This is a genomic window from Achromobacter spanius, assembly GCF_002812705.1.
Classification (GTDB): domain Bacteria; phylum Pseudomonadota; class Gammaproteobacteria; order Burkholderiales; family Burkholderiaceae_B; genus Achromobacter; species Achromobacter spanius.
The window spans coordinates 4,105,074-4,331,627 of record NZ_CP025030.1; the positions used below are offsets into that span (position 1 = coordinate 4,105,074).

Genomic DNA, 226,554 nt, shown 5'->3' on the forward strand with positions numbered 1-226,554 from the left:
CTATTGTGGGCGCACCCGAAACGGCCCCCGCCGACCTGCCGCGCACAGACGCCGAGGTGGTCCTGGACGTGGTGCTGGGCCCGCGCACCGACTGGTGCGACGCCGACGCGGTGGCGCTGCTGTCGCGCCAGGCCTGGACCGTAACGCCGCAATCCAACCGCGTCGGCATCCGCTTGCAGGGCGACGCGCCGCTGCAACGCGCCAACCATGCCGAACTGCCCAGCGAGGGCACTCGCAAAGGCTCTATCCAGGTTCCCGCCAGCGGCCAGCCCGTGCTGTTCCTGGCCGACCATCCGCTTACCGGCGGCTATCCCGTCATTGGCTCGGTCGCGCCCTGGCATCTGGATCGCGCCGCGCAAATTCCCATCGGCGCGCGCGTGCGCCTGAACCCCATTTCCGACTTCGTTCCGGTTGATGTGCCCGCCGTGCAAGTCACCCCGACATAACGTGAACCCGCCTGCCATGAAGAAAGTCCTGATTGCCAACCGTGGCGAAATCGCCGTCCGCATCATCCGAGCCTGCGCCGACTACGGCGTGAAATCCGTAGCGGTCTATGCCGATGCGGATTTCGATGCGCTGCACGCGCGCATGGCCGACGAGGCCTATGGCCTGGACGGCGACCGTCCTGCGGACTCCTATCTGAATATCGACAAGCTGCTGGACGTAGCGCGTCGCAGCGGCGCGGACGCGGTGCATCCGGGCTACGGCTTTCTGTCGGAAAGCCCCTCGTTTGCCCGTGCGGTGATCGACGCCGGCCTGACCTGGATCGGCCCGTCGCCTGAGACCATCGAACGGCTGGGCGACAAGGTCCAGGCGCGCAAGATTGCACTGGCGGTGGGCGCGCCCCTGGTGGCCGGCACGGCCGACCCGGTCAACGGCGCCGAAGACGTGCTGGAATTTGCACGCGAACACGGCTTGCCCATCGCCATCAAGGCGGCGTTTGGCGGCGGCGGCCGGGGCCTGAAGGTGGTGTGGCGCATGGAAGACGTGGCCGAACTCTATGAGTCGGCCGTGCGCGAAGCCGTCACCGCGTTTGGCCGTGGCGAATGCTATGTCGAACAGTTTTTGGACCGCCCGCGCCACGTCGAAGCGCAGGTGCTGGCGGACCAGCACGGCAACGTGGTGGTGCTGGGCACGCGCGATTGCTCGCTGCAACGCCGCAACCAGAAGCTGGTGGAAGAAGCGCCCGCGCCGTTCCTCAGCGACGACCAGCGTCAGCGCGTCCATGCGTCCGCGCGCGACATCTGCGCGCACGCCGGTTATGTCGGCGCCGGCACTGTCGAGTTCCTGCTGAGCGCGTCGGGCGCCATCTCGTTCCTGGAGGTCAACACGCGCCTGCAAGTCGAGCACCCCGTCACCGAGGAAACCTGCGGGCTGGACCTGGTAGTGCAGCAACTGCGCATCGCCGACGGCCTGCCGCTGGGCTTCAGCGAGGCGCCCGCGCCGCGTTGCCATGCCATTGAATTTCGCATCAACGCCGAAGACGTGGGCCGCGGCTTCCTGCCGTCACCGGGTCGCATCGCCAGCTTTGCGCCGCCGTCCGGCCCTGGCGTGCGCGTGGACAGCGGCGTGGAATCGGGCTCGACCATTCCAGGCACCTTCGATTCGCTGATGGCCAAGCTGATCGTCACCGGGGCCACCCGCGAGCAAGCCATTGCCCGCGCCCGCCGCGCGCTGGCCGAGTTCCGCATCGAAGGCGTGGCGTCCGTGCTGCCGTTTCACCGCGCGGTGTTGGCGCATGACGACTTCCTGGGCGACGCATCGGGCTTCAAGGTGCACACGCGCTGGATCGAAACCGACTTCGCCAACGACCTGGAAGCCGCCGTGCGCCCGGAGCCGCTGGGCGCCGTGACGCTGCATCGCACGGCCGTGGAAATCGACGGCCGCCGCGTGTCGCTGGGCCTGCCCGCCGAACTGCTGCGCGGCCTGCATGCCGCCGGGGCAGCCTCGGTGGACGCCGGCCAAGCCAGCACGGCCAACGCCCAAAGCGTAGCCGCGCCCATCGCCGGCACCATCCAGGCGTGGAAGGCCGAGGACGGCGCCACGGTGAAAGAGGGCGATCTGATCGCCACGATGGAAGCCATGAAAATGGAAATGCAGGTGTTGGCGCATCGCAGCGGCGTGCTCAAGCACGAAGCGCAACCGGGCCAGGCCGTGGCGGCAGGCGCGGCGATCGGGCGCATCGACTAAGCGTCGGCTATAGGGGGCGTTCCCAGCCCCCGCCCAAGGCGCGGTAAGACGCAATGGCCGCGCGCGCCGACTCGGTTTGCGCCTGTGCGCTGGCATCGCGGGTGCGTAGCACGGCGCTGTCGGCGTCCAGCACTTCGATCAGGCTGACGATGCCGTTCTGGTAGGCAAGGAATGAGCTTGTGCGCGCCTGCGTCAGCGCGTCCACGCCTTCGGCCAGGTAGCGCGACTGCTGTTCACGTTTGACCAGGGCCGAGAAGGCGTTTTCCACATCTTCGGAAGCGCGCAGCACCGCCAGGCGGTAGGCCGCCAGCGCTTCGGCGTTGCGGCCACGGGCGTTTGCGATGTCGGCTTCGATACGGCCGAAGTCGAACAGGCGCCAGCGCAGGCCAAGCATGCCTTGCATCTGGTTGGCGCTGTCGTTGAACAGGTTGCCGGACAGGGTGGTGGCGGTGCCAAGCACCGCGCCTAGCGAGAATGTTGGGTAGTACTCGGCGATCGCCGCGCCAATACCGGCGTTGGTAGCGGCAAGCTGGCGTTCGGCCGCGATCAGGTCAGGGCGGCGGCGCAGCAGGTCGGCCGGGGTGCCGGTGTCTGCAATGGCGGGCGGCAAGGGGATGGGCGCGCTGGCGGCCAGCAGGGCGCGATTGCTGCCGGGCGGCTCGCCCAGCAGCACGTCCAGCGCGTTCATGGCGGCCGACAGGCCGTCTTCCAGTACGGGCACGGTGGCGCGCACTTCGGCCAGCGCGCCTGTCGACTGATGTACCTGGAGTTCCGCGGCGAGCCCTTTGTCGAATTGCAGTTGCACGGTGGCAAGCAATTGGCTGCGGGTCTTGACCTGTTCACGGGCGATGTCCAGGCGGGTCTGCAATCCACGGATCAAGACGTAGATGTCGGCGGTTTGCGCCGCCACGGCAAGCCGGGCGGCGGCAACACCGGCTTCGGCGCCTTGGTAGTTGGCGACGGCGGCTTCACGTTGGCGTTGCAGGCCGCCGAACAGGTCGACCTCCCAGCCGGCGTTCAAGCCCAGCTCGTAATAGTCGCCATAGCGGTTGTAGTCGGGCGTGGCGTTCAGCAACTGGCCCTGCGGGGTTTCCAGGGACTGGCGCGCACGGGCGGCCTGGCCCGCCACGGCGGCCGACGGCAGCAACGCGGCGGTGGCGCTGCGCAGACCCGCGCGCGACTGGGCCACGCGCGCCACGGCCTGCGCAATGTCCAGGTTCTGGTTAAGTGCGCGCTCCACCAATTGGGTCAGCAGCGGATCATGAAACCCTTGCCACCATACCCGGGCATCGGCAGCGGCCGGCGCCTGCCGCGCCTGGATCGCGGCCTGTCCCATAAAATGCGGGGCTGACGCCGTATCGGGCTGCTGATAATCGGGGCCGACAGCACAACCTGCCAGAAGCAAGCTTGAGAGAAACAGCGGCACAGCATGTTTACGGGGCAGCATGACGGGGTCCTGCAAGACAGGTGAAAGAGAAAGTTGGCGCGCGTCGAACGTCCGTACCAGGGGTTGAGACGCGCCCATGCATCGAAAAAAAGATCACGAATAAACCGCGAATGGTGACTATTGTACGATATGGTCATTAGTCGTCAATCGATATAGCCATAAGGTAGCGTTCCTATGTCCGACTCGTCCCAGCAATCCCAAGGCCATCGCGGACCGACAGATCACAGCGTGCGAGACCAGATCGTTCAGGCGGCCAACGCGCATTTCAGCCACTATGGTTACGACAAGACCACGGTGTCCGACCTGGCGCGCGAGATCGGTATTTCCAAGGCCTACATCTACAAGTTCTTCGATTCCAAGCAGGCCATCGGCGAGGCCATCTGCACCAACGTGCTGGGCCAGTTGATGGCGGGCGTGGAGCAGGCCATCGCCCAGGCCGAATCGCCCACCGACCGTTTTCGCCGCTTCTTCCTTAGTGCTGTAGAGCTATCAGCGGAATTGTTTTTCCAGGACAGAAAGCTCTATGAAATCGCGGCGCATTCCTCGCTGGAAAAATGGGCGTCGGCGCAGGCGTACGAACAGCGCATGCGAGCCATCCTGACCGACATCCTGCGCGAAGGAAGAGAGCAGGGCGAGTTCGAGCGCAAGACCCCGCTAGACGAAACCGCGCGGTCGATTTATCTGGTGATGCTGCCCTTCATCAGTCCGCTTTTGCTTCAGTACAACCTGGACCGCTTGCCGGACGCCCCGCGTGAAGTGGCGAGCCTGGTGCTGCGCAGCCTGGCGCCCTGAGTGCTGGAAGCGGGGTCCGATCTGCCCCCCCCCTCAAAACCCCATTTAGTGACTATTGACAATATTGGTCATTAGACGCAAACTGCGCGGCAATCCGATTGCCCCAGGGGTGTCTTATGGTTTCTCGTCGTTCTGCCGTCACGGCGATCTCGGCCGTCGTGGCCGTCTTGTTGACCGGCGCCTTGTCCGGTTGTAGCCCCAGCGCGGCCGATGATCCGCGTATCGGCATACCGCTGGTCAGGGTGGCCACGGTGCAAGCGCCAGCCCCGTCGACCCGGACGTACACCGGCGTGGTAGTGGCGCGGGTGCAAAGCGATCTGGGCTTCCGGGTGAACGGCAAGGTGGCCGAACGCCTGGTCGACACGGGCCAGCAAGTCAAGCGTGGCCAGCCGCTGATGCGGCTGGATCCCACCGACCTGGCCTTGGCGGCGCGGGCGCGTTTGCAGGCGGTGCATGCCGCCCGCGCACGCGCTTCGCAAACGGCGGCTGACGAAAAGCGCTATCGCGTCCTGGTAGGCGCGGGCGCGGTGTCGGCATCCGCCTATGACCAGGCCCGCGCCGCGGCCGATACGGCCCAGGCCGATCTCAGCGCGGCGCAGGCGCAGGCCGATGTGGCGCGCAACGAAACGGGTTACGCCACCCTCTACGCGGATGCCGATGGCGTGGTCATGGCCACGCTGGCCGAACCTGGTCAGGTGGTAACGGCCGGGCAGCCCGTGGTGCGCGTGGCGCGGTCGGGCCAGCGCGAGGCCTTGATTGATCTGCCCGAAACCGTTCGGCCGGCCTTGGGTTCCGTCGGCGAGGCCACGCTGTATGGCGGCTCAAGCCAGCCCATACCGGTGCAACTGCGAGAACTGTCCGACTACGCCGATCCCCGCACACGCACGTTCGCGGCGCGCTACGTGCTTGACCCCAACGCTGCGCAGGCGCCGCTGGGCGCCACCATCTCGGTGTCGATCGCGGGCGCGCAGGCCAAGCCGGTGTTTCAGGTGCCCCTGGCGGCGCTGCACGATGAAGGCCGTGGGCCGGGTGTCTGGGTCCTGTCGGGCGAGCCCACGCAGGTGCGCTGGCGTGCCGTCACGCTGGCGGGCCTGGGGGAAGAGACCGCCGCCGTGAGCGCGGGCCTGGCCCCGGGCGAGCGCTTCGTGGCGCTGGGCGCGCACCTGTTGCATGAGGGCGAGACGGTGCGCGTGGCCGCGCCGCAGGGCCGGCGCGCGCTGGCCGCCACGACGGGAGCGGCGCAATGAGCGGGTTCAATATCTCGGCGATCGCGGTGCGCGAGCGCGCCGTCACGCTGTTTCTCATCATCGCGATGTCGGCCGCCGGCATCTTCGCCTTCCTGCAACTGGGGCGGGCGGAAGACCCCAGTTTCACGGTCAAGACGCTGACGGTGGTGACCGCCTGGCCCGGCGCCACGGCGCAGGAGATGCAGGACCTGGTGTCCGAACCGCTGGAAAAGCGGATGCAGGAACTGAAGTGGTACGACCGCACCGAGACCTTCACGCGGCCCGGGCTCGCCTTCATGACGGTGACCTTGAAAGACAGCACGCCGCCGTCGGCCGTGGCCGAAGAGTTCTACCAGGCGCGCAAGAAGCTGGGCGACGAAGCCGCCAGGCTGCCCCCTGGCGTGCTGCCCCCGATGGTGAACGACGAGTATGGCGACGTGACCTTCGCGCTCTACGCCTTGAAGGCGCACGGCGAACCGCAGCGCAAGCTGGTGCGCGAGGCCGAGGAACTGCGGCAGCGCCTGCTCAAGGTGCAAGGGGTGAAGAAGGTCAATATCCTGGGCGAACGCCCCGAGCGCATCTTCGTGGAGTTTTCTTACGCGCGGCTGGCCACGCTGGGCGTGTCGCCGGGCGAACTCTTCGCCGCGCTCAACGCCCGCAATCAGGTGACGCCGGCGGGCTCGGTGCAGACGCACGGCCAACAGGTGCAAATTCGCCTGGATGGCGCCATTGACGATCTGGAGCAAATCCGCGCAACGCCCATCGTGGCCGACGGCCGCACCTTGCGCGTGGGCGATGTGGCCGACGTGAAGCGCGGCTATGAAGACCCCGCCACGTTTCTCATCCGCAGCCAGGGCGAACCCGCGTTGATGCTCGGTGTGGTCATGCGCGAGGGCCACAACGGCCTGGAGCTGGGCGGCGCGCTTGCGGCTGAAGCCGACGCGATCGCAAAGGATCTGCCGCTGGGCATGAGCTTCACCAAGATCACGGATCAGGCCGTCAACATCGAAGAGGCCTACGACGAGTTCATGCTCAAGTTCTTCGTGGCGCTGGTGGTGGTGATCGTGGTGAGCCTGGTCAGCCTGGGCTGGCGCGTGGGCGTGGTGGTGGCGGCTGCCGTGCCGCTGACGCTTGCCGGGGTCTTTGTCATCATGCTTGCCACGGGCCGCGACTTCGACCGCATCACGCTGGGTGCGCTGATCCTGGCCTTGGGGCTGTTGGTGGACGACGCCATCATCGTGATCGAAACCATGGTCGTGAAGATGGAAGAGGGCATGGACCGCATTGCGGCGGCCACCTACGCCTGGGGCCACACAGCCGCGCCCATGCTTGCCGGTACGCTGGTGACCGCCATCGGCTTGATGCCGGTGGGTTTCGCCAAGTCCACCGCCGGGGAATACGCCGGCAACATCTTCTGGGTCGTGGCGTTCGCCCTGTTGACATCATGGGTGGTGGCGGTGGTGTTCACGCCCTACATCGGCGTGAAGCTCTTGCCCAAGATCAAACCGGTGCAGGGCGGTCATGGGGCCATCTACGGCACCCCCGGTTATCAACGCCTGCGACGCGGCGTGGTGTGGGCGGTGGCGCACAAGAAGAAGGTTGCGCTCAGCGTGGTCGGCCTGTTCATCCTGTCCTTTATCGGGCTGGGCCAGGTCAAGCAGCAGTTCTTTCCGGTATCGGATCGGCCCGAGGTGCTGCTGGAAGTGCAGATGCCAGAGGGTTCCAGCATCGAAAGCACCACGGCGGCGGTCACGTCGGTGGAAAAATGGCTGGCTCAGCAACCCGAAGCGAAGCTTGTCACCAGCTACATCGGGCAGGGCGCGCCACGCTTCTATCTGGCGATGTCGCCGGAATTGCCGGACCCCTCATTCGCCAAGATCATTGTGCTGACCGGCAGCGAGAAGGACCGCGACGCGCTCAAGCTGCGCGCGCGCCAGGCGGTGGCCGATCAGCTTGCGCCGCAGGCGCGGGTGCGGGTGTCGCAACTGGTGTTCGGGCCGTATTCACCGTTCCCGGTGGCGTTTCGCGTGGCGGGGCCGCAGGAAGAAACCGTGCGCCAGATCGCGCAACAGGTGCGTCAGGTGATGCAGGAAAACCCGTCGATGCGGCAGGTCAACACCGACTGGGGCGAGCGCGCGCCCACGCTGCATTTCGTGCTGGATCAAGACCGGTTGCGCGCCATCGGCCTGAGCTCCACCGACGCGGCGCAGCAGTTGCAGTTCCTGCTCACGGGCATCCCGGTGACGCGGGTGCGCGAAGACATCCGCTCGGTGGAAGTGGTGGCGCGCAGCGCCGGGGCGCAACGGCTCGACCCCGCCGAGATCGGCGCGTTCACGCTGGTGGGATCGGCGGGCCAGCGGGTGCCGCTTGATCAGATCGGCCATACCGAGGTGCGGATGGAAAACCCGATCCAGCGCCGCCGCGACCGCGAAGTCACGATCACCGTACGCGGCGACGTGGCCGAAGGCGTGCAGCCGCCGGATGTCTCCAAGCAGATCCTGCCCAAGCTGCAACCCATCATCGCGGCGCTGCCGGCCGGCTACCACATCGTGGCGGCGGCCGACCTGGAAGAGGCGGGCAAGGCCAACGCGGCGCTGGCCGCGGTGTTCCCGCTGATGTTCATTTTGATGCTGGTGGTGATCATCTTCCAGGTGCGTTCGATGTCAGCGATGATCATGGTCGTGCTGACCGCGCCGCTTGCGCTGGTGGGCGTCGTGCCGACGCTGCTGCTGTTCAACCAGCCGTTCGGCTTCAACGCCATCCTGGGCATGATCGGTCTGGCCGGCATCATCATGCGCAACACCTTGATCCTGATGGGGCAGATCCATATCAACGAAGAGGAAGGCTTGACGCCGTTCCACGCCGTGGTGGAAGCCACCGTACAGCGCGCGCGGCCGGTCATCCTGACCTCGTTGGCCGCCGTGCTGGCGTTCATTCCGCTGACTTTCTCGGTGTTCTGGGGCTCGCTGGCCTACACCCTGATCGGCGGCACCATTGGCGGCACGGTGTTGACGCTGGTGTTCCTGCCGGCCTTGTACGCCATCTGGTTCCGCATCAACCCGCAGCAAACACCGGCCGTGGAACCCCAGGCGGCCGGCGCCTTGCATCAGCTACACCGCTGACACGTTCCCCGCCGACCCGCCCGTGGCGGCGTCCGGCGGCACCGTCACGATTGACGTCAATGACGGGTCCGCCGGCTTCAGCGCCGCCAGGTTCGGCCGAGGGCGTTGCAGTTCGGCGTTGCCCGCAAAGGCCTGCTCCATGCCTCGCGCCGCCTGTAGCACTTCGCGGTCGCCTCGGAAGCGCCCGATGATCTGCATGCCGAACGGCATGCCCAGGTGGTCGCTGCCGCACGGCAGGGTCAGGGCAGGGTGGGTGGTCAGCGTGATCACATACGTGAGCGCCAGCCAGCGGTAGTAGTTTTCCTGGCGGCGGCCGTTGATGGACTCGGCATACAACTGCGTCCACGGAAACGGCGAGACGGGCGTGGTGGGCGACAGGATCAGGTCGTAGTCGTCGAAGGCGCGCTGGAAACGCTTGATCAAGCGCGTCTGCTCGGCTTGCGCCCAGGCGCAATCCTTCAGGCTCATGGCCGCGCCCATTTCAAAGTTGGCGCGGCTGTTGGGGCCAAGGCTGTTCGGGTCTTTCTCGTAGGCGTCGCGCATGCCCGCCACGAAGGCCTCGGCGCGCAGCACGTCAAAGCAGCGGTGGGCGTCGCCGAAGTCCAGCTCGATGGGGTCGCAGGCGGCGAACAGGTGGCGCATGGCCGCGATCTTGGCGCGGAAGGTGGCGCGGATCCCGTCGTCCACGTCGCACACGCCGAAGTCTTCGGTATAGGCCACCCGCAGGCGGCCCAGGTCGGCGGTGCCGGGCGCAAGGAATTGCAGCGGGTCCAGCGGATAGCTAAGCGGGTCACCGGCGTCCGGACCGGCGCTGGCCGCCATTTGCAGGCAGGCGTCGGCCACCGTGCGGCCCATCGGGCCGACGACGGAAATCGGCGTCCAGCCCAGCAGCTTGCGCACGCTGGGCACCACGCCAGGCGACGGCCGAAAGCCCACCACGCCGCACTTGGATGCCGGAATGCGCAACGAGCCGCCGGTGTCCGACCCGGTGCAAAGCGGGAACATGTCGGTGGCCAGAGCCGCGGCCGAACCGCCCGAGGACCCCCCCGCATTCAGGTTGGGGTTGAACGGGTTGCCGGTGGCGCCCCACACCGTGTTGCGCGAATTGGCGCCCGCGCCCATTTCGGGCACGTTGGTCTTGGCGGCCACGATGGCGCCGGCGCGGCGCAGGCGCGCCACCAGCGTCACGTCTTCCGTCGGCACATGGTCGCGATAGATCTGCGAACCAAAGGTGGTCAGCAAACCGGCCGTGGGTTCCAGGTCTTTCACGCCCAGCGGCAGGCCGTGCAAGAGGCCCAGCGTGTCGCCCGCCATCACCGCCTGTTCGGCGGAGCGCGCTTCGGCGCGGGCCCGCTCGAACGCGGTGGCGGTCACGGCGTTGATGTAGGGGTTGATTGCCTCGACGCGCGCAATGCACGCCTCCAGCAGTTCCACGGGCGAGAGTTGGCGCGCCCCGATCAGGCGCCGCAACTCCACCGCGGACAAGGTGACGAGCGTATCGTCCAGTGCCATGAATGCTTCCTTTAATCGATCGTGATGTTGGCGCGCTGCGCGACGTCACGCATCTGCGGCAGTTCTTTCTGGATCAGCGCTTCGCCCTCGGCGGCGCTGGAGAAGGCCGCTTCAAAGCCCTGCGCCTCAAGGCTCTTGCGCACGTCGGGCGACGCGACCGTGGCGCGCAAGGCGGTTTCAAGCTTGGTCTTCACGTCGGCGGGCAGGCCGCGCGGGGCGGCGACCATCAGCCAGGTGTCCATGGCCACCGACGGATAGCCCTGTTCGGCAAAAGTCGGCACGTCGGGCAGGAAGCTAGACCGCGCGGGGGCCGACACGGCCAGCACGCGCACCTTGCCTTGCTTGCTTTGCGGCAGCGCGGCCGCCACGGTGTCAACCGAGAACGGAATCTGGCCGCCGATCAGGTCGGTCATGGCGGGGGCACTGCCCTTGTAGGGCACGTGGATCATCTGGATATCGGCGGCCGACAGGAAGGCTGCACCGACGAAGTGCGCGGTGGTGCCGGCGCCAAACGAACCATAGGCGGGCGGTTCCTTGCTGCGTTCCTTGGCGTAGGCCACCAGTTCCTTCAGGTTCTTGACCGGCACGTTCGGGTTGGCCAACAGCGCCAGGCCGGTGCGGCCGACGATGCCGATCGGCTCGAAGCTCTTGACCGGGTCGTAGGGCAGCTTTTTCTGAATGGCGGGGTTGACCGTGAAGGTGGTGCCGGAACTGACCAGCAGCGTGTAGCCATCGGGCGCGGCCTTGGCCACGAAGCCGGCGCCGATTGCGGTGCCCGCGCCGGCGCGGTTTTCCACCACGATGGTCTGGCCCAATTCCTGGCCGAGCTTTTGCGCGATGACGCGGCCCAGCACGTCAGTGGCGCCACCGGGCGGGAAGGGCACCACCAGGGTGACAGGGCGCGTCGGGTAGGCATTCTGCGCGCTGGCCACGGCGGGAATGGCGAAGGCGCCGGCCAAGGCGACGGAAAGGGCGATCAGGGGAGTCTTCATGGTCATGCTCGACAAGAGTGGTGGAGAGAGGGCGCGTCTGTCGGCGCCTGGGGAGTTGCCGCGAGTCCTTGCCCGCGGTTCAGAAATCGGTCGTACTCTTCGGTCGGCACGAACAGCCCGCCCGTGGTCCAGGCCAGATGCGTGGCGCGCGGCAGGTGCGGCAGCAGCTTGCGTTGGCGCAGCCATTGCTGGCCCGCGATGCTGCCCAGCAACAGGCGCGGCCCGGAAAAACCTGCGGCGGCCGACGGCTCGATGCGCAAGCCTTCGCTGTCATGCAGGCGCGCAAGATCCCCGTAGAGCGTGTCGTCCGCCACTGTGTAGACGCCGGCCAGCAAGTGGCCGACCGCGTCATACGCCAGTTCGGACGCACGCGGCACGGCCAGGCCATCGGCCTCGGTCTGGTTGGTCAGCCCGATGTCGTAGACGGACGGCGGCACCGGCACGCCGGGCAATTCCCCGTTGCCGGCCATCATGCGCAGCAGAAAGCAGGGCGACTGTACCGGCTCGGCAAAGAAGCAATGCACGTGCGCACCGAACAGCAGCGACAGGCCGAAGGCGATGCCGCCCGGCGCGCCACCCACGCCACACGGCAGGTAAACAAACAGCGGATGCTCGGCGTCGACCACGATGCCGGCCTGCGCAAGCTGGTCACGCAGCGCCAGCGCGGCGGCGGCATAACCCAGGAACAACGACGCCGAGCGTTCGTCGTCAACAAAATAGCCGTGCGGGTCGGCCTCGACCTGGCGGCGGCCAGCCGCCACGGCTTTTTCGTAATCCCCCTGATGCTCGACCACTTCGACGCCACGGGCGCGCAGGCGCGCCTTCTTCCATTCCTTGGCATCCGAAGACATGTGCACGGCGGCACGAAACCCCAGCGCCGACGCGATCACGCCGATCGACAGGCCCAGGTTGCCGGTCGAGCCCACGGCCACCTGGTACTGCGCAAAACAGGCGCGCGCCTCTGGCGTGCCTAGCTTGCGATAGTCGTCGCCCGGCGCGATCAGGCCGCGTTCCAGCGCCAGCTTTTCGGTGAATTCCAACACTTCGTGAATGCCGCCGCGCGCCTTGATCGAGCCGGCCACCGGCAGGGCGTGATCGGCCTTCAACCACAGCCGCCCCGATGCCAACGGCAAGCCCAGCGCCTGTTGCATGGCGGCGGCCTCAAGCAGCGGCGATTCGATCACGCCGGCCGACGCCTTCAGTTCCGGAAACAACTGCGCCAGCAAGGGCGCAAAACGCGCAAAGCGGTCATGCGCGGCTTGTACGTCGGCCAAGCGAAAGGGTGCGGCGGCTAGTGCGGCGGCTAGTGCGGCAGCCTTGTCGGAACGGGTCCACAACGCAGGCCGCGCGGCACGCAGCGCTTGCAAGGACAAAGAGGAAACGGAGGCGTGGGACGGTGGCATGAACACGGTTGCAAAATGAAAAACGTCATCGAACGGTCACATCCTAGGCTCGGCTTTAGCGTTGCGGCAATATGCGTTGTTAGAATTGTTCGTTGCGCTTAACGCAAACCAAGGGGAAACCCGATGAACGTGCAAGTCCTGCAAGAAATGGCCGTTCGCTACTTCCTGGAAGTGGCGCGCTGCGGCTCTGTCAGCGTGGCGGCGGAAAAGCTGGAAGTGGCGCCGTCGGCGGTCAGCCGCCAGATTGCGCGGCTGGAGCGCGAGCTGGGCACCTTGCTGTTCGAACGCCGATCGCGCGGCATGGTCTTGAACGCCGCCGGCGAATTACTGGCGGCGCACGCCAAGCGCGCGCAGCAGGACGTAGAGCGCGTCAGCGGCGAAATCATGGGCCTGCGCGGTTTGCGCCAGGGGCTGGTGCGGGTCGTCTGTACCGAAGGTTTCGTGCACGACGTGGTGCCGGCCGCCATCGCGGAATTCCGCAAGCAATACGCCGGCATCCGCTTCACGCTGGAGGTGTGTTCGCAGCGCGAGGTGCCGGCGCGGGTGCGCGATGGCGCGGCCGACATCGGCATTACGCTGGGCCTGACCTCGCACCGCGACATGCAAGTGGAACTGCGCATGCCCGCGCCCGTGCGCGCGGTGGTGGCCGCCGACCATCCGCTGGCGCGCCGCGCCGACGTGTCGCTGGCGCAATTGATGGCCTATCCGCTGGCCTTGCCGGACGCCGATTCCACCTTGCGGCAATTGATCGACATCAGTTGCAGCCGCCAGCAATTGCAGTGCGAGCCCGTGTTCTCCAGCCGCAGCGTCGACGCGCTGGTGGCGTTTGCCGGGGCGGGCGGCGGCGTGGCGTTCTGCGGCGAATTGGCCATCCGCTATCGGCTGCGCGGCAAACAGGTGGTGGCCGTGCCGCTGCGCGATCGCGAAATGAACGAACGCCACTTTGAAGTGCAGACGCTGGCCGGGCGTGTGCTGCCGGAAGCGGCCAAGGCGTTCATCGCCAGCCTGCGCACGCAGTTGGATGCGGAATGATGCGACGTTTGGCAGCCTCAGTCAGCTAGGGGGCTTGACATCGTTCCGGGCGCGGACGATCGTGCGTCATACGGCATCTTGTCGGAGGCAAAAATGGACATCAGTTGGACTGCGTTGCTGCTGCCGCCGATCGTCGTAGCCCTGCTGACAAGCACGACTGCGTGGGCATGGCGGGGTAAATCTAAAACGGTGCTTTTGGACCCTGATAAGGCTGCCCTGCCTTTCGTCACGGCGATCTCTGTATTGGCAATAGGCATACCGCTGGATGCGGCGTTCATGCAAGAAGTCTTGAAGAGCGAGGTGAGTCCCTGGGTGGCAGATCTGCTCTTATCGGCAATGATGCTGGCGGTTCTTTCACTGTTTGTCGGCGCATACGTGGTCTACACGCTGCTGCTTGACGCGCCGAAGGACCCGGCCACGGGCAAAGTCATCCTGGGAGGCGGACGTATCGGATTGCCGGCGGCGATGGGATGTCAGTATTCCAGCCTGATCGCTTTTCTGGCGTGCACAGTGGTGGCTTTGGCCGCTTATTCGATTCAAGCACGCTCTCCAGCGCCGCAGCTTGCCCATGGGATTGGAACGGTATCCATCGAGCGTCCAATTCCTGAGCTGGGCACCAGTCGCGAAGTCATATTCAAAGTGTGGGGTGAGCCCGATACGGCCACTGCGCAAAGGTTGGAATACAGCGGGAAAACGTCGCAGATTGTGTTCTGCCTGGATAAGAACAAACTGCGTGCAGTTGTCTACACCGATCGGGACAAAGACCATGCACAACGAACAACTTGCGGAGTTGATCCTTAAGTCCGTTGCCTCGGGAGAGAGGATTGAGGATTTTTCATGGATGGTGAATACGCTCATCGGCTTGGAGCGAAAGCCTCGCATTGTTCGAGTGCGGAACGGCCGCCGATTTAGAACCGCTTCGGAGCAGGGCGGAGCGACTCCTACCCATAGAGCGTGGCTTATTTGTTTGCTCAACAAACCAAAGCCGCCGGAATATATCGTTGCGATTCACGAGTTCAGACTCGCGCTGGCCGGCGTGGCTGACGACGAACGCCTGCAAGAGGTTTTTCTAGCTTCGATTCGTGATCGCTTATTGCTTGCTCCGCCGATTCAATCGCTTCGCCTTCTTAGACCCTCCATGTACTTCGACATGCCCCGTGCGTTGAAAAAAGCCGAGCAGCTTGGGGTGAACCTCAGTCTGCCACCCGCTTGGTATTGAATGCTCGACCGGGGAGACACGTACCAGTGCTTCCCCGGATACAACCATCGCGCCATGGACCATCTGCTGCTTGCTACCCACTCGGATTTTCCCCGCATGGGTTTTTCTAGCGATAGCCGGGCCGGGACGGTATGCCCGTCACCGACGGGTGATCACGATTTCAAGATACTCACTGGGCATCACCACGGTCGCGTCGCCAGAGCGATTGAACCGGTCTATTTGCGCCAGCAAATCGCTTTCCAGAGCGGCCTGCGCGGCGGGCTCCAGCATGGAAAACGCCTTGAGGACCGGGCCGTAATAGCTTCTGAAGATCTGCACGAAATGCGCTGGCGAGAGATAGCGGAACACGAAGTGCCGCGCTTGCACCTGTATCGCCAAGGCATCAGCGCCAAACATCTCGTCGATGCGCGCCCGGGTGCCCCACAGCGCGGGCGACTTGACGCCGGCTGGTGGCGGCACATGCTTGCCAATGGTCTTGAAGACCTGGCCCACGAAGCTTTCCGGCGTCCAATTGGCCAAGCCGATCTTGCCGCCCGAGCGGCATACGCGCAGCAGTTCGGCGGCGGCCTTGTCCTGGTCGGCCGTGAACATCACGCCGAAGGTGGAAACCACGGCGTCAAAGCTGCCTGGCGCGAAGGGCAGGGCTTCGGCATCGGCTTCTTGAAACTCAATCTTCAGCCGTTCGGCGGCGGCGCGCTCGCGGCCACGGCTCAGCAACGCGGGCACATAGTCGGTCGACGTCACCTCGCACCAACGCCGCGCGGCGGCCAGCGACACGTTGCCGTTACCCGCGGCCACATCAAGCACCTTTTGGCCGGCGCGGACATCAAGGGCTTCGCACAGTTGTTCGCCCACGATCTGAAGCGTGGTGCCGATAACGGCATAGTCTCCGGAAGACCAGGTGGCTTGCTGCCGGGTCTTCACGGCGGCAAGGGTGGGTGGGGCGGAAGGCGGCGCGGAAGTTGGCGCGTCGGGAACGGCGGCAATATCGGATGCGGACATGGTCTGTCTCCATCAAGGCAAGGGAAGCGTGCTGGCGAACATCGCCGGCACGGCGCCGATGCGCGGGCAGGGGCCCAAGAGCTTGCGCGGTTCGTGCAATCGGCACTCAACCGTAGAGCGGGCGCGTGGAGGCAAGCGTGGTAGCCGCCGTGGAATCCGACGCGGCTGGCGGGGAGGGGTTTCCCCAAGACGGCGCCGTCATTCGTATTCAACTTCTGGGGCCAACCACCATCAGCCGGGCGGGCGTTGCCTTGCCGTTGCCGCCCTCCCGCAAGCTGCGTGCGCTGGTGGCCTACCTGGCGCTCGCCTCGCACCCCGTTTCCCGCGCGCATCTGTGTGAACTGCTCTGGGACGTGCCGAATGATCCGCGCGGTGAACTGCGCTGGTGTCTCAGCAAAGCAAGAACCTTGTTGGACGATCCGAGCCACCCCCGCGTCCAGGCGGCTCAAGACAGCGTCATGCTGGACCTGCACGATTGCCGTGTTGATGTGATCGACATCGAACTGGCGATGCGGCAGGGCATCAACAACGTCGAGATGGAGCGACTGCGCACGCTGGCGGCGCTGTTTGGCGGAGATTTTCTGGACGGATTGCAGATCCGATCCTGCCCGATGTTCGATAGCTGGCTGGTGGCGCAACGGCGGCGGTTCAGAGCCTGCCAGGCGGCGGTGCTGGAACACCTGGCCGCGACGCTGCCGGACGGATCCGAAGAGCGCTACGACAGCCTGGACCAGTGGCTGCGGCTTGCGCCGTTCGACCGGCACGCGCATGTGCTGATGCTGCAATCGCTTAGCGCGCGCAAACAGCTACGCGAAGGCGAAGAGCACCTGGCTGCCGCGATTCGCGCGTTTGAAGACGAAGGGCTGGATTGGCGTCCGTTGCGGGATGCATGGCGGCAGTTGCGGCTGGCGCCGGCAGCAGCGCCCGGCATCGCAACGCAGGCCGCGCCGTCAGAAGAGGGCCAGGACCAAACCCGACGCGCCTCGATCGCGGTCATGCCTTTCGCGGACGCATCGGCGCGTGACGGTGTGCGGGGAGGGCTGGGCGATGGGTTGGCCTACGACATCATCACCCGCCTGGCCAAGCTGCGCAGCCTGTTCGTCATTGCGCAGGGCACCGTATTCGCCCTGGATCAGCGCAGCGTGGGGCCGGAAGAGGCCGGCCGAACGTTGAATGTGGACTTCGTGGTCAGCGGCAGGTTGCGCCGGCACGCCAAGCGGATCATCGTTGACGTGGCGCTGGTCCAAGCCCGGACCGCTCGCATCGTGTGGGCGGAAACCTTCGACCACCCGCTGGACGACGCCTTTGTCGCGCTGGATGACATCGGCAACCGGATCGTTGCCTCGGTGGAAATCGAAGTTGAATCCGCCGAGCGCGATCGCGCCATCCTCATGCCACCCAATTCGCTGGACGCCTGGTCGGCGCACCATCGCGGCCTTTGGCACATGTACCGCTTCAACCAAGCGGACAACGCGCAGGCAAGACGTTTCTTCCAGATGGCGGTGCGGCTGGACCCGACGTATTCCCGCGCGTACGCCGGGCTGTCGTTCACGCATTGGCAGGACGCATTCCAACATTGGGGCGAGCAGCGCCTGTCGATGGATCTGGCGTACAAAGCGGCGGGTCAAAGCTTGACTGCCGACGAGCGGGACCCCGCCGCGCATTGGGCCATGGGCCGGGCGCTGTGGCTGCGCGGCAGCCAGGACCCATCGCTGGCCGAATTGCAGCGCGCGGTGGACTTAAGCCCGAATTTTGCGCTGGGGCACTACACCTTGGGCTTCGTCCATTGCCAATCGGGCGATGCGCAGGCGGCAATCGGCTCGGCCGATCATTCACGCCATCTAAGCCCCTTTGACCCCTTGTTATTCGGCATGTTGGCCGTGCGCGCGCTGGCGCTGGTCCGATTGGGAAGAATCGCGGAAGCCGCCGACTGGGCGGTGAAGGCGGCCATGCGTCCGAATGCCCACGTACATATATTGGCGATCGCGGCACATTGTTTGGCGCTGGCTGACAGGCAGGACGAGGCGCTGGGTTTTGTGGCCTTGATTCATCAGGCAAATCCCGCGTATCGGGTAGCGGATTTGTTGAATGCGTTCCGGTTGACGACGGATGCGGAGGGCTTGTTCAGGCTAGCGGCAATGAAGATCGGCTTGGCTTAATGGAAATCGCATAATGTGTATTATGTAAAGTATGAAATGGATCAAGAGTCCTGCTTGCCCCAGCGCCAAGCTGCCATCCAACGTCATTCCACCCCTCCAGCAACGTCTTTCTAAGCCAGAACCTTCTTCCTGGTACTTGTTCCGGCCCTGGCCCGCCTGAGCCCCAACCGAATCTGCTTCTCAACCTCCAGCACCGCGAACAACACCACGCCGACGCCCACGATCAACACCCCATCCCACACCGGCACCGACTCCGTGCCGAAGATGACCTGCATCGGCGGCAAGTACGTGACCGCGAACTGCGCCGCCGTCACGGCTATCACCATCGCCCAAACCACCTTCGTACCGGCCACGGCCTTCCACGTCAGCGACGTCCCGTAGATATTCCGGACGAAGAACAGATGGAAGATCTCCATGACCACCAGCGTGTTGAACGCCATGGTGTGCGCCAGCGCCATCGAGCAGCCCCGCGCGTTGGCGTAGTGAAAGACGCCGAACACGGCGATCAAGAACAACGCGCTGACGAACAAGATGTGCCAGGCCAGTTCACCCCCGATCAACGGTGTGCCGGGCGCGCGCGGGGGCCGACGCATGGTGTTTTCTTCCGTGGGTTCAAAGGCCAAGGCCAGGCCTAGCGTGACCCCGGTGATCAGGTTGACCCACAGAATCTGGATTGGCGTGACAGGCAGGCTGGTGCCGGCCAGCAACGCCACAATGACCGTCAGGGCTTCGCCCGTGTTGGTCGGCAGCGTCCAGCTAACCACCTTCTTGATGTTGTCGTAGACGGTTCGGCCTTCGCGCACGGCGGCGACGATGGACGCGAAGTTCTCTTCCACCAGCACCAGTTCAGCCGCTTCCTTGGCGGCCTCGCTGCCCTTCTCTCCCATCGCGATGCCGACGTCGGCGCGACGTAGCGCCGGGGCGTCGTTGACGCCGTCGCCGGTCATCGCGACGATCATGCCTTGCGATTGCAGGGCCATCACCAGCCGCAGTTTATGTTCGGGGCTGGTGCGGGCGAAGATGTCGCAATCTTGGACGGCCTGCCGCAACGCGGCGTCGCTCAGGCCGTCCAGGTCGGCGCCGGTCAACACGGTGCGGGTGTCTTGCAGGCCGATCTGCGCGCCGATGGCGGCGGCGGTCTTGGCGTGGTCGCCGGTAATCATCTTGACGCGGATGCCGGCCGCGCGGCAGGCACGCACGGCCTCGATGGCCTCGGCTCTGGGCGGGTCAATCATTCCCACCATGCCCAACAGCGTCAAGGTTCCGTCGACATCGCTGTTCTCAAGCACGGTATGCGTGGGCTTCATGGACTGCACCGCAAAGCCAAGCAGGCGTTGGCCGCTGGCGGCGATGCGGTCGGATTCCGCGTGCCAGTAGGGGGTGTTCAGTGGTTCGACGCCGCCATCGGCCGCGCGCTGGTTGGCGCACATGGCCAATATGCGTTCCGGCGCGCCCTTCACATAGATGAAGGCTTGCCGCTGATGGTCGTGGCATAGCGTTGCCATGAAGCGCGTCTGCGAGTCGAATGCGATGGCGTCCGTGCGCGTCCAGCCCGCCCGAAGCCTCTGGACATCCGTCCCGGCCTTTTCCGAGAACGCCAGCAGCGCGCCTTCCATCGGGTCGCCCTCGACCATCCAAGCGCCCTCATGTTGGCGCAGCGCAGCGTCGTTGCACAGCGTGCCGGCGCGTGCCAGTTCTTGCAACACGTCGTGGTTCGACGCATCCACGACAAGCCCATCAAGCAGGATGCGCCCTTTGGGTTCGTAGCCCACGCCGTCCAGCGCCAAGACGTGTTGCGGGGTCAAGACCGTGGCCACGACCATTTCATTGCGGGTCAAGGTGCCGGTCTTGTCGGTGCAGATGACGGACACGGCGCCTATCGTTTCAATGGCGGGCAGACGCCGCACGATGGTGTTGCGCCTGGCCATTGCCTGCACGCCGATGGCCAGGGTGATGGTCAGCACCGCCGGCAGCCCTTCCGGAATTGCCGCGACCGACAGGCCGACCACCGCCATGAACAGTTCGGTGAACTCGTAGCCATGGACGAAATAGCCATGCACCAGCAGCAGCGCGGCAACGGCAAGTATCACGGCGGTCAGCCACCTGCCAAAGCCATCCATTTGCTTGACCAGGGGCGTGGTCAGCGTTTGCACCGTGTCCAGCAGTGTGCTGATCCGCCCAATTTCCGTGTGCAGGCCGGTGGCCACCACCACCCCTCTGCCCTGCCCGGCCGCCACCAGCGTGCCGCAATAGGCCATGGGCCAGCGGTCGCCCAGCGCCGCGTCCGTGGTGACGGGGTCTATGTGCTTTTCCACGGGCATGGATTCCCCGGTCAGCACGGCTTCCTGTACCCGCAGGGAATGCGCCGCCAGCAGGCGTAGGTCTGCCGGAACCCGGTCGCCTGCTTCCAGCAGCACGATATCGCCGGGCACCAGGGTCTCGCCCGCGATGCTGCGGCGCTCGCCGTCGCGCAACACATTCGCGCGCGGCGCCAGCATCTGGCGGATGGACGTCATGGCTTTCTCTGCCTTGCCTTCCTGAATAAAGCCGATGGCGGCATTCGCCAGGACCACGGCCAGGATGACGCCAGTGTCGACGCCATGTCCCAGAAACGCGGTGATGGCGGCCGAACCCAGCAGCACGTAGATAAGCACGTTGTGGAACTGTGCAAGAAAGCGGCTGAGCATGCCGCGCTGGCGCGCAACCGGCAGCCGGTTTGGGCCGAAGGTGGCCAGTCTGGATTCGGCCTCGGCCTGCTCCAAGCCCGTGGGCGTGGCCTTTAATTTGGCCAACACCTGGTCGCCCGCTTGTGCGTGCCAGGGGGAACCGTTCTGTTCTTGCGCGGCGTCTTGCATGGGCTGGATTCCTGTGCCGGGGACTGTCACCCAAGCATCGCACGGCCAGCTTGAAGAAGTTTGACGTGGATCAACACCGTGCCTGAGGGCTGGATCATGCTGATAGCAGGCGGTCATTCCCACTACGGCAAGCCCCCCTTAACTCTTGGAGACACCATGAAGAACGTACTCATCCCCGTCGACGGCTCGGACAACTCCCTGCGGGCCGTGCGCTACATGATCGACCGCGTGCGCGAATATGGTCCCTGCACCATCCACTTGCTGAACGTGCAGCTTCCGATCGTGTCCGGCACGGTACTGACCTTCATTTCGGCGGACGCCATCCAGGAATACTACGAAGACGAAGCCAAAATGGCCCTGGCGAAAGCGAAAGACACGCTGGATACCGCCGGCGTCATGTACCAGGCCGAGCTGCGGGTGGGCAACGTGGCCGACACCATCAAGGCCTACGCCACCGAACAGCACTGCGACCACATCGTCATGGGCTCGCGCGGGCTGGGCGCGGCGGGCAGCCTGTTGCTGGGCTCAGTGGCGATGAAGGTGCTGCACACCACCCATATCCCGGTGGTGCTTATCAACTAGCGTGAGGCCGTTGCCCGCGCCCTGCGTTGCCGGAGATCCAACATGTACAAACGTATCCTGGTACCCATCGATGGAAGCCCCACCGCCGAGGCGGGCTTGAAGGAAGCCATACGCATGGCGCAACTGATGCAAGCAAGCCTGCGCATGATTCATGTTGTGGATGAGCTGTCGTTCGCGCTGACCGTGGATGCCTACAGCTATCACGCGGGAGAACTCCTGGACCTGACGCGAAAGAACGGCGCCAAGCTGCTTGAGACCGCCGTGAACACCGCGCGCGCGGCTGGCGTTGAGGCCGACAGCGTGCTGTACGAGAACCTGGACCGCACCGTCCACCAGCGCGTCATGGACGAAGCCGACGATTGGAAGGCGGACTTGATCGTCCTGGGCACCCACGGGCGTCGCGGGGTGCGCCGGGCGGTGCTGGGCAGCAGCGCCGAGACCATCATGCGCGGCGCGGCGGTGCCGGTGTTGCTGGTACGGGCGCCGGAAGCCTAGCGCGGGGCGGGCTGCGAAGCCTTGCGGGCGTCGCCTATTTCAGTTCCACGTCCTCGCCCTGCTCCACCGCATGGCAGCGCCAGCCCAGTTCATCTTTGATGCACAGCCGCAGCGCGTCCGCCGCCGCGGGCTCGCCATGCACGATGTAGGTGTCTTTCGGTGCTCGGGTAAACCCGCTCAGCCATTGCAGGATCTCGTCCGCATCGGCATGGGCGGACAGCATCGACAAGTTGTCCAGCTCGGCCCTGACGGGTACGTATTCCCCATGGAACTTGACGCTGCGGACGCCGTCCAGCATGGCCGCGCCGCGCGTTCCCGGCGCTTGAAAACCGGCAAACAAGATGGTGTTGCGAGGGTCGCTCACATAGTGCTTCAGGTGATGGATGACGCGGCCGCCCGTTGCCATGCCGCTGGCCGAAACGATGATCTTCGGCATGGGTGAACGGTCCAGCGCCTTGGACGCTTCGACGTCGCTGACGCAGGTGGCCACGCGATAGGCGGCTTCGGCCTCGCCTTGCGGCAGGCGCTGGTCGGCCCCGTGTTGAAGATAGGTTTCCACGGCGGCGCTGGCCATCGGGCTGTCCAGGTAGATGGGCAGGCTTGCCGGGATGCGGCCGCTGGCCTTCAGGCGGTGCAGGTGCAACAACAGCAACTGCGCACGCCCCACGGCGAATGACGGAATGATGACCGTGCCGCCGCGCGCGATCGTGCGGCCGATGATGTCCGCCAAGGTATCCAGCACGTCTTGCGTGCCGTGCAGCCGGTTGCCGTAGGTGGATTCAATGATCAGGTAATCGGCTTCGCTTACCGTCTGGGGCGGTGGCATCAGCGGGTCGTTGTAACGGCCCAGGTCGCCCGAAAACACCAGCTTGCCGCCGTCGTAGGCAATCTGCACCACGGCGGCGCCCAGGATGTGGCCCGCGCGCGTCAGCGTAAAGCGCAGTCCTGCCGGCAGGTCCTGGGGGGTGTCGAATCCAACCGGGCACAAGGCGGCAATGGCACGCTGCGCGTCGGCGACGGTGTACAGCGGCAGCGCGGGCTTGTGCTGCGAGAGGCCGTGGCGGTTGAGGTAGTCGGCGTCCGCCTCTTGCAGGTGCGCGCTGTCCAGCAGCAGGATGCGGCATAGATCGCGCGTGGCTTCCGAACAATAGATCGGCCCGCGAAACCCTTCACGCACCAGCCTGGGCAAGTAACCGGAATGGTCCAGGTGCGCGTGCGACAGCACGACGGCCTCGATGTCGGCGGGCGGCACGGGAAACGGCGCCCAATTGCGCAGCCGCAAGGGTTTGACGCCCTGAAACAGGCCGCAATCCAGCAGGACGCGCCGTCCCTGCACATTCAGCAGGTGTCGCGAACCGGTGACGGTTCCCGCTGCGCCTAGAAAGCGCAATCTTGGGTTCGACGGCATCAGGCCTCCTGATCAGCATTGGTGATCAGGTTCGCACGCCATGCCGCCGCCTGGCGCCGCGAACATGCGTGCTTGCTTGACCAAAGTCAATATCCACCGCGCCCGGCGGAACAAGATGGAAGCAACGATACAGTGGACAGGCTTGGACGCTGGCGTTCTGGAGAAACATGATGCTGGCACGCGACCTGATGTCCCAAGATCCCTTTTGCGTTAGTGCAAGTACACCCGTGTCGACCATTATTCACGCGATGCTGGACAAGAACATCAGCGCCGTCATGGTGACCGGCGACAGCGGCGAATTGATCGGCTTGGTCAGCGAAGGCGATCTGGTGCGCCGCCAGGACAGCGTGCACCAGCAAAAAAAGGACCATTGGCTGTCGCTGCTGGCGCAAGGCGAGGCGTTGAACCTGGAATTTCTGCATAGCTTGCAGTTAGGCGAGCGCACCGCCGCCGCCGTGATGAGCCGCCCCGTCATGACCCTGGACGACACCGCGCACCTGTCCGAGATTGTTGACGTGATGCTCAAGCACGGCATCAAGCGGGTACCCATCACCCGCGCCGGCAAGCTGGTGGGCGTGGTGAGCCGCCGCGACATCCTGCGCGCCCTGCTCGCGCAGGAATCCTGAGCGTGCTGCCCTAACAAGGAGCCATGATGTCGCGCACAGCCATTATTTTTTATTCGCGTTCCGGCACGGGGCGCACCGTGGCCGAACGCCTTGCCACGGCGTCTGGCTGGCCGGCGTGGGAAATCCGGGACGCCAAACCCAGGGCCGGCCTGTCCGGCGACCTGCGCTGTGTCGTGGACAGCCTGTTCAAGCGCAGCCCGGCGTATCGGTATGACGGGCCCGAGCTGGATGTGCTGGACCATGTGGTGCTGGTGGCGCCGGTTTGGCTGCGTTCCCTTGCCGCGCCCATGCGCGCCTTCCTGAAGACCGAGGCGTCTTTTCTGCCGGCCTATTCCGTGATCTGCGTCATGTCGGGGGTGGGCGGGTTTCGTGCTGTCGACGATATCGCCACCTTGGCGGGCAAGAAGCCTCGGTCGATCCTGCTGTTGAAGCAGGCGGACGTGCTGGCGGAAGAATGCGATGCGTCCCTTTTCCGCTTCAAAGAGCAGGTGGCCGCGGCGACCCCGGCGGGTCGCGACGACAGCCACGTGCTGCGTGCCGTGGATTAAGCGCTCCAGCCAAACGCCCTACCCCTCCCGGGGGCGGTCTTTTGCGATCTGGATTCGCCTGGCAATGTGTGCTGCAATGACTCGTCGCTGGTTGTCGCAGCCCCCGTCCAGGGCAACGCTACGCAATGGGAAATTCGTCGAGCGCACCTCCGCTGATCGACATCATCCAGTCCGCCACCGAGCCGATCATCACGATTGATGAACAGCAGCGTATCGTGATGTTCAACGCCGCGGCGGAACGTGTCTTCCTTCGCAATTCAGCAAGCACCATCGGCGCCAAGCTCGACATGCTGATACCCGTGCGCTTTCGCCAGGTACACGCCAGGCATGTCGATCGTTTCAAGCACACGGGCATCTCTGAACGCCAAATGGGCCTGGGCGCGCCGTTGTGGGGCTTGAGGTCCAACGGCGAAGAATTTCCCATGGAAGCGTCGATCTCGCAGACGCATACGGAATCCGGCGTATTCCTGTCCATTTTCCTGCGTGACGTCACCGAGCGGCAACGCATCGATCAGGCGCTGCGCGCCTCGCGCGATGAACTGACCCGCTTGTCCAATGCCTTGCTGCATGTGCGCGAACAAGAAAAAAAGCACATTGCCCGCGAACTGCACGACGACCTGGGCCAAAGCCTGACGGCGTTGACGATGGAACTGTCGCAACTGGAATCCACCATCGGCGCGAATGACCCGGAAGCACGCGAGCGGGTGCGGGAACGTGTGCAGGTGATGCGCGCCTTGGTCAAAAGCACGTTCGCGTCGTTGCGGCGCATAGCCTCCGACCTGCGCCCGGTCATGTTGGATGACCTGGGCCTGGCCGCCGCCGTCGAATGGTTGGTGGCCGGTTTTGTGTCGCGATACGGTATCGATACCGACGCCCGCATCGAAATCGGCCCGGCCGAACCGTCCAAACGGGTGGCCACTACCCTCTTCCGGGTGGTGCAGGAAGCGCTGACCAACATCGCCAAGCACGCGCAGGCCAGCAAAGTACAGGTGCACCTGTCCTGCACCACTACCCATTGCAGCCTGACCGTGCAGGACAACGGCGTGGGCACAACGCCCGACAGCATTGCCAAGAAGCTGCCCATGTCGCTGGGCTTGCAAGGCATCCGCGAGCGCGTGCGGCTGCTCAATGGCGAAGTCACGATCACCACCCGCAAACAAGGGGGCTTTCGCCTGGAGGCCAAGGTGCCCGCCGAACATCCGAACTTGCCAGGGGAAATGAATTGATCACCCTGATGCTGGCCGACGACCACACCTTGCTGCGCGAAGGGCTCAGGCGGCTGCTTGAACAGGCGGGCGACATCACGGTGGCGGGCGAAGCGCGAGACGGCTCGGAAGCGCTGCGGCAGCTTGCCCTGCGGCCCTGGGACCTGATCGTGCTGGACATGTCGATGCCGGGCCGCGACGGGGTGGGCCTGATACGCCAGATAAAGGCGGACTTTCCCAAGGTGCCGATCCTGGTGCTGACCATGCATGGCGAGCAGCAATACGCCGTGCAGGCGATCAAGGCCGGCGCGGCTGGCTACCTGACCAAGGACAGCGCGGCGGACGAGCTGGTGCAGGCCGTGCGCAAGGTGGCGGCGGGCGGCCGCTACCTGAGCCGGTCGCTTGCCGAAAGCATCGTATTCGAGCGGCACGGCGATATCAGCGGCCTGCCTCATCTGTTGTTGTCCGATCGGGAGCTGTCCGTATTCCGGTATCTGGCCTCAGGCATGAGTAATTCGGATATTGCGCGGCTACTGTGCCTGAGCATCAAGACCGTCAGTACCTACAAGGGCAGAGTCCTGGTGAAGATGCAGTTGCGCAACCAGGCCGACCTGGTGCGCTACGCCATCAAGCACGACTTGTTTGACGACGAGGACAGCCCAGGCAAATGATGCCCGGCTCCGCGCACGGCGTATTCGCCCAAACAGGCTTGCCCGTAGGAATACGCCTACAGCTGTAGTCTGTTTCCCCTGAAAACTGGCGGGCTGCGCTGATAGTGCAAGCGGGTTTGATGATGCAGACTGGCGGTGGAGTGTGCCAGATGGCCCGTGAAACCTCCATTTTTCACCCGGCGGCCATCTTCACCTGACGTGAGGCGCAGCCATGGATGCTTCCCTTATCCCTTCCCTTGTCCCCTACCCAGGCAACGGATCCCGGGGGGCCGCGCGGCGCGGCACCGGCATCCACGATGGACCGGTGCGGCTGCCGGCCGATTGCGACTTCTGCGGCATGGCGCGCATCTGCCAGCCAGGCCGCAACAATCACGTCCAACCTATCCACGATACGGCGCGCAACTGGCGCCTGGTCCACCGTGGTGAATCCGTTTACCGGGCCGGCGACTCCTTGTTGAATCTGTATTACCTGCGCGCCGGGTCGATGAAGATCCGCGTCACCAACCCATCCGGTTCCGAGCAGATCGTGGCGTTTCCGATTGCCGGCGCGCTCTTGGGGCTGGATGCCATCGCCACGGGCGCGCACGAGTGCGATGCCATCGCGTTGGAAGATTCGCTGGTCTGCGTGCTGCCCTTTGACGAGCTGATGTCTAATTGCCTGCACGACTCGGTGGCCTCCCGCGAATTCAACAAGCTGATCGCCCAAGAGGTCAATCAGTTCCGGCGCCTGTTGACGGCATTGGGCTGCATGTCGACCGAAGGCCGCATCGCGCGCTTTCTGGTGAACCTGTCCGAGCAGATGGCGGCCAATGGCTACTCCGCCCGCGAATTCACGCTGAAGATGACACGCGAAGACATCGCCAACCATCTGGGCATGACGATCGAAACGGTATGCAGAACCTTCGGGCGGATGCAAACGGCGTCGCTGCTGAGCGTCAGCAGGCGGAATCTGGAAATCCGCAACCTGGAAGCCTTGAGGAAAGTCGGTAGCGTGTAGCGCGGCGTAGCGTCGTTTGTCGTGTCCTACTACGCCCCGCCACGCCCTGGCTAATGCGAGAACAGCACCGGTACGGTCATGGCGGCCAGCAGCGAACGGGTTGCCCCGCCCAGCACCCATTCATGCATGCGGCTGTGCCCGTAGGCCCCCATGACGATCAGGTCCGCGTTGAAATCCGCCGCCGCGCTCAGGATCGCGTCGCCGATGACGGTGTCGTCCATGTTCCTGGATTCTTGCTCGGGCTGCGGAAAACCATGGCAGGCGCAATAGGCAGCCAAGTCTTCGAAGGGCACGCCGGCCTCAGGCTTGGCGTCCGCATCCGGGGTGCCGACCAGCACGCGCAGCGCTCGGGCGTTGCGCAGCAGCGGCGCGGCATCGGCGATGGCGCGGGCGGCTTCCCTGCCCCGGTCCCAGCAGTACAGGACGCGCGTGCCGATGGTGGGAAACGTGCCTGCCGTGGGCAGCACGATCACCGGCCGGCCGGCGGTCAACAAGGTTTGCTCCACAAAATTGTTGCCCGTTGCGGCATACAGGTCGTAGGCGTTTTGCTGGCTGATGATCAGTACATCCGAACACCGCGCATGCCGCGCCGCGCATTCAGCGGGCGCGTCGTCCCCTTGCCGCCACGACACGGCCACGCCCGCGGCCAGCGCGGCTTGGGTGAACGCGGCCTGGACCGCCGCGCGGCCCCGGGTGTTCATTTCGCGGGCCATGTCTATGGACCGCACCCATAGCCCGGCGGCGTCGTAGAAATACCCCGGCAGCATGTAGCTGGCGAAGATGCCGGTCAGATGGGCGTCATGCGCCTTGGCCAGGCTCAGGCCCAGGTCGATGCGGCGGGCGCAGTCGACCCCATTGTCCAGATGAACCGCGATACGGCTGAACATGGTTACTCACCTTGTTGCCAATCGGCGGCCACCCGCCTCCTTGAACCATGCTGAGCCGTCCTGGACTTTCGATATTGACCTTTATCAACGGAAAATCGGGGACGAAATTCCAGAATCCGCGTTGCCGGTCATGCCACAACCGGGGGGTCTTTAACCGAGCCTGATCGCCAAGGCCGCCAGCGTCAACGCCAGCACCGGCAGCGTCAGCACAATGCCTACCTTGAAGTAGTAGCCCCAAAAGATCCGCGTGCCCTTGCGTTCCAGTACGTGCAGCCACAGCAAGGTAGCCAGACTGCCGATCGGCGTGATCTTCGGCCCCAGATCGCTGCCGATGACGTTGGCGTAGATCATCGCTTCCTTCACCGCGCCGCTTGCCTGGCTGGCATCGATGGATAGCGCGCCGACCAGCACCGTGGGCATGTTGTTCATGATGGACGACAGCAGCGCGGCCATGAACCCGGCGCCAAAGGTCGCAGTCCAGATGCCCTGCTCCGCGAACCGGCTCAGCAAATCCGCCAGATATTGGGTCAGCCCGGCATTGCGCAAGCCATACACCACCAGGTACATGCCCAACGAGAAAACCACGATCTGCCACGGCGCTTCGCGGATCACTTTGCGCGTGCTGATCTTGTGGCCACGGCCGGCCACCAGCAGCAAGATCGCTGCGCCCACGGCTGCCACCACGCTGACCGGCACGCCCAGCGGTTCCAGCCCAAAGAAACCACTCAGCAGCAGCGCAAGCACCGCCCAACCCGACCGGAACGTATTCAGGTCGCGGATGGCCGCGGCGGGCGGCTTCAGTTGGCTTTGGTCATACCGCTGCGGAATGCTCTTTCTGAAGTACAGGTACAACACCGCCAGCGACGCCAGCACGGCCACCACGTTCACCGGCGCCATCACCGCCGCGTAGCGATTGAAGCCGATGTCGAAGAAGTCGGCCGAGACGATGTTCACCAGGTTCGACACGATCAGCGGCAGGCTGGCGGCATCGGCGATGAAGCCCGCCGCCATCACGAATGCCAGTGTTGCCCCGGGCGTGAAGCCCAGGGCCAGCAACATGGCCATCACGATCGGGGTCAGGATGAGCGCGGCGCCGTCGTTGGCAAACAGCGCCGCCACCGCCGCGCCCAGCAGCACGATCAAGGCGAACAAGGCGCGGCCGTTGCCCCTGCCCCACCGCGCCACATGCAGCGCGGCCCATTCAAAGAAGCCGGCCTCGTCCAGCAGCAGGCTGATGATGATGACGGCGATGAACGTGGCCGTGGCGTTCCAGACGATGTTCCACACCACGGGAATGTCCGACACCTGCACCACGCCGACGGCCAAGGCAAGCACCGCGCCCAAGCTGGCGCTCCAGCCGATGCCTAAACCTCGCGGCTGCCAGATGACCAGGATCAGGGTAAGGATGAAGATCGTTATTGCGGCGAACATGCGGACGTCTCGTCAGGCGACTGGGGGGGCACGCCATGTCCGGCATAGGGATGTCCGGATCAACACGGCAGCGGCTTTCGGTCAGGCGGCCCCAGCTTAAAACGGAAATTCCAATATTTCAACAAATATTGTAGTATTCGCAACATGGATAAAAGCACCGCTGTCATCGTCTTCGAATCGCTCGCCTCGGGCGTCCGGCTGGACATCTTCCGGCTGCTCGTGCGGGCCGCGCCTGACGGCTGCGTGGCGGGCCAGATCGCCACCGAACTCAGCTTGCCGCCCACCAATCTGTCGTTCCACTTGAAAGCGCTGACGCAAGCCGGCCTGCTGACGGTTGAACAGGAAGGCCGCTTCATGCGCTACCGCGCCAACACCACGCTGATGTACGGGCTGGTGGACTACCTGACCGCCGAGTGTTGCGCCGGCGTGGCGTGCGCCGAGCGGCCCCAGGATGCGGAGTGCCAGTAATGACGCTGCCCTCCTCTGTTCGCCAGGTGGATGTGGTGATCGTGGGCGCGGGGCAAAGCGCCTTGGCGCTTGCGTATTTCCTGAAGCGCACGTCCCTGGATGTCGTCTTGCTGGATGCCAGCCCGCAACCGGGCGGCGCCTGGCTGAATGGTTGGGACTCGTTGCAGCTGTTTTCTCCCGCGCAATGGAGTTCCTTGCCGGGCTGGCCGATGCCGGCAGTTCCCGGGTATCCCGGCCGAGACCAGGTTGTGGAGTACCTGGCGCGCTATGAAAGCCGTTACGGGTTCAACGTCCACCGCCCCGTGATAGTGAATGCGGTGCGCAGGGAGGAATCCGAATTCGTCGTTGAAACCGACCAGGGCGTATGGCGCAGCCGCGCCGTGGTCAGCGCAACAGGCACCTGGAGCAAGCCCTACGTACCGCTAATTGAGGGCACGTCCGAGTTCCAGGGTACCCAGATCCACTCCGCGCAGTACCGGTCACCGACGCCCTTTGCCGGGCTGCGCGTCCTGGTCGTGGGCGGCGGTAATTCGGGTGCGCAGATTCTGGCCGAGGTGTCCCGCGTGGCGGACACCACCTGGGTCACGCAGACCGAGCCCCTGTTCTTGCCCGATGACGTCGACGGCCGGGTGCTGTTCGAACGGGCCACGGCGCGCTGGCAGGCGTTGCAACAGGGCAAGCAACCGGACGATCTTCCCGGTGGTTTTGGCGACGTCGTCATGGTTGCGCCCGTGCGCGAAGCCCGAGAACGTGGCGTGTTGCACTCGGTGCGGCCTTTCGTGCGCTTTACGCCGCAGGGCGTCGCCTGGCCGGACGGTAGCGCCACCGACGTGGACGCCATCATCTGGTGCACGGGGTTCCGGCCCGCGCTGGACCATCTGGCGCCGTTGGACGTCATCAATGCCGAAGGCCGGGTCCCGCTGGCGGGTACGCAGGCGTCGGCGATGCCGGGCTTGTGGCTGCTTGGGTATGGCGAGTGGACGGGCTTTGCGTCCGCCACGCTGGTCGGCATCATGCGCACCGCCAAATCCACGGCGCTGGAAGTGGCTGCTTATGTTCAGGCTGATCCGCTGGCGCCAAGCCGTGCTGAAGCGCCCACTTCTGAACCTTCCTCGTTTGACTCCCCCTCTTCCATTCCGACCTAACTCCACCTAAATCAACCTGACAGGACACCATGAGCACCGTCACCATCTATCACAACCCCAAGTGCGGCACCTCGCGCAATACCTTGGCGCTGATCCGCAATGCCGGCGTTGAGCCGCAAGTGATCGAATACCTGCAAACCCCGCCCGACCGCGCCACACTGGTTGACCTGATCGCGCGCGCGGGCCTGTCGGTAAGAGACGCCATCCGGCAAAAGGAAACCTCCTACCGGGAACTGGGCCTGGACGATGCATCGCTTACCGACGACGCGCTGATCGACGCCATGCTTGAACACCCCATCCTGATCAACCGCCCCTTCGTCGTGACGGCCAAGGGCGTGCGGCTGTGCCGCCCGTCCGAACTGGTGCTGGACATTCTTGAAGAAGCGCAACGCGGCGCCTTCGTGAAAGAAGACGGCGAAGCGGTGATCGACGAAAACGGACAGCGCGTGCGCTAAGCCCCCGATGGCACACCGCCCGATGTCCCCCCAAGCCGCCTCCCCCGACAAAGCGCATGGTTTGGTGACTGCGCTGGGCATTGGGCAAATCTGTTCGTGGGGCTCGCTGTACTACAGCTTTCCCCTGATCGCTGAGGCCATGGGCGCAGAACTCGGCTGGAGCAAACCCGATCTTTACGGCGCGGCCACGCTGGGGCTGATGCTGGCGGCGCTGGCTGCCTATCCCGTGGGCGTGGCGGTGGATCGCGGTTATGGCCGTTGGGTGATGGGGCTGTCTTCCCTGGCGGCCGGCGGCCTGTTGCTGCTTTGGTCGCAGGTGACGTCGCTGCTGGCGTTCTACGTGCTGGTGGGCGGGATCGGGGCCTTGCAGGCCGCCACGCTGTACGAACCGGCGTTCGCTGTTGTTGCGCGCCGGGTCGGCCCTGGCCATTCACGCGCCGGCATCACCGCGCTGACGTTGTGGGGCGGGTTCGCCAGCACGGTTTTCATTCCGCTGGTGCAATGGCTGTTGAACCATTGGGGTTGGCGCGAGGCGCTGATGGCGCTGGCGGCGGTCAATGTGCTGATCTGTGCCAGCGCCTATCTGCTGTTCATCACGCCCGCGCGTGACGCCAAGCCCGCCAGCGACTTCACGCCGGCGGAAGAGCGCGAACGCAACCGCCTGGCGGTGCGGGATGCGTTGCATCGCCCGGTTTTCTGGGCCTTGCTGGTGTCCTTGACGGCATATGCGGCGATGTTCTCGGCCTTCACCTTCCATATGTATCCCCTGCTGCGCGAACGCGGCATCGATACGGCATCGGTGGTGCAAGCCATTGCGCTGATCGGCCCGGCCCAGGTTGCGGGGCGGATCGTGATCAGCCTGTTCGCGGCGCGGGCCTCGATGCGCGCGGTCGGCACGGCGGTCGTCACGATTTTTCCGCTGGCCTTTGGCGCGCTTGCCTTCCTGCGCGCCGACTTCCTGACCGTGGCGGCGGTGTGCGTGGTGTATGGCGCGGCCAATGGCATTTTCACGATCGTGCGCGGCATGGTGGTACCCGAAATGCTGAGCCGCCACGCCTATGGGGCGATCAATGGCTTGCTGACCGTGCCCATGACCTTTGCCCGAGCCGCCGCGCCGATGGGCGCCGCCGCCTTGTGGGCGGTGGGTTCCTCTTACGACGCGGTGCTGGCCGCCATCGTGGCGGTGGCGGTTGTACTGGCCGCGGGCTTTTGGCTGGCCGCCTGGATCAGCCGCCCCAGGCTTCAATTGATTTGAGTAATTTGAGTAGAGAGTCTTGCAATGACGACGTATTCCTCCCCTTCCAACCCCTCCTCCGCCGAGTGGGACCTGCCCAGCCTGGACGATGCCTTGCTGGATGTGCCCAGCCACGAAAAGCTGGCGCTGGAAAGCGGTGCCACGCACCCGCCGCGCATCCTGCTGCTGTACGGCTCCCTGCGCGAGCGTTCGTATAGCCGCCTGCTGACCGAAGAAGCCGCGCGCATCCTGACGCGGCTGGGCGCGGAAACCCGCATCTTCGACCCGCGTGGCCTGCCGCTGCCCGATGGCGCGCCCGCCGATCATCCCAAGGTGGCGGAATTGCGCGCGCTGTCGCTGTGGTCCGAAGGGCAAGTCTGGTGCAGCCCGGAACGGCACGGCACACTGACCGGCGTGTTCAAGAGCCAGATTGACTGGCTGCCCCTGGAAAGCGGCAGCGTGCGCCCCACGCAAGGCCGCACGCTGGCCGTCATGCAGGTATCGGGCGGGTCGCAATCCTTTAACGCGGTTAACGCCCTGCGCGTGCTGGGCCGATGGATGCGGATGGTGACCATACCCAACCAGTCGTCCGTGGCCAAGGCGTTCCAGGAATTCGACGAGTCCGGGCGCATGAAGCCGTCGTCCTACTACGACCGGGTGGTCGACGTGATGGAAGAGCTAATCAAGTTCACCCTGCTGGTGCGCGACCGCAGCGATTACCTGACCGACCGGTATAGCGAACGCAAGGGCATGGCGCAAGAAGCCGCGCGCCTGGCGCGCGCGGCGATGGACCACGAAACGGTTGCGCCGTAGCCGTTGCGCGGCATGCGGCGGCGCGCGGGTTGGCGCCAGCCGTCCAGGCTTCTTTTGGCTTCACGCGCGAAACCGCCGTCGGCCGGGATCCGGCCTGGGCACCGCCGCGATCAGGTCCCGGGTATAGCCTTCGACAGGCGCCTCGAATATCTGATCGCACTCGCCCTCTTCAATCAGCTCGCCCGCGGCCATGATCGCGACCCGGTCCGCAATGTGCCGGACCACGCCCAGGTCATGCGAAATGAACAGGTAGGTCAAGCCCTTTTCCGCCTGCAGATCGGCCAGCAGGTCCAGGACCTGTGCCTTGACCGACACGTCCAGCGCCGACACGGCTTCGTCCGCGACGATAAAGCGCGGTTCCAGCGCCAATGCACGGGCAATCGCGATGCGCTGGCGCTGTCCGCCTGAAAACTGATGGGGAAAGCGCTTGGCGTGGTCGGATTGCAGGCCGACGCGCGCAAGCAGACCAAGCATCCGCGCGTGCCGTTCCTCCGGTGTGTAGAGATTGTGAATGACCATGCCGTCCATGATCGCTTCGCCCACTGTACGGCGCGGATTCAAGCTGGAGTACGGGTCCTGGAATATCGTTTGCACCTGGCGTCGAAACGACAGCAGGGATGCGCCCGACAGTTGCCGCACGTCATGCCCGGCCAAGCGGATCTTGCCTGTAGAGGGCCGGACCAGGCCCGCGATGCAACGTCCCAGCGTGCTCTTTCCCGAACCGGATTCCCCCACCAGCGCCAGCGTGGTACCAGCCGCGATCGACAGGTTGACGCCGCGCACCGCCTGCACCACCCGAGTCGGCTTGCCCAGGAACGCGCGGGCCACGACGTAGTCCTTCGTGACGCCTTCGGCTTGCAGGATAAGTTCGGTCATCGCGGCGCTCCTTGTACGATGGGGCGGGCAGGCGCAAGGCGCCGCGCGGGGTCGCGAGGCGCGTCCACATTGGGCACCGCCGCCAGCAAGGCTTGGGTATAGGGATGTCGGGGATTATGGAAAATCCGCGCAACGTCGCCCTCCTCGACCACCCTGCCCGCCTGCATGACGACCACCTGATCTGCGATCTCGGCCACCACGCCCAAGTCATGCGTAATGAACAGCACCGCCGCCCCGGTTTCCGCTTGCATGGAGAACAGCAGTTGCAGCACCTGCGCCTGTACGGTGACGTCCAGCGCCGTTGTCGGTTCGTCGGCGATGATCAGTTTGGGCGTGAGCGCGCAGGCGATGGCAATCATGATGCGCTGGCGCATGCCACCCGACAGTTCGTGGGGATATGCTTTTGCGCGCTGCGCCGGGTCGCGGATGCCAACACGGTCCATCAATGCCACCGCGCGGTCCCAGGCCCGCTTGCGACTGATGCCCGCTTCGTGGATGCGCAGCACTTCGGCAATCTGGTCGGCCACACTGCGCCCGGGGTTCAGCGCCGTCATGGGTTCCTGGAACACCATGGCGATGTCCTTGCCGCGCAGCGCGTCCATGTCGGTATCCGAGGCGCGCAACAGGTCGTGGCCGTCAAACCGAAGTTCGTCCGCCGCGACGCGGCCAGGCGGGTCGACCAGCCCCATCAAGGAAAAGCCCGTAACGGATTTGCCTGAGCCCGACTCGCCCACCAGGCAGACGACTTCGCCGCGGTGTACGGTCAGGTCCACTCCCCTGACCGCGGCGACCACACCCTGGGCCGTATCGAAGTTGACGCTCAGGTTGCGAACCGTCAGCAGGGCTTCTTCGGCATCTCGGTTCATCGTTGCAGCTCCGGGTTCAGCACATCTTGCAGCCAGTCGCCCAGCACGTTGACCGCAAGCACGGTAAAGAACAGCGCCAGCGCCGGCACCATTACGGGCCAGGGGTTCGTATACAGATAGTCCTTCAGCGAGCCGACCATCTGCCCCCATGACGGCACCGGCGGCCTGACGCCCAGGCCCAGGAAGCTCAGGCCCGCTTCCAGCAGCATCGCGAACGAAAACGTGAAGGACGCCTGCACCGCGATGATCGAACGCATGTTGGGCAGCACCTCATGCCAGATGATCCAGCCGCTGCCGGCGCCCAGCGAACTGGCGGCCAGCACGTGTTCGCGGGCCCGAATACCGCGCGCCACGCCCCAGGTGACCCGGGCGAACTGCGGCGCGTAGAGCACGCCGATGGTCGCGACCAGTGTGGGCAGATTGCCGCCGATGAACGCCAGCACGACCAGCGCCACGAAAATCTCGGGCAGGGATACAAAGACGTCCACCACGCGGATGGCGGCGGCCTCCGCGCGCCGGCCCAGGAACGCCACGCCCACGCCGGTAGCCACGCCCAGAACGCCCGCCAACACGACGGCGGCGGCTGCCACAGTTAGCGACACGCGAGCGCCGTACACGGCTCGCGACAGCAGGTCGCGTCCCAGTTCATCGGTGCCCAGCCAATGCTTCCACGACGGCGAAGACAGCAGGTTGGCGGCGTCGATCTGATACGGATCAGCCAGGCCCAGCAATGGGCCGAAGGCGGCGCACGCCACCAGTAGGATCAAAAACCCAAGCGCCAGGCGGACGGAAGCGCCACCGGAATACGTTCGTAGCGATGCAATCATGTGGATGGCCTGCGGATGCGGGGGTCAACCAAGCCCTGCGCCAGGTCGATGACCAGGCTGATCAGGATGAAGATGGCAAAAATGGCCAGCAGGCAGCCCTGAATGACGGGGTAGTCGCGCGAAAATGCAGCGCTGACCAGCAAGGAACTCAAGCCAGGCCAGTCGAACAGCGCTTCGATAATGACCGTGCCGCCCAGCAAGTTGCCCGCCCGGATGCCAACAATGGCAATCACGGGCACCAGCGCATTGGGCAGCGCGTGCCGGAAGATGGCCTTGCCGCGCGGCAGCCCTTTGGCGCGGGCCAGCTTGACGTAGTCACGCCCCATCACGTCCGCCAGGCTGGCGCGGGTCATGCGGGCCACGACGCCCATGAAGTTCAAGCCGATGGTCAGGGCCGGCAGGATCAGCGCCAGGCAATGCTGCAGCGGATCGTCGCCGAACGGCACGAAGCCCGACGACGGCAGCCAGCCCAGCCCCAGGCTGAAGACCAGCACCAGCACAATGCCCAGCACGAACACCGGCGCGGAGAATCCAGCCACGGCCAGCACTGATGCCGCCACCCCCGCCAGCCGGCCCCGGGCGCGCGCCGCGATGACCCCCAAGGGCACGCCCAGCAGCACGGCCACCAGCAGGCCGACGCCGATCAATTCAAGGCTGCGTGGAATGCGCCGCGCCAGCTCGTTGGCCACGGGTTCGCCGGTGCGTAGCGACACGCCCAGGTCGCCGTGCGCCAAGGCCCCCGCCCAGTGCGTGAACTGCGTGGCCAGAGGCAGGTCCAGGCCTAGCTGAGCCCGCACGCGGGCCACGGCCTCCGGGTCGCTGCCGGCCTGGTCGCCCAGCATGATGGCAACCGGGTCGCCGGGCAGCAGATGGATGGCGATGAACACCACGCCCGTCGCCAGCGCCAGCGTGATCAGCGCCGAGGACAGCCGTCTTAGCAGGAAAGGCAGCATGCCGATGCGCTCAGTTCAGCCACATGGTGGGCAGCGAAATACCCGGGCTGCTTTCGCTCAGCGCTCCGCCCAATTGCGTGTACCCGCGCACCTTGCGCAGATAGCCTTGCGCCTGTTCACGCCAGTTGACGAAGGCCCAGGGGCTGGTCTCCAGAATGCGTTTTTCCACTTGTGCATAGACCGGTTGGCGCGCCTTCGGGTCCGTCAACGCGCGGCCTTCGGCCAGCAGTTTTTCCAGTTCGGGGTCACGGTAGCCGATGGGTTTGGCCCAGTAGCTGGAATCGCCGCCCAAGTAATAGGCATAGGCGTCGGGGTCGGGCAGTTTGACCGACACGCCGTAGATCATGGATTCATAATCGCCGCGATTCTTGCGTTCCACCAAGGTGGCCCACTCCACCGGTTCCAGCTTCAGGTTGATGCCGGCTTCCTTCAGGTTGGCCTGCACCACTTGCGCCATGGTCGTGTAGATGCCCAAGCCTTGGAACACCACCATCGAGGCATCGAGCCCGTTGGGGTAGCCGGCCTCGGCCAGCAGCGCCCGCGCCTGCTTGACGTCGCGCTTGTAGGTGCCGTCCAGCGTCTTGTTGTAGTACGGCGAGTCCGTGGAAGTCGGGGCGCCGTAGATGGGCTGGCCATGACCGAAGAAGGCGGCCTTGGACACGGCCTCGCGGTCGATGGCGTAGGACACCGCGCGCCGCACGCGGGCGTCGTCGAACGGCTTTTTGCTGGTGTTGAACCAGACGCTCATGAAGGCCCCGCCCGCCATGTCGATCTTCATGCCGGCGTTGCGCCGCAAGACGTCGATGTCCTTCCAGGGCACGAAATCAATCATGTCCAGTGATCCGCTGCGCAGCGCATTGACGCGGGCATCGTCACTTTTGATCATGCGGAAATCTACGGCGTCCAGATACGGTTGTCCGGCCACAAAGTAAGCGGGATTGCGGGCCAGGCTGGCGCGCACGGCGGGTTCGTAGGCCTTGAGCTGGAATGGGCCGGTGCCGTTGGCGGCAAGCTTCAGGTTGGCGCCGCCTTCCACCCACTTGCGCGACACGATGGCCGCCTCGGGCAAGGCCAGCACGCCCAGCAACGTGGCGTCGGCCGACGGCTTTTCAACCTTGATGGTGGCCGGGTCCACAACCGTGACGGTCATGCCCAGCAGGTTGGCGCGCAGCGTGGCGCCGGTGGCCGGGTCCAGGATGCGGTCCAGCGAATACTTCACGTCGTCAGCAGTGACCGGCGTGCCGTCCTGGAATTTCACGTTCGGGCGCAAGTGGAAGATGATGCTGCGCGCATCGGGCTGTTCCCAGCGTTCGGCCAGACGCGGCACGACGGCGCCGGTCTTGTCGTAGCCCGCCAAGGGGCTGTATAGCGATTCGATCAATACCTTCCACGCGCTGCCGCCGTAGACGTGCGGATCCAGAGACACCACTTCGGAGACCGTGCCGTAGCGCAGCGTGCCGCCCTGCTTCGGCGTGTCGGCGGCATGCGCTCCGGCCGTGAAGGCCACCAGCGCGCAAGCGCCCAGGCGCAGCGCCATCCGGCGCCAGGTTTGTTGCATCGTCATTGTTTTCCCCTTGCTCATGATGGTTCGGTTTGCCGGATGCGTGTCCTGGTCAGGGCAGCGCCTCGACCAGCCGATCTATTTCACTGGAATCGTTGTAATAGGACGGCGAGATACGCAGGTTGCCGCCGCGCACCGCCAGGTCGACGCCGGCTTCGCGCAGCCGCATCGACAGGTCTTGGGCATCGTGGCCCGCGTGCTTGAACGACAGATTGCCGGATGCCTCGCCCGGCGCGCGTGAACTGACGATCTGATAGCCTTTTTTCTGCAAGGCCTGGCTGGCGTAGTCGGTCAGTTCCAGGATGTGCGCTTCAATGCGTGCCGGCGTCAACGCCAGTTGAATACGGACCGCGGCGTCCAGGCCCCAGATACCGGTGAAATTCGCCAACGCTTCTTCGAAACGGCCGGCATTGGGCCGATATTCCAGCAGGTAATGCATGTGGTCTTCAGTGCTGTCCACGCTGTGATAGCCCACGCTGGGTGGGTCCAGCAGGCCCAGCACGCTCTTGCGGCAGTAGAAGTAGCCGGTGCCGATCGGCGCCAACATCCATTTGTGCCCCCCCACCGCCAGGAAGTGGATGCCCAGCCTTTCCACATCCAGTTCCAGGGAACCGGCCCACTGGATGGCGTCCAGGTTCAGGTATACGCCGCGTTCGTGGCACAGGTTGGACGTGGCCTCCAGGTCTTGCCGAAAACCGTTTGAAAACTGCACCGCGCTGATCGAGACCAGCCGCGTGCGGTCGTCCATGAGATTGCGGATGTCATCGACGAGGATGCGGCCATTGCGGTTCTTGACCCAGCGTATCGTTACGCCGCGTGCCGCCAGTTTCATCCAGCAGTACACATTCGAGGGGTATTCGATATCGGCAAGGATAAGGTTGTCGCCGTCGCGCCACGGAAAGCCGTTGGCCACGTTGACCAGCCCTTCGGTGGTGTTCTTCACATAGGCGATTTCGTCTCGATGAGCGCCGATCAGGCGACCGATGCGTGCCTTGATGGTTTCTTCGGCAAAACGGCACCAGTCGGGATAGGCATTGCGCCCGTTGTCGCGCACGTCCTCCATGAAACGGTTCACGGCGGCAACCACCGGCAGGCTTAACGCGCCGATCGATGCGTTGTTCAGATACGCCCGCCGCTGCTTGATGGGAAACGCTTGCCCGACGTTGCTCCAGTCAAGTTGCTCGATGCCGTTGCGGTCGTCGGGAAAAAGGGAAGCGGGTCCGCCCAGGGAAACCGCGTTAGCTAGGTTGTTCACGCCGTGCCTCTTTCATTGAAGGTGGGATGATCCTAAGATTGCCGGAATCCATGCGTCAATTTCGTTTGCGGTATTGATGCATGCGCTTTTGTAATGGGTTGGGCGTCACGCGACCGCCCGGCCCTATGGAAAGCGCCGGCAGACGGGCTTGCCGTGCGCGTGTGTGTTGTCCCTACTTCCGGGTTTCTCCCTATGCGATTGAACCGTCTGCAAGCGTTGCGCGCTGTCCTGGAAACCGGAAGCGTGACCGAGGCCGCGCGCCGTATCCACCGAACCCAGCCCCAGATCAGCCGCCTGATTTCGGCGCTGGAAGAAGAAGTGGGGTTTTCGCTGTTTCTGCGCCAGGGACGCGGCCTGATTCCCACTCAGGAGTGCCTGCGTTTCTACGACGGCACCCGGCATATCCTGGCGGGTTTTGAAGAGGTGTCTCGCATTGCCGATTCCATCCGCAATCAGCAGGACGCCTGGCTGCGCATCCTGACACAGCCCTACTTCGCCTATAGCGTCACGCCCAGCGCCATCGCGGAGTTCTCGCGCAGCCATCCGCGTGTTCGGATATCGCTGGAGGTGCGCTCGCGCGTGGATGTGGGGTTGTGGATGTCGGGCCAGCAATTCGACCTGGGCCTGGCGGCGTTGCCCATTGATTTTCCGGGCATTCGCTCGCGCCAGTTCGCCGACGTGCGGCTGGTGATCGCCATGCCGGAAGGCCACCGACTGGCCGCCAAGGCCGTGCTGACGCCGGAAGACATCAAGGACGAGCCTTTCATTGCGCTGCGCCCGTTCACCCTGCTGCGTCAGCGCACCGACGATCTGATGGAGAAGCATCGCTTGCCCTTGCGCTTGGTCATGGAGACCTCATCGGGTCAATCCGCGTGCCAGCTCGCGGCGTTGGGCGTGGGGATTGCGTTGGCCGACCCGATTCTGGCGGCCAACGTGCCGGGCATTGTGCTGCGGGACTTTGAACCCCGGCTGAGCATTCCCTACGGATTTTTGCTGCCCAGCAGTTATGCGCCGTCGGAACAAGCGCGCGAATTCGCGCGCCTGTTTGTCCGCATTGTCAAAGAGACAGCTCCAGATAGAGTGCAACTGGTCGCGTCGCCGCCCGTGGACGACGACGACGGGCTGCTGGGGTGAAGCCGTCGGGTTGAAGCCGCTGACTTCCACCCGACGCCGCTGCCCGCGGCCCAAGCCTTCTTAATCAATCGCCGCGCCCGCGGTTTTCACGACCTTGCCCAGGCGGGTGTATTCCTCGGCGCCAAAGTCCTTCAGCGTTTGGCGCGTGGTGGGCGACGGGATCGCGCCGCGCGACTCCAGCGTCTTCTTCACGTCGGGCCGTTGCAGCGCCTTGTTGACGGCGGCGTTCAGCTTGTCCAGCACCTCAGGCGGGGTGCCCTTCGGGGCGTACAGGCCGTCCCAGGCGAAGAACTCGTAGCCCTTCACACCCGCTTCGTTCATCGTGGGAATGTCGGGATTGGACGCCACGCGCTCGGGCGTGGTCACGGCCAGCGCGCGCAGTTTGCCGGCGGCGATCTGGCCCGACACGTTGGGCATGACGTCGATCAGGAACGAGATGCGCCCGCCCAGCAGGTCGGTCATGGCCGCGCCGCCGCCCTTGTACGGGATGTGCATCACCTTGATGCCCGCCATCTGGTTCAGCAATTCACAGGCCAGATGCGACGACGTGCCATTGCCCGCCGAGCCGCAGGTCAGTTCGCCAGGGTGCGATTTGGCGTAGGCCAGCAGTTGGTCCAGCGATTTGAAGCGGTCGTCGGTACCGTTCACGACCAAGGCGGCAGCGATGACGGTAAAGCGCGAGATCGGCTCGAAGTCGCTGGGCGCGTAACCCGGGGATTTATACAGCCAGTGGTTGGTGGCCTGCGTACCGTTGGTGCCGTATGACAGCGTGTAGCCGTCGGGATTGGCGCGCGCCGCGATGGACGTGCCGATGTTGCCGCCCGCGCCGGGGCGGTTTTCCACGATGATGGATTGGCCCAGTTCGCGCGACAAGGGCTCGGCCACCAGCCGCGCCAGCGTGTCGCCGCCGCCGCCCGCCGCGAACGGCACCACAAGCGTGATTGCGTGGGTGGGCCAGGCGGCTTGTTGCGCCAGCACCGTGGCGGATGGCAGGGCTGCACAGGCGGCGGCCGCCAGGCAAATCAAGGTCTTGGAAAATTTCATGCTTGTCTCCTGTGGGGATTGTGCGCGCGCCCGCTTGGGTTTTGGATGTATCGGGCGCGTGTTTTCTTGCGAGCGTTGAAGTGAAATCTGGGCCTGTTGTGTAGCGGGAAGTATTTGGGGGATGCCTCAGACGAAGCGGCAACTCACCGACCCAAGCGGGCCGTAGTCCACATGGAAGGTGTCGCCGGCCTGGGCAAAAACGGGCCGCGTGAACGAGCCGCTAAGAATGATCTGGCCCGCTTCCAGCGCCACGTCGTGTTCCGCCAGCTTGTTGGCCAGCCACACGACGCCGTTGGCGGGGTGATTCAGCACGCCCGCCGCCAGGCCGGTTTCCTCGATGACGGCGTTGCGCGACATCATGGCGCCGACCCAGCGCAAGTCCATGTCGCCCACGCGCACGGGGCGCCCGCCCATCACCACGCCCGCGTTGGCGGCGTTGTCGGCGATGGTGTCAAACACCTTGCGCGGGCGCTTGGACTCGGGGTCGATCTGGTGCGAGCGCGCATCGATGATCTCAAGCGCCGGAATCACGTAGCGCACGGCGTCCAACACGTCGAAGAGCGTCACGCCGGGGCCTTGCAGTGGGCGGTCCAGGATGAAGGCCAGTTCCACTTCCACGCGCGGCACGATGAAGCGGTCACGCGGGATCTCGGCGCCGTCGGCAAACAGCATGTCGTCCAGCAGCGCGCCGTAGTCGGGCTCGTCAATCTGTGACGACAACTGCATGGCGCGCGAGGTCAGGCCAATCTTGTGACCCACCAGGCGGCGGCCCGACGCAATCTTGTGCGCCACCCAGGCGCGCTGGATGGCGTAGGCGTCGGCGATCGTGATGTCGGGGTGGTCCAGCGAAAGCTGCCGCACCTGGGTGCGGCGCTGCTCGGCCTCGTCCAGCCGCAGCGCCAGTGTTTTTATGGTGGTGGCGTCCATTGATGTCTCCTTGGGGGTGCTTTGTTTGTGCTTTGTTTGTGCTTTTCAGTGTTGTTTGCGTGGGCGTTGCCGATTACTCGGGCGGCAGATGGCGGCGGCTGCTTTTGTCGGCCAGGCGCCAGCCGTCCGGCGTGGCGACAAGCACGTCACGGCATTCGCGGATGGATACCAGGCGGGGCGCCCCACCCTGCTCTTGCGGCACGCTGTCGTACGCCGTCAGGAAGTAGCCGACCGTGGCGCGTGCCGGGGTGCGCTCGGGGTCGCTCGCTTGCTCGACCGCCTCCAGCCGCAGGTTGGTAATGACATGGCAAGTGCTGCGCTCGGGAGCCCGGGCGTTCAGCGCGGCCAGCACTTCTTGCGGGCCGCATAGCCGCTTTCCCTGGCGCATCCACACGCCCTCAGGCGCCATCAGCACGGCGGCGGCATCGTGTCGCCGGGTGTCCAGCGCATGAAAAAACGTCAAGACCACCGCTTCGCAAGCGGCCTTGATCTCTATGGCCTGCATGGCTTCTGAAGCATGTTCCATATTGTGTCGCGCTCCCTTATCCGATTTGGGCGTTGGCCAGCGGCACGTCTGGCTGCTGTAGTAACGCCGGGTCCACCACCGCGCGTTGCGCGATCCATTTCCGCAGTTGGCGCAAGTCCCGGGCAGCATTGACCGCCACGCCGGCCACGACGCGGCCGCTGGCGTCCAGCGCCACCGACAGCAAGACACGCGCGTCGGCCTGCGGGCGCAGCACTTCGCTGGCCGCCAACGCCGGAAAGCCCACGATCTGCACCATGGCGTCGTACTGCTCGGACCAGACCGCGCCGCTGGGCAGATACGGCGCCGTCTCGCCCAGCGCACACAGCGCGGCGGCCGTGCCCTGGTCTTGCGCGTTCTGCCAGGATTCCAATCGCACCGGGCCACCCGCATCGGCGTGCACCGACACGGCCACGTCGCCCGCGGCGTAGACATCCGGCGCCGACGTGCGGCAATACTCATCGACCAGCACACCGCGCTGGCAGGCTATGCCCGCCTCGCGCGCCAGTGCGTCGTTGGCTTGTAGCCCCACGCCCAGCACCACGGCGTGCGCCGCGATGCGGGTGCCGTCAGCCAGCTCGGCCACGGGACGCCCGTCTGCTTGCGCATGGACCGCAAGCAGGCTGGCGCCCAGCATGAGGTTCACGCCGGCTTGTGCATGCATCGCGGCCAGGTACGCGGAAACGCCCGGCAGTACGCTGCGGGCGCATAGCCGTGGGGCCTGTTCCAGCACGGTGACCTGGGTGCCGGCCTGGCGCGCGGTGGCGGCCACTTCCAGCCCGATCCATCCGCCGCCCACAATCAGCACGTGCTTGTCCGGCCCCAACTGGGCGCGCAGACGCAGCGCGTCGTCGCGGGTGCGCAGCACGTAAACACCGGCATGGTTGATGCCCGGCAACGGTGGCACGACCGGTCGCCCACCCATGCACAGAATCAGCTTGTCGTAGGCAATTGAGGCGCCGTCGGACGTGTCCACCTGCTTGTCGGCCAGCCGTAAGCGCGTGGCGGCCACGCCGGGCTGGAACGCCACGTTCAGCGCCGCCAGCCGCTCGGCCGAAAACAGTTCGGTGCTTTCGGCGGGCGCGTGCCCGCCCAGCACGGCCTTGCTCAAGGGCGGACGTTCATAGGGCGCGTGCGGCTCGTCGCCCAGCAGCACCACACGGCCGGCGTAGCCGCGTTCGCGCAGGGTGGCGGCGGCCCAACCGCCCGCCTGCCCCGCGCCCACGATGACGATCGCGTCCGAGTTCACGCGGCTTCTGCCTTCAGGTAGATGGTGTCGGCCTCGACCCGCACCTCGTAGCGGCGCAGGTCGGTGGTAACGGGCGGGCATTGCGGCTTGCCGGTACGGATGTCGAACACGCCCTGGTGCAGCGGGCATTCGATGGTGCCGTCTTCCAGGTAGCCGTCTGCCAGGCTGGCGTTGCCGTGCGGGCAGCGATCCTGGGTGGCACAGATGTCGTCGGGCAGCTTGTACAGGCAGACGGCCTCGCCTTCATGCACGACGCGCAGCGTGCCGGTGTCGGGCGAAATGTCCGCCACCAGCGCAACGGGTTTCCAGGTCTCCATGATTACAACCCCATCGCCTTGCGGTAATAGTCATAGAACGACCGGATCAGCACCTCGGTCACCATGTAGTCGGCCGGTTCGGTGTCGCGCCCGCCCATTTCCACGATGCCGCGCGCCTCGGGGTAGCCCGTGACGCCGATCTGCACCTGGTTCAGCATTTCGCTGTCGTCCATCGACACAAAGCCGGCCGGCCCCAGCAGGTTGGCGTGTTTCAGGCGCAGCCGGGTCATTTCCTCGTCGTCGTCCTCGTAGCCGTAATAAGTAAAGACCAGCTCGTGCTCGGTCGGGCTGCGCGGAATGACATGGCGCGTCTTTAGCGAATTGGCCTGGATGCCGAATTGCGCGGCCGGAAACACCCAGGCACCGCCCACGCGGCCCCGGTTGAACTCGGCGCGCGGGGTCACGGTTTCCAGGTCCAGCAGTTCCAGGTCGTCGCGGAACCGGCTCATTTCCGTGGTGGCCTCGGTCTTCTTCTTGCCTTCGTTGTGCGACACCATGACGCTGTGCGCGCCGCCACCCGTGGGAATGCATTCCGACTTGGAATCCGCGCGCCACAGCCCGAAGGTGATGTAGAAGGTGTGCAGCAAGGTGGCGTGGTACGGGTCTTTCAGGTTTTCCAGGTACATCTTCCAGTTGCTGGGAATCAACTGGCGGCTGTAGCCCAACAGCTTGAGCGGCTTGCCCGGCAACATGTGGTCAATTTCGGCCAGCACTTCCGGGCCGCAATAGTCTTCAAAGCTGGGCGCGTCTTCGGAGAACGTGGCCCAGATGGAGCCGCCCCGGTTCACGGTGCGCAGCTTGCGGATGCCGTTCTGCTTGGGGTCGAAGTCGCGCGGCATGCCGCCCTTGCCCATGGCGCCGCGCCGGAACGGCACGCCTTGCAGGTTGCCGTGCAGGTCGTAGTTCCATTGGTGATACGGGCAGGTGAAATCGGTGACGCGGCCGGTGTTCTGCCAGCAGATCTGCGCGCCGCGATGCGCGCAGCGGTTTTCCAGCACGTTCACGTCGCCCGTTTCGGTGCGCACCATGATGACCGGGCGGTTGCCGATCCAGTTGCGCTTGTAGCTGCCGGTTTCGGGCACTTCGCATTCCAGGCCCACGTAGTTCCAGGTCTGGCCGGCGAAGAATACGTCCATTTCCTTCTGGAAGATGGCGGGGTCGGTGTAGACCCAGTTGGGGATGCGCGTGTAGCCCTCTTTGGGCCAGCGGCGTTCAAGATGGATGGGGGCCGCGGCGGGCGTGTCCAGCACGGCGGAATCGGAACAGGTCATGGCTTTTCCTTCAAGCAAATTCAGATGGGCACGATCAGCGACGTGCGCACGCGGTAGTTGTCGTACACGCAGTCGCGGCGGCTGATGGCCAGGCCTTCGGGGGTGACGCGCAGCACGTCCAGGTAGCGGCCCACCATGTTCAGGCTGGGCTCGCGGTCGGAAAGCGACTCCATGATGGCGAAGTTGGCTTGCGACACGATGTGGTCGCCCTGCACTTCCATCACACGCACGCCGCTGATGAAGTGGCGCAGCGAACGCGGTTCAAACATGGTGGTTTCGCGCAGCGCGGTCACGCGGTCGCGCACCATGTTCTTGTTCATGCAATAGATCAGGCCCAGCGGCAGGCCCGCGTCGTGGTTCTCGCGGGACAGCACGCGGTAGTGGCAGTCTTCGGTGAAGAAGTCAGGCCATTCTTCAAGCCGCCCCTCGTCCAGGCAAAAGGCGTAGTCGTCGTAGAAGTCACGCAGTTGCGCGCGCAGGGCCGGGGCGTCGGTCAGGTCGGTCAGGGTCATGAGGAATCCGGAGTGTGTTTCGGGGGAAGGCGCGGCGTGCTTCAGGTCGCGGCCGCCAATTGCGCACGGTTGCTTTCAAAGCCACTCTGGCTGCCCAGCGCCAGAATGGGTTCCTGCATGCGCTCCTGCCAGATCAGCGATTCCATGGCGATTTGCAGCGGGTGGTCTTGCACCGTCAGCGCGGACGTGGTTTCGGTGCCGGAATGGTGCGAGTGCATGGCCCAGCCGGGCGCGGACAGGATCAGGTCACCTGCCTTCCAGTCCAGCCGCACGCCGTTGACCTTGCTGTAGCCGTTGCCGCGCAGGTAATAGTTGATGGCCGACGAGCTGTGTCGGTGCGGCACGTGGTGGTTGTCCGGCGGCGACGACGAAATGGTGGCGAAGAAGCTGTGGGTGGTGCCGATGCGGCGTTCGGTGGCCGGGTTGTACAGCACGAACAGGCGGCGTCCGTTGTAGCCGCGCGCCATGTCTTCCACGGTGGGCAGGTAGCGCGACACCGCCTGCCAGGGCCAATGCAGCGCCTTGGATTCCAGCACGTCAATGTCGATCAGCCATTCGTAGCCCATCAGCCACGCGCCCTCGGGTGTGATCTGTTCGCGCAGCGCCAGGTCGCGCGATCGCGCGGCGTCGGGCGCGCGCGGCGGCACGGGCTTCGTGTTGGCATCGGCCGGCGGCACGTTGCCGTCAAACTCTTCCACGTAGTGGATTTCCAGCTTTTCCAGCAAGGGCGCGTTCGAGTACGACAAGCGCACCCACGGCGTCTTGCCGTCATTGCGGTACGAATGCACCTGCATGGCGGGGGTATTCCAGACGTCCCAATGCCCCACGCGGATATCGCGGCCGGCCACGGTCGCCACGCCCTCGCCGCTGATACAGATCTCCAGCATGTTGGAGTTCTTGCGCAGGTTGTAGGTGCGTTCGCCGGGGTTGACCACGTTGATGGTCACGTCGGTACCCGGGGCCAGACCCAGCCCGGGCGCGGCGGCCTCGGGGTGCGTGATGAGCGAGGCGCGGCGGCCGTTGTCGGGCCGGGGCGCGTCAATCAACCGTTCGATTTCCAGATCGATGTCCTCTTTCGGGATCACGATCGACGGCCATTTGTTTTGTTCGCGGGGGCTGGCCCCGCTGACGTCGACGAACATGCTTGTCTCCTCTTGCTTCCGGCGCTTGCCGAATGTCTTGTTGAACGTTGTTTGGGCTCAGGGATCTGTCTTCAGACTTCAGGGCTGCGACAGCAGCAGGTTTTCGCGGGTCTGCGGCGGCAGTTCCACCCCCAGCCCGTGGTCGCGTGCGTGCTCGTACACCACGCGCGCCATCGCCAGGTCAGACAGGCCCATGCCCATGCCCTTGAAGATCGTCAGCCGGGCGCCATCAGGACGTGATTCGCCGGCCGCCAGCAATTGGCCCAACACCGACACGCCCTGCCACGGCGCGCCGTCCGATCCGTATTGCTCGCGCAGTTCACGCGAGCCCTTGCGGGCGTTTTCCAGGTCGTCCACCACCACGCGGTCGGTCAGGCTGAACACGTCTTGCGCGAATTCGGCCTTGGCGGGCAGGATGGCGCCCACCGCGTTCAAGTGCCGGCAGTCGGCCAGCATGGCCGCGTCCACGAAAGGCTCGACCGCGCGCGTGATCAGCGTGACGATCTCGGCGCCCGCCAGCGCGTGTTCCAGGCTGGGGGATGCCTGGATATCGAAGCCATACTTGCCGGCCACGCTGGCCACGAAGGCCTGGCGCTTTTCGGGCGTGGGGCTATAGACGCGCACCTGGCGCAAGGGGCGCACCGCCGCCAGCGCTGCCAGTTGCGTGACCGCTTGCGGGCCGGTGCCGATCAGCGCGGCGCGGGTGGCGTCGGCCGGCGCCAGGGTGCGCGTGGCCACGCCGCTGATCGCCGCCGTGCGCAACATGCCCAGCGCGCGCGCTTCGATAATGGCGCGCAGCGTGCCCGTTGCCGCATCAAACAGGCTGAACAGCGAGCCGCCGCCCGCCTTGGTGTGCACCCAGGTCTTGAACCCGGCGTAACCGGCCGGACCCGTCTGCACGGAACCCAATGCATGCATTGAGCTGCCGTCGCCCCAGGTGGCCAGCGTCTTGGGCAGGTTGCGCGCTTCTTCGCGCGCCTGCGCCACCAGCATGTCTTGCAGCGCGTCGATGGCGCGATGGATGTTCAGCACCGAGACTACGTCCCGTTCCGTCAGATACCGCAGCGCATCAGCCATGCGCGTCTCCTTGTTGGCAGGCGGGTTCGTCCGCCACCGTATTGACCAGCGTGCCGATGCCGGGGATGTCCACTTCCAGCGTGTCGCCCGCCACCATGAAGCGCGGCGGCTTGCGGCTGGAGCCCACGCCTTCGGGGGTGCCGGTGGCGATGATGTCGCCCGGCGACAGCGGTGTGAACGCGCTGATGTAGGCGATGAGTTCGGGAATGGGAAAGATCAGGTCGGACACCTGGCCGTGCTGCATCCGTTCGCCATTCAGGCGTGACATGACTTCCAGGCGGGACGGGTCGCCTACTTCGTCAGCGGTGACCAGCCACGGACCGATGGCGCCGCTGCGTTCGAAGTTCTTGCCGGGCGTGACCTGCGCGTTGTGCTTTTGAAAGTCGCGCACCGAGTTTTCGGCCATGCAGGTGTAGCCCGCCACGTGCGATAGCGCGTCTTCGGCCGCAATGTGGCGCCCGCCCCGGCCGATCACCACCGCCAGTTCGCCTTCGTAGTCGAAGCGGTCGGATGCGCGCGGTTTCCACACGGGTTCGCGATGGCCCACCACGCTATCGGCAAAGCGGACAAACATGGACGGATGCGCCGGCAGGTCGCGGCCGGCTTCGGCTACGTGCCGCCCGTAGTTCAAGCCCACGCACAGGATCTTGCCCGGCGCGGGCACGGGGGGCAGCCATTGCAGACCGGCCAAGGGCCTACAGGGCATCCCGTCGGCCTGGGCCGCGCCAGCGATCTCGTCCAGGCCCGCTTCCAAGCCGGCGATGACGTCGGGCCAGACGTGGGTCAACACCACGACGTCGGTGTCTCGCACGACGCCCCAGGCGTTGCGCCCGGCCTCCAAGAAGCTGATGAGCTTCATTCTTGTCTCCTGTGCATGCGGCCATAAAGCATGCAGCCATCGATTCCGTTGCATGCATTCGAGGGCTTATTTGCCATCTGACCGCTGTTTTTCCGAATTATTGCATGCAATTTTGACGAATCGCAAGACCCACAACGTTTTTTATTGGCCAATTGCATGCAATTTTCTAGGTACACTGGAGCCCCTTTCCGACACGTTTCAGTCGACGCCCCGCTATGGCCGCACAAATCGATAAAGTGATTTCCGAACTTCGGGACATGGTGCTTTCGGGCGCTTTGCAACCCGGAGAACGGGTCGTGGAACTCCAGTTTTCGGCGCGCCTGGGCGTGTCGCGCACGCCGCTGCGCATTGCGCTGACCGAACTTGAAAAGGAAGGCCTGCTGGAACGCCTGCCGTCGCGCGGGTTCCGGGTGCGGGCGTTCACGGTGGATGAAATCGGCGATGCGGTTGATGTGCGTGGCGTGCTGGAAGGCATGGCGGCGCGTCTGCTGGCCGAACGCGGCGCCTCGCCCGAGGTGCTGGAACAACTGTCGCAGGCAGTGGAAGAAGGACGCACGCTGTTGGCGCCCGCGCGCCGTGATCCCAACACCACGGTGGACGCGCGCGCCTGGGGCCAGATCAACCGCCGGTTTCACGAAATTCTGTGCGAAGCGGCCGGCAACCGCGCCCTGCTGTCCGCGCTGGAACACAACAACAAGACGCCGTTGGCGGGGCCCGCGGCGCTGACGCTGCCGTCCACCCCTTCCCTGCTGGAAACGCCCTTTGTGCTGCGGGCACAGGCCGATCACGAAGACCTGTTGCGTGCCATCACCCGGCGCGAAGCCGTGCGCGCTGAAAACCTGATGCGCGAACACGCTTACCGCAGCCGCGAAAACAAGCGCGTGTTGCTGGAATCGCTGCGCGGCACGATCTCGGCGCAACCGCTGTTGGCGGATCACAGCGCCTAGCCACCACGCGTTAAGCGTGGGCACGGTAGTTGCTGCGCCTGCGCTGACGCCGCGGGTTCGCGGCACCTGTCGAAGGTCGCCAAGATGCCGGACATCGCTGAAATTTTTTCGCTGGAAGCCGGGTTTGCCGAAATGTTCATACGCGGCACCACGATGTACTGGGTGCTGTACGCGCTGCTGCGCCTGGCGGGCAGGCGCGACCTGGGCTCGCTGGGGGTCGCCGACCTGCTGGTGCTGGTGTTGGTGGCCGACGCGGGCGGTAACGCCATGTCGGGTGACTCGTATTCGATGGGCGACGGCATCATTGTCGTCACGACCATTGTGGGATGGAGCTTCGTGCTGGACCGGGTGGTGTATTACGTGCCCGCCTTGCAGCGGATTCTGGAACCGCAACGCATCTGCCTGGTCCGGGATGGCCGCATCATTGTGTCCGGCTTGAGGAGCGAGCACATCAGTCGTGGCGAATTGATGGAGCAATTGCGGCTGAAGGGAGTGGGCAATCTGGCCAAGGTGAAGCGCGCGTACCTGGAGTCCACCGGCGAATTCAGCGTGATCAGCGTTGACGAAGACACTCCCCCCGCCCACTCCACGTTGGAAGAATCGCCGGACGACGCCCCGCGCTGAGCCGCGTCCAGGGAAGGCGGCGGGAACGCTGATTGCTGGGGTGTGCGTGGATCACAGCTATCCACGTGTTATCAACGGCGCACCGCGCCACCCTTGGGAGACGTACATGAAAACTCGCACTCTGACTGCCGCCCTGCTTTCGGTGTCCGTGCTTGGCGCCGGCAATTTCGCCGTCGCGCAACAAACCGCCCCGACCACTCCTTCCACCGGCGCGCCGGCTTCGCCCACGAAGCCGGCCTCACCGGGCGCACCCGCCGCGCCGATGGCGGCCGAATCCAAGCTCGACGGCAAAGACCGCGACTTTATTGAAAACGCCGCGCAGTCCGGCCATATGGAAGTCGAAGGCAGCAAGATGGCACTCGAGAAGTCCCAAAACCCTGAAGTGAAGAAGTTCGCGCAACAGATGATCGACGACCACACCAAGGCGGGCCAGAAGTTGGCCGCCCTGGCCAAGAGCAAGGGCGTGGACGTCCCCACCGACCCGTCCTTGATGCAGCAAGCGAAGCTGAAGACGCTGGGCATGCGCGATGACGGGTTTGACGAGGCCTATGCCGAAGGGGTGGGCGTGTCGGCCCATGAAGACGCCGTGAAGCTGTTTGAACAGGCATCGAACGAGGTCAAGGATCCCGAGTTGAAGCAGTTCGCCACCGAAACCTTGCCGACGCTTCAGCAGCATTTGCAAATGGCGAAGACGCTGGAACAAAGCGTGAAGAACGCCAAGCCGAAGTAAAGGTATTGGCGGTATTGACGATCCGTCAACGCTTGGCCGGCCTGCCCTAGCCGCAGGCCGCCACCAGAAAGACCGGCACGGTCTGCCAGATAACCGCCAAGGCAGACAGCAAGCACAGCGCGCCTGTCAGCCAGGCGTGGAAGCCGTCCAAGCCCCACTTCCTGACGCGCCTGGCTTGTCGCGCGGCGATGACGGCCATGGCGGCCAAGGCCAGCGCCGTGCCGGCAAGTATCAACCACGATGACAGCGGCAACCCCATCGCGGACGTTGCCAAGGTGGAGCGTGGCCGCGCGCAACCCAAGGCGTTGACGATGTAGATCGCCAGGAAGTGCATCATCCAGATCGATGGCCCGGCAATCAGGAACAACAGATCGGTGCCGAACGGGGTCTTCGGGGTGCTTGTGGTCCTTGTGGTGTTCATGGCTTTCATGCCTTACCCCGCCAGCCGGGGAAAGGCGTGCACCAATCCCAGCCCCAACAAGCCCTGCGCCACGGTGTAGTGCCACATCATCATGGTGGTCTCGTAGCAGGCGCGACGGGTGTAAGACAGCCTGCCCGCCACCGAGCGCGCCACCGTGAACACGCCCATGGTGCCAGCCAGCAGCGCGAAGACGGCCTGCAAGCCCGCAACGGCGTAAACCGCCGCCGCATAGGCCGACGCCTGAGGACGCAAACCTTGCGTCCAATGCCCATGCAATTCCACCGCGGACGCCGCCACCAGCAACCCCACCCCCACCAACATCCCCGCCCTGACAAGGCCTTGCCGACCCTGCCGCAGCCAGTAGCCACAGCAGGCGATGAGCGCGCTTGCCCCCAGCAGCAGGCAGCCGGACAACGCGGCGCCACCGGGCGCGGCAAGGTCCGCCGCGCTTGGCCAGACCTCGGGCGACGTGGTCCACAAGAACAGATACGCGAAGGACAGCGATCCGAAGATGCTGGTGCAGACGATCACCAACAGCACCATGGCCCAGGCGTAATGCGAGCCCATGCCCGGGCACGACATAGGCAACCGCAGCCCCGCCCCGATGTCGACGGGCGGATGGTCCGGCCCGGTGTCCGCGTCCCATAGCCACCGCCACATCGACACGACTGCCAACACCCCGCAAGCGCCGGCCAGCGCATGCATCTTGAAGGTCAGCAACAGGAAGAAGCCTGCCGTGCCCAAGGCCGCCAACAGCGGCGACCAGCCCGGACCGGGCAGCGGCAGCACATAGTCGGGCTGCGCTTGCGCGGCGCTGGTAACCAGCGTTGAGCGCTGCCCCGCCGGAGTATTGGGCAGGAAGTAGCGCCCTTCGGCCACGTCGCGCGCCAGCCCGGGTTGGTCCCACAAGGGTTCGCGCGAGGTCACGAAGGGAATGCTGCGCAAGCCGTAGCGCCCGTTGGGCAGCCATTCCAGCGTGCCCGCGTTCCACACGTTGCCCACGCCCTGGCCGCTGCCCGGCCGGAAGTTGCGCGCCAGGTCCCACAGAAACACCAGCACCCCCGCCGCGATCAGGTAAGAGCCCACTGTGGACACCATGTTCAACAGCCCCCACCCCTGGCTTTCGGCATAGGTGTAGACGCGCCGGGGCATGCCGGCCAGACCGGTGAAATGCATGGGAAAGAACGTCACGTTAAAGCCCACGAACATCAGCCAGAACGCCCAACGGCCCAGCCGTTCAGACAAGGCGCGCCTGCTGATCAGGGGCGCCCAGTAATAGAACGCCGCGAACAACGGGAACACCATGCCGCCGAACAGGACGTAATGCAGGTGCGCCACGATGAAGTAGGTATCGTGCGCCTGCAAGTCGAAGGGAATGACGGCCACCATCACGCCGGTCAGCCCGCCCAGCACGAAGATGAAGAAGAAGCCAAGAATGAACAGCATGGGCGACTTCAAGGGGCGCAGGCGCACCGCCGCCGCGATGGTGGCGATCCAGGCGAACACCTGGATGGCGGTGGGCACGGACACCGCCATGCTGGCCGCCGACGCGAAGCTCAGCGACAACGCCGGGATACCGGTGGCGAACATGTGATGGACCCACAGGCCAAAGCTCAGGAACGCGGTGCCCACCACCGCCATCACCACCAGGCGGTAACCCACCAGCGGCACGCCCGTCATGGCCGGAATCATCATGGACACCATGCCGGCCGCCGGCAGGAAGATGATGTAGACCTCGGGGTGGCCGAAGAACCAGAACAGATGCTGCCACAGCAAGGGGTCGCCGCCGCGCTGGGTGATGAAGAACGGCATGTCGAAGGCGCGCTCAAGCTCCAGCAAGGCGGTGGCGACGATGACGGCGGGAAACGCGATGATGACCATGCCGCAGAACACCAGCATGACCCAGGCGAATATCGGCATTTTGTCCAGCGTCATGCCGGGCGCGCGGGTGCGCAGGATGCCGACCGCAAGCTCGATGGCGCCGGCAATGGCCGAGATTTCAATGAAGCCGATGCCCAGCAGCCACAGGTCCGCATTCATGGCGGGCGAGAACTGCGAACTGGTCAGCGGCGGATACATGAACCAGCCGCCGTCGGGCGCAAGCCCCACGAAGATGCTGCAAAAGAACACCAGCCCGCCCACGGCATAGGCCCAATACGCATAGGCCGACAGCCGGGGAAACGGCAGGTCGCGCGCGCCCAGCATGTTGGGCAGCAGCAGCACGGCCACGGCTTCCACCGCCGGCACGGCAAACAGAAACATCATCACCGTGCCATGCATGGTGAACAACTGGTTGTAAAGCGCGTGGCCGATCAAGTGGCTGTCGGGCGCGGCCAACTGCGTACGCATCAGCAGCGCCAGCACGCCCGCCAGCAGGAAGAACAGAAAAGCCGTGCCGATGTAAAGCAGCCCGATGGAGGTGTTGTTGACCACGGTCAGCGCGCGCCAGCCGGTCGGCGCCTTCCACACGCGTTCAAGCTCGTCGAATTCGCCATCCGGGCGCGGCGCGGGATTGGGCAGCTTGGGCGACAGCAACGCGCCCTGTTGCGGCAAGGCAGGCGTGGCGGTGGCCGGGTGCGTGGCGTCGTCGCTCACTTCAGGCTTTCCAGGTAGTGGGCCACGGCGCGCAGATCCTCGCCCGGCAGTTGGTCAAAGGACGGCATGGGGTTGCCGGGCTTGATGTGCTGGCTGCCGGCGATCCAGCCGGCCAGCGCGCCGACATTGTTGGGCAAGACGCCCCCCGCCAACGACAAGCGGCTGCCCACATGCGTCAGGTCCGGCCCCAGCGTGCCGGCGGCCGACGTGCCCCGCACGGTGTGGCATTGGGCGCAAGCCTGTTGTAATACACGCTCGCCCTGGCGCAGCGCGGGGCCGGCGGGCGCGGCGGGTTGGGCTTGCGCGCTCAGCCAGGCCTGGAAGGCGTCGGGCGCCATGGCCTGCACATCGAACTTCATATTGGCGTGTTGCGCGCCGCAGTATTCCGCGCACTGGCCGGTGTACCTGCCCGCCTCCAGCGCGCGCACGCGCAGGCGGTTGACGTGGCCGGGGATCATGTCCAGCTTGCCGCCCAGCTCGGGTATCCAGAAACTGTGGATGACGTTGTCGGACTTCAGCACGAATTCCACCCATTCCCCGGCGGCAATGCGGATGTCGTTGGCGGTTTCAAACACGGGGTTGCCCGATGCGTCCAGGTAGCGGACCCGCCACCACCAGAGTTCGCCCGTGACCTCGATGCGGACGGCAGCCGTCGCCCCCGCGCGCGCCATGGACGACGCCTCGCTCAACACGTACACCAGCAATGCGGTCAGGGCCACCACGGGAAAGGCGATGCCCGCGCCCACGATCAGCGACGGACGCGACAAGCGCCGCCGCCACGTCACCGGGCCGAAGAGCGCCACCCCGACCAGCGCCGCCACGGCCAGGAAAATCACCGTACCGCCGATGTACAGCACGTTGTTGATGTCGGCCACGCTGCCTGCGCCCTCGCCCGCAGGTGAGTCGGGCAGGAGCGTAGGCGCGCGCGGGTCGGCCGAAGCCGGTAGCGCGGCGGCAAGCGCGTAGGAAGGAATGGCGGCCATGTCGGCCGTCAGCATGTGGCGTGCCTGAAAGGCGGCGCACCGGGCGCGGGCCTGGAAATAATGGACGAGGGACAGGGAGCCGGGAGCGATGAGCGAGGAACAAGACTTGCTGACCACGGCCGGTCTGGAGGTGAAACCTGTGCGTACCCCTGCCCGACCCGCTTTCATGCTGCTTGGCGCCGCCATGCTGACGATCCTGGCCGCGTGTGGGGACGAGCGGGCGGCGCTCACGCCAAACCTGACGGCAGCCGCCCTGCCCGAGCGGGCCGACGCCGTCCGGGGCAGGCAATGGATAGCGGACTATGGCTGCCTGGCCTGCCACGCCGTGCCTACGGTGCGAGGGCCGGCCTCGTCCGTCGGGCCGCCCCTGGGCAACGTGGGGCGGCAAGCCTACCTGACCGGCCTGTTGCCCAACACGCCCGACAACCTGGTCCGCTGGCTGATGGACCCACCCGCCATCAATCCGCGCACCGCCATGCCCAACGTGGGCTTGAGCCAGGCCGAGGCCGAGGACATCGCCGCCTTTCTGCTGTCACAGCCCGAGTCACCGGAGCCATCATGAGCCGTTGGAAACGTGTCGCCGCGTGGTTGGTCGCCGCCATGGCCGCATCCGGCGCGGCGCTGGGCGCGGCCGTCATTTACTTCGGTTTGTACGACGTCAGCGCCACCGGCCCGCACACGGTGCCGGTCCACGCACTGCTGGATGTGGCGCTGACGCGGTCGGTCAAGGTGCGCTCGGCCGACATCGATGTGCCCGACGACCTGGACAGCTCTACGCGCACCCAGCGTGGCGACGCCTTGTTTCGCGCGCATTGCGTGCAATGCCATGGCGCCCCCGGGCAGGCGCCGGAACCCTATGCGCTGGGCCTGAACCCCGCGCCCGCGTCCCTGGTAGGCAGCGCCCGCGAACGCCCCGCCGCCGAGATGTTCTGGATCACCCGCCACGGCGTCAAGATGACGGGCATGCCCGCCTGGCAGTACCGGCTGACAGACGAGCAGATCTGGGACGTGGTGGCTTTCATGCGGGTGCTGCCGACGTTGTCGCCCGAGGAATACCGCGACTTGGCGCAGCCGGCCACCGCCGCTTCCGGGGCATCTTCCGACGCATCTTCCGCCGCCTCTTCCGACGCCTCTTCCGCCGCATCTTCCCGCTCACCATCCGCGCCGGCAGCCGCGCCAAGCGCCCCCACTCCGCCGCCCACGCCCAGCGAGCCGCTGCGCGTGGGTGACGCCATGGCCGGACGCGACGCGCTACAGCAGTACCTGTGCGTGACCTGTCATGCCATTCCGGGCGTACCGGGCGCGCGCCACCACGTGGGGCCGTCGCTGGCGGGCATGGCGGATCGTTCGCGCATTGCGGGCGTACTGCCCAATACGCCCGACAACATGCGGCAATGGCTAATCGATCCCCAGCAAATCAAGCCCGGTTCGGCCATGCCCGCCCTGGGGCTACGCGAGCAAGACGCGCGCGACATCGCCGCGTTCTTGCAGACGCTGTCGAACTTCGACTAGGTAAGTTCCATCGCCTCTGGACCAGGCATGGGCCAGCGCCACCGGACTAGGCAGGTTCCTTCGCCCCCGACTAGGCTTGGGCCAGCGCATCGACAGCGCTGGCCGGGAGCGCGTCCAGCCCCACTTGCAGCAGCTTCCGGTCGCCCAGCCGTAATGCCGTCAACACGCCGCCCGTCACACAGCCGGTGTCCAGGCAGGCCACGTCGCGGCGCACCACCAAACCCAGCGTGGCCCAATGCCCGAACAAGATGGGTGTATCCGCGCAGCGCCGTTCGGGCACGTCGAACCACGGCATGGTGCCTTGCGGCCAGTGGCCGGGCGTGGCGCGAGCCCCCAACGCCATGGCGCCATCGCGCGTGCACAGCCGCATGCGGGTAAAGGCATTCAGGATAAAGCGCAGCCGCTGCTCGTCATGCAGCTTGGGGCTCCAGGCGCGGGGCGAGCCGCCCTGCAAGGCGTGCATCGTCTTGCGCCAATGCTCGCCGCGAAGCGCGTGCTCGCCCTCTTCCGCCAAGGATTTGGCGGTGGCGACATCCCATTGGGGGTGGATGCCGGCATGCGCCAGCACGTGGCCGGCTTCGATGTGCATCAACGGGCGCTTGCGCAGCCAGTCCAGAAGCTCGTCCAGGTCGGGCGCGTTGAAGAGATCGCCAAGCGTGTCGCGCCTGCCCGGGCGCACACTACCCGCCGCGATTGCCAACGCCCGCAGATCGTGATTACCCAGCACCACGGTTGCGCGCTCACCCAGCCCCTTGACGCGGCGCAGCGTCGCGGCGGACGCGGGCCCCCGGTTGATCAGGTCGCCCACGAACCACAGGCGGCATTCGGGTTCGTCCGAGATCTCGGGGCGGGCCAGCAGCGCGTCCAGGAAATCCACGCAACCATGCACGTCGCCAATCGCCCAGATTGACGGGATGCCCGGTATTGGCTGCTGATCCATGGTGTCCCCACTCCTTGCTTCCTAGGCGAAATCGCCCTCGCCCAGCATGATGGGGCCATCCGCGGGCACCCATTGCGCGCGGTGCGCGGCGTCTTGCAACGCCTCGGCTGCGCTTTCAAATGCGCGCAACAGTTCGGTAGCCGAGTCGTCCGACGCGCCGAAGCGCCGCCGCAAAACATCGCCCGAAATCTCGAATTGGCGCGTGACGCCGGCGGTTTCCATCTGGAAGACGATGGCATCGCCTTGCGCGTGGGCATCGGTGGCTTTGGTGAACTTCATGGTGATTCCTCCTGTTGCTTAAGGGTTTGCGTCGGGCCTGTCGGCCAGGCGCCGGGCGCGCGCCAAGGCCTGCACAATGGCCTGGAACGCGGCATCGCGGCTTTCATGGCTGGGGCTGCGCAACGCGAACGACGGATGAAACGTGGCCAGCACGCGGCTATCGCCCCGCTTGAGCACCTTGCCCATCGCCGCCTTCAATGTCTGTTTGGCGTCTTGCATGACGGCTCCCAGGGCGGTCGCGCCCAGCGCCACGATGACGCGCGGGCCAACGTCGTCCAACTCCTGGTCCAGCCAGTACGAGCATGCCCGTATCTCTACCTGCGCCGGCGATTTGTGCATGCGCCGCTTGCCACGAAGCTGCCACTTGAAGTGCTTCACGGCGTTGGTCACATACACGTCGCGGCGGTCCACGCCCGCCTGGGCCAGCGCCTTGTCCAGCAGCGCCCCGGCCGGCCCCACGAAAGGCAGGCCGGCCAGATCTTCTTTGTCGCCGGGCTGTTCCCCCACCAGCATGATGGTGGCTCGCCGCCCGCCCTCGCCCCCCACCGCCTGCGTGGCGTTGCGCCACAAGCCGCAACGTCGGCAGTCGTCCAGGGAGGCCGGCCGCTGGTCCGGGTTGATGTCCCCGTCACGGCCGTCCGCGGGCTTGGAGGCGGCGCTCATGGTGCACCGGCTATTCCCGGCCGCCGCCGATGGCGGTGTTGCCGGGCTGCGGCGTGCCGGAGCCCTTGCCGGCGACCCGAATCCGGTTGTCCACGTCCTGCACGCCCGCGCAGGCATCGGTGCAGTCTTCGATGCGGTGCTTGGTGTGGCGGTCGGGCGCGGTGCCTTCCAGCGTTACCCGGCCGTCGGCCACGCTGACCGATACGTCGCTCACGTCCAGGCCACTGTGCGCCAGGTATTCGCAGACGTTTTCACGCACGCGCTCGTCAGACCGCGTATAGCCCTTGGGGTCTGTGCGCAACGACCCGCGGTCGCGCCACGCGGTAGGCCCACGGTTGTAGCCGCCGCGTTCCGCCGTTTCGAATGACATGCCGGTTTCGTCGCCCCAGCGTGGGCGGTCGCCGTAGTAGCCGCCTTCTTCATCGCCGTAGGAGGTGGGGCCGGAATAGGACGGGTTGCGCGAGCCGTAGACTTGCTCGCGCTGGTAGGACGGGTCTTCGTTGCGAAAACCGCCATAGCTGCTTTGGCCAGGGTCGGCACTGCGGCTGCGCACGTCACCCCGCGTTTCCCGCGTGCCGGGCGCGCGGCGGGTGTCTTCGCCTTGCCGCATGCCTGATGCGCGACGGGTTCCTTCCCCTTGGTAGCCGAAGGACGGAGCGGGATCGTGCCAGGGTTCCTGACCACCCATGCCGCGGGCCTGGCGCCGTTCAAAATCAGCATCGCGATAGGAGGAATTCTGATTGGGGTCGCGGTAGGGGTCCCGGTAGGGGTCGCGATGGGATTCGCGATACGGGTCGCCCCCGGCGCGTCCGCGTTGATGGGCCTGCCGATGCGGATCGCCCCGTCCGGCGTCACCACCGGGGTCACGTTCAAAGTCGTCGTCGTAGCGGGGGGAGTACCTGGGGTCACGGTTCATTGCGAGTCTCCTGTGTAGAGCGGACCTGCCTCGCACGAACCGGTGATGGCCCGTGCGGGCGCCTGCCGGATACGCAGCAAGTCGTGTGCCGCCGCTGTGGCCCGGGCGATGGGCGTGATGGATGCGCGTGCGGAAGACAAAGTCCGGCACTTCTTACAACGGCGGTAATAAGTGCCGGGTTGCAAGAGGGTGCGCCGCCGTGGAATCGTAGGATGGGTGGAGCGCGGCAGAGTGCCAAAAAGGACAAAGCTGCGATTCGCGCGAAACCCATCAAGCGGCGCCCCAATTCTTCTGCAGCCTAGCCACATAGCCACCGCTGCATGATGGGTTCCGCGCGATCGGCGTTGGAATCCTGGGCACGACGGTGCCGCGCTGCACCCATCCTACGATGCACGGTCGGCGCAATTCGTAGGATGGGTGGAGCGCGGCAAAGCAGCGAAAAGAACAACACTGCGATCCGCGCGAAACCCATCAAGCGGCGCCCCAATTCTTCTGCAGCCTAGCCACATAGCCACCGCTGCATGATGGGTTCCGCGCGATCGGCGTTGGAGTCCTGGGCACGACCCTGCCGCGCTGCACCCATCCTACCCGCCCAAGGTCACCGCGCTGCCTTCCACACAGGCCACCAGGGCGTGGCTATCTTCCACACTCACCGCGTAGCCGCCCGTGAACGCCGAAAACGCGGGCAAGACGGTAATGCCGGGGCGTAACCAGAACGCCGGCCAATCTCTCGGCACGCCGGGCAGCCGGGTTTTGGGGTGCACGTGTCCGGCGATGACGTGGCGGCCGTGCGGGTCAGGCTGCGGCAGATGGCGGAACACAAAGGGGCCGTCGACATAGGCTTCGCCCAGTTGCCGCATTCCCAACGCCGCCCCCTCCAGCGCGCGGTCGTGGTTGCCCGCCAGCACCGCGACATCCAGGGCGGCATGGGCCTGCCGCCATGCTTCCCAATCTTCACGCCAGCCCGCTTGCGACATGGGGCCATGCAGCACGTCACCCACCACCCATAGCTCGCGCGCACCGGTGTCGTGCACCAGTTGCGTGAGCCGGTCCAGGTCGGCCTGGGTGGCGCCGCGCGGCACGGCGATGCCTGCCTGCCGGAACACATGGCTCTTGCCCAGATGCAGGTCGGCAATGACCAGCCGTGCGCGCGCCGGCCAATACAAGGCACGCTGGCCGAGCAGCAGTACGGCTTCACCCGCCAGGCGGATGGCCAGGGTGTCGTCATGCGCGCTGTCAGAAATTCCGTCACCCGATTCCGGCATAGCGCTTCTCCAGTTGCGCGGCGGCGCGCTTGACTCGAGCCTGCCAGCTTTCCGTGCTGAGCTGCCCGCGCAGGCTTTCGGTCCATAGCGGGAACGACAGGGGTGTCAGCGCGCGGGGTTGGCACAGGTCCAGCGCGCGCGATTCGCAATCCTGCAATGCCGCCAGCAGGCGCGGGGCTTCCAATTGCTGTTCAAACACTTCGCGCTCGGCTTGCGCAAGCAGCAGGTGGTCGGGGTCGTAGCGGCGCAGCACGTCATACAGCAGGCCGCTGGACGCCTGCACCTGGCGCAGCGAACGGGCCGCCCTGCCCGGCAGCGACGGCGTCAACAAGCCCGCCACACGCGCAATTTCCCGGAATTGCCTGCGGGCAAGCTCCCCCAGGTTGACGCCGTCGCGCAGGTCAGCGGCCATGTTCTCGGGGCTGATCAGTTGGCGCAGCAGCGTGTCGTCCAGCTCAGCGGGTTCAGCCAACGTCAACATCAAGCCGTAATCATTGACCGTATAGGAAAAGGTATTGGCCTGAAGCCGGCCCCAGCGCAGCGCGACCATGGCGGCCATGCCTTCGTGGACGGCGCGGCCCGCGAACGGAAACAGGAACACGTGCATGCCCCGCCGCGTGGCGATGCGTTCGGCCAGCAGCCGACCGGGCGCCGGCAGCGCACTGGCTTCGCGTTGAATGCGCAGCAAGGGTTCGACCGCGCGCATTTCCGGGTGGTCGCCGGGCTCGGCATACAGGCCCAGCACTTCGCGCGCCAACTGCGTGGACAGCGGCATGCGCCCGCCCTGCCAGGTGGCCACCGGCCCATCGCCCCCCTTGGCCCGCCGCACATAGGCCGTCATGCCTTCCAGGCGCACCAGTTCCAAGGTGCGTCCGGCAAACTGGAAACGGTCGCCTGGCCGCAGCCGTGCCAGAAACCCTTCTTCGACCGAGCCCAGCCCGCCGCCGCGCAAGTACTTCACCGACACCGCGCCGTCCGCCGTGATAGTGCCGATGGACAAGCGATGCCGCAGCGCGATGCGGCGGTCGTGCACGCGGTAGCAGCCGTCTTCGTCTTTTTCAACGCGGCGGAATTCCGGATAGTTGGACAAGGCGCGGCCGCCCTGCACGATGAAATCCAGCACCGCCTGCCAGGTGGCCACGTCCAGCTCGGCATACGCATGGCTGCCGCGCACCTCGTCAAACAGCGCGTCGGCCTTGAAGCCGCCACCCAGCGCCAGCGTGACCGCGTGCTGCGCCAGCACGTCCAGGCTGCCGCGCGGCGGGGGCCGCGATTCGATTTCGCCGCGCGCGATGGCCTGTCGCGCGGCGGCGTACTCGATCAGTTCCAGCGCCTGCGCGGGCACGCACAGCGCATGGCCGGATTCGCCCGGACGGTGCTTGGCCCGCCCTGCCCGCTGCAACAGCCGCGCCACGCCCTTGGGGCTGCCCACCTGCAACACCTGGTCCACCGCCGGAAAGTCCACGCCCAGGTCCAGGCTGGAGGTCGCCACCACACAGCGAATACTGCCGTCGCGCAGGCCCTGTTCGGCGCGGTTGCGCAGCGCCGGGTCCAGCGAACCGTGGTGCAGCGCCAGCGTGGCCGGGTCTTCCGGCCAGATCGATTCCAGCGCGCGGTGCCAAAGCTCGGCCTGCGCGCGGGTGTTGGTGAACAGCAGGCTGGCGCGTACGTCGAACAGCCGCTTGTACACGCGCGGCAATTGAGACAAGCCCAGATGCCCGGCCCAGGGCAGCGCGCCGTTGCGCTCGGGCAGCAAGGTCGACAGCGTCACCTTGCGCGGCCGCGCGCCCGCCACCAATGCGCTCTGCGGCCGATGCGGCAGCAAGACATCGCGCGCTTCGTCCAGATTGCCCAAGGTGGCCGACAGGCCCCAGGTGCGCAAGGCGGGCGACAGGCGTCGCAGACGGGCCAGGCACAGTTGCAGCAACACGCCGCGCTTATTGCCCAGCAGTTCATGCCATTCATCCACCACCACCGCGCGCAGCGCCCGAAAGCGCGACGAGGCATCCGCGTACGACAAAAGCAGCGCCAGCGATTCCGGCGTAATGACCAGCACGTCGGCCTTGCCCTGGCGGGCCAGCCGTTTGTCGCGCGCGCTGGCGTCGCCCGTGCGCAGGGCCACGGTCCAGCCCAGGCCCAGTTCGCTTGCTGTCTGGGCCAAGGCGCGGGCGGTGTCGGTGGCCAGGGCGCGCAGCGGCGTCACCCAGAGCACCCGGGGGCCTTCGCCGGTTGTTGGCCTTGCCACATCCGGGTTGGACAAGGCTTCCAACACTGGCCCACCGAAGGCCGCCAGCGTTTTGCCGCTGCCGGTTGGCGTGTGCAGCAAGCCGGATTCGCCCGCCAGATACCGTTGCCAGGTCTCGCGCTGAAACGCCGCCGCCCGCCAGCCGCGTGCCTTGAACCAGGCCGCCAGCGGCGCGTCCCAGCCGCGCGCGGGCGGGTTTGTCGCGGGCTTAGTCGCCGGCTCCATCGCGGGTTCGATGTCGGGCTCTGTCTCGGCTTCCATCGCAGATTTCCTTGCGATGCTCATCGCGCCAGCGCCTTCAGCGTATCCAACTGGTCGGCCTCGGCGGCGGGTTTGTCGCGCCGCCATTTGAGGATGCGCGGAAAGCGCACGGCCACGCCCGACTTGTGGCGCTTGGACAGGTTGACGCCTTCAAAGCCCAGCTCGAACACCTGCACCGGCTCCACCGAGCGCACGGGGCCGAAGCGTTCGCGCGTGTGGGCGCGCAGCCATCGGTCGAGTTCCAGGATTTCCTTGTCGTCCAGCCCGGAATACGCCTTGGCGATGGGCACCAGCGCATCCCCTTGCCACAGGCCGAAGGTGTAGTCGGTGTACAGCGTGCTGCGGCGGCCATGGCCGGACTGCGCATACAGCAGCACGGCGTCGATGGTGAGCGGGTCGATCTTCCACTTCCACCAATCGCCGCGCCGTCGTCCACTTTGGTAGCCGGCGGCGGCGCGCTTGAGCATGAAGCCTTCCACGTCGCGCTCGCGCGATTCCAGGCGCAATTCGGCGGCGGCTTCCCAACTGCCCGGCGCCACCGTGGGCGACAGCGACAGGCGCGGGTTGGGATGGCGTTGCAGCAGCGCTTCCAGCATGGCGCGGCGCTCGGCCTGCGGTCGGTCGCGCAGGTCGGCGCCGTTTTCCTCCAGCAGGTCGTAGGCCAGCATGCGCACTGGCGCCTCGGCCAGCCACTTGGGGCCGGGCTTGAGCCGCTGGATGCGAGTTTGCAAGGCCGAAAACGGCATGGGTCCGGTGGCGTCTTCCTGCCAGGCCAGCAGTTCGCCGTCCAGCACGCAGTCCACTTGCAGCGCGTGGGCGGCGGCTTCGACTTCCGGAAAGCGGCCGTCCAGCCGTTCTTCGCCGCGCGACCACAGCGCCACTTCGCCATGGCGGCGGATCAGTTGGGCGCGGATGCCGTCCCATTTCCATTCGATCAGCCAATCATCAATGGGGCCGAGCTTGGCCGGCTCGCCTTCCAGCGGCGAGGCCAGAAAGAACGGGTATGGCTGCTGGCGGTCGCCGGGCAAGGCTTCGGTGCTGAGCAGATCGCGCAGAAAGGCGGGGCTGGGCGTCCACGTACCCAGCATGCGTTGCGCGATGCGGGCAATGGGCACGCCCGACATTTCGGCTAGCGCCTGCTGCACCATGCGCTGCGACACGCCCACCCGCAGCGCGCCGGTCAACATTTTGTTGAACACCAGGCGCTGGTCGAACGGCAGGCTGCGCCAGGCCGGCACGATGATGTCGCGGCGTTTGGCTTCGTCGCGGTTGGCGGCGGGCAGCAGCACTTCTTCGATCCAATCGGCCAGGCCGCGCTCGGGACTCGCCTGCCCTTCTTGTTCGGCGGCGGGTTCGGGATCCGGCATCAGCAACGCCAAGGTCTCGGCCAGGTCGCCCACCTGGTCATAGCTGGCGTCCAGCAGCCAGGGCGGCGTGCCGGAGGCGGCGGCGGCCCAGGCGCGCAGTTCGGCCACGCCCGCGATCTTGCGGCGCGCGCTGCTGATCTTGCCGCCCGCCAGCAAATACAGCGCCCAGACCGCGTCGCGCGGCGGCGCATCGCGAAAGTACGCCACCAATGCCGCCCGCTTGTCCAAGGTGGCGGTACTACGGTCCAGTTCCTGATACAGCGCCGCGAATCGCTTCATGCTGGGCTTGGCCTCCGGGTCAATCGTCTTCGCCGTATTGGGTGGCCAGCGTTTCGGCCGCCGTGCCGGCGTCGTTCAGCGTGCGCACCAGCGCGTCCGTATCGCCATGCGTGGCGATGACGCGGCGCGCGCCCGTTTCATGGATGGTGCGCAGCAGGTCAGGCCAATCGGCGTGGTCCGACACGACAAAGCCCCGATCCATGTTGCGACGCCGGCGGTTGCCCCGCAAACGCATCCAGCCCGACGCAAAGCCGTGCTGCGCGCGGCGGAACCGCCGAAGCCATGTGCTGCCCGCGGCCGAGGGCGGGGCCAGGATCAGCTCGCCGGCAAAGCCCGGCCCGGACGCGGCCGGTGCGCCACCATCGGCATCGATGACCAGACGCGTGTCGGCCATGTGGATACCCGCCTGCCGGTACACGTCGACACCGGCCGCGATCGCGCCGTGCAAATAAACGGGCCGGTCGATCCAGGGGGCCAATTCCGCCAGCACGCGCTGCGCCTTGCCCAGCGCGTAGCAGTACAGAATGGCGGCCTCGCCGCGGGCGGCGCACAGGTCGCGCCATTGGACGATGTCGCGCGCCACTTCGGCCGTGTCGGGCCAGCGGTAAATGGGCAAGCCAAACGTGGCTTCGGTGATGAAGGTGTCGCAGGGCACCACTTCGAAGGGGCTGCAAGTGGGGTCCGGCTGGCGCTTGTAGTCGCCCGACACCACCCAGACCTGCCCATCGGCTTCGATGCGGACTTGCGCCGACCCCAGCACGTGGCCGGCCGGGTGCAAGGAGACCCGGGCGTTGCCCAGCGTGAAGACGTCTCCGTAACCGTGCACGCGGTAGTCCTGATCCCCCAGTCGCCACTGCAAGATGGGCAGTCCTTCGGCGCTGGTGTGATAGCAGCCCATGCCCACGCGGGCGTGGTCGCCGTGGCCGTGGGTGAGCACGGCGGTGGCCACCGGCCGCCAGGGGTCGATGTAGAACTGGCCGGCCGGGCAATACAAGCCTTCAGGCCGCCATTGCACGACGTCGGGCATCGAAACCTCCTCGGGCATGAGTTGTGCTGATGGGCGTGGTGTGTGGCACTTTCACGATACTTCAAGAGGTCTTATGCGAACCAAGCACATTCTGACGATCCTGGCATTGGTGGTGGCGGTGGCGGTGATGATGTCGATGGCGCCGTGGTGATGAGCCAGGCGCGGTCAGGTCACTGCTGGACGCGTTGTTATTAGTTGGCGGCGCAAGCCAGTGGCGCAACCCAGCCGGCCGGGTCATAAGCCGGCCGGGTCATTAGCCGCCGTCCAACCACCGCGCAGCGCGCTGGCAAAGCCACCCTCCACCCGCGAATGCGGGCGCGCGCTGGTAGTCACGCGCGGCAGGCTTGACCACGCGATCCGGGCCCCACCCTGCTCCAGCTTGTCCACCAGCGCCTGGTCTTCGCTGCACGGCAACGCTTCAAAGCCGCCAATGCGGCAATACGCGCCCGCTTCGATACCCAGGTTGGCGCCGTGCACATGCCGATGCCCGTCGCGATCCTGGTACTGCCCGGTAAACGTCCGGCGCGCCTGCGCGGCGCGGACGCCGTGCTCGCGCCAGCCCGCCACGCCCACCGTGCCGCACACGACTTCCGCATTCAAGGACAACTGATCCACCAGCCAGCGCGGCGATACGCGAGTGTCGGCGTCGGTGAACGCCAGCCAGCGCGCGCCGGCTTGCAGCAGATCGTGCGCCCCTTGCGCGCGGGCCACCCCGACATTGCGCGCGCCGATCGCCAGGCTATGCACGGGCCACGCCCCGATCAACTGCGCCGTGCGATCCACGCAATGATCCAGCACCACCACCACGCGCACGGCCTCGGCGCGCAGCTTCGGGTGCCGCGCCGCCCGCAGCACGGAGCGCAGGCAGGCGGTAATGTGGCGTTCTTCGTTGTGGGCCGGAATACAGATGCCGATCATGGCTCACCCTTCCTGTTGTCGGTGCCACCCGTCCAGCGCAAAAGCGCTGTCCTGGTGCTTGAAAGTCGGTACGAGCCCGCGCAGCGAACCTAGCGCATCGTGCAAGGCATTGGTGGCTTGCAGGCGGTCGTCGAAATCCGGCCGGTAGTGGCAGGCCACCAGTTCGCCATCGTTGGCCAGGCAGCGGTCCACCCCTTGCAGGAACAGCTCCAAGGCGGCGTCGTCCAGGTAATACCCCAGTTCTGACACGATGATCAGGTCAAACCCGCCATGCGGCACGGGCGGCCATTCGCGCGGCAGGTCCAGCGTCAAGGTGTCCACATGGTCAATGCCTTGGTCTGCCAGCCGCGCGCGGCAGCGGCTGAGCGCGGTGCCGGCGAAATCCGCCGCGCAAACGCGCTGGCAGCGAGCGGCCAGCAGCAAGCTCAGGTCACCGTTGCCGCAGCCCGGCTCGAAGGCATGGCGGTAATGCTCCCGCGCCAGCCCCGCCAGCAGCAGCGTGCGCTTGCGCCGTTCGTACCAGGCGCTGCCGACGCGCCAGGGGTCGGCGTGCTGGCGGTACAGCGTTTCGAAGTGGTCCACGCCTACAACTGCCACGGCGGTTCCTCCTGATTGCGGACCAGCCGCCCCAGCGCCGCCTGATCGCGTTCCGCGTGGCTTTGCCGGATGAAAACGGGCAGATCGGCCATCACCTGAGCGAAACCGGCGTCGCGGCACAGCGGCCCGGCGCCCAGCGCCCGCCCTGCCCGTGTGATTACCTCATTGGCGGCGGCCTCGACAGCCAGCCGCGCCCGAGCGCAGGCCAGCGCGCAGGCGTCCTTCGGGTTCGCGTCGATGAGGGCGGCGGTGTCGCGCAACACGGCGCGCGCCTGCGCCATGGCCACGTCGACGGCGCCCAGATGGGCCAGCCGATGCGGGTTTTCCGTCGGTGCGCTTGGTGCGTTTGGTGAGTTTGGTGCGTTTGGCCTCTCTGCCGGCGTGGCGGCTCGCAGCGTCGACGCAATGCGCGTCAACCCGCCATACCAGCACGCCGCCACGCCCGCGCCGCCATGTTGAAAGCCCGGCCGGTTCACGTAGGCACCCGGCGCGCCGACGGGCTGGCACACCGCGTCATCGAACACCACGTTGACGCTGGCCGACGCGCGCATTCCCACCGCATGCCAACCGTCGTTGGTGACCGCTACGCCAGGCTGATCCAGGGCTACCGCCACCAGGCAAGGTTCGCCCGCGGGGTCCCAAGCGCTGACCAGCGCATGGCTGATCGTGGCGGCGCCGGAACACCATGCCTTCACGCCGCGCAAACGGGCGCTGCCGTTGGGCTGCGGGACCAGCGCCACGCGGTAATCGGGAGGCTCGGCGCACCACACGCCCCAGCGGCTGCCCGCAGGCGCGTCAGGCGTCAGGCCGAGTTCCGCAAATATCGCCAAGGCATCCGTGTGCCCTTCATACAGTTTGACCAGGCTGAGGTCCACGGCGGCCACGCGGGCCAGCGCCTGCCAGCGGGCCAGCGTGGCGCCGGAACCTGGTAGCGGCAGGTGGTCACAGCCGGCATCCACCAGGTGGCGCATGGCCATGCCGGGATCGGGCGGCTCGGCCAAATCACTCCAATAGCCCATATCGCTCAACACGCGGCGAATGGCGGCCAAGGGCGCGCTGGGCAACAGAATCGCGGGGCGGCTGGTCATGACTTGCCACGCTTGAAATCCAGCGCATCCATGGCCGGCCCCACCGCTTGCGGCGCATAGCCGTCCCAGGGTGAGTTGCCCGCGTCCAGACGCTCATGGATATTGCTGATGGTCCAGTGCGCGCCGCTGGATAGTTTGTCGAGTTCGTCCCACGCCACCGGCACCGACACGCCCATGCCGGGCCGCGCCCGCGCCGACCACGCGGCCACCGTCGTTGCGCCAAAGCCATTGCGCAGATAGTCGGCAAAGATCTTGCCCACGCGATTCTTGGGGCCGCTTTTAGCCACGAAAATCTGCGGCAAGGTGCGGGCCAGATGCACCACGACGGTCTGCGCAAAGGACTTGAGCGTGTCCCAATCGTATTGACGGCGCAGCGGCACGACCACATGCAAGCCCTTGCCACCACTGGTTTTCAGCCAGGATTCCAGGCCAAGTTCATCCAGCATGGTGTGCACCAGGCGGGCAGCCTGCTGCATCGTCGCCCACTTGACGCCTTCGCCGGGGTCCAGGTCGAACAGCATGCGGTCGGGTTTGGAGATGGCCGTTTTCACGGCGTTCCAGGTATGGAATTCCACCACGTTCATCTGCACGGCCGACATGATGGCTTCGGCGGTGGGCACTTCCAGCAGCGGCGGATGATCCGGGTCCAAGCGCGTGGGCAAGGACTTCACGCCCGGCATGGCGGCTTCCAGGTGCTTCTGGAAAAAGAGCTGGCCGTCGATGCCGGAAGGCGCGCGCAGAAAGGATACGGGGCGGCCTTTCAGGTGTTCCAGCATCAGAGGTGCAACCAGGCCGTAATAACGCGCCAGATCCAGCTTGGTCAGTTTGGTCGACGGATCGATGACGCGCTCGGGGTGCGTCAGCCGCGCGGGTTTGGCGCGCGCGGGGGCCGTGGCCTGGGGCTTGGTGGTGGGCGAGTTGGTGGACTTGACCTGGGACTTGGCCCGCGGCTTGTCGGTGCTCACGGCCTGCGATCCAGACGCCGCAGCCGGCTTTTCCCGTGTGATCTGGCTGGGCGGTTTGTCTTGGCGCAAGCCGCGAAAGACCGAATGGCGGATATGCCCGCCGCTGGTCCATTCGCCGAACGACACCTCGGCCACCAGTTCCGGCTTGACCCAGTGCACTCCTTTCGCCTGCCCGCCGCTGACGGGCTTCTTGTCGGTTTCAAGGCCGGATAAAGTCTTGTGCAGCGCAATCAACCCCTGGCGGTCAAAGCCGGTGCCGACCTTGCCCGCATAGCGCAAGGCGCCGTCGTCCTCATGCACGGCCAGCAGCAAGGCGCCCAGGCCTTCGCGCGCACCTTGCGGGGCGGTATAGCCCACGATGACGAACTCTTGTCGCTTGGCGCACTTGATCTTCAGCCAGCTATCGCTGCGCCGCGATACATACGGCGCCGACTGGCGCTTGGCCATGATGCCTTCCAGCCCCATCTTGCAGGCCGACGCCACCAGGTTCGACGGCGTTTCCTTGAACGCTTCGCTAAAGCGCAGAAAGTCGTCGTCGGCGGTGTCCATCAATTGCGCCAGCAGGTCACGCCGCACGGTCAGCGGTTCTTCGCGCAGGTCCCGACAGCCGATAAACGGCAGGTCAAAGGCGTAGAACACGATATCGCCGGTGCGGTCGTTGTCAAAAGCGTTTTGCAGCGCCTGGAAACTGGGCACGCCCTGGTCGTTCAGCACGACCACCTCGCCATCGACCCATGCCCATTTGGCGGGCAGCTTGGCAAACGCCTGGACGATATGCGGCAGCTTGGCGCTCCAGTCGTGGCCGTTGCGGGTGTACAGCTTGACCGACTCCCCTTCGATGCGCACCAGCAGGCGGTAGCCGTCGAATTTCAGTTCGTACAGCCAGTCTTCCGCGTGCGGCGGCAGGCCGTCTACCAGCGTGGCAAGTTGGGGCTTGAATGAGGTGGGCAGATCGGCCGGCCGGCCGGGCAGCTTGCTTGCTGTGGAGGAGGCCTTGGTATCGGTATCGGGCGTAGTGGCGGCCGCTGTAGCGGACTTCGTAGCGGCCTTGGCTTTAGCCTTCGTCTTGCCAACGGCCTTCGCATCCCGCAGCGGCACCACGCTGTCCGGCATTTCGTCCACCACGCTGAATTCGCGTTCGGGGCGCGCATAGGCGTCGCGGTCCTTGATCAGCAGCCACGGCGGCTGCTTGTCGCCTTCCTTGCCCTTCATGCGCACCAGCGCCCATCGGCCCTGCATCTTCTTGCCTTGCAGGTCGAACTTCAGGTGCCCCTCGCGATAGCCTTTGCGCGCATCGGCCACGGGTGTCCAGACCCCTTCGTCCCAGATGATGACCTTGCCCGCGCCGTATTGGCCTTCGGGAATCTGGCCTTCGAACTGGTTGTAGGCAATGGGGTGGTCTTCCACCTGTACGGCCATGCGCTTGACCGAGGGGTCGAAACAAGGCCCCTTGGGCACAGCCCAACTTTTCATGGCGCCGTCCAGCTCCAGGCGAAAGTCGTAGTGCAGCCGGCTGGCCCAGTGCTTCTGGATGACGAAAGCGCGCGCGGACTCGTTGGCCTGCCCGCCCTCGGCGGGTTCGGTGGTCACCTTGAAATTGCGCTTTTGCCGGTAGGTTTTAAGACTGTCGGCCATGTCACGCCGCCTTGCGCGTAGAGGACGAGGCTTTGGTGGTCTTGCCCGCGGTCTTTCCCGTCGCCTTCTTGGTGCTCTTCGCCGACTTCTTCGCGGCCGTCTTGGTGGATGCCTTCTTCTTCGCGGCGGCCGGCTGTTGCTTGGCCGTCTTGCCTCCCTTCAAACTACGTTGCAGCAATTCCGTCAGGTCGATGACGTTATCGGCGTATTCGGGCGCTTCTTCCTGCGGTTCGACAACGGTTTCCGTCTTGCCGGCCTTCACCTTGCGAGCCACCAGGTCCATCACGGCGGCCTTGAATTCGTCCTTGAATTCCTCGGGGTCCCACTTGCCGGACATGTCCTCGACCAGCATCTTGGCCATCTTCAATTCGCTGGCGCTGGGCGCCATGCCCTTGGCGCCGACTTTGGGCAGATCCAGCCCTTCCAGCGACTTGACGTCATCGCCCCAGCGCATCAGGTTCAGCACCAGCACATCGCCCGACGGAATCAAGGCGGCCAGATGCTGTTTGGTCTGGATCACCACCTTGGCGATGCCGATCTTGCCGGTCTTGGCCAAGGTGTCGCGCAACAAGGCGTACACCTTTTGCCCCTTGTTGATGGGCGCCACGTAGTACGGCCGTTCAAGGTAGACAAAAGAGACGTCGCCGGCCTCCACAAACTGTTGTATCTCTATGGTTTGCGTGGTGCGGGGATAGGCGTCGGCGATCTCTTCCGGGGAAATGATCACGTACTGGCCGTCTTCGTATTCCACGCCTTTGACGATGTTCTCTTTGTCGATTTCCTTGCCCGTGCGCTTGTTGATGCGCTTGTACCCCACGGGGTCCATCGAGCGTTTGTCCAGCCAGTCGAAGTCGACCCCGGAGTCCGTCGTTGCCGTATGCAGGCCGACCGGTATATGGACGAGGCCAAACGAAATAGCCCCCTTCCAGATGGTTCTTGTTGCCATGATCCGCTCCTCTCAGTCGGTGCTGAGTGCAGCAAATTGTGTTCCCGCCTGGAATGGGGCGTCGTCAAAGAATGCGAATTCATAGTTAAGAAAGCACTTTAACTATTTTGCTTTAACGATGGACGATTAGACAGATCTATCAAGTAGTTATCGATTACTTAGAAAGTAATTTCTACCTTCAATATCTGCACTGCCGAACGCCCATCTTGATGTGCAAAGGGAAAACCCGAAGAAACTTTTTCAATTGAGAGTCGGTCGCAATTCGTTCAGTTGCATGTCAGGCGGGCCCGCTCGTGGCCTATCTCCCCTTTCCGAGAGTACCGATGATGCCGTCACGCACGCGCGCCGCCGCGCCACCGACCCGTTTTCCTCAAACCTCGGAAGAGACCGCGCCAGCCGGCCTGTCAGTCATGGACGCCACCGTGGTGCTGGTCGGCGTGGTGATCGGCATCGGCATCTTCGGCTTTCCGCCGCTGGTTGCCCAACACGCCGCGTCCGAGGCCATGTATATCGCGCTGTGGTGCGCGGGCGGCTTCGTCATGTTGGTGGGCGCGCTGTGCTACGCGGAATTGGGCTCGGCCTACCCCGGCGCGGGGGGCGAATACCTGTACCTGACCCGTGCCTGGGGCCCGCGCGTGGGCTTGTTGTTTGCCTGGGCACGCTGCACGGTGATCCAGACGGGCGCCATTGCGGTGGTGGCGTACATCTATGGTGACTATGCGCAACGCCTGATGCCGCTGGGCACCTACGGGCCGGCCGTGCATGCGGCGATTTCAGTGGTGGCGCTGACGGCGCTGAACGTGGTGGGCACGCGCCATTCCAAGCGGCTGCAATGGGTCTTCACGATCTTGACGCTGCTGGCCCTGGGGGCGGTGCTGGTGGCCAGCCTGTCGGGCACGGGCGGCAACGGGCTGGTGGCGCCCGTGGCACCCACGCCGCTTACCGGCAACCCGGCCGGGTTGATGGGCATGGGCATGGTGTTCGTGCTGCTGACCTACGGCGGGTGGAACGAAGCCGCGTATCTCAGCGGCGAACTGCGCGAGCCCGGACGCAACATGAGCCGGGTGCTGCTCATCGGCACGGCGGTGGTGACCGGCGCCTATCTGCTGACGAACCTGGCCTTGCTGGAACTATTCGGCCTGCAAGGCTTGCGCGACACCCCCGCGCTGGGTGCCGACGTCATGCAATTGGCGGCCGGCCCCTACGCGGCGGCATTGCTCAGCCTGACCGTCTGCGCCACGGCGCTAAGCACCATCAACGGCACCATCATTACCGGCGCCCGCGTGTACTACGCGCTGGGGCGCGACGTGCCCAAGCTGCGCGCCCTGTCGGGTTGGAGCGCGCGCAATGAAACCCCGGTCGCCGCGCTGCTGGCCCAGGGCGCCATCACCCTGGCGCTGGTGGGGTTGGGCGCGTTCAGCCAGAACAGCGTGCAGACGCTGGTGGCCTACACCGCGCCGGTTTTCTGGATTTTCATGCTGCTGGTGGCAGCGTCCGTCTGGCGCTTGCGGCAGTTGGATCCCAACCGCCCCAGGCCGTTTCGCGTGCCCTTCTATCCCCTGCCGCCGCTGTTGCTTGGCCTGACCTGCGCGGGCCTGGTCTATTCCAGTGCCGTCTATGCGGGGGCCGGCGCGTTGATCGGGCTGGTGGTGCTGGCGGCCGGCGTCCCGATGCTGCGATTGCTGAAACCCGCCCGATTGCCCGACTGACTTTTATTGTTCGACCCACAAGGAGCCATCATGCAAGCCTCGACTCAGCCTCTAGACTCCCGCCGCGTGACAAGTGGCGGCCTGCCACGGGCCCGATTCATCGCTGTCGCCACCGCCATGGCGCTATCGCTGGCATTCACCGCCGTCGCCATGGCGCAGCCCGCGGCAAAGCCCGCTGGGTCGGCAGCCCCAAGCGCTGCCAACGACGAATACAAGCCAGACGTGGGCCAGGCCGGCAAGGACGTGATCTGGGTACCCACGCCGCAAACGCTGGTGGACAAGATGCTGGACATGGCCAAGGTGACCCCGCAGGACCGGCTGATGGACCTGGGCTCGGGCGATGGGCGCACCGTGATCACCGCCGCGCAACGCGGGCTGACGGCGCAAGGCATTGAATACAACCCGGACCTGGTGGAGCTGTCGCGCCGCAACGCCCAAAGCGCAGGCGTGGCCGACCGCGCCACCTTCGTGGCGGCGGACCTGTTCAAGACCGACCTGTCCAAGGCGGACGTGATCACCATGTTCCTCTTGTCCACCATCAACGAAAAGCTGCGCCCCACCCTGTTGCAGTTGACGCCCGGCACGCGAGTGGTATCCAACACGTTCCGCATGGGTGACTGGGAACCGGATGCGTCCGAAACCGTCACCAAGGACTGCTCCACCTACTGCACCGCGCTGCTGTGGATCGTGCCCGCCAAGGTGGAAGGCAAATGGGAAGTGGACGGCCAGACGCTGCAACTAACACAGCAGTATCAGATGCTGTCCGGCAAGTTCGGGTCGGCCGACATCACGGATGCGCGCATGAACGGCACCGCCATCGCGTTCACCGCCAACGGCGTGCGCTACACGGGCGAAGTCAATGGCAAGACCATGAGCGGCACCGCCGACGGCAAGGGCAAGTGGACGGGCAAGCGGGTGTAGCGATCGGCGGGGTGTCTGCCGGAGTCACTGCTGGAGTCACTGCTGGCAATAGCGGCCGGGTCATTCAGGTTTGACCGGGCCGCTTCTCATGCAATAGCATGCGTTGCATGAGAAGAGACAGCAAACTTTCCGGCGTGCTTCACGTACTGCTTCATATGGCCGAAGCACCCGGCCCCATGACGTCCGAAGACCTGGGCCGGGTCATGCAGACCAACCCGGTCGTCATCCGCCGCATCATGGCGGGCTTGCGCGACCAACAGCTGGTGAGCTCTGAAAAAGGCCATGGCGGCGGCTGGACCATCTCTTGCGATTTCAACGCCGTGACCCTGCGCGACATCTACGAAGCGCTGGGTTCACCGGAAATTTTCGCCATGGGCAACCGTAGCGAATCACCGGGCTGCCTGGTAGAGGTCGCCGTGAACAAGGCGCTGACCGGCGCTTTTGAAGATGCCGAAGCCTTGCTGATGGCGCGCTTTGGCGGCGTGACCCTGGCGGCGTTGAGCAAGGATTTCCACGAAGCCATGGTCAAACAGGGACGCCGGATTGATCTGGGCGCGGTACATGAGCCTTGACGGCGCGAAGGTAGGAAATGCCGGTTCAGCGAGGCGCAATCAGGCAGGAGCACGCCACGCCGCCAGCGTCGATTCCACCAAGGCGATCTCGTCCTGCCCCATGCCGGCAGCCGCGTAATACCGCTGGCGCCGGGCTACGACACTGCGCACCGCGTCCACGATCGAGCGCGCGGCCGCCTCGGACCGCAACCCAAAACGCCGGTACTCCGACAGGCAATTCTCAAACGTGCTGTCGCGCTCGGCCGTGCCGATATGCAGGTAATGGCGGGCGGAGCCTTCCTGCGTCACCACGTCGAACAGCGGCGCCAGCCGATAGGTATGGGCGCCCTCGTCCTTCAGAAACCCCACGTTCTTCAGGTGGTCGTCGGTGTTGTGGACGGCCACGTTAAGAATCATGCGCGCGTACAGCTCTTTCAGGTCCTGCACCGGGTTCGACGAAATGCGGCGTGTGACGTCGGCCAGGCGCGCATAGGAATACGTGGCCTTGCCCTGCGGCCCGTCCAGGTCGCGCTTGCCGATCTGGACGGACGGGCTGATCAACGACGCGCCGCTTAGAAAATGGCGGCGTGCCACCACGGGCGCCGCGCCTTCAGGCACCGGCAGCAGCTCGCGGTCAAAGCGATGAGTCAGCAGCACCGCGCCCAGATGGGTTTCGGTCAGCCGGATGTCGGGCACGGTCAGCCCGATGGCGCGCGCCATCCGCAAGTTGGCGAACTCCACGCGCTGCCGATCATAGGAATCGCCTTTGCGCGGAAACTTGGCAATCCACATTTCGCCCTGCTCGTCGCGCACGATGGTCTTGGGGCGCGCGCCGCCGATATCCCAGGAACTGCCCAGGATGTCGCGATACAAGCCTTTGGGCTTCACGCCCTGGTCGATATCGGTCAACAGGTCGGCCAGGGAATCCAGTTGGCTGACTTCGGGCAACCGATAGGTCTTGCGCATGTTTGGCGTCAGCAGGCGCGCGCTGAAAAACAGCGCGCCCACGCCCATGCCCCGGCCGCGCAGCAGTACTTCGTCTTCCGTGACCCGCGCGCCCGCCTTGTCCACCCGCATGACGTTGCGCCCCCAGGCGTCGGGCGCCGCATCAAAGATGGCGCCCAGCGTTTCGTAGCGGCTTTCGGTGCGAAACGTGGTGGCGGCATCGATCAGCGGCAGGTTGAGCGGGTCCAGCGCGAAGGCGCGTGGGTCGCGCACGTAGGAATGCACGTAGGTGAATTCGGCGAAGAAGCGGGTTTCGTCGGAATCGTCCAGCGTCAGCACGCCGGCCAAGACGGCTTCGCCACGGATGTCCACGTAGACGAACAGTTCGCTTTCCACGGATTTGTGCTTGCGGGCGCGCGCCATGCCGACCCCGGCCTATAGCTTGGAAGGGTCGGCGCGGTGCGCATGCAAGGCGGCGCTGCTGCCTCGACTGGGCCGGCGCAAGGCGTCCAGCCGCTTGCCCACGCCGTCTAGTTCGGGGTCGCCCAGGGCGAACACCTGGTCGGCATAGCCGTATTGCAGCAAGGCCTCGATCGCCAGGGCCAGCGATACGCCGCCGTCGCCCCGCTCCAGCCGCGCGATGGTGGCACGCGAAACGCCCATGCGGCTGGCCAGCACGCTTTCGGATTCGGCACGACGCAAGCGGGCTGTGCGCAGGTTGGCGCCTAGGCGAATCAGCGCTTCGGCAGCGTCAAAGCTGGGCTCGATCTTCTTTTTCATGCCGCAATAATAAATCCGACAAGGCGGAAATGCACGATTAATAGATCACGTTGTTTTTAGCCCATGATTCATTAATGAATCATTAACAAAATTTATGAATTATTAATGAGTCAATAATGCCATTACACCAATAGTGCTTAAACCACCACCGCCTGATCCAGCCGTAAGCCGCCCCGCGCGGTATCCAAGGTGACTTGCGCACCCAGCGGCAGCGTCAAATTCGGGTCGCCATGACCGCTGGGCCAGCCCGCCAAGATCGGAACGCCGCGCGCCCGGAACTGGTCGCGTATCAGCGGGTACAGCAGGCCTTGCGCCTCGGCGTCGTCCATCTGGCCGCGCAGGCGGGTGAAGTTGCCCACCAGCAAGCCGCGCACGCCGTCGAACTTGCCGGCTGCCGCCAGTTGGCCCAACAGCCGGTCCACGCGGGGGATGGCTTCGTTCACGTCTTCGATGAACAGGATGGCGTCGCGCGTGTCGATGTCGTTGCGCGTGCCGGTCAAGGCGGCGAGCAGCGCCAGGTTGCCACCCACCAGCCGCCCGCTGGCCACGCCCGACACCAATTCAGTGGCCAGGGCGTCTAGCGGGGGCGCAATCCAGGAGCCCGCCCCCATCTGGCCGCTGACCATCGCCAGCACGCTGGATTCCGTGGGTTCGCGCTTGCCGGCCAACAGGTCTTGCGCCAGCATCGGCCCGTGAAAGGTCACAAACCCCACATGCCGCTGCATGGCCAGGTGCAGGGCCGTAATGTCGCTATACCCGATGAAAGGTTTGGGGTGCCGGCGCAATAGCCCGACATCCAGTTGATCCAGCAAGCGCCACGACCCGAAGCCACCTTGCAGACACCACACCGCCCCCACCTCGGGGTCGGCGAATGCGGCGTGCAGATCGGCCAGCCGATCGGCGTCGCTGCCGGCCAGATAGTCATAGGGGGGGCTCATGCGGGTGCGGCTGGCGGGCATGACCTGGGCGACGTAGCCCCGGGCTTCCAACCATTCCGCCGCCTCGTCGCTGGCGTTAAGCGCGGCCGAGGCCGGCGCCACAATTGCGATTCTGGCGCCGGGCCGTAGAGCGGGTACCGGCGTGGCCCCGATGCCGTTGGGGGGCGGGGGCGGCGTGGGTTTTTGGGAACGGCCGGAAACCGTGCCAGATGGCGCGGCAGAGCGGCCGCCCGGCGCGCGGCTGGCGCAACCGCCCAGCACCAACGCGGACAGGCACAGCGCCCCGCCCTGTTTCAGGAAGCTTCTGCGATGGGTCGGGACAGGCAAGGCGAGTTTGGCAGGCTGGGGGGGCATGGTTCGGGGTTGGATGCTTAGAACCGCTCGTAGTCCAGCCGGTAACGCCACTGGCCCACGGCCAGGCCCGCCATGGGCAGCCGCCCGATGCGGATGCGGCGCAAGGCCTGGAGCTGCAAGCCCGCGGTGTCGCACACGTATTCAATGAAACCCAGCGGCGGCGTCTTCAGGGCAAACCGAAGATGGGTTTCGTTCTGCCAACTGACCTTCATGGGGGTGGCGGCGCGACCCTCAAAGGACATGCCGCGTTGCAGACGCGCCAAATCGCCGTCGCTGAGTTTGCCAGTGACTTGCGCCACGTACTCTTGCTCAACCAGCTTGCCCTCTTCCATGAGCTTGCGCGAAATGGCGAACTCTTGCGTGTACACGACAAGGCCGCTGGCGGCGCGCTCAAGCGGGGTGACCAGCTTCAGGCCGTTGAACATGCGCTTCAGATAGCGCCGGCCGGAACGGTCGCCGGGCATCAGGTTCTTGGGAATGATCAAGTCCAGCGCCGATCCCGGTTCGTTGTCGGCATACGTGCCTTCGGGCTTGTGCACCAGCACTGTCACGGGCTTGATGTCTTCCAGCTTGGCGCCGGGCAGCAGTGCGACGGTCTGGCCGGGGGCGACCCGTGCGCCGGGCTCTTCAACCGTCTTGCCGTCCACGGCGACCCAGCCGCCTTCTATATAGCGTTCGGCATCGCTGCGCGAGCAAGAGAGATCCGCGGCCAGTCGTTTGGCAAGGCGTGCGCTGTCGCTCATTGGGCCTCCGCCTGCACGACGGGCGTAGCCGGGACAAATTGGAATTCGGGTGCGCGGTTTGCCAGCGCAAGCGGGTGCATCGTCATGGGTAGTGTTGGGGTGCTGCAAAAAAAGCGGGCTGTGCGCCCGCGGTATCAGGCAGATGTTACGCCTTTTCAACAGGGGAGCCCGGCGACGCCGAGATCGGCGTGTCGAGGGAGGACGCAATCGGCGCGTCGATGGCTGCGTCGGAAATCCCCGCTGTCGCCGCCGGTGGCGGCACTTCGTCGATCCAGGCTTTCAGCAAAGTCGACGTCACGGCCAGGATGACCGGGCCAATGAACAGGCCGACGATACCGAAGGCCACCAGGCCGCCCAGCACGCCCGACAAAATCAGCAGCAGCGACAGATTCACCCCGCGCTTGATCAGTATGGGGCGCAGCAGGTTGTCCAGCGTGGCCACGACCAGCGCCCACACCAGCAGCACGATGGCTGCCACCTTCATGTCGTTCTGGAATAACCAGATCACGCCACCCAGCATCGGCAGGAACGGGCCGAGTTGCGCCAGGCACAGCATCACCATCAAGGCCGTCAGGATGCCGGCGGCCGGCACCCCCGCAATCCATAAGCCCAAGCCGCCCAACGCGGACTGCACCACCGCCGTCACCACGATGCCCAGCGCCACGGCACGCACGGCGGCGCCCGCCAGCCGGACGGCGGCCACGCCGCGCTCTCCCGCCAGCCGATTCGAAAAGCGTTTGACGAAGTTGGCCGCCGCGTCGCCCTGGCTGTACAGAATGCCCGAGATGATGATGGTGATCAGCATGTGCATGACGAACACGCCCACGATGGCGGCATGGCTCAGCAGCCAGCGGGCGGCCATGGTCAGGTAGGGTTCCAGCCGCGCCAGCAGCCCGCCCGCGCCCGCATCCGACAGCGTCTGCCATTCCTCGGCCACGCGCGGGCCGGCAACGGGAATGCTGCTGATCCAGCGCGGTGGCGCCAGCAAGGTGTAGTCAGGCAGGCTCTTGACTGCCGCCATGATCGCGCCGCTATGCAACGCCAGGGTCGAGATCACCTGATACAGCGGCAGGACAATCACGAACAGCAGAATCAGCAACATGATGCTGGTGGCGGCCCAGCGGCGCCCGCCGCAGCGCCGCTGCACGGCCCGCATCACGGGCCAGGTCGCCACCACGATGGTCGTTGCCCAGATCAGCCCGGGCAGAAACGGGCGCAGCACGTACAGGCTGCCGACCATCAGCGCGGAAAGAATGACGACCAGAAGCAGAATGCGGGCCAGATCAACCGTGGTTCGTGGGTTCACGCGTTGCTCCCGGCAAGGCAAGGCGCCCTGCATGATGGCGCACCGCAACCGAGGGGCGGTTGCCCGTCTGGGTGTCGTGGATGCGATCAATTCGAAATTTATACGAAATTTGCTGGGACTTATAGGGAAACCACAACCACCCGGGACCATCCTGGCCACTGCAATGCGCGGGAGCGTGTGCGACTAGGGTGCGGCGGGCGAAGGGCTTTGCGTGGCGGCCTGGGTCGCGGCCATCAAATGCCGTGTCAGCGCGGCCAGCTGCTCGTCCTTTTGCTGCAACTGCGCCAGCAACGTGGACGACTGTGTGTCAGCAGCGGCCAGGCGAGCCAACAGTGCTTGCTCGTTTCCGCGCGCGGCCGCCAACGCGCCTTGAGCCGACGCCAGCGCCTCTTGCAAGGCCGCTTGCGCGGCCTCGTGCCGGGCCTGGGCCGCAATGCTGCCCGCGTGCGCGGCCTGCGTGGCCACATCGGCTTCGCGCTTGGCGACCAGCGCCTGGGCCAGCGCGGCCTGGTGCTGGTTGCTCTGCTTCTGGCTGGCCGCGTGTGCCTCATCCAGCCGCATTTGCAGCTTTTTTGCCGCGCCGCGTTCGGCGTCCAGCTCGTTCAGCCAACGTCGTTCGTGAGCGGCGTGGCGCGCTTCCAGCGCCTCCAGGGCTTGCGCGTGCAGGCCGCGCATTTTTTCGGCTTCGGTCAGCAGGGTTTGCACGGCGCTTTGCGCGTCTTCCAGTTGCCCCCGGCTTTGCTTCAGTTGGTCGTCGCGCTGACGCAGTTGCCGTTCCGCCGCTTGCAGGCGCTCTTCGGTGGCGGCCAATTGCGCCGTGGCGACCCGCAGGCCTTCTTGCAGGTCCTGTTCCCGGTTCACCAACTGGATTTCGCGCTGCTGAAGCTGCTCGGCTTGCGCGGCCAAGCGTTCGCCCTCCTCCGCCAGTTCTTCCCAGCGCTGCCGGTAGCCCTCTGCTTGCTGGGTGCGGGCCTCGGCCAGCGCCGCTTCCCAAAAGTGCGTAGCGGCTTGGGTGACCGGGTCGGGTATGGCGGGCGGCGCGGCGAACGCGCCCGGATCCTTGATGCGCGCGCCTAAAGCGCGGAACCAGGTTTCCAGGTGCGGGCTGACCGTGTTGGGCGAGCCGCGCCCAATCTTCTGCCGTACCCGCTCAATGGTGGGGCGCGCGCCTTCCAGCAGCAGGGTGTCCGCGGCGGTCCAGACGTCGTTTTCGGTAATTCCCGTGGCCATCGCCGGTTTCCTCTACAGGGCTTATGAGCGCTGGATAAAATCCAGAATTAGTGACGATAATGGAACCTTATCGTGACTTAATTTGTATTAGTGTTAGATATCATACAGCATACATAATAATATGTATGAAATAAGCATTAGGATTTGTCAGGCCGCCGCTTTCGGGGGCGCCGCCCCAAAACACCCGTTTTCAGATCGTGCTGACATCCCTTCTACCTTCCCTAGCCAAGGCCCTGCCCTGATGCCGCTGACATTGCTGGCTTCGCTGCCCCTTCTGGACCCGAACGCCCTGGACAAGCAGGCGGATGCCGCCGTGCGCGGCCTGATGCGCGAAGGCAGTTCCGCCAACACGGCGGCCAGCTATCGTGCGGCCATCCGCTACTGGACGGCCTGGTTCGAGCTGCGCTATGGCCAGCGCTTTGCCCTGCCCTTGCCCGAGGCCGCCGTCATCCAGTTTGTGGTCGACCATGCGCAGCGCGCGTCCGACCAAGGCTTGAAATGGGAACTTCCGCTGGCGCTGGACCAGGAATTGGTCCGCCTGAAGGCCAAGGGCCGCTTGGGGCCGCCCAGCCTGAATACATTGCTGCAACGCTTGTCGGTCCTGTCCAAGGCGCACGAGCTGCATGGCTATCACAACCCCTGCCGCGCCGCGCCGGTGCGCGAACTGCTGGCCAAGACACGCCGTGCCTACGCTCGGCGCGGCATGGCGCCCGCCAAGAAAGAAGCGCTGACCCGCGAACCCTTGCAAGCCATGCTGGCCACCTGTGACGGCTCGCTGCGCGGCATACGCGATCGTGCGCTGCTGCTGTTCGCCTGGGCCAGCGGTGGCCGCCGCCGTTCCGAGGTGGTGTGCGCCACGCTTGAAAACACCCGTCGCACGGCCGAGGGCTTTCTGTACACGCTGACCCAATCCAAGACGAATCAGGCGGGCGCCCAACGGCCCGGCGACCAAAAGCCCATCGTCGGGTCGGCGGCCCAGGCGCTGGAGGCCTGGCTTGCGGCCAGTGGCATCCGCCAGGGTCCGATCTTTCGCCGCGTGCGGCGCGGCGACGTGGTGGGCGAACCGCTGGCCGCCGCCGCCGTGCGCGCCATCGTGCTTGAACGCTGCAAATTGGCGGGGCTGGAAGGTGAATTTTCGGCACACAGCCTGCGCTCGGGCTTTGTCACGGAAGCCGGGCGGCAGAACGTGCCCTTGGGCGACACCATGGCCATGACCGGGCACGCCAGCGTAGCCACGGTCATGGGCTACTTCCGCGCCGGCGCGGCCGCGCAGTCGCCGGCTGCCCGCCTGCTGGACGACCCGGACCCTCAATCCCTATAGATAAGCGCCACGTTTGCCGTTAATCTCGCGTCGCGGCGCTGACTGCGCCGCATCCTTATCCGATAGCCTGACCGCCCTAAGCCCGTCCTGAGCCCGCCCCGAGCCCCGTCCTGATCCTGTATGCGAATCAACCTACGCGGGCTTGTGCTTGCACTTACCGTCCTTAGCGCTGTCGCCGCCACGGCCAACGCGCTCTACGCCAGCTACCTGGTGCAACGCGACCAGCTCATCGCCAATACGCTGGAATCCAATCGCGTGTACGCGGCCAAGCTGGCGGAAAGCACCACCTCTTTCCTGAAGTCGGCGCAACAGCAACTGGCGTACAGCGCCCGCCATCTGGCGAGCCAGGTCGACGCGCCCGACGTGCTCGCTGGCGAGGTATCGCGCTTGCGCGAACAGGCGAACGATTTCAATTCGGTGGGCGTGATCAGCGCGGACGGCATCATCCTGGCCACCTCGCAAACCTTCAGCAGTTTCGTGGGAGCGCGGGTGGACAGCCCGGGCAGCCGCGCGGCGTTGCAGGCCCGTCGGCCCCTGATCAGCAAGCCGTATGTGTCGATGGCGGGCAACATGCTCATCAACCTGTCACATCCGATCTATTCGAACGACGGTCGCTACTTGGGTTATATCGCCGGCACCATCTATTTGCGCAGCCACAACAGTGCGCTGCAGGAGCTGCTGGGCAAGCACCACTATCAGGATGGCTCCTACTTATATGTGGTCGACCGCGACGGCCAAATGATCTATCACATGCAAGCCGACCGCGTTGGCGAAGACGTCAACCGCAATCCGGTGGTGGCGGCCGTTACCCGTGGCGAGTCGGGCGCGCAGCGCGTGGTGAACACCCAGGGCGTGGACATGCTGGCGGGCTACGCGGTCGAGCCGCTAAGCGGCTGGGGCATCATCGCGCAACGGCCGGCGGAAGTTACCTTGGAACCCATCCACGAATTGATCTGGGCGCTGATCGGCTACGCGGCGCCGTTGGCGCTGGCGTTTCTGCTGGCCATCTGGTGGTGCGCCCGCATGATTTCCCTGCCCTTGTCGCAATTGGCCACCAACGTCGAACACCAGGATGTGGCCGTCGCCATGCAACGGGTGCAGTCGGTCAAGGCCTGGTACTTCGAGGCCGAACGCTTGAAGCGCGCGGTGATGAACAGCATTTCCAGCCTGCAAGACAAGATCGGCAAGCTCAACCAGGCCAGCATGACAGACCCCTTGACGGGCCTGCGCAATCGACGCGGCACGCAGGATGCCGTGGAGCAATGGCAAACCGGGGGCACCCCGTTTGCGGTGGTGGCGCTGGATATTGACCACTTCAAGCGCGTGAATGACACGCATGGGCATCCGAAGGGCGACGAGGTGATTCGGGGCATGGCCAAGTTGATGCAGGAATGTTCGCGACCGTCGGACGTGCTTTGCCGCAGCGGCGGCGAAGAATTCCTGATGCTTCTGCCCAACGTCGGCATGAAGGAAGCCGCCCGCGTTGCCGAGCGATTGCGCCTGCACACGGCTGACCGGCCGCTGCATGGGGTGCCGGGCATTACCGTGTCGGCGGGCGTGGCGCAGTGGCCGTCCTGTGGCGCCGAGGTTGATCAGGTCTTTCAGGCGGCCGACGCGGCCCTGTATGCCGCAAAGGCACAAGGGCGCAATCGGGTCGTGGTGCACAACAACGCATAGCCCGATCAACCGTTGCGGCACCGCCCCTACTACTCACATTCGTAGTCCTCTTATTTGCTTCCGCGGCGACTCTCACCATAATGCACCATGGTGATTGCGATGTTAATTATTAATCGCTGACGGGGCTGGCCACCCTTTCGCAGTACGTGTGCATTCCGTACGCAGTTCGTAGGTAGCTTTGTACGTCGCACGTACGTAACTCGTACGTCGCATGTACGTCGCATGTACGTCGCATGTACATAGCTCTTACGCACGCATCGTTCCACCAGCCGCTTCACTCGTCGACCCACACGTCGACTCTATCGTCGTTCCCACGTCTTTTGCGACCCGCCTTCTGGCAGGCCGCAGGGGATCCTTTTGTCCAACGCAACACAACCATCACATGGGGTACTCATGAAAGCAGCAAGCATCAAGCGCGGTGCGCTGGCCATCGCCTTGGCCGCCTTGTCCGGCAGCGCCGTCCAGGCCGCCACCGACACCACCAGCGTCACGCTGTATGGCGTCATCGACATGGGGCTGGGCTTTGAACGGCGGCACAACAACACGGACGAGTCGTCGCGTTCGCAGGTGGGGATGCGCGATGGCACGATGTCGGGCTCCCGCTGGGGCTTGCGCGGTGTCGAAGATCTGGGCAGCGGCTACAGCGTGGTGTTCCGCCTGGAAAGCGGCTTTCATCCGCAAAACGGCAATCAAGGCCAGGGCCGGCTGTTCGGGCGCTGGGCCTATCTTGGGCTGGTGGGCGACTTTGGTGAATTGCGCGCCGGGCGCCAGCAGGTGCTGAGCGATAGCTGGGGCGGCGTCTCATCGCCCTTCGGCACCTCTTGGGACGGCGCATCAGCCTCCGTCACGTCGGGCTACAACGATGGCGACTTTGGCCGTGGCGGCCGGGTCAACAATGCGTTTATCTACCGCACGCCGGTCTGGAACGGATGGCAGGCGGGGCTGGGCTACAGCTTCGAGGCCCAAGATAGCGACAAATTCGCCACCGCCGACCACGACCGTGTGTGGACGGCCGGCTTGCGCTACCGCGCCGGGCCGATCTCCACCGCACTCACCTACGAACGCCTGAATCCAGACGCCAGCGTGCCGGGCAAGTTCCACTCCAGCAACGTACAACTGGCTGGATCCTATGATTTCGAATGGATGAAACTGCACGCGGGCTATGGCAATTTGCGCAATCCCAACGTGGGGCCGTCGGCCGGCGTCAGGCGCGTGAATTCGTACGTGGGTGGCGTCAGTGTGCCGCTCAGTGGCAACAGCAAGGTGCTGGCCGCCTACCAGCGCGCCACCAGTTCGCGCATCAAGGGATGGGGCTTGGGCTATGAGTACGACTTGTCCAAGCGCACCAACCTTTACGCGCTGCTTGACCGCGTAGACCACCGCCAATCGCACACGCTGCAATCCGTGGTGGGCATGCGCCACCACTTTTGAGCCGCGGCATTTAAGGCGCCACACCTAAGGCACTACTTCTAGAGGCCACGCCGCCCCGGCTGCCATTGCGGCCGGGGCGGTTCGCCCTGCCCTTACACCAGCATGGGCCAATAGGTCGGTGCCAGGCACAACCACATCTCTGCGCTCATGGCGTCTGGCTTGCGCTTGGGCAAGCCGGTGCGGCGCTTGAGTCTCTCGCCCCGGCATGCAAACACAATGCTGTGCGCGCAAGACGTGTCGCTCACTTCAATGACCGAGCCCGCAAACTGCTTTTTTATACGGCCCAGGTAGGTGTTGAACTGAAAGTTCGATGCATGGAAGTTGCACACCATCATGCCGTCGGGCGCCAGGGCGTTAAAGCAACTCTCATAGAACGCCTCGCTTGCCAACTGCTCGGGCAGGCCGTTGATGTCGTAGCCGTCGACCAGGACCGCGTCGTAGTGGTCCTGGTACTGCTTGATCAGCGCCGCGCCGTCGCCTTGCAGCACTTGAAAACGGTCGTCGTCCCGTGGCACATGGAAGGAATCGCGCAACGCAATGACGTGCGGATTGATCTCGTATACGTCGATGCTCGTGGACGGCAGGTGCTGATAGCAGAATTTGGCTAGCGACCCCCCGCCCAGGCCCACCATGGCGATGCGCCGCGGATTCGGGTTGAACAGCAGAAACGCCATCATGATGCGGGTGTATTCCAAGTTGAGCGCCGCCGGATCTTTCGTCCACATGCGGCTCTGGATTTCAGAGTGCGAGAACATCAACGACCGAGACGTCGTCGTGGCGTACACGAAGGGCCTAACTTGTTGATTGTTTGATATGTTTTCAGGCATTCCAAAGGCTCACTGGCTAAAGCATGGCGATGCGTGCAGGCCTGGCGCGAGCTAAAGCACACACCTTCCGGCGCGCACATTCCAGCCCGCGCATTTCAGCGCAGACAATTGCCCATGCAAAAACGCCGCTGGCGCGGCGAGGCGCCAGCGGGGCGGGTCAGGCAAGATCAGGGGAAAAGCGGATTGGCGGGCTACACGTTGAAACGGCGCACACAAGGCGCGCCGTTCAGGTAGCTAAGCGGATATGTTCAGAAGCCAAGAAACCAAAAAACCGGATTCGGGTGATTCCAAACACAACCAGCAGCGTGATTTATGCCCGCGAATGCGGAGCAGCCACAGGGACTAATTCACTAAGACTGTTGCAAGGGGCGCTATTTGGAAGACCGCGATTTGTCGCCGTCTTTAGAGGCGTCGGAATCCGCGGCAACGGCATCCATTTCAGATTCCTGGTTCGCTTCAGGGGCCTTCCAGTTAAGCGGCGGAACTTCAAAACGCCACTTTTTACCAACCAGTTGATGCGACATAAGCGTTCTCCTATGCGTGGTGCGTGGCTACCCCCGCCAAAGCGATGCACCGCCGGTTCAAGCGCGCCAAGAATGCCCGGTAGGTCGCGGGGGGCAGGCATTCCAAGAAGTCAGACGGCAGATCAAATAGTTGTTTTAATTTTGCCGTCAATTGAAAGATCTTAGCATATTTATGACTGAAAAAGCAAGCAGATGCCTATGAGCGAGCCAGGTGCTTGACGCGCTGAGAACGATCATTCTATGATCCGCTCATCCTATGCAGAACGATCGTTCTCCGGTCGTCGTTTCACCGAGCCCAAACATGATGGATGCCATGACCTCCACGCAGGAGCGCCTGCTTCGCGCCACCGAACACCTTATCTATCAAGGCGGCATTCATGCCACCGGAATGGACCTGATTGTGAAAACCTCGGGCGTGGCGCGCAAAAGCCTGTACAAGCACTATCCGAACAAAGACGCGCTGGTGGCGGCTGCCTTGCAAGCACGCGACGAACGCTGGATGCAGTGGTTCATCGCCGCCACTACCCAGGCCGAAACGCCGCGCGAGCGCTTGTTGTCCATCTTCGACGCCTTGCAGGAATGGTTCGAGTCCGACGGTTTTCGCGGATGCGCCTTCATTAACGCGGCAGGCGAAATCAGCGACCCCGCCAACCCCATCCGTGTAGTGTCGCGACTGCACAAAGCCCGTTTGCTGGAACACGTATTGCGATTGGCGCAGGACGCCAAGCTGCCTGACCCCGACGAGGCCGCGCGCCAATTGTTGGTGCTGATCGACGGCGCGATCGCCGTGGCGCTGGTCACGGGCGATGTGTCGATTACCGCCAGCGCGCAGCGCGCCGCCGCCGCCCTCTTTCCGGCCGGCCAATGACCTTTCCCCCACCCACAAGGCCCTTACGATGACCTCGCAACCTGCATCCCGTCCCCCGCTGCCGCCCTTTACCCACAAAAGCGCGGTGCAGAAAGTCCGCCTTGCCGAAGACGGCTGGAACAGCCGCGATCCGGACAAGGTGGCGCTGGCCTATAGCCTGGATACGAACTGGCGCAACCGCGCGGAATTCGTCAAGAGCCGCGACGAAGCGCGCGCGTTCCTGGCGCGCAAATGGGCCAAGGAACTGGACTACCGCTTGATCAAGGAACTGTGGGCATTCACCGACAACCGTATCGCCGTGCGCTATGCCTACGAGTGGCACGACGATTCCGGCAACTGGTTCCGTTCCTATGGCAATGAAAACTGGGAGTTCGGCGAAGACGGCCTGATGGTCAATCGCTACGCCTGCATCAATGATCTACCCATCAAGGAGGCCGACCGCAAGTTCCGCTGGCCGCTGGGCCGCCGCCCGGACGACCACCCGGGCTTGTCGGAACTGGGACTGTGAACCGTCCGCCCCGCACCCGCTACTCATACGCCTTCAACAACTTGCCAAGCAGGCGGCTCAGTTGCTCTTGCTCGGACGCGGTCAAGGGCGACAGCACTTCCGCTTGATTGCGCAGGTGCTCCACCACCGCCTCGTCGATCAGCTTGATGCCCGCCTTGGTCAGCATCACCAGCGTGGCGCGGCCGTCATCGGGGCTGGGGGTGCGCACCACCCACCCCGCTTTTTCCAGGCGATCGATCCGGTTGGTCATGCTGCCCGAAGAAATCATGGCGTCTTCGTATAGCGCCGTGGGCGTCAGCGCATAAGGCTTGCCGCTGCGGCGCAGCGTGGCCAGCACATCGAATTCACCAGGTTGCAGGCCGAATTCCGCAAAGAGCGGGTTGATCCGGTCGCGGGTGATCACCAGCGCGCACTCGCCCAAACGCCCGAGCACGCGCATGGTTGATACGTCCAGCTCGGGGCGCTCGCGGTTCCATTGCGCGACGGCACGACTTGCTCTATCCACGGGGTCTCCTCCATTTATCTTGACGTCAAGATAAAATCCAAATATCTTGACGCCAAGATAGTTTACCGGAACGCCTCGCACGCCGCGATGCGTTCCGGCTTTGGAGCCACCGTGTCACCTTCTTGTTTGAACGCCTGGCGCATCGCCGCCATCATCCTGGTGGGGCTGAATCTGCGCCCCGTACTGGCGTCCGTTCCCCCTTTGCTGGACGTATTGCAAGCCGCCACCCGCATGTCCGATACGGCGGCCGGCCTGTTGACTGCGCTGCCCGTTTTCGTGATGGGCCTGGGCGCCTTGAGCGTGGCGCCGCTGCGTCGATTGGTCAGTGAGCACCACGGCATTGCGGCGGGCGTGGCGCTGATCATGGCGGCCACGGCAAGCCGTCTGTGGGCAGGCAATGCCAGCCTGATGCTGCTGACGGGCGTAATCGCGGGCTTGGGTATTGCCATCACGCAAGCCCTGCTTCCCCTGTACATCAAGACGCGGTTCTCGTCCGGCGTCAGCGCCATCATGGGCCTTTATTCGACCGCGATCATGGGCGGCGCGGCCGTGGCCAGCGTGGCCTCGCCCGTGATCGCGCAGCGAGCGGGATGGCCTGACGCGCTGGCGGCCTGGGCCTTGCCCGCGGGCGTGGCGTTGCTGTGTTGGTGGGTGGTGAACCGGGGCGGCGCAGCGCGCGCAACCGGGGTAACGATGCCGCGCGACATGCCCACCCCGCGTGCGCGGCGCTGGCTGCTGGCGGCGTTCTTTGGCCTGGGCACGGGTGCCTATACGCTGGTGCTGGCATGGCTTCCGCCGTATTACACGGCGCTGGGCTGGACGCCGCTGGCATCCGGGCAATTGTTGGGCGCGGTCACGGTGGCCGAGATTGCGGCGGGGTTGCTGGTGTCCTTGGCCATTGGCCGCTTGCCCGACCGCAGGCCCGCGCTGTTCACCGCGATAGGTGCGCTGGTGCTGGGCCTGCTTGGCCTGATCGCCGCGCCTGCCACGCTGGCCTGGCCCGCCGCCGTGCTGGCTGGACTGGGCATCGGCGCCTTGTTCCCGCTGTCCTTGATTGTGACGATGGACCACGCGGCAACGCCCACTGAGGCAGGCCGCATGGCCGCGTTCGTGCAAGGCGTGGGCTATCTGATCGCGGCACTTTTTCCGTTTGCCGCCGGACTGATCCGCCAGCATATGGCCGACTTGAAGCCGGCGTGGTTGTTGATGGCGGCGCTATGCGTGGTGTTGTTTGTGATAGCGGCTCGATTCCGTCCGATGCCAAGCGTCACGAAGGCTTGACGGGTGAATCAGGCCTCAGGCGCTGCCAGCGGCCCGGCGGTATGGCCGTCGATATGGCCTAGCGGCCGGCCGGGGTCCAACCGGTCGCGCACGCGCTGCTTCAGGACTTTGGCTTCCGGAAAACCGCCGTCGCTCTTGCGGTCCCAGATCAGATCACCGTTGTAGGTGATCTGAAAAATGCCACCCGTACCAGGCTGCAACACCACCTCGCCCAGGTCGGTGGAGAACGTGGAGAGCAGCTCTTGCGCCATCCATCCGGCGCGCAGCAACCACTGGCATTGCGTGCAGTAGAGGATGACGATGCGGGGTCGAAAGGCCGGTGTATTCATGGGGAAATATTCTACTGCGCGTGTCGGTTCTGTCATCGCTCCAACACTTGTCCGCTGCGCCATTCGTGGATAATGTCGGGTTTTCCCGGATGCGAATCGCACCCAAAGCCTGTCATGACATCTGCTGCTTCCACCCCTGGCCAACGCTGGCTGATCGGTCTCTTGATGGGGCTGGTCACGCTCACGCCGATGGGTATCGATATCTACCTGCCTTCGCTGCCCGCCATGGCGGCGGGGTTTGGCGAGCCCGTCAGCGCGCTACAGGCCAGCATCACGCTGTTCATCTTTGCCGTGGGCCTGGGTCAGATGTTGATTGGCCCCCTGGCGGATCGCTACGGACGTCGGCCCGTTGCGTTGGGCGGGGCCATGGCCTATCTGGCCGGCTCGGCCTTGGGCGCGGCCGCGTCCACGCTTGAAGTGTTTTACGTGGCCCGTGTCATTCAAGGCTTGGGCGCATGTTCGGCGTCGCTGGTCGCGTTTGCCGCCGTGCGTGACAAGTTCAGCCCTGCCGTGGGCGCGCGTGTCTACAGCTATTTGAACGGCGCCTTGTGCACCGTGCCGGCCTTGGCGCCCATGCTCGGTGGCGCGCTGGCGGTGCATGCCGGATGGCGCAGCACGTTTGTCTTCATGGTGTTGTTCGCGTTTGCCTTGATGGTGCTCCTCGCGCGGCGTTTCCAGGAAACGCGCGCCACGCCCACCACGCCACGCGGCCCGCTCTACAGCCTGCCTCGGTATCTGCCCATCATCGCCAGCGGGCGGTTTTTGTACTTTGCCCTGTTCGGCATGGCGGGCATGGCGATGATCCTGGTCTTTGTGTCGGCCGCGCCCGTGGTGCTGGTGCAGCAACTGGGCTATTCCGAGCTTGGTTTTTCGGCTTGGTTCGGCGGCAACGCCGCGATCAACATTGCGGCTTTTTTCCTGGCGCCTGCCTTCATCGCCCGGTTCGGGCGCCATACGATGGTGCGGGTCGGCATGGTCGCGCTGCTATTGGCATCGGCCATGCATGCCGCCGCGTGGTGGTGGATGCCGCTGTCGGCGTGGGCGTTCATGCTGCCCGTGGCCGTGCTGACCGTGGGGTTCTCCTTGGCCTTGGGCTCCGGCCTGAGCCTGGCGCTGGAGCCTTTCGCCGACCGCGCCGGCACGGCCGCCGCCGTGTACGGTCTGTTCCAGATGAGCGGCTCGGCGGTCGTCGCAACCGTGTTGCTGGACAGCGGCATGGCGCCGCAAGCCGCGATGGCGCTGATCGGCCTGCTGATTGTGACGCCGCTCTTGCTCCTGACGCCCGGCATGGCGCGGCGCCTGGTGGGCTGAATTCGGCGGGCTGAACACCGCGGGCTGAATACCCTGGGCTGAACCCAGCGGGCGGAGTTCGGCGCGCGGAACGGGGCGGATCGGCTTGCGCTAGTATCCAGGAAACACTTATTCCTGGAGACAACATGGCCCCGGATTCCCTGAACAACCAAGCCTCGCTGGAACCTCTGCTGCTGCGCAGCTCGGCGGGCGGCGTCGTCACGCTGCGCCTGAATCGGCCCTCGCAGTTCAACGCGCTGTCCGAAGGCCTGCTGGCTGCCTTGCAGCACGAGATCGACGCCTTGGCCAGCGACCCCGATGTGCGTTGCGTGGTGCTGGAATCCGCGGGCCGGGCGTTTTGTGCGGGCCATGACCTGCGGGAAATGCGCAGCCAGCCTTCCCTGGATTACTACCGCGCGCTGTTCCGTAAATGCGGAAATGTCATGCAAGGTTTGCAAGCGCTGCCCGTGCCCGTCATTGCCAAGGTCCATGGCATCGCGACGGCGGCGGGTTGCCAATTGGTGGCCAGTTGCGACCTTGCCGTGGCCGCGGACACGGCGCGCTTCGCGGTGTCGGGCATCAACGTGGGGTTGTTTTGCTCGACGCCCGCCGTGGCGCTCAGCCGCAACGTGTCCGCCAAGCGCGCCTTCGAAATGCTGGTCACCGCGCGCTTCATCGATGCGGCGCAGGCGCGCGACTGGGGGCTGATCAACGATGCCGTGCCCGAGGCCGAACTGGATGCGCGGGTCGATGCGCTGGCGGCAGATATTCTTGCCAAGAGTCCCACCGCCATCCGCTACGGCAAGCGCATGTTCTACCAGCAACGTCAGATGGCGTTGGCCGACGCTTACGACTATGCCGGCGACGTGATGGCGCGCAACATGATGGAAGCCGACGCCTGCGAAGGCATCGACGCCTTCCTGCAAAAGCGCGCGCCGCGCTGGCAGTCCTAGGCGAAATAGGCCAGCGCCCAACCGCCTGTGGCCGCCAGCAGGACGACCCACACGGCCGACCAGCGGGCATAGACCAGCAAGGCGAACAGCAGCAAGGCAAGGCCGAAGTCGGCCTTGTTCAAGATGGCGCTGGTCCACACCGGGTCATACAGCGCCGCCAACAGGATGCCGACCACGCTGGCGTTCACGCCCGCGATCATGTTGCGCACGCCAGGGAGCCGCCGCAGGCCTTCCCAGAACGGCAAGGCGCCCGCCACCAGCAAGGCGCCGGGCAAGAAGATCACGCACAAGAGCACCAAGCCGCCCAGCCAGCCCGACAGCGGGCCGGACGACATGGCGCCCAGGAAGGCGGCAAAGGCGAACAGCGGCCCCGGCATCGCTTGCGCCGCGCCGTAGCCGGCCAGGAAGTCGGCGCTGGACACCATGCCGCCCGATACCGCCGTGGCGTCCAGCAAGGGCAGCACCACATGCCCACCGCCAAACACCAAGGCGCCCGCGCGATAGAACCCGGCAATCTGCGCCGCCACCGACGACTCCGACACGGCCGCCCACACCGGCAGGCCCACCAGCAGCGCCACAAAAAGCGCCAGCGCCACATAAGCCGCGCCTCGCGACGCGCCCAGGGAATGGGTGGCCATGATGGGTCGGGGCGGCAGTTGCAACGCCGCCGCACCCACCACGGCACCCAGCAAGATGGCGCTGATCTGCCCCCAGGCGGTGGGCAGCACGATGGTGATCAGGGCGGCGGCCACCGCCAACCCGGCCCTGGGACTGTCAGGGCACAGCGTGCGGCCCATGCCCCACACGGCCTGGGCCACGATCGCCACGGCGGCGACCTTCAGCCCGTGTATGACGGCGGACCCGGACAGCCAGCCGAAATGGGTCAGGCCCATCGCAAACCCAATCAGCGCCAGCGCGGTCGGCAGCGTGAACGCCATCCAGGCCGCCGCCATGCCGGCCCATCCGGCGCGGCGCAGGCCAAGCGCCATGCCGACCTGGCTGCTGGCCGGGCCTGGCAGAAACTGGCACAGGGCCACGAGATCCGAATAAGCGTAGTCATCCAACCACTGTCGCCGGTCCACGAATTCCGTACGGAAGTACGCCAGGTGCGCCACCGGGCCGCCAAACGAGGTCAGGCCCAAACGCAGAAACACCAGGAAGACTTCAAGACAGGATCCGCGCGACGGCTGCGCGTGTTCGTGGGCGGCGGCCGTGCTGGCGACGTGCTCGTCGTGCGATGGAGGGTGCGGCATGGGACGTGGGCTTCTTGGTCGGTCGGAGCGCCGGAACCTCGCTCCTGTTCCAAGCTTATAGCCGGGGCACGGGCCGCTTTCAAGCACCGCTTTCATACAACGTTTCAGCCTAGGCATGGCCCAGAACTAAACACTATTTATGGCACTTCTGGTCTGGGCCAATCTGCCGCATCCTACGGGTTCCTGATGGCTTCCCTCTTTCAACAACAACGTTTCAATAAAGGTAGATCTACATGACCCAGCGGTTGGATTACTTCCAGGTGTCGGCGCAACTGTCCAAGAAGTACATGGACTTCAGCGCGGCCATGAAAAATGTGCCCGTGATCGAGGAATTTGGCGACCTGGTCGACATCCGCGCCTCGCAGATCAACGGTTGCGGCTTTTGCCTGGACATGCACGTCAAGCAGGCCAAGATCCGTGGCGAACGCGAACTGCGCTTGCACCACGTGGCCATCTGGCGTGAGTCGACGCTGTTCTCGGCACGCGAACGCGCCGCGTTGGCCTGGACCGAAGCCTTGACCACCCTGCCCGCCCATGGCGTGCCGAACGAGGTCTATGAAGCAGTACGCGCGCAATTGTCCGAATCGGAAATCTCGGACCTGACGTTCCGCGTGGTGGCCATCAATGGCTGGAACCGTCTGAACGTGGCGTTTCGCACCGTGCCCGGCTCGGCCGACGCCGCCTTCGGCCTGGACAAAGCCGGCTTGAATTGAGCACGCGGGCCGGCAGTACCTCAGCCGCGCTGCGGCGGCACATCGGCCGCTACATCACCCCCCGGATCCTCAACCCGAACTCATAAGCCTGCTCCTGCGACGCGATGTTGGTAAAGCCCAGCAACAAGCCTGACTGCGGATCCGGCAACGACGACCATCGCGACAAGGGATGCGCGTATAGGCCTTGTTCCAGCATGCGCGCGGCCAGCGGCTGGTCGCGCAGCTTGCCGTCCATGCGCGCCACCAGATGCATGCCGCCCGGCTGGGGATCAATCCGCAGGCGGTTTCCCAGCGCGGCGCTCAAGCCCGCCGCCGTGGCCTCGCGGCGTTCGCTGTACAGCCGCCGCATCCGCTGGATGTGACGTCCAAAGTGCCCTTCGCTGATGAAGGCCGTGAGCAGTGCCTGCGTATAGGCCGGCGCGCCACCCGACAGCAGCCGACTCATCCGGTCAAAGCGTGGCACCTGCGCCTCGGGCACCACCAGGTAGGCCAGGCGCATGCCCGGAAACAGCACCTTGCTGAACGACCCCGCATACAACACCCGCCCCTGCGTATCCAGGCTCTTCAACGCGGGCAGCGGGCGGCTGACGTAACGGTATTCGCCGTCGTAGTCGTCTTCCACAATCCACGCCTGACTGCGCTCGGCCCAGTCCAGCAGCGCCTGGCGGCGGGGTAACGATAACGACATGGACAGCGGGCTTTGATGGGCCGGCGTCACCACCGCCGCCCTGGCCTGCACCGCCCGCGCCACGCCTTCCGCCACAATCAGGCCATCCGCGTCTACCGGCACCGGCACGGCGTCCAATCGGGCCTGCGCCAACAGCGCCCGGGTGGGCGGATAGCCGGGGTCTTCCACCCAGACGCGGTCGCCGGGTGCAAGCAAGGCCTGGATGATCAACTGCATCGTGAAGTTGTAGCCCGACGTGATATATACCTGCGCGGGCTGGCAATGTATGCCGCGCGCCACGCGCAGATAGGCCGCGACCGCGGTGCGCAGGTCGGGCAAGCCATCCGACGGCGGATACGACAGGTCGGCCGCCTGCAAACCGCGCAATTGGCGCGCGCCCAACCGCGCCCAGAGCTTGCGCGGAAAGGCATCCAGGGCCGGTATGCCCATCTGGAACGGCAGGATGCGAGGGGGCCGGTGCCAGCCGTGCTCGTCGTCAGCCGCTTCGACGGGCGCAACGACCGCGGGTGCGGCGGCTTGCGGTTGCAGGTCGGGAGCCACGATGGTGCCGGCCTGCCCGCGCGCCTGGATGTAGCCTTCGGCGGCCAACAGCGAATACGCCACTTCGATCGTGCCGCGCGCCACGCCCATTTCCTTGGCCAAGGCGCGCGCCGACGGGATGCGGTCGCCGGCTTTCAGGGTGCCTTCGGCGATGGCGCTGCGAAAGCGCTCATACATCTGGCGGTACAGCGGGTCGGTGCTGTCCGGGGCAAGCGGTGCCTGGGCCTCGGGGCGGCGGCTGATCATGGCATAGTCCAAAATTCAATTTATGGCTCTTCAAATTATGGCATGGCAAATCTACGATGACGGCTGACATCCACCCCTGACATCAGCCCCCCTATGCAAACCTCCACGGCCGCCCCCAGCCTGCACCACCTCGAAACCGAAGACGAATTACGTGCCTGCCTGCCACTGATGCGCGAGCTTCGGCCCCACCTGGCTGACGCCGACGACTTCACCGCGCGCATCCGCCGCATGCGTGACCAAAGCTACCGCCTGCTGGCCGGCAACGATGGCGACAAGCCCGTGGCGCTGGCCGGCTATCGCTTCCAGGAAAACCTGATCTACGGCCGCTTTCTGTATGTGGACGACCTGGTTGTGGACACCACGCGGCGCGGTGGCCGCTGGGGCGCGCGCCTGCTGCAAGCGCTGGACGGCATTGCACGCGAGGCCGGTTGCGCCAGACTGGTGTTGGACACCGGCTTGGCCAATTCGCTGGCGCAACGTTTCTACTTTCGGCAAGGGCTCTTGAGCCAAGGCCTGCACTTCAGCAAAAACCTGGACACGACGACCGCATGAACATTCTTCACATCACCTGCAGCCCCCGCGGCCGCGCTTCCGAAAGCCACCGCCTGTCGCAACGCATCATTGAACGCCTGGTCGACGACGCAGACGGTACGCCCGCCATCGTGGAAATCGACGCCACTCGCCTGCCCCATGTGGATCACGACTACGCGCTGGCGTTAAGCGCGCCGACGGATCCGGCGGACGACGTGCTGAACCAAGGCGCGCTGCGCCTATCCACCGAACTGATCCAGGCCTTGCAAGACGCCACTCACATCGTCATTGCCACGCCCATGCACAACTTCACGGTGCCGTCGGCCTTGAAAGTCTGGATTGATCATGTGGTGCGGGTGCGCAGCACGTTTCGCATCACCCCCGAAGGCAAGATCGGTAATCTGCCGGATCGCCCGGTGTATGTGGCCGTGTCGTCGGGCGGTGAGTTCTCGGGCGACGCGGCGCGCCAGCCCGACTTCCTGACGCCCTACCTGAAGCATGTGCTGGGCACGATCGGGCTGTCCAACGTGACTTTCTTTTCGGTGCAAGGCACCGCGCGCGGTGATGCGGCATTGCAGGCGGCGCGCGCCTTGGCCGAAGCGAAAATCGCGGCGCATCCGCTGGCTACGGCATCCGTCGCCTGATCGCGGGCCGGCCTGGTAAAGCTTCATAAGTGCTTGTTTACCAGGCCTTTCAGCCACGTCCGCTTATTAAATCGGGTCGCATTGACACCGTGGAAACGCGCACACTACGCTAGGCCGCAAGCAAGCGGCGCCAGACCCTGATAAAGGCTTCTTCACGAAGCGCCATCACGCATACGGCGTACTTCGCCCGACCGATTCGTTCTTGTTGGAGACGTGCGATGCCCTGGCGCCAGCCCCTTCTTTTCATGACCGTCCTCGTTCTGCTAAGCGGCGTTTTTTCCCCACCGTCGCAGGCCGCTTGCAGCGACCAGAAAATAATGACGATGGCAGGCGATGGAAAATCGGTGAAGGCCATCGCCAAAGCCTGCAACATGACCGTGGCCAAAGTGCGCGCCGCCATGCAGAACCAGACCGACGACGATGACGACGACAGCGTTGCCGCCACGGCAGCGCCCGCGCTGGTGCCCAAGAAGCTGCCGTCCGGCGCCGGCCTGGCCAGTTGCGACTGCCAGGGCACGGTGCCCTACGGCGACAAGGACCCCGAACAGCGCTGCGAAAGCGGCATGTCCATCGCCACGCCCTGCGCCGGCTACTGCCCGCCGCGCGGCATCGCGCCTTGGCGCCGCGTGTGCAGCTAGGCGCAATCAGCCGCTGCTTATGAACCCGCGCTAGTGGGCGTGGACGTCGTCATTGCGGCATGTCGAACGCGTATATCCGCTTCCACTCGCGCGCCATGTCCACCACCACCCAGCCTTTGCTGCCCGCTTCATCCAGGGCCTTGTCCAACCGGCCGATCTGGGAATCCCGGTCGTAGGCCCATTCGCGCTTGGCGTCGGTGTGGCGCACCAGGCCGGCGAAGCGCTTGCCGGGTCCAGCCATGGTCCATTGCAGCATTTGCAGGTCGCCGTCGGAATTGCCGAACGCAAAAATGGGTTGGCGGCCGATGAACTTATTGATGGACACCGGCTTGCCCGGGCCGTCATCGTTGTAGTCCAGCTTGGGCAGGCGCATCAACACCGGCTTGCCGTCCTGCATCTGGAATTCCGTGGCGAAGGTGGTGCCGATGACCTGCTCGGGTGGAATGCCGTAGACGTCCTGCGCCCAGGCGCGCATGAACTCGACTTCGCCGCCCGACACGATGTAGGTCTTGAAGCCGTTGCCGCGCAGGTAATACAGCAGTTCGCGCATGGGCGCGAAGGTCAGGCTGGTATAGGGCTGTTTGAAGCGCGGATGCTTGGCGGTCTGGACCCATTGCTTGACCTCATCGGAGAACACCTGAGTCGTCATGTTGGTATGCGTCACGCCAACAATCTTCAACAAGCCTTCCTTGCCGGCGGCCGCCAGCGTCTGGCGGTCGCCTTCCAGCGCGGCCTTGTAGGGATGTTCCTGTTTCCATTCGGGGTGTTGGGGCGCCAGCACCTTCAATTCATCCATGGCGAAGATCAGCTCGAAGTACATCGGCTGTTCGCTCCACAAGGTGCCATCGTTATCGAACACCGCGATGCGGTCGACCGGCGCCACGTAGTCGGGCCCGCCCTCTTTGGTGACCGCGTCCACGAACTCCAGGATGGCCTGACGCGACGGCCCCTCGTTCCAGGACGGCAACGCCGTTTGGGCGTGCGCGGCGCAGGCGATGAGCAGCAACGCCAGCATGGCGTAGCAGCGCTGTGCAAAGCGGACAGACAGATTCATGACGGTTCTCCTGGGACGAGATCGGTCTTGCGAGGGTTTAGCGGCAACCGGCCTCGCCGTCAGCGGCTGGCGACGCCGTTCTTGCGGGCCTGCGCCAATTTCCACTGCTGCGGCGTCATCACCGTGCGGAATCCCAGGTGCGACATGCCGTTCATCGGGTCGGTGCCGCGCCGTGCGCTGGTGCGGTAGCTGATGCAATAGGTATCGCTGCACAGGAATGAACCGCCACGGGTCACGCGCTTGGGCGCGTTGGGCGGCACGGCGCCGTCGTCCGGGTCGAAGCTGTCGGCCGGCCCGGCGGGGTCCATGGGCGGCTGGCGGTATTGCGCCTGGATCTTGAAGGCGTCGGCGCGGTACCAGTCGGACGTCCATTGCCAGACGTTGCCGGCCATGTCGTGCAGCCCGTAGCCGTTGGGCGAAAAGCTGCCGACGGGCATGGTGCCCACCTGCACTTTTTCATCCTTCACCACCGGAAACGGCTGCTGTTGCTGCGTGTCCCAGATATTGGCCATCGGCTTGCCCTGGGGCAGCAGCTCTTCGCCCCAGGCGTAAGTGGCCTGCTCGAGCCCGCCGCGCGCCGCCATTTCCCATTCGGTTTCAGTCGGCAGGCGCTTGCCGGCCCATTTTGCATAGGCCACGGCGTCTTCGTACGACACCTGCACGACGGGATGGTCGTCCTTGCCGTCGATCGAGGTACCCGGGCCTTGCGGGTGCCGCCAATTCGCGCCGGCCACATAGCGCCACCAGCGCGAGTAATCGCGCAGCGACACCTCGGACTCGGTGCCCACGAACACCATGGCGCCGGGCACCAACAGGCGGTCGTCGGGGCGCGGCGTGCCGGGCGGCAACTGCACCTTCAGGTCTTCCCATTTGGGTTTCTGCTCGGCGGTCGTGACATAGCCGGTGGCTTCCACGAAGCGGCGAAACTGCGCATTGGTGACGTCGTTCACGTCCATCCAGAACCCGCTGACCGCCACCTTGTGCGCGGGCATTTCATTGGGCTGCGCCAGCTTGTGGCTGCTGCCCATCAGGAATTCGCGCCCTGGCACCCACGCCATGCCGGGCGGGCCACTCTTGCCGTCGCCCAGCACCACCTTGACGGCTTGCGGCTTGCCGTCGTCGGCCATCACCAGAAAGGCCGTGCTGGCCGCCACCCCCAGCACCACGCCGCCCAATAGCAGCGCGCCGACCAGACGGGATTTGTTTTTCACTTGCTTCGTCGCCATATCGAGTCACCCGAAGTCAAAGAAATTCATAGGGCCGCCCGGAAGAGGCAGGTTCGACCAATGCGGGTCGGGAATACCAACGTGGCGGTGCATCGGATCGACGACGGCGACCCTGCGCGCCGCATACCCGGACTTTCGGAAAATCACGAGAAATAAAATGCCTTTCGCAATATTCTCACAGAGTTTTGCATCGCCCAAGCCTGGCGTTATCCGGGGAATCAGGAAAAGCGCCCGCCATTAATCTTGCGTCCCCAGTTGGCTTTCCGGTCGGGCATGCACTTGATGAATGCGCAGGCCGTCGCGGCGCGTGACCTCGAAATTCCATTCATGCAGGCGGATCATGTCGCCGGCATCGGGCAGCCGGCCCACCGCGCGCAGCAGGCAGCCCGCCAGCGTGGCGTCCGGCGTGTCCTCAACCAAGCCGGGCGTGCCCAACAAACGCGCGGCTTCGCCCACCGACAAACCGCCTTCCAGCAACCATGACCCGTCCGACAACTGCAACGCTTCGGGCTGGTCTTCGCTGTGTTCGGGCAGTTCGCCACCCACGGCGGTCAGCACGTCCATCGGCGTGACCAGGCCTTCGCAGACACCGTGCTCGTCCACCACGATCAGCATGTGGTCGCGCGTGGCGCGCAGTTCTTCCAGCACCTTCAACACTGGCGTCGTCTCCATGACGTAGCGCGGTTCGCGCGCCAGGTCCACCAGGTCGATGGGGCCGGGGTTGCTAAGCAGCGGCAGCACGTCCTTGAAGTGCAACACGCCCAGCACGTTGGAGGCATCGCCCGCGCAGAGCGGCAAGCGTGAATGGCCGCTTGCGAATTTGCGCACAACGGCTTCGGACGAATCCGCGACATCCAGCCAGACCATGTCGCCGCGCGGCACCATGATGGAACGGACGTCGTGCCCGCCCACGGAAAGCACGCGCTCGATCATGGAGCTTTCTTCGGGCGCGAAGGCAGGCTCGTCTCCTGCGCTGTCCACCAGCGCCACCATCTCGTCGGCCTGTTGGCCGGGCTGGCCGGCGCGGCCGGTATGCAGCAGGCGCAACACGGCCTGCGCGGTGCGCTGGCGGCGGCCCAGGGCGTGCGTGCCCTTGGCGCGATTACGCCGGGCCAACTGGTTGCACAGCTCGATCAGAATCGAAAAACCGATGGCGGCATACAGATAGCCCTTGGGCACGTCGAAACCCAGGCCTTCGGCCACCAGGCTGAAGCCGATCATCAGCAGCAGGCCCAGGCACAGGATCACCACGGTGGGATGGCGACCCACGAACGCCATCAGCGGGCGGCTGGCCACCATCATGACGGCCATCGCCACCACCACGGCGATCATCATGATGCTGAGTTCCTGCACCATGCCGACCGCGGTGATGACCGAGTCCAGCGAAAACACGGCGTCCAGCACCACGATCTGCAAGATGACTTGCCAGAAGATGGCGTGCTGCGGCTTCTGACCGGATTCGTGGCCGGCGCTGCCTTCCACGCGCTCGTGCAATTCCATCGTGCCCTTGAAGAGCAGGAACATGCCGCCCAGGATCAGGATCAGGTCCCGCCCTGATATCTCGCTGCCCCAGACGGTAAACAGCGGCGCCGTCAGCGTCACCACCCAGGCAATACTGGCCAGCAGGCCCAAGCGCATCACCAGCGCCAGGCTCAGGCCGATCATCCGCGCACGGTTGCGCTGCTCGGGCGGCAGCTTGTCCGCAAGAATCGCGATGAACACCAGGTTGTCGATGCCCAGAACAATTTCAAGAATCACCAGCGTCGCCAGGCCAAGCCAGGCGGTGGGGTCGTTCATCCAGTCGAAAATCATTGTTGGTCCGCGAATGTCGGGCGTGCGCGCGCAGCGGCGCCGCCTTGCTGAAGGAGGAAAGCGTGGGAATTCAAGGGGAAATTGGCAACGCCGGGCGGCGCGCGGCACGCAACTTGCGGCGGCGCGGCGGCGACGGAAATTGAAGCCGCGCGACCTGTCGATGCCATGGCGCGCCGGCGGATAGAAAGCAAAGGCGGGCGCCGAGGCGCCCTGCTAGGAGGAGGTTCTTGAGTCATAAAAGGCCGTGTTCACGCGGCTGCCTTCGCAACCGCTACGCGCAAACACCGCCAGGCTCTCGTTCTTACAGGAAACTGAATGATACCTGAAACTTGTTTTGTCCCCTGCGGCTGCCGGACCAGCGCCTCAGCGTGTGTCCGCAGCGCCTCCGGAGCCGGACGACGCCCCCGACCCGGGCATGCCGGTGTTATCCGGCGCACCCGTCTTGCTGCCGCCACTTTTGACGTCACCACTCCTGCCGCCGCCGCGCGTGTCCGCATCCGGGGTTTTGGGGCGCGAATTGGCGTCACCCTTGGGCGGAGCATTCGAGTCTTGGGTCCGGGGCTTCGACGCCCCGGTCTTTTCTTCAGTGGCAGGCATTTTTTGCTTGTCCGGGTTCTGCGCGCCCGGCACGGGCTCGCGGATGACATTGGGCGGAGCCATCTTGTCGTCCGCCGTGGGCATGGGCGTGGAAGGCGGCGGCGCGGCTTGCGCGACCAGCGTGGTCTGGCTGGTCTGCGCAGTGGTGGCATGCCAGGGCAGTACCGCCAACATGGCGGATATCAGTAGCAGTTTGTGGCTTTTCATCGTTGTCTCCCAATTAAAAACAGTGACAAACTAAATGCCGACGGATAACGAGTTGCTGCGGGGTCTCTATCAACTGCGGGGCAAGTGGCGTGCCTGCCCCAAAACTGGAGCGATGCATGGACGATCAATCCTCGAATGACGGTTCCGGGTCCGACCAGCCGGTCGCAAGCCGGCGTGGGCTGCTCAAGGCCCTTGCGGTGGGCGTGCCCGGCGCCGCCTGGGCCGCCCGCGCGGCAGGCGCACCCTCGGCGCCCGCCCCTGCGGCCGGCAACCCCGAAGGCCAGGCGGCCATTGCGCCTTCCGCCGACCGCACCCTTCGATTCTTCAACGCCCAGGAAGCCCAGGCGATGGACGCCATCGCGGCACGCTTGATTCCCGCCGACGACTTAGGCCCCGGCGCAAAAGAGGCAGGCGTCACTTATTTCCTGGATGGCCAGTTGGCGGGCGCCTGGGGAGCGGGCAGCCAGTTCTACCGACAAGGTCCGTTTGAAAAAGGCACGCCCGAGCAGGGCTACCAGTTGTCATTCACGCCGGCCGAGATGATCCGGCGCGGCTTGGCCGCGCTGGACGCCGCGACCCGCAAGCAAGACGGCAAACCCTTTGCAGAACTAGATGAAGCCAGGCAGGACGCCTGGCTTCATGACTTGCAGGCGGGCAAAGTCGATTTTTCTCCGCTGCCGTCCGACATCTTCTTTCAGGCCTTGCTGGACGGCACGATCGAAGGCTTCTTTTCCGACCCGCTCTACGGTGGCAACGTCGACATGGTGGGATGGAAGCTGGTGGGATTTCCCGGCGCCTATGCGTCCTTCTCCAACGATATCGAACGCCATGGCGTGATCTGGGCGGGCAAGCCCGTGTCCATCGCCAATGCGGTGGGCCACAAGATGAAATCGGGAGACGGACATGGCTAAAATCCTACCCCCCGTGGACGTCGCGATCATCGGTGGCGGCTGGACGGGTTCCATCATCGGCAAGGAGCTGGCTGCGGCCAAGCAGCGGGTGGTAGTGCTGGAACGCGGCCAGGCGCGTTGGCCCTCCCCTGATTTCCAGGGTCCCAACGTGCACGACGAACTGAAGTACGCCCGTCGCCACGAACTGCACCAGGACGCGGCCACCGAAACGTTCACGTTCCGCAACAGTACGGACCAGAAGGCCCTACCCATGCGCCGCTGGCAGTTTGCGTATCCGGGCACGCACCTGGGCGGCGCGGGCAACCACTGGTCGGGCGCGTACTACCGCTTCGACCCCACCGACTTTCGCATCCGCAGCCACTACACCGAGCGCTATGGCGCGAAGATCTTCGACAAGGAACTGAGCTGCCAGGACTGGCCGGTCAGCTATGACGAGCTGGAACCCTATTTCGACCGGTACGACTACCTGATCGGGGCCTCCGGCCAGGCCGGCAATATCAAGGGGCAAAAGCAGGAAGGCGGCAACCCCTTTGAACCCTGGCGCTCGCGGCCCTATCCGAATCCGCCCATGAAGGTGCCCTACGCGCCCGCGCTATTTGGCGAGGCCGCGCGCAAACTGGGCTATCACCCCTATGTGCAGCCCTCGGCACTTTGTACCCGCCCCTATGTGAATTCCGAGGGCCTGCACATGAGCGCCTGTGTGTACTGCGGGTTCTGTTCCAACTTTGGCTGTGAGCATTTCGCCAAGGCCTCGCCGCAAGTCTGCATCTTGCCCGTGGCCATGAAGATGGAGAATTTTGAGATCCGCACGGGCGCGCACGTGCTGCGTGTGGAACTGACGCCGGACAAGAAGCGCGCGCGCGGCGTGACCTATGTGGACGCGGCGGGCGAAGAGGTTTTTCAACCGGCCGAGGTTGTGGTGCTGTGCGCCTTTGGCATCAACAACGTGCGCCTGCTGCTGCTCTCGGGCATCGGCAAGCCTTACGACCCCGCAACCGATACCGGTGTCGTGGGCCGCAACTACACCCACCAGACCACGTCGGGCGTGAACCTGTTTTTCGATGAGTCGATCAATATCAACCCGTTCATGGGCGCCGGCGCGGTCGCCGTGACCATGGACGATTTCAGCGCCGACAATTTCGACCACGGGCCACTGGGGTTTGTCGGCGGCGGCTATCTGCAGATCCAGGTGGTCAGCGGCGCGCCCATCGGCTTTCATCCCACGCCCAAAGGCACGCCCACCTGGGGCGCTGACTGGAAAAAAGCCGTCAAGCGTTACTACAACCATTCGGCGTCCATCACCATCACCGGGTCCGCTCAGCCCTGGCGCGGCGGCTACCTGAGCCTGGACCCCACCTACAAGGACGCCTGGGGCCTGCCATTGCTGCGCATTACCTACGACTTTCCGGACAACGACATCCGCATGTCGGCGTTTCTTACCGACAAGGGCGACGAGATCGGCCGCGCCATGAAGGGCATCGTGCGCACCGAGCCCGGCCCGCGCAAACGGCCTTTTTCGGCAACGGCCTATCAGTCCACCCACCTGACCGGCGGCGCGGCCATGGGCGACAACCCCGACACCAGCGTCGTCAACCGTTACGGACAAAGTTGGGACGTGCCGAATGTGTTTGTGACGGGCGCGGCGTTGTTTCCGCAAAACTCGGGCTACAACCCGACAGGCACCGTGGGCGCCACCGCCTACTGGATCGTCGAAAAAATCAAGGCGGACTATCTGCGTTCGCCGGGACCGCTGGTGTGATCATGATCGAACATCGCAAAGGCATATCCGTCGCCATCCTGCTGATCATGGCGCCGCCGTTGGTCACGTTGATCGCCACGGCGCACCAGATGATCGGCACCGGTGGCGACGGCCTGATCCGCGCCAGGGCCGTCACGGCATCGGCGCCACCCGCGACCGCGTCACCCGCTGCGCCAGCAGCAACTGGCCCGGCAGCGGCGCCCCAGGCCGCGGCGCCCACGTCCGCGCCACCACCGTCCGCGCCCCCCAAGCCCGCCACGCCCGTGCCCGGCCGCAGCGCGCAGGACTTCAGCGCGTCGCGTCCGGAATGGGAGAGCTTCCTGCGCGATGCCGACCCGCAAGCCGGCAAGCAGCTTGCCGCCAATGGCAAGCCCGCGGCGGGCGTGCAGGCCTGCGTGGCCTGTCATGGACAAGCCGGAATCACGCCTACCGGCGGCATCTTTCCGAACCTGGCGGGCCTGAGCAGCGAGTACTTGGCCAAGCAACTGGCCGACTTCCGCAGCGGCACGCGAATCCAGCCACTGATGAATACGGTGGCGCGCGCGCTGACCGAGCAGGAAATCGGGCAGCTTGCGGCGTACTACGGCAGCCTGGCAGGCCCGCCGATGCATGTGGGCGAATTCGGCGGCGAAGCGGCGCGCAAGCTGGATGTGCAAGGCGACGGCGCGCGTGCCCTGCCCGCCTGCGCGAATTGCCACGGCCTGCGCGGCATGGGTGAAGGCCCGTTGCTGCCGCGCCTGGCGGGGCAGTCGCGGGAATACTTCGTCGACCAGATGCATGCCTTTCGCAGCGGCTCGCGGCAGAACGATGACGTCGGCGTCATGCGCGCGTTCGCGCAGCGCCTGACCGATAGCGAGATCCAGGCATTGGCGGCCTACTACGCGGGGCCGGCGCCCAAGCCGCAGTAAGCGGCATCACTTGCCAGGGCTGAGCAAGTCCGACAACGCGTCGCCCAGTTCCTTGACCGCGCCGGTCACGCCTTGGGCGGCGCCTTCCGCGCCCACGCCGATCGCGCGGCCAAAGCCCTGCGCCACTTGCGCGGCGAAACCGCGCGTGACCGAGAACTTGGGGTTGTCCAGGCTGCCGCGCAACGCGAACTCGAATCGCAGCGCGCCGGTCTTGTCCTTCATGGCGGCCAGCACCGCCTTGCGGGGCAGCGAAAACACCGAACCGTCGCCGCTGAATTTCAGCCCACGCAGCGCCACAACGCCCGATGCCCGCAGATCCTGCTTGGCGATGGCGGTGCTCATGTCCAGGTCCATCGCGCCGCCCGTCAGCGTGCCGGCGCCGTTTTCCGCCAGATACGGCGCCGCGTGGCGGATATCCATATTGCGCACCGCGACCTTCATTTCTGAATCGGTGCCGCCGATGTCCACCCAGCCCTGGGCCCGAACCGTTGATTCGCCATTGCGGTTGTCTTCCACGTCGCCGGCGAATTCAATGTTGCTGCGCACGCTATCGCCCGGAATCATCACGGGGCTCAGCCGCGCCCGCACGTTCTTGAAAGGGATACGGTGCGCGGGCGTGGCCACGGCGGCGTCAACAAAGTCCAGCCGCCCGTCGCGCAGCACCAGTTGCGCGATTTCTATCGGCATGCGGCCGCGCGTGCGCCCCTCGCCCGATTGCAGCGCCGTCTTCAAGGCGGGCGCAATCTGCATATCCCCGTTGTCGGTTCGCACGACGGCAAAGTCAAAGCCCTCGACGGTGACGGTGTTGAACACCGCTTCATGCCGCAGGAAGCCGGACCACTTGGGCTCCAGCACGATCCGCTTGGCGCGCGCCTCGGCCTGACCCGACGCGCCTGGTACCACGACCTCGGTCAACACCACCTGCCGGAACCCGACCTGTACGTCGCCCACCTGGCTGCGCGGCCCCAGCAGGCTTGATACGCGCTGTTCGACGATACGGACGGCGGCAAATGCAAGAATCGCCGCCAGCGCCATCAGCATCAGCAGCACCGCCAGGGTGGACCCCAGGGCGGAGCGCTGGCGCGATGCGGGGGCAAGCGAGTTCATGAGCAATCCTGGATAGAGCCAACGGGAGCGCATGACCAATGTGCATGGTCAACGCGCATGGTCGAAGATACGGCGCCATATTTCAATGGCCGAAAAGGATGATGGCAGCAAACCGGGGCCCCAAGCAAATGGCCCCGGCCGCACCTGTCAGAGGGCGAGGCCGGGGCCGTCGGGATACGCGCTGCCGGAATGCGGTCTCAAGGCGCGATCAAGGCGCTAGCGTTGCGTCTTGTTTTGCTGGCCGGGGTTCTGGCCCTGCTGGCCTTGACCCTTGTCGATCTGCTGGCCGGGCTGCCCGGACTGCTGACCGGGTTGTTGGCCCGATTGCTGGTTGCGGTCCTTGGGGTTTTCCTGGGCCTGTTGTTTTTGCGGCTGCTTTTGCTGGTCGGGCTGGTTCTGATTGGACATTACAAGTCTCCTAGAGGGCGGAACAACTCCGCTGGACTTGCTGTCGCAACTGACGTGCCCAAACGCTTTGCGCGTGGGCTTACGTGCGTGAGTCGGACGGGGACGCGACGATTCCGGTAAGAATTACCGCTTCTGCCCGGCTACTGCGTGGTCACACGCACGGGCGGGCCGGGCTCGGCATCGGCGCCGTCGAACGCCTCGATCCAGGACGACGCATAGGTAGCGGAGGCCGCCAGCGGCGCGATCCCGTCGCGTTGCGTGCGCAGCCGCAACATCAGCTCGTCCAGCGTCATGGGTCGGCCCAAGGCGAAGCCCTGGCCATAGCGGCAGCCCGCTGCCCGCAAGGCGGGGATGTCGGCCACGTTCTCGACCCCCTCGGCCACCACCCGCCAACCCATGCGGGTGGCCAGCTCGGCGGCGCTGCGCAGCACTTCGAACGCCACGGCGCTGCGCCGCATGCGCGTCACGAAATACTGATCGATCTTGACTTCGGAAAGCGGAATGGCCGACAGCAGCTTCAATGAGGCGTGCCCGGTGCCGAAATCGTCCAGGCTGACCTCGCAGCCCGCGTCCTCAAGCTTCATGAGCGACGCGCGCAATACGTCAAGGTCCTTGATGGGCTGGTCTTCGGTAAGTTCGACGCGCACCAGCGAGGCCGGCAGTTCCGCCGCGCGGATACGGTCAAGCAGGAAGGCGACCGAGCGGTCGTCGGCAAGCGTCGTGGCGGGTGCGTTGATCGCGATCGGCACCGCGACGCCCATTCGGCGCATGGTCAGCAGCACATCGATCACGCGCAGGCAAACGCGTTCGAACAGTTGCTTGTCCATACCCATGCGATTGACGGCAGGAATGAATTCGGCAGGCATGACCAGCCCAAGCCGGGGATGCTGCCATCGCGCCAGCGCCTCGGCCGACACGATTTTTCCCGTGAGCAAATCCATTTGGGGCTGCAACAACACGCGCAACCCATCTTTTCCTGCAATCATGGCGGCGATTTCATCATCGCTGACCACCGAGCTGGTTGAAGCCTCGTGATTCGGCGTCATGTCAACGCTCCTCGCATGTCCCTGGATAAGGCCTGCGCTGTCCGGGCGCAGATAGGGACACATTGGGACATGAGTTCACTCTTGGCTTGCCGCTATTGCGCCGCCGACATAACCGGTGACGCCATCGCATGTGTTTTTTTATGCCATTTCGCGCAATTGTTCCAGGCAAATTTGCGTGATTCCGTGCGTGGATTCACATTAATGTAACCAGCCGTATTCGCCAACCGCCTTGTCGACATGCTAGGGTTTGCGTCCTGCGCATTCCCCGCCTGACTTCTGCCGGTTTCCCAGCGTGACAAAACTGCTTTCCCTCTGGCGCGCCTCGCTGCGCAACGTGCTGTGGCTGGACGCCCTGCAAGCCGCCGCGATCAGCGCGGCGCCCGTCATCCTGGCCGTGCTGGTTCACGAGCCGCGCCTGGGCTGGACCGCCATCGCCGCCTTCTGGGCCTGCTTCGGCGACCCCGGCGGGCCGCTGCGCCAACGCGCGGGCTCCATGCTGGCGCTGGGACTGATCGGCGCCCTCTTCTGTTTCCTGGCCAGCGCCAGCGCCAGCCACCTCTGGCTGCTGCTGCCGCTGACCTTCGCCTGCTGCACCTTCGGCGGACTGCTGCGGGTGCTGGGGCCCGCCGCCGCCATTGTCGGCACGCTGCTGTCAGCAGGCTTCGTGGTGGCGGCGGAATTGCCCGCGCCCACACTGGCCGAGAGCCTGTCCTACACCCTGTTCTTTCTGGCGGGTGCGGTCTGGGCCATGTTGATGACGGCGCTGGTCTGGCGCAGGCGCCCCTGGAAAGACGCCACCCATGCCGTGGCGCACTGCTATCGCGGCCTGGCGGACTTTGCCGATGCCTTGGCGCGCATGTATTCGGGCCTGACGGTTGCGGGCGTGACCCCTGCCGGCGGGCCGCAGGCCTGGACGGCGGTCACCAAACCCCAACGCAGCGCACAGAGAGCCGCCCTGGAAGCGGCCCGCGTGCGTATCCGCGAAGTGCAGGACACCCGCCCGTCGCGCCGCGCACGGGCGCATCAATTGACGTATTTGCTGGACAGCGCCGAAGACAGTTTCATTGCGCTGGTCGCCGCGGCCGACCTGTTGGAATCCAACGCGCCACGCTGGCTGGGCCGCAGCGCGGGCGCGCATCTGTCGCATGCGCTGCACCGCTACGCCAGCGTCTGCAACGCCATTGCCAGCACCTCGGACGTCAGCGACGCCAAGCAGGCGCAATGCCTGCGGGAACGGCTGGCGCACTTCAGCGCCGGCCTGCACGACCTGCGCGGCGGCGCCATGGCGTATGCGCCTGATCTGGCCTCGGTGGTGCCGGTGCTGGACCGCATGCTGCAAACGGCCCAATCGGTCATGCAAGCCATGTTCGACCAGGGCGACGCGCCGGCAACCCCGGTTCAGGTCCCCAGTCTGGCAAGCCGCGCGCGTCAGGCCGCCCGCACCCTGCGCCAGAATCTGGGCGTGGAATCGGATGCCTTCCGCCATGCCTTGCGCGTGGGCGTGGGCGCCACCATCGCCGTGGCGTTGTCCAAGACCTTCGCCGTCAATCACGGCTACTGGATGTCGCTGACCCTGGTCTTCATCCTGCAACCCTACTTCGCCACCACCTGGCAGCGCACGCTGGAAAGGGTGATCGGCAGCGTGGCGGGCGCCATTGGCGCGTCCTTGCTGGGGCTGTTGCTGAGCACGCCGCTGTCCGTGGCCTTGGCGGTGCTGCCCATCGCGCTGGGGACCTTCGCCGCCCGCACCATCCATTACGCGTTGTTCACGTTCTTCCTGACCTCGCAGTTCGTGCTGGTCAGCCACATCCAGCAACCCGATATCTACGAACCGATGCTGGCCGCCCTACGCGCCTTCAACAGCGTGCTGGGCGGCATTCTGGCTCTGTTGGTGGGGTTTCTGGTGTGGCCGGAAAAAGAACCGCGCCAATTGGCCGACGCCTTGACCCGCGCGCTGGAACGGCACGCCGCCTATGCCCTGGCGTTGATTCGGTTGAAGAGCAATGCCAACGCGAATTCCGCCCCCGTCGACATTGTTGGCCTGCGCCGCCTGGCCTGCCTGTCGGCCGACAACGCCGAAGCATCCTTGCAGCGGCTGCAACAAAACCCCGTGCACCGTGACCGCAAGGTCGACACCGCCGTGAACCTCTTGAACGCGATGCGGCGTATTACCGCCGCCGGCACCGTGCTGGAAATTCAACCGCCCTTGCCGCCCGACGCCTCGACGGCCGCCACGGCGCTGCAAGATTACGGGCTGGTGCTGGCGCATGCCTTGCACCCGCAGGACAACGCACCGGCGGCGTCCCCGCGCCAATTCGCGGTACCGGCCGCGGTGCAGTCGGCCGACCCCGCGCTGGCCGGTCCGCTGGACCGCATTGCCCAGCAGGCGCGCCAAGTACGGCAACTGCGCGACCGCGTTGAAAAGGAAGCGCCCCGTTAGGCAGCGATCGCGCCGTCGACAATAAGTGATACCGGCTTGATGCGCGTCAAGGGTCGGCCCGCCGGAACGCGCAACCATGGCGACATGGGACGCTTATCAAGGAGGCCCGCCATGTACCGACGCATTTCCGTCCACCTGGACCACGGATTCGATTGCAACCGCCGCACCGCCTTGGCGCTGGCGCTTGCCAAACAGCATCAGGCGGATCTGGTGGGCATTTATGCCAGCGCCGCGCCGCCGCAGTATTACTACGGCGAATCCGTGCTGATGTCGCGCACGCTGAACGTCATGAAGGAATTGCAGGCGCAGAATCGGGGCGCGGTACAGAACGCCTTCCTGGAGGCGGCCGCCGCCGCCGACGTGCCCGCCTTCGTACGCGCGGGCGACGCCGCGCCCAGCGCCACCGTTGCCCTGCACGCCCGCAGCAGCGATCTCGTCATCGTCAGCCAATACAACCGCGACGACGTCGAAGCCGCGCACGAGACCGAATTCGTGGAACAGATGCTGCTGACCGCCGGCCGGCCCGTGCTGGTGTTGCCGTCAAGCGGTGATTTTTCCGGCGTGGGCAGCCGCGTGCTCTATTGCTGGGATGGCAGCCGGGAAGCCGCGCGCGCGCTGGCCGACGCCGCGCCCGCCCTGCGGCTGGCGTCGCATCTGGTGGTGCTGACCATGGACGAAGGCGCAAGCGTCGCGAAGCACGAAGGCGTACCCTTCGAAGACCTGGCCACCTATTGCGTGGCGCACGGCATGCCCGCGCCGGACCATGTGAACCGCGTCATCAAGGGGGTGGGCGTGGGCAGCACCATCCTGAACGCCGCCGCCGACTACAGCGCCGATTTGATCGTGATGGGCGCGTACGGCCACAGCAAGTTCCGCGAATGGGCCATGGGCGGGGCCACCGCGTCCATCCTGAAAAGCATGACCGTGCCGATCATGTTTTCGCACTGAAGCGGGCGCACTGAAGCGGGCGCACTGAAGCGGGGTACGGCGCGAGCGGGCCATCCGCCTCGCTTACCGCGTGGCCAGCCCCCTGGTCTGCTCAGGCCGCTTCCGCGTGCGCGTCCAGCACCGGGGTCAACACAGGCTTGCCGCCAAAATGCGCCGTGGCGTTTTCCAGAAACAGCGCCACGGTTGCGGCCACGGCCTCGGGTGAACGCCCCGCGCTATGCGGGGTCAGCACCACGTTGTTCAACTGCTTGAGCGCATCGGGAATGTGCGGCTCGCCATCCACCACATCCAAGCCCGCGCCGGCGATGCCACCGCTGGCCAACGCGGCGATCAGTGCTTCCGTGTCGACCACGCTGCCGCGCGCAATGTTCACCAGATAGCCCCGCGGCCCCAAGGCTTGCAGCACAGCGGCGTCCACCAGATGCCGCGTGCCCGCGCCGCCCGGCGTGGCAATGACCAGGAAGTCCGACGCGGCGGCTAGCTCGCGCGGATTGTCGAAATAGGTGTAGCCCGATTCCGGGCGCGGCCGTCGGTTGTAATAGCCGACCGGCATTCCGAACCCGTTCGCGCCCCGGCGCGCGATCTCAAGGCCGATGGTGCCCAGCCCAAGAATACCCAGGCGCTTGCCGGTTACCTGCGGCCCCATGAAGCCGTTCCAATGTCCTTGCCGAACCCAGGCATCGGCCTGCGGCAGATGGCGGGCGGCGCCCAGCAGCAGCGCCATGGCGTGGTCGGCCACCGACACGGCGTTGGCGCCCGGCCCGTTGGTCACCACAATGCCGCGCGCGGCGGCCGCGGCCAGATCAATGTTCTCGTAGCCCACGCCAAGCGAACAGACCAATTCCAGCTTCGGCATGGCGGCCATTTCGTCGGCGCGCAGGCCGGTAGCGCCGCGCGTCAGGACGACGCGAATGTCTTCGGCGTGGTCCTGGATGGCTTGTTCACGGGCTTTGTCGGTGGGCGCGTACACGGGCTGAAAGCCGCGCGCCTGGATCTCGGGCAGGTAGTCCTGCACGCTGTCGATCAAAATCAGTAATGGAATGGTCATGGTGCTGCTGCGGGGGTGGCGGATCAATGTCGGCGAAATCTTACGCCTGAGGCCCCACAGGCGCCACTCGCCGTCCAGGCAGCGGCCATTCCTTGCAAAAGCGGGCGGCCCAGCCCGCGCGCGGCGGCGCCGCGCTGGGCCGGGGTAGCCATCAGAACGCTATATGCGCCCCATCAGCAGCATCACGATTAGCACGATCACGACAATGCCAAGCAGGCCGCTGGGGTAGTAGCCCCAGCCTTTACTGTGCGGCCACGCCGGTACAGCGCCGATAAGCAGCAGGATCAGAATGATCAGCAGGATGGTCGACATGATGACTCCTCGTCGTTATTGATTCGAATTCTTGGGTGGCAAGCGGGCATCAGCGCTTAGGCGGCTCAATTTCCCGGACCGGCGGCGACAGCGGCGGCAAGTCCACTTCGGGCTGGTCGGTATCCGGGTCCACCGGCAGGTCTCCCGGTGGCGAGCCAGGCGGAATCGGGTCGGGCTTGGGCGGCACGTGTAGATACTGTGTGGCTTGCATGGCACTCTCCTGTAGAGATCATTCGCGGGTCCCGCCAACTCGCACGGGTCCGAAACAATCGATTCGCGGACATTTGTCGCTGCCCCTCTTCAGCAAGCGCCGTGCCCAAACCTATGCGCTTGTCGGCAATCTCACCCGGGCACGACGCTTGCTTGTGGAGCGCGCGCCCGTTGCACGCGCCCGTTGCACGCGCCAGTTTCCGGAGACCGCATGGACACCCGCACCCTGCTTGCCGACGCGGCGCCCGCCGCCGTTGATCCCCCCTTGGTCTATGTGGACGACACCCTGCCGGGCTATCGCCGGGTGCGCGTCAACGGCAGCACCTTTCATTACCTGGATGCGGACGGCAAGCGTATTACCGATGACGCCGAGATCGAACGCATCCACAAGCTTGCGATACCGCCCGCGTACGAAGACGTCTGGATCTGCCCCCTGCCCCATGGTCATCTGCAAGCCACCGGCCGCGATGCGCGCGGACGCAAGCAATACCGGTATCACCCGTCCTGGGCGGCATTGCGCGATGCGGGTAAATACCAGAACCTGCTTGCCTTCGGGCAAGCGCTGCCACGTATCCGGCGCCGCGTGGCGCGCGACATGGGCGCGCGTGGACTCACGCAGGACAAGGTGGTGGCCACGCTGGTGCGCCTGTTGGAAACGACCTTGATCCGTATCGGCGCGCGCGAATACGCGCGGTCGAACAAATCGTATGGCCTGACCACGCTGACGCGCCGCCACGCCACGGTGGCAGGCAGCAGCTTCCGTTTCCGGTTCGTGGGCAAGAGCGGCGTGCCCCACGACGTCACGGTGCGGGACCGCCGGGTGGCGCGCATCATCAAGCGCTGCCTGGAAATCCCGGGGCAGCAATTGTTCCAATACCTGGACGAAGACGGAGACAAGCGTCCCGTGGACTCGGGCGCGGTGAACGCCTATCTGCGCGCGGCGGGCGATGGCGACTTCACCGCCAAGCACTATCGCACGTGGGCCGGGTCAGTCATGGCCTATGCCGCCTTGCAAGATCTGCCGGCCGACACCGCCACGCAGGCACGCCAAAACGTGGTCGACGTGATCAAGCAGGTGTCCAAGCGGCTGGCCAACACGCCAGCCGTATGCCGCGCCTGCTACGTGCACCCGGCGGTGCTTGAAGCCTATCTACAGGGCGTGTTGCCGCCCAAGGGGCGCGCGCCCGATGGCCCGCGCGGCCTGCATGCCGACGAAAGGCGGCTGCTGGCATTCCTGCGGGATTTGCCGCCGCTGGATGCGCCCGCGCCGCCCCGCGCTTCAGAACAAGTGTGAGCGGGCATTCTTCGCGCGCGGTTGCGGCGCGTCGCCATCCGCCCAATTCGATTCGGTCTGGTTGTCGACCACGGCACGCTTGTCGCGCGCCGCTTCGTCGGGGGTCGAGACGTCTGGTTTGACTGGTTGTTTCGGCACATCGACGGGGCCGCGCGGCGGCAGTATCTTTGCGGTGTCATCGGTGCCGGCCGCCTTGCGGGTGGCGGTGGCGGCTTTCGAAGCGGAGCGGGATTTCATAACGCTGCCTCCTGTCTGGTTTCGAACTTTCATCCTACGGCCGCTGACGCCGCGAAACCGCGGTCAGTATCTTCAAATTGCAAGCGGATGTGCCCGGCGCACGCCGGGCGCGCCTTTGCCGAGCACCATGGGCACTCACAAGGAGATGCAATGCGAGACCCAAACTTCGAGCAATGTGTGCAAGCCTGCTATGAATGCGCGGTGGCTTGCGACCAGTGCGCCGCGGGGTGTTTGGAAACCAACGCCACGCGGATGAAGCGCTGCATCAGCCTGGCCACGGATTGCGCCAGTGTTTGCCGCCTGTGCGCCGCCATGCTGGCGCGCAACGGCGAATTTTCCACCGCGCTTTGTACGCTATGCGCTTTGGTTTGCGATGCTTGCGCCCGCGCTTGCGCCCCATACCAGGACGTGGAGCATTGCCAGATCTGCGCCGGCGCTTGCCTGGCGTGCACGCTGGCTTGCCAGGACATGCTCGAAGCTTGACGCTTCGACACGCCACGCGGCCGCACGGGCAGGCCAGCGTTGGCGCCTACCCCGCCCGACTGCCAGGAGCTTTTCGATGGCCTCTACGAACACCCCTTTTCCTTCCGACTTTCCCGAAAGCGGCCCGGACAATCGTGGGTCGCGCAGCCGCGCGCGCCATCCGGAAAGTTGGATAGATGAGATCGAAGCGACCTTGCGCGACGCCGACCCGAGCGACCTGGACGCACTGAAGGCGCGCCTGGCGGATCAGTTGGCGGCCACCCGGCGCAGCCTGCGCGACGCCTCTGACAACGCTGGCGACCTGATGCGCGAAACGATCGATTGCACGGAAGAATATATCCACGCGCGCCCGTGGCAAGCCATCGGGCTGGTGGCTGGCGCGGCGTTCTTGTTCGGCGTCGTCGTGGGACGCCAGTAACCAAGAACAAGCGCCGCGCCAACTAGGTCCGGGCCGGGTTTGAGCCGAGTTTTGGGCTGGACCCGGACCTAGGTTTCACACCCGGATTCAGGCTTTGCCCTTGGCCCGGTCCTCGGCCTTTTCCTTGGCATCGCCGTAAGCGGCTTGCGTCTTGCCAGCAACCTTCTGGGCCGTGCCCTTCGCCTCGGTGGATGCGCTGCCTGTTGCCTTGCCGGCCACTTCCTTCACCTTGCCGGTGGCTTCCTCGACTCTGCCCTTCACCTGGTCTTTGTTCATGGCTGTCTCTCTTTCATCGCGTTGATGGATTGCCGGCGCAGGGTCTGCGCCGTAGCAATTGCCTCGCAAGCGACGTGCCCAAACCTGCGAAAGGCCGTTAAACAGCCGCCCCGACGTTCCCCCGACGCCACCAAGCAGGAACAAGGTTTGCTCCCTGCCCTGTCAAGGCGCGCGTTCCGCGCCACGCCACAAGGAGCCTAGCCATGAGCAAACCGAAGAACACCGACACGGGCGCCCGCCCGCATCCCACCCCGCCCATGCCCGGCCAGCATCTGGAAAAGCCCGGCAATGAATCGGACATGGTGCTCAAGCCGCAGTACCAGGCGCCGGGTTATGAAGGCAGCGGCAAACTCAAGGGCATGGCTGCCATCGTCACGGGCGGTGATTCCGGCATCGGCCGCGCGGTCAGCGTACTGTTCGCGCGTGAAGGCGCCGACATCGCCGTGGTGTACCTGGACGAGCATGAAGACGCCGAAGAAACCCGCCGCGTGGTCGAAGCCGAAGGCCGGCGCTGCGTGCTGATTCCGGGCGACGTGCAAGACCCCGCCTTTTGCAAGAACGTGGTGGCGCAAGCCGTCAAGGAATTTGGCAAGCTCGACATCCTGGTGAACAACGCCGCCTATCAGCAGCACACCGAGAAACTTACCGAGATCAGCGACGACAAGTGGGACAAGACCCTGCGCACCAACATCACCGGGTACTTCTACATGGCGCGCGCGGCGCTGCCCCACTTGAAGACCGGGGCGTCCATCATCAACACCGGTTCCGTGACCGGCCTGCGCGGCAGCGCCAAGCTGCTGGATTATTCGTCGACCAAAGGGGCTATCCATGCGTTCACGCGCTCGCTGGCCGCCAACCTTGCGTCTGACGGCATACGGGTGAACGCAGTGGCGCCCGGGCCTGTGTGGACGCCGCTGAACCCCGCGGACCAAAGCCCCGAGGCCATCAAGGAATTTGGCAAGAAGACTGACTTGGGCCGGCCCGCGCAACCCGAAGAGATCGCACCCGCCTACGTGTTCCTGGCGGCACCCGTCTGCGCCAGCTACATCACCGGCATCGTGCTGCCCATTACCGGCAGCGCGGGCGACTGATCAAACGACATCACGACAACCTCAAGGCGTGGGCGTGGGCGCCTCGACGGTTTGGGGCGGCGCCAGCGGATCAAAGTCCTGCCACTTGCCGTCACGCCAACGCCCTTGCGCGCGTTCGATGTCATGCCCGCCGGACTCTCGCAGCACACGTCGTGCGTGCGTTTCCTGCTCGGGCGACACATGCAGCGCCAACATGACGCCGGCCTGTCGAACGGCCGGGTGGGAATCCTGCGCCATCGGCGTCACCGAACTCCTGCGTCGGCCTCGACCCACAATCCACATGGCGCCGGCCAATGCGCCGATATACGCGCCCACGCCCGCGGCGGCAATAACAATGAACACGGAGGCCGCTATCTGGGCGGCGATTGCCCCACCTATCAGCGCAAACAACAACCCCAAGGCGGATGCGCCCGCCACCGCGCCGATGTGCCCGCCCTTGGCGTCCGGGTCCGCCAGCCGGTCTCCCCCAATCGGATAGCGGGAATGGCCCCCTGCCGTATTGATATAGAACGTATGGACGTCGTCTTCGGTAAACCCTTCCTTGAATAAATTCTGGGTGGCCACGGAGGCCTGGTCAAACGTGTCGAACCTTGCGGCAACGATCAAAGACATAGCGCTCTCCCGTATGCGGACCTGAGCCGTGCAGCAACTTGCATACCCGCCTGCCTCGGCACGGCGCTTGCTGGGGCACCGGTGCCAGAGCACTGCTGTGCAGCGCTGTCCCAGCGCGGCTCTGCCACTGGGTTTGCCTTTTCACGCCACCCCGGAGACTGCCATGCCCCCGAATTCATTCCCCGACATTCGTACCCCCGACGACAGCGGCCGCCCCGACCTGGGCCCCAGCGATTCGTCCGATTCGGCCAGCGACCTGCCGCCCGGACGGGCCCGCACCGATAGCGACTCGCAGGCGACCGGCGAACGGGAGAGCGTTGATCCCGACCTGCGCGACGACGATGGAGACGACATTGCGCCCGACCACGTCACCGACGCGGACGACGCCGGCGTGGCCCATTCGCCGCCCGACCCGGTCCGCAATGGCGGTTGATCCACACGGCCGTTCACGGGTAGCGCGGACGCCGCCCGAGCCGGCCACCATCGGAGCGAGCCAATCATGAGCATGTCGGGCGAAAGTGAAAATATTTCAGAACATCAAGAAGATTTTTCCGCGCGCTCCGCACCGCGTGCGCGCGAACTTTCCTTGCTGGATTGGACCGCGTTGATCCTGGTGGTGGCGGGCGGCTTGAATTGCGGCCTGATGGCCGCCGTCAATCTGGACGTCTTCGCCAAGGTGTTGCCCGCGACCGCTGTGCGCGGCATTCAAGGCCTGATCGGGCTGGCCGCCCTGCATTGCGTGGTCATGCTGTTCAGATGGGGAGAAGAGCCGGGCTGAACGCCCGGCTCCGTTCAGCTACCCGCGGGACGCGTGCCCGGATACTGGCCGCCCTCTTCGAATTCCGGCCCCTTGGTGTTGGGCTTTTTATCCGCCGGGCGCTTGGCGGGCTGTTCGGCCTCACCATATCCAGGCTTGTCGGCGCCGAACTGGCCGCTGTCGCGCGCCGCTTCCGCTTCATCCTTGGACTCGTTTGCCTTGGATTTTCCCGGGTCCTGCTCGCTGTTTTGTGTCATCTCGTTCTCCGTATCGCGTCATGCGCCGCCTTGTTGCGCAAGCGCCGTGCCCGGCGGCCTGGGAACGCCACTTGCTTGAGCGGCAGTACGTCCACCGCAGTGTGGACTCTACCCCTAGGAGTCAGCCATGAATCTGTCCAGAACCGTTTGCCCCGCTATTGCCTTGTGCCTGTCCGCCCTTGCATTCCAGGCGGGCGCGCAAACGCCCCAAGGCGGCTCCGCACCGTTGCGCACGGACGACCAGATCGACAACCAGTACAAGATGGACAGGAAAGCGTGCGACGCCATGAAGGCCGACCAGAAGGACGTGTGCGAAAAGCAGGCCGACGCCACTCGCGACAAGGCGCGCGCCGACGCCCGGGCGGGCAAGGAAAAGGCTGAAGCCAACCATGACGCCGCCAAGGCCAAGAACGATGCTGATTACAAGGTGGGCAAGGCGAAGTGCGATGCGCTGTCAGGCAACGCACAAGATGCCTGCATGGCGGACCTGAAGACCCGCCACGGCAAGTAGGCCGCTGGCGCGGTCAGGCGGCATTGCGGGAATCGCGCGATCCGGCGTCTTCGCCGGGCAGCACGATTCCGGCGGCCGCGTATTCCTCAAGACGGTTGTAAAGCGTCTTGGGGCTGATGCCCAGCATCAGCGCGGCCTGCTTCTTCACGCCATTGCAGCGTTCGAGCGTGGCCAGGATCAAGCGCCGGTCTGCTTCGGCCAGCGTTTCACCAACCGGCACGCTGACTTCGCTGTTCGCCGCTTCGCCCGCCGGCGACACCTGCGGGGCCAACATGTCCACGCCCAGCACATCGCCATCGGCCATGATGAAGGCGCGGCGCACAAAGTTCTTCAGTTCGCGCACGTTGCCGGGCCACTCGTACTGCTTGAGCGCTTCGGCCGCCTCGGGTGAAAAGGCCTTGTTCTTGCCGGACTCCTGGTTTTGCGCCTGCAGGAAACGGCGCGCCAGGAACAGGATGTCGTCGCCGCGTTCACGCAAGGGCGGCAACTCGATCGGGAATACGCTCAGACGGTAGTAAAGGTCTTCGCGCAGCTTGCCTTCCTGCACCGCCTGTTCGGGATTGCGGTTGGTGGCCGCCACGATGCGGATGTTGCAGTTGATCTCGCGATTCGTTCCCACGCGCATGAACTGGCCCGTTTCAAGCACGCGCAGCAGCTTGACTTGCAGGTCCAGCGGCATCTCGGTCACTTCGTCCAGGAACAGCGTGCCGCCGTCCGCGCGTTCGAAGTAGCCCTTGTGCTGGCGGTCGGCGCCGGTAAAGCTGCCGCGCTCATGCCCGAACATTTCGCTTTCGATCAGGTTCGGTGAAATCGCGCCGCAATTGACGGCAATGAACGGGCGCTGGCGGCGCGTGCTGAGTTCGTGAATGGCATGCGCGGCCAGTTCCTTGCCGGTGCCGCTTTCGCCGATCAACAGCGTCGTGACGTTCGTGGGCGCGACCCGCCCGATCTGGCGATAGAGCTCGACCATGCGCGGCGATTCGCCGTACAGCTTGCCGAAGCGGCCAGGTTCCTCGAACGGCATGCCAGGCAGTTCACCGCCGGCATTGGTCACCACGCGCGTCAGAATTTCATTCAGCCGTTCCATGCAGATCGGCTTGACCAGGAAATCGCTCGCGCCCAGGCGCAGGGCCTGAACCGCGTAGTCGACCGTGCCATGGCCGGTCATCACGACAACTTCGGCGCTGGCCACGGCCGCATTCTTGAAGATGTCCAGGCCGTTGCCACCCGGCAAGCGGACGTCGGTCAACACCAGATCCGGCGCTTGCCGTTCCAGCTGTATCAGCGCATCTTTGATGCTGCCTGCCACTGCAACCGAAAAACCGCTGTCGCGGCCCATTTCGGCCAGTGTTTCCCGGATCGCGTCGTCGTCATCGACGACAAGCAGATGAGGCATAGCTTCTCCGTGTAGACGTGCGAATTGGTGGTGGATATATCGTCACGCATTTATCAATACGAGGATAGACAGTCTCGCCGCATAATGCGTAAAGAATCGATACTGTCCACTAAAGTTTTCGAATACTTGCAACTGGTCGCAATCGCGCGACGGACGCCCCACTACGATTATGCAGTCGCGTTAGGCCCCGGCGGCCCGAGGTAAAAGTATGGCAAATCGCACCACCGCGCGGCGTGACAATGCGCCCGTGTCCCCGGTTACTCGCATGGACGTAACCGGCATGTCTGCCGTCATGCAAAAGTTGGCATCCCAATTGCAACTGGCGGCGGCGACAGACGCCAGCGTCTTCATTGTGGGCGAAAGTGGCTCGGGCAAAGAGATCATTGCCCGCGAGATCCATGACGCCAGCGACCGGCGCGGTGCGCCGTTCGTCGCCGTGAATTGCGGCGCAATCAGCGGCACCCTGGCCCACGCCGAACTCTTCGGCCACGAAAAAGGCAGTTTCACCGGCGCGGTCGCGCAGAACGCAGGCTACTTCGAGTACGCCAGCGGCGGCACCTTGTTCCTGGACGAGGTCACGGAAATGCCACCGGACATGCAGGTGCATTTCTTGCGCGTGCTTGAGGTCGGCACCTATCAGCGCGTGGGCGGCACAGATCTGCTGCGCGCCAATGTGCGCATCATCTGCGCCAGCAACCGCGACCCCGCAGCGTCCGTCGCCGACGGCCGGCTGCGCCAGGATTTCCTGCACCGCCTTTTGGTCATTCCCCTGCGCGTGCCGCCGCTGCGCGAGCGCGGCGACGACGCCGTGATCCTGGCGCAGCAGTTCCTGGATACCCTCAATGCGCGGCACGACACGCAGAAGACATTCTCCAAACGCATGCTGGAGGCCATCGCCCAGCATGACTGGCCGGGCAATGTGCGCGAACTGCGCAATGTCGTGCAGCGCGCCTACATCCTGGCGGATACGCAACTCGAGGCCAACCTGCTCACCCGTCCCCCGGCCACCCAACATGCCGAAATGCGTGAAGGCGCCATGAGTTTCCCTGTAGGCATGCCGCTGGACCAGGCGCAACGCGCCTTCATCCTGGCCACTCTGGCGCATCACGGCGGCGACAAGCGGCGCACGGCGGACACCTTGGGCGTCAGCTTGAAGACCTTGTACAACCGCCTGGACGTCTACGAAAAAGAAGGCTTGGCCGGCGGCTGAGCAGTTCTTACATCCCGCTTGTAATACGGTCGCTGTCCCAGGCGGCTGCCCCGTGTCCGCCCGCCCGCAAAACGGGCTGGCACGGATCTTGCATGAGTCTTGAAAGGTACCGCCCTTTGGCGGCTTTCATTCAGGAGACTCGATTGGGCCACCCCTCGCAAGAATTGCGCCTGCGCCAACAAATGACGCTAGCGCCTCGCTTGCAGCAGTCTGTCAAGCTGCTGCAGATGTCGGCGCTTGAATTCACGACCGCGGTGGAACACGCGCTAGCCACGAACCCTTTTCTTGAAGACGGCGACGAACAGGACAGCGAACCGTCTTCAAACGGCGATGCCATCAAGCCCGGCAATTATGCCGACGCCACCGAGTCCGCCGCCGAGCCTGCCGCTGCCGCACCGGCCTCGGATGCCGACGATCCTATCCCTGACGCGCCCGCCTATTCCGGCGACTACCCGACCCAACTGTCCAGCGGCGGCGATGGCAAGGACATGGGCCAATGGGTGTGCGCCACCGTCTCCATGCGGGAAAGGCTGTCGGCCGATCTAGGCAACTACCACCTGGAACCGCGCGACCGTCTGCTGGCTGAATTCATCATCGACGCCCTGGACGACGACGGCTACCTGCGGGTGCCCTTGACCAGCTTGAGCGACCCCGCCCAATCCGCGTTCAGCCCCCCGCCCGATGAAGGCGAATGGCTCGCCGCCCTGCGCCTGGTACAGCAGTTGGACGCCCCAGGCCTGGCGGCGCGAGACCTGACCGAATGCCTGTCCTTGCAACTGGCCGCCGCGCAATCGGTGGCGCCGGCCGTGCGTGACCTGGCGTTGCGCATCGTGCGCGAACATCTTGATCGCTTGGGTAAAAACGATTCCGTGGGTCTACGACGCCTGTTGGGCGCGTCCGAAGATGCGATCCGCGAGGCCTGCGCCCTGATCCGCAGCCTGAACCCCAAACCGGGCTCGCGCTATAGCGCTGAAGCACCGGTCTATGTGGTGCCGGACGTGTTCGTGGACAAGTGGCATTCACGCTGGCGCGTCCTGCCCAATCGCAATGCCATGCCGCAAGCGCGGCTGCATCGCACCTACGCAGACCTGTTCCGTCGCGCGCGCCTGGATGACCGCAGCCCGATGGCGCAAGAGCTGCAGGAAGCACGCTGGCTGGTGCGTAACGTCGAGCAGCGCTATACGACGATCCAGCGTGTGGCCGAGGCCATCGTCAAGCGCCAGCAGACTTTCTTTGAATACGGTGAAGTGGCGTTGCGTCCGCTGATGCTGCGCGAAGTGGCTGACGATCTGGACATGCATGAATCCACCGTGTCGCGCGCCACTGTCGGCAAATACATGGTGACCCCGCGCGGCGTGTTCGAGTTTCGCCATTTCTTCTCGCGTGAATTGGCGACGGAATCGGGCGGCTCGTGTTCGGCCGCCGCCGTTCGCGCGCTGATCAAGGAAATGGTGGAAGCCGAAGACCCGACCATGCCCTTGTCGGACGTGGCCCTGACCCAGCAACTGGCGGCCAGCGGAATTTTGCTGGCGCGGCGCACCGTGTCCAAGTATCGCGGGCAACTGCGCGTGCCTCCGGCTGAACTACGCAGGCAGCATTAAGACAGCATCCCGTCGGCCGTCCCTGACGGCGAGTTTCCTTTCATGGCTTCAGGCACGTAAAAAAGGCTTCCCTTGGGAAGCCTTTTGCTTGGCGCTTACTTCGAGCCGCCCGTGTTCGGATATCCCGGAGGCGGCGTCGCGCCAGATGCAGGCGTACGCGGCACGTTGTCGTTCGCCTCGCGCTTTTTGTTCGGCATCTGGCCCGAGTGCTTATCCGTAGACATGGTGCCGCTCTTGTCCACCTTGGGGGGCATGGTCCCGGTGGAGGGCGTCTGGTTGGGCGCCGGCGCCATTTGGCCAGGAGGCAGCGGGCGATTGGGTTGCGCGGCGGTCGTGTCGTTCGGCGTGTTGGACGGTGAAGTCGGGGTGGCCGTTTGGGCCATTACCCCGCCAGCGGACAAACCGGCAGCCAATGCGAGAGCGCAAGTCAAAGGACGGAATTTCATAGTCAGACTCCTTAGTGGGAAGTGCACAGATCTATAAGCAATCGCCGTTCCCGGCCTGTGCACTTGCCCTCCTTGCGCGATATGGCCTTCTGGCATGCACGGCCGGGTATTTTTTACCTGCCTTTGCAACACCGTCACCCCGGTTGCCTACCCCGCGCGGCCGCCCTCTTTTTCAAGCTCGGACTCATCCAGCATGCGCTGCACGCGCTCGCCCAGGACTTCCAGCGAGAACGGCTTCACGATCAGTTCAATCCCGTGTTCCAGAAAGCCGGCGCCGCGCGCGGCGCTCTCGGCGTAGCCCGTCATCAGCAGCACCTTCAGGCCAGGGTGAGCGGCCCGCGCCGCGTCGGCCAGTTGCCGGCCGTTCAAGGCGGGCAGGCCCACATCGGTCACCAGCAGGTCGATGTCGGTCGTGCGCAGCACCAGTTCCAAGCCGGCCTCGCCATCGGACGCGGTCAACACCTGCATGCCCAGCTCAGCCAGGCATTCGTCCACCATGTCGCGCACATTGTCGTCGTCTTCCACCAGCACCACCACCGACGGTTTCTTGTTGTCTTGCTCGCGGTGCGCGACGGGCTCGGGGCGATGTGCGGCATCCGGGGCGCCGTCATAACGTGGCAGCAGCAGCCTGACCGTGGTGCCCTGGCCCACCGCGCTTTCCAACACCGCCATGCCGCCCGCCTGCTTGGCGAACCCATAGATCATCGACAGGCCCAGCCCCGTGCCCTCGCCCAAGGGCTTGGTGGTGAAGAAGGGATCGAAGGCATGGGCCAACACGTCCGGCGACATGCCGCAACCCACGTCCGTGACGGAGACTTCGACGAACTCTCCCGGGCTCACCCCGGGATAAGGACGCAGCGTGGCCTCGTCCAGTTGCGTATTCAATGCCGCAACGGTCAGCTCGCCGCCATTGGGCATGGCGTCGCAAGCGTTGATGACCAGGTTCAACAGCGCATTTTCAAACTGGTTGCGGTCGCACCGCACCGTCCACAGGTCCGGCGCCAGCGTGAACTGCAAGCGCACGCCCTCGCCCGTGTAGCGATGGAACAGGTCGCCCATGGATTGCAGCGTGGGCGCCACGCTGAACGGCTTCGGGTCAATGGGTTGGCGCCGTGAGAATGTCAGCAAACGCTGGGTCAGGTGCGCGGCGCGGTTCGCGGAATCCATGGCGACGTTGATGAAGCGCTGCGCCTGTTCCGGCGTGCCCGCCGCCAGCTTGCGCTGTATCAGGTACAAGGCGCCCGTGATGCCCTGAAGCATATTGTTGAAGTCATGGGCGATGCCGCCTGTCAGCCGACCCACGGCTTCCATTTTTTGCGACTGCCGCAACGCCTGCTCGGTATCGCGCAAGGTCTCGGCCTGGACCTTCAAGTCGGTGTCGTCGCGGCCGGTCATGTACAGATTGTCTTGCGACCAGGACATGCTCCAGGTGATCCAGCGGTAGGCGCCATCGCGTGTCAGCAGCCGGTTCTCCATATGCCGGACGGACTGCGTCGGATTGCCCTTCGCGGCCAGCGCAATCGATGCGCGCGTGGCGGCGAGATCATCGGGATGGATCAGTTCGTTCAGGCCCATCGACAGGAACTGTTCCGGGCTCCAGCCCAGGATCGGCCGCACCGCCGGGTTGACGCTGACAAAGCGGTCCTGGCCGTCGACCACGGCCAACAGTTCCGGCGACAGGCGCCAGATGCGATCGCGTTCCGCAATGGCGTCTTCCACCCGCTGTTCCAGCGTGCGGGCATATTGCGAGCGCTCGACGGCATCGCACAAGCGTTCGCAGACTTCTTCCAGGAAATCCACGTCGCCAGCCTTGAGCCGGCTGGTGGCCAGCGGCCGCACCAGCAAGGCGCCGCCGTGCCGGCCCCAGCGGCGCATCGGCACCACGATCGCGGACGGCCGGACCTCGCCACCTTGTTCCGCCACCATGGGTTGCAGATACGCCGTGCGGCCCTTGCGCATCGCCGCGTGAAAATCCTCGCCTAGCTGCTCGGGGACCAGAGCCTGCTGCGTGGCCACGTCGGCCTCGGACCTCCAACAGGCCGACAGCGTGGTCGGCTCACCTTCGCCCGGCCAGTCCAGCACCGCGGCCAGCCCCAGGGCAAGATGCTGTCCCAGGCCCGCGCAGGCGGCGTGTTCGATCTCGCTTTGATGATGCAAGGCGCGCATGCGGTCAACCAGCGACAAGAGGAAATTCTTGCGATGCTGCCCTTCCCACAATTCCGTCTCGGCCACCTTGCGGGCAGTAACGTCCAGGAACAAGGCCATCATGCGGTCATCACCGTCTTTGCGGGCGCGGGCCTCGTACCACGCTTCTTTCGGCCCCGGCACCGCGAATTCGAATTGGGTGGGCTCGCCGGTTTCGACCACTTGGGCAAACGCATCCATGATCTGCCCTGGAACGCCGGGGATCATCTCGCGCAGCGTATGACCCAGCGTATCGCCCTCTTTCATGCCGCTTTGCCGTTCGAAGGCGGGGTTCACCTCCAGAAAACGGAAGTCGACGATACGGCCATCACCGTCGCGCAAGGCCTCGCTAAGAAAAAACGCCTCTTGCATGCCGTCGAACATGGCGCGCCAGCGCTCACCGCTTGCGCGCAACGCGGCATCCGTCAGGTGGCGTTCGATGGCCAAGGCGGCGCTGCGCGTCACCATCGCCAGTGCGTCGATATCGTGGGCGGATGGCGATCGCACGACGCCGTAGTAGTTCGAGAACACGCCCAGCAAGCGGCCGTCGGGCGCTTTGATCGGGGTGGACCAGCAGGCGCGCAAGCCATGCGCCAACGCCAGGTCGCGCCAGTTCTTCCAGTCGGGGTGCGAGGCAATATCTTCAACGTAAACCGGCTGGCCGGTGTACGCGGCCGTGCCCCAAGAGGCCACGTTGGGTCCGATGGCCGTGCGTTGCAGCGCCGCGCTGAACTCCAGGGGCAGGCTCGGCGCGGCGTTGTGGATCAGATAGTGTCCCGTTTCGTCGATCAGTGCGATCGCCGCGCGCAGCTCGGTGCTGGACTGCGCTTCGATCGCGTGCAAGACATGTTCGAACACGTGCGCCAGCGGCATACCGGCCGCTATGCGCTGCAACATGATCCGTTCTTCCTCCAGACGGGCGAGCGTATCGGTCCACGGATGGGATACGCGGTCCTGCTTTTTCAACATGTCTGCCCCTTTTCCTGCGTGTACTGTATTGCGGGGCTTCGACTCGATGCCGAAACGCAAGGTAACGCGACGCTACCGTTCCTGCCCCGTCTCCAGCCGCAAGGCGCCAAGCGCCTCGGGCTTGTCCACCAGCACGCATTGCTTGCCCGTGCGTGTGCAGTGGTCTTTGACCCGCCAGTATGCGCCATGGCTGACGCATCCAGTCTGGCAGATGACCAAATCCGCCGCCACCAGACTGGCTTCCAGCGTGTCGCCGTCAATGGCCGCGGCGGTCAACGCGGGGATGGATCCTTCCAGCGCCTGGCGGTCTTCACGCGCCCACGCCAGCGCCGTATCGCGCATGATCACGGCCGCCCGCAGCCGCATGGCCTCGGCTTCCAGGTGCAGGATACGCGCGGCCTGCGCGGCGATCAATCGGCTGCAATGCGACTGCGCTTGCCCATACGCGGCAAGCAAGGCCGCATGCTCGCGCTGCAACGCCTGACGGTCTTGAGTGGAGTTCATCACGGGTTCCGGTAGAGTCGGGGTGCGCGCCCGCCATGGAAATCATGTCGGGCGTACCTTGGCATGGCCGCAATTATAAATGAGAATGCTTCGCTTTTAGGCCCGGACCGATGCTGCCCCTTCGCGCACAGGGAAATCCATTACTGACGTGCTTGCGCCGCTTAAATATGATCGACAAACCATATCGGCACGCCAGCCCGCCCCGGGCCTGGAATAGACGTTTCCCCCAGAACGCCGCGCGCCTTTCGCCCCGGTCTCGGCCGGCCGGCGGACTCTACGCAGTGGAGTGCCCGATGCCGAATCCCACCGAACTTCTGCGCGATATCCACGAAGCCAACCTCATGTATTTGCTGCTGCTGCAGCGCATCGCGCGCCGTGGCGATGCGGTTGAGCTAAGTGGCCTGCAAATGTCGCCCCAGGCATGCCAGTGGTTGGCGGACCTGGAGCCGGCGGCGTTGACCCGCCTGGCGCGCAGCAGCGTACTGCTGGCGCAACTGAAGCTGGCGCCTCACGTACTGTTGTCGGCGTTGAGCCAAGGCATGGACGCCACATTGGCCGAGCGCAACCCGACCGCGTCGACCGCGCCGCCATCCCTCGTGCAGCGTTAAGCCGCAGGCGTTTCTTCTGGACCGTGGCAACACACGCAGATCTTGTTGCCCTCGGTGTCCCGGAAGTAAGCCCCGTAATAATTCGCGTGGTAGTCGGGGCGCAACCCCGGCGGACCTTCGCAGGTGGCGCCTAGCGACAAGGCCAGCGCGTGGCAGCGGTCCACCGTCGCCCGGTCGGCCGCCAGAAATGCCGTCATCTGCCCGTTACCCGGCGCCGCCGGTTTACCATCGTAGGGCGCGTTGATCACGAATAACGGCCGGCCCCCGCCCGCGGGCTGCCACCCCGCCCAGGGAATATTGCGCTCGATGAATCGAAGCTCAAGTCCAAGCGCCTCGGCCTGCGCCGAATAAAAGGACAATGCGCGTTCGAAGTCGCGCACGCCAATGCAAACATGGGAAAACATGTGGGACTCGCTGGAAGGAATAGAGGCTGAATTATGTCTGGCTTGGGACATGGTTTGTCGACCCGCGCACGCCACTCGTGCGCCACGCCAAGCCCGCGCTGATCGCCAGCGCCATCGCCAATAGGCCGCCGGCCATCGCGGCCACGCCCGGCCATTGGTTGGCGGCCCAGAAGTGTCCGCCCCAGGCGCCCAGCACGCTGGACCCGACGTAATACACCAGCAAATACAACGATGCGCCCAGCGCCTTGTAGCCGCGCGCCATCTGGCCGACCCAGCCGCTGGCGACCGCGTGTGCGGCGAAGAATCCGAAGGTGAACACCACGATGCCGGCGATCAGGATGGCCAGCGTGTCGGACAGCGTCAGCAGCAGCCCGGCCAATGCCAGGCCGGTGGCGGCGGAGAGCATGGCCCCTCGGCCGTGGCGGTCGGCCAGGCGGCCGAAGAAGGTGGACGCGAAGATGCCCACCAAGTAGACGACGAAGATGAAGCCGATGAAGGTCTGGCTTAGCGAAAATGGCGGCAACAGCAGGCGAAAGCCCACGTAGTTGTAGACCGTGACAAAGGCCCCCATCAGCAGTCCGCCCATGGCGAACAGCGCGCACAAGGGGCCGTTCTTCATGTGCGCGCCAACGCCCGCTCGCACGTCGCCCAGCACACCTGCCCAGCCACGCCCGCGTTGCGGGGCAAAGCGGCGTGACGGGGGCAGCAGCCACATGAACAGCACAGCGGCCACGATGCCCACGACGCCAAGCGTGCCCAGGGCGGCGCGCCAGCCAAAATGGTCGGACACCAGGCCGGTGATGACCCGGCCCGACAGTCCGCCGAATGCGCTGCCGCTGATGTACAAGCCCATCGCAAAGCCCAGCGTGTCGGGTTCCACTTCTTCCGCCAGGTACGCCATGGCGACTGCCGGCACGCCGCCCATCGCCACGCCTTGCAGCGCGCGCAACGCCAACAGGCTGTGCCAGTCTGGCGCCACGGCGGCGATGGTGCCCAGGACGGCGGACGCCAGCAGCGACCAGGCCATGATGCGCTTGCGCGGCAGCGCCTGCGAGAACAGGCCGACGAAGAAAATCGCTATGGCCAGCAAGCCGGTACACAGTGACAGCACCAGGCTGCTTTGCGCGGGCGATACGCCGAACGCGCCAGTGAACAAGGGCATCAGCGGCTGCACGCAATACAAAAGTGAAAACGTGGAAAAGCCGGCGGCGAACAAGGCCCATTGGGCGCGGCGCAGTTCGGGGGTGCCACGCGCCAGATACTCGGTGGGCGTGGGGGTGGAAGAACTGGCGGAGGGGGTAGACATCTGGAATCTCGAAGGGCAAACGGGCTCGTGACCCGTACAGCAAAAGTAGACTTTTGCCTTTCATATGTCCAATATATGAAACTTGCACCCACCATATTTTTAAACGATGGAACTACGACACCTGCGCTATTTCACGGCTGTGGCCGAAGAGCTCCATTTCACGCGGGCGGCGGCCCGGCTGGGCATTGGCCAGCCGCCGTTAAGCCAGCAGATTCAACAGCTTGAGCGCGAAATCGGCACCCCGCTTTTTCTACGGCTGCCCCGAGGCGTGGATCTGACCGAGGCCGGCGCCCAGTTCCTGGAGGATGCCCGCGCCATTCTGGCCAGCGCCGACCGCGCCATCGACACGGCTCGCCGGCTGGGACGCGGCGAGCGCGGCGCCATCACGGTCGGCTTCACGGCGTCCGCCGTCTTCCACCCTTACCTGCCCCGCGCCATCCGCGCTTACCGCGATCGCTACCCCGACGTGCGCGTCACGCTGACCGAAAGCAACACCATTTCCCTGTTGCGCGGCTTGCGGCTGGGCGAGGTGGACGTGGCATTTGTACGCCCCCCTTATCTGTTGGACCCGGAGTTCGAGTCCGAGCGCGTGCTGGACGAACCCATGCTGGTCGCCCTGCCCCCCGACCACGCGCTGAGCCGCCGCCGCAGCGTGCCGATTGCCGCGCTGGCCGACGAGGACTTCGTGCTGTATCCACGGCCGATTGGCGCGGGCTTGTATGACGCCATTCAGTCGGCCTGCCAGCGCGCGGGCTTTGCGCCGCGCGTGATCCAGGAAGCGCCGCAGATGGCTTCCATCGTCAGCCTGGTTGCCGCTGGTGTCGGCATTTCGGTGGTGCCGGCCGCCATGCGGCACATGGGCGCGGAAGGCATTGAATATCGGCCCATCAAGGGGGACGCGCCCCACGCGCTGCTGGACATGGCTTACCGCCGCCACGACCGCTCCATCGCCGCCGTCAACGCCGTGGCGATGCTGCGCCAGCTTGCCCATCCCGAGCGCCCACCCGCGAACAAATAGGCCGCGTATTGCCCTGTCGCGTTTGTCATGTTCTGTTAACCCTGGCCCACGGCAGAAGAGTACATTGCGCTACCGGCGATCCGTCCCTGAGAGAAGGATGGATGCTTTGATACCTCCTCTTGATACCTCCTATTAACAGGTGACCCCGTGCGACGTACCCTTCTGGCCTTGGCCCTTGCAACCCTTCCCGGCTTGGGCGCCGCCGCCGCGCTCAGTTCCTCCATTGGCGCGGTCACCGTGTATCAGGACCGGGCAGTGGTCACCCGTTCCGCCAGCAGCGATCTCGCGGCGGGCGAACATGAACTGGTGCTGGAAAACCTGCCGGCGTCATTGCAGGAAAATTCCTTGCAGGTGTCCGCCAAGAGCACGGGCCAAGCGTCATTGCTGGACGTCAAGGTGCGCGACGCCTTTCGGGCAGACGCCACCAACGAGCGCGTTCGCACCCTGCAAGAGCAAGTGCGCAAACTGGAGGGCCAGTTGGCCGGGCTGGACGACGAGGCCGCCGTGTTGGAGAACCAGCGCGAACTCGTGCTGATGATGCAGCGAGGCGCCACCGAGCCGTCCAAGGACAGTGCCCGCCTGACGCTGGACGAATTGAAAGCCATCCAGACCCTTAGCGCCGACAGCCTGGGCAAGACGCTGGCGGGGCTGCGCCAGGTTGCCGAGCGCAAGGAAGCGCTGGAACGGGAATTGTCCGCGCTGCAAAGCCAGATGAACATCGTGCAAAGCCAATTGAGTCGCCGCAGCAAGACCGTCACGCTGCGCGTGAACCTGGCGCGCGCTGGCAAGGTGGACCTGGCCGTGTCGTATGCGGTGGGCGGCGCGCGTTGGACGCCCGCTTACGATGCGCGCTTGCGTCCGGCCGACCGCAGCGTGGATCTGGGCTACTTCGGCGTCGTCCGGCAGAACACGGGCGAAGACTGGAACAACGTGAAGCTGACGCTGTCGACCGCGCGCCCGGCGCTGGGCGGCGGTGCACCGACCTTGACGCCATGGATCATCGACGTGGCGGCGCCCCCGCCACCGCCCCGCCCCGTGGCCGCGCCGGCTCCCGCCGTGAGCAGCGAGATGATGAGAAAGCGCGCCCCGCTCGTGGGCGGCCAGGCTTATGCCGACGCCGCCATGGCCGAAGCCGTGCCCGAACCCATCGACGTGCAAACCGCACAAGTGCAGAACGACGCCACCAGCGCGTCGTTCCAGATCAAGACCCCCGCCACGCTGGCGTCCGACAATACCTCGCAGCGCGTGGCCATCACCACGACGAAGCTGCCTGCCACTTTGCAGTACCAGTCCACGCCCGCGCTGCGCGAAGCGGTGTTCCTGACCGCGCTGGCCAGCAACAGCACCGACTTCCCCTTCCTGGCCGGCACGCTCAATACGTTCCTGGATGACGCCTTCGTCGCGTCCGGTTCGCTGAAGGCGGTGATGCCGGGCGAAAAGGTCGAGCTGGCGATGGGCGCCGACGACGGCATCTCGATCAAACGCCAGCTGGTCAACCGCTTTACTGAAAGCACGGGGTTTTCCGGCAGCGGCAAGCGCGTGACCTACGAATACAAGATCACGGTGAAGAACAACAAGGCCACCAAGGAACAGGTGGTGTTCAAGGACCGGCTGCCGGTGTCTCGCAACGAGAAAATCGTGGTCAAGCTGCTGTCGCCCGCCGACCGCGACGTCAAGCGCGAGGAAGATGGCAAGCTGGCCTGGGAATGGGAACTGGAACCGGGCAAGTCCCGCGAAACCGTGCTGAAGTTCTCGGTGGACTATCCCGGCGACATTGACGTGTCGGGTATTTAAGGAGCAACTGGCCGGGGCAGTTGGCAGGGACGATTGACGGGTATTGCCCGCCTTGCCAAGCCGCCGCCGCCCGATCAATGGCGGCGGCAGAAATCGATGAATGCGTCGGACTCCAAGGGCATGGACAAGCCATAGCCTTGCGCCACGTCGCAACCCAGTTCGCGCAGCAGTTGCACGTCGCGCTCTTGTTCGACGCCTTCGGCCACCACGCGCCGGCCCAGCACACGGCCCATTTCGATGGCGGCGGCCACCACGGCACGCGACGCGGCTTCGCGGTGCATGTGCACGATGAAGTCGCGGTCGATCTTCAATTCGGTAAACGGCATGGCCGAGAACAGCCGCATCGACGCGATGCCGGCCCCAAAATCGTCCATCGCCAATTCAAAGCCGCGCACCCGCAGCAGGTTCAATACCGACGACAACGCCAGCCAATCGTTGACGGGCTCGTCCTCGGTCAGTTCCACCTTCACCAAGCGCGCCGGCAGGCCCGCCCGCGCTACCCGCTTTTCCAGCACGGCGGGCATGTCGCGCGAACACAGCGTGGAAGACGACGCATTGATGGCGATGGGCACGGCGATATCTTCGGCGTGCAAGGTTTGCAGCACTTCCAGCACGCGATCCGTCACCCGCAGGAACAACATCCGGTCCATGCCCAGGCGGTGTGCGGCGGGCACGAAATCAGCGGCGGCAATGGACCCAAGCTCGGGATGGTCCCAGCGCGACAAGGCCTCGGCGGCCACCACCTGCCCCGTCGACAGGCTCATCTGCGGCTGCAACACCACGCTCATGCCCTCGCCCGTGATCAGGGCGCGGCCCAATTCGGCTTCGATGACTTCGCGGCGTATCGATTGCTGCTGGGGCGTCGTCATGTCCTCGGCCGCCAGGCCCGCCTTGACGGCCTGATGCATGGACGTGCGCGACACCGGTTTGGACAGCGCCTGCGCCGAGGGGCAACCCGCCTGCAGCGCCAGCCGCACATGCGACTCAAGCAGTTCGTCGCTAAGGCTGCTGATCCAGATGATGGGCGGCATGCTTTTCAAGCGGCCCGCGTCGACCAGGCGCCGCAGCTCGTTGGGCAGATGCGTGCCGTCGCCGTCGCTCATGACGATGTCGCTGATCACCAGATCGTAGAACTGGCGGCCCAGTGCGCTGATGGCTTCCGTGCTGCTGCCCACGCCGGCAACGCGCCGGTATCCCAACGCCAGCAGCATGTTCTGCAGGTAAGCGCGTTCGACCGGGTGATCTTCGACCAGAAGAATCCGCCGAGCGGCGCCGGCGTCTGTTTTGGGCATTGCGTTCCGTCCTAACGTCATAGGGCGCTATTCACAGGGCGGGCCGCTGCTCACGACCGCTGGTTTTCTGGGGGTTCATGCTACGGCATTCGCGCGCGATCTGTCGTCGCGGAGAAAGGGCTACGGCGATTTCCCCCCCGATAGGCGTAGGTTTGGGAACACCTGCCCGCTCTTGCCTCGGCCCGTTGTCGATACGCAACGCGCATGGCTCCGCCAGAGGGTGGCAGCCCTCCGGCTGCGGGCCTGCGCGGCCAGTGCGATAATGGCGGCCATCACGCATCCAGCGCATTAGCGCATCTACGGCACGGAGCCCCCCTTGACCCGCATTGACGACCCCCAGCACGACCGCGAGGTCGGCACGGCCGACTCCACCCAGGACAACACGCGCACCGACGATACCCGCATCAGCGCCGTGCGTCCGTTGATTTCGCCCGCGCTCCTGCAGGACGAGTTACCCGTATCCCCCGCCATCCAGAACCTGGTCGAGCAAAGCCGCGCCGAGATCGCCGACGTGCTGCATGGCCGTGACGACCGCCTGCTGATCGTGGTCGGCCCCTGCTCCATCCATGACCATGGCCAGGCCATGGACTACGCGCGCCAGCTGCGCGCCGCGGTCGACCAGCACAAGAAAGACCTGCTGATCGTCATGCGCGTCTACTTCGAAAAGCCGCGCACCACCGTGGGCTGGAAGGGCTACATCAACGACCCTCGCCTTGACGGCAGCTTCCGTATCAACGAAGGCTTGCGCCGTGCCCGCGAACTGTTGCTGGACATCAGCGGCCTGGGCCTGCCCATTGCCACCGAATTCCTGGACCTGCTCAGCCCGCAGTACATCGCGGACTTGATCGCCTGGGGCGCCATCGGCGCACGCACCACCGAAAGCCCCAGCCACCGCCAACTGAGCTCCGGCCTGAGCTGCCCGCTGGGCTTCAAGAACGGCACCGACGGCGGCGTGCAGATTGCCGCCGACGCCATGGTGGCCGCCAGCGCCAAGCACGCCTTCATGGGCATGACGAAGATGGGCATGGCCGCCATTTTTGAAACGCGCGGCAATCAGGACACGCACGTGATCCTGCGCGGCGGCAAGCAAGGCCCGAACTATGACGCGGCCAGCGTTGACGCCTGTTGCGCCGCCCTGCGCGCCGCCGGCCAGCGTGAGCAGGTCATGATCGATTGCTCGCACGCCAACTCCAACAAGTCGCATCTGCGCCAGATCGACGTGGCCGAAGACATCGCCGCGCAGCTTTCGCAGGGCGACACCCGCATCACCGGCGTCATGATCGAAAGCCATCTGGAAGAAGGCCGCCAGGACCTGAAGCCCGGCCAGCCCCTGCGCCGTGGGGTGTCGATCACCGACGCCTGCCTGGGCTGGACCCAGACGGAGCCGGTGCTGGACACGCTGGCGCAGGCGGTGCGTCAGCGCCGCGCCATCGCCACCAAGCGCTAAGAAAATTCCTTAGCGGTATAAGGCATACGGCGCCGGATCCACGTCCGGCGCCTGGCCCGTGATCAGGCTGGCAAGCAGCTTGCCGGTCACCGGGCCCAGCGTAAAGCCGTGATGCGCGTGACCAAACGCCATCCATAACCCGGTGTGCCGAGGCGCGGGCCCGATCACCGGCCGCATATCAGGCATGCAGGGGCGGCATCCCATCCAGGGTTCTTTTTCAACCGCCGCGCCCAAGGGCAGCAACTGGCTGGCCAGTGCGCGCGTACGCTGAATCTGAATCGGCGAAGGCGGCGCATCGCGCGCCGCGAATTCCGCCCCGGTGGTCAGCCGCACACCCAACGTCATTGGCGTTACGACAAAGCCGCTGTCGATGTCCGCTACCGGGTGCGTCAGCGTGGCGCCGTCTTCCAGCGCGAAGTGCTGGTGATAGCCGCGCTTGACCGCCATGGGAATGCGGTAGCCCAAGGGCCGCAACACATCGGGTGACCAAGGCCCCATCGCCACGACCACGTCGCGGGCGTCGATGCGGCCGTCATCGCCTTGCACCTGCCATCCCTGGCTGCCGGCCGATTTCAGGGTGCGCGCATCGCCTCGCAGCAATTGCCCGCCGCGCTGCTGGAACAGGGCCGCATACCCCCGCGTCACCGCACCGGGGTCAGACACGTTGACAGGGTCCAGCCAGTGCACGGCGCCCACCATGCGCTCGGACAGCGACGGCTCAAGCGCCGTCAGCGCCTGCCGGTCCAGCACTCGGTAGTTCAGCCCGTACGGCGCCAGCGACTCGGCTTCCGCAACAGCGCGCGTCAGGCCCGCCTGGGACCGCACCCCATCGATCCAGCCTGTGCGGCGGAACAAGGGCGAGAGGTTCGCATCGTCTTTCAGCGCGTCGTGCTCGGCCACACTGCGCTCGATCAGCGGCAGCATCGCTTCGGCCGCGCGCGCCAGCCGCGTGGGCGATGAATGCCACCAGTAGCGCAGCAGCCAGGGGGCCACGCGCGGCAGAAAGCGCACGTGATAGCTCACGTCGGGCGTGTTGTTGCGTGCATAGCGCCACAGGCTGCGCCAATCACGCGGAAACGCATAGGGAATGACGCTGGCCCGTTCGATCAGACCCGCATTGCCGTAGCTGGTTTCCTCGCCGGGGCCACGGCGGTCAAGCAGCACCACGGAACGTCCGCGCGCCAATAAATGCAGCGCCGTGCTGACGCCGACGATGCCCGCACCCAGAACCACAACGTCTGTTTTCATGCGCCGCATTCTGCGCCTTGCCCCCCGTGTTCGGCAAGGGCGCGCCAGCGTAGAATCGCCGCTCCCGCGTTGTGCTTTCCCGCCCTTGCCCGCCCTCCGGACCACGCCATGCCCTTACCGCCCTTGCACCCCGTCACGCTCCATGGCGACATCGTTCGCCTGGAACCCTTGGCCGCGCACCATGCCGATGCGCTGGCGCAAGTGGGCCTGCATCCCGAACTCTGGCGTTTGCAGCCGGAACCCATCGCAACGGTCGACGACATGCGGCGGTATGTGGCGCGCGCGTTGGAAGCCGCGCAGGCGGGCGCCTGCCTGCCCTTCGTCATCGTGCAGCAAAGCACCGGGCAGATCATTGGCGCCACACGCTACATGGATATTGCGCTGGCGCACAAGCGGCTGGAGATCGGCGCCACCTGGCTGACGCCCGCCTGCCAACGTTCCGGCGCCAACACGGAAGCCAAGTTCTTATTACTTCGGCACGCTTTTGAAACAATTGGTATCATACGCATCGTTTTCAAGACGGAACTGAGCAATGCCCAGTCTCGCGCGGCCATTTTGCGCCTAGGTGCGGTCGAGGAAGGCGTGTTTCGCAAGCATCTGATTTCACAGTCGGGGCGCACGCGCGACATGGTCTATTTCGCGATCCTCGACGACGAATGGCCATCGGTCAAATCACGCTTGCTGGCGCGATTGGCCTGGCCGCGCTAGGGCTTGCGCCGGGCTCCGCGCCACGTTCCTTTTCATCGCCGGACAGTGTTGTCCGGGACGCCCTTTTCAAGTCAGGTATGGATAGCACTCCCCTCATTCCCGCCGCAGTCTCCGCTGCACGGCACAGCATTTTTATCTACACGGAAGAACAGCGCGGCAACCAACTGGTTGAATCGCCCGTCATCGGCATGCTTTCCGATGTTTCGGGCTCGGACAAGCTCATCGTGGCGCAAGATCCGCACAGCGGCTTGAAGTTCATCTATCGGGTGGACCACGAAAGCAGCAACCTGGATGCCGCCGCCATCACCGAGCAGGAACCGGCCGCGTTCGACGGCAAGACCTCAGTTCAGATCAACGCCATGGCTTACCGCCTGGGCAATGCCGAGAATGCAATGAAATTGCTGCGCGGCAAAAAACAATGGATCCAGGACAAGGGCGCGGTGCTGTCGGTGTTGCTGCAAAACGCGGCCGCGCGCAAGACGCGCTTTGCCTCGGCGCGTATCGAACGTGACCGCATGCGCAAGGTGCCGGCAGGCGTGCCCATCGAGTATCTGCCTACATAAATCGGATGGAGCCAGGCACGGGTGTCTTATCCACAATTTCTGTGGATAAGGCGCGCGGCGAAGCGCCTCTGGCGGCCCTTCCCAGCATGCTGTCCGGCCTGCGCAATATTTGATCAGGCACAAATTCCCGCTGGCCTGGATGGCATCCGGAAGGCTTGCTGCACCGCCGCGACATCGATGATGATATTCTCCGCAGGCATCAACGATACGAAACGTTTCATGCGTTCCGCCGCCTGGCTTGTCCCCACGCTAGCGGACGCTTATCTCAAACAGAACCCGTAGCATGTCAGGAGCGAAAAGCGTGTTTGCCCTTGAATCGCGTCGCGTGCAAACGCGAGCGGAGACCGCGCCGTGACGATTATCGTTGTCGATGATCACGGCGACTGGCGCGACACGATCGTCGAGTACATCCAGGATCTGGGGCTGGACAAAGCCATCCTCACGGCTGGATCGCTGGCCGAACTGGATCAACTGATGCGGTCCGTGACGCCGGGCATCCTGGTGCTGGACGCCATGCTGCCCGATGGCGACGCGCTGACCCGCATCTCGCAGTTGCGCACCCGTTATCCGTCGATGGGCATCGTGATGCTGACCGGCCGCCTGCTCAGTGAAGACAAGGTGTCGGGCCTGAGCCTGGGCGCCGATCACTACCTGACCAAACCCGTCAATCTGGCCGAATTGGGAGCCACCCTGGTGTCGCTATCGCGCCGGCTGCGCGTGGTGCCCGCAGAGGCCGACGACGCCGGTGGCAACACCTGGCGATTTGATCCCGCGCGGCGCACCCTGGTGTCGCCCGGGCAAGTGTGCGTGGACATCACCGACACTGAAAGCCGGCTGATCGGCGCGCTGATCCAGGCGGCGCCGCTGCCCCTGTCGCGCGGCCGGCTGGTCGAGGCGCTGGGCGCCAGCATCGACGCCTACGACACGCATCGGCTGGACGCGCACATGCATCGGCTGCGCCGCAAATTGCGTGCGCAGGCCGCGGGCGACCTGGGCATACGCACCGTGTATGGTGTGGGCTATGTGTGCACCACGCCCGTTCAGGTCGTAGGCAGCGCCAAACCCTGATATTTGTTCACAGGCTTGCGTTCCGGGCTTTGGTTTCCAGGCGTTCGCTCCCGGCTTTCGTTCCCCGACATTCTTTCTCAGGCTCTCTTTCCATGCGCCCTGCCGTCCGCCCCCGCCGCTCCGTTCTCTACATGCCCGGCGCCAACGCGCGCGCCTTGGACAAGGCCCGTGGGCTGGACGCCGATGCCCTGATTCTTGACCTGGAAGACGCCGTGGCGCCCGACGCCAAGGCACAGGCCCGCGCGCAGGTTACCGCGGCCTTGAAGCAAGGCGGCTACGGACGCCGCGAGTGCATCGTGCGCATCAATGCGCTGGACACGCCGTGGGGCCACGACGACGTCGTCGCCATTGCGCAGGCCGGCGCCGACGCCGTGTTGCTGCCCAAGGTGCAGTCCGCCGCCCAACTGGCCGCGCTGGCCCAGGCGCTGGACGCCGCCGGCGCGCCGCGCGACCTGCCGTTGTGGGCCATGGCGGAAACGCCGCTGGGCTTCTTGCGGCTGGACGCCATTGCCGGCGGCCACTCCCGGCTGGCGGCCATCGTGGTGGGCACGTCAGACCTGGTCAAGGACCTGCACGCGCGCCATACGCCCGGCCGTGAGGAAACCTTGCTGGCGCGATCGCTGGCCGTCATGGCCGCGCGCGCATACGGCCTGGCGGTTCTGGACGGCGTACACCTGGATTTAAACGATGACGCGGGCTACGCCGTTGCGTGCCAGCAAGGACGCGACCAGGGCTTTGACGGCAAGACGCTGATCCATCCCAAGCAGATCGCCGCCGCCAACGCCGCGTTCGCGCCCACCGACAACGAACTGGCCCAAGCGCGCAAGCGTCTGGACGCCTGGCGCCAGGCACAGGCCGCCGGCCAGGGCGTGGCCGTGGTGGACGGCGCGCTAGTCGAAAACCTGCACGCCGAAGAGGCCGAGCGCGTGCTTGCCCTGGCCGCCTCCATCGCGGGCACGGCTTCCCACTCTTAGGCCGCTGCCATTGCGGGCGGCAACCCCGCGCCTACGCCGCCATCTCGCTCACTGCCCCCACGCCTAAGCAGCCGTCGCGGCCGCGAAACCCGCTCGAACGCCACCTGTAAAACGGGCTGCATCTGCGCCGATGCGCGCGGCCCGGTACAATACTGCCCACGATTGGACGACGCCCCATGCCTGGGGCGTGTCTCTTCACCTTTTCGCGCCGATGTCCGCCTGCTGTGTCGTGGCTGCGCGCGCGAACCACCCGGTTCCCTTTTTTGCGCCGCGCCTTGTGGCGGGAGCCTCGCCGCGCGCCTGCCGCGCCACCCCCTGCCCCAAGATTCATGATCCGCTTCCAACAAGTTTCACTCATGCGCGGCGTCAAGCCCTTGCTCGACAAGGTCGACCTGCTCTTGAACCCCGGCGACAAGATCGGCCTGATCGGCGCCAACGGCGCCGGCAAGTCCAGCCTGTTCGGCCTACTGCGCGGCACGCTGCACGCGGACCAGGGCGACCTTGACTACCCTTCAAGCTGGCGCATGGCCTACGTGGCGCAGGAAACCCCCGCGCTGGACCGCCCCGCCATCGAATACGCAATTGACGGCGACGTCACCTTGCGCAAGCTGGAAGCGGAACTGGCGGCGTTGGAAGCCGAACCCGAAAGCGCCGAAAACGGCTTGCGCATGGGCGACATCTACGCCGCACTGGCCGATGCCGACGCCTACACGGTGCATTCGCGCGCCGAACAGTTGCTGACCGGCCTGGGCTTCACGCAAGAGCAGATGCATCTGCCGCTGACCAGCTTTTCCGGCGGCTGGCGCATGCGCCTGAACCTGGCGCAAGCGCTGATGTGCCCGTCCGACCTGCTGCTGCTGGACGAGCCCACCAACCACTTGGACCTGGACGCCATCATCTGGCTGGAAGACTGGCTCAAGCGTTATCCGGGCACGCTCATCGTCATCTCGCACGATCGCGACTTCCTGGATGGCGTGGTCAACGTCATCGTCCATATCGACGAGCGCAAGCTCAAGCGCTACTCGGGCAACTACTCGTCGTTTGAACGCCAGCGCGCCGCCCAGTTGGAACTGGCGCAAGGCATGATGGAAAAGCAGATGCGGCAACGTTCGCACCTGCAATCGTTCATCGACCGCTTCAAGGCCCAGGCCAGCAAGGCGCGTCAGGCGCAAAGCCGCATCAAGGCGCTGGCCCGCATGGAAGAAGTGGCGCCGCTGCGCGCCGCCGCCGAATTCTCGTTTGAATTTCGCGAGCCCCTGCGCGCGCCTAACCCCTTGCTGACCATGGACAAGGTCAGTGCCGGTTACCGAGTGGAAGACGAAGACACGCAGGCCGTGTCCGACAAGATCATTGTGTCGGGCATCAATTTTTCGCTTCAGGCCGGCCAGCGCATCGGGCTCCTGGGCATCAACGGCGCGGGCAAGTCCACGTTCATCAAGACCATCGCGGGCGAGCTGGCCACGCTGGGCGGCGACACGCAGTTCAACAAGGGCCTGTCCATCGGCTACTTTGCCCAGCACCAGGTGGAAATGCTGCGTCACGACGAATCACCGTTGTGGCACATGATGAAGCTTGCACCCACCGTGCGCGAGCAAGAGCTGCGCAACTTCCTGGGCAGCTTCAACTTCAACGGCAACATGGCCACCAGTTCCATCGCGCCTTTCTCCGGCGGCGAAAAAGCGCGCCTGGCGCTGGCGCTGATTGTCTGGCAGCGCCCCAACCTGCTGTTGCTGGATGAGCCCACCAACCACCTGGACCTGGAAACGCGTGAGGCGCTGACCACGGCGCTGGCGCAGTTCGAAGGCACCTTGATGCTGGTCTCGCACGATCGCCATCTGCTGCGCGCCACCACCGACGAGTTCATCATCGTGGCCGACGGCGTCGTCAAACCGTTCGATGGCGACCTGGACGACTACAAAGACTGGCTCTACAAAACCAAACTGGCCGCCAAAGCCGCCTGATCGCGTTACAATCCCGCGAATTGCCGGCAGGCGCCTTCGATGCGTCGCTTGCACGGCAACCTTCAACCCCGTCCCGCTGTACGCGGGACGAGTTTTTTCAGCGCTCGTAGATGACGATCAAAGACCAACTATTTCTCGCCAGCCAGTATCTTGCGCCGCATCACCTGGTGTCGCGCTTCTTCGGATACGCCTCAGACTGCCGGGAACCCGCGGTCAAGAATTGGATGATTTCGCGCTTTGTCCGCAAGTACGGCGTGGACATGCGCGAAGCCTTGCAAGAAGACCCGTTGGCCTACGACTGCTTCAACGACTTCTTCACCCGCGCGCTGAAAGACGACGCGCGCCCGCTCGACGATGAACCCGGTTCGGTGCTCTGTCCGGCCGACGGCGCCATCAGCCAATTGGGCGCCATCGAGCAAGGGCGCATCTTCCAGGCCAAGGGCCACAGCTATGGTCTGGTTGACCTGCTGGGCGGCGACGTGGAACGTGCCGCGCCGTTCCAGGGTGGTGAATTCGCCACTGTCTACCTGTCGCCCAAGGACTACCACCGCGTGCACATGCCGGTGGCCGGCACGCTACGCGAAATGGTGCATGTGCCGGGCCGTTTGTTCTCGGTCAACCCGCTGACCGCCCGCAACGTGCCGCGCCTGTTCGCGCGCAACGAGCGCGTGGTGTGCATATTCGACACCGAGCTCGGCCCCATGGCGGTGGTGTTGGTGGGCGCGATGATCGTCGCGTCGATTGAAACGGTTTGGGCCGGCTTGGTCACGCCTTTCAAGCGTCGCGTGAAGTCGGTGCGTTATGACGCCGCCGCACGCGCGCCGATCCATCTGGAGAAAGGCGCGGAGATGGGCCGCTTCAAGCTGGGCTCGACCGCCATTGTGCTGTTTGGTCCGAACCAGATCCGTTGGGCCGACACGCCGTCAGTGCTGGGCCCCGTGCGCATGGGTGAACTGCTGGCCCTGCCTGTCGCCCGGCCCTGACCCGCACCGGAATACGCTTGCACGCCGCTTGCACGCCGCCTGCAAGTTGATTCCAAAAAGCGAATAGGTATGTAGCAATCTATTCGCTTTCATCGATAAATCAGGGTTGTTAGATTACGGGCTTTTACCGGCCCGCCATGACTTCCAACGCCCTGCCCGTTCCTACGCCCGACAGCACGCCGACCACCAGCGCAGCCGCCACCGTGCCGCGCGCGCTTGCCCGCATGCTTAGCCTGGATGACTTTGAAGCCGCGGCGCGCAAGCGCTTGCCCCGGCCTATCTTCGGCTACGTGGCGGGCGCCGCGGAAGACAACCATTCGTTGCACGACAACCGCCGCGCCTTCGCCCAGTACGGCTTCGCGCCCCGCGTACTGGTTGACGTGTCACGCCGCACACAAAGCACGGAAATTTTCGGGCAAAGCTACGCCTCGCCGTTCGGTATCGCCCCCATGGGCATCAGCGCCTTGTCGGCGTACCGGGGCGACGTGGTGCTGGCCCGCGCCGCGCGCGAAGAAGGCATTCCCGCCATCCTCAGTGGCACGTCCCTGATTCCGCTGGAAGACGTGATCCGCGAAGCGCCCGGCACCTGGTTCCAGGCCTATCTGCCGGGCGATCCCGCAAAAATCGACGCCTTGGTCGACCGGGCACGCCGCGCCGGTTATGAAACCTTGGTATTGACCGTCGACATCCCCGTGTCCGCCAATCGCGAAAACAATGTGCGTACCGGCTTTTCAACGCCGCTCAAACCCAGCCTGCGCCTGGCGTGGGACGGCTTGACCCGGCCGCGCTGGCTGGCGGGTACCTTCCTGCGCACCTTGCTGGCTCACGGCATGCCGCATTTTGAAAATTCATTCGCCACGCGCGGCGCGCCCATCGTGTCCGCGTCCGTGCTGCGCGACTTCACCGCGCGCGATCACCTGAATTGGGAACATGTGGCGCGCATACGCCGCCAGTGGCCGGGCACCTTGATCATCAAGGGCATCCTGCATCCGCAAGACGCGGCGCTTGCGCGCCAGCACGGCATCGATGGCGTCATTGTGTCCAACCACGGCGGCCGCCAACTGGATGGCGCCATCTCGCCGCTGCGCGCGCTGCCCCGCGTGGTTGACGCGGCGGGCAGCATGACCGTGATGATGGACAGCGGCGTGCGGCGAGGTGGCGACGTCTTGAAGGCGCTGGCGCTGGGCGCGCGCTTTGTGTTCGTGGGCCGGCCGTTCAACTATGCGGCGGCGGTCGGCGGGCAGGCAGGCGTGGCGCACGCCATCCACCTGCTGCGCGCGGAAGTCGACCGCAACATGGCAATGCTGGGCATCAACAGCCTGCGGGAAATGAATGCGGACTTGCTCTGGCGTGACGGGCCCGGCGGCCACTGAACGGCCTGTTGCTGAACCGGACACGGCCGGGCAGCGCGACGCGGCATAGAATGGCGGTTCCCTGGCCTGCCTCCTACCCGCCGTGTCCCTACGCCAATCCTCGTTCTTCCTGCGCTTTCTGACACTGGGCGCGCTGGCCCACGTCTATGTCGGCGCGCGCTTGATCCCGGACGCGCAGTTGCCCGCCACCGGCGCGGCCGCCGCCATCATCGCCCTGCTGCTGTCGTGCATCCTGATTCCCATGGGGATGCTGGCTCGCTCTTCGGTGAATCCGCCTTGGGGCGACCGCATTGCGTGGGTCGGCCTGATCGCCATGGGACTGTTTTCGTCGCTGTTCGTCTTGACCGTCATCCGGGATGCCGCGCTACTGTTGACCTGGCTGGTGACGCTGCTGGCCAACGCCAGCCTGCCCTGGCTGGACCTGCGCCGCTACAGCGCGTGGGCGGTTGCCGCGCTGGCGCTGGCGGGCACGCTGGTCGGCTTCTACAACGCGCGCAGCCGGGCGCGGGTGGTGGATGTGGACGTGCCCATTGCCGGCTTGCCGCAAGACCTGGACGGCTTCACCATCGTGCAGATCAGCGACGTCCACGTCGGCCCGACCATCAAGAAGCAATACGTACAGGCCATTGTCGATGCCGTGAACGAGCTGCTGCCCGACGTCATCGCCATCACCGGCGACGTGGTCGACGGCAGCGTCGAGCACCTGGCCGAACAAGCCAGCCCGCTGGGGTCGCTGCGCGCGCCTTACGGCGTGTACCTGGTGACGGGCAACCATGAATATTATTCAGGCGCCACGCCCTGGATCGCCGAATTCCGCCGAATGGGCCTGCGCGTGCTGTTGAACGAGCATGCGGTCATCCACCCGTCGGGCTTGCCGATGGTAGTGGCGGGAGTGACGGATTTCGGCGCTGGCGCGTTCGATCCGCAGCACCGCAGCAACCCCAAGGCCGCGCTGGCCGGCGCCCCCGCCGACGCCTGCGCCAAGATCCTGCTGGCGCACCAACCGCGCAGCGCGGCCGCGGCGGAACCGCTGGGCTACAGCTTGCAGTTGTCGGGCCATACGCATGGCGGGCAGTTTTTTCCTTGGGGGTTCTTCGTGCGCTTCCAGCAGCCCTTCACGGCGGGGCTGCACCGGCTGGGCAAGATGTGGGTCTATACCAGCCGGGGCACCGGCTACTGGGGGCCACCCAAGCGGCTGGGCGCGCCGTCTGAAATCACGCGTCTGCGCCTGCGCACGGCGTCGGGGCGCGCCTGAATGGCAACGCGCCGAGGCGCTTAGTCCGCCTGCGGCGCGTTGTCGGGCAAGGGGCCGCGCTCCAGGTAGCTGGTCAGCGCGATGTCGCTGGTGGTGTTGGTGATGCCGTCAATCTGGTGGATGCGGGCCAGCAGCAGCTCCAGCGCCTGCGTGTCGCGCACCCGCACTTTCAGCAGCATGGCGCTTTTACCGGTGATGGTGTGGATCTCTTCCACCTCGGTCAGCTCGGCCAGGCCCAGCACCTGTTGCGTGATCGTCCAGTTGGCGGTGTCCACATGCACGAAGGCCAGCAAGGGCCGGCCGATGCGCGCGCCATCCAGCCGGGCGGCAATGCCTTTGATCAGCCCGTCGCGCTTCAAGCGCTTGACCCGTTCATGCACCGCCGGGGCCGACAGGTTCAATAATTTGCCTAGCTCGGCGTAGCTGGGCGTGGCGTCGTCCGCCAGCAACGTTAATAGTTTTCGGTCGCGATCGTCTAGGTCTGGCATCGGAATCAAGTTCTGCCTTACGGCATTCGGACTTTGATGGAATAAGGAAATATCGGCGTAATCCCTTATTTTATTCCAATAAAATTCGCGGCATGCAGAACCGTAGCAACCGACAACCACACCCCGCATCCTCCGTGCCCGCCTTGATGTTTGCCGTCAGTGTCGTGGGGTCCAACGGCTTGGCGCTAAGCCCCATCCTGACTGACGTGGCGCGCTCGTTTTCAACGTCGGCGCTGACCATCAGCACCGCCATTTCGGCCTACGGCGCGGCCACCGCCGCAAGCGCCTTTTTCCTGGCCGCGCGCATTGACCGCATCGGCATCCGCCGTTCGCTCTTGGGCGCCATGCTGGTGCTGATTGCGGCGCTGATCCTGTCCGCTACCGCGCCGCACTGGATCGTGCTGACCTTGGCGCAAGCCTTGGCGGGCGCGGCGGCGGGTGTCATCCTGCCCGCGGCCTATGGGTCAGCATCGCTGGTGGCGCCTGCCGGGCAAGAGACGCGCACGCTGGGGCGCGTGATTGCCGGGTGGTCGGTGTCCCTGGTGGCGGGCGTGCCCTTGTCCGCGCTGATCTCGGACGCCGTCGGCTGGCGCGCTACCTACGGCACCCTGGCCCTGTGCGCCACGATTGCACTGCTCGGCCTACGCAAGCTGCCGGAACGCCGCGCGGAAAATCCCGCGCCGCTGCGCCTGTCGCGCTTGCTTGCTCCGCTTTCCTATCGCGACGTGCCCGTGCTGCTGCTGGCGTGCCTGGCGTTCTCGTCCGCGTTCTACGGCGTCTACGCCTTCCTGGCCGACCACGTTCGCACGCTGTTGGCGCTAAGCGCCGGCAAGGTGGGCTTCATCGCCTTCGCTTATGGCGCGGGCTTCATGCTGGCGGGGTTTGCCGGCGCGCCGCTGATTGAACGCCTGGGGCCGCGGCGTGCCTTGCCGCTGGCCTTGGCGACCATTGCCACGGTGTATCTGGTGTTGTTGCCCGCTACGCACGCCTTGGCGGCGGTACTGGCCATTGCCGTGCTGTGGGGCGCCGCGTCACAGATCAGCCTGAACCTGCTGGTGTTGCTGCTATCGCGCGCACGGCCCGATGAACGTGGCGCGGTGCTGGGTTTGAATACCTGCACGACGTATCTGGGCGCCAGCGTGGGCACGGCGGTCGCCGGCACGCTGTACACACATGCGGGCTTTGAAGCCTTGGGCGTGTGCGCGTCGGCCGTCGTGGGCCTGGCCGCGCTGGGCCTGCATTGGCGCTTGAACGGCCGCCGCGCCGAACGGCGCGAGGCGGCGGCGTAACGTCCCTTCTGGACTACCAGGGGAACGTGATCAGGTCGCCGTACAAACGCTTCAAGGTCGTTTTGACCTCGGGCGAGTTCTGATAGATGGCAATGAACTTCAGCAAGCGCGGGTCTTGCGCCTTGTCGGGCGTGGTCACCCAGCGGATGGCGTAGCGGCGGATGCTGGCGGGGTCGGTGTTGTCGAACGCCAACCCATCCTTTTCGTTCAGGCCGGCCTGCTTGGCAAAGGTGGTGTAGGTGACCGACGCCGTCACGTCATCAAAGGTGCGCGCCGATTGCGAGCCTTCGATCTGCACGAACTTCAGCTTCTTGGGGTTGGACACCACGTCTTGCAGCGTGGCCTGGTGGGCCACGCCGGGCTTCAGCTTGATCAGCCCGATCGATTCCAGCAGCAGCAAGGCGCGGCCCGTGTTGACCGGGTCATTGGGCACGGCGATGGTCGCGCCGTCCGGCACCGTATCGCCCTTCTTCAGCTTCTTGGAAAACAGGCCGATGGTGGTGGAATAACCATAGGCGATGGGGGTCAGGTTCGCGCCCCGGCGCTGGTTGAATAGCTGCAGAAAGGGCTCGTGCTGAAAGAAATTGGCGTCGACCGAGCCATCGGCCACGGCGATATTGGGCAACACCCAATCATTGAATTCCACCAACTGCACATCCAGGCCTTCTTTCTTGGCCTGGGCAATGGCTTGTTCGGTGGCTTCGTTGGCCACGCTGGCAATCACGCCAATGCGCAAGGGCTTGTCTTGCGCGGTGGCCGTGGCGCAAGCCGCCACGCTCAGGGCCAGCACGGCCGCGCCGCGCGTCAGGGTGGAAAACAACGAATGCAAGTGCATGAAAGCCATCCAAAGGGAATGAAAGCCAGTGCGCGCAAACCATCGGCGCCCCGGCAAAGGGGGGGGCTGACTCGGCGCGCAGCCGCTATTGTGCAGCAGCTTGGCGGTGTGCCCGGCAATAGCCATTGTTGCGCAATGGCGATGGCTGCGCGCGGCGATACCGGACGGCATGGGACGACAGACCGCTGCCACATACGCAAACAGATTGACCCAGCACGTAAGCAAACGGCCGGGGTACTATCCGCCCAATGATGAACCCCACCGGAGCCCGCCGCGTGCAGAACCCTGTTGCCTTGCCTACCCAAATTTCCCTGATCGGCGCGCCCACGGATATCGGCGCGGGCGCTCGCGGCGCGTCGATGGGCCCGGAAGCCTTGCGCGTGGCGGACCTGGGTCCCGTGATCGAAGCGCAGGGGTTTGAAGTGATAGACCGTGGCAACCTCTACGGCCCCGCCAACCCTTGGCTGCCGCCCCACAATGGCTATCGCCATCTGGCGGAAGTTGCCGCGTGGAATCAGGCCGTGCATGACGCCGTCTACGCCGAACTCAGCCAGGGCCGTTTACCCATCCTGCTGGGCGGCGATCATTGCCAGGGCATCGGCTCCATCAGCGCCGTGGCGCGCCATTGCCGCGAAGCCGGCAAGAAGCTGCGCGTGCTGTGGCTGGACGCGCATGCGGACTTCAACACCCATGCGCTTACCCCCACCGGCAATATCCATGGCATGCCCGTGGCCTGCCTGTGCGGCTACGGCCCCGCCGAAATTACCGGCATGTCTGGACAGACGCCCGACATCGAACCCGGCTGGGTACGCCAGATCGGCATCCGCAGCGTGGACCAGGGGGAAAAGCGGCTGGTCCACGAAGCGGGACTGGAAGTGTTCGATATGCGCTATCTGGATGAAATGGGCATGCGCGCCACGATGGACGCCGCGCTGGCGGGCCTGGATGCGGACACGCACCTGCATGTGAGCTTCGATGTGGACTTCCTGGACCCCGGCATCGCGCCCGGAGTGGGCACCACCGTACCCGGCGGCCCCACCTACCGCGAAGCGCAGTTGTGCATGGAAATGATTGCCGACACGGGCTTGATGCGCTCGCTGGACGTGGTGGAACTGAACCCCGCGCTGGACGAGCGCAACAAGACGGCGGAAGTGGCCGTGGACCTGATCGAAAGCCTGTTCGGCAAATCCACGTTGATGCGCCGGGGCAGTTGAGCGCTTCGGCGCTTTCGCCTTTGCGCCTGGCCCTTGAATACCGGCTACCCCTCGCGGGCGCGCCGGATGGCTTGTGCGGCATTCTGCAAATGCGCCAGGTTCCGATCCCGCGCTTCCCACACGCGCGGCGTCGGCCCGGCCATGCATAGCGCGTACCATTCCCCGCCCAAATCCAGCGCCACGGCCAGGCCGGTCAGGTCCGCCACGCTTTCGCCCACGTTCGCCGCCCAACCCTGCGCCTCTACCCGCGCCACCTCGGCCAGCAAGGCCTCGCGCGTGGTCAGTGTGCGCTCGGTATGTCGGGTGTAGTCAGCGGCCGCCAATACACTGTCCCGTTCCGCTGCCGGCAACCGCGCCAGCACCGCCTTGGCCACCGCGCTGGTGTGCAAGGGCCGCCGCTCTCCCGGTCGCGCCGCGTAGTGCACGGGTTGCGTGGATTCCACCACGTCCAGAAACACCACGGCGCCGTCCTGGATCTTGCCCAGCATGACGGTTTCATTGGCCGCATCGCGCAAGGCCAGCAAATGCGGGCGGACATGCTCCAGCCAGGGGTCGCCAGACTGGATCAACGCGCTTAGCGCTTGCAGGCGCGCGGTGGGGTAATAACCGCCGCGCCGCCGCACCTCATACAAATAGCCGCGCGCAACCAGCGTGCGCACCAGCGCCAGACAACTGGACATAGGCGCGCCCAAGCCCTGGGCCAGTTCGGTCAGCGGCATCGGCCGCCGCGCCTGCGCAAAAAGTTCGATCAGATCCAACGTTCGGGCGACAAGCTTCACTTCCATGGTGGCGACCTTTTTCGCGGCGCTACCTGAGCAAAAACGACGAATCTGCTAGGTAATCCACTATGTTGACTTTTCATATGGGCGAACCTAAATTCTTGCACAGGAATTTAATTTCACATACAAGAATTCCACTTCAGCCGGCAGGATTCCGGCTGCCCCCTCGGCGGTTCCGCGTCATCACCAAGAACTCAAACAATCGGCTCGTTTGCGGGCCGGGGAGACAGACAGATGCGTATCAAACCCCTGTTGGCGGCCTCGGCCGCCACGATGGCCGCCTGCGCGGCGCAAGCTCAATCGGATGTGGTGCGCCTGGGCGTATCCAATGACCGATCGGGCATCTACTCGGATTTAGGCGGACAAGGTTCCGAGATGTCGGTGCGCATGGCCGTCGAGGACTTCGGCGGCAAGGTGGCGGGCAAGACCGTGGAAGTGGTGGGCGCCGACAACCAGAACAAGGCGGACGTGGCCTCGGCGCTGGTGCGGCGCTGGTTCGACACGCAAGGCCTGGTTGCCGTGGTGGACGGCGGCGCCAGTTCGGCCGGGCTGGCCGCGCAAGGCGTTGCCCGGGAAAAAGGCGGCACGGCGTTGATCAGCGGCGGCTTTGCGGGCGACTTCAGCGGCAAGCAATGCAGCTCGCTCAGCACGCAGTGGGCGCCCGACACCTACGCCCTGTCGAACGCCGTCGTGAAAAGCGTGGTGCAAGCCGGCGGCAAGTCCTGGTACTTCATCACCACCGATTACGTATTCGGCAAATCGCTGGAAAGCAATGCCACCCGTTTCGTGCAAGAAGCGGGCGGCAAGGTGCTGGGCAGCACGCGCCATCCGCTGGGCGCCCTGGACTTCGCCTCGTTCCTGCTGCAAGCGCAGGCCTCGAAGGCAGAAGTGGTGGGCCTGGCGAGCGCCGGGGGTGACCTTGTCAACCTGATCAAGCAAGCACAGGAATTCGGCCTGACCGGCGGCAAGCAGCGCTTGTTGACCTTCCTGACCTTCATCAACGACGTCCAGGCCATGGGCCTGCCCGTGGCGCAGGGCCTGACCTTTCCCACCGGGTTTTACTGGGACGCCGACGAAGACACCCGCGCCTGGACCAAACGCTGGCAACAGAAGATGGGCGTGACGCGCCCGCCGTCCATCGTGCAGGCGCTGAGCTATGTGGCCACCACGCATTACCTGCAAGCCGCGCAGGCGGCCGGCACCTTCGAGGGCGAAGCGGTCAATAAGAAGATGCGTGAATTGCCCATCACCACCAAGCTCATCAAGAATGCCCGCATCCGCCCCGAGGACGGCCGCGTCATCATGGACCTGTATCTGGTTGAAGTGAAAAAGCCCGCCGAATCCAAGTACCCGGGCGACTTCTACCGCATCTTGTCCACGGTGCCGGGCGACAAGGTGTTCGTGTCGTTGGCCGACAGCGAATGCCCCCTGATCAAAAAGTGAATATCGCGCCACGGCGCGTGGGTGTAGGCTGCTGGCTATAACAACCCCAAACGGAGACATCCCCATGAAGTGCTATTGCGTCGTCAACTTCCGCGAGCCCTTGCAGGAAATGGAGCAGCCCACGCCTACCCCCCAAGGGACACAGGTGCTGTTGAAAGTGCGCGCCGCGGGCGTCTGCCACAGCGATATCCACTTGTGGGAAGGCGGCTACGACCTGGGCCAGGGCCGCACCCTGGCGCTCAAAGACCGCGGCGTGTCGCTGCCGTTGACGATGGGCCACGAAACGGTAGGCAGCGTGGTGTCGGCCGGGCCGGACGCGCAAGGCCTGTCCAACGACAAGAACTACCTGGTGTATCCGTGGATCGGCTGCGGCAAATGCACGCCTTGCCTGGCCGGCATGGAAAACCATTGCAGCGCGCCCGCCTGCCTGGGCGTGCATCGCGCGGGCGGCTACGCCGACCACATCCTGGTGCCCCATCCCAAATACCTGATCGACATCGGCGACCTTGACCCCGCGCAGATCGCGCCGTACGCCTGCTCGGGCCTGACCACGTATTCCGCGCTGAAGAAGATCGGCGCGGACATCTACCGCGAACATCCCGTGGTGATCTTCGGCGCGGGCGGCCTGGGGCTGATGAGCCTGACGCTGATCAAGGCATTGGGTGGCGCGGGCGCCATCGTGGTCGACATCGACCCCGCCAAGCGCGCAGCCGCGTTGGAAGCCGGCGCGCTGGCCGCCATCGACGGCGCCGCGCCGGACGCCGCGCAGCAGATCATCAAAGCCGCGGGCGGCAAGCCGGTTCAGGCCGCGATCGACCTGGTCGGCGCGCCCGCCACCACCTCGCTGGCGTTCGACTTCCTGACCAAGGGCGGCAAACTCATCATCGTCGGCCTCTTTGGCGGGGCCTCGTCATGGCCGATCGCGTTGATTCCCATGAAGGCCATGTCCATCATCGGCAGCTACGTCGGCAACCTGGCGGAATTGCAGGAATTGATGGAATTGGTGCGCGCGGGCAAGGTGCCGCCCATGCCGGTGCACCGCCACGCGCTGGCCGAGGCCGACAGCGTATTGGCCGCGCTGCGGGCGGGCAAGGTAGTGGGCCGTGCGGTACTGACCACTGCTTGAAACCTGGTCAGGCGAAACAAAGGGGAGCCTTGTCGGCTCCCCTTTTCTTGTTCATGCGGCTTTCAAGCGCGGGTCGTACACAAACCGTTCGCGCCGCACCACCACGATATGTTCCGCATCCGGATGCGCCGGATTGATCAGCAGGTTGCAATCGGGCACGCCACGATAAGGCACGATGGCGCTGGGCAATTCAAGCAGCGCCGACACGCCGGATTCCACCCAGTTGTCGCCCACCGCCTGTGAAGCTTCGGCAAACGGCACCGCCTCCCAGAACGGGAAATCGCGCTGCAACTGGTTCACCGTCAACACCTGGCGGGCATCATGGATGGCGCGCGGCACGGCCACTTCAATCAGATAGCGATTGGCTTGTTCGGAGGCCCGCACGGCAAAATGCACCACGGTTTCCAGCACCGCCAACGCCACGCTGGGTGACGTATACACCACCGCCGTGCCCGGGCTGTTGTAGCGCCCGCCCACCGCCGCCGCCCCCGCGCCGCTCAAGTCATCGGCGCGGTACGTGCCGGCCGTGGTGCCGATGCGCCACAGGGAAATGAAATCGCTCATGCGTACACGCCGGCGGCCGCCCGGGCCAGGGTGTCTTCAACGATGCGGCTGCTGGCGTCCGAGGTCAGCAAGGACAACGGCTTGACGTTGCCCAACGCAGGCACGGGCGTGTTCAGCCACTGCACGGCCTCGTCGTCGCTGCCCAGCACCTGACGCGCCACGCGCGCTACGCGGGCCACGCGCGCCAGCCGGTCGGATTCGCCCAGCGGCAGCATCTGCCCTTCCCGGGTCCAGCGCGACAGCGATGCGGCCTTGACCTCGGTGATGGCCATGATTTCGGACTTGGGCACTTGCAGGAAATCGGCCGCGTCGTCCACCATCTGCGCGGGCAGGCCCCGGCGCACGTCGCGCGCCATATCGCTTAGCGGGCTGTCCACCAGCTCCTGGAACAACTGCTTGGCGCGCGCCGTTGCGCGGCGAGGCGGGCGGGTGGCGGCAGCGCCGCGCTTGTCTGCCGATTTTCCGGGAATGGCGATGGTCATCATGCGCTCCTGACTATATGTTCCAAACAGAATTTATGATATCCCGTTTGGAAATCCCGCCGCAAGCCGCAAAGCCACGCCTGTTCGCCCCGGCCTGCACCGGAATTGGGCATATCATAGGCGGCGTTACACACGATCACTTACAAGGACTGGCAATGACGGACCGGCAGTTGACGATACTTGCGGCGTTGAATCTCATGGTGGCGGTAGGCGCGGGCGCTTTCGGCGCGCATGGCCTCAAGCGCATGCTGACGCCAGAGCTGCTGTCCGTCTGGCAGACGGGCGTGCTGTATCACCTGATCCACGCGCTGGGCCTGTTCGTCATCGCACTGCTGGGCGCCCGCTTCGGTTCGCCCTTGCTGTCCGCCGCCGGCGTGGTGATGTTTGTGGGCATCGTCCTGTTCTCAGGCAGCTTGTACACGCTGTCGCTGACGGGCGTGCACTGGCTGGGCGCGGTTACCCCCTTAGGCGGAACCGCCTTCCTGGCCGCCTGGGCCATGGTCGCGCTGGCGGCCTACCGCGCCCAGGGCTGACCCTCATCACATCGTTCGCACGTCTCCTTTCCCCACGGCGGCAGGAACCGCCGCCCTTGCAGGTTTCCGATGTCTTCCTCATCTGTATTGCCCGCCGCCCGGGACCACTCCGCCTTCGCAGGCATCGCCTGTGTGGTGGGCGGCATCTTTTTTCTGACGCTTAGCGACGCCAACGCCAAATGGCTGGGCGAGCACTACAACCCGCTTCAAATCCTGTTCCTGCGCGCACTGATCGCGCTGCCTTTCGTGACGGCGCTGGCCTTGTGGCTGGGCGGCCGGCGTGTGCTGCGCACCACGCATCCCGGGCTGCATCTGGTGCGCGGCGCCATCAACGTCGTGTCGGCCTGTTGCTTTTATCTGGGCCTGCGCGCGCTGCCCTTGGCTGAAGCCACCGCCATCGCCTTCGCGGCGCCGCTGTTCGTGACGGCGCTGTCGGTGCTGATCCTGAAAGAGCGTGTGGACGGCAAGCGCTGGCTGGCCGTGCTGGCCGGTTTTGTCGGCGTGCTGATCGTGGTGCGCCCGGGCTCGGCGGCATTTCAGGCGGCCACGCTGTATCCCCTGACCACGGCCCTGCTTTACGCAGTGATGATGATCACCGCGCGCGGCATCAGCCGGGGCGAAGGCATGTTGACGACCACGTTCTACATCGTGCTGGGGCAATTGCTGTGCAGCGCGGTGGGCTTGCCCTGGGTATGGCAGACGCCCACCGTCGAGCATCTGCCTTACTTCGGCGGCATCGCGCTATTCAGCACGCTGGGGCTGGCGTTGATCACGCAGGGCTTTCGGATTGGCCCTGCCTCGGTCGTGGCGCCGTTCGACTACACCGGCCTGATCTGGGCCACGATACTGGGCTGGATTTTCTGGCGTGAAGCGCCCGACGCCTATGCCTATCTGGGTGCGCTCTTCATCGCGGGTAGCGGTGTGTACATCGCCGTGCGCGAGGCCCGCGCAAAGAGCAAGCGCCGCGGCAAGTCATAACGCCGCGGCCCGGGCGTTGCGCCCTTTGAGTCCGGCTATTCAGTCGGCGCGGGGAAATTGCGGCGCAATACCCGCGCCACATTCGGTTCCAGCGCCGCCTCGCGCGCCACCGCCGCCAAGGCCGGGCATTCCGCCTGGAACCACGCAGCCCCTGGACGCCACCGCGTCATGACAGTCACATACAGGTCCAACGCGGAAAACCGCCGGCCCAACATGTGGGGCGACCCGGCCTGCTGCTCAAGTTCCTTCCATAGCTCCGCGCGCCGGGTATGCACGCGCTCGCGCAGCAAGTCAGCCGCCGCGCCCTCGCCCGCCCATTGCGACGGAATATCGCCGTACGTGAACGTGGGGTACACCGCGCCGACCAGGCGCATCAGCACATTCAGAAAATACGCGCGTTCAGGCTTGTCGGCTGATGGCGCCAAGCCGGCCTGCGGCGCCACGTCGTTCAGGTGCAGAATCATCGCCGCGCTTTCTGTCATGACCTCGCCTTCGGGCGTGATCAGCGTCGGCACCTGCCCCAAGGGGTTCAGTTGCAGCAGGCGGTCGCGTTCGGGGCCGGGCTTCAGATAGGGCACGTCCGTCAACGTATGCGGCACGTTGGCCAGCACCAGCGCCATCTCGACAATGGCCGACCCGCACCCGGCCGATCCGATCAACTCGTAGGTCTTCATCGCTTACCCTCCAGATTGCACCGGCGCTACCCGCAGCAATTGGCCGGGCGAGGCGTCAGTCAGCACATACACATAGCCGTCCGGCCCTTGCCGCACGTCGCGTATCCGGCTCTTGCGGTCCACCAGCAGCCATTCCTGGCCCACGACACGGTTGCCGTCCAGCGTCAGGCGGATCAGGTTCTGATTGCCCAAGGCGCCGATGAATACCGAATTCTTCCAAGCCGGAAAACGGTCGGCATCGTAGAAAGCCATGCCGCTGATGGCGGGCGACTTTGCCCACCAGAACAGCGGCGGTTCCGTGCCCGGCGCGGTTTCTCCCTTGGCCTCGGGGATGCGCAGGCCCGAATAGTTGATGCCATGCGTGGCCAATGGCCAGCCATAGTTCTTGCCCGGCTGAACCAGGTTGATTTCGTCGCCGCCACGGGGGCCGTGTTCGTTTTCCCAAAGATCACCCGACCAGGGGTTGATCGCCATGCCCTGCGGGTTGCGATGGCCGTAGGACCAGATCTCGGGCCGCGCGCCGGCCTTGCCCACGAAGGGGTTGTCCTCGGGCACCGAGCCATCAAGCTTCAGGCGCACGACCTTGCCTTGCAATTTGTCCAGATCCTGCGCGGTGGGACGCTGGTTGTTTTCACCCAGCGCAATGAAAAGATGGCCCTTGCCGTCGAACACCAGGCGCGAACCGAAATGCAGGCCGGACGACAACTTCGGCATTTGCCGGAACAGCACCTTGAAATCTTCCAGGCCGCTGGCATCGTCCGACAGCCTGCCCCGGCCAACCGCCGTACCGCTCTTGTCGCCATCGGATTCGGCATACGACAGATACACGTACCGGTCCTTCGCGAAGTCCGGCGACAGCGCCACATCCAGCAAGCCGCCCTGCCCGCGCGCGGCCACCTTCGGCACCCCGGACAGCGGCTTGGACAAGCCGCCCGGCGTACGCAGCAAACGCAGCGTGCCGGGCCGTTCCGTGATCAACATTCCACCGTCAGGCAGGAACGCCATGGCCCAGGGATGGTCCAGGCCACCCACCACCGGCGTCACACGCGCGGCCACGGAAGGCGGTTCCTGGGATGCATGTGCAGGCTTGGCCAATACCATGGCGCCCGCCATGAGCAGCGTTGAAACCGAAAAAAGTGAGATCGCGCGCGTGCTCGCGGCGGTGCGTGACTGCATGGACATCTCCGGCGGCAAAGGGCTGAATGCGGGGGCGGCGGCTATGACAAGCTGGCGCGAAGCGCCCAGCGGGTGGCGTACCATAGCGCCCAGGGACGGGAGCCTCCCGTTCTTCCTTTCCGGAGACCCCATCGCATGAAACTGTACTACATGCCCGGCGCGTGCTCGCTCGCTTCCCACATTGTTCTTGAGTGGGTCGGCCAGCCCTACGAAACGCACCAGCTCAGCCGTGAAGCGCTCAAGGCCCCTGAATTTCTGAAGGTGAATCCGCTGGGCGCCGTGCCCGCGTTGACCGATGGCGACTGGACCCTGACGCAGAACGTCGCCATCCTGGAATACATTGCCGAACAGGCGCCGCAAAGCAAACTGCTGGGCGATGGCAGCGCGCGCTCGCGGGCGGAAGTGCGCCGCTGGCTGGGCTTCATCAATTCCGACATCCACAAGACGTTCTCGATGATCTTCGGCGCGTCCCGCTTCCTGGGCGACGAAGGCGCGCAGAAGGAACTGGCCGGCTCGGCCTCCAAGCTGCTGACCAAGCTGTTCTCGCAAATCGATGCGCAACTGGCGGGCAAGTCGTACCTGGCGGGCGACGCGCCCTCCATCGCGGACGCCTATCTGTACGTGGTGCTGCGCTGGGCGCGCGCCAAGGAAGTGGACCTTGCCGGTCAAGACAATCTGGCGGCATTCGAAAAGCGCATGGAAGCCGACAAGGGCGTCCAGGCCGCGCTGAAGGCCGAAGGGCTGTAAAGCGGGTAAGCCAAACGGGGGGAAGCCTACTGGCGAACTAGCCCAGGCTCAGCCCGCATCTGCTTCCCCTTCCAGCGTCTTCTTCACTGCCGCCAGAAACCGCCGCGCCAGCAATGGCGGCGCGCTCAGGTTCGAATACGTGGCCCACACCTCGACACTGGCTTCGGGCGCGATGGGCCGCAACACCATATGCGCCGACTGTTCGGTCGATACGCACCAGGTGTCCACCAGCGCCGGCCCCAGGCCTTGCTGCACGAACGAACACGCGGTGACCGGTGAATGCACTTCGATCGCCGCGGCATGGCGCGGCCCGTCGCCAAAAAACGGTTGCAGCGCGCGTCCCAATGGCGTGTCGCGGGGGTAGCCGATCCAGGCGGCGGACGAGAAATCCTCGGGCTGCACCACCTTGTGGCTGGCCAGGGGATGGGCCGGCGGCATCACGCACACCACGGGCACCTGCGCCAGGCGCACGGACGTCAGGTTGGGGTGATCGGGCGGCTGCATCGAAATGCCGATATCCGCCTGCCCCGACAAGAAGTACGCCGCCAACTCATCGAACGTGACGCTGCGGTAGTCCACCCGCGCACCCGCGTTGCGGCCGCGAAAGCGCTCAAGCGCCATCGGAATCAAGCGCTGCCCGAAGCTGGCGCTGGCCACGATCTTCAACATGCCCGCGCCGGACTGCCCCAGGCTGGCGGCCAGATCGTTCACGCGCTGGATGCCGCCATACACCAGCTCCACCTCGGCATACAGCCGGCGCGCCTCGGCCGTGGGCGACAAACGGCTCTTGACCCGTTCGAACAAGCGATAGCCCAGGCGGCTTTCCGTCAACGCCAGCACCCGGCTGACAGCGGGCTGCGACACATGCAGCATGCGCCCCGCGCTGCTGATGGACCCCGACATCATGATGGCCCGAAAAACCTCGATCTGACGCAGGTTCAGCGGGCGCCCCGCGCTGGGACCGACCTCATCCGCATAGCCTTCTACATCCACTTTTATTCCCCTTGACCAATAACGGCGGATTATAGGATTGCCACATTTTTCGATGATGCAGTGCCGCAACGCGGGTGTAATCTGCGCCCGTCACCACAACAAAACAAGGGGAATACCACCATGCATCGCACCTTCTTCCGCAGCGTATCCGCGCTGGCGCTCAGCGCCGCCCTGATCGGCACCGCCTCGGCCGCCGGCACCTATCCCGACAAGCCCATCACCTTCGTGGTGCCCTCGGCCGCGGGCGGTTCGCCCGATGTGCTGTCGCGCCTGATCACCACGCAAATCGCCAAAGACACCGGCGCCACGATGGTGATTGAAAACCGCCCGGGCGCGGCCGGCAACATCGGCATCTCGCTGATCAAGCGCGCCGCCGCCGACGGCTACACCGTGGGCTACGGCAACATCAACACGCTGGCCGTGAACCGCTCGCTGTTCAAGCGCCTGCCCTATGACGTGGACCAGGACCTGACCCCGGTCGCGCATATGTTCGACCTGTACAACGCGCTGATCGTGCCGGCCGAATCGCCCGTCAAAAGCGTGCAAGACCTGATCGACCGCGCCAAGAAGGAACCCGGCCGCCTGTCCTACGGCGCATCGGGCGTGGGCACCACCGGCCACATGGGCGGTGAACTCTTCAAGAGCATGGCCAAGGTGGACGTCATGTTCATCCCGTACAACGGCGGCCCCGCCGCCATCCAGGACCTGCTGGGCGGCCGCCTGGACTACCTGTTCGTCAACACCTCGGAAGCCGCGCCGCTGGTTGCCAGCGGCAAGGTGCGCGCCATTGGCGTCAGCAGCCTGAAGCGCCTGGCGCTGATGCCCGACGTGCCCACGCTGGATGAATCCGGCTTGAAGGGTTATGAAACCGTGGCCTGGGGCGGTGTTGTCGCCCCCAAGGGCACGCCGCCGGAAGTGGTGACCACGCTGAACGCCGCCATCCAGAAAGCACTGCAAGCTCCCGAAGTGCGTACCGGCCTGGCCACGCTGGGCGCTGAACCCGCCACCGGCTCGCCGCAGGAATTCAAGCAATTGATTGATCGCGAAACCGCCAAGTGGAAAAAGATCATCGACACCGCTGGCATCGAAAAGCTGGACTAAGCACTCATGACCTTGCCCACCTTGCAGGCTGACTTCATCGTGGCGGGCGCCACGCTTATCGACGGCTCGGGCGGCCCCGCCCAGCCGGGCGACCTGGCCGTGCTGGGTGAGCGCATCGTGGCGGTGGGCAGCTTTGCCCACCCCACGGGCGTGCCGGTGATAGACGGGCGCGGTCAGGTGCTGGCGCCCGGCTTCATTGATTCCCACACCCACGATGACGGCTATCTGCTGGCGCATCCCGACATGCTGCCCAAGGTGTCGCAAGGCATCACCACTGTCGTCACCGGCAACTGCGGCATCAGCCTCGCGCCGCTTCAGCGCGACAACATTCCGCAGCCGCTGGACCTGCTTGGCCCCGCCGAGCTGTTCCGCTTTGCCACGTTCCGCGCCTGGATGGACGCGCTGCGCAGCACGCCCGCCGCGGTCAACGTGATTCCGCTGGTGGGTCACACCACCTTGCGGGTGGCCGTGATGGACGATACCTCGCGCGCCGCCAACGACATCGAACGCGCCGCCATGCGTGGCCTGCTGCAAGAAGCGCTGGACGCGGGCGCCTTCGGCGTATCCACCGGCACCTTCTACCCGCCCGCCAGCGCCGCGCCCACCGATGAAATCATCGACGTTTGCCTGCCCTTGAAGGCAGCCAAGCAAGTGGGCCGCCCCGGCCTGTACGCCACCCACCTGCGCGACGAGGCCGATCACATCGTGCCCGCCATGGAAGAGGCGCTGCTGATTGGCCGCGAACTCGATTGCCGCGTGGTGTTCTCGCACCACAAGCTGGCCGGCGAACGCAACCACGGCCGCACCCGCGAAACGCTGGACCTGATCAACCGCGCCGCCGCCAGCCAACCCGTCTGCCTGGACTGCCACCCCTACCCCGCCACGTCCACCATGCTGCGGCTGGACCGCGCGCGGCTGGCCAGCCGCACAATGATCACGTGGTCCAAAGGCTACCCCGAGGCCACCGGCCGCGACTTCGCCGAGGTCATGCAAGAGCTGGGCCTGGACGACGAGGCCGCCGTCGCCCGCCTGGCGCCCGCCGGCGCCATCTACTTTCTGATGGACCCCACCGACGTCAAACGCATCTTCGCGCATCCGCTGACGATGGTCGGCTCTGACGGACTGCCCTTTGACCCTCACCCGCACCCACGCCAATGGGGTACCTTCACCAATGTGTTGCGCACGATGGTGCGCGAACAGCAACTGCTGTCCTTGGAAGCGGCCATCCACAAGATGACCGGCCTGGCGGCTGACCAATATGGCATCGCCGGGCGCGGCCTGCTGCGCCAGGGTTATCATGCTGACCTGGTGCTGTTCGACCCCGCCACCGTGACGGATACGGCGACGTTTTCAGCTCCCATTCAGGCAAGCCAGGGCATCCACGCGGTGTGGGTCAACGGCAAGCAGGTCTGGGACGGGGAACAAACCAGCACGCAACGCCCGGGCCACGTATTGACGCCCGGTGATGCATCAGTTCGGAGTACATAAAGTGAACACGTTTTCCCAGGGCTGCTACCTGGGTGTATTGGGCGGAATGGGGCCCATGGCCGGCGCGGCCTTTGCCCTACGCCTGGCGGCGCTGACGCCCGCCGCGATTGACCAGCAACACATCCCCACCTTGTTGCGCAACGATCCCCGCATTCCCGACCGCTCCAGCGCCTATATGGCCGGCGGCGAAAGCCCCCTGCCCCATATGGTTCAAGGCGTGCGCTTTCTTGAGGAAGCCGGCGCGCAACTGATCGCCATCCCGTGCAACACGGCCCATCTCTGGTACGCCGACATCGCGGCCAGCACGGGCGTGCCGGTGCTGCACATCATTGAAGCGGTCATCGACGACCTGCGCCGCCTTGGCCTGCCACTTGGCCGCATCGGCCTGATGGGCACGGCCGCCACGCTGAAACTGGGCTTGTACCAAAAGCACCTTCAGGCGCAAGGCTACGAGTGCCTCGTGCCCGACGACGACGAGGTCGAACGCTACTGCATGGGGTCCATACGCGCCGTCAAGGGCAACCGCCTGGAAGAAGCCTTCGCCCCCGCCGCCGAGTGCATTGCCCGCCTGAAGGCGCGCGGCGCCGACGCCGTGGTGCTGGGCTGCACCGAACTGCCGCTGGCGGTGCCGCATGCGCTGCGCCCCAGCCTGGGCGTGACGCTCACGGATTCGATCGACGCGCTGGCCCGCGCGGCCATCGCACATTACGAAGCGGACCTGGCCAAGCAACGCATCGCCGCCTGAACGGCGACGCGCAACCCCGCGCGAAGGCAAAAAAAAAGCGCATCTTCCGATGCGCCCGAATTTCCCTTCGCGGGGAAGCCGTCAACGTAGTGCTTATCCGCCCAGGTAGGCCTTGCGGACTTGATCGTTGACCAGCAAATTGGCGCCCGTGTCTTGCAACACAACGCGACCGTTTTCCAGCACATAACCGCGATCGGCCACGCCCAGCGCCTTGTTCGCGTTCTGTTCCACCAGGAACACCGTCACGCCCTGCTCGCGGATCTCGCGGATGATGTCGAAGATCTGCGCGATCACCAGCGGCGCCAGGCCCAAGGTGGGTTCGTCCAGCAACAACAAGCGCGGCCGAGTCATCAGCGCGCGGCCGATGGCCAGCATCTGCTGTTCGCCGCCCGACATCAACCCCGCGCGTTGCGCCGCGCGCTCTTTCAAGCGCGGGAACAAGCCATAGACGTGGTCGATGCCCGCCTCGATCTCCGAGCGCTTCGAGAAGAAGCCGCCCATCATCAGGTTTTCGGCAACCGTCAGGTCTTTGAACACCCGCCGGCCTTCAGGCGAAATGGCGATGCCACTGCGCATGATGTGGTGCGTGTCCTTCTGGGTGATGTCTTCGCCATCAAACGTGATCTTGCCTTCACGCGCCCGAGGGTTGCCGCACACCGTCATCAATAGCGTTGTCTTGCCGGCGCCATTGGCGCCGATCAGCGTCACGATTTCGCCCTGGTTCACTTCCACCGACACGCCGTTCAATGCCTGAATGGCGCCGTAGTACGTGTGTATGTTTTCCAGCTTAAGCATCATTCCTCCCCCAGGTACGCTTTGATCACGCGCTCGTCGTTGCGCACCGCATCGGGGGTGCCCGTCGTGATGGGCTTGCCGTGTTCCATGACGAGGATACGGTCGGAAATGCCCATGATCAGGCTCATGTCGTGCTCGATCAGCAGCACGGCCACGCCGAATTCGCGCCGAAGCTGGTCGATCAGCGCTTGCAGATCGCGCTTTTCCTGCGGGTTCAGGCCGGCTGCCGGCTCGTCAAGCATCAGCAGGCGCGGCTTGGTGATCATGCAGCGCGCGATTTCCAGGCGGCGCTGGTGCCCGTAGGCCAGGTTGCCGGCCTCGCGGTTGGCAAACTCACGCAGCCCCATGAAATCCAGCCACTGCGCCGCACGCGCCAGCGCATCGGCTTCCGACTGTCGATAGCCCTTGAGCTTCAACAGGCCGGGCAGCAGCCGGGATTCCACCTGGGTGTGCTGGGCCACCAACAGGTTTTCCAGGACGGTCAACTGCTTGAACAGCCGCACGTTCTGGAAGGTGCGCACCAGCCCGTGGCGGGCCACCTTGTGGCTGGGCAAACCGTTGATCGGCTTGCCGTCCATGATGATTTCGCCCGCGGTGGGCGCATAGAAGCCGCCCACGCAATTGAACACCGTGGTCTTGCCGGCCCCGTTGGGGCCGATGATGGCGAACACCTCGTCGGATTTAACCTCGAACCCCACGCTGTCCACGGCCAACAGGCCGCCGAACCGCATGGTGAGTCCGGATACTTTCAGCAATGCCTCGCTCATTTAGACAGCTCCACGTGGGGACGCTTCATGGGCAACAACCCCTGCGGACGCCACATCATCATCAACACCATCACCAGACCGAACATCAGCATCCGGTATTCGGCGAACTCGCGCGCCAGCTCGGGCAAGACGGTCAGCAAGATGGCCGCCAGAATCACGCCCACCTGCGAACCCATGCCGCCCAGAACCACAATGGCCAGAATCAGCGCCGATTCAATGAAGGTAAACGACTCCGGGTTCACCATGCCCTGACGCGCTGCGAAGAACGCGCCGCCAAAACCGGCGAACGTGGCGCCCAGCGTGAACGCCGACAGCTTGATGCGCGTGGGGTTCAGCCCCAGCGAGCGGCATGCGATTTCATCTTCGCGCAACGCTTCCCAGGCGCGGCCGACCGGCATGCGGATCAGGCGCGTGGACACGGCAAGCGTAATCAGCGCCAGCAGCAAGGCCATCAGATACAGATAGATCACCATGTGCTGGTTGTTGAAGGTCAGCCCGAAGAAGTCATGGAACGTCGTGCCGCCTTCCGTACTGGCACGGCGCGACATTTCCAAACCGAACACCGTGGGCTTGGGAATACCGGAAATGCCGTCCGGGCCACCCGTCAGCGTGTTCAGGTTGATGAGCAGCAGGCGGATCATTTCGCCAAAGCCCAAGGTCACGATAGCCAGATAGTCGCCCCGCAGCCGCAGCACCGGAAAGCCCAGCACGAAACCGAACAAGGCCGCCATCGCGCCCGAAAACGGCAGCGCTTCCCAGAAGCTCCAGCCGCCCCAGTGATACAGCAGCGCGTACGTGTACGCGCCCACCGCATAGAAGCCGACAAAGCCCAAGTCCAGCAAGCCGGCAAAACCCACCACGATGTTCAGGCCCAGGCCCAGCATCACGTAGATCAGCACCAGCGTGGCAATGTCGACCGAGCTGCGGCCTGAGAAGAATGGCCACACCACCGCTATCGCCAGCAGCAACAGCATCAGCCCCTTGTGGGTCTTGGCGGGCGCCGCCGGCAAGGTCGGCAGCGCCGTTTTCAGTTTGCGGAACGGCGCGGCGATCCAGGGCCGCAGCATCTGGAAGGCGAACACCACGGCCGCGGCAAGCGCCACCAGCCCCCAGTTCGGTTCCATCGATGTGCGCGCGCCCTGACGAATCAGTTGCAGGCCAAACACCGGCGTAACGATCACCGCCGTCAGCACGGCCGCCATCGTGGCGTTTTTAAGATTGTTCTTAGACATCAGACTTTTTCCACCTCAGGTTTGCCCAGCAGCCCGGTGGGACGGAACAGCAGAATCAGGACCAGCAGCGAGAACGCCACGATGTCCTTGTACTGCGACGAGATATACGCAGCCGCAAAGGTCTCGGCCAAGCCCAGCAGCACGCCGCCCAGCATCGCGCCGGGGATGCTGCCGATGCCGCCCAGCACCGCCGCCGTAAAAGCCTTGATGCCGGCCAGGAAGCCGATGAAGGGATTCAGCTTGCCGATGGTGATGGCGATCAGCACGCCGCCCACCGCCGCCAGGATGGCACCCATCACGAACGTGAACGAGATCACGCGGTTGGTGTCGATGCCCAGCAGATTGGCCATGTGCATGTCTTGCGAGCAGGCGCGCGAGGCGCGGCCCATGCGGGAATACTTGATGAACAGCGTCAGGCCGATCATCAGCACCACCGTCACCACGATGATCATGATGCGCGAATACGGCACCGTCACGTCGAAGTCGGATCCCATGTGGAACTGGACGGCGCCGGATACCAGCGAGGGCACGGCCATGTCGCGCGCGCCTTGGCCCAGGGCCACCCAGTTCTGCAGGAAGATCGACATACCGATCGCCGAGATCAGCGCCACCAGGCGGGGGCTGCCTCGCACGGGCCGATAGGCAACCCGCTCGACCGAAAAGCCATACACGCCGGTCACGGCAATGGCCACGAGCAACATGGAGGCAATGATGAATGGCATCGGCAAACCGCTATTGGTGCCGATGGCCGTCAAGGTGACCAGGCCCACATAGGCGCCGATCATATAGATTTCGCCGTGGGCGAAGTTGATCATCCCGATGATGCCGTAGACCATTGTGTAGCCGATGGCGATCAACGCGTAGATCGCGCCCAGGGACAATCCGTTGAAGAATTGCTGGGTAAGTTGGGGTATGAGGTCAGACATTATCTAATGCTCCAAATGGTTCCGGCCCCGGTGGAGAGACCCGGAGCCGGAAACCTGGGCGGTTTTTCTAAGGGCCTGTGGTCACCGCTTGCCGGCCGCACAGCGCTTTTGGCGCTTCGCTACGCGGATTACGGCACAACGAAGACAACAGGCCCTACACGCCGGCACCGCGCCGGCGGATCGCGAGTTTACAGCTGGGTCTTTTTACCGTCCTTATCCCACTTGTAGACGGCAAATTCGAAGTTCTTCAAATCGCCCTTGGCGTCGTATTCGACCTTGCCGATGCCGGTGTTGAAGGTGGTCTTGTGCATGTAGTCCGCGACCTTGGCGGGGTCTTCGCCCACGGCGTTGATGCTGTCGACCAGGATTTGCACGGCGGCATAGGCCGGCATCTGGAAGGCGCCGTCCGGATCGCGCTTGGCGTCCTTGAAGGCCTTCACGATGCCTTCGTTGCCCGGCAGCTTGGTGAAGTCAGCCGGCAGCGTGACCAGCAGGCCCTCGATGGCCGGACCGGCAATGGCCACCAGATCCTGGTTGGCAGTGCCTTCCGGACCCATGAACTGCACCTTCAGGCCTTGTTCACGCGATTGGCGCAGCAGCAGGCCCAGTTCGGGGTGGTAGCCGCCGAAGTAAACCAGGTCCACGCCCGCGGACTTCAGCTTGGTGATGATGGCCGAGTAGTCGCTATCGCCAACGTTGATGCCTTCAAACAGCGACACATTGACGTTCTGCTTGGCCAGCGCGTCCTTGACCTGGGTGGCGACCCCCGAGCCGTAGGTTTGCTTGTCGTGCAGGATGGCGACGTTCTTGGGCTTGAGGGTCTTGGCAATGTAGTTGGCGGCGTACGGACCTTGCTGGTCGTCGCGGCCAATGGTGCGGAAGAAGAAATGCGGCTTGATGGTGTCGGTCACCAGCGGCGACGTGGCGCCCGGGGTGATGCCGACAATGCCCTCTTCCTCGTACACCTTCACGGCGGCCACGGTGACGCCCGAGCAAGCATGGGCCACGGCGAACTTGGCGCCGGAGTTGACCACGCGGTTGGCGGCCGGAACAGCCTGCTTGGGTTCGCAGCCGTCGTCGATCAGGATAGGTTCAAGCTTCTTGCCCTTGACGCCGCCCTTGGCGTTGATGGTCTCGATGGCGGTCAAGGCGCCGGCCTGGATCTGGTCGCCATATTGGGTGTTGGGGCCGGTCATGGGCTGGGGAATGCCAATCTTGATGGTGTCGGCGGCGTGTGCGGCGCCCGCCAAGGCAAGTGCCCCAAGCGCCATGGCTACCGGGGTAAGGCGATTCAGAAACTTCATGCGGAGTTCTCCAGCGAGGTTTTGAGCGGCTCTGATTGAAACGGCTTGTCGGGTGGATACCCCGCCATCCGTATCTCGCGTCGCCGGCTTCTTGGGCAAAAACACGGTGTGGGCGGTATTCTGGGAGCAAGCCGACATACTGTCACTGCGTGTAATCCCCAATATTTCCCGGCAAACCTTTAATCGTGACGCATCAGCTTTGCAAACCCATGAAAATACGGGAAATTTGCTGAATTTGCCTTCGGTTCCGACTGGCACACTTGATGCATTTGTGCGCCAACCGATATATGAAAAATCATTAATACACTGTTCGAATACGCATTTAAATACAGTGCTTACGCCGGACTTACGATTAATGATTATTGGGTTAATGAATTCCGCATAATCCACTGCCAAAAAAAAAGCGCGCATCGGGCGATTACCTCGCCACGATGCGCGTCCTTTTCCGTATCCAGCGTCAGGCGTTGGCCGGCTTGGCCAGGTTCCACATCAGCGCCCGGAACGGCGCCAGCATGCTGATGTTGACGACGAGCTTGACCGCCAGGTCGCCCAGCAACCAGGTTGTCCAGGGCGCGCCAGTGGCCGCGAAGGCCACGCTGAAGAACACAGCGGTGTCCAACACCGCGCCCAGCACGCCCGATACCAGCGGCGCGCGCCACCAGCGTTGGTCACGCAAACGGTCAAAGACCTGGATATCCACCAACTGCGCGCAGATATAAGCCAGGCCCGACGCCAGTGCAATACGCGGCGACGCCACCCAGAACGACACCACCAACGCCGCCGCAAAGCCGAACCAGACGACGCGGCGCGCGGCCGACGGCCCGAAGCGCCGGTTCAACACGTCGGTAACGAGAAAGGCGACGGGGTATGACAGGCCGCCCCACGTCAACCAATCGTTAAGCGGCACCTGCACCAGAATGTTCGAGCCCACCACCACCAGCAACATGCACAGCACGGCAATGCCGAACTGCGCACGACTCATCGGCGGAAAGAGCTGGCTTGCCTTGGTCATTGCCCGAATTCCTCGGCCAGCTCGCGCGAACGGCGCGCCGCGGCGGCCATGGCGTCTTCCACGATGCCGGCAAACCCTGCCGCGTCAAAGGCAGCCAGCGCCGCGGCCGTGGTACCGCCCTTGGACGTGACCCGCTCGCGCAGCACCGACAAGGGGTCTGACGATTCGGTCGCGAGCTGGGTCGCGCCCGCAAGCGTGCCCAAGGCCAGTTGCTTGGCCTGCGCCTCGGTCAAGCCGACCTTCACGCCGCCCGCCACCAGGGCCTCAAGAAACAGGAACACATACGCCGGGCCGCTGCCGGACAATGCCGTCACGCCATCCAGCGCGGCGTCGTCCGCCACCCACACCACCTGCCCCACGCTTTCCAAGAGGCTCGCCGCCAATGCGCGATCGGGTTCGCTGACGCCATCCAGCGCAGCCAGGCCGGTCACGCCCGCGCCCACCAGTGCGGGCGTATTGGGCATGCAGCGCACCAGGCGCTTGAACGGTGCGTCAGGGGATCCCAGCCAGCCCGCCAGCGTGTCCGCGCGGATTCCCGCCGCCACGCTTACCACCAAGGTGTCGTCTTGCAGCCACTGACGCGCGGACGCCACAACATCTTTCATGTTCTGTGGCTTGACCGCGAACACCCAAACGCGGCACCGGGCCAGGGCTTCGTCCGGAGCCACAGCGGTCGTCATGCCACGCGCCTGCCAGGCCGCGTGGCTATCCTTATTTATGTCAATGACATGGATGCTCTCGGCGGGGCATACTTTGCCAGCCAGACCGGAGGCCAAAGCGGCCGCCATATTGCCGCCGCCAATGAACGCAATCGAAAGTTCGTTTTTCATAGGGCGGCATTGTAGTCGGTCGGATCCGCTGGGGAAAAAAAAGAAAATGTTCGTTCGCGCCTGAAACGCACAATTTGACAGGCGTTTGCAGTGATGTGAAAGTCACGGTTTTGTCACAAACAATTCATAAGGTGTCGTGTTTTCCGTGTCCGGACAACCCGGTCACAACACGCCCATCAGGAGCAACCTCATCATGCGATCCCACCGTATTGCTTTAACCTTCGCCGCCGTCATGGCCGCGTTCGCGGGCGCGTCCGCGCATGCCGCCACCGAAATCCAGTTCTGGCATTCGATGGAAGGCGCCCTGGGCGACCGCGTCAATGGCCTGGTCGAAGATTTCAACAAGAAGAACCCTGACTACCAGGTCAAGGCGATCTACAAAGGCAACTACGGCGAATCCATGAATGCCGGCATCGCCGCGTTCCGCGCCGGCAACGCCCCGGACATCCTGCAAGTGTTCGAAGTGGGCACCGCCACCATGATGTACGCCAAGGGCGCCATCAAGCCGGTGCAGCAGATGTCGGAAGAAGCCGGCAACCCGATCGATCCGAAGGCGTTCATCGGCGCCGTGGCCGGCTACTACTCGTCGCCGGACGGCAAGCTGGTGTCGATGCCCTTCAACAGCTCGACCGTGGTTTTCTACTACAACAAGGACGCCTTCAAGAAGGCAGGCCTGGACGCCGACAATCCCCCCAAGACCTGGGAAGAGCTGGCCGCCGCCGGCCAGAAGCTGAAGGCCGCGGGCCAGGAATGTGGCTACACCACCTCGTGGCCGTCGTGGACCCAACTGGAAACGTTCTCGGCCTGGCATAACGTGCCTTACGCCACCAAGGACAACGGTTTCGGTGGCCTGGACGCCCGCATCGCCATCAACACTCCGCTGCACGTACGCCACCTGGAAAACCTGGCCAAGCTGGGCAAGGAAGGCATCTTCATGTACGGCGGCCGCGGCGACGAGCCGAACTCGCTGTTCATCAGCGGCAAGTGCGCCATGATCACCGGCTCGTCCGGCCTGCGCGCCAACATCGCCAAGAACGCCAAGTTCGAATTCGGCACCTCGACCCTGCCTTACTACGCCGACGTGAAGGGCGCGCCGCAGAACACCATCATTGGTGGCGCATCCCTGTGGGTCTTCGCCAACAAGAAGCCGGAAGTCTACAAGGGCGTGACCGCCTTCTTCCAATTCCTGGCCTCGCCTGAAATCGCCGCGCGCTGGCACCAGCAGACCGGCTACGTGCCGGTCACCAAGGCGGCTTACGAGCTGACCAAGAAAGAAGGCTTCTACGACAAGAATCCGGGCACCGAAGTCGGCGTGAAGCAGTTGAACGTGGAAACCACCGCACAATCGCGTGGCCTGCGCCTGGGCTTCCTGCCGCAGATCCGTGAAATCGAAGACGCTGAAATCGAACGCATCGTGTCCGGCAAGGTTGCAGCCAAGGACGGCGCCGACAACATCGTCAAGCGTGGCAACGAGTTGCTGGAAAAGTTCGAGAAGAGTGTAAAGTAGCGCCCTTTCCGGGATTCCGTCGGGTGATTGCGTCACGGCATTTCTCTTGCGTGTCAATGACTTAACGGCCAATCCGGATACGAGCGCAAGGCTTAAAGCCCTGGTTTTCTTGGGGCTTTAAGCCTATCGTATTTTTATGAAAGCGGTTTCAAGCGGCGGTTAATCCAACCGCCGCTTTTCTGTACCTTGGGTACCCCCTATGGAAAAACGCGTTGTCTTTGGGCATAAGACCCTGCCCTATCTGCTGCTGTTGCCGCAGTTAATCATTACCGTGGTCTTCTTTTTCCTGCCCGCCGGACAAGCCATGTGGCAGTCCATGCGGCTTGAAGATGCCTTCGGCCTGTCGTCCGAGTTCGTCGGACTCGACAACTTCATGGAACTGTTCTCGCAACAGGCTTACCTCGATTCCTTCCGCGTCACCGCTGTCTTTTCGATACTGGTGGCTGTCGTGGGTCTGGGCGTGTCCTTGCTGCTGGCCGTCATGGCCGACCGCGTGATTCGCGGCGCAGGGATGTACAAGACCCTTCTGATCTGGCCCTACGCCGTGGCGCCCGCCGTCGTCGGCGTGCTGTGGCTGTTCATGTTCTCGCCTTCCGTGGGCATCCTGGCCGTGGCGCTGCGCAACACCGGCGTCGACTGGAACCCGCGCCTGGACGGCAACCAGGCCATGATGCTGGTGCTGGCCGCCGCCGTCTGGAAGCAGATCTCGTACAACTTTCTGTTCTTCCTGGCGGGCCTGCAATCTATTCCGCGTTCGCTTATCGAAGCCGCCGCCATCGACGGCGCCAGCCCGGCGCGCCGCTTCTGGACCATTGTGTTCCCGCTGCTGTCGCCCACCTCGTTCTTCCTGCTGGTCGTCAACATCATCTATGCCTTCTTCGATACCTTCGCCATCGTGGACACCACGACGCAAGGCGGTCCTGGCACGGCGACCTCGATCCTGGTCTACAAGGTGTACAGCGACGGCTTCCGTGGGCTGGATCTGGGTTCGTCCGCGGCCCAGTCCGTGATCCTGATGTTCATTGTGGTTGCCTTGACGGTCGTACAGTTCCGGTACGTCGACCGCAAAGTGCAGTATTGATTTTGTTCGAGGCTAATAACAATGGTTGAACGCCGTCCCTGGCTGGATATTCTGGCCCACGTCATTCTGCTTTGCGGCGTGGCGATGGTGGCATTTCCGCTCTACATCACTTTCGTCGCGTCTACCCAGACCGCTCAGGAAGTGGCGCAAGCGCCGATGTCGCTGATCCCCGGTCCGCACTTTGTCGAAAACTACATGCAGGCGCTGTTTGGCGGCTCGTCCGGCGGTTCGTCGGGCGCCCCCGTCGGCCGCATGATGTACGTCAGCCTGATCATGGCGCTGTCGATTTCCATCGGCAAGATCGCGATCTCGCTGCTGTCAGCTTTCGCGGTGGTGTATTTCCGCTTCCCCGGCCGCATGTTCTTTTTCTGGATGATCTTCGTCACGCTCATGCTGCCCGTCGAAGTCCGGATTGCGCCGACCTACAAGGTCGTGGCAGACCTGGGCATGCTCAACAGCTACGCCGGCCTGACCTTGCCGCTGATCGCCTCGGCCACCGCCACCTTCCTGTTCCGCCAGTTCTTCCTGACGGTTCCAGACGAGCTCATCGAGGCCGCGCGCATCGATGGCGCGGGCCCGGTGAGGTTCTTCTTCGACGTGCTGCTGCCGTTGTCCAAGACCAGCATCGCCGCCCTGTTCGTGATCCAGTTCATCTACGGCTGGAACCAATACCTGTGGCCCCTGCTCATCACCACGCAGGAAGACATGTACCCCGTCGTCATCGGCATCAAGCGGATGATCAGCGGCGGCGACAGCGTGACCGAATGGAACATCACCATGGCCACCGCCATGCTGGCCATGATTCCGCCGGCGCTGGTCGTCATCCTGATGCAGAAATGGTTCGTCAAGGGTCTGGTCGACACTGAAAAGTGACGCTTGCCCACCCGCACCCACCCGAACACGACTCCGAACACGAATAAACATGGCTACTCTCAGCTTCCGTAACGTCAAGAAAACCTATGCCGGCAACGTGCCGGTCATTCATGGCATCGACATGGATGTGAAAGACGGTGAATTCATCGTCATCGTCGGGCCGTCCGGCTGCGGCAAGTCCACGCTGATGCGCATGGTCGCCGGCCTGGAATCCGTGACCAGCGGCGACATCGTGATCGACGATAAGGTCGTCAACACGCTGGAACCCGCCGAACGCGACATCGCGATGGTGTTCCAGAACTACGCGCTCTACCCGCACATGACCGTGTTTGAAAACATGGCCTATGGCTTGAAGATCCGCAAGTTCTCCAAGGACGAGATCAAAAAGCGCGTGGACATCGCGGCGCAGATCCTGGAACTGGGCCACCTGCTGGACCGCCGCCCGCGCGCGCTGTCCGGCGGCCAGCGCCAGCGTGTGGCCATGGGCCGCGCCATCGTGCGTGAACCCAAGGTGTTCCTGTTCGACGAACCCTTGTCGAACCTGGACGCCAAGCTGCGCGTGGCGATGCGCCTTGAAATCATGAAGCTGCATCGTCGCCTGGGCACCACCAGCCTGTACGTAACGCACGATCAGGTCGAAGCCATGACGCTGGCGCATCGCATGATCGTCATGTACCAAGGCGTGCCCGAGCAGATCGGAACCCCCATGGAAGTCTTTGAAAAGCCCGCCTCGACCTTCGTGGCCGGCTTCATCGGCTCGCCCCCGATGAACCTGATGGAAGTGCAGGTGGCCGGCGACGGCACCGTGCAGACGACCGACGGCATGGCGCTGGAAATCTCGCCGCTGCAAGTGCCGTCCCAAGTACGCGGCCGCAAGATCATCATGGGCATGCGCCCCGAGCACATGCTGCTGAACACGCAAGGCGTGCCGGCCGAAGTTGAAATGGTCGAAACGCTGGGTTCGGAACAACTGGTTCATTGCCGCTGCGGCAAGAGCACGCTGGTGGTGCGCTGCACGACGCGCCAGTTGTCGGAGGCCTCGGCCAAGGTGGGCGATCGCGTCAATGTCGGCCCGGACGGCCGCCATCCGCTGCATTGGTTCGACGCCGAATCGGGTCGCCGGGTGCAGGGTCTCTAAACCGTAAGCCATAAGCCATAAACCCGCCACGGCGATCGCCTGGTGCGGGTGCCAGGCAAAAGAATCGGGCCGCAAGCCATGTCATTGGCTTGCGGCCCGATTCACATGCAGCCGGCGGCGTGCAAGCGCGCCACCGTGTCACTGCATTACCGTCACTGCATTACTTGTAGACGGTCTTGGAACCGTCCTTGTGCCAGGTGAACACGTCGAACTTGAAGTTCGTGAGGTCACCCTGCTTGTTCCACGACACCTTGCCGATCGGCGTGTCGAAGGAATTGGCATGCAGGTACTTGGCAACCTTGGTCGGGTCATCGCTGCCCGCGCCCTTGATGCCGTCGGCGATGACCTGGGTGGCCGCGTAGGCCGTCATCTGGAAGGCGCCGCTGGCGTTGCGCTTCTTGGCTTCAAAGGCCTTCACGATGTCGGCGTTGGCGGCGTTCTGGGTAAAGTCGGCCGGCAAGGTCAGCAGCATGCCTTCAACGGCGTCGCCGGCAATGGCGTTGATGTCGGGGTTGCCCGTGCCTTCCGGACCCATCCACTTCGCCTTCACGCCCTGCTCGGCCGCCTGGCGCAGCAGCAGGCCCATTTCGGGGTGGTAGCCACCGTAGTAGACGAAGTCGACGCCTTGCGCCTTCAGCTTGGTGATCACGGCCGAATAGTCGCTGTCCCCGGCGTTCACGCCTTCAAAGATAGCGACAGGCACGCCGCCCTTTTCCAGGTCATTCTTGACTGCCGTGGCGATGCCCTGTCCGTACGACTGCTTGTCGTGTAGCACGGCAGCCTTCTTCGGCTTGATTTTTTCCAGGATGAACTGGGCAGCGGCGGGGCCTTGCTGGTCGTCGCGGCCGATCGTGCGGAAGATGAACTCGTAGTTCTTGCCGTCCGTGACTGCCGGCGCCGTGGCCGACGGGGTCACCATCACCACGCCTTCGTTGTTGTAGATGTCGGCGGCGGCAATGGTTGCGCCCGAGCACACGTGACCCACCACGAAACCGATCTTGCTGTTGACGACGCGGTTCGCCGCAACCGGGCCTTGCTTGGGCTCGCAGCCGTCGTCGATCACCACCGCTTCCAGCTTCTTGCCGTTCACGCCGCCCGCGGCATTGATGCGTTCAATGGCGGTGTCCACGCCTTCACGGACCATGTCGCCGTATTGGGTAACGGCGCCCGTCGTGGGGCCGACTACACCGATCTTGATGGTTTGCGCGTGGGCTCCCGCGGCAAACGTCAGGCCGGCGGCAACGCCAAGCGCCGCAATGACCGGGGTCAGACGAAATGTTGGCTTCATGAGTGGACTCCTCTAGTTGCTTGTAATCGTTGGTTTTCGTATCGGGCGGACGCCGGAAGTACGTATGATCACGCCCCGCTACGGTGCTTTTGCACGGCAAGCATACACTGAAAAAACCCCGCTTTTGGAGCCCATCCGGCCCGAGTTCCGCCCCTCGGCGCGCCGCCGGTGCCGCCTCTTGCAGGCGCGTCGCGTTATATCCCAAGAGGCATATGCAATAGACGATTTATTCGTTTGAGTTACTAACGCTGCGCGGCATCATGGCCGCCATGAGACTCCAACCGATCATCGTCCCCGGATGGAAAAACTCCGGACCCGAACACTGGCAATCGCGCTGGGTCAGCGTGCTGCCTCATGCCGTGCGCATCGAACAGCGCGACTGGGAAAATCCGGAGCCCGCGCAATGGGTGTCCACGCTGGCGGGCGAAGTCGACCGGGCGCGCGCTCCGGTGCTGATCGTTGCCCATAGCCTGGGCTGCCTTATCACCGCTTGCCTGCCCGTCCCCTTGCGCGCCAAAGTGGCCGGCGCCCTGCTGGTGGCACCCGCCGACGTCGAACGGCCCGACGCGCCGGCTTGCCTGCGCGGCTTCGCGCCCATTTCCCGCCAGTCGTTGCCCTTTCAGAGCGTGGTCGTTGCCAGCGACGACGACCCCTATTGCGCCCTCGAGCGCGCCCGCGCCTTTGCCGAAGATTGGGGCAGCCGCATCGTGGTCCTTTCCGGGGCCGGGCACATTAATGCCGAAAGTGGTTTGGCGGATTGGCCTGACGGCCTAAAAATATTCGCCGCACTGCGTCGACGCGCCGCCTGGCGTATTACCACCCCCGCCCCGCGTATCCCACCTGTTCCCATCTGCGGAATGTTCTGAATTACGTCATCTGACTTAATTCCCCGTTTTTCCTTCCCAACGCTTTTCAGCCCTTAAGTCGCCAATCTCTGATTTTGCGACTTAGGGGCTTTTATCGTTCTTTTACCGATATTTTTCAAATGATATGGTTACTTAGCGAACTTTCCTATGGTTTGTTGATATTAGAAGCTTCTTGATTAATCTTGCGCCAGACAAGTTACAGGCGATTGATATGCTAGCGCGCAGCAATCGTGGGGAATTCAAAATCGATGCAGGTAAACCCCTAAATTCCAAGTTGATTCGTCGCCACAGTAGACATTCCGGCATCAATACCGCGTGCGGAATTACTTAATATCATTCAGCAGAAATCATATTGTTCCTATGATCGCCCGCATGTTCTTTATTCAAAGAACGGTCGCAGGGAACAGTCGAAGCCCGCCGGAGAAGGACATTGCATGGCTAAGCGCGTCGCCGTAATCGGACTCTCGTTCCGGTTCCCCAGCACAACCACGGACAATTATTGGGCGGCGCTGCTGGACGGCCGCGACCTGATCACCCAAGTTGCCGAAGACCGCTGGTGCCGGGACGCTTATCTGCATCCCGCCAAAGACCATCCTGGCTCGTCCTACACCTTCGCGGCGGGTTCCATCGGTGATGTGTCCGGATTCGACGCCGATTTCTTCGGCATCTCTCCACGCGAGGCGGCATTCATGGATCCGCAGCAACGCCTGCTGCTGGAAATGAGCTGGGAAGCCATGGAGCAAGCCGGGGTGCGCCCATCATCCCTGCGCGGCTCAAACTGCGGTGTCTATATTGGTATCGCCAGCTCCGATTACGCCTACCGCCTGGCTGACGATGCGAATGCCATTGACGCATCGATGGCTACCGGAAACACCGCGAGCATCGCCGCCAATCGCCTGTCCTATTTCTTCGACCTACGCGGCCCCAGTATCGCCATGGACACCGCATGCTCGTCGTCGCTCGTGGCATTTCACCAAGCCTGTCGCGCCATCGTGTCGGGGGAATGCAGCCAGGCGCTGGCAGGCGGCATCAGTCTGCACCTGCACCCCTACGGTTTCGTCACCTTTTCCAAAGCCTCCATGCTCTCGCCGCAGGGCCGGTGCAATGTATTCGACGCGGCGGGCGATGGCTATGTCAGGTCCGAAGGCGGCGGCGTCTTTCTGCTTAAAGACCATGACCTGGCGCTGGCGGACGGCGACAATATCCTGGCCATTGTGGCCGGCTCGGCCGTCAACACGGATGGCCGCAAGTCAGGCCTGACCGTACCCAGCGCCGACGCGCAAGCCAACCTGATGCGCCAAGCCTACCAACAGGCCGGCATCTCGCCTTCCGACATTGACTACCTCGAAGCCCACGGCACAGGAACCGCCGTCGGCGACCCTATCGAAACGCGCGCCATTGGCGTGGCCCTGGCCCAGCAGCGTGGCAAAGACGCGCCGCTGCCCATCGGATCCGTCAAAAGCAACTTGGGCCATCTTGAAGCCGCTTCCGGCGTTGCCGGGCTGGTCAAGGCAATTCATGTGCTGCGCCACCGCGTCGTGCCGGCCACCATCGGTATCCAACGGCTGAATCCCAAGATCGAAGTCCGCGAATGGAATCTGGATATCGTTACGCAGAATCGAAAGCTGCGCCCGACGGGCAGGCTCATCGTCGGCGTGAACTCGTTCGGTTTTGGCGGAGCTAACGCCCACGTCATTCTGGAAAGCCCCCCCCTGCGAGACCCGTCCGCCGAAAGCAAAATGGCCAAGACCGCAGCGATTCCCGTCATGATTTCGGGCAAGTCACCACAAGCGTTGAAGGCTGCGGCCCGACAGATGGCCGATGCGCTGCGCCACCAGCCGACCAGGTTTCTTTATGACGCCGCGTATCAAGCGGCCATTCGCCGCGACTGGCATGGTGAACGCGCGGTGGTATTCGGTACCCAGTGCAACGCCGTGGCCGACCTGCTCCAGCAATTTGCCGACAACGCTGAATCCACGCATGAGGTGGTCGCCGGCACGGCGCTTGAAAGTGCCCGTGGGCCGGTGATGGTCTATTCGGGAAACGGCTCACAGTGGGCGAACATGGGTCGACGGTTGCTGTCCGACCCCGTCTTCGCGGCGGCAATCGACGAAGTGGATGCGTTGTTCTCGCAGTACGCCGACTTTTCCTTGCACAAAGAACTGGCCGGTGAAAACGGCGACGACCGCTACCAGCGAACCGAAATCGCGCAGCCCGCGCTGTTTGCCCTGCAGGTGGGCATTACCCGCATGCTGGCGCAGCGCGGCGTAGTACCCAGGGCCGTGATCGGCCACAGCGTCGGCGAAGCGGCGGCCGCGTGGGCGTGCGGGGCCATGAGTCTCGCCGATGCCGTGTGCCTTATTTTCCAGCGCAGCCGCCTGCAAGGGCAGACCAAAGGCCTGGGCAGCATGACGGCCGTCGGCCTCAGCGGCGAAGAAGCGCAGGCCTTGATTGCCCTGCATCGCCTGGGCGGTTCAGTCTGCGTGGCGGCCTATAACAGCCACCGCGGCGCCACGGTAGCCGGCATGCCGGCGGCCTTGAGCGTTCTTGAAACGGTATTGGCCGAACAAACCATATCCTTCCGCCGGCTTGATCTGGACTATGCCTTCCACAGCCCCGCCATGGATGGCATCGAAGCCGACGTCCGCAGCGCGCTGGCGCGCATCCGGCCTCGCACCAGCGACGTGCCCTTCTATTCCACGGTAACCGGCGCGATCCTGGATGGCGCGGCATTGACCGCCGATTACTGGTGGCGCAACGTACGCGAACCCGTGCGTTTCGAGCAGGCGGCAAAGCAGCTTGTCGCAGAGGGCAATAACATTTTCATCGAGGTCGGCCCGCACCCCCTGTTGCGCTCCTACCTTAACGACACGCTCAAGACAGCGGACATGCACGGCCGCGTGCTCAGCACATCTACCCGAGGCGGTGACGACGCCGAAAAGGTCTGGATAGCCGCCGGCCAGGTCATCGTCAGCGGCGGGCAGATCGATTATTCGTCGCTGTTCCCTTGGGAAGGGCCAAGTGTCGATTTGCCCACCTACCCTTGGCAGCGCGAACGTCACTGGCACCCCACCACGGAGGAGTCACTGGGGCTGCTGACGCGCCATGTGACGCATCCGCTGCTGGGCTACGCCATGCCGCAGCATGAGTACACCTGGCAAAACCAGCTTGACACCCAATCCCACCCCCTGTTGGCCGACCATGTGGTGGGTGGCGCCGTTGTATTTCCCGGAACCGGCTTCGCCGAAATTGCGCTTGCCGCAGTCTTGCATTGGCAAGCGGGCAACTACGCCGAAATTGAAGACCTTGAGATCCACGCCCCGCTGCTGCTCAACGCATCGCCCAGCAAGCTGACTCGCCTGTTGCTGGACGACGCGGATGGCCGCTTCCGCATTACCGCCAAGGATGCCAACAGCCCCTCGCCCTGGGTCAAGCACGCCAGCGGACGACTGTTGTGTGAAGCGGGTGCTGCCCGCCTTACGCAAGACACATTGGTTCTCCCCTGCAGCGTGCCGGACTTCACCGCGTCGATGCATGAAGCCTTGACGCGTTCGGTAGGCCTGGATTACGGCCCCGCCTACCGTGCCGTATCGCATGGCTGGATCGAGCCCGGCAACAGCGTTCTGGCCGTGTTGAAACCCGACGCGTGCCTGTCCGCCGAGCTGAGCACCACGCATCTGCATCCCGCCCTGCTGGATTGCAGCTTCCAGCTCATTATTCAGCTGCTGCGCGACGACCCAGCAATGGGGCAAGGCATCGCTTTCGTCCCCGCCAGGATTGGCCGCTTGACGCTGCTGGCCAATGCCGGCCAACCCGCCGCGGCACGCGTGCGCCTGGAACGCCGGGCGCCGCACTCGCTGACCGCCAGTTTTGAACTCTACAACGCAGCCGGCGAACAGATCGCCGCCGTCGAACAGGCCCGCTTTCGCAGCATCCGCCTGCGCAAGCCCGCATTTGCCAACCTGTGTTTTCTGGATGTCGTCGCCATACCGCGCCCGCTAGCCCCGGCGGGTCCGAACCCGTTTGACCACGCGTCACTGCGTACCGCCTTGGCCGACGCCGTCGCCGCCTGCGTGGACGAGGGCGCGCATAGCCGTTATGCCCTGGAAGTGGACCCCCTGCTGGACAGCCTGTGCGATGGCTTTGCGCTGGACGCGCTGCGCCAGCTTGCCCCCGACGGCAAGTTGCTGCCGCAGACCTTGATCACTGAACTGCGTCGTTGCGCGCCAGACGCCGCGCGGTTGCTGGACCACACGATCAGCCGGCTGACTTCGGCCGGATACGCCCAGGTCAGCGCCGCCGGCGTCCTCATGCCCGCGCAAAACGACAATCAAGGCACTTCGCTGGACATCTGGAACACGCTGATGCGTGACTATCCAGACTACACACGGATCATCCATGCCATTGGCCGCGTCGGCTTGCACCTGCCTGCCTTGCTGCGCGGCGACGTGACGCTAGACGAGGTCTGCCCCGTGGCGAGCACGCCGGCCCTCGTCACCCGCACCGCCATCGGCCCGGCCGGAGCCCAGCACCTGGGCGCCGCTCTGTGCCGGGCCGTGGACCAGGCGCAAGCCAAACGCATGGCTGGCCAGCGCGTGGCCATCATCGAAGTCGGCCAGGCAGCGCCTTTATTTTCTTCCCGCATCTGCGACACCCTGGACGCCAACGTTGCCGATTACTGTTACGCCTCCGACCACACCGAGGTGCTGGAGCAGGTGCTACGCCAACAGGCTGGGCGCCAGCCCAACGCGCACATCGAACATATCGGCCAGGAAGGCGTGACGGCCACTCCCTGCTACAACCTGGCCATTTTCCATTGCGAATTCGACACGCTGGAGGCCGCCCGCGCCGCGCTGCGCCATGCGCGGTCCAGCCTGCGGCCGGACGGCGTGCTGATACTGGTAGGCGCACACCCCGCCGCGTGGGGAGATTTCGTCTTCGGTGGACGCCAAAACTGGTGGCAAGCCAGCAACAACGGCCAGCTACTGTCCACGCAACAACCCGCCGAATTCTGGCGCGACGAACTGCAATCGCTGGGCCTGCATTGCGACAGCCCTTTGGCATTCTCGCCATCCATCGAGACAGGCGCCTATCTGCTGACGGCACGCCTGAACGAGGCCGACAACACGAATGCCGCCATCAACGTCGCCATGGAACCCGCTGACTGGCTCATCCTGGCGGACCGCAAACCGGATGCCCTGGCGCATTCGCTGCAGGCCGCGCTGACCGCCGCTGGCCATCATGTCCGCCTGGCCGCCGGGGTGGCCCCCGAAGCCCTGGACGACTTGCTGCGTCACGGCACCATCGGCCCCACCCATCACGTCGTGCATCTGAGCGGCCTGGCGTGGGCTGACACCCAGGACACCCACCAGGAACTGCTGGCCAGGCAGACTCACCGCTGCGCGATGGCCGCCGCCGCCATCCAGGCATGCGAACGGACTCAAACCGGCGCAACCCTGTGGTTGATCACCGCCAACGCCGCCCAAGATCCACTCGCCACAACCAGTCTGCCGCGCGCCATGCACACGCTGAACGATGCAGCGTTGTGGGGCTACGGCCGCACGCTGGCAAACGAAGCGTCAAACTTCCGCGTCCGCTTGGTCGACATACCGCTGGCTCAGTCCACGGAATTGGTGGACGCATTGGCGCGAGAGCTCAACGCGCAGGACGACGAGGACGAGATCATTCTTGATGGCGCGGGCGCGCGCTACGCGCCTCGCCTGCGTCACGCCACGTACCCGAAGACGGTTCAAAGAGGTCCAACCGGGCCGCAAGCCGTGCGCCTGGGCTTTGAATTCCCCGGCCAGTTGCGCAACCTGCGCTGGGAGTCCTGCGCGGCGCCCGCTCCGGGCGACGACGAGCTTGAAGTTCGCATCGAAGCCACCGGCCTGAACTTCCGCGACGTCATGTACGCGCTGGGCTTGTTGTCCGACGAAGCCATCGAAAACGGCTTCGCCGGCCCCACGCTTGGCCTGGAGTTTTCGGGCACCGTCATCCACGTCGGCTCGCGGGTGGACGGCTATGCCATCGGCGACGCCGTGGTGGGCTTTGGCCCCGCGAGCTTTGGTGACCGCGTGCTGACCAAACCCACCGCCATCTCGCACATTCCCGAAGGCTTCTCGTTTGAAGCCGCCGCCACCATCCCCAGCACCTTCTTCACCGTCTACTACGCGCTGCACCACCTGGCACGCCTGGAAGAAGGCGAAAAGATCCTGATCCACGGCGCGGCCGGCGGCGTGGGCATTGCCGCCATCCAGTTCGCGCAATGGCGGGGCGCGGAAATCTACGCCACCGCCGGCTCAGACGAAAAGCGTGACCTGCTGCGCCTCCTGGGCGTGCGTCACATCTACGACTCGCGGTCCTTGTCCTACGCCGATGAAATTCTGGCCGACACCGACGGCTGCGGTGTCGACGTCGTGCTGAATTCGCTGGCGGGCGAAGCCATCAACCGCAACCTGCGGGTGCTCAAGCCCTTTGGCCGCTTCCTGGAACTGGGCAAGCGCGACTTCTACGAGAACACCCGCATCGGCCTGCGCCCGTTCCGCAACAACATCAGCTACTTCGGCATCGATGCCGATCAACTGATGAACGAACGCCCCGACCTGACGCAACGCCTGTTCGCGCAGATGATGGCCTTGTTCCGCCAAGGCGTCCTGCATCCGCTGCCCTATTCCGTGTTTGATGCCAACGACATCATCGACGCCTTCCGCTACATGCAGCAGGCACGCCAGATCGGCAAGATCGTCATCACGTATCGCAACGGCATCCGCGACATCCACCCGCCGGCCGCCCCGCATCGTGCCGGCCTGACGCTGCCCGCCAACGCCACCTACCTGGTTACCGGCGGCCTGGGTGGCTTTGGCCTGCGCACCGCGCATTGGCTCGCCGACAAGGGCGCCCGCAACCTGGTCCTGATCAGCCGCGGCGGCCCCACCACCGACGCCGCGCAAGCCGCCATCGCCGCCCTCCAGGCCCAAGGCGTGTGCGTGCATGCCGTCGCCTGCGACGTCACTGACCGCAAGGCGCTGGCCCGCCTGCTTGATGAAACGGCCACCACGCTGCCACCGCTGAAAGGCGTCGTCCACGCTGCCGTTGTCATCGACGACGGCCTGGCCCGCAGCGCCACGCCCGAACAAATTGAACGCACGCTTGCCGCCAAGGTGCTGGGAGCACAACACCTGCATGACCTGACGCGCGCGAAGCCGCTGGACCTGTTCATCCTCTATTCGTCGGCCACCACCCTGTTCGGCAACCCCGGGCAAAGCAACTACGTGGCCGCCAACACCTGGCTGGAACGCCTGGCCGCGCAACGCCGTGCCGAAGGGCTGCCGGCCACCTGCATACGCTGGGGCGCCATCGACGACGTCGGCTTCCTGGCACGCAACCCGAAGATCAAAGATGCCCTGCAAGGCCGCATGGGCGGCGGCGCGCTGGCGTCCCAGGTCGCCCTGGATGCGCTGGAAGACATGCTGGTGGCCGACGTGTCCGGCCTCGGGGTGCTGGAACTGGACTGGCGCGCGCTCAGCCGCTTCCTGCCCACCGCCGGCCTGCCAAAGTTTTCGGACATTGCCCGCCGCGCTGGCGATGCCGGTGACGACGATGGCGGCGCCGACGACATCGCGCACATGATCGCCACCCTGGACGACGCCACGCTGCACGAACGCTTCACCGACATGCTCAAGACAGAAATCGGTGAAATCCTGCGCGTATCGCCCGATAAGATCGAAGCCACCCGGTCCGTCTACGACATGGGCCTGGACTCGTTGATGGGCGTCGAGTTGGTCGTGGCCCTGGAGAACCGCTTCGGCATCCGCCTGCCCGTGATGGCGCTCAACGAAAGCCCCACGCCCGCCAAGCTGGCGCAACGCCTGGTGCTGCGGCTGCGCGACGAGCACAGCGACGCCCCAGGCGACGCTGTGGCCGCCAGCGTGCAGCAAGTGGTTGCCAGTCACGCCGCCGAGGTCAGCTCCGGCACCGTGTCCGACTTCGTCGACGAAATCAGGATGAACGGCAGTCTTCCCATGCAACGCATAATCCCGTAGGCCAGCCTGAATTGAGCACCATGAAAAAACTCCCTGGCCTTGCCGCTGGCATCAAGGACAAACTCATCCAGCAAGCCCTGGAACGCAAGCTGCGCCTGGCCGCCGCACACACGGGCCGGGCGCCCATGCGGCCCACCGAAAAGCAGGCGGAAATTCCAGAGGCGCACTACCGCTTCCATCTGCACCCAGGCTATCAGCAACTGCGCATCATCAACGACGGCGCGCTAAGGCTTGGCATCAAGAATCCCTTCTTCAAGCTGCATGACGGCACGGCGGGAGCCCAAACCAGGATCAATGGCTTCGAGTACGTCAACTACGCCAGCTATAACTATCTGAACCTGTCCGGAGACCCGATCGTGACGGCAGCTGCCAAGACCGCGATCGACCTGTACGGCACGTCGGTATCCGCAAGCCGCCTGGTATCGGGAGAACGACCCGTGCACCGCGAGCTGGAACAGGAGATTGCGGCGTTGTACGGCGTGGACGACGCCATCTCATTCGTCAGCGGCCACGCTACCAATGTGTCGACGATCGGGCACCTCTTCGGTCCGCGCGACGTGGTGCTGCACGACGAACTGATCCACAACAGCGTGCTGCAAGGCATCCAGCTATCAGGCGCCCGCCGTCTGCCCTTTCCTCACAACGACTGGCAAGCGTTGGACGCCAGTCTGAGCGAACTGCGCAGCCAGTTCGAACGCGTCCTGATCGTGCTGGAAGGTATTTACAGCATGGACGGCGACTTCCCGGATTTGCCCCGCTTCATTGAAATCAAACAGAGGCACCGTGCCTTCCTGATGGTCGATGAAGCGCACTCGCTGGGCGTGATGGGTGCGCGGGGCTATGGCATCCGTGAGCACTTTGGCGTGGATGGAAAAGACGTGGATATCTGGATGGGCACGCTAAGCAAAACGCTGGCGGGCTGCGGCGGGTATATCGCCGGGGAAACCGCCTTGATTGACCACTTGAAGTTCCTCGCGCCGGGCTTTTTGTATAGCGTGGGCATGCCGCCCAGCGTCGCGGCGGCGTCGCTGGCGGCCTTGCGGCGGATGAAAGAACTGCCCGAAAGAGTGCGGGCGTTGCAGGCCAGGGGAAGGTTCTTTCTAGAGCAGGCAAAGGCGGCTGGAATTGATACGGGCACAAGCGCCGGCCTGGCCGTCGTGCCCGCGATCATGGGCGGCTCAGTGAAAGCCACTCGGGTGTCAGCGGCCTTGTTCAGGCACGGTATCAATGTGCAGCCGATTCTGTACCCAGCCGTGCCGGAGAAGTCAGCAAGATTGAGGTTCTTTATCTCTTGCATGCATACGGAAGAGCAAATCGGAACCACCGTGAAGATTCTGGGCGAGTCGGCGTGATGCCTGTCAATGCCTCGCTCTTGAGCAAGGGGTGCGAATTTTTGATGGAACTGGAACAACGAGGCCATGGACTATCTTGACACGGCGCGTGGCGTAATCGCCACCGAGATCGAAACGCTGCAGCAAATGAGCAATCGCTTGAATGGCGATTTCGAGAAAGCAGTCGACACCATCCTCAATACGCAAGGTCGCGTCGTTGTCGTTGGCATGGGGAAGTCCGGCATCGTTGGAAAGAAGATAGCCGCTACGCTGGCGTCGACGGGCACGCCGTCATTCTCCGTGCATCCGGGCGAGGCCTTCCACGGGGACCTGGGAATGATCCGGCCCATCGATGTGGCGCTCATGATTTCCAATAGCGGCGAAACGGAAGAACTCATTCGCCTTCTGCCCTTTCTGCAGTATCAAGAGAATCTCGTTATTGCCATGACGGGCAAGACCACCTCAACGTTGGCACGCAATGCCAACGTCACGCTCGACATCTCGGCGCCACACGAGGCATGCAACCACAATCTGGCGCCCACAAGTTCCACCACCGCCACCATCGCAATGGGGGATGCCTTGGCGGTGGTGCTGTCCACCGCGCGAGGATTCCAACCTGAAGACTTCGCCCGCTTCCACCCTGGAGGCAGCCTGGGCCGCAAGCTGCTCACGCGCATCTCGGACGTGATGCGGTCGCGCGCACTGCCGTTCTGCGACCATGGCTCGAGCTTTCGCGAAGTCATCCAGGTCATTACGCGCGGGCGCTTGGGGCTGGCCATCGTGATGGATCGCGACAAGCTGTGCGGCGTCATTACTGACGGGGATCTCCGCCGCGCGTTTGAAAGCGAGAGCGCAAGTTCCACCTTTACCGCGGCGGACATCATGACGAAGACGCCCAAGACGATCAAGCAATCGGAGCGGCTCGTTGCCGCCGAGGAATTGATGCGGGAGGAGAAAATCAAGGAACTCATCGTTGTTGACGACGACGAGCGAGTCGCTGGCGTCTTGCAGATTTTTGACGTGGACCCGGCGGAATCCGGTCAGTAATCCACGTTGCCAGACACTGTGACACTCGGAACCTTCTCCCGCGCCATTGCGGAACTCCCAGGGCTGGCTGCCATGTTGGACGAGCCCGTTGTGCATGTGGGATCAGCCAGTCAGATCGCAAAAAAATCGCTGCGAGCGATTGTGGGATGGGGGTTCCGGCCGTCCACAAATGGGCCCCGCGCACTGGCCAAAAAACACGGGCTTGCGTTCATCGGGCTGGAAGACGGCTTCCTGAGATCTTATGGGACCGGACGAAACTACCCCACGCTCGCCGTCGTGGTCGACAAACGAGGCATTTATTACGCCGCCGGGCAAGCCTCTGCACTGGAAACGCTTCTGGCATCCAACAAGGATCTGCTTTCGGGAGTGGGCGCCTCTTATGCGCAAGCACGCCGACGCATCGCGGAGGAAGGGCTAAGCAAGTACAACCTGGCGCCGGACCTGGCCGCCGCCTCCTTCTTGCGTGGCGGCCCGCGAGTGCTGATCGTGGATCAGACAGTGGGCGATGCGAGCGTGCAGCATGGCCTGGCCAGCGCCGCATCCTTTACCAGGATGCTGGCCGCTGCCCGGCGGGAAAATCCCGGCGCAACGGTCTACATCAAAACGCATCCGGAGGTCAGCCGAGGCGACAAGCGTGGATACCTGTCCCACGTTGCTGACGACGCCCGCACGGTCATGCTTCGCGAGCCGGCGAGCCCAACGAGCATTCTGCGCCATATGGACCGCGTATACGTCGTGACGTCGCACATGGGCTTCGAAGCTCTGCTCCACGGCGTCCCGGTCGTGTGCTTTGGTGTGCCCTGGTATGCGGGCTGGGGGTGTACCGATGATCGTATCGGCTGTGCACGACGCCAGCGCGCAAGGTCGGTTGATGAACTGTTTTCAGCCGCCTATCTTCACTACACACGATATCTGAACCCGCAAACCCACGAGCGCGGCACGATTTTCGATGTCATCGACTGGCTCGCTCTTCAGCGCCGAGCGCATCAAGGCATCTCGGGCAGGACCATCGCCGTCGGCTTTCGGCGCTGGAAAGCGGAAAACGTGAAGTCCTTTTTAGGGCACCCGAACCGCTCCGTGCATTTTGTGCCACATGCCAAGGCAGCGGCCAAGCTGGCTCCGGCCCCTGCCGATCGCCTGGTCGTCTGGGGAGGGAATCCCTCCGATGCCGTGACGTCGCTGGCTCACCGCTCTGGCGCCTCGCTCGTGCGCATGGAAGATGGCTTCATCCGATCAGTGGGATTGGGCTCTGACTTCATACCGCCCCACTCCCTGGTTTTCGACAAGCAGGGTCTGTACTTCGATGCTCGACAGCCAAGCGACCTTGAGCAAATCCTGAATACGCGCGCCTTCACGGAAGAGGATCGGCATCGTGCCGGCGTTGTCCGAGACTTGATCGTTTCCAACAATCTGACGAAGTACAACGTTGAACCCGTTGCTAGCCCAGCGTGGCGTCAGCCCGGCAGGCAGGTGGTCCTGGTGCCGGGGCAAGTGGAGGACGACGCCTCAATCAAATATGGCTGCTCAACGGTTTGCGACAACCTGTCGCTACTCAGCGCCGCGAGGCAGGCACGCCCCAACGCTTTCGTCGTCTACAAGCCCCACCCCGATGTGATGGCCAGCAACCGGGTGGGCCGCATCCATCGCGAAGACGCCATGCAGTACGCCGACGTTATTGAAACCGATGTGTCGATCGTAAGTTGCATCGACGCCGCCGATGAACTCCACACCATGACATCGCTAAGCGGCTTCGATGCATTGTTGCGCGGCAAGCATGTCGTTGTCCACGGCCACCCGTTCTATGCGGGATGGGGCCTGACTGAAGACCGACAGCCAATTTCCAGACGGGAACGCAGATTGACGTTGGATGAGCTGGTCGCCGGCGCGATGCTGCTTTATCCCGTGTACTGGGATTGGACATTGAATGGCTACACGACCGGCGAAGGGGCAATCCGTCAACTCATCGCCAGGCGGGACCAACTTCTCTTGGAAAGCCGACTGCACGCATTGCGCAAGACCTATCTGCAGCGGCAACTGCACAAATTGCGCCTTTGGGCGAAAGCTGGCTTTCTGCTTACCCGCTGAACTACCACCCTGGCCACTCCTCAAAAGGTCCGACTCTTCCGTGACAGGCACGCACACCGCGCTTCCCGCCCCTCTTCCGGAGCAACGCTTCCTGTTCTTGCAAGGTGTATGTTCGCCATTTTTTCCGAGGTTGGCGGATGCCTTGCGTGCGCACGGGCATGAGGTGCACAAGGTCAATTTCACCGTGGGCGACCAAATGTACTGGAGGCGTGGCAACGCGACCTCTTATCACGGTCCAATGAAGCGCTTGCCAGAGTTCTATGCCACGCAATTTGCCCTGCATGGAACCACGGACATCGTCCTGTTCGGCGACTGCCGGCCTGTGCATCGCCCAGCTATACACCTGGCCCGAGCGCGCGGCATCCGCATACACGTCTTTGAGGAAGGATATTTCCGTCCGTTCTGGATCACACTTGAACAAGGCGGCGTCAATGGCCATTCCCGGCTTCCCCGGGATCCGGATTGGTACCGCGAGCAGGCCAAGACCGTGCCCCATTGCGACAACGTCGTGCCCTTCAAGGCGTCCTTCTGGAAGCGTGCCATTTATGACGTGGGCTATAACTTTTGGGCCGGTATCAATCCGCTGCTGCATCCAGGCGTCAAAAGCCATGTCCCCTATTCACCATTGACGGAGTACCTGGCTTACGTCCGCCGAGGCATTCGGATCAAGCGCTGCAAGATGCTCTCGCTGCGCACTGAACAGCGATTGATCGCCGAAGCGAAATGCTACCCGTACTTCTTGATGCCTCTTCAAATCGCGAATGACGCACAAATCATTCATCACTCGCCATTTGAAAATATGGCGGCGGCCTTGCAGAGCTCGTTGAAATCCTTTGCCAGGTACGCGCCAAGACATTGTCGATTTGTTGCCAAGGTCCATCCCCTGGACCCCGGTCTGGTGAACTATCGTTCCCTACTGTCGCGCTGGTCGCGTGAGCTGGGTGTTTTCGACCGTGTGTACTACCTTGAAAGCGGCAATTTGCCAGCGCTTCTGACAGCGACCGCCGGCGTCGTGACAGTAAACAGTACCGTCGGCGGATCCGCCTTGATTCACGGCAAGCCCACGATTGCCCTGGGGGATGCCCTGTACAACCTTCCAGGACTGACCTGTCAGAAAGGGCTGGACCTGTTCTGGACCGAAAGTAAAAAGCCAGATTTGCACTTGTACAAGAGCTTCCGAAACGTCGTCATTGCGCGTACTCAAGTCAACGGCGGCTTCTATTCCAGCGATGGGATTCGTCTTGCCGTTGCCAACAGCCTGCCCCGTTTGCGCATGGTAGGGAAAGCGGGGGATTCCGGTCAGCCTTCGCGGATGCTCTTTAAATAGATTCCCCCAATCACATTTCGCGTGAACGGGTTTTTGGAATCATAAAAAAACAGCCCTGGATCCCGTAAGAGCTTGCGCCTTTTTCGGTCATCGAGCGTACGCAGCAGATACCAATGAATCACCCGGCCCGACAAGCCGAATGCTGCACCGCCGGCGCGGGAGTCGGCCCCAACGTCGATCGATCTGCCATTCTTGAGGCTGATAAGATTTGCCGGATCTCGCCGGGTCGCACGCCGCTTTCCCGAAGGCAGCCTCTTCTCTTCCACGCAGGTTTCAGCCCGGGCCATCGCTTCGCGGCCTCGCAGCCAGACACATTCATCACGGAGATTATCGGGCCCCGGCAAAATTGTTTTCATTGATTTGCCGCCGTAAGCATCTTCAAAAACCACGCCGGACAATATCCTGGCATCGCGCGGATGCGGATTTTCAAAGTACCGGTCCAGCACCCGCAATGTCTTGTTGGGCTCGATATCCACTGCCACAATCCACTTGCCAAACGCCCTGGACGCAGCGGATACCAGATCGAGCGCTCCTTCGTGAATCTGACGAACCACGCGTTCGCGTGTCTGCTCCTGGGGCGATTGAGGCATATGAACCGCCCGCAGGCTTCCATTCCAGTGGCGCGCCATTCGAACGAACGACGTATCGGCTGAACTGAATAACGTCTCGTATAACGGCACATGCTTGCAAAAGGGGTGATAGGTATCATGCCGGTCAACGAAGTCCGCCAAGTACCCCTTCGCGGCCAAGCCATTCTGGGTCAAGCGCTTTTGCGCCGCGCGAAATGTGATCAGATAATATCCACTTATTTTTTTCTTTTCGTCGGATAATTTGTATAGAGACTCCTGCATCGTACCTGCGTAGCCTATATCAACAACGGCGACATTTCCTTCTGCATAAATGCCGGACGCTTCCAGATACTCAAGGTAGTTCGTGCGCTCTTCCTCTGCAGCGGCAAGAATGACATCCATGGCATCCGAGAACAGCTTTCTCAGCACCGGCAGATGATCCTTGGTAAGCGCCGAGGTCCAGTTCAGGCCGTGAGCTTCAAGGATGGAATCATCAATATCTGCTTGGTTCACACCGAATCGGTGAACGAGCAAATGGCCAAGGGTGGTTCGATGAGCGAAATCCACACTCAGCAAGTCCATGACGTCGGAGGCTTCGCGTAGCTTTGCAACGTTCACCGAACGCCGGGAGCACAACAGGTATTGCGACTGGGGGGCTGAAGGATAGAACGCCTTTATGACGTCGTAGGCTTCCTTCATGATCTTCCCATCGCGCGCAAGGAAGTAAAGGCGGTCAACGCCATCCCTTATCGCAGCCTCGATGACGAACTTCGCATACCCAAGCAATAGCGGACCGAAACCGTAGTAGCCGAGCTTGATGGGATCGCCGCCAAACAACGTGCCCTTTCGATGCGGAAGATAGGGGTTGTTGCTGTATGCATTCCCAATGACGGCAAGCAACATGGACCAGCTAAGGTCGTGCCGTTCAGCATCACGGCGCCAGGGAATGGAAAATGCATCGTTGGCGCCGAATACCTCGCTCGCCTTCGGCAAATGAAATGGCTTGATCCCTCTGTCTTTGGCCTTCTGCACGTCCGCCGCTACGTTGTCTCCCACATGCAACAGCGCTGATGGCTGGATGCCCAGATCCCTGAGCACCACGTCGAAGAGCTTTCCGCTATGTTTTTTCACGCCATAGGTCGAAGACACATAAAGCTTGTGATAGCCTTCATAACCCGTCTTGCCTAATACTCTTTCAAGAAACTCATGGGGCAGATACATGTCAGAAATCAACAGTATCCGTTTTCCCAGATTTTTCGCCTCTTGGAACGCAAGAAACCCGGATGCGCGGGGATATAGAAAATCCAGCTCCATCTGCATCTCTACGGCCTTGATCGCTTCCGCGACCTCTGGAGCGAGCTTGAGGCGGTTTGCCAGCTCCGCGTAGATCTCATCCAACGAGATTTCACCACGACCCGCTTCTACCGCACGCACGAACGCGGCCCGTTCCGCAAGCTGTCGTTCTTCGCGAAAGGAAATCGCGGCGCTTCCGGTGATCACCGTAACCTGGTCAGCCATGAAATCGAACAGATCCGCCGGGTGACGGAACGGCCGGTACAGCAAGGTGTCGAATATGTCGAAAGAAACCGTGTCATATCGGCAAATCTGCTCCGCCAATTCCCGGCAATGCAAGCCGGATGATTCTTTCTGCATGGTTTGAGCAAAGTTCAGCTCACGCAGGAGGTTGCTCTCGCGACGTCCGGTTGCCAAGGCTTCCCCCACCAGGTGTGCGGTCCAAGGCAGGAAGGATTTCCTCCTGTGAACCTCCCGCAACCAGACCGAATATTCGGGACCAGCAAGGAAATCCGCGGTCGGATGCTGCTGTTGGATCAGCCCGATGATTTTCTCGTCGCGATCGAATTCAGCCTTCGCCAGCGCTTGAGTAGCAAGTTCCTCCACGGATGCCGCGGTATTGAAAGGCGTCAAGTGGCTGGCGCCCAACGAATACATCGGCTTTTTCCAGAATGCCGCCTGAAAGCCCACTGACGATGACACAGTTACGACGCCATCCACCTCGGGCAACAGAAACTGCGATACCGACGGCATGGAATCCATTTCCTTGAAATAGAGGAAGTTTGGATAACGCGACCTTAGCGTCCACAGATTCCCATCATTCAAGACACTGCTCATCGTATCTTTCGAACGATAATTGGTGACTAGCAGTCCACAATCCGGGGGAATGGACTCCATCAAAGATAGAACGACATCAAATTGTGTCTGCCCTTCGGCCAGCAAGCCATCAATCATGAAGTAGCCGTCAATCTGCAATGGCAGAAGCAAAATACGGCCAAATTGTCGACGCGCGGAGCGAATAAGCCCTTGTGCTGGCGAGACCGCCTCGATAAAGTTGCGCTCTTTCAGGCGCAGTGCGTCAAGCGCGGCAAGTTCAGCTTGAATCACGTCTAAGTCGCCAGTGACCGTCGGCGCATCCGGCACCATCATCCCCGTGCCGAAGGACACCAGTGACGCGAATGGCGGCCGTGAAAAGAAGCCGGGCATTTGATAGAGCACGCTGGCATTCGGGAATACAGAATCCAGATAATACGCAGGACTTTCCCACACGATCACCACATCGGGTTCAAATCCGTCAGGTAACGAGGCCCTGACCATTGCCGCCAATCTGTCTATTTCGCCGCCTCGAAACTGGCGTTTCTGATGTCGCAAAGACCGGGCAAGGCTGTTCTCTCCATGAGACCAACTCAGGCTATCGATAACCGCGGACGCGGGAATAGACCGGATGACCCCTTCTTCCACCGCTTTATCCGCCACGCTGTCGCTCATCAGAACCACGACATTGTTCTCCTCACAGAGCGATTTCACTTGCGGGAGAATTGAATTCCGGAGAGTCGCGAATCTGAACAGTGGATTGTTCATCTCGATTGCGGGTTCAAGAAAAAACAGAATGTTCATTTTATATTCCATTGCTCCGAACTAGCCTTGTTGATAGGCGGCTATGCCCTCTTCCACGTCCTCGAATGGAATGGCCTTGCCATCCTTCAGATATATAACGTAGTCACACATCGTGCGAACCTGCCCCATCCCGTGGGTGACCAGGATCAGATTGGACACACCAACTCTATCGCGCAGTGCTTGAGCCGCCTTTTCCCTGAAATGCGCATCGCCTACGGAAATCGCTTCGTCGACCAGATAATAGTCAAATTCAAATACCAAACTCAAACCGAACGCGACTCTGCCTCGCATTCCGGAAGAATAGGTTTTTACCGGCATATCGAAGTAGTCGCCAATATCCGAAAACGCCTCGACCTCGCGAACCATCTCCCGCATTCGTGCTGGATTCGCACCCTGCACTCTGCATACGAACTTTACATTTTCACGACCCGTCAATGACCCCTGGAACCCACCCGAGAGCCCGACAGGCCACGATATTGTTTTGCTAGAGATTATCTGCCCGGCATCGGGCGCATCCTGGCCGCAGAGCATGCGCATGAGTGTCGATTTTCCCGCGCCATTTCGTCCAACAAGCGCGACATTCCGGCCCGAGGGAATCGTGCACGAAAAATCCTTGAAGATGAAGCGGCGACCCGTCTTTGGCGTCACAAACGACTTTGAAATATTCCTGATCTCGATCATGTTGCGATCAACTCGCGGCGCTGGATTCTATAGATTGCCATTGCCAGAAAAAGCAGGACCAGGGAAATCGACGAGGGATATCCGATATTCACTCCAGACGTATCTGGATAATTGGCAATCCCGGTTTGACGCAGACCATCCACGATATGAAAAAATGGATTGGCCTTAAGCATTTCGAGTATCTCAGGCGGAAGCAGCCAGATAGGATATAAAACTCCGCTTAAAATATAGATAACCATGAACGTCATTCTTATGAATATTTTTGAATTCGGGAAATTCTTGACAAAAACACAAAGAAAAATACCAATAGCGAATGCAAGAATGACCCCAACCGACATCCACGCCAGCCATTGCATGGGTTTCGCCACCCGTACCTGATACCCGAAAAACCAAGCAAAAACGGCCAACATCAATATAAGGACGCACGCGGAAATGGCGCACTCAACAACAACCCTGGCGACAAAGGTATCGAATGGCTTGATATTGAGGTATGCAAAAAGCCCTTGATTTGCGCCTACGGCTTCCATTACTCCCAGCGCAATATTGCGCATGAGAAAAAACGGAAGCATGCCCATCAGAAGATATATCGGATAGTCAATTCTAAGCAGGGTTTTACCGCGAAACGCGCTAAAAATATATATCATCAACGCCACCTGAGCGAAGGGCTCGAATAAAACCCAGAAAACTCCCATTCTCCGGTCGCCCAATCTGGTTCGCATTTCCCGAAGGATCAATGCAAACAGAACATCCTGATTGATTCTGAGGGCTGAGCGCTTTTTCACTGTGGGATATCAAAAGCTGTCGACAGTACGCCCCAGGACCAGCACCTGGACAATGGGAGATATTATCTTTTGCCATTCGTAGACGGCGGCATTCGTGACATACACGGCGTCCTCGGGTTGCACAAGAAACTGGCGCGCCAAAAACATGGCTGCCGGTTCTTTAAGATTCAATCGGAATACCTCAGCCCTTGACTGCATCCCGCCCGTGCCGGGACCCGTGGAAACCACCAACCGAAATACGAATACTCCGGCAGCGTCGGCCTTGGTCTCGTTAAGCCCCTTGACCTTGCCCAACACCTCCAGCAGGCTGGGGTTATTCGACGGCAGATCATGCAACCCCGGGTCTCCGACAGCCCCCATTGCCACGAAGCGCTTGCGTGCACGCTCAAGCACGACTTCAGCACCCGGGGGCAAGACTTGGTTATTCCCTGAAAGCAGATCCTCGTAGTTGAACTGATACGACCTTTCGCCCGTGCGCACCACCACGCGAATCAAATGCGGTTCCAGTAGCGGCCCGCCAGCCCGGTTAATCGCATCAAGCAGCGTCAACGGGCCCTGCAATGCTGAAAAGCGACCGGGTGTCTTGACCGCGCCCACGACAAGAACAGATCCCGACAAATCGCCGGTCAACGACACCTGCACCTGGGGGTCGCCCGTGACGCCCTTGAGCTTTTTTCGGATCAAGGCCTCGACTTCATTTGGCGTCTTCCCGGCGACCGCCTTCCGTCCCACATAGGGCAGTGAAATGGTTCCTTCGCTATCGATGCGTAGGCTGTCAAAGACAGTCCCTCCCACGGCCAATGGCGCAAAAATGGCGCCCTCCGTCGACGAGTCAGCGATCATCACTCGGAGCACGTCACCCGGCACCAGATGAATTTCAGGCACCGAGGGCAGCGCTACCGCGCCACTTGGCGCAGGCTCGGGCAATCGCATATAGGGCGTGATCGTCTCAGCGGATAAATCAATCACCGTGTAGTTTTGCGCTTGACCGTCGCTCATCACTGAATATCGAGACGGCCCTGCGGAGGACAACAGGCTTGCGCAGCCGGCCAAGACCATAGGCGAGATCAAGGCCGTCGCGCGCAGAATGCAGCGAATATGGGCAGTTATCATTTTCGGTATGGACGTTTAGTCACGGTGATCTTCCACGGTCGCGATCACGAACCGGGCAATGCCATACAGCAGCCCCAAAGCCACTAGCAAGGTGATCAGGTTATATATTCTTTCCGGATACACAGCGCGATCGGGAAGATTGGGAGATACCACGGTAACCAGACTGCGGAGCTTCTTGCTGGCTTCCATCCGAGTGGACTCCACCGAACTCACGGCGAATTTATAGGCTTCTTCTGAAATCGCTGCGTCTATGGCCAGATTTCGATATCGTGACGCGACGACATTCAGCTTATCTCCCCCCTTTTGCGATACCAGGCGCTGGATCTCGGATGCCAACTGCTGCTCGACGGCGCTGATTCGATTGCGCTGCTGGCGAATTTGCGGCGTATCGGCATTCAAGGTACCGATCAAGCCCTTAAGCAGGGTCCGTTCTTTGGTCAGATTTGCTTCCAGATCGGCAATTATCCCTGCCCGGGCTTTTGCGGTGGCTTCGGCGTCAAGCAGATTATTATCATTTTGGAATCTGAGCATGTCTTCTCGACGGTCTTCATATTCAGTTCTGGCCTTGGCAAGTTCGCTTTGCGCAAATGCCATTTGCTCGCGCGCCATGCGATGCGACAACTCATTTACGAAGCGCTCGCTTTCGGCCAACATGATTTTCAGCACCTCTTTAGCGAATACCGCGTCGAACGCCTGCACACTCACTGTCAACAGACCAGTTTGCTCGTTGAATTGGGCGGACACGACGCGCCTGTAGTATTCGAGCAGATCTTCTCGCTGAGCACTGCCAGATAACCAAAAAATGGGATCTTGCCAGCGCCCAGAATAATGTGATGACCAATCCACCTTCTGCTGCAACACATCCAGCATGTCCTGCGAAGTCAGGAACTCCCTGAGATACAAGGTCTCTTCGCGAGAGGTCGGGTTAAGCCCGCTCAACATGACTGCCAGGCCCGGCACTTGAGGGGTTTCGGCATTCCCCACCTGCCTAACGGCGACTTGTGCGGTGCTTAAGTATCTATCCAGTGCGAACGCGCTGTAGTACACCAAAGCCAGGATCATTGGCATGCCAACAAGCCATATGACCAAGCGGTTCGACTTCATTTTTTGTAGATATGTCATCTAATGGTTATTGACGATTTACCTGTGCTGGATCTGTAATCCAGCTTCTTTGAGCCACGCTTCAGCCAACGTGCGCACATGCCTTTGATACCCGGCGGCACCCTGCGCACGGTCGGTGCGCCATGAGTGCCACATCACGTAGTCTGTTGTGCCGTCTGCTTGACCCAGACGCTGATAGACGCGCGGCATGATCGGCACGTGGTCACCAAAGATGCATAGCGAAGCAGGCTGTTCGGCGCTGGCCAACGTCTGCCGTAACGCCCCGAACATTGCGTCTGCGTGGCGCAGGTGCCTTGCGTAGGCAACAAGGTCTTCGCAGCCCTCTGGCATTGGCGCCTTGAAGACGCAAGCGATATCGCTGGCGGTGACCTTCTCCCAATGCAAGGGGCCGTGATTCTCCATCGTTATTGCGTGCACGTACAAAGGCGCTTTGGCGGATGCACGCTGCAAGATCTTGGCCACCTGGCCGCCCAGCGCGATGTCTCCCACGTACGCCCCCTCGCGCCGCTCACCCTCGAACGCCTCAATCCCGATGAACTCATCAAACCCCAACCGCGGCAGGACCCGGTCACGCCGGTAGAACGTCCGGTGATGCGGGTGTACGCAGATCGTGCGGTAGCCCAATGAACGGAGATAGGACGCAATGGTCGCGACGCCTTCGGGCGCCAGCCTGCGATAGGGATTGAACTGGTGGATGCCCAGCGCTTCAGCCTCCATGCCTGAAAGAAACGCGAACTCCGTTCGTACGGTGTTGGCCCCCCATGCGGCCACTTTCAGGCGCCCATGCTCGACCGCCTGAGTCTTCAACACATCGAAGTTCGACAGGACGTCGTCCTTCACCAACTCCGGATAGATACGCCGTGCATCGAAGAACGACTCGCTTTGAATGGCGATGAGATTGGGCAAGGTAGCGGGCAAGGTGCCCGGACGATTGGCCCGAAGGAATGGTGCTCCGGCGCGCTGGACGGTGGTCGGCTGCTTCTCACTGCGCCCGTACGCCCAAAGGCATGCAACCATGCCCAGACGACCAAGATCTTTATCGGCCTTGAAGGCAACGCGTACGCATCGCCCGGCCAACTTCGCCACGATCGCCCCCGCAGCCGCCATAGCCAGCGTGCACGTCAAGAACAATGCCTCTGGCGCGGCAGGGTCAAGCATCTGATCCCGCGACAATTCCCTGAAGGAAACCAGCCACACCCCCGCCGTGACCGAGTCTTCCAGGGTCAACCCCGCCAGCAACGCCAGGGCGTACCCCCCTGCTGCTCCCACGGCACGATCAATTCCGAAAAAGGGCAGATACAGCCTCGGATGCCGTACAGCATCCAGAAAGTACTCAACGTCCGGATAGACGAAAGGCTCCCTAAGCACGCGGAACTTTGCGTTGCTTACCGACACGATCAACAACTGGATCGCCAACACGTTCATCACACCAAACCAGGGCCGGCGAAACAGAGCCAGTTCGAGGGCGAATGCCAGCGTCCAGATCCCGACATGCACCGCCGTTGCGGCCATCGGCCGACTCCAAGGCGCAACCGGTCGCGGCTTGAGCAGGCTCTCGATACCCCATGACAGCGCGAGGCCGGTCAAATACGGAGGCAACAACGGTATCCAGAAAGCCTCAAGCACCGTAGCCCAACCTTCTGAGCACCCACTCGGATGCCGTTGGATGAATCGTCGACAACAGAAAGCACCCGAGACTTAGCGGTAGGGGAAAACTGATGCGCGGTCGGTTTGCCGCCAAGCCACGCCGAATAGCCCGTGCGGCCTTGTCGGGTTTCCACAAAAAGGGTTTTGGTCCGGGCATATCCGCACACATCTGCGATTCGACATAACCGGGCATGACCACATTGAATTTGATCCCCTCGTCGGCCATGGCAATCCGCATGGCCTCGCCATATACCTTTATCGCGGCCTTGCTGGCACAGTAGCTGGGCGTCTCCGGCAGCCCGCGCCAGGCAGCGAGCGAGCTGATCAGCGCAATTTGGCCACCCCGCCGCTTCCGCATACCGGCCAGCACACCTTGCACGGTCGCAAAGGCCGCTTTGATGTTGACGTCCAACAACCTTTGTATGCCCTGCCAGTCCTCTCCCCGCTGATTCGGACCGGTATTGATATTGACGCCTGCATTGACGACGACAAGATCGGGCATTTCGGTATCGCTTACAGCACCCAGCCAGGCCATGAGCGCGTCATGATCACGAATATCCAGCAGTTGCGTGACCGCACGCGCTCCAAGTGCTCCACACGCCTCAGCCAAAGCTTGAAGGCGGGCGGCGTTACGCCCCTGCAAAACCAGGGTTTGCGTTCCTGCCCGCGCGTACTCCAGTGCAAGCGCCCCGCCGATTGCACCCGTTGCGCCGGTAATCAATACACAACGAGGCGGTCCGGCCGCACAGCCTTCGAACATTTTCATTATTTGCCTTACGCGTTGGGCGATACATCAAGCGTTTACGCCAGGTAACGGCTATGCAATGCACGACATTGGCGCGTGCAAAAACCCGCCCCCCGTCAATCAGGCGTAATAATTGGAATTGCATTAAGAGGATGTGCCTTTATCGCCAATATTATTGCTGCGCGTTAACAGCCAATATTGAAAGGGCACAAAATTGAAATCGCCGTGGCGTTATCTTCGGCAAGAAGCATAACGGACAATGGCCACCCTGTGGCGGCCATTGTTCAATTTCATAATGTTCCGATATCCGCCCGGCAGGGGGGGTCGGCGCATTAATGCATCACCAGCTAATGCCTATTTGGCATTAGCTGATCGGATTATTGCAACAAGCTACGCAGCATCCACGCATTCTTCTCATGCACGTCCAAGCGCTGCGTCAACAGGTCGGCAGTGGGTTGGTCGTTGGCGGCGTCGGCCTTTTCAAAGGCGGAACGGGCGGTCTTGGCGACGGATTCGTTTCCGCTGACCAGCAGGCGAACCATTTCCAGGGCTTCCGGCACCGATTCAGGTTCGGCAATGGACGACAACTTCGAATATTCGCGGTACGTGCCCGGCGCGTAGTGGCCCAGGGCGCGGATACGTTCGGCGATGCTGTCCAGCGCGGTCCACTCTTCGGTGTACTGGGTCATGAACATTTGGTGCAGCGTGTTGAACATGGGCCCCGTGACGTTCCAGTGGAAGTTGTGCGTCATCAAGTACAGCGTGTACGAGTCAGCAAGCAGCTTGGACAATTCGCCGGCGACGGCGGCGCGGTCCTTGTCCGAAATGCCGATATTGATGCGCGGGGCGCTGCTCGGGGTCTTCTTGGGGGACTTGGCCATTGCTAGCTCCTATTAGGAAAAGTACGAAGGAAGGATACCACTGCAAACATGATGAATTGACGCAAACGCCGCACAAAACCGCGCTGGCAAAGCCTTGCATTGATACGGCGCAAATGAGGTGCGCGTCGCTATGTGCCGGGCCTTTAATACGCGGCTAGTCCTGTATCGCCGCCACCTCGTCGGCCAGCATCTTGACGCCGGGCAATTCACATTCGTAGACGGCTTGGGCCAGGGCTTCGATGGCGGCCAGGCGGGGGAAGCTGCGGCGCCACGCCAGGACGACGCGCCGTTCGGGAACATGGCCATCAAACGGCAGGTAGCGCAGCAGGCTGTTGCTGGGCGGGTGTTCCGGCACGGCGGTGATGGGCAGGACGGTCACGCCGATGCCGGCGGCGACCATGTGGCGGATGGTTTCCAGGGACGAGCCTTCGAAGGTGCGCTGGATGCCGTCGCTGGCCGCTGAAAAGCGTGACAGCTCAGGGCAAACCTCCAGCACCTGGTCGCGAAAGCAATGGCCGCTGCCCAACAGCAGCATGGTCTGCTGCTTCAGGTCCTGAGCGTCGATGGATTTTCGTTGGGCCAGTTCGTGGTCGTTAGGCACGGCGACGATGAAGGGTTCGTCGTACAGCGGCTGCATGACCAGGCCCGCTTCGGGCAGCGGCAGCGCCATGATGGCGCAGTCGATTTCACCCTGTCGCAACAGTTCCACCAGGCGCACGGTGAAGTTCTCTTGCAGCAGCAGCGGCATTTGCGGGGTGCGGCCGATTTGCACGGGAACCAGTTTGGGCAGCAGGTAGGGTCCGATGGTATGGATGACGCCCACGCGCAAGGGGCCGGCCAGCGGGTCATGACCCTGTCGCGCAATCTCTTTGATGCTGGCGCTTTCTTCCAGCACCTTCTGCGCCTGCGCGACGATGCGTTGGCCGATGGGGGTAACGCCCACCTCGGCGCCGCCGCGTTCGAACAGCGTCACGCCCAGTTCGTCTTCCAGCTTGCGTATCGCGACCGACAGCGTGGGTTGGCTGACGAAACAGGCTTCGGCGGCGCGCCCGAAGTGGCGTTCGCGCGCGACGGCAACGATGTACTTGAGTTCGGTGAGAGTCATGGTGGACTACGCCCCCGGGGGTTGCGCGCGGGCCTTGGGGCCTGCGCTGAGGTGATTCAGGTTAAGTGCGGGCCGCATCGCATCAGGTCCGCAGGAAGTCTTCGCGACCACGCATCCAGCGCGTCAGATGCGCCTCGACCGCCGCGGGGTGTTCGGCCCGCAGCCATACCGCCGCATCGCGCGCGTCTTCCGCAATGGCGGCGTCGGTTTCCAGGTCGGCAAAACGCAGCAGCGCCATGCCGGATTGCCGCGTGCCCAGGAATTCGCCAGGGCCGCGCTGTTCCAGGTCGCGCCGGGCAATCTCAAAGCCGTCCGACGTTTCAAACATGGCGCGCAGGCGTTCGCGCGCTACTTGCGACAGCGGCGTCTGGTAGAGCAGCACACAGACCGATTCGGCGGTGCCGCGCCCTACCCGCCCGCGCAACTGATGCAGTTGCGCCAGGCCGAAACGCTCGGCGTGTTCGATGACCATCAGCGATGCATTGGGCACGTCCACGCCCACTTCGATGACGGTGGTGGCGACCAAGAGGTCAACCTCGCCTTCGCGGAACGCCTGCATGACGGCGGCTTTTTCTGCTTGAGGCAGGCGGCCATGGACCAGGCCAATGCGCAGGTCAGGCAGGTCAACCCGCATGCCTTCATAGGTGTCCACCGCCGTCTGCAGTTCCAGGGCTTCACTTTCTTCCACCAGCGGACAGACCCAATACACTTGCTGCCCGCCACGCGCCGCCTGGGCGACGTGGGCAATGACTTCTTCACGCCGCGCGTCTGAGACCAGCTTGGTCAGCACGGGGGTGCGGCCCGGCGGTAATTCGTCGATAACCGAGACGTCCAGGTCCGCGAAGAACGTCATGGCCAGCGTGCGCGGAATGGGCGTGGCGCTCATGTTCAATTGATGTGGGACGATGCGTCCGCGCACGGTTTCGCCCTTTTTGGTCAGGGCCAGGCGCTGGCCGACGCCAAAGCGGTGCTGCTCGTCGACGATGGACAGGCCCAGGCGATGAAATTCAACGTGGTCCTGGATCAGCGCCTGCGTGCCCACCACCAGTCGCACGCTGCCATCAGCGGCGGCAGCGGCGGCTTCGCGGCGGGCCTTGGCGGTGAGGCTGCCACTTAGCCAAGCCACATTCACGCCCAAGGGCTGCAACCACGACACCAGTTTGCGAAAGTGTTGTTCGGCCAAAATTTCGGTGGGCGCCATCAAGGCTACTTGCGCGCCGCCGGCAATGGCCTGCGCGGCGGCAATGGCGGCGACCACGGTTTTGCCGCTGCCCACGTCGCCTTGCAACAGGCGGTGCATGGGATACGGCTTGGCCAGGTCAGCCGAAATCTCCTGCACCACGCGCTCTTGGGCGGCAGTCAGTTTGAACGGCAGGTTGGCGTACAGCTTGGCGACCAAACCACCCGGTTCATTGCGCACCGGCAGCGATTCCGCTTCCTTGATGCGGCGGGCGGCGCGCGCGGCGGCTAGCGACAGTTGTTGCGCCAGCAGTTCATCGAACTTGATGCGGCGCCAGGCGGGATGCACGCGGTCCAGCAGCGCTTGTTCGGACTCGCCCTGCGCGGGGGTATGCAAGGCGCGGATGGCCGGTTCGAACGGCGGCAGGTCGTAGCGTTGCAGGGCTTCCTGCGGCAGCGTGTCAGACAAGTCGGCACGATCCAGCGCCTGGGCGATGGCGCGGCGCAGCGTCAGTTGCGGCAGGCCTTCGGTGGAGGGGTAGACCGGGGTCAGCGCAGTGGGCAATGGTGCGTCGGCATTGGTCATGCGCGGGTGCACCATCTGACGGCCGAACAGATTGCTGCGGACTTCCCCGCGCGCGCGCAGGCGCTTACCGACGCTGATCTGCTTTTGCTGGCTGGGATAAAAGTTCAACCAGCGCAGTTGAATTTCGCCGGTCTCGTCCGCCAACGTGGCGGTGAGTTGGCGCCGAGGCCGGTACTGCACCTCGGATTTTGTGATCTCGCCTTCCACCTGCCCGGCATAGCCCGGCCGCAAGGCGCTGATCGGAATGACGCGGGTTTCGTCCTCGTAGCGCAGCGGCAGATGCAGCACGAAGTCCTCGGGCAACACCAGACCCAGATTACGAAGCTTGCGCTCTGTATCCGTCATGGGTTTGCCGGCGCCGTTTTTATCGGCGCCGGGTCGCTTGGAAGCCACGGCCGCGGCCGGCATGCTGGAACGAACCCCTGGAATGCTGCGTGCGGGTACGCCTTACAGAACCATGATGGCTTCGACTTCGAACTGCGCGCCCTTGGGCAGGCTGGCCACCCCAATGGTCGAGCGCGCCGGGAACGGCTGCGGAATGATCTCGGCCATGATGGAGTTGGCGGCGGTGAACTTGCCCAGGTCGGTCAGGAACAAGGTCAGCTTGACCACGTTGTCCAGCGTGCCACCGGCTTCGGTGATCACGGCTTGCATGTTGGCGAAGGCCTGACGCACTTGTGCGTCGAAATTCTCGGAGACCAGATCGCCCGTGCCCGGTTCCAGGCCGATCTGGCCCGACAGGTAGACAGTCTTGGTGCCGGTAACGGCAACCGCTTGCGAGTAAGGGCCAACGGCGGCGGGTGCGGCGTCGGTATGGATGATTTGCTTGCTCATGGGCGGAATCCTTGAGGTGACGGATAGAAGCTACAACTATCGAAGTTTATCCAGCAATAGACGTTTGCGAAAGTGGCCGAATGCCGCAGGGATGATTGAAGCCCTGTTTCATACCTCTGCCTGATGGCCGGCGCCGCCGATATCGCCCCGATGCGCAATCAACAAGTCCGCCAACGCCTGCGCGGCCACCGACAAGCTGCGGCCTTTGCGCTGCACCAGGTAAAGCGGCCGGGTCAGCGCGCGCCCGGCCAGCGGCACCACGCGCAAGTCCTGGCTGGCGAAATGAAACAGCGTCATGGCGGGCACAACCGACACCCCCAGCCCGGCGCGAACCAGCCCGGTCACGGTGGCCAGATGCTCCACTTCAAACACGGGCAAAGGCGCATCGGCGCCGAAGGCCTCGTCCAGATGTTTGCGCACACTGCTGCCGCGCGCAAGCTGAATGACGGGGTAGCGGGCGATATCCCGAAGCCGCACCTTGGCCTGCTGTGCCAGGGGATGATCCACCCTGCACACCAGAAAATACCGATCGGCATGCAGGAATTCGCTGTCCAGGTCCGTCATGTCGGCCCGGCGCGAGGCCACGGCGAAATCCACCTGCCCGCTTTGCACCATGTCCAGGCATGGGTCCAGCAAGGCGTCGCGCAAGTCCACCACGATGCCCGGATGCGCCTGTCCAAAGCGGGCCAGCAGGCCAGGCAACCAGCCCGCGGCCAGCGACGGCAGCGCGGCCAGCGCCACGCGGCCACGGCGGCGGGCGGCGTGGTCGCGCATGTCTTCCATCACCAGGTCCATGTCCGCCAGCAGGCGGCGCGCGGACGCATCCAGCACCCTGCCCTCGGCGGTCAGCTCAACGTGCCGGGTGTTGCGGTCAAACAGCCTGAGCCCGGCGCTGTCTTCCAGTTGCCGGATCAGCGCACTGAAGGCGGGCTGCGTCAGATGGCAGCGCTGCGCGGCCCGCGTGAAATGGCGTTCGTCGGCAAGCGCAACAAAGGCGCGCAGTTGCCGGGCAGATAGATTCATGGATTTTCTCTATCAATTAATCCGATCTTTCTATTTTACGGATGATCCGTGCATGCCTATAGTGGCCTGAAACCGCAAGGCCGACTGGACCTCTCATGCCTCAATCTCCCCTGCTTATCGGCTGTGCCTCTGGCTTTTCGGGCGACCGAAGCGATGGCGCCGCCGCCGTGGTGCGCACCCTGGCCGCACAGGGCGGCGGCACGCTTATCTTCGAGACACTTGCCGAACGCACGCTGGCGCTGGCGCAACTGGCGCGCAACGACGACCCCGATCGCGGCTATGAACCGCTGCTGGACGAGTTGGTGTCGCCGGTGTTGGCCGACTGCCTGCGCCACGGCATCAACATCGTCAGCAACTTCGGCGCGGCCAACCCCCAGGCGGCCGCCCGACGCATTGCGGCCATCGCACGCGAACAGGGCTTGCCCGTGCCGCGCATTGCGGTCATCCATGGCGACGCGCTGAACACGCCCGAGCAACGCGCCCTGTTGCAAGAACGCTTGGGCGCCGTGCTGGCCGGACACGACGTGGTCAGCGCGACGGCCTATCTGGGCGCTACGGAAATCGCAGAGGCCTTGGCGGCCGGTGCACAGGTGGTGGTGGCCGGCCGCGTGGCCGACCCATCGCTCACGCTGGGTCCGGCATTGGCTCACTTTGGCTGGGACGCGGCAGACTGGCCCCGCCTGGGCCGCGCCACCATGGCCGGCCACATGCTGGAATGCGGCTTGCAGGTGACGGGGGGCTACTTCTGCGTGCCGGGCCTGAAAGAGGTGCCCGACGTGCACGCTGCCGGTTTTCCCATTGCGCAGATTGATGCCGACGGCGAATTCATCATCGGCAAGGCCGACGCCACCGGCGGCGCGGTGGACGCCCGCACGGTAAAGGAACAGCTTCTGTACGAAGTCCACGACCCCGCGCGTTATCTCACGCCCGATGTGGTGGCTGACCTGAGCCAGGCGCGTGTCATGGAACTGGGCGGCAACCGCGTCGCCGTGCACGGCATCACCGGCCACGCACGGCCGTCCGAATTGAAGGTCAACGTCTGCTATCGCGGTGGGTGGCTGGCCGAAGCCGAGATCTCTTACGCTGGCGTGCAAGCCGAAGCGCGCGCCCGCCTGGCGGCAGACATCGTGCAAAAGCGGCTGGGATCCTCATTCACGTTGCGCGCCGACCTGATCGGCGCCATCAGCATCCTGGGCGACGACGCAGGCGAAATGCGCCGCGCGCTGCCCGATTCCCATGCGCGCGATGTGCGCCTGCGCCTGGCGGGCGAACACGCCGACCGCGGCCAGGCCGAACGCATCCTGCGCGAAGTCACGGCGCTGTACACCTGCGGCCCAGCCGGCGGCGGCGGCGTGCGCACCGCACTGCGGCCGCGGCTGAACATGCTGTCGTGCACCATCCCCCGCGACGCCGTACAAAGCGGCTGGAACTTCCTGGAGGCCATCGCGCCATGAGCCAATCGTCAAACTCGCAGGCCGTGCCGCTGTACCGCCTGGCTCACAGCCGCTCTGGCGACAAGGGCAACATTTCCAACCTGAGCCTGATCGCCTGGGACCCGGAGTGCTACGAAGTGCTGGCAGCGCAGGTGACCGAGGCGCGCGTGGCCGACTGGTTTGCGTACCGCCATCCCGCGCGCGTTACGCGCTATTTGCTGCCCACCCTGCACGCCATGAACTTCGTGCTGGAAGGCGTGTTGGACGGCGGCGTGAACGACGCACTGAACCTGGACACGCACGGCAAGAGCCTGTCTTTCCGATTGCTGGACCTGACGGTGGAGGTCAGTGCTGAACTGGCGCGCCGGCTGCCAGATGTACCCGGCGACCGTCCCCCGGCCGCCTGATTCTTTTCCACCCCCTATAAAAACATCACAGGAGACACAACATGCGCATTTCATCCAAGGGCCGCCTGGCCCTGTTGCTGGCCGCGGCCCTGCCTTTGAGCGCCCTGGCCCAATCGTTCCCCACCAAGCCCATTACTTTCATCGTGCCGTTCGCAGCCGGCAGCGCCACCGACCAGATCGGCCGCGCTATCGGCCAGGGCGTCACCGAGCAGACCGGCCAGGCCGTGGTCATTGAAAACAAACCGGGCGCCAGCGCGATGATCGGCGCCGCCGCCGGTGCGCGCGCCACGCCGGATGGCTACACGGTGCTGATTACCACGAACACCACCCACGCCGCCAATGAACACCTGTACAAGTCGCTGACCTATCACCCGGTGAAGGACTTCGCGCCGATCACCTTGCTGGGCAAAGGCGGCCAGATCATGGTGGTGAACCCCAGCTCGCCGGCCAAGACCGTGGGCGAGTTCCTGGCGCAAGCCAAAAAGCAGCCCGGCAAGCTGAGCTTTGGCAGCGGCAGCTCCAGCAGCCGCATCGCAGGTGAACTCTTGCAGCAGATGGCCGGTGTGCAACTGCTGCACGTGCCGTACAAGAGCAACCCGCTGGCGGTCACTGACCTGCTGGGCGGCCAGATCGACATGATGATTACCGACACGGCCACCGGCCTGCCGCAGGTCAAATCCGGCAAGCTGCGCGCGCTGGGCGTGACGGGCACGGCGCGCTCGCCGTTGGCGCCGGACGTGCCGACGATTGCCGAAGCCGGCGTGCCCGGCTACGAAATGGGCTACTGGTTCGCGGCCTACGCGCCGGCCGGCACGCCGCCTGATGTGGTCAAGCGCCTGAACGAACTGCTGGTCAACGCCACCAAGGCCAAGCCCGCCCAGCAGTTCTATGCGCAGACAGGCACCGACGCCGCCAGCTCCACGCCGGAGGAACTGGCGAAATTCCAGCAAGCCGAATCGAAGAAGTGGGGCGACATCATCAAGAAGGCGGGTATCCAGCCGGAATGATGCAGGCGCAGTGGGGCCACCTTGGCGCGTGGCTGGCCCCATAGCAAAAAACCCATCGCATGCGATGGGTTTTTTCTTCAAGCCCTGGACGGCTTGTCTATCGATTATTTATCAACAAACGCACGCTCAACCACGTAGTCGCCCGGCTGGCCCACGCCCGGCGACACAGTGAAGCCGCGCTTGTCGAGCATGGCGCTGATGTCAGCCAGCATATGCGGGCTGCCGCAGATCATGGCGCGGTCGGTTTCCGGGTTGATTTGCGGAATGCCGATGTCGTCGCACAGCTTGCCGTTTTCCATCAGTTCCGTAATGCGGCCCTGGTTGCGGAACGGTTCGCGCGTGACGGTGGGGTAGTACACGAGCTTTTCGCGGACGACGTCGCCGAAGAACTCATTGTTCGGCAGTTCTTTCTCGATGAAGTCGGCGTAGGCCAGTTCGCTGACCCAACGCACGCCGTGCACAAGAATGACCTTGTCGAAACGTTCGTAGATGTCCGGGTCTTTGATGATGCTCATGAAAGGCGCCAGGCCGGTGCCCGTGCCGAACAGGAACAGATGCTTGCCGGGCTTCAGATCATCGACAATCAAGGTGCCAACCGGCTTGCGGCTGACCAGAATGGTGTCGCCCTCTTTCAGATGCTGCAGCCGCGACGTGAGCGGGCCATTCTGCACCTTGATGCTGAGGAATTCGAGGTTTTCTTCGTAGTTGGCGCTGGCGATGCTGTAGGCCCGCAGCAGCGGTTTGCCTTCAACTTCCAAGCCGATCATGACGAAGTGGCCGTTGTGGAACCGCAAGGCCGCGTCACGAGTCGTGGTGAAGGAAAACAGGGTGTCGTTCCAGTGGTGCACGCTAAGTACGCGCTCAGTGTTGAAAGCAGCCATGTCGGATTCGTTGTATTAGGGTTGACCCTATTCTACAGGTCTTGTTGGGAACTTGTCTCATTATTCCGTAATACGCTTATGCCGTATTGATAGGGATCAAGCCTGGAACAGCCACCCCTTACGAAAAGTTGAATGCGCCTTTGCTTCCTGTTATTGTCGCGTTCTCAGTTGATAATCATTTTCGTTAGCAGACTGTTTTAAGCAGTGGAAAGATCAGGCTTTTCGCCCTGCCCTGTCCGCTAGCTGCCCTAGCCGGAGTTCCCGACATGACCAAGCGTCCCCAATTGAATTCGCTGCTGCGCGCCCTCGCGCTGGCAGGCGCCGCCGCCTTCACCGTTTCGGCCAATGCCGCCGAAGAAGTCAGCCTGTACACCACTCGGGAACCGAAGCTGATCCAGCCTCTGCTGGACGCCTTCACGAAAGAAAGCGGCATCAAGGTCAACACAGTATTCGTCAAGGACGGCCTGCTGGAACGCGTCAAGGCCGAAGGCGCCAAGTCACCCGCCGACGTGCTGATGACCGTGGACATCGGCAACCTGCTGGACCTGGTTGACGGCGGCGTGACGCAATCGATCAAGTCGCAAACCCTGGAATCCGTGATTCCCGCCAACCTGCGTGGCGCCGACGGCAAGTGGTACGCCCTGTCGCTGCGCGACCGCGTGCTGTATGTAGAAAAGGACCTGAAGCTGGAGTCCTTCCGCTACGAAGACCTGGCCGACCCCAAGTGGAAGGGCAAGGTCTGCATCCGTTCCGGCCAGCACCCCTACAACACCGCCATGGTCGCGTCCATGATCGCGCATGACGGCGCCGAAGCCACCGAAAAATGGCTGCGCGGCGTCAAGGCCAACCTGGCTCGCAAGGCCGCGGGCGGTGACCGCGACGTGGCTCGCGACATCCTCGGCGGCATTTGCGACATCGGCCTGGCCAACGCCTACTACGTGGGCCACATGAAGAACGCCCAACCCGGCACCGACGCGCGCAAGTGGGGCGATGCCATCAAGGTCATCCGCCCGACGTTCGCCAACGAGAAAAGCGGCGGTACGCACGTGAACGTCAGCGGCGCAGCCGTGGCCGCGCACGCGCCCAACAAGGCCAACGCCATCAAGCTGCTGGACTTCCTGGTGTCGGAACCCGCCCAGGCGCTGTATGCCCAGGCCAACTACGAATACCCCGTGCGCAAGGGCGTGAAGCTGGACCCGGTTATTGCCAGCTTTGGTGAATTGAAGGTTGATCCGTTGCCCCTGACTGAAATCGCCAAGCATCGCAAACAAGCCAGCGAGCTGGTCGACAAGGTCGGCTTCGACAACTGATCTTTCGATAGCCGCATGACGCTTATGGCGTGATGCGGCGGTCTGACAGTATTGGGCCTGTTCCCTTTTTTTGAAGGGAACAGGCCTTGCCATTGATGCCATCGACTTTGAAGTATGCACACTGAATCTTTGCCCCGGCCTTTGCCCCGGCCCATGCGCCTGCGCTGGACAGAACGCGGCGCGGGCTGGCTGGCGGGCGCCGGGCTGATCGCCCTGGCCGTGCTGGCCCCCGTGCTGACGTTGGGCTGGTGGGCGCTGGGCGGTGAACTGGCGCACTGGCAGCACTTGGCCAGTTACGTGCTGCCGCAAGCGCTGGCCAACACCGCGATGCTGCTTGCAGGGGTGGGCGTGGTCGTCACGCTGCTGGGCACGGGCGCTGCCTGGCTGGTGACCGCCTACGACTTTCCCACGCGCCGCATCCTGACCTGGGCGCTATTGCTGCCGCTGGCGGTACCCACCTACATCATTGCGTTTGCCTACCTGGACCTGCTGCACCCCATCGGCCCCATCCAGACCGCCATCCGCGCCCTGCTGGGCTACGACAGCCCACGCGATTTCCGCTTGCCTGACCTGCGGTCGATCTACGGCGCCATCTTCGTGCTGGGTTTCGTGCTGTACCCCTACGTCTACCTGAGCACGCGCGTCATGTTCATGACGCAGGCGGCCAGCCTGCTGGAAGCCGCGCGCACCTTGGGTGCCGGCCGCATCGCCGTGTTTTGCCGAGTGGCCCTGCCGCTGGCCCGCCCCGCCATCGTGGTGGGCGTCAGCCTGGCGCTGCTGGAAACATTGAACGACATCGGCGCCTCTGAATTCCTGGGTGTGCAGACGTTGACGGTGTCGGTCTATACCACCTGGGTCACGCGGTCCGACCTGGCGGGCGCGGCGCAGATCGCGCTGACGATGCTGGCCATCGTGATCGGGCTGATCCTGCTGGAACGCCATGGCCGCAAGCGGCAACGCTATGCCAACACGCAGCGCATGCGGCCAATGCAGGCGCGTCGGCTGCACGGGCCGGCCGCCGCCATCGCCGCCGTGCTGGGCTGGATCCCCGTCGTGCTGGGCTTTGTAGCACCGGCCTTGTACCTGGTCGTGGAAACCTACAAGCGCCTGCATCTGGTGGGCGGCGTGTCCGAGCAACTGATCAACGGCCTGAGCAACACGCTGATCGTGGCGTTCAGCGCCACCATCGTCACGCTGCTTTGCGGCTTGATCGTGGCTTGGGCCGGGCGCACCTTGCGCGAAAGCGCGGGATTCAACCCCGGCCGCGCCTGCGCGCGTATTGCCAGCCTGGGCTATGCAGTGCCCGGCACCGTGCTGGCCATCGGGCTGCTGACGCCTTTCGTGTGGATCGACACCGCGGTCGCCAAGGTCTTTGGCGGAACCGGGCTGTTCCTGATGGGGTCCATGGCTGCGTTGGTATGTGCCTACGTGATCCGCTTCCTGGCAATTTCCACCGGTGCGCTGGAAGCCGGCCTTGCGCGCATTCCGCCTTCGCTTGAGCAGGCATCGCGCCTGTTGGGGGAAAGTGCCGGCGGCACCTTGCGCCGCGTCCACCTGCCACTGCTGCGCCCCGCGCTGGCGGCCAGTGCCCTGCTGGTGTTCGTGGACGCCATGAAGGAACTACCGGCCACCCTGCTGCTGCGGCCCATGAATTTCGACACGCTAGCAACCTGGCTCTACGCCGAAGCCGCCCGCGGCACGTACGAGGAAGGCGCCGTGGCGGCGCTGGCGATCGTGCTGGCCGGCCTTCTGCCCGTCATCCTGCTGGCGCGCACCAATCTGAAAATGGGACATTGATCATCGTGCCCGATCTCTTAGAAATCGAACATCTTTCCCTGGCTTACGACACGCCCAAGGGCTTGAAGCCCGTTGTGCAGGACTTGTCGCTGGGCTTGCCCGTGGGCCATATCGGCTGCTTGCTGGGGGAATCCGGCTGCGGCAAGACGACGGTGCTGCGCGCCATCGCCGGCTTTGAGCCCGTGCGCGCCGGCCGCATCCTGTTGGACGGTACGGTGATCTCATCGCCAACCGAACAAGTCGCGCCCGAACACCGCCGCGTTGGCATGATGTTCCAGGATTACGCCCTGTTCCCGCACCTGACGGTAGCGCTGAACGTCGCCTTCGGCCTGCGCAAGCTGCCGCGCGATGAGCGCGCCCGCCGTGTCGAAGAAATGCTGACGCTGGTGGGCTTGGCCCATGCCGCCAACAGCTATCCGCACGAGATCTCGGGTGGCCAGCAACAGCGCGTGGCGCTGGCGCGCGCGCTGGCGCCCTCGCCCGACCTGCTGTTGCTGGACGAACCGTTCTCGAACCTGGACGTGGACACCCGCGAGCGCCTGGCGTTCGAGGTGCGAGACATCCTCAAGACGACCGGCCACACCGCCATCCTCGTCACCCACAATCAGGCCGAAGCCTTCGCCATCGCGGATCGCATCGGAGTAATGAGCCAGGGCAGCATCGCGCAGTGGGACACTCCCTACAACCTGCACCATCGCCCGAGTAACGACTTCGTGCGCGACTTCATCCGGCGCGAAGCGCTGGAAGAACAGCGCGAGCAGGCTTTCGCCCGCGGGCGCTGAACGTTACGCGATGCGCCGCCGGTAATCAGGCGCGCGGTTCGGGCAGCGGGATGAATTCCGTTTCGTCGCCCGGCACAACCTGATCAAAACGCGTGCGCTGCCAATCCTGCTTGGCTTGTTCGATACGGTCCTTGTTGCTGGATACGAAGTTCCACCAGACGTAGCGCGGGCCATCCAGGGGCTCGCCGCCGATCACGGCGAAGCGCGCTGCGGTAACGGCGCGGATCTGCACCGGGCGGCCGGGTGCAAAGACGACCAGCCGGCCGCTCTCAAAGACCTGCCCGTCGACTTCGACCGTGCCTTGCGCCAGGTAGGCGGCGCGTTCTTCGTATTCCGCCGGCAGCACCGTGGTGGCGCCGGCTTGCAGTTGCAGGTCGCCGTAGAAGAGCGGTGACAGCGTCTTGACGGAAGACGTCTTGCCGAACAGCGAGCCCGCCACGACCTGGGCGCGCACGCCCTCGCCTTCAATCACCGGCTGCGCGTCCAGCCCGTAGTGCGTGAAGCCGGGGTCCGTTTCTTCGTATTTCGTGGGCAGGCCCACCCAAATTTGCAGGCCACAGAGGCGTTGCGGCGACAGGCGGGCTTCGGGCGACGAACGCTCGGAGTGCACAATGCCGCGCCCCGCCGTCATCCAGTTCACTTCGCCGGGAAGAATGGTCTGCGTATGGCCAGCACCATCGCGATGCACCATCGACCCTTCATACAGATAGGTGACCGTGGACAGGCCGATATGCGGGTGCGGCCGCACGTCGATGCCGGTGCCTACGTCGAAATCGGCGGGACCCATGTGGTCCAGGAACACGAAGGGCCCGACCGTACGGCGCTGGGCTGACGGAATGGCGCGCCGGACGGAAAACCCGCCCAGGTCGCTGGTGCGCGGCACAACGATGGTTTCGATCTGGCTTTCGCCTGCTTCGGACAAGGTGGACATGGTGTAGAGCTCCGCATGAATTGGCCAAGGGCCATCGTAAAAGAGGTCAGTGGCCATCGTAAGAAAAAAGCCATCGGCCGTCTTAAAAAGGCCCATTGGCCTCATCAATAACAAGCCGGGCGGAAACCGCTTCCGCCCGGCGCCCGTGGCTTACGCCAGGTCAAACACCAGCACTTCGGCCTTCTTCCCGGCCGACAGTTCGACACGGGTTTCATCCGTGATCGCTGCCGCGTCGCCGCCCGACAGTTCAACGCCGTTGACCGTCAAGCTACCGCGCGCCACGTGGACCCAGGCCCGGCGCCCCGCCGCCAACTTCAGCGTGGCGGATTCATCGCCATCAAACAGGCCGCCGTAAAGCCGCGCGTCTTGATGGATCTTCATCGAACCGTCTTCGCCATCGGGCGACACCAGCGCTTGCAGACGGCCACGCTTTTGCGCATCGCTGAATTCGCGCTCTTCGTATTCCGGCGCAATACCGGTCACGTCGGGCTCAATCCAGATTTGCAGCATGTGCGTTTCAGTGTCGGGCAGCGGGTTGAACTCGGAGTGCATCACGCCGCGTCCCGCGCTCATCCGTTGCACATTGCCCGGCTTGATGGTCGAGCCGCTGCCCATGCTGTCCTTGTGGGCGATGGCGCCGTCCAGCACATAGGTAATGATTTCCATGTCGCGATGGCCGTGGGTGCCAAAACCGCGTCCGGCGGCGATGCGGTCGTCGTTGATGACGCGCAGCGAGCCAAAGCCCATGTGAGCCGGGTCGTAGTAGTTGGCGAAGGAAAAGGTGTGAAACGAATCCAGCCATCCGTGGTTGGCGTGACCCCGTTCGTTAGCGCGGCGAATCGTAAGCATTGTGGACTCCTGTTTCAATAATATGAATGATTGTCGGGGTGCTGCGCCTGCGCTGTTTCGTTGCCGTTTCGCTGCACCCTTGGCATGAGTGATATTCTGCGCGCGTCAGATAGGCGTTTTGGCGCTATATTTTGACGAATTCGTTCAGATATTTTGAATGCTTACTTTTCGACCTGACATGCAGCCTATTACGCCTGAATTACTCATCCTGGTAGACGCCATCGCCCGCCACGGCAGCTTTGCCAAAGCGGCCCGCGAATTGGGTAAGGTGCCCTCGGCCGTGACCTATTCGATACGCAAGCTGGAAGATGGGTTGGACGTGTTGCTGTTCGACCGCTCAGGTCATCGCGCGCTGCTGACGCCAGCGGGCGAGGCGCTGCTGAAGGACGGGCGGCATGTGCTGCAATCGTTGGACGACTTGGCTTGCCGCGTCAAGCGCATCGCCACGGGGTGGGAAGTGGAACTGCGCATTGCCGTCAGCGCGGTGCTGCCATGGCGGCCACTTTATGACCTGATCCAAGAATTCCAGACGCTGGAAAGCGCGACCACGCTGCGGTTTTCCAGCGAGGTGCTAAGCGGCAACTGGGATGCGCTGACGTCCAACCGCGCGGACCTGGTCATCGGCGCAGGGGCCAATGCAGAGCCCACCGGGCCGTATCGATCGCAGGCCATCGGCACGACCCAGTTCGGTTTCTGCGTGGCGGCGCACCACCCCTTGGCGTCCTTGCCGCAACCCCTTAGCCGCGCGGACATCACGAAGTACTGCGCGGTGGTGGTGGCGGATACGTCGCGCAACCTGCCGCCGCAATCACGCGGCATCCTGGCGGATCAAGCCACGCTGGTCATGCCATCAATGCAGGCGAAGGTTGACGCGCAGGTGCGGGGATTGGGATGCGGTTATTTGCCGCTGACAATGGCTGCGCCGTATTTGGCGCAGGGGTTGTTGGTGGTCTGCGAGACGGATGAAGGGATGTCTCTGACGGAACATGTGGCTTACGCCTGGCGTGCGGAAGCGCCGGGGGAAGCGCTGAAATGGTGGCTGCAGAAGCTGAAATCGCCGAGGTTGTGTGAGAGTTTGTTGGGGATGGGGTGATGGGTTTCGCGCGATTTATGGCGGGGTTCTTGCTGCGATATGAACGCGCTGCACCCATCCTACAAGGTGCGCAGGATGGGTCCCGCCATGCCGCCCAGAAGAATCTGGGCGCCCATCGCGCGCAACCCATCACTCGTCCTCAATTCCCAATTCCCGCAATTTCCGCGTGATGGTGTTCCGTCCGATCCCCAATCGCGATGCGGCTTCCACGCGGCGGCCGCGGCTGGCGTCCAGGGCGCTTTGCAGCAGGATCTTTTCAAACTGACGGGTCAGCGTGGCCATCACCGCTGGCTCACCGCGTTCCAGCCGGTACTGCGCGTCGCGCAGCAGGGAATCTTGCCAATTGCGCGGTGCGCCCTCGTCAATACCCTGCCCTTGCCCCGCCTGCACCACCGTACCGATGCCTGAAATCGGCGCGGCCGGACGCAACGGCGCCAACGCGGGCTGTTGCTGCTGGTGTTCCAGCGCGCGGATTTCCGGCGGCAGGTCGGCCCGGTCCACGGTCTGGCCGGGGGCCATGACCGTCAGCCAGTGGCAGAAGTTCTCCAACTGCCGGACGTTGCCCGGAAAGTCGAACTTGGTCAGCACGGCCAGCGCATCCGGCGTCAGGCGCTTGACCGGCACCCCCAGCGTGCGGGCGCTGGCAGTCAGAAAGTGCTGGGCCAACGCGGGGATATCTTCCACGCGCTCACGCAAGGGCGGCAGACGCAACCGGATCACGTTCAAGCGATGAAACAAGTCTTCGCGGAACAGGCCCTGCTCAACACGCTGTTCCAGCGGCTGGTGGGTGGCCGCCACGATGCGCACGTCCACGCGCACCGGCTGCGCGCCACCCACGCGATAGAAGCTGCCTTCGGCCAGCACGCGCAGCAAGCGCGTCTGAAGTTCAATCGGCATATCGCCGATTTCGTCCAGGAACAGCGTGCCGCCATGCGCTTCCTCGAAGCGGCCACGACGCAAATTGTTGGCGCCGGTGAACGCACCGCGTTCGTGGCCGAACAATTCGGCTTCCAACAGGTCGCGCGGAATGGCCGCCGCGTTCAAGGCCACGAAGGGCCCGTTGGCGCGCACGCCGCTGCCGTGCAGCGCACGGGCCACCAATTCCTTGCCCGTGCCAGATTCGCCGGTGATCAATACCGTGACCTTGGACTGAGCCAGCCGGCCAATGGCGCGGAACACTTCCTGCATGGCGGTGGAAGACGACTGCGTCATCATCCAGCGTTCGTTGTTCTGCGCGCCCTCGCCTTGGCCTTCCGGGCTTTCGGGCTGTGCGGATTCCTGCATGGCGCGCTGGATCAGCGCCACCGCTTCGTTCACGTCGAACGGCTTGGCCAGGTAATCAAACGCGCCGCCCTGGAAGGCGGACACGGTGCTGTCCAGGTCGGCGAACGCGGTCATCACAATGACCGGCAAGCCGGGATGGCGTTCTTTCAACTGGCGCAACAGCTCCAAACCATTGCCGCCAGGCATGCGGATATCGGACACCAAGGCGACGGGCGTTTCGCGCGACAGCGCTTCCAGCACGTCGGCCGATTGGGAAAAACTACGGGTGGGGACTCCAGCGCGGGCCAGGGCCTTTTCGAGGACCCAGCGGATGGCCTGGTCGTCGTCGACGATCCATACGGGTTTCATCAGTGTGCGGGCTCCATCGGTAGGACCAGGCGAAACTCGGTACGCCCGGGTCGGGATTCAAATTCGATGATGCCGCCGTGCTGTTGCACGAAGTCCTGGGCCAGGCTCAAGCCCAGCCCGGTACCGCCGGCCCTTGCCGTGACCAGCGGGTGGAAAATGCGGTCGCGGATGTGGTCCGGCACGCCGGGACCGTTGTCGATGATGGACAGCACCAGCGCCAGCCGATGTTGCCGGTGCGCCAGCATGACCTGCCGGGCCACGCGGGTGCGCAAGGTGACCACGCCAGGTTCCGTCTGCGGGCCTTGCGGCCGCGCAACCAGTTCCTGCGCGGCGTTGCGCGCCACGTTCAGCACCGCCTGCATCAGGCGGGCGGCATCGCCCTTCAAATCTGGCACCGAGGCGTCGTAGTCGCGCAGGATGGTGACATCGTTGCGGAACTCGGCCTGGATCAGCGCGCACACGCGCTCGCAGATTTCATGGATGTTCACCGGCCGCGCATTCAGCGGCACACGTTGCGGGCCGCTCAGGCGGTCCACCAGCGCCTGCAGGCGGTCGGCTTCGGAAATAATGACTTGGGTGTATTCAGCCAGCGCCGCGCTGGGCAGCTCGGCTTCGAGCAATTGCGCGGCGCCGCGCAAACCGCCCAGGGGATTCTTCACTTCATGGGCCAGATTGCGCAACAGCTCGCGGTGCGCTTCTATTTCGTCCACCAGCCGATGATTGCGGTCGGCCAGCACGCGCTGTTCTATCTCGCGGGTTTCGATCAATACCGGCCAGCGTTGGCCCGTCAACCCCACCGTGGTGACCGCGACTTCGACGGATTCGGCGGCGCGGCGCAACGAGGCCAATTGCCTGACGTCGGCGTACCTGCCTGCGGCGGCGCGGTCAATGGAGGACTGGATGTTTTCTGGGGTGTCGAACAACGTGGCGGCGGAGTGCCCGGCCAGTTGCTTGCGTGAGCGGCCGAACAGATCTTCGGCGGCGGCGTTGGCGTATTCAATGTGGCCGCGCTCGTTGACCAGGAAAACGGACGTGGCAAGCAGATCGAGAGCTTCTACATTCATTTTTCAACGTACCCGAATGACAGGGGAAAAGCGGAACGCGCCCGCGACGGCGGCGCCGGAACCCGGCGCCCTGCCCGCCAGGCGTGATGCCTGGCGGACAAACCGTCGAGCCGCGACCTGGTGGTGCGCGATGTGTGGGCCCTGGTTTCTGCCACCATCATCGCGCTCCCCCCCGCCACAGCCTCTAAAGGATCAGAGGCTGTAGTACATGTCGAATTCGACCGGGTGCGTCGTCATGCGCAGACGATTCACATCGCCCATCTTCAGGTCGATGTAGGCGTTGAGCATGTCGTTGCTGAACACGCCACCACGGGTCAGGAATTCGCGATCGGCGTCCAGGGCTTCCAGCGCTTGTTCCAGCGAGGAGCACACGGTCGGGATCTTTGCGTCTTCTTCCGGCGGCAGGTCGTACAGGTTCTTGTCGGCCGGATCGCCCGGGTGGATCTTGTTCTGCACGCCGTCCAGACCGGCCATCATCAGGGCCGAGAAAGCCAGGTACGGGTTGGCCAGGGGGTCCGGGAAACGCGCTTCAACGCGGCGGCCCTTCGGGTTGCCAACGTACGGAATGCGGATCGAGGCCGAACGGTTGCGGGCCGAGTAAGCCAGCTTGACCGGGGCTTCGTAGTGCGGAACCAGACGCTTGTACGAGTTCGTGCCCGGGTTGGTGATGGCGTTCAGGGCGCGGGCGTGCTTGATGATGCCGCCGATGTAGTACAGCGCAAATTCCGACAGGCCGGCGTAGCCGTTACCCGCGAACAGGTTCTGGCCATCCTTCCAGATGGATTGGTGCACGTGCATGCCGGAACCGTTGTCGCCAACGATGGGCTTGGGCATGAACGTGGCGGTCTTGCCGTAGGCGTGGGCCACGTTGTGCACGACGTACTTGACGATCTGGGTCCAGTCGGCGCGCTGAACCAGCGTGCTGAACTTGGTGCCGATTTCCAGTTGGCCGGCGCCGGCCACTTCATGGTGGTGCACTTCAACCGGCACGCCCATTTGTTCCATCAGCAGGCACATTTCCGAACGCATGTCCTGGAACGAATCAACCGGGGGAACGGGGAAGTAGCCGCCCTTGACCGCGGGACGATGGCCGGTGTTGCCGCCTTCGAATTCCAGGCCGGTCGACCACGAGGCTTCTTCGGACTTGATCTTGACGAACGTGCCCGACATGTCGGTGTTCCAGGTCACGCCGTCGAACACGAAGAATTCGGGTTCCGGACCGAAGTAGGCGGTGTCGCCCAGGCCGGAGGACTTCAGGTAGGCTTCGGCGCGCTTGGCCAGCGAACGCGGGTCGCGGTCATAGCCCTTCAGGTCCGACGGCTCAACGACGTCGCACGACAGGATCAGGGTCGGCTCTTCGCGGAACGGATCCAGGTTGGCGGTCGAGCAGTCGGGGATGAGCAGCATGTCGGACGCTTCGATGCCCTTCCAACCCGGGATCGACGAACCGTCGAAAGCCTGCCCGCTTTCCAGCTTGTCTTCGTCGATCGCGGAGGTGGGCACGGAAACGTGGTGCTCACGGCCAACCGTATCGGTAAAGCGGAAATCCACGAACTTGACTTCGTTATCGGCGATCTGTTTCAGGACGTCTTTCGGGCTTGCCATGTCATCTCCATTAGATAAAAGGGTCGAGGGCTTTGCCGCTCGACTGGCATAAAAGAGGGAAGCAATAAGCGTGCCAGCTTTTCCCTAGGGAATCCCGGGGGAAAACCGCACGCTTATGGAAACACGCAGCACCATCATGGTGCAAAAGATGGAGCATGATTGCTCCGTTTTGGTGCAAAAGCAACTACAGGAACATTTCCTGCAAGTCGTTCAGAAACCGCCAGCCCAAGGGCGTGGCCTTTAAACGTGTCGGATCCGCGTCCAGCAAGCCCCGTTTCGATGCTGCCTCCAATTGGTGCGCAATGGCGGCAAGCGACAAACCGGTGCGTTCGTTGAACGCCGTGGCCGGCACCCCGTCCTTCAGGCGCAGCGCGTTGAGCATGAATTCAAAGGGCAGTTCGTCCGGTCCGACCTGCCGGCTTTCGGCCAGGTGGCTACCGTCGCGCGCCATGGCTGCCTGCATCCAGGACTCCGGATTGCGCAGCCGCGCCTCGCGCACGATACGGTCATGAAATGACAGCTTGCCGTGCGCGCCGGGGCCGATGCCCAGGTAGTCGCCAAATTCCCAGTAATTCAGGTTGTGGCGACAGCGCGCGCCCGGCTTGGCATAGGCAGACACTTCATAGCGTGCCAGGCCGGCTGCGGCCAGTTCCGCTTCGACCGCGTCTTGCATGGCCGCGCTGGTGTCGTCATCGGGCAGTTCCGCGGGCGGGAACTTGGCGAAGACGGTATTGGGTTCCATCGTCAGGTGATACAGCGACAGATGCTCGGTGCCAAACGAGATGGCCTGGCGCAGGTCCGCCACACAGGCATCCAGGCTTTGGCCGGGCAAGGCGAACATCATGTCCAGGTTCACGCGCGAGACGGCGCGCTGCGCCATGTCGATCGCGGCGCGCGCCTGCGCGGCATCGTGGATGCGCCCCAGCTTTTGCAGTTGCGCGTCGTCAAAACTCTGGATACCCAGCGAGAACCGCGTAACGCCGCTTGCGGCATAGTCACGGAAGCGGCTGGCCTCGGCGGTGCCGGGGTTGGCTTCCATGGTGATCTCGGCGTCTGGCCAAAGGTTCAGACAGGCGCGCAGCATGGCCAGCAGTTCGTCCAAGCCGGCTGACGACAGCAGGCTGGGCGTGCCACCGCCAATGAAGACGGACACCACCTGCCTGCCCCAGATGGACGGCAGCGCCTGTTCAAGATCACTGCGCAAGGCGTCCAGATATGCGCGTTCGGGGATTTCTCCTGCCGCGGCATGGGAATTGAAATCGCAATACGGGCATTTGCGCACGCACCACGGCACGTGCACATAAATGGATAGCGGCGGCAGGCTGGTCAGCGTCGCCCCAGGCGGCATGCGCACGCGTGAGGGCGACGCGCCCATGTCGTTGCGGATGGGAATGGTGATGGACATGCGGTTAAGCGTGGCTGAGTTTGCTCAGCAGTTCGCGCAGGGCTCGGGCGCGATGGCTGACGCGGTTCTTTTCTTCGGGGTCGAGCGAGGCCGCGGTCAGCGCCATATCGGGCAGGTAGAAGTGCGGGTCGTAGCCAAAGCCGTTCGCGCCTTCGGGCTGGTCGATGATCTCGCCGTGCCACAGGCCTTCGCCAATGATGGGACACGGGTCGTTTTCCGACCGCACCAGGGCCAGCACCGCCACATACCAGGCGTGGCGGTCGGTCACGCCCGCCAGGTTGCGCACCAGCAGCGCGTTATTGGCCTGGTCGGATTTTTCGCCACCGTGCATCTTGGCGTAGCGGGCCGAATACACGCCGGGCGCGGCGTCCAAGGCGGCCACGCACAGGCCGGAGTCGTCGGCCAGAGCCGGCAGGCCGGTCAAGCGGCTGGCATGGCGCGCCTTGGCAAGGGCATTTTCAACAAAGGTCACATGCGGCTCTTCGGCTTCGGGCACGCCGAGCTCGCCTTGAGGCACGAGTTCTACGCCCAAGGGCGCGAACAAGGCGGAAAACTCACGCAACTTGCCGGCGTTGTTGGACGCCAGCACGATGCGGCGCAGGGATTCGGGAATCTTGGGGGAAGTCATGGGGCAAATTGTATAGGGCGCGGGGTGGCGCGCGGCCCCTGCCCCCGCTCATAGCAAGGGGAAACCTCGGTTGACACCCATGTAACAGCACTTGAAGATTGCGCGTCGCGCGCAGCGGCAACAACGCAGACATATTTTGTTGTCACCATGACCAATCTTGTCACTGATCGTATCTGAACGCCTCGGCGATGACCTCCCTTCACGCTCTGCCCCGGCCGACCCCGGCCCGCACGCCATTCACTTTGCCGGGCGACGCGCCCGCATCCGTCGGCTTGGCCGGCATCTTGCAAGATCGTCTACTTCGGCCACGCTACCAGCCCGTGGTTGACCTGTCCCACACCCGCATCTACGGGCACGAAAGCCTGATACGCGGCCCCGCCGACACGGCCCTGCACTTTCCGGACGCGCTCTTTGCCGAAGCCCGGCGCCGGGGCCTGCATCCGCAGTTGGAACTGGCCAGCTTTCGGGCCGGTGCCCAGGGTTTCCACAGCAACGAAGCGTCCGGCAAGCTGTTCCTGAACCTGTCGGGGTCAGCGCTGCTTCATTATTGGACGCTTTGGGGCGGCGATATGCCGCAGCAGTTGCTTAAGGATTGCGCGCTGCCCGCCTCCAGCATCATCGTCGAACTGACCGAGCAAGATCCGCTGTCGGATCACATGCAGGAACTGGGCGATGCGTTTGCCTGCCTGCGCGAGCACGGCATGCGTATCGCGCTGGATGACTACGGCGTGGGCAACTCGAATTTGCAGTTGTGGGCCGAAATGCAGCCCGACCTGGTCAAGATCGACCGCTACTTCTTCGATGGCATTGGCCACGACGACCGCAAGCAAAGCATGGTGCGCGCCATCCTGAAGGTGGCCCAGCACTTGGGCACGGCCATCGTGGCCGAAGGCATCGAGACCGCCGAAGACCTGGCCATGGTGCGCGAGCTGGACATCCGCTATGCGCAAGGCTGGTACTTGGGCCGGCCTGAAGAAACACTGCTGACCGAACTGACCGCGCCCGTGCGCGATTCGCTGCGCGTGCGCAGTACCGCCCCCTTGTCGCAACGCGCGGCCGGCGGCACGGCGGCCAGCCTGCGGGTGGAAGCCCCGGCCGCCTTGCTGGACAAACACACCAACGATGACGTGCACCGGCTGTTTATCGAACAAAAAAACATGCACGCCGTGGCGGTGGTCGACGCCGACAACCGGCCCGTGGGCATCATCAACCGGCGCGACTTTTCGGAACACTACGCGCAGCGCTACACGCGCGAACTGTTCGGCCGCGACCGCTGTTCAACCTTCATGAACGCCGAACCGGTGCTGGTGGACCTTAACGTGTCCATCGACCAGCTCAGCCATGTGCTGATTTCGGAAGACCAGCGCTACCTGATGGACGGCCTGATCATCACGCGGGATGGCCGTTACGACGGCCTGGCAACCGGCGAAACGCTGGTGCGTTCCGTGACCGAGATGCGGATCGAAGCGGCGCGCTACGCCAACCCGCTGACGTCCCTGCCCGGCAACATCCCCATCAGCCGCCACATTGCAACCCTGCTGGAAGACGCGGCCGACTTCACGGTTTGCTATGGCGACCTGAACAACTTCAAGCCCTTCAACGACGTATACGGCTATTGGCGCGGCGACGACATGATCATGCTGACCGCCGAGGTCATCAAGCAACATTGCGACCCCTTGCGCGACTTTGTCGGCCATGTGGGCGGCGATGATTTCGTGGTGCTGTTCCGCAGCCCGGACTGGGCCGAGCGCGTGCAGCGCATCATCACGGAATTCAACGAACAGGCCACGGCCCTGTACGACGACCTGGGCCGCAAGAATGGCGGTATCGAAGCGGAAGACCGCTACGGCGTGCCGCGCTTCTTCCCCTTCGTCACGCTGGGCGTGGGCGCGCTGACCGTCACCCCCTCACTATGCGAGCGCATCCGCCCGGAGGACATCGCGTCGGCCGCCGCGAACGTCAAGCACAAGGTCAAGCATGGGAACCTGTCGCTGGTGATCGAGCGCTACACCGGCGGCGTCCTGCCCGACCTGGCCGCGTAACTGGCCAATCGAGGCCTGCACGGCGGAGGCGTTCTGCGCCGCCTGGGCGATCTGGAACACGGCCACCGCCCGGCGCAGGCCTTGCGCCTGGATCTCCAGGGCCGCTGCCGCGGCGGCGGTCTGCTCGACCATGGCGGCGTTTTCCTGGGTGGATCGTTCAATGTCGGCCACCGCGTCGTTCACCGACGCAATGCCCGCGGCCTGCTCGGCCGTGGCGTTTGAGATTTCGGCCACGATCTGCGTCACCCGGTCCACCGACACCACCATGTCCCGCATGGTGTCGCCGGCCAGGTTCACTTGACGCACGCCGGCCTGCACGCGCTCGGCGGAGTCTTCCATCAGCCCCTTGATTTCCTTGGCCGCCTGCGCGCTGCGTTGCGCCAGCGAACGCACCTCGCCCGCCACTAC

208 protein-coding genes and 1 pseudogene (2 of these 209 running past the window's edge) are annotated in these 226,554 nt (G+C 64.3%); 96 read left to right on the forward strand and 113 right to left on the reverse strand.

From position 1 onward, the window contains the following. Together CVS48_RS18475 and CVS48_RS18480 are read left to right on the forward strand one after the other, a co-directional pair. On the forward strand, positions 1–446 hold the 3' end of the coding sequence (locus CVS48_RS18475) for a 5-oxoprolinase subunit B/C family protein (RefSeq protein WP_100855702.1). It extends 1,219 nt beyond the left edge of the window; only the last 446 of its 1,665 coding nucleotides appear in the window; its start codon lies off the left edge, out of view; it ends in the stop codon at positions 444–446. A gap of 16 nt (positions 447–462) precedes the next feature. Next, on the forward strand, positions 463–2,190 hold the full coding sequence (locus tag CVS48_RS18480) for an acetyl/propionyl/methylcrotonyl-CoA carboxylase subunit alpha (protein WP_100855703.1): 1,728 nt from the start codon (positions 463–465) through the stop codon (positions 2,188–2,190). A 7-nt stretch (positions 2,191–2,197) separates the two neighbouring features. On the opposite strand, the gene CVS48_RS18485 is transcribed toward CVS48_RS18480, so the two are convergent. After that, the gene (locus CVS48_RS18485; RefSeq protein WP_100855704.1) at positions 2,198–3,637 is read right to left on the reverse strand and encodes an efflux transporter outer membrane subunit; all 1,440 of its coding nucleotides are present in this window, start codon (positions 3,635–3,637) and stop codon (positions 2,198–2,200) included. Positions 3,638–3,811: 174 nt separating this feature from the next. On the opposite strand from CVS48_RS18485, the gene CVS48_RS18490 reads away from it, so the two are divergent. From CVS48_RS18490 to CVS48_RS18500, 3 genes are all read left to right on the forward strand, one after another. Further along, entirely contained in the window at positions 3,812–4,429 is a 618-nt protein-coding gene (locus CVS48_RS18490; RefSeq protein WP_100855705.1) for a TetR/AcrR family transcriptional regulator, read from the forward strand. Positions 4,430–4,545: 116 nt separating this feature from the next. Then, positions 4,546–5,676, forward strand: coding sequence for an efflux RND transporter periplasmic adaptor subunit (locus CVS48_RS18495; RefSeq protein WP_100855706.1), 1,131 nt, complete (start codon positions 4,546–4,548; stop codon positions 5,674–5,676). Continuing rightward, positions 5,673–8,777 carry an efflux RND transporter permease subunit gene (locus CVS48_RS18500; protein ID WP_100855707.1) on the forward strand — a complete coding sequence of 1,035 codons (3,105 nt, stop codon included), beginning with the start codon at positions 5,673–5,675 and terminating at the stop codon, positions 8,775–8,777. Before CVS48_RS18495 ends, CVS48_RS18500 begins: the two co-directional genes overlap by 4 nt. Here the strand turns inward: CVS48_RS18500 and CVS48_RS18505 are convergent. The 3 genes from CVS48_RS18505 to CVS48_RS18515 are packed head-to-tail and all read right to left on the reverse strand — an operon-like array spanning position 8,766 to position 12,684. Then, the gene (locus CVS48_RS18505; RefSeq protein WP_100855708.1) at positions 8,766–10,289 is read right to left on the reverse strand and encodes an amidase; all 1,524 of its coding nucleotides are present in this window, start codon (positions 10,287–10,289) and stop codon (positions 8,766–8,768) included. The genes CVS48_RS18500 and CVS48_RS18505 overlap by 12 nt on opposite strands. A gap of 11 nt (positions 10,290–10,300) precedes the next feature. After that, positions 10,301–11,287 (reverse strand): Bug family tripartite tricarboxylate transporter substrate binding protein, encoded by a 987-nt coding sequence (locus CVS48_RS18510; RefSeq protein ID WP_100855709.1) that lies wholly within the window; start codon positions 11,285–11,287, stop codon positions 10,301–10,303. Then, positions 11,284–12,684 (reverse strand): D-serine ammonia-lyase, encoded by a 1,401-nt coding sequence (locus CVS48_RS18515; RefSeq protein WP_100855710.1) that lies wholly within the window; start codon positions 12,682–12,684, stop codon positions 11,284–11,286. Before CVS48_RS18515 ends, CVS48_RS18510 begins: the two co-directional genes overlap by 4 nt. 123 nt (positions 12,685–12,807) lie before the next feature. Between CVS48_RS18515 and CVS48_RS18520 the strand changes: the two genes are divergently transcribed. The 3 genes from CVS48_RS18520 (at position 12,808) to CVS48_RS29260 (ending at position 14,935) form a co-directional block, all read left to right on the forward strand. After that, on the forward strand, positions 12,808–13,716 hold the full coding sequence (locus CVS48_RS18520; RefSeq protein ID WP_100855711.1) for a LysR family transcriptional regulator: 909 nt from the start codon (positions 12,808–12,810) through the stop codon (positions 13,714–13,716). A 93-nt stretch (positions 13,717–13,809) separates the two neighbouring features. Next, positions 13,810–14,517, forward strand: a complete 708-nt coding sequence (locus CVS48_RS18525; RefSeq protein ID WP_100855712.1) for a hypothetical protein — start codon at positions 13,810–13,812, stop codon at positions 14,515–14,517. After that, positions 14,483–14,935: a hypothetical protein gene (locus CVS48_RS29260; protein ID WP_126376325.1), complete on the forward strand. Its 453-nt coding sequence runs from the start codon at positions 14,483–14,485 to the stop codon at positions 14,933–14,935. Before CVS48_RS18525 ends, CVS48_RS29260 begins: the two co-directional genes overlap by 35 nt. Positions 14,936–15,073: 138 nt before the next feature. Here the strand turns inward: CVS48_RS29260 and CVS48_RS18535 are convergent, their stop codons facing one another. Next, positions 15,074–15,937: a class I SAM-dependent methyltransferase gene (locus CVS48_RS18535; RefSeq protein ID WP_100855714.1), complete on the reverse strand. Its 864-nt coding sequence runs from the start codon at positions 15,935–15,937 to the stop codon at positions 15,074–15,076. Between the two features lie 137 nt (positions 15,938–16,074). On the opposite strand from CVS48_RS18535, the gene CVS48_RS18540 reads away from it, so the two are divergent. Next, positions 16,075–18,096, forward strand: coding sequence for a transcriptional regulator (locus CVS48_RS18540; RefSeq protein ID WP_242001232.1), 2,022 nt, complete (start codon positions 16,075–16,077; stop codon positions 18,094–18,096). 110 nt (positions 18,097–18,206) lie between these two features. Here CVS48_RS18540 and CVS48_RS18545 read toward each other — a convergent pair whose 3' ends face one another. Beyond that, positions 18,207–20,951, reverse strand: coding sequence for a cation-transporting P-type ATPase (locus tag CVS48_RS18545; RefSeq protein WP_100855715.1), 2,745 nt, complete (start codon positions 20,949–20,951; stop codon positions 18,207–18,209). Between the two features lie 156 nt (positions 20,952–21,107). On the opposite strand from CVS48_RS18545, the gene CVS48_RS18550 reads away from it, so the two are divergent. Together CVS48_RS18550 and CVS48_RS18555 are read left to right on the forward strand one after the other, a co-directional pair. Then, the gene (locus CVS48_RS18550; protein WP_100855716.1) at positions 21,108–21,533 is read left to right on the forward strand and encodes a universal stress protein; all 426 of its coding nucleotides are present in this window, start codon (positions 21,108–21,110) and stop codon (positions 21,531–21,533) included. Positions 21,534–21,575: 42 nt separating this feature from the next. Next, entirely contained in the window at positions 21,576–22,028 is a 453-nt protein-coding gene (locus tag CVS48_RS18555) for a universal stress protein (protein WP_100855717.1), read from the forward strand. A gap of 34 nt (positions 22,029–22,062) precedes the next feature. Here CVS48_RS18555 and CVS48_RS18560 read toward each other — a convergent pair whose 3' ends face one another. Next, positions 22,063–23,436: an MBL fold metallo-hydrolase RNA specificity domain-containing protein gene (locus CVS48_RS18560; protein WP_100855718.1), complete on the reverse strand. Its 1,374-nt coding sequence runs from the start codon at positions 23,434–23,436 to the stop codon at positions 22,063–22,065. A gap of 188 nt (positions 23,437–23,624) precedes the next feature. Here CVS48_RS18560 and CVS48_RS18565 point away from each other — a divergent pair, with 188 nt between their 5' ends. From CVS48_RS18565 to CVS48_RS18585, 5 genes are all read left to right on the forward strand, one after another. Next, positions 23,625–24,062 carry a CBS domain-containing protein gene (locus tag CVS48_RS18565; protein ID WP_279629475.1) on the forward strand — a complete coding sequence of 146 codons (438 nt, stop codon included), beginning with the start codon at positions 23,625–23,627 and terminating at the stop codon, positions 24,060–24,062. A 23-nt stretch (positions 24,063–24,085) separates the two neighbouring features. Beyond that, complete coding sequence (locus CVS48_RS18570) at positions 24,086–24,610, forward strand: flavodoxin family protein (protein ID WP_100855720.1); 525 nt, start codon at positions 24,086–24,088, stop codon at positions 24,608–24,610. Positions 24,611–24,735: 125 nt separating this feature from the next. Continuing rightward, positions 24,736–25,836: a sensor histidine kinase gene (locus tag CVS48_RS18575; protein ID WP_100855721.1), complete on the forward strand. Its 1,101-nt coding sequence runs from the start codon at positions 24,736–24,738 to the stop codon at positions 25,834–25,836. Then, entirely contained in the window at positions 25,833–26,486 is a 654-nt protein-coding gene (locus CVS48_RS18580; protein WP_100855722.1) for a response regulator, read from the forward strand. The genes CVS48_RS18575 and CVS48_RS18580 overlap by 4 nt, the downstream gene beginning before the upstream one ends. Positions 26,487–26,697: 211 nt before the next feature. After that, a complete protein-coding gene (locus tag CVS48_RS18585; protein WP_242001230.1) occupies positions 26,698–27,483 on the forward strand; it encodes a helix-turn-helix domain-containing protein in 786 nt (261 codons plus the stop codon). Between the two features lie 50 nt (positions 27,484–27,533). On the opposite strand, the gene CVS48_RS18590 is transcribed toward CVS48_RS18585, so the two are convergent. Both CVS48_RS18590 and CVS48_RS18595 read right to left on the reverse strand, forming a co-directional pair. Continuing rightward, positions 27,534–28,370, reverse strand: coding sequence for a universal stress protein (locus tag CVS48_RS18590; protein WP_100855724.1), 837 nt, complete (start codon positions 28,368–28,370; stop codon positions 27,534–27,536). 150 nt (positions 28,371–28,520) lie between these two features. Then, complete coding sequence (locus tag CVS48_RS18595) at positions 28,521–29,801, reverse strand: arsenic transporter (protein ID WP_100855725.1); 1,281 nt, start codon at positions 29,799–29,801, stop codon at positions 28,521–28,523. Between the two features lie 144 nt (positions 29,802–29,945). On the opposite strand from CVS48_RS18595, the gene CVS48_RS18600 reads away from it, so the two are divergent. The 5 genes from CVS48_RS18600 to arsH are packed head-to-tail and all read left to right on the forward strand — an operon-like array spanning position 29,946 to position 33,916. Continuing rightward, entirely contained in the window at positions 29,946–30,269 is a 324-nt protein-coding gene (locus tag CVS48_RS18600) for an ArsR/SmtB family transcription factor (protein ID WP_100855726.1), read from the forward strand. Next, a complete protein-coding gene (locus tag CVS48_RS18605) occupies positions 30,269–31,414 on the forward strand; it encodes an ArsO family NAD(P)H-dependent flavin-containing monooxygenase (protein WP_100855727.1) in 1,146 nt (381 codons plus the stop codon). Before CVS48_RS18600 ends, CVS48_RS18605 begins: the two co-directional genes overlap by 1 nt. 29 nt (positions 31,415–31,443) lie before the next feature. Then, positions 31,444–31,869 (forward strand): arsenate reductase (glutaredoxin), encoded by a 426-nt coding sequence (arsC, locus tag CVS48_RS18610; RefSeq protein WP_100855728.1) that lies wholly within the window; start codon positions 31,444–31,446, stop codon positions 31,867–31,869. Between the two features lie 22 nt (positions 31,870–31,891). Further along, positions 31,892–33,124: an MFS transporter gene (locus CVS48_RS18615; RefSeq protein WP_242001229.1), complete on the forward strand. Its 1,233-nt coding sequence runs from the start codon at positions 31,892–31,894 to the stop codon at positions 33,122–33,124. Positions 33,125–33,148: 24 nt separating this feature from the next. Next, positions 33,149–33,916 carry an arsenical resistance protein ArsH gene (arsH, locus tag CVS48_RS18620; RefSeq protein ID WP_100855730.1) on the forward strand — a complete coding sequence of 256 codons (768 nt, stop codon included), beginning with the start codon at positions 33,149–33,151 and terminating at the stop codon, positions 33,914–33,916. A gap of 60 nt (positions 33,917–33,976) precedes the next feature. On the opposite strand, the gene CVS48_RS18625 is transcribed toward arsH, so the two are convergent. From CVS48_RS18625 to CVS48_RS18650, 6 genes are read right to left on the reverse strand one after another with little or no spacing between them, the layout of a single operon-like run. Then, positions 33,977–34,792, reverse strand: coding sequence for an ATP-binding cassette domain-containing protein (locus CVS48_RS18625; protein ID WP_100855731.1), 816 nt, complete (start codon positions 34,790–34,792; stop codon positions 33,977–33,979). Then, positions 34,789–35,658, reverse strand: coding sequence for an ABC transporter ATP-binding protein (locus CVS48_RS18630; protein ID WP_100855732.1), 870 nt, complete (start codon positions 35,656–35,658; stop codon positions 34,789–34,791). Before CVS48_RS18630 ends, CVS48_RS18625 begins: the two co-directional genes overlap by 4 nt. Further along, a complete protein-coding gene (locus CVS48_RS18635; RefSeq protein WP_100855733.1) occupies positions 35,655–36,485 on the reverse strand; it encodes an ABC transporter permease in 831 nt (276 codons plus the stop codon). Before CVS48_RS18635 ends, CVS48_RS18630 begins: the two co-directional genes overlap by 4 nt. Then, positions 36,482–37,438, reverse strand: coding sequence for an ABC transporter permease (locus CVS48_RS18640; RefSeq protein WP_100855734.1), 957 nt, complete (start codon positions 37,436–37,438; stop codon positions 36,482–36,484). The genes CVS48_RS18635 and CVS48_RS18640 overlap by 4 nt, the downstream gene beginning before the upstream one ends. 10 nt (positions 37,439–37,448) lie before the next feature. Then, positions 37,449–39,002, reverse strand: a complete 1,554-nt coding sequence (locus CVS48_RS18645) for an ABC transporter substrate-binding protein (RefSeq protein WP_100855735.1) — start codon at positions 39,000–39,002, stop codon at positions 37,449–37,451. Positions 39,003–39,051: 49 nt separating this feature from the next. Further along, a complete protein-coding gene (locus tag CVS48_RS18650) occupies positions 39,052–40,254 on the reverse strand; it encodes an aminotransferase class V-fold PLP-dependent enzyme (RefSeq protein WP_100855736.1) in 1,203 nt (400 codons plus the stop codon). Positions 40,255–40,446: 192 nt separating this feature from the next. Here CVS48_RS18650 and CVS48_RS18655 point away from each other — a divergent pair, with 192 nt between their 5' ends. Then, positions 40,447–41,388, forward strand: a complete 942-nt coding sequence (locus tag CVS48_RS18655) for a LysR family transcriptional regulator (RefSeq protein WP_100855737.1) — start codon at positions 40,447–40,449, stop codon at positions 41,386–41,388. A gap of 60 nt (positions 41,389–41,448) precedes the next feature. On the opposite strand, the gene CVS48_RS18660 is transcribed toward CVS48_RS18655, so the two are convergent. The 10 genes from CVS48_RS18660 to CVS48_RS18705 all read right to left on the reverse strand — a co-directional run bounded on the left by CVS48_RS18660 (position 41,449) and on the right by CVS48_RS18705 (position 50,309). Continuing rightward, the gene (locus CVS48_RS18660) at positions 41,449–42,432 is read right to left on the reverse strand and encodes a Bug family tripartite tricarboxylate transporter substrate binding protein (protein WP_100855738.1); all 984 of its coding nucleotides are present in this window, start codon (positions 42,430–42,432) and stop codon (positions 41,449–41,451) included. 126 nt (positions 42,433–42,558) lie between these two features. Continuing rightward, positions 42,559–43,359, reverse strand: coding sequence for a 2-oxo-hept-4-ene-1,7-dioate hydratase (hpaH, locus tag CVS48_RS18665; protein WP_100855739.1), 801 nt, complete (start codon positions 43,357–43,359; stop codon positions 42,559–42,561). 73 nt (positions 43,360–43,432) lie between these two features. Further along, positions 43,433–43,885: a nuclear transport factor 2 family protein gene (locus CVS48_RS18670; RefSeq protein ID WP_100855740.1), complete on the reverse strand. Its 453-nt coding sequence runs from the start codon at positions 43,883–43,885 to the stop codon at positions 43,433–43,435. Positions 43,886–43,901: 16 nt separating this feature from the next. Beyond that, positions 43,902–45,131, reverse strand: a complete 1,230-nt coding sequence (locus tag CVS48_RS18675) for an NAD(P)/FAD-dependent oxidoreductase (RefSeq protein ID WP_100855741.1) — start codon at positions 45,129–45,131, stop codon at positions 43,902–43,904. Beyond that, entirely contained in the window at positions 45,128–45,448 is a 321-nt protein-coding gene (locus CVS48_RS18680) for a non-heme iron oxygenase ferredoxin subunit (RefSeq protein WP_100855742.1), read from the reverse strand. The genes CVS48_RS18675 and CVS48_RS18680 overlap by 4 nt, the downstream gene beginning before the upstream one ends. 2 nt (positions 45,449–45,450) lie before the next feature. Then, positions 45,451–46,719, reverse strand: coding sequence for an aromatic ring-hydroxylating dioxygenase subunit alpha (locus CVS48_RS18685; RefSeq protein ID WP_100855743.1), 1,269 nt, complete (start codon positions 46,717–46,719; stop codon positions 45,451–45,453). A 20-nt stretch (positions 46,720–46,739) separates the two neighbouring features. Beyond that, the gene (locus CVS48_RS18690; RefSeq protein ID WP_100855744.1) at positions 46,740–47,231 is read right to left on the reverse strand and encodes an aromatic-ring-hydroxylating dioxygenase subunit beta; all 492 of its coding nucleotides are present in this window, start codon (positions 47,229–47,231) and stop codon (positions 46,740–46,742) included. 41 nt (positions 47,232–47,272) lie between these two features. Further along, on the reverse strand, positions 47,273–48,373 hold the full coding sequence (locus CVS48_RS18695; RefSeq protein ID WP_100855745.1) for a cupin domain-containing protein: 1,101 nt from the start codon (positions 48,371–48,373) through the stop codon (positions 47,273–47,275). Positions 48,374–48,451: 78 nt separating this feature from the next. Continuing rightward, a complete protein-coding gene (locus CVS48_RS18700; RefSeq protein ID WP_100855746.1) occupies positions 48,452–49,450 on the reverse strand; it encodes an ornithine cyclodeaminase family protein in 999 nt (332 codons plus the stop codon). Next, the gene (locus tag CVS48_RS18705; RefSeq protein ID WP_100855747.1) at positions 49,443–50,309 is read right to left on the reverse strand and encodes a fumarylacetoacetate hydrolase family protein; all 867 of its coding nucleotides are present in this window, start codon (positions 50,307–50,309) and stop codon (positions 49,443–49,445) included. Before CVS48_RS18705 ends, CVS48_RS18700 begins: the two co-directional genes overlap by 8 nt. Positions 50,310–50,524: 215 nt before the next feature. On the opposite strand from CVS48_RS18705, the gene CVS48_RS18710 reads away from it, so the two are divergent. The 3 genes from CVS48_RS18710 (at position 50,525) to CVS48_RS18720 (ending at position 52,610) form a co-directional block, all read left to right on the forward strand. Continuing rightward, entirely contained in the window at positions 50,525–51,256 is a 732-nt protein-coding gene (locus CVS48_RS18710) for a GntR family transcriptional regulator (protein WP_100855748.1), read from the forward strand. Positions 51,257–51,340: 84 nt separating this feature from the next. Then, a complete protein-coding gene (locus tag CVS48_RS18715; protein WP_100855749.1) occupies positions 51,341–51,880 on the forward strand; it encodes a DUF421 domain-containing protein in 540 nt (179 codons plus the stop codon). 106 nt (positions 51,881–51,986) lie between these two features. Continuing rightward, positions 51,987–52,610 carry a DUF4142 domain-containing protein gene (locus CVS48_RS18720; RefSeq protein WP_100855750.1) on the forward strand — a complete coding sequence of 208 codons (624 nt, stop codon included), beginning with the start codon at positions 51,987–51,989 and terminating at the stop codon, positions 52,608–52,610. A gap of 46 nt (positions 52,611–52,656) precedes the next feature. Here CVS48_RS18720 and CVS48_RS18725 read toward each other — a convergent pair whose 3' ends face one another. From CVS48_RS18725 to CVS48_RS18735, 3 genes are read right to left on the reverse strand one after another with little or no spacing between them, the layout of a single operon-like run. Next, complete coding sequence (locus CVS48_RS18725; RefSeq protein WP_100855751.1) at positions 52,657–53,031, reverse strand: hypothetical protein; 375 nt, start codon at positions 53,029–53,031, stop codon at positions 52,657–52,659. 12 nt (positions 53,032–53,043) lie between these two features. Then, positions 53,044–55,566, reverse strand: a complete 2,523-nt coding sequence (locus CVS48_RS18730; protein ID WP_100857738.1) for a cbb3-type cytochrome c oxidase subunit I — start codon at positions 55,564–55,566, stop codon at positions 53,044–53,046. A 56-nt stretch (positions 55,567–55,622) separates the two neighbouring features. Beyond that, positions 55,623–56,624 (reverse strand): cytochrome c oxidase subunit II, encoded by a 1,002-nt coding sequence (locus tag CVS48_RS18735; RefSeq protein WP_242001228.1) that lies wholly within the window; start codon positions 56,622–56,624, stop codon positions 55,623–55,625. Positions 56,625–56,697: 73 nt separating this feature from the next. On the opposite strand from CVS48_RS18735, the gene CVS48_RS18740 reads away from it, so the two are divergent. After that, entirely contained in the window at positions 56,698–57,171 is a 474-nt protein-coding gene (locus CVS48_RS18740; protein ID WP_242001227.1) for a c-type cytochrome, read from the forward strand. Beyond that, the gene (locus CVS48_RS18745) at positions 57,168–58,121 is read left to right on the forward strand and encodes a c-type cytochrome (protein ID WP_100855752.1); all 954 of its coding nucleotides are present in this window, start codon (positions 57,168–57,170) and stop codon (positions 58,119–58,121) included. Before CVS48_RS18740 ends, CVS48_RS18745 begins: the two co-directional genes overlap by 4 nt. A gap of 70 nt (positions 58,122–58,191) precedes the next feature. On the opposite strand, the gene CVS48_RS18750 is transcribed toward CVS48_RS18745, so the two are convergent. The 13 genes from CVS48_RS18750 to ku form a co-directional block, all read right to left on the reverse strand. Next, positions 58,192–59,061, reverse strand: coding sequence for a symmetrical bis(5'-nucleosyl)-tetraphosphatase (locus CVS48_RS18750; protein WP_100855753.1), 870 nt, complete (start codon positions 59,059–59,061; stop codon positions 58,192–58,194). A gap of 21 nt (positions 59,062–59,082) precedes the next feature. Beyond that, positions 59,083–59,340, reverse strand: coding sequence for a DUF1488 family protein (locus CVS48_RS18755; RefSeq protein ID WP_100855754.1), 258 nt, complete (start codon positions 59,338–59,340; stop codon positions 59,083–59,085). 18 nt (positions 59,341–59,358) lie between these two features. After that, positions 59,359–60,003: a UdgX family uracil-DNA binding protein gene (locus CVS48_RS18760; protein ID WP_100855755.1), complete on the reverse strand. Its 645-nt coding sequence runs from the start codon at positions 60,001–60,003 to the stop codon at positions 59,359–59,361. A 10-nt stretch (positions 60,004–60,013) separates the two neighbouring features. Continuing rightward, positions 60,014–60,919 (reverse strand): BON domain-containing protein, encoded by a 906-nt coding sequence (locus CVS48_RS18765; RefSeq protein ID WP_100855756.1) that lies wholly within the window; start codon positions 60,917–60,919, stop codon positions 60,014–60,016. Positions 60,920–61,503: 584 nt separating this feature from the next. Beyond that, positions 61,504–62,184, reverse strand: a complete 681-nt coding sequence (gene pdeM / locus CVS48_RS18770) for a ligase-associated DNA damage response endonuclease PdeM (protein WP_100855757.1) — start codon at positions 62,182–62,184, stop codon at positions 61,504–61,506. Next, entirely contained in the window at positions 62,168–64,690 is a 2,523-nt protein-coding gene (locus CVS48_RS18775; RefSeq protein ID WP_242001226.1) for a ligase-associated DNA damage response DEXH box helicase, read from the reverse strand. The genes pdeM and CVS48_RS18775 overlap by 17 nt, the downstream gene beginning before the upstream one ends. Before the next feature lie 20 nt (positions 64,691–64,710). After that, positions 64,711–66,336, reverse strand: coding sequence for an ATP-dependent DNA ligase (locus tag CVS48_RS18780; protein ID WP_100855758.1), 1,626 nt, complete (start codon positions 66,334–66,336; stop codon positions 64,711–64,713). A gap of 19 nt (positions 66,337–66,355) precedes the next feature. Next, entirely contained in the window at positions 66,356–67,363 is a 1,008-nt protein-coding gene (locus CVS48_RS18785) for a ligase-associated DNA damage response exonuclease (protein ID WP_100855759.1), read from the reverse strand. Positions 67,364–67,597: 234 nt separating this feature from the next. Further along, positions 67,598–68,281 carry a glycosyltransferase family 2 protein gene (locus CVS48_RS18790; protein WP_100855760.1) on the reverse strand — a complete coding sequence of 228 codons (684 nt, stop codon included), beginning with the start codon at positions 68,279–68,281 and terminating at the stop codon, positions 67,598–67,600. A gap of 3 nt (positions 68,282–68,284) precedes the next feature. Next, on the reverse strand, positions 68,285–68,878 hold the full coding sequence (locus CVS48_RS18795) for a class I SAM-dependent methyltransferase (RefSeq protein ID WP_100855761.1): 594 nt from the start codon (positions 68,876–68,878) through the stop codon (positions 68,285–68,287). Further along, a complete protein-coding gene (locus CVS48_RS18800; RefSeq protein WP_100855762.1) occupies positions 68,866–69,966 on the reverse strand; it encodes an acyl-CoA dehydrogenase family protein in 1,101 nt (366 codons plus the stop codon). The genes CVS48_RS18795 and CVS48_RS18800 overlap by 13 nt, the downstream gene beginning before the upstream one ends. Then, positions 69,963–72,566 (reverse strand): DNA ligase D, encoded by a 2,604-nt coding sequence (gene ligD / locus CVS48_RS18805; protein WP_100855763.1) that lies wholly within the window; start codon positions 72,564–72,566, stop codon positions 69,963–69,965. Before ligD ends, CVS48_RS18800 begins: the two co-directional genes overlap by 4 nt. 1 nt (position 72,567) lies before the next feature. Further along, positions 72,568–73,512, reverse strand: a complete 945-nt coding sequence (gene ku, locus CVS48_RS18810; protein ID WP_100855764.1) for a non-homologous end joining protein Ku — start codon at positions 73,510–73,512, stop codon at positions 72,568–72,570. 410 nt (positions 73,513–73,922) lie between these two features. Here ku and CVS48_RS18815 point away from each other — a divergent pair, with 410 nt between their 5' ends. The 3 genes from CVS48_RS18815 (at position 73,923) to CVS48_RS18825 (ending at position 76,714) form a co-directional block, all read left to right on the forward strand. Continuing rightward, positions 73,923–75,221, forward strand: a complete 1,299-nt coding sequence (locus CVS48_RS18815; protein ID WP_100855765.1) for an APC family permease — start codon at positions 73,923–73,925, stop codon at positions 75,219–75,221. A 30-nt stretch (positions 75,222–75,251) separates the two neighbouring features. Then, complete coding sequence (locus CVS48_RS18820; protein WP_100855766.1) at positions 75,252–76,142, forward strand: methyltransferase domain-containing protein; 891 nt, start codon at positions 75,252–75,254, stop codon at positions 76,140–76,142. A gap of 107 nt (positions 76,143–76,249) precedes the next feature. After that, on the forward strand, positions 76,250–76,714 hold the full coding sequence (locus tag CVS48_RS18825) for an RrF2 family transcriptional regulator (protein ID WP_100857742.1): 465 nt from the start codon (positions 76,250–76,252) through the stop codon (positions 76,712–76,714). Between the two features lie 39 nt (positions 76,715–76,753). On the opposite strand, the gene CVS48_RS18830 is transcribed toward CVS48_RS18825, so the two are convergent. From CVS48_RS18830 to CVS48_RS18855, 6 genes are all read right to left on the reverse strand, one after another. Further along, positions 76,754–78,061: a type II toxin-antitoxin system HipA family toxin gene (locus tag CVS48_RS18830; RefSeq protein WP_100855767.1), complete on the reverse strand. Its 1,308-nt coding sequence runs from the start codon at positions 78,059–78,061 to the stop codon at positions 76,754–76,756. A gap of 12 nt (positions 78,062–78,073) precedes the next feature. Further along, positions 78,074–78,418, reverse strand: a complete 345-nt coding sequence (locus CVS48_RS18835) for a helix-turn-helix transcriptional regulator (RefSeq protein WP_100855768.1) — start codon at positions 78,416–78,418, stop codon at positions 78,074–78,076. A gap of 137 nt (positions 78,419–78,555) precedes the next feature. Continuing rightward, the gene (locus tag CVS48_RS18840) at positions 78,556–79,710 is read right to left on the reverse strand and encodes a S66 peptidase family protein (RefSeq protein WP_242001225.1); all 1,155 of its coding nucleotides are present in this window, start codon (positions 79,708–79,710) and stop codon (positions 78,556–78,558) included. A 17-nt stretch (positions 79,711–79,727) separates the two neighbouring features. Next, complete coding sequence (locus CVS48_RS18845) at positions 79,728–80,453, reverse strand: RNA pseudouridine synthase (protein WP_100855769.1); 726 nt, start codon at positions 80,451–80,453, stop codon at positions 79,728–79,730. Between the two features lie 145 nt (positions 80,454–80,598). Then, positions 80,599–81,792 (reverse strand): AI-2E family transporter YdiK, encoded by a 1,194-nt coding sequence (ydiK, locus tag CVS48_RS18850; protein WP_111886193.1) that lies wholly within the window; start codon positions 81,790–81,792, stop codon positions 80,599–80,601. A gap of 150 nt (positions 81,793–81,942) precedes the next feature. Further along, complete coding sequence (locus CVS48_RS18855) at positions 81,943–82,989, reverse strand: DNA-binding protein (RefSeq protein ID WP_100855770.1); 1,047 nt, start codon at positions 82,987–82,989, stop codon at positions 81,943–81,945. A 241-nt stretch (positions 82,990–83,230) separates the two neighbouring features. Between CVS48_RS18855 and CVS48_RS18860 the strand changes: the two genes are divergently transcribed. The 3 genes from CVS48_RS18860 (at position 83,231) to CVS48_RS18870 (ending at position 87,418) form a co-directional block, all read left to right on the forward strand. After that, positions 83,231–84,310 (forward strand): site-specific integrase, encoded by a 1,080-nt coding sequence (locus CVS48_RS18860; RefSeq protein WP_100855771.1) that lies wholly within the window; start codon positions 83,231–83,233, stop codon positions 84,308–84,310. A gap of 144 nt (positions 84,311–84,454) precedes the next feature. Then, positions 84,455–85,987: a sensor domain-containing diguanylate cyclase gene (locus CVS48_RS18865; protein WP_318269448.1), complete on the forward strand. Its 1,533-nt coding sequence runs from the start codon at positions 84,455–84,457 to the stop codon at positions 85,985–85,987. Between the two features lie 393 nt (positions 85,988–86,380). Then, positions 86,381–87,418: a porin gene (locus CVS48_RS18870; protein WP_100855773.1), complete on the forward strand. Its 1,038-nt coding sequence runs from the start codon at positions 86,381–86,383 to the stop codon at positions 87,416–87,418. Positions 87,419–87,510: 92 nt separating this feature from the next. On the opposite strand, the gene CVS48_RS18875 is transcribed toward CVS48_RS18870, so the two are convergent. Together CVS48_RS18875 and CVS48_RS29405 are read right to left on the reverse strand one after the other, a co-directional pair. After that, complete coding sequence (locus CVS48_RS18875) at positions 87,511–88,143, reverse strand: spermine/spermidine synthase domain-containing protein (protein WP_242001223.1); 633 nt, start codon at positions 88,141–88,143, stop codon at positions 87,511–87,513. A gap of 473 nt (positions 88,144–88,616) precedes the next feature. Next, positions 88,617–88,769: a hypothetical protein gene (locus CVS48_RS29405; RefSeq protein ID WP_167401018.1), complete on the reverse strand. Its 153-nt coding sequence runs from the start codon at positions 88,767–88,769 to the stop codon at positions 88,617–88,619. A gap of 304 nt (positions 88,770–89,073) precedes the next feature. Here CVS48_RS29405 and CVS48_RS18880 point away from each other — a divergent pair, with 304 nt between their 5' ends. Both CVS48_RS18880 and CVS48_RS18885 read left to right on the forward strand, forming a co-directional pair. Beyond that, a complete protein-coding gene (locus CVS48_RS18880; protein WP_197723182.1) occupies positions 89,074–89,637 on the forward strand; it encodes a TetR/AcrR family transcriptional regulator in 564 nt (187 codons plus the stop codon). 28 nt (positions 89,638–89,665) lie between these two features. After that, on the forward strand, positions 89,666–90,145 hold the full coding sequence (locus CVS48_RS18885) for a nuclear transport factor 2 family protein (protein WP_100855776.1): 480 nt from the start codon (positions 89,666–89,668) through the stop codon (positions 90,143–90,145). Between the two features lie 19 nt (positions 90,146–90,164). Here CVS48_RS18885 and CVS48_RS18890 read toward each other — a convergent pair whose 3' ends face one another. After that, positions 90,165–90,650, reverse strand: a complete 486-nt coding sequence (locus tag CVS48_RS18890) for a MarR family winged helix-turn-helix transcriptional regulator (RefSeq protein ID WP_100855777.1) — start codon at positions 90,648–90,650, stop codon at positions 90,165–90,167. A gap of 87 nt (positions 90,651–90,737) precedes the next feature. Here CVS48_RS18890 and CVS48_RS18895 point away from each other — a divergent pair, with 87 nt between their 5' ends. Continuing rightward, entirely contained in the window at positions 90,738–91,931 is a 1,194-nt protein-coding gene (locus CVS48_RS18895) for an MFS transporter (protein ID WP_100855778.1), read from the forward strand. A gap of 8 nt (positions 91,932–91,939) precedes the next feature. Here CVS48_RS18895 and CVS48_RS18900 read toward each other — a convergent pair whose 3' ends face one another. Continuing rightward, positions 91,940–92,260 carry an Rdx family protein gene (locus CVS48_RS18900; protein ID WP_100855779.1) on the reverse strand — a complete coding sequence of 107 codons (321 nt, stop codon included), beginning with the start codon at positions 92,258–92,260 and terminating at the stop codon, positions 91,940–91,942. A gap of 114 nt (positions 92,261–92,374) precedes the next feature. Here CVS48_RS18900 and CVS48_RS18905 point away from each other — a divergent pair, with 114 nt between their 5' ends. Both CVS48_RS18905 and CVS48_RS18910 read left to right on the forward strand, forming a co-directional pair. After that, entirely contained in the window at positions 92,375–93,571 is a 1,197-nt protein-coding gene (locus CVS48_RS18905; protein WP_100855780.1) for a multidrug effflux MFS transporter, read from the forward strand. A gap of 125 nt (positions 93,572–93,696) precedes the next feature. After that, positions 93,697–94,503: an enoyl-CoA hydratase gene (locus tag CVS48_RS18910; protein ID WP_100855781.1), complete on the forward strand. Its 807-nt coding sequence runs from the start codon at positions 93,697–93,699 to the stop codon at positions 94,501–94,503. Here CVS48_RS18910 and chrA read toward each other — a convergent pair. Beyond that, positions 94,500–95,756 carry a chromate efflux transporter gene (gene chrA / locus CVS48_RS18915; protein WP_100855782.1) on the reverse strand — a complete coding sequence of 419 codons (1,257 nt, stop codon included), beginning with the start codon at positions 95,754–95,756 and terminating at the stop codon, positions 94,500–94,502. The two genes, CVS48_RS18910 and chrA, sit on opposite strands and share 4 nt — an antisense overlap. A gap of 233 nt (positions 95,757–95,989) precedes the next feature. Here chrA and CVS48_RS18920 point away from each other — a divergent pair, with 233 nt between their 5' ends. Further along, on the forward strand, positions 95,990–96,469 hold the full coding sequence (locus tag CVS48_RS18920; RefSeq protein ID WP_100855783.1) for a carboxymuconolactone decarboxylase family protein: 480 nt from the start codon (positions 95,990–95,992) through the stop codon (positions 96,467–96,469). Positions 96,470–96,518: 49 nt separating this feature from the next. Here CVS48_RS18920 and pdxR read toward each other — a convergent pair whose 3' ends face one another. Continuing rightward, positions 96,519–97,943: a MocR-like pyridoxine biosynthesis transcription factor PdxR gene (pdxR, locus tag CVS48_RS18925; RefSeq protein WP_100857744.1), complete on the reverse strand. Its 1,425-nt coding sequence runs from the start codon at positions 97,941–97,943 to the stop codon at positions 96,519–96,521. A gap of 93 nt (positions 97,944–98,036) precedes the next feature. Here pdxR and CVS48_RS18930 point away from each other — a divergent pair, with 93 nt between their 5' ends. Both CVS48_RS18930 and CVS48_RS18935 read left to right on the forward strand, forming a co-directional pair. Then, the gene (locus tag CVS48_RS18930; protein WP_100855784.1) at positions 98,037–98,495 is read left to right on the forward strand and encodes a GNAT family N-acetyltransferase; all 459 of its coding nucleotides are present in this window, start codon (positions 98,037–98,039) and stop codon (positions 98,493–98,495) included. Next, complete coding sequence (locus tag CVS48_RS18935; RefSeq protein ID WP_100855785.1) at positions 98,492–99,118, forward strand: FMN-dependent NADH-azoreductase; 627 nt, start codon at positions 98,492–98,494, stop codon at positions 99,116–99,118. Before CVS48_RS18930 ends, CVS48_RS18935 begins: the two co-directional genes overlap by 4 nt. Positions 99,119–99,227: 109 nt before the next feature. Here the strand turns inward: CVS48_RS18935 and CVS48_RS29690 are convergent, their stop codons facing one another. Beyond that, positions 99,228–99,491: a hypothetical protein gene (locus CVS48_RS29690; RefSeq protein WP_242001222.1), complete on the reverse strand. Its 264-nt coding sequence runs from the start codon at positions 99,489–99,491 to the stop codon at positions 99,228–99,230. Between CVS48_RS29690 and CVS48_RS29695 the strand changes: the two genes are divergently transcribed. Beyond that, entirely contained in the window at positions 99,490–99,756 is a 267-nt protein-coding gene (locus tag CVS48_RS29695) for a hypothetical protein (protein ID WP_242001221.1), read from the forward strand. The two genes, CVS48_RS29690 and CVS48_RS29695, sit on opposite strands and share 2 nt — an antisense overlap. Before the next feature lie 49 nt (positions 99,757–99,805). Here the strand turns inward: CVS48_RS29695 and CVS48_RS18945 are convergent, their stop codons facing one another. From CVS48_RS18945 to CVS48_RS18960, 4 genes are all read right to left on the reverse strand, one after another. Further along, positions 99,806–100,810 (reverse strand): HAD family hydrolase, encoded by a 1,005-nt coding sequence (locus CVS48_RS18945; protein WP_100855787.1) that lies wholly within the window; start codon positions 100,808–100,810, stop codon positions 99,806–99,808. 59 nt (positions 100,811–100,869) lie between these two features. Continuing rightward, the gene (locus CVS48_RS18950; protein ID WP_419191474.1) at positions 100,870–101,937 is read right to left on the reverse strand and encodes a formylglycine-generating enzyme family protein; all 1,068 of its coding nucleotides are present in this window, start codon (positions 101,935–101,937) and stop codon (positions 100,870–100,872) included. Between the two features lie 336 nt (positions 101,938–102,273). Next, the gene (locus CVS48_RS18955; RefSeq protein ID WP_100855789.1) at positions 102,274–103,848 is read right to left on the reverse strand and encodes a TerC family protein; all 1,575 of its coding nucleotides are present in this window, start codon (positions 103,846–103,848) and stop codon (positions 102,274–102,276) included. A gap of 363 nt (positions 103,849–104,211) precedes the next feature. Next, entirely contained in the window at positions 104,212–104,652 is a 441-nt protein-coding gene (locus CVS48_RS18960; protein ID WP_100855790.1) for a hypothetical protein, read from the reverse strand. Positions 104,653–104,768: 116 nt separating this feature from the next. Between CVS48_RS18960 and CVS48_RS18965 the strand changes: the two genes are divergently transcribed. From CVS48_RS18965 to CVS48_RS18975, 3 genes are read left to right on the forward strand one after another with little or no spacing between them, the layout of a single operon-like run. Continuing rightward, positions 104,769–105,563: a gluconate 2-dehydrogenase subunit 3 family protein gene (locus tag CVS48_RS18965; RefSeq protein ID WP_100855791.1), complete on the forward strand. Its 795-nt coding sequence runs from the start codon at positions 104,769–104,771 to the stop codon at positions 105,561–105,563. Then, positions 105,556–107,322, forward strand: a complete 1,767-nt coding sequence (locus tag CVS48_RS18970) for a GMC family oxidoreductase (protein WP_100855792.1) — start codon at positions 105,556–105,558, stop codon at positions 107,320–107,322. The genes CVS48_RS18965 and CVS48_RS18970 overlap by 8 nt, the downstream gene beginning before the upstream one ends. A 2-nt stretch (positions 107,323–107,324) precedes the next feature. Further along, the gene (locus CVS48_RS18975) at positions 107,325–108,230 is read left to right on the forward strand and encodes a c-type cytochrome (RefSeq protein ID WP_100855793.1); all 906 of its coding nucleotides are present in this window, start codon (positions 107,325–107,327) and stop codon (positions 108,228–108,230) included. Between the two features lie 6 nt (positions 108,231–108,236). Here CVS48_RS18975 and CVS48_RS18980 read toward each other — a convergent pair whose 3' ends face one another. The 3 genes from CVS48_RS18980 to CVS48_RS18990 all read right to left on the reverse strand — a co-directional run bounded on the left by CVS48_RS18980 (position 108,237) and on the right by CVS48_RS18990 (position 110,791). After that, the gene (locus CVS48_RS18980) at positions 108,237–109,337 is read right to left on the reverse strand and encodes a DUF748 domain-containing protein (RefSeq protein WP_100855794.1); all 1,101 of its coding nucleotides are present in this window, start codon (positions 109,335–109,337) and stop codon (positions 108,237–108,239) included. Positions 109,338–109,553: 216 nt separating this feature from the next. Continuing rightward, complete coding sequence (locus tag CVS48_RS18985) at positions 109,554–109,745, reverse strand: hypothetical protein (RefSeq protein ID WP_100855795.1); 192 nt, start codon at positions 109,743–109,745, stop codon at positions 109,554–109,556. 140 nt (positions 109,746–109,885) lie between these two features. Further along, the gene (locus tag CVS48_RS18990; RefSeq protein ID WP_100855796.1) at positions 109,886–110,791 is read right to left on the reverse strand and encodes an EAL domain-containing protein; all 906 of its coding nucleotides are present in this window, start codon (positions 110,789–110,791) and stop codon (positions 109,886–109,888) included. 292 nt (positions 110,792–111,083) lie between these two features. On the opposite strand from CVS48_RS18990, the gene CVS48_RS18995 reads away from it, so the two are divergent. Continuing rightward, positions 111,084–113,231, forward strand: coding sequence for an FUSC family protein (locus CVS48_RS18995; protein ID WP_100857745.1), 2,148 nt, complete (start codon positions 111,084–111,086; stop codon positions 113,229–113,231). A gap of 111 nt (positions 113,232–113,342) precedes the next feature. After that, entirely contained in the window at positions 113,343–114,179 is an 837-nt protein-coding gene (locus CVS48_RS19000; protein ID WP_100855797.1) for a universal stress protein, read from the forward strand. 91 nt (positions 114,180–114,270) lie between these two features. Here the strand turns inward: CVS48_RS19000 and CVS48_RS19005 are convergent, their stop codons facing one another. The 3 genes from CVS48_RS19005 to CVS48_RS29410 all read right to left on the reverse strand — a co-directional run bounded on the left by CVS48_RS19005 (position 114,271) and on the right by CVS48_RS29410 (position 115,750). Then, a complete protein-coding gene (locus CVS48_RS19005; protein WP_100857746.1) occupies positions 114,271–115,227 on the reverse strand; it encodes a 2-hydroxyacid dehydrogenase in 957 nt (318 codons plus the stop codon). A 159-nt stretch (positions 115,228–115,386) separates the two neighbouring features. Continuing rightward, complete coding sequence (locus CVS48_RS19010) at positions 115,387–115,539, reverse strand: DUF3309 domain-containing protein (protein WP_006222114.1); 153 nt, start codon at positions 115,537–115,539, stop codon at positions 115,387–115,389. A gap of 49 nt (positions 115,540–115,588) precedes the next feature. Beyond that, positions 115,589–115,750 (reverse strand): hypothetical protein, encoded by a 162-nt coding sequence (locus CVS48_RS29410; RefSeq protein WP_167401019.1) that lies wholly within the window; start codon positions 115,748–115,750, stop codon positions 115,589–115,591. A gap of 210 nt (positions 115,751–115,960) precedes the next feature. Between CVS48_RS29410 and CVS48_RS19015 the strand changes: the two genes are divergently transcribed. Continuing rightward, positions 115,961–117,043, forward strand: coding sequence for a DNA topoisomerase IB (locus tag CVS48_RS19015; RefSeq protein WP_100855798.1), 1,083 nt, complete (start codon positions 115,961–115,963; stop codon positions 117,041–117,043). Here the strand turns inward: CVS48_RS19015 and CVS48_RS19020 are convergent. Beyond that, on the reverse strand, positions 117,029–117,280 hold the full coding sequence (locus tag CVS48_RS19020; RefSeq protein WP_100855799.1) for a hypothetical protein: 252 nt from the start codon (positions 117,278–117,280) through the stop codon (positions 117,029–117,031). The genes CVS48_RS19015 and CVS48_RS19020 overlap by 15 nt on opposite strands. 150 nt (positions 117,281–117,430) lie before the next feature. Between CVS48_RS19020 and CVS48_RS19025 the strand changes: the two genes are divergently transcribed. Beyond that, positions 117,431–117,763: a four-helix bundle copper-binding protein gene (locus tag CVS48_RS19025; RefSeq protein WP_050444725.1), complete on the forward strand. Its 333-nt coding sequence runs from the start codon at positions 117,431–117,433 to the stop codon at positions 117,761–117,763. Positions 117,764–117,839: 76 nt separating this feature from the next. Beyond that, entirely contained in the window at positions 117,840–118,181 is a 342-nt protein-coding gene (locus tag CVS48_RS19030) for an ElaB/YgaM/YqjD family protein (protein ID WP_100855800.1), read from the forward strand. Positions 118,182–118,268: 87 nt separating this feature from the next. On the opposite strand, the gene CVS48_RS19035 is transcribed toward CVS48_RS19030, so the two are convergent. Continuing rightward, positions 118,269–118,457, reverse strand: coding sequence for a CsbD family protein (locus CVS48_RS19035; RefSeq protein WP_100855801.1), 189 nt, complete (start codon positions 118,455–118,457; stop codon positions 118,269–118,271). Between the two features lie 203 nt (positions 118,458–118,660). Between CVS48_RS19035 and CVS48_RS19040 the strand changes: the two genes are divergently transcribed. Further along, a complete protein-coding gene (locus CVS48_RS19040; RefSeq protein ID WP_100855802.1) occupies positions 118,661–119,548 on the forward strand; it encodes an SDR family oxidoreductase in 888 nt (295 codons plus the stop codon). A 21-nt stretch (positions 119,549–119,569) separates the two neighbouring features. Here CVS48_RS19040 and CVS48_RS19045 read toward each other — a convergent pair whose 3' ends face one another. Beyond that, complete coding sequence (locus CVS48_RS19045; RefSeq protein ID WP_100855803.1) at positions 119,570–120,160, reverse strand: hypothetical protein; 591 nt, start codon at positions 120,158–120,160, stop codon at positions 119,570–119,572. Positions 120,161–120,323: 163 nt separating this feature from the next. Between CVS48_RS19045 and CVS48_RS19050 the strand changes: the two genes are divergently transcribed. Both CVS48_RS19050 and CVS48_RS19055 read left to right on the forward strand, forming a co-directional pair. Then, a complete protein-coding gene (locus tag CVS48_RS19050; RefSeq protein ID WP_100855804.1) occupies positions 120,324–120,593 on the forward strand; it encodes a hypothetical protein in 270 nt (89 codons plus the stop codon). A gap of 66 nt (positions 120,594–120,659) precedes the next feature. Beyond that, positions 120,660–120,938, forward strand: coding sequence for a DUF378 domain-containing protein (locus tag CVS48_RS19055; RefSeq protein ID WP_100855805.1), 279 nt, complete (start codon positions 120,660–120,662; stop codon positions 120,936–120,938). A gap of 14 nt (positions 120,939–120,952) precedes the next feature. Here the strand turns inward: CVS48_RS19055 and CVS48_RS19060 are convergent, their stop codons facing one another. Then, on the reverse strand, positions 120,953–121,174 hold the full coding sequence (locus tag CVS48_RS19060; protein ID WP_100855806.1) for a hypothetical protein: 222 nt from the start codon (positions 121,172–121,174) through the stop codon (positions 120,953–120,955). A gap of 127 nt (positions 121,175–121,301) precedes the next feature. On the opposite strand from CVS48_RS19060, the gene CVS48_RS19065 reads away from it, so the two are divergent. Beyond that, the gene (locus tag CVS48_RS19065) at positions 121,302–121,685 is read left to right on the forward strand and encodes a hypothetical protein (RefSeq protein ID WP_100855807.1); all 384 of its coding nucleotides are present in this window, start codon (positions 121,302–121,304) and stop codon (positions 121,683–121,685) included. 13 nt (positions 121,686–121,698) lie between these two features. Here the strand turns inward: CVS48_RS19065 and CVS48_RS19070 are convergent, their stop codons facing one another. Beyond that, complete coding sequence (locus CVS48_RS19070) at positions 121,699–123,081, reverse strand: sigma-54-dependent transcriptional regulator (protein WP_100855808.1); 1,383 nt, start codon at positions 123,079–123,081, stop codon at positions 121,699–121,701. Between the two features lie 265 nt (positions 123,082–123,346). On the opposite strand from CVS48_RS19070, the gene CVS48_RS19075 reads away from it, so the two are divergent. After that, a complete protein-coding gene (locus CVS48_RS19075) occupies positions 123,347–124,291 on the forward strand; it encodes a sigma-54 interaction domain-containing protein (protein WP_100855809.1) in 945 nt (314 codons plus the stop codon). A gap of 182 nt (positions 124,292–124,473) precedes the next feature. Then, a complete protein-coding gene (locus CVS48_RS19080; protein ID WP_242001220.1) occupies positions 124,474–125,892 on the forward strand; it encodes an RNA polymerase factor sigma-54 in 1,419 nt (472 codons plus the stop codon). Between the two features lie 95 nt (positions 125,893–125,987). Here the strand turns inward: CVS48_RS19080 and CVS48_RS19085 are convergent, their stop codons facing one another. The 3 genes from CVS48_RS19085 to CVS48_RS19095 form a co-directional block, all read right to left on the reverse strand. Next, entirely contained in the window at positions 125,988–126,338 is a 351-nt protein-coding gene (locus CVS48_RS19085) for a hypothetical protein (RefSeq protein WP_100855811.1), read from the reverse strand. A gap of 147 nt (positions 126,339–126,485) precedes the next feature. After that, positions 126,486–129,491 carry a PAS domain S-box protein gene (locus CVS48_RS19090; RefSeq protein ID WP_100855812.1) on the reverse strand — a complete coding sequence of 1,002 codons (3,006 nt, stop codon included), beginning with the start codon at positions 129,489–129,491 and terminating at the stop codon, positions 126,486–126,488. Positions 129,492–129,563: 72 nt separating this feature from the next. Next, positions 129,564–129,995 carry a DUF2325 domain-containing protein gene (locus tag CVS48_RS19095; protein ID WP_100855813.1) on the reverse strand — a complete coding sequence of 144 codons (432 nt, stop codon included), beginning with the start codon at positions 129,993–129,995 and terminating at the stop codon, positions 129,564–129,566. Between the two features lie 293 nt (positions 129,996–130,288). On the opposite strand from CVS48_RS19095, the gene CVS48_RS19100 reads away from it, so the two are divergent. Then, positions 130,289–130,603, forward strand: coding sequence for a flagellar transcriptional regulator FlhD (locus CVS48_RS19100; protein ID WP_100855814.1), 315 nt, complete (start codon positions 130,289–130,291; stop codon positions 130,601–130,603). Here CVS48_RS19100 and CVS48_RS19105 read toward each other — a convergent pair. Then, positions 130,600–131,007: a VOC family protein gene (locus CVS48_RS19105; RefSeq protein ID WP_100855815.1), complete on the reverse strand. Its 408-nt coding sequence runs from the start codon at positions 131,005–131,007 to the stop codon at positions 130,600–130,602. The two genes, CVS48_RS19100 and CVS48_RS19105, sit on opposite strands and share 4 nt — an antisense overlap. A 31-nt stretch (positions 131,008–131,038) precedes the next feature. Then, positions 131,039–132,313 (reverse strand): MFS transporter, encoded by a 1,275-nt coding sequence (locus CVS48_RS19110; RefSeq protein ID WP_100855816.1) that lies wholly within the window; start codon positions 132,311–132,313, stop codon positions 131,039–131,041. Between the two features lie 106 nt (positions 132,314–132,419). On the opposite strand from CVS48_RS19110, the gene CVS48_RS19115 reads away from it, so the two are divergent. Together CVS48_RS19115 and CVS48_RS19120 are read left to right on the forward strand one after the other, a co-directional pair. Next, a complete protein-coding gene (locus CVS48_RS19115; protein ID WP_100855817.1) occupies positions 132,420–133,331 on the forward strand; it encodes a LysR family transcriptional regulator in 912 nt (303 codons plus the stop codon). A 147-nt stretch (positions 133,332–133,478) separates the two neighbouring features. Continuing rightward, positions 133,479–135,125: a mucoidy inhibitor MuiA family protein gene (locus tag CVS48_RS19120; protein WP_242001219.1), complete on the forward strand. Its 1,647-nt coding sequence runs from the start codon at positions 133,479–133,481 to the stop codon at positions 135,123–135,125. Between the two features lie 74 nt (positions 135,126–135,199). Here CVS48_RS19120 and CVS48_RS19125 read toward each other — a convergent pair whose 3' ends face one another. Further along, a complete protein-coding gene (locus CVS48_RS19125) occupies positions 135,200–136,417 on the reverse strand; it encodes an EAL domain-containing response regulator (protein ID WP_100855818.1) in 1,218 nt (405 codons plus the stop codon). A gap of 316 nt (positions 136,418–136,733) precedes the next feature. Here CVS48_RS19125 and CVS48_RS19130 point away from each other — a divergent pair, with 316 nt between their 5' ends. After that, entirely contained in the window at positions 136,734–137,864 is a 1,131-nt protein-coding gene (locus CVS48_RS19130; protein ID WP_100855819.1) for a 3-deoxy-7-phosphoheptulonate synthase, read from the forward strand. Between the two features lie 9 nt (positions 137,865–137,873). Here the strand turns inward: CVS48_RS19130 and CVS48_RS19135 are convergent, their stop codons facing one another. Continuing rightward, the gene (locus CVS48_RS19135) at positions 137,874–139,112 is read right to left on the reverse strand and encodes an NAD(P)/FAD-dependent oxidoreductase (RefSeq protein WP_100857748.1); all 1,239 of its coding nucleotides are present in this window, start codon (positions 139,110–139,112) and stop codon (positions 137,874–137,876) included. A 108-nt stretch (positions 139,113–139,220) separates the two neighbouring features. Here CVS48_RS19135 and CVS48_RS19140 point away from each other — a divergent pair, with 108 nt between their 5' ends. The 8 genes from CVS48_RS19140 to CVS48_RS19175 all read left to right on the forward strand — a co-directional run bounded on the left by CVS48_RS19140 (position 139,221) and on the right by CVS48_RS19175 (position 147,997). Next, positions 139,221–139,820 carry a GNAT family N-acetyltransferase gene (locus CVS48_RS19140; RefSeq protein WP_100855820.1) on the forward strand — a complete coding sequence of 200 codons (600 nt, stop codon included), beginning with the start codon at positions 139,221–139,223 and terminating at the stop codon, positions 139,818–139,820. 77 nt (positions 139,821–139,897) lie between these two features. After that, positions 139,898–140,383 (forward strand): hypothetical protein, encoded by a 486-nt coding sequence (locus CVS48_RS19145; protein WP_100855821.1) that lies wholly within the window; start codon positions 139,898–139,900, stop codon positions 140,381–140,383. A 351-nt stretch (positions 140,384–140,734) separates the two neighbouring features. Then, entirely contained in the window at positions 140,735–141,451 is a 717-nt protein-coding gene (locus CVS48_RS19150; RefSeq protein ID WP_100855822.1) for a response regulator transcription factor, read from the forward strand. Positions 141,452–141,543: 92 nt separating this feature from the next. After that, the gene (locus tag CVS48_RS19155) at positions 141,544–142,425 is read left to right on the forward strand and encodes an HpcH/HpaI aldolase/citrate lyase family protein (RefSeq protein ID WP_100855823.1); all 882 of its coding nucleotides are present in this window, start codon (positions 141,544–141,546) and stop codon (positions 142,423–142,425) included. Between the two features lie 329 nt (positions 142,426–142,754). Next, positions 142,755–144,386, forward strand: coding sequence for an ATP-binding cassette domain-containing protein (locus tag CVS48_RS19160; RefSeq protein WP_100855824.1), 1,632 nt, complete (start codon positions 142,755–142,757; stop codon positions 144,384–144,386). A 110-nt stretch (positions 144,387–144,496) separates the two neighbouring features. Then, the gene (asd, locus tag CVS48_RS19165; RefSeq protein WP_100855825.1) at positions 144,497–145,369 is read left to right on the forward strand and encodes an archaetidylserine decarboxylase; all 873 of its coding nucleotides are present in this window, start codon (positions 144,497–144,499) and stop codon (positions 145,367–145,369) included. 137 nt (positions 145,370–145,506) lie between these two features. Then, a complete protein-coding gene (locus CVS48_RS19170) occupies positions 145,507–146,742 on the forward strand; it encodes an alpha-hydroxy acid oxidase (protein WP_100855826.1) in 1,236 nt (411 codons plus the stop codon). An 82-nt stretch (positions 146,743–146,824) separates the two neighbouring features. Further along, positions 146,825–147,997, forward strand: a complete 1,173-nt coding sequence (locus CVS48_RS19175) for a metallophosphoesterase (RefSeq protein ID WP_100855827.1) — start codon at positions 146,825–146,827, stop codon at positions 147,995–147,997. Positions 147,998–148,017: 20 nt separating this feature from the next. Here CVS48_RS19175 and CVS48_RS19180 read toward each other — a convergent pair whose 3' ends face one another. Continuing rightward, entirely contained in the window at positions 148,018–148,485 is a 468-nt protein-coding gene (locus CVS48_RS19180) for an Lrp/AsnC family transcriptional regulator (RefSeq protein ID WP_100855828.1), read from the reverse strand. Between the two features lie 134 nt (positions 148,486–148,619). Here CVS48_RS19180 and CVS48_RS19185 point away from each other — a divergent pair, with 134 nt between their 5' ends. Continuing rightward, positions 148,620–149,774, forward strand: coding sequence for an MFS transporter (locus CVS48_RS19185; RefSeq protein WP_242001218.1), 1,155 nt, complete (start codon positions 148,620–148,622; stop codon positions 149,772–149,774). Positions 149,775–149,787: 13 nt separating this feature from the next. Here CVS48_RS19185 and CVS48_RS19190 read toward each other — a convergent pair whose 3' ends face one another. Further along, the gene (locus tag CVS48_RS19190; protein ID WP_100857749.1) at positions 149,788–150,609 is read right to left on the reverse strand and encodes a MetQ/NlpA family ABC transporter substrate-binding protein; all 822 of its coding nucleotides are present in this window, start codon (positions 150,607–150,609) and stop codon (positions 149,788–149,790) included. A gap of 251 nt (positions 150,610–150,860) precedes the next feature. Here CVS48_RS19190 and rocF point away from each other — a divergent pair, with 251 nt between their 5' ends. After that, positions 150,861–151,823: an arginase gene (gene rocF / locus CVS48_RS19195; protein ID WP_100857750.1), complete on the forward strand. Its 963-nt coding sequence runs from the start codon at positions 150,861–150,863 to the stop codon at positions 151,821–151,823. 44 nt (positions 151,824–151,867) lie between these two features. Here rocF and CVS48_RS19200 read toward each other — a convergent pair whose 3' ends face one another. Beyond that, on the reverse strand, positions 151,868–152,608 hold the full coding sequence (locus CVS48_RS19200) for an IclR family transcriptional regulator (protein WP_100855830.1): 741 nt from the start codon (positions 152,606–152,608) through the stop codon (positions 151,868–151,870). A gap of 228 nt (positions 152,609–152,836) precedes the next feature. On the opposite strand from CVS48_RS19200, the gene CVS48_RS19205 reads away from it, so the two are divergent. Together CVS48_RS19205 and CVS48_RS19210 are read left to right on the forward strand one after the other, a co-directional pair. Continuing rightward, positions 152,837–154,045: an ABC transporter substrate-binding protein gene (locus tag CVS48_RS19205; protein WP_100855831.1), complete on the forward strand. Its 1,209-nt coding sequence runs from the start codon at positions 152,837–152,839 to the stop codon at positions 154,043–154,045. Positions 154,046–154,109: 64 nt separating this feature from the next. After that, entirely contained in the window at positions 154,110–155,171 is a 1,062-nt protein-coding gene (locus tag CVS48_RS19210) for an alcohol dehydrogenase (RefSeq protein ID WP_100855832.1), read from the forward strand. Positions 155,172–155,222: 51 nt separating this feature from the next. Here the strand turns inward: CVS48_RS19210 and CVS48_RS19215 are convergent, their stop codons facing one another. Then, positions 155,223–155,735 carry an RES family NAD+ phosphorylase gene (locus CVS48_RS19215; RefSeq protein ID WP_100855833.1) on the reverse strand — a complete coding sequence of 171 codons (513 nt, stop codon included), beginning with the start codon at positions 155,733–155,735 and terminating at the stop codon, positions 155,223–155,225. Beyond that, entirely contained in the window at positions 155,732–156,217 is a 486-nt protein-coding gene (gene parS, locus CVS48_RS19220) for a type II RES/Xre toxin-antitoxin system antitoxin (protein ID WP_100855834.1), read from the reverse strand. Before parS ends, CVS48_RS19215 begins: the two co-directional genes overlap by 4 nt. Before the next feature lie 155 nt (positions 156,218–156,372). Here parS and CVS48_RS19225 point away from each other — a divergent pair, with 155 nt between their 5' ends. Then, a complete protein-coding gene (locus CVS48_RS19225; RefSeq protein ID WP_050444688.1) occupies positions 156,373–156,750 on the forward strand; it encodes a DUF423 domain-containing protein in 378 nt (125 codons plus the stop codon). A gap of 69 nt (positions 156,751–156,819) precedes the next feature. Further along, positions 156,820–157,728 (forward strand): DMT family transporter, encoded by a 909-nt coding sequence (locus tag CVS48_RS19230; protein ID WP_100855835.1) that lies wholly within the window; start codon positions 156,820–156,822, stop codon positions 157,726–157,728. A gap of 35 nt (positions 157,729–157,763) precedes the next feature. Here the strand turns inward: CVS48_RS19230 and CVS48_RS19235 are convergent, their stop codons facing one another. Both CVS48_RS19235 and CVS48_RS19240 read right to left on the reverse strand, forming a co-directional pair. Beyond that, positions 157,764–158,402 (reverse strand): glutathione S-transferase family protein, encoded by a 639-nt coding sequence (locus CVS48_RS19235; RefSeq protein WP_100855836.1) that lies wholly within the window; start codon positions 158,400–158,402, stop codon positions 157,764–157,766. Between the two features lie 3 nt (positions 158,403–158,405). Further along, complete coding sequence (locus CVS48_RS19240; RefSeq protein WP_242001450.1) at positions 158,406–159,503, reverse strand: PQQ-dependent sugar dehydrogenase; 1,098 nt, start codon at positions 159,501–159,503, stop codon at positions 158,406–158,408. 210 nt (positions 159,504–159,713) lie between these two features. Between CVS48_RS19240 and CVS48_RS19245 the strand changes: the two genes are divergently transcribed. Continuing rightward, the gene (locus CVS48_RS19245; RefSeq protein WP_100855837.1) at positions 159,714–160,325 is read left to right on the forward strand and encodes a glutathione S-transferase family protein; all 612 of its coding nucleotides are present in this window, start codon (positions 159,714–159,716) and stop codon (positions 160,323–160,325) included. 48 nt (positions 160,326–160,373) lie between these two features. Here CVS48_RS19245 and CVS48_RS19250 read toward each other — a convergent pair whose 3' ends face one another. After that, positions 160,374–161,318 (reverse strand): LysR family transcriptional regulator, encoded by a 945-nt coding sequence (locus CVS48_RS19250; RefSeq protein ID WP_100855838.1) that lies wholly within the window; start codon positions 161,316–161,318, stop codon positions 160,374–160,376. 120 nt (positions 161,319–161,438) lie between these two features. On the opposite strand from CVS48_RS19250, the gene CVS48_RS19255 reads away from it, so the two are divergent. From CVS48_RS19255 to cuyB, 3 genes are read left to right on the forward strand one after another with little or no spacing between them, the layout of a single operon-like run. Then, entirely contained in the window at positions 161,439–162,419 is a 981-nt protein-coding gene (locus CVS48_RS19255) for a Bug family tripartite tricarboxylate transporter substrate binding protein (protein WP_100855839.1), read from the forward strand. Positions 162,420–162,425: 6 nt separating this feature from the next. Further along, entirely contained in the window at positions 162,426–163,907 is a 1,482-nt protein-coding gene (locus CVS48_RS19260; protein WP_100855840.1) for an N-acyl-D-amino-acid deacylase family protein, read from the forward strand. A 1-nt stretch (position 163,908) separates the two neighbouring features. Then, on the forward strand, positions 163,909–164,652 hold the full coding sequence (gene cuyB / locus CVS48_RS19265; RefSeq protein ID WP_100855841.1) for a cysteate racemase: 744 nt from the start codon (positions 163,909–163,911) through the stop codon (positions 164,650–164,652). A 93-nt stretch (positions 164,653–164,745) separates the two neighbouring features. Here the strand turns inward: cuyB and CVS48_RS19270 are convergent, their stop codons facing one another. The 7 genes from CVS48_RS19270 to proC all read right to left on the reverse strand — a co-directional run bounded on the left by CVS48_RS19270 (position 164,746) and on the right by proC (position 171,518). Then, the gene (locus tag CVS48_RS19270) at positions 164,746–165,447 is read right to left on the reverse strand and encodes an ABC transporter ATP-binding protein (protein WP_100855842.1); all 702 of its coding nucleotides are present in this window, start codon (positions 165,445–165,447) and stop codon (positions 164,746–164,748) included. Next, complete coding sequence (livG, locus tag CVS48_RS19275; protein ID WP_100855843.1) at positions 165,447–166,214, reverse strand: high-affinity branched-chain amino acid ABC transporter ATP-binding protein LivG; 768 nt, start codon at positions 166,212–166,214, stop codon at positions 165,447–165,449. The genes CVS48_RS19270 and livG overlap by 1 nt, the downstream gene beginning before the upstream one ends. After that, a complete protein-coding gene (locus CVS48_RS19280) occupies positions 166,211–167,446 on the reverse strand; it encodes a high-affinity branched-chain amino acid ABC transporter permease LivM (RefSeq protein ID WP_167401020.1) in 1,236 nt (411 codons plus the stop codon). Before CVS48_RS19280 ends, livG begins: the two co-directional genes overlap by 4 nt. Continuing rightward, positions 167,446–168,372, reverse strand: a complete 927-nt coding sequence (livH, locus tag CVS48_RS19285) for a high-affinity branched-chain amino acid ABC transporter permease LivH (protein ID WP_100855845.1) — start codon at positions 168,370–168,372, stop codon at positions 167,446–167,448. The genes CVS48_RS19280 and livH overlap by 1 nt, the downstream gene beginning before the upstream one ends. 188 nt (positions 168,373–168,560) lie before the next feature. Then, positions 168,561–169,676 carry a high-affinity branched-chain amino acid ABC transporter substrate-binding protein gene (locus CVS48_RS19290; protein ID WP_100855846.1) on the reverse strand — a complete coding sequence of 372 codons (1,116 nt, stop codon included), beginning with the start codon at positions 169,674–169,676 and terminating at the stop codon, positions 168,561–168,563. A 457-nt stretch (positions 169,677–170,133) separates the two neighbouring features. Then, positions 170,134–170,688 carry a queuosine precursor transporter gene (locus tag CVS48_RS19295; RefSeq protein ID WP_100855847.1) on the reverse strand — a complete coding sequence of 185 codons (555 nt, stop codon included), beginning with the start codon at positions 170,686–170,688 and terminating at the stop codon, positions 170,134–170,136. Next, complete coding sequence (proC, locus tag CVS48_RS19300; protein ID WP_100855848.1) at positions 170,685–171,518, reverse strand: pyrroline-5-carboxylate reductase; 834 nt, start codon at positions 171,516–171,518, stop codon at positions 170,685–170,687. Before proC ends, CVS48_RS19295 begins: the two co-directional genes overlap by 4 nt. Positions 171,519–171,711: 193 nt before the next feature. On the opposite strand from proC, the gene ugpB reads away from it, so the two are divergent. The 4 genes from ugpB to CVS48_RS19320 all read left to right on the forward strand — a co-directional run bounded on the left by ugpB (position 171,712) and on the right by CVS48_RS19320 (position 176,117). Further along, positions 171,712–173,025 carry a sn-glycerol-3-phosphate ABC transporter substrate-binding protein UgpB gene (gene ugpB / locus CVS48_RS19305; protein WP_100855849.1) on the forward strand — a complete coding sequence of 438 codons (1,314 nt, stop codon included), beginning with the start codon at positions 171,712–171,714 and terminating at the stop codon, positions 173,023–173,025. A gap of 199 nt (positions 173,026–173,224) precedes the next feature. After that, positions 173,225–174,106: a sn-glycerol-3-phosphate ABC transporter permease UgpA gene (ugpA, locus tag CVS48_RS19310; protein WP_100855850.1), complete on the forward strand. Its 882-nt coding sequence runs from the start codon at positions 173,225–173,227 to the stop codon at positions 174,104–174,106. 21 nt (positions 174,107–174,127) lie between these two features. Then, the gene (gene ugpE / locus CVS48_RS19315) at positions 174,128–174,979 is read left to right on the forward strand and encodes a sn-glycerol-3-phosphate ABC transporter permease UgpE (protein WP_100855851.1); all 852 of its coding nucleotides are present in this window, start codon (positions 174,128–174,130) and stop codon (positions 174,977–174,979) included. A gap of 49 nt (positions 174,980–175,028) precedes the next feature. Then, positions 175,029–176,117 carry a sn-glycerol-3-phosphate import ATP-binding protein UgpC gene (locus tag CVS48_RS19320; RefSeq protein WP_100855852.1) on the forward strand — a complete coding sequence of 363 codons (1,089 nt, stop codon included), beginning with the start codon at positions 175,029–175,031 and terminating at the stop codon, positions 176,115–176,117. A 160-nt stretch (positions 176,118–176,277) separates the two neighbouring features. On the opposite strand, the gene CVS48_RS19325 is transcribed toward CVS48_RS19320, so the two are convergent. After that, positions 176,278–177,405, reverse strand: coding sequence for a branched-chain amino acid ABC transporter substrate-binding protein (locus CVS48_RS19325; protein WP_100855853.1), 1,128 nt, complete (start codon positions 177,403–177,405; stop codon positions 176,278–176,280). 269 nt (positions 177,406–177,674) lie between these two features. On the opposite strand from CVS48_RS19325, the gene CVS48_RS19330 reads away from it, so the two are divergent. The 6 genes from CVS48_RS19330 (at position 177,675) to CVS48_RS19355 (ending at position 192,103) form a co-directional block, all read left to right on the forward strand. Then, a complete protein-coding gene (locus tag CVS48_RS19330; protein ID WP_100857752.1) occupies positions 177,675–178,271 on the forward strand; it encodes an RBBP9/YdeN family alpha/beta hydrolase in 597 nt (198 codons plus the stop codon). 434 nt (positions 178,272–178,705) lie between these two features. Further along, positions 178,706–186,313, forward strand: a complete 7,608-nt coding sequence (locus CVS48_RS19335) for a type I polyketide synthase (RefSeq protein WP_100855854.1) — start codon at positions 178,706–178,708, stop codon at positions 186,311–186,313. 20 nt (positions 186,314–186,333) lie between these two features. Further along, positions 186,334–187,665, forward strand: coding sequence for an aminotransferase class I/II-fold pyridoxal phosphate-dependent enzyme (locus CVS48_RS19340; RefSeq protein WP_100855855.1), 1,332 nt, complete (start codon positions 186,334–186,336; stop codon positions 187,663–187,665). A 66-nt stretch (positions 187,666–187,731) separates the two neighbouring features. Beyond that, positions 187,732–188,691, forward strand: coding sequence for a KpsF/GutQ family sugar-phosphate isomerase (locus tag CVS48_RS19345; protein WP_100855856.1), 960 nt, complete (start codon positions 187,732–187,734; stop codon positions 188,689–188,691). A 72-nt stretch (positions 188,692–188,763) separates the two neighbouring features. Beyond that, the gene (locus CVS48_RS19350; RefSeq protein WP_167401021.1) at positions 188,764–190,776 is read left to right on the forward strand and encodes a capsular polysaccharide biosynthesis protein; all 2,013 of its coding nucleotides are present in this window, start codon (positions 188,764–188,766) and stop codon (positions 190,774–190,776) included. Positions 190,777–190,816: 40 nt separating this feature from the next. Beyond that, positions 190,817–192,103, forward strand: a complete 1,287-nt coding sequence (locus CVS48_RS19355) for a capsule biosynthesis protein (protein WP_100855857.1) — start codon at positions 190,817–190,819, stop codon at positions 192,101–192,103. Here CVS48_RS19355 and CVS48_RS19360 read toward each other — a convergent pair. The 12 genes from CVS48_RS19360 to CVS48_RS19415 form a co-directional block, all read right to left on the reverse strand. Next, positions 192,076–195,582 (reverse strand): HAD family hydrolase, encoded by a 3,507-nt coding sequence (locus tag CVS48_RS19360; protein ID WP_100855858.1) that lies wholly within the window; start codon positions 195,580–195,582, stop codon positions 192,076–192,078. The genes CVS48_RS19355 and CVS48_RS19360 overlap by 28 nt on opposite strands. Before the next feature lie 21 nt (positions 195,583–195,603). Next, positions 195,604–196,263 carry an ABC transporter ATP-binding protein gene (locus CVS48_RS19365; protein WP_100855859.1) on the reverse strand — a complete coding sequence of 220 codons (660 nt, stop codon included), beginning with the start codon at positions 196,261–196,263 and terminating at the stop codon, positions 195,604–195,606. Continuing rightward, the gene (locus CVS48_RS19370) at positions 196,260–197,045 is read right to left on the reverse strand and encodes an ABC transporter permease (protein WP_100855860.1); all 786 of its coding nucleotides are present in this window, start codon (positions 197,043–197,045) and stop codon (positions 196,260–196,262) included. Before CVS48_RS19370 ends, CVS48_RS19365 begins: the two co-directional genes overlap by 4 nt. A 9-nt stretch (positions 197,046–197,054) precedes the next feature. Beyond that, complete coding sequence (locus CVS48_RS19375) at positions 197,055–198,044, reverse strand: polysaccharide biosynthesis/export family protein (protein WP_242001217.1); 990 nt, start codon at positions 198,042–198,044, stop codon at positions 197,055–197,057. Between the two features lie 129 nt (positions 198,045–198,173). Next, complete coding sequence (locus CVS48_RS19380; RefSeq protein WP_242001216.1) at positions 198,174–199,226, reverse strand: KpsE/RkpR family capsule polysaccharide export protein; 1,053 nt, start codon at positions 199,224–199,226, stop codon at positions 198,174–198,176. 72 nt (positions 199,227–199,298) lie between these two features. Beyond that, positions 199,299–200,792 (reverse strand): LTA synthase family protein, encoded by a 1,494-nt coding sequence (locus CVS48_RS19385; RefSeq protein WP_242001215.1) that lies wholly within the window; start codon positions 200,790–200,792, stop codon positions 199,299–199,301. 106 nt (positions 200,793–200,898) lie between these two features. Next, positions 200,899–201,693, reverse strand: a complete 795-nt coding sequence (locus tag CVS48_RS19390; protein ID WP_197723147.1) for an SDR family NAD(P)-dependent oxidoreductase — start codon at positions 201,691–201,693, stop codon at positions 200,899–200,901. A 356-nt stretch (positions 201,694–202,049) separates the two neighbouring features. Further along, positions 202,050–202,553, reverse strand: coding sequence for a Dps family protein (locus CVS48_RS19395; RefSeq protein WP_100855864.1), 504 nt, complete (start codon positions 202,551–202,553; stop codon positions 202,050–202,052). 154 nt (positions 202,554–202,707) lie between these two features. Then, complete coding sequence (locus tag CVS48_RS19400) at positions 202,708–203,658, reverse strand: LysR substrate-binding domain-containing protein (protein WP_100855865.1); 951 nt, start codon at positions 203,656–203,658, stop codon at positions 202,708–202,710. A gap of 82 nt (positions 203,659–203,740) precedes the next feature. Then, positions 203,741–205,831: an ATP-dependent DNA helicase RecG gene (gene recG, locus CVS48_RS19405; protein WP_100855866.1), complete on the reverse strand. Its 2,091-nt coding sequence runs from the start codon at positions 205,829–205,831 to the stop codon at positions 203,741–203,743. Between the two features lie 39 nt (positions 205,832–205,870). Beyond that, the gene (locus tag CVS48_RS19410) at positions 205,871–206,257 is read right to left on the reverse strand and encodes a Rid family detoxifying hydrolase (protein ID WP_046804923.1); all 387 of its coding nucleotides are present in this window, start codon (positions 206,255–206,257) and stop codon (positions 205,871–205,873) included. A 108-nt stretch (positions 206,258–206,365) separates the two neighbouring features. Next, positions 206,366–207,280, reverse strand: coding sequence for a LysR family transcriptional regulator (locus CVS48_RS19415; RefSeq protein ID WP_100855867.1), 915 nt, complete (start codon positions 207,278–207,280; stop codon positions 206,366–206,368). Positions 207,281–207,375: 95 nt separating this feature from the next. Between CVS48_RS19415 and CVS48_RS19420 the strand changes: the two genes are divergently transcribed. The 3 genes from CVS48_RS19420 to CVS48_RS19430 are packed head-to-tail and all read left to right on the forward strand — an operon-like array spanning position 207,376 to position 210,127. Next, positions 207,376–208,734, forward strand: coding sequence for an acyclic terpene utilization AtuA family protein (locus tag CVS48_RS19420; RefSeq protein ID WP_100855868.1), 1,359 nt, complete (start codon positions 207,376–207,378; stop codon positions 208,732–208,734). Further along, entirely contained in the window at positions 208,731–209,120 is a 390-nt protein-coding gene (locus CVS48_RS19425; protein WP_100855869.1) for an AtuA-related protein, read from the forward strand. Before CVS48_RS19420 ends, CVS48_RS19425 begins: the two co-directional genes overlap by 4 nt. A 41-nt stretch (positions 209,121–209,161) precedes the next feature. Continuing rightward, the gene (locus CVS48_RS19430) at positions 209,162–210,127 is read left to right on the forward strand and encodes a Bug family tripartite tricarboxylate transporter substrate binding protein (RefSeq protein WP_100855870.1); all 966 of its coding nucleotides are present in this window, start codon (positions 209,162–209,164) and stop codon (positions 210,125–210,127) included. A 104-nt stretch (positions 210,128–210,231) separates the two neighbouring features. On the opposite strand, the gene CVS48_RS19435 is transcribed toward CVS48_RS19430, so the two are convergent. Next, positions 210,232–211,008: a ferredoxin--NADP reductase gene (locus CVS48_RS19435; protein WP_100855871.1), complete on the reverse strand. Its 777-nt coding sequence runs from the start codon at positions 211,006–211,008 to the stop codon at positions 210,232–210,234. A gap of 266 nt (positions 211,009–211,274) precedes the next feature. Here CVS48_RS19435 and CVS48_RS19440 point away from each other — a divergent pair, with 266 nt between their 5' ends. The 3 genes from CVS48_RS19440 to CVS48_RS19450 all read left to right on the forward strand — a co-directional run bounded on the left by CVS48_RS19440 (position 211,275) and on the right by CVS48_RS19450 (position 214,897). Beyond that, the gene (locus CVS48_RS19440; RefSeq protein WP_100855872.1) at positions 211,275–212,318 is read left to right on the forward strand and encodes a Fe(3+) ABC transporter substrate-binding protein; all 1,044 of its coding nucleotides are present in this window, start codon (positions 211,275–211,277) and stop codon (positions 212,316–212,318) included. Between the two features lie 114 nt (positions 212,319–212,432). Beyond that, positions 212,433–214,115, forward strand: coding sequence for an ABC transporter permease (locus CVS48_RS19445; protein ID WP_100855873.1), 1,683 nt, complete (start codon positions 212,433–212,435; stop codon positions 214,113–214,115). Positions 214,116–214,120: 5 nt separating this feature from the next. Next, a complete protein-coding gene (locus CVS48_RS19450) occupies positions 214,121–214,897 on the forward strand; it encodes an ABC transporter ATP-binding protein (protein ID WP_100857755.1) in 777 nt (258 codons plus the stop codon). 25 nt (positions 214,898–214,922) lie between these two features. Here the strand turns inward: CVS48_RS19450 and CVS48_RS19455 are convergent, their stop codons facing one another. Together CVS48_RS19455 and CVS48_RS19460 are read right to left on the reverse strand one after the other, a co-directional pair. Next, the gene (locus CVS48_RS19455) at positions 214,923–215,828 is read right to left on the reverse strand and encodes a pirin family protein (protein WP_100855874.1); all 906 of its coding nucleotides are present in this window, start codon (positions 215,826–215,828) and stop codon (positions 214,923–214,925) included. A gap of 150 nt (positions 215,829–215,978) precedes the next feature. Beyond that, positions 215,979–216,677, reverse strand: a complete 699-nt coding sequence (locus CVS48_RS19460) for a pirin family protein (protein ID WP_100855875.1) — start codon at positions 216,675–216,677, stop codon at positions 215,979–215,981. 178 nt (positions 216,678–216,855) lie between these two features. On the opposite strand from CVS48_RS19460, the gene CVS48_RS19465 reads away from it, so the two are divergent. Continuing rightward, complete coding sequence (locus CVS48_RS19465; RefSeq protein ID WP_167401023.1) at positions 216,856–217,770, forward strand: LysR family transcriptional regulator; 915 nt, start codon at positions 216,856–216,858, stop codon at positions 217,768–217,770. A 129-nt stretch (positions 217,771–217,899) separates the two neighbouring features. Here the strand turns inward: CVS48_RS19465 and ntrC are convergent, their stop codons facing one another. The 5 genes from ntrC to rdgB form a co-directional block, all read right to left on the reverse strand. After that, entirely contained in the window at positions 217,900–219,402 is a 1,503-nt protein-coding gene (ntrC, locus tag CVS48_RS19470) for a nitrogen regulation protein NR(I) (protein ID WP_100855877.1), read from the reverse strand. Beyond that, on the reverse strand, positions 219,402–220,466 hold the full coding sequence (glnL, locus tag CVS48_RS19475) for a nitrogen regulation protein NR(II) (RefSeq protein WP_100855878.1): 1,065 nt from the start codon (positions 220,464–220,466) through the stop codon (positions 219,402–219,404). The genes ntrC and glnL overlap by 1 nt, the downstream gene beginning before the upstream one ends. Before the next feature lie 192 nt (positions 220,467–220,658). Next, positions 220,659–222,071: a type I glutamate--ammonia ligase gene (gene glnA / locus CVS48_RS19480; protein ID WP_100855879.1), complete on the reverse strand. Its 1,413-nt coding sequence runs from the start codon at positions 222,069–222,071 to the stop codon at positions 220,659–220,661. A 184-nt stretch (positions 222,072–222,255) separates the two neighbouring features. Then, positions 222,256–223,476 carry a radical SAM family heme chaperone HemW gene (hemW, locus tag CVS48_RS19485; RefSeq protein WP_100855880.1) on the reverse strand — a complete coding sequence of 407 codons (1,221 nt, stop codon included), beginning with the start codon at positions 223,474–223,476 and terminating at the stop codon, positions 222,256–222,258. Between the two features lie 4 nt (positions 223,477–223,480). Beyond that, on the reverse strand, positions 223,481–224,104 hold the full coding sequence (gene rdgB, locus CVS48_RS19490) for an RdgB/HAM1 family non-canonical purine NTP pyrophosphatase (protein WP_100855881.1): 624 nt from the start codon (positions 224,102–224,104) through the stop codon (positions 223,481–223,483). Positions 224,105–224,292: 188 nt separating this feature from the next. On the opposite strand from rdgB, the gene CVS48_RS19495 reads away from it, so the two are divergent. Then, positions 224,293–226,146 (forward strand): EAL domain-containing protein, encoded by a 1,854-nt coding sequence (locus tag CVS48_RS19495; RefSeq protein WP_242001214.1) that lies wholly within the window; start codon positions 224,293–224,295, stop codon positions 226,144–226,146. Positions 226,147–226,311: 165 nt separating this feature from the next. On the opposite strand, the pseudogene CVS48_RS19500 reads toward CVS48_RS19495, so the two are convergent. Further along, a pseudogene (locus tag CVS48_RS19500) lies at positions 226,312–226,554 on the reverse strand (methyl-accepting chemotaxis protein) (its annotated part continues 1,233 nt past the right edge of the window); the annotation flags it as partial.

What these genes read in the sequence shown, in the direction of transcription:
- CVS48_RS18480 (WP_100855703.1), top strand. Translation starts at nt 463, where the DNA reads ATGAAGAAAGTCCTGATTGCCAACCGTGGCGAAATCGCCGTCCGCATC.
- CVS48_RS18485 (WP_100855704.1), bottom strand. Translation starts at nt 3,637, where the DNA reads ATGCTGCCCCGTAAACATGCTGTGCCGCTGTTTCTCTCAAGCTTGCTT.
- CVS48_RS18490 (WP_100855705.1), top strand. Translation starts at nt 3,812, where the DNA reads ATGTCCGACTCGTCCCAGCAATCCCAAGGCCATCGCGGACCGACAGAT.
- CVS48_RS18495 (WP_100855706.1), top strand. Translation starts at nt 4,546, where the DNA reads ATGGTTTCTCGTCGTTCTGCCGTCACGGCGATCTCGGCCGTCGTGGCC.
- CVS48_RS18500 (WP_100855707.1), top strand. Translation starts at nt 5,673, where the DNA reads ATGAGCGGGTTCAATATCTCGGCGATCGCGGTGCGCGAGCGCGCCGTC.
- CVS48_RS18505 (WP_100855708.1), bottom strand. Translation starts at nt 10,289, where the DNA reads ATGGCACTGGACGATACGCTCGTCACCTTGTCCGCGGTGGAGTTGCGG.
- CVS48_RS18510 (WP_100855709.1), bottom strand. Translation starts at nt 11,287, where the DNA reads ATGACCATGAAGACTCCCCTGATCGCCCTTTCCGTCGCCTTGGCCGGC.
- CVS48_RS18515 (WP_100855710.1), bottom strand. Translation starts at nt 12,684, where the DNA reads ATGCCACCGTCCCACGCCTCCGTTTCCTCTTTGTCCTTGCAAGCGCTG.
- CVS48_RS18520 (WP_100855711.1), top strand. Translation starts at nt 12,808, where the DNA reads ATGAACGTGCAAGTCCTGCAAGAAATGGCCGTTCGCTACTTCCTGGAA.
- CVS48_RS18525 (WP_100855712.1), top strand. Translation starts at nt 13,810, where the DNA reads ATGGACATCAGTTGGACTGCGTTGCTGCTGCCGCCGATCGTCGTAGCC.
- CVS48_RS29260 (WP_126376325.1), top strand. Translation starts at nt 14,483, where the DNA reads ATGCACAACGAACAACTTGCGGAGTTGATCCTTAAGTCCGTTGCCTCG.
- CVS48_RS18535 (WP_100855714.1), bottom strand. Translation starts at nt 15,937, where the DNA reads ATGTCCGCATCCGATATTGCCGCCGTTCCCGACGCGCCAACTTCCGCG.
- CVS48_RS18545 (WP_100855715.1), bottom strand. Translation starts at nt 20,951, where the DNA reads ATGCAAGACGCCGCGCAAGAACAGAACGGTTCCCCCTGGCACGCACAA.
- CVS48_RS18550 (WP_100855716.1), top strand. Translation starts at nt 21,108, where the DNA reads ATGAAGAACGTACTCATCCCCGTCGACGGCTCGGACAACTCCCTGCGG.
- CVS48_RS18555 (WP_100855717.1), top strand. Translation starts at nt 21,576, where the DNA reads ATGTACAAACGTATCCTGGTACCCATCGATGGAAGCCCCACCGCCGAG.
- CVS48_RS18560 (WP_100855718.1), bottom strand. Translation starts at nt 23,436, where the DNA reads ATGCCGTCGAACCCAAGATTGCGCTTTCTAGGCGCAGCGGGAACCGTC.
- CVS48_RS18565 (WP_279629475.1), top strand. Translation starts at nt 23,625, where the DNA reads ATGTCCCAAGATCCCTTTTGCGTTAGTGCAAGTACACCCGTGTCGACC.
- CVS48_RS18570 (WP_100855720.1), top strand. Translation starts at nt 24,086, where the DNA reads ATGATGTCGCGCACAGCCATTATTTTTTATTCGCGTTCCGGCACGGGG.
- CVS48_RS18575 (WP_100855721.1), top strand. Translation starts at nt 24,736, where the DNA reads ATGGGAAATTCGTCGAGCGCACCTCCGCTGATCGACATCATCCAGTCC.
- CVS48_RS18585 (WP_242001230.1), top strand. Translation starts at nt 26,698, where the DNA reads ATGGATGCTTCCCTTATCCCTTCCCTTGTCCCCTACCCAGGCAACGGA.
- CVS48_RS18590 (WP_100855724.1), bottom strand. Translation starts at nt 28,370, where the DNA reads ATGTTCAGCCGTATCGCGGTTCATCTGGACAATGGGGTCGACTGCGCC.
- CVS48_RS18595 (WP_100855725.1), bottom strand. Translation starts at nt 29,801, where the DNA reads ATGTTCGCCGCAATAACGATCTTCATCCTTACCCTGATCCTGGTCATC.
- CVS48_RS18600 (WP_100855726.1), top strand. Translation starts at nt 29,946, where the DNA reads ATGGATAAAAGCACCGCTGTCATCGTCTTCGAATCGCTCGCCTCGGGC.
- CVS48_RS18605 (WP_100855727.1), top strand. Translation starts at nt 30,269, where the DNA reads ATGACGCTGCCCTCCTCTGTTCGCCAGGTGGATGTGGTGATCGTGGGC.
- arsC (WP_100855728.1), top strand. Translation starts at nt 31,444, where the DNA reads ATGAGCACCGTCACCATCTATCACAACCCCAAGTGCGGCACCTCGCGC.
- CVS48_RS18615 (WP_242001229.1), top strand. Translation starts at nt 31,892, where the DNA reads ATGTCCCCCCAAGCCGCCTCCCCCGACAAAGCGCATGGTTTGGTGACT.
- arsH (WP_100855730.1), top strand. Translation starts at nt 33,149, where the DNA reads ATGACGACGTATTCCTCCCCTTCCAACCCCTCCTCCGCCGAGTGGGAC.
- CVS48_RS18625 (WP_100855731.1), bottom strand. Translation starts at nt 34,792, where the DNA reads ATGACCGAACTTATCCTGCAAGCCGAAGGCGTCACGAAGGACTACGTC.
- CVS48_RS18630 (WP_100855732.1), bottom strand. Translation starts at nt 35,658, where the DNA reads ATGAACCGAGATGCCGAAGAAGCCCTGCTGACGGTTCGCAACCTGAGC.
- CVS48_RS18635 (WP_100855733.1), bottom strand. Translation starts at nt 36,485, where the DNA reads ATGATTGCATCGCTACGAACGTATTCCGGTGGCGCTTCCGTCCGCCTG.
- CVS48_RS18640 (WP_100855734.1), bottom strand. Translation starts at nt 37,438, where the DNA reads ATGCTGCCTTTCCTGCTAAGACGGCTGTCCTCGGCGCTGATCACGCTG.
- CVS48_RS18645 (WP_100855735.1), bottom strand. Translation starts at nt 39,002, where the DNA reads ATGACGATGCAACAAACCTGGCGCCGGATGGCGCTGCGCCTGGGCGCT.
- CVS48_RS18655 (WP_100855737.1), top strand. Translation starts at nt 40,447, where the DNA reads ATGCGATTGAACCGTCTGCAAGCGTTGCGCGCTGTCCTGGAAACCGGA.
- CVS48_RS18660 (WP_100855738.1), bottom strand. Translation starts at nt 42,432, where the DNA reads ATGAAATTTTCCAAGACCTTGATTTGCCTGGCGGCCGCCGCCTGTGCA.
- hpaH (WP_100855739.1), bottom strand. Translation starts at nt 43,359, where the DNA reads ATGGACGCCACCACCATAAAAACACTGGCGCTGCGGCTGGACGAGGCC.
- CVS48_RS18670 (WP_100855740.1), bottom strand. Translation starts at nt 43,885, where the DNA reads ATGGAACATGCTTCAGAAGCCATGCAGGCCATAGAGATCAAGGCCGCT.
- CVS48_RS18680 (WP_100855742.1), bottom strand. Translation starts at nt 45,448, where the DNA reads ATGGAGACCTGGAAACCCGTTGCGCTGGTGGCGGACATTTCGCCCGAC.
- CVS48_RS18685 (WP_100855743.1), bottom strand. Translation starts at nt 46,719, where the DNA reads ATGACCTGTTCCGATTCCGCCGTGCTGGACACGCCCGCCGCGGCCCCC.
- CVS48_RS18690 (WP_100855744.1), bottom strand. Translation starts at nt 47,231, where the DNA reads ATGACCCTGACCGACCTGACCGACGCCCCGGCCCTGCGCGCGCAACTG.
- CVS48_RS18695 (WP_100855745.1), bottom strand. Translation starts at nt 48,373, where the DNA reads ATGTTCGTCGACGTCAGCGGGGCCAGCCCCCGCGAACAAAACAAATGG.
- CVS48_RS18700 (WP_100855746.1), bottom strand. Translation starts at nt 49,450, where the DNA reads ATGGCTGATGCGCTGCGGTATCTGACGGAACGGGACGTAGTCTCGGTG.
- CVS48_RS18705 (WP_100855747.1), bottom strand. Translation starts at nt 50,309, where the DNA reads ATGAAGCTCATCAGCTTCTTGGAGGCCGGGCGCAACGCCTGGGGCGTC.
- CVS48_RS18710 (WP_100855748.1), top strand. Translation starts at nt 50,525, where the DNA reads ATGGCCGCACAAATCGATAAAGTGATTTCCGAACTTCGGGACATGGTG.
- CVS48_RS18715 (WP_100855749.1), top strand. Translation starts at nt 51,341, where the DNA reads ATGCCGGACATCGCTGAAATTTTTTCGCTGGAAGCCGGGTTTGCCGAA.
- CVS48_RS18720 (WP_100855750.1), top strand. Translation starts at nt 51,987, where the DNA reads ATGAAAACTCGCACTCTGACTGCCGCCCTGCTTTCGGTGTCCGTGCTT.
- CVS48_RS18725 (WP_100855751.1), bottom strand. Translation starts at nt 53,031, where the DNA reads ATGAACACCACAAGGACCACAAGCACCCCGAAGACCCCGTTCGGCACC.
- CVS48_RS18735 (WP_242001228.1), bottom strand. Translation starts at nt 56,624, where the DNA reads ATGCTGACGGCCGACATGGCCGCCATTCCTTCCTACGCGCTTGCCGCC.
- CVS48_RS18740 (WP_242001227.1), top strand. Translation starts at nt 56,698, where the DNA reads ATGAGCGAGGAACAAGACTTGCTGACCACGGCCGGTCTGGAGGTGAAA.
- CVS48_RS18745 (WP_100855752.1), top strand. Translation starts at nt 57,168, where the DNA reads ATGAGCCGTTGGAAACGTGTCGCCGCGTGGTTGGTCGCCGCCATGGCC.
- CVS48_RS18750 (WP_100855753.1), bottom strand. Translation starts at nt 59,061, where the DNA reads ATGGATCAGCAGCCAATACCGGGCATCCCGTCAATCTGGGCGATTGGC.
- CVS48_RS18755 (WP_100855754.1), bottom strand. Translation starts at nt 59,340, where the DNA reads ATGAAGTTCACCAAAGCCACCGATGCCCACGCGCAAGGCGATGCCATC.
- CVS48_RS18760 (WP_100855755.1), bottom strand. Translation starts at nt 60,003, where the DNA reads ATGAGCGCCGCCTCCAAGCCCGCGGACGGCCGTGACGGGGACATCAAC.
- CVS48_RS18765 (WP_100855756.1), bottom strand. Translation starts at nt 60,919, where the DNA reads ATGAACCGTGACCCCAGGTACTCCCCCCGCTACGACGACGACTTTGAA.
- pdeM (WP_100855757.1), bottom strand. Translation starts at nt 62,184, where the DNA reads ATGCCGGAATCGGGTGACGGAATTTCTGACAGCGCGCATGACGACACC.
- CVS48_RS18775 (WP_242001226.1), bottom strand. Translation starts at nt 64,690, where the DNA reads ATGGAAGCCGAGACAGAGCCCGACATCGAACCCGCGATGGAGCCGGCG.
- CVS48_RS18780 (WP_100855758.1), bottom strand. Translation starts at nt 66,336, where the DNA reads ATGAAGCGATTCGCGGCGCTGTATCAGGAACTGGACCGTAGTACCGCC.
- CVS48_RS18785 (WP_100855759.1), bottom strand. Translation starts at nt 67,363, where the DNA reads ATGCCCGACGTCGTGCAATGGCGGCCTGAAGGCTTGTATTGCCCGGCC.
- CVS48_RS18790 (WP_100855760.1), bottom strand. Translation starts at nt 68,281, where the DNA reads ATGATCGGCATCTGTATTCCGGCCCACAACGAAGAACGCCACATTACC.
- CVS48_RS18800 (WP_100855762.1), bottom strand. Translation starts at nt 69,966, where the DNA reads ATGACCAGCCGCCCCGCGATTCTGTTGCCCAGCGCGCCCTTGGCCGCC.
- ligD (WP_100855763.1), bottom strand. Translation starts at nt 72,566, where the DNA reads ATGGCCGACAGTCTTAAAACCTACCGGCAAAAGCGCAATTTCAAGGTG.
- ku (WP_100855764.1), bottom strand. Translation starts at nt 73,512, where the DNA reads ATGGCAACAAGAACCATCTGGAAGGGGGCTATTTCGTTTGGCCTCGTC.
- CVS48_RS18815 (WP_100855765.1), top strand. Translation starts at nt 73,923, where the DNA reads ATGGACGCCACCGTGGTGCTGGTCGGCGTGGTGATCGGCATCGGCATC.
- CVS48_RS18820 (WP_100855766.1), top strand. Translation starts at nt 75,252, where the DNA reads ATGCAAGCCTCGACTCAGCCTCTAGACTCCCGCCGCGTGACAAGTGGC.
- CVS48_RS18825 (WP_100857742.1), top strand. Translation starts at nt 76,250, where the DNA reads ATGAGAAGAGACAGCAAACTTTCCGGCGTGCTTCACGTACTGCTTCAT.
- CVS48_RS18830 (WP_100855767.1), bottom strand. Translation starts at nt 78,061, where the DNA reads ATGGCGCGCGCCCGCAAGCACAAATCCGTGGAAAGCGAACTGTTCGTC.
- CVS48_RS18835 (WP_100855768.1), bottom strand. Translation starts at nt 78,418, where the DNA reads ATGAAAAAGAAGATCGAGCCCAGCTTTGACGCTGCCGAAGCGCTGATT.
- CVS48_RS18840 (WP_242001225.1), bottom strand. Translation starts at nt 79,710, where the DNA reads ATGCCCCCCCAGCCTGCCAAACTCGCCTTGCCTGTCCCGACCCATCGC.
- CVS48_RS18845 (WP_100855769.1), bottom strand. Translation starts at nt 80,453, where the DNA reads ATGAGCGACAGCGCACGCCTTGCCAAACGACTGGCCGCGGATCTCTCT.
- ydiK (WP_111886193.1), bottom strand. Translation starts at nt 81,792, where the DNA reads ATGCAGGGCGCCTTGCCTTGCCGGGAGCAACGCGTGAACCCACGAACC.
- CVS48_RS18855 (WP_100855770.1), bottom strand. Translation starts at nt 82,989, where the DNA reads ATGGCCACGGGAATTACCGAAAACGACGTCTGGACCGCCGCGGACACC.
- CVS48_RS18860 (WP_100855771.1), top strand. Translation starts at nt 83,231, where the DNA reads ATGCCGCTGACATTGCTGGCTTCGCTGCCCCTTCTGGACCCGAACGCC.
- CVS48_RS18870 (WP_100855773.1), top strand. Translation starts at nt 86,381, where the DNA reads ATGAAAGCAGCAAGCATCAAGCGCGGTGCGCTGGCCATCGCCTTGGCC.
- CVS48_RS18875 (WP_242001223.1), bottom strand. Translation starts at nt 88,143, where the DNA reads ATGTGGACGAAAGATCCGGCGGCGCTCAACTTGGAATACACCCGCATC.
- CVS48_RS29405 (WP_167401018.1), bottom strand. Translation starts at nt 88,769, where the DNA reads ATGTCGCATCAACTGGTTGGTAAAAAGTGGCGTTTTGAAGTTCCGCCG.
- CVS48_RS18880 (WP_197723182.1), top strand. Translation starts at nt 89,074, where the DNA reads ATGGATGCCATGACCTCCACGCAGGAGCGCCTGCTTCGCGCCACCGAA.
- CVS48_RS18885 (WP_100855776.1), top strand. Translation starts at nt 89,666, where the DNA reads ATGACCTCGCAACCTGCATCCCGTCCCCCGCTGCCGCCCTTTACCCAC.
- CVS48_RS18895 (WP_100855778.1), top strand. Translation starts at nt 90,738, where the DNA reads ATGCGTTCCGGCTTTGGAGCCACCGTGTCACCTTCTTGTTTGAACGCC.
- CVS48_RS18900 (WP_100855779.1), bottom strand. Translation starts at nt 92,260, where the DNA reads ATGAATACACCGGCCTTTCGACCCCGCATCGTCATCCTCTACTGCACG.
- CVS48_RS18905 (WP_100855780.1), top strand. Translation starts at nt 92,375, where the DNA reads ATGACATCTGCTGCTTCCACCCCTGGCCAACGCTGGCTGATCGGTCTC.
- CVS48_RS18910 (WP_100855781.1), top strand. Translation starts at nt 93,697, where the DNA reads ATGGCCCCGGATTCCCTGAACAACCAAGCCTCGCTGGAACCTCTGCTG.
- chrA (WP_100855782.1), bottom strand. Translation starts at nt 95,756, where the DNA reads ATGCCGCACCCTCCATCGCACGACGAGCACGTCGCCAGCACGGCCGCC.
- CVS48_RS18920 (WP_100855783.1), top strand. Translation starts at nt 95,990, where the DNA reads ATGACCCAGCGGTTGGATTACTTCCAGGTGTCGGCGCAACTGTCCAAG.
- pdxR (WP_100857744.1), bottom strand. Translation starts at nt 97,943, where the DNA reads ATGATCAGCCGCCGCCCCGAGGCCCAGGCACCGCTTGCCCCGGACAGC.
- CVS48_RS18930 (WP_100855784.1), top strand. Translation starts at nt 98,037, where the DNA reads ATGCAAACCTCCACGGCCGCCCCCAGCCTGCACCACCTCGAAACCGAA.
- CVS48_RS18935 (WP_100855785.1), top strand. Translation starts at nt 98,492, where the DNA reads ATGAACATTCTTCACATCACCTGCAGCCCCCGCGGCCGCGCTTCCGAA.
- CVS48_RS29695 (WP_242001221.1), top strand. Translation starts at nt 99,490, where the DNA reads ATGACCGTGGCCAAAGTGCGCGCCGCCATGCAGAACCAGACCGACGAC.
- CVS48_RS29690 (WP_242001222.1), bottom strand. Translation starts at nt 99,491, where the DNA reads ATGTTGCAGGCTTTGGCGATGGCCTTCACCGATTTTCCATCGCCTGCC.
- CVS48_RS18945 (WP_100855787.1), bottom strand. Translation starts at nt 100,810, where the DNA reads ATGAATCTGTCTGTCCGCTTTGCACAGCGCTGCTACGCCATGCTGGCG.
- CVS48_RS18950 (WP_419191474.1), bottom strand. Translation starts at nt 101,937, where the DNA reads ATGGCCGACGACGGCAAGCCGCAAGCCGTCAAGGTGGTGCTGGGCGAC.
- CVS48_RS18955 (WP_100855789.1), bottom strand. Translation starts at nt 103,848, where the DNA reads ATGATTTTCGACTGGATGAACGACCCCACCGCCTGGCTTGGCCTGGCG.
- CVS48_RS18960 (WP_100855790.1), bottom strand. Translation starts at nt 104,652, where the DNA reads ATGAAAAGCCACAAACTGCTACTGATATCCGCCATGTTGGCGGTACTG.
- CVS48_RS18965 (WP_100855791.1), top strand. Translation starts at nt 104,769, where the DNA reads ATGGACGATCAATCCTCGAATGACGGTTCCGGGTCCGACCAGCCGGTC.
- CVS48_RS18970 (WP_100855792.1), top strand. Translation starts at nt 105,556, where the DNA reads ATGGCTAAAATCCTACCCCCCGTGGACGTCGCGATCATCGGTGGCGGC.
- CVS48_RS18975 (WP_100855793.1), top strand. Translation starts at nt 107,325, where the DNA reads ATGATCGAACATCGCAAAGGCATATCCGTCGCCATCCTGCTGATCATG.
- CVS48_RS18980 (WP_100855794.1), bottom strand. Translation starts at nt 109,337, where the DNA reads ATGAACTCGCTTGCCCCCGCATCGCGCCAGCGCTCCGCCCTGGGGTCC.
- CVS48_RS18985 (WP_100855795.1), bottom strand. Translation starts at nt 109,745, where the DNA reads ATGTCCAATCAGAACCAGCCCGACCAGCAAAAGCAGCCGCAAAAACAA.
- CVS48_RS18990 (WP_100855796.1), bottom strand. Translation starts at nt 110,791, where the DNA reads ATGACGCCGAATCACGAGGCTTCAACCAGCTCGGTGGTCAGCGATGAT.
- CVS48_RS19000 (WP_100855797.1), top strand. Translation starts at nt 113,343, where the DNA reads ATGTACCGACGCATTTCCGTCCACCTGGACCACGGATTCGATTGCAAC.
- CVS48_RS19005 (WP_100857746.1), bottom strand. Translation starts at nt 115,227, where the DNA reads ATGACCATTCCATTACTGATTTTGATCGACAGCGTGCAGGACTACCTG.
- CVS48_RS19010 (WP_006222114.1), bottom strand. Translation starts at nt 115,539, where the DNA reads ATGTCGACCATCCTGCTGATCATTCTGATCCTGCTGCTTATCGGCGCT.
- CVS48_RS29410 (WP_167401019.1), bottom strand. Translation starts at nt 115,750, where the DNA reads ATGCAAGCCACACAGTATCTACACGTGCCGCCCAAGCCCGACCCGATT.
- CVS48_RS19015 (WP_100855798.1), top strand. Translation starts at nt 115,961, where the DNA reads ATGGACACCCGCACCCTGCTTGCCGACGCGGCGCCCGCCGCCGTTGAT.
- CVS48_RS19020 (WP_100855799.1), bottom strand. Translation starts at nt 117,280, where the DNA reads ATGAAATCCCGCTCCGCTTCGAAAGCCGCCACCGCCACCCGCAAGGCG.
- CVS48_RS19025 (WP_050444725.1), top strand. Translation starts at nt 117,431, where the DNA reads ATGCGAGACCCAAACTTCGAGCAATGTGTGCAAGCCTGCTATGAATGC.
- CVS48_RS19030 (WP_100855800.1), top strand. Translation starts at nt 117,840, where the DNA reads ATGGCCTCTACGAACACCCCTTTTCCTTCCGACTTTCCCGAAAGCGGC.
- CVS48_RS19035 (WP_100855801.1), bottom strand. Translation starts at nt 118,457, where the DNA reads ATGAACAAAGACCAGGTGAAGGGCAGAGTCGAGGAAGCCACCGGCAAG.
- CVS48_RS19040 (WP_100855802.1), top strand. Translation starts at nt 118,661, where the DNA reads ATGAGCAAACCGAAGAACACCGACACGGGCGCCCGCCCGCATCCCACC.
- CVS48_RS19045 (WP_100855803.1), bottom strand. Translation starts at nt 120,160, where the DNA reads ATGTCTTTGATCGTTGCCGCAAGGTTCGACACGTTTGACCAGGCCTCC.
- CVS48_RS19050 (WP_100855804.1), top strand. Translation starts at nt 120,324, where the DNA reads ATGCCCCCGAATTCATTCCCCGACATTCGTACCCCCGACGACAGCGGC.
- CVS48_RS19055 (WP_100855805.1), top strand. Translation starts at nt 120,660, where the DNA reads ATGAGCATGTCGGGCGAAAGTGAAAATATTTCAGAACATCAAGAAGAT.
- CVS48_RS19060 (WP_100855806.1), bottom strand. Translation starts at nt 121,174, where the DNA reads ATGACACAAAACAGCGAGCAGGACCCGGGAAAATCCAAGGCAAACGAG.
- CVS48_RS19065 (WP_100855807.1), top strand. Translation starts at nt 121,302, where the DNA reads ATGAATCTGTCCAGAACCGTTTGCCCCGCTATTGCCTTGTGCCTGTCC.
- CVS48_RS19070 (WP_100855808.1), bottom strand. Translation starts at nt 123,081, where the DNA reads ATGCCTCATCTGCTTGTCGTCGATGACGACGACGCGATCCGGGAAACA.
- CVS48_RS19075 (WP_100855809.1), top strand. Translation starts at nt 123,347, where the DNA reads ATGGACGTAACCGGCATGTCTGCCGTCATGCAAAAGTTGGCATCCCAA.
- CVS48_RS19080 (WP_242001220.1), top strand. Translation starts at nt 124,474, where the DNA reads ATGACGCTAGCGCCTCGCTTGCAGCAGTCTGTCAAGCTGCTGCAGATG.
- CVS48_RS19085 (WP_100855811.1), bottom strand. Translation starts at nt 126,338, where the DNA reads ATGAAATTCCGTCCTTTGACTTGCGCTCTCGCATTGGCTGCCGGTTTG.
- CVS48_RS19090 (WP_100855812.1), bottom strand. Translation starts at nt 129,491, where the DNA reads ATGTTGAAAAAGCAGGACCGCGTATCCCATCCGTGGACCGATACGCTC.
- CVS48_RS19095 (WP_100855813.1), bottom strand. Translation starts at nt 129,995, where the DNA reads ATGAACTCCACTCAAGACCGTCAGGCGTTGCAGCGCGAGCATGCGGCC.
- CVS48_RS19100 (WP_100855814.1), top strand. Translation starts at nt 130,289, where the DNA reads ATGCCGAATCCCACCGAACTTCTGCGCGATATCCACGAAGCCAACCTC.
- CVS48_RS19105 (WP_100855815.1), bottom strand. Translation starts at nt 131,007, where the DNA reads ATGTTTTCCCATGTTTGCATTGGCGTGCGCGACTTCGAACGCGCATTG.
- CVS48_RS19110 (WP_100855816.1), bottom strand. Translation starts at nt 132,313, where the DNA reads ATGTCTACCCCCTCCGCCAGTTCTTCCACCCCCACGCCCACCGAGTAT.
- CVS48_RS19115 (WP_100855817.1), top strand. Translation starts at nt 132,420, where the DNA reads ATGGAACTACGACACCTGCGCTATTTCACGGCTGTGGCCGAAGAGCTC.
- CVS48_RS19125 (WP_100855818.1), bottom strand. Translation starts at nt 136,417, where the DNA reads ATGCCCAAAACAGACGCCGGCGCCGCTCGGCGGATTCTTCTGGTCGAA.
- CVS48_RS19135 (WP_100857748.1), bottom strand. Translation starts at nt 139,112, where the DNA reads ATGAAAACAGACGTTGTGGTTCTGGGTGCGGGCATCGTCGGCGTCAGC.
- CVS48_RS19140 (WP_100855820.1), top strand. Translation starts at nt 139,221, where the DNA reads ATGCCCTTACCGCCCTTGCACCCCGTCACGCTCCATGGCGACATCGTT.
- CVS48_RS19145 (WP_100855821.1), top strand. Translation starts at nt 139,898, where the DNA reads ATGGATAGCACTCCCCTCATTCCCGCCGCAGTCTCCGCTGCACGGCAC.
- CVS48_RS19155 (WP_100855823.1), top strand. Translation starts at nt 141,544, where the DNA reads ATGCGCCCTGCCGTCCGCCCCCGCCGCTCCGTTCTCTACATGCCCGGC.
- CVS48_RS19160 (WP_100855824.1), top strand. Translation starts at nt 142,755, where the DNA reads ATGATCCGCTTCCAACAAGTTTCACTCATGCGCGGCGTCAAGCCCTTG.
- asd (WP_100855825.1), top strand. Translation starts at nt 144,497, where the DNA reads ATGACGATCAAAGACCAACTATTTCTCGCCAGCCAGTATCTTGCGCCG.
- CVS48_RS19170 (WP_100855826.1), top strand. Translation starts at nt 145,507, where the DNA reads ATGACTTCCAACGCCCTGCCCGTTCCTACGCCCGACAGCACGCCGACC.
- CVS48_RS19180 (WP_100855828.1), bottom strand. Translation starts at nt 148,485, where the DNA reads ATGCCAGACCTAGACGATCGCGACCGAAAACTATTAACGTTGCTGGCG.
- CVS48_RS19190 (WP_100857749.1), bottom strand. Translation starts at nt 150,609, where the DNA reads ATGCACTTGCATTCGTTGTTTTCCACCCTGACGCGCGGCGCGGCCGTG.
- rocF (WP_100857750.1), top strand. Translation starts at nt 150,861, where the DNA reads ATGAACCCCACCGGAGCCCGCCGCGTGCAGAACCCTGTTGCCTTGCCT.
- CVS48_RS19200 (WP_100855830.1), bottom strand. Translation starts at nt 152,608, where the DNA reads ATGGAAGTGAAGCTTGTCGCCCGAACGTTGGATCTGATCGAACTTTTT.
- CVS48_RS19205 (WP_100855831.1), top strand. Translation starts at nt 152,837, where the DNA reads ATGCGTATCAAACCCCTGTTGGCGGCCTCGGCCGCCACGATGGCCGCC.
- CVS48_RS19210 (WP_100855832.1), top strand. Translation starts at nt 154,110, where the DNA reads ATGAAGTGCTATTGCGTCGTCAACTTCCGCGAGCCCTTGCAGGAAATG.
- CVS48_RS19215 (WP_100855833.1), bottom strand. Translation starts at nt 155,735, where the DNA reads ATGAGCGATTTCATTTCCCTGTGGCGCATCGGCACCACGGCCGGCACG.
- parS (WP_100855834.1), bottom strand. Translation starts at nt 156,217, where the DNA reads ATGACCATCGCCATTCCCGGAAAATCGGCAGACAAGCGCGGCGCTGCC.
- CVS48_RS19225 (WP_050444688.1), top strand. Translation starts at nt 156,373, where the DNA reads ATGACGGACCGGCAGTTGACGATACTTGCGGCGTTGAATCTCATGGTG.
- CVS48_RS19230 (WP_100855835.1), top strand. Translation starts at nt 156,820, where the DNA reads ATGTCTTCCTCATCTGTATTGCCCGCCGCCCGGGACCACTCCGCCTTC.
- CVS48_RS19235 (WP_100855836.1), bottom strand. Translation starts at nt 158,402, where the DNA reads ATGAAGACCTACGAGTTGATCGGATCGGCCGGGTGCGGGTCGGCCATT.
- CVS48_RS19240 (WP_242001450.1), bottom strand. Translation starts at nt 159,503, where the DNA reads ATGGTATTGGCCAAGCCTGCACATGCATCCCAGGAACCGCCTTCCGTG.
- CVS48_RS19245 (WP_100855837.1), top strand. Translation starts at nt 159,714, where the DNA reads ATGAAACTGTACTACATGCCCGGCGCGTGCTCGCTCGCTTCCCACATT.
- CVS48_RS19255 (WP_100855839.1), top strand. Translation starts at nt 161,439, where the DNA reads ATGCATCGCACCTTCTTCCGCAGCGTATCCGCGCTGGCGCTCAGCGCC.
- CVS48_RS19260 (WP_100855840.1), top strand. Translation starts at nt 162,426, where the DNA reads ATGACCTTGCCCACCTTGCAGGCTGACTTCATCGTGGCGGGCGCCACG.
- CVS48_RS19270 (WP_100855842.1), bottom strand. Translation starts at nt 165,447, where the DNA reads ATGCTTAAGCTGGAAAACATACACACGTACTACGGCGCCATTCAGGCA.
- livG (WP_100855843.1), bottom strand. Translation starts at nt 166,214, where the DNA reads ATGAGCGAGGCATTGCTGAAAGTATCCGGACTCACCATGCGGTTCGGC.
- CVS48_RS19280 (WP_167401020.1), bottom strand. Translation starts at nt 167,446, where the DNA reads ATGTCTAAGAACAATCTTAAAAACGCCACGATGGCGGCCGTGCTGACG.
- livH (WP_100855845.1), bottom strand. Translation starts at nt 168,372, where the DNA reads ATGTCTGACCTCATACCCCAACTTACCCAGCAATTCTTCAACGGATTG.
- CVS48_RS19290 (WP_100855846.1), bottom strand. Translation starts at nt 169,676, where the DNA reads ATGAAGTTTCTGAATCGCCTTACCCCGGTAGCCATGGCGCTTGGGGCA.
- CVS48_RS19295 (WP_100855847.1), bottom strand. Translation starts at nt 170,688, where the DNA reads ATGACCAAGGCAAGCCAGCTCTTTCCGCCGATGAGTCGTGCGCAGTTC.
- proC (WP_100855848.1), bottom strand. Translation starts at nt 171,518, where the DNA reads ATGAAAAACGAACTTTCGATTGCGTTCATTGGCGGCGGCAATATGGCG.
- ugpB (WP_100855849.1), top strand. Translation starts at nt 171,712, where the DNA reads ATGCGATCCCACCGTATTGCTTTAACCTTCGCCGCCGTCATGGCCGCG.
- ugpA (WP_100855850.1), top strand. Translation starts at nt 173,225, where the DNA reads ATGGAAAAACGCGTTGTCTTTGGGCATAAGACCCTGCCCTATCTGCTG.
- ugpE (WP_100855851.1), top strand. Translation starts at nt 174,128, where the DNA reads ATGGTTGAACGCCGTCCCTGGCTGGATATTCTGGCCCACGTCATTCTG.
- CVS48_RS19320 (WP_100855852.1), top strand. Translation starts at nt 175,029, where the DNA reads ATGGCTACTCTCAGCTTCCGTAACGTCAAGAAAACCTATGCCGGCAAC.
- CVS48_RS19325 (WP_100855853.1), bottom strand. Translation starts at nt 177,405, where the DNA reads ATGAAGCCAACATTTCGTCTGACCCCGGTCATTGCGGCGCTTGGCGTT.
- CVS48_RS19330 (WP_100857752.1), top strand. Translation starts at nt 177,675, where the DNA reads ATGAGACTCCAACCGATCATCGTCCCCGGATGGAAAAACTCCGGACCC.
- CVS48_RS19335 (WP_100855854.1), top strand. Translation starts at nt 178,706, where the DNA reads ATGGCTAAGCGCGTCGCCGTAATCGGACTCTCGTTCCGGTTCCCCAGC.
- CVS48_RS19340 (WP_100855855.1), top strand. Translation starts at nt 186,334, where the DNA reads ATGAAAAAACTCCCTGGCCTTGCCGCTGGCATCAAGGACAAACTCATC.
- CVS48_RS19345 (WP_100855856.1), top strand. Translation starts at nt 187,732, where the DNA reads ATGGACTATCTTGACACGGCGCGTGGCGTAATCGCCACCGAGATCGAA.
- CVS48_RS19350 (WP_167401021.1), top strand. Translation starts at nt 188,764, where the DNA reads ATGTTGGACGAGCCCGTTGTGCATGTGGGATCAGCCAGTCAGATCGCA.
- CVS48_RS19360 (WP_100855858.1), bottom strand. Translation starts at nt 195,582, where the DNA reads ATGAACATTCTGTTTTTTCTTGAACCCGCAATCGAGATGAACAATCCA.
- CVS48_RS19365 (WP_100855859.1), bottom strand. Translation starts at nt 196,263, where the DNA reads ATGATCGAGATCAGGAATATTTCAAAGTCGTTTGTGACGCCAAAGACG.
- CVS48_RS19375 (WP_242001217.1), bottom strand. Translation starts at nt 198,044, where the DNA reads ATGAGCGACGGTCAAGCGCAAAACTACACGGTGATTGATTTATCCGCT.
- CVS48_RS19380 (WP_242001216.1), bottom strand. Translation starts at nt 199,226, where the DNA reads ATGCCAATGATCCTGGCTTTGGTGTACTACAGCGCGTTCGCACTGGAT.
- CVS48_RS19385 (WP_242001215.1), bottom strand. Translation starts at nt 200,792, where the DNA reads ATGGCCGCAACGGCGGTGCATGTCGGGATCTGGACGCTGGCATTCGCC.
- CVS48_RS19390 (WP_197723147.1), bottom strand. Translation starts at nt 201,693, where the DNA reads ATGAAAATGTTCGAAGGCTGTGCGGCCGGACCGCCTCGTTGTGTATTG.
- CVS48_RS19395 (WP_100855864.1), bottom strand. Translation starts at nt 202,553, where the DNA reads ATGGCCAAGTCCCCCAAGAAGACCCCGAGCAGCGCCCCGCGCATCAAT.
- CVS48_RS19400 (WP_100855865.1), bottom strand. Translation starts at nt 203,658, where the DNA reads ATGACTCTCACCGAACTCAAGTACATCGTTGCCGTCGCGCGCGAACGC.
- recG (WP_100855866.1), bottom strand. Translation starts at nt 205,831, where the DNA reads ATGCCGGCCGCGGCCGTGGCTTCCAAGCGACCCGGCGCCGATAAAAAC.
- CVS48_RS19410 (WP_046804923.1), bottom strand. Translation starts at nt 206,257, where the DNA reads ATGAGCAAGCAAATCATCCATACCGACGCCGCACCCGCCGCCGTTGGC.
- CVS48_RS19415 (WP_100855867.1), bottom strand. Translation starts at nt 207,280, where the DNA reads ATGAATCTATCTGCCCGGCAACTGCGCGCCTTTGTTGCGCTTGCCGAC.
- CVS48_RS19420 (WP_100855868.1), top strand. Translation starts at nt 207,376, where the DNA reads ATGCCTCAATCTCCCCTGCTTATCGGCTGTGCCTCTGGCTTTTCGGGC.
- CVS48_RS19425 (WP_100855869.1), top strand. Translation starts at nt 208,731, where the DNA reads ATGAGCCAATCGTCAAACTCGCAGGCCGTGCCGCTGTACCGCCTGGCT.
- CVS48_RS19430 (WP_100855870.1), top strand. Translation starts at nt 209,162, where the DNA reads ATGCGCATTTCATCCAAGGGCCGCCTGGCCCTGTTGCTGGCCGCGGCC.
- CVS48_RS19435 (WP_100855871.1), bottom strand. Translation starts at nt 211,008, where the DNA reads ATGGCTGCTTTCAACACTGAGCGCGTACTTAGCGTGCACCACTGGAAC.
- CVS48_RS19440 (WP_100855872.1), top strand. Translation starts at nt 211,275, where the DNA reads ATGACCAAGCGTCCCCAATTGAATTCGCTGCTGCGCGCCCTCGCGCTG.
- CVS48_RS19445 (WP_100855873.1), top strand. Translation starts at nt 212,433, where the DNA reads ATGCACACTGAATCTTTGCCCCGGCCTTTGCCCCGGCCCATGCGCCTG.
- CVS48_RS19455 (WP_100855874.1), bottom strand. Translation starts at nt 215,828, where the DNA reads ATGTCCACCTTGTCCGAAGCAGGCGAAAGCCAGATCGAAACCATCGTT.
- CVS48_RS19460 (WP_100855875.1), bottom strand. Translation starts at nt 216,677, where the DNA reads ATGCTTACGATTCGCCGCGCTAACGAACGGGGTCACGCCAACCACGGA.
- CVS48_RS19465 (WP_167401023.1), top strand. Translation starts at nt 216,856, where the DNA reads ATGCAGCCTATTACGCCTGAATTACTCATCCTGGTAGACGCCATCGCC.
- ntrC (WP_100855877.1), bottom strand. Translation starts at nt 219,402, where the DNA reads ATGAAACCCGTATGGATCGTCGACGACGACCAGGCCATCCGCTGGGTC.
- glnL (WP_100855878.1), bottom strand. Translation starts at nt 220,466, where the DNA reads ATGAATGTAGAAGCTCTCGATCTGCTTGCCACGTCCGTTTTCCTGGTC.
- glnA (WP_100855879.1), bottom strand. Translation starts at nt 222,071, where the DNA reads ATGGCAAGCCCGAAAGACGTCCTGAAACAGATCGCCGATAACGAAGTC.
- hemW (WP_100855880.1), bottom strand. Translation starts at nt 223,476, where the DNA reads ATGTCCATCACCATTCCCATCCGCAACGACATGGGCGCGTCGCCCTCA.
- rdgB (WP_100855881.1), bottom strand. Translation starts at nt 224,104, where the DNA reads ATGACTTCCCCCAAGATTCCCGAATCCCTGCGCCGCATCGTGCTGGCG.
- CVS48_RS19495 (WP_242001214.1), top strand. Translation starts at nt 224,293, where the DNA reads ATGACCTCCCTTCACGCTCTGCCCCGGCCGACCCCGGCCCGCACGCCA.